Source organism: Dactylosporangium sp. CA-139066, assembly GCF_050936175.1.
Lineage (GTDB): Bacteria > Actinomycetota > Actinomycetes > Mycobacteriales > Micromonosporaceae > Dactylosporangium.
In genome coordinates this window covers 509,291-734,895 of sequence record NZ_JBNJNH010000001.1, presented here as the reverse complement: position 1 = coordinate 734,895, position 225,605 = coordinate 509,291, and the positions used below count along the sequence as shown (strand labels likewise).

The window sequence follows — 225,605 nt, the reverse complement described above, 5'->3', positions numbered from 1 at the left end:
GTGAAGCGGCCGGCGACTCGCAGGAGCATGTCGGAGCGCATCTGGTACGCCTCGTCGACGATCGCCCGCTCCCAGGTTCCCTCGGTGACCGTCGCCCATTTCGCGGCCGTGCCGATGACGACCGCGCTCGTCTGCACGTCGGAGACCGCGCCGCTGACCGTGACCGAGCCGTGCTTGATGACGCGCTGGGCCGGCACGTACGTCGAGGCCGACAGGCGGCCGATCTCCAGGCCGGGGGCCGCGGTGGCGAGGCGGTCGATGAGGTCGTCGACCTGCTCGTTGGTCTGGGCGACGACCATGAGGCGCTCGCCGGCCTCGGCCATGGTGCGTGCGGCCCGCACGACCAGCGTGGACTTGCCGGCGCCGGGCGGGGAGTCGACGACGACGCCGCGGCCGGCCGCCGATGCGAAGTCGGCGAGGATGTCGTCGATGACGGTCATGACCAGTCCTCGGCGGCGTCGGAGTCGTTGGGCTGGTAGTCCGGCGGCGGGCCGCCGTGCGTCCAGGGTGTGTCCTCGCGGCTCGGGAACCGGCCGGGGGGCTGGTAGGCGTCGCTGACCGGGCCGTACGTCACGAGCTCCCCCACCTCCGGGACCGAGCCCGGCGCCGGCTGCTTCGTCGAGCGGCCCATGCCCTTGCTGAGCTCGAGCACCACGTCCACCGAGGACACCGACACCACCATCGCCTGCTGGGCCAGGCGGGCCGGCGACACGAGCAGGGCGCCGGGCTCCAGGCGCACCGGGTCGTCGGTCTGCACGGTGATGTGCGGGCGCAGCGCGGCCTTCTTGCCCGACGTGTCGACGCGGTTGGGCGAGGCCGACACGACGGTGCCGGTGAACGCCTCGCCGGACAGGCGGAACTCGGCCATGATCAGCGGGTCGTCGAGGGCGCGCTGCGCCTCGTAGCGGGCCTGCTCACGCTCGAGCCGGTCGAGGCGGCCGGCGGCGGCGACCGCGCTGTCGCGCCGCGGCTGGGGCAGCGCGGTCCCTTCGGCCAGCGACATGTGGTACATCGTGAAAACGTCGCGGTCGACGGACCATCGCGCCTCCACGGAGGCGCCCGCCGGGCGGGCCCGCAGCAGGTCGACCGCCCGCCACATGAGCCCCCACGTCGGCTCCACCTGCTCGCGCAGCGCGGCGGCCAGCGCGGCCTCGGCGCGGCTCTGCCCCTGCGGGTCGCCCGCGCGCGCATACGCGGCCAGCGCCGGCGCGAGCACCTCGTTGTCGAACGTCGGATCGGTGCTCGGGCCGGCCGGCGGCCAGCGCAGCGGATCCTCGGCGACCTCGGCCGCGGCCGCGCCGTCGAGGCCGGCCGGGGGGTCGATCCAGCCGAGCAGCGCCGCCAGGTTGGCGTCCTCGAGGCCGCTCTGGCCGGTCGCCCAGTGCTCGCCGAGCACCTCGGTCAGCGCCAGCAGCATGGCCGAGCCGGGGTGGTCGGCCCGCTCGCGCAGGAACGTCAGCCACTGGCCGAGCAGCGGCACGGTGCGGTGCACGGGGTGGGGGCCGTAGGCGCGGCGGAAGCGGGTCGAGCGGCCGAGCAGGCGGATGAACTCGATGCCGCCCCGGTTCGGCACCAGCACCTGCGGGGCCTCGGCGTAGCGGACCTTGGACGTATGGGCGGTGTCGACGGTGCGGGAGCAGCCTTCGACGTACGCCAGGATGACCTTCGCCAGCCTCGCCACGAACTGGAACCGCTGGGTGCGGTCCCTCGGGTTGGCCACCACGAGCAGCTGGCCGGCGTCGCGGCGGGTGCCGATCATCGCCGCCAGGGGCGCCGCGGCCTCGCCGGCGAGGGCCAGGGGTACCAACACCAATGGCGTGTCCGCGATGTGCGTGTGCCGGACCGTGGTCAGCGGCTGGGCCCGCCCCGACTCGACGGCCTCCGCGCGCGCGAGCGCCGTCAGGATGCTCACACAGCTCCCTGCAGGCACTCGGTGCGCAGCCGGTGCGCGAGGCGCAGCAGGCCCGCGATCTCCTCCTGGCCGGCGCCGGGCGTGAGGGTCCCCCGGGCCAGCCCGAGCACCGTCGAGACGCTCTCGACGCCGCCGAGGTCGTCGCGGATCGAGCGGCCGAGCGCTGCCGTCGAGCCGGCCGACTCGTCGCGGCAGAAGAACGCCATCTCGCAGGAGCCGAGGCAGTCCGGGGTGTACCGCGCGTCGATCGCGCTGACGGCCTTGTGCAGCTCGTCCGGCGGCCGGGTGGCGTTGTGGTCGGCGTCGTAGGCCAGGTCGAAGGACAGCCCGGCCGGCAGCGCGTCGAGGATCTTGTCGAGCCGGGTGAGCCGGGACAGCTGCCGCTGCAGCACGGTCAGCTGCTTGCGCACGTCGACGAGGGTGGCGGTCGGCCGGTTGGCAAAGTTCTCGGGGCAGACCAGCACCACGTCGTGCGACACGCTCTCCGGCCCGTAGCCGAGCTCGCCGAGCAGCTCCCGCATCGCCAGCACGTAGACGGCCGACTGCTTGGCCGCCGCGGCCGCCTTGCCCGGGTCGGCCTGCCCGTCGATCACCGCGAACGACTTGATCTCGACGACGTGGAACCGGCCGCCGACCCGGAAGGCGATGAGGTCGGGCTCGAGGTACGCGTAGTACCCGGCGATGTCGAGCCGGAGCATCGGGTGGTCGAACAGCGTGCCGGCGTCGTCGCGCTGCGCCGCGGCCCGGGCCAGCAGGCTGCGGGTGCGGGCGTAGCGCACCTCGCGGCTGGCGTTGCCGCCGACGTTGGACAGGTCGTCGTACGCCACCTCGGGAATCGCCAGCCCGAGCCGCTCGCGCAGCAGCTGCAGCAGCTCGGCCGCGCCGTCGGCCTTGACCTGCGCCTCGAACGCGTTGCCGCGGGCGATCGCGAACCGCGACTGGCCGAACGCGGCCGGGAAGCCCAGCTGCCCGGCGACGGCGCCCTTGTTGACCCCGGCGGCGTCCATCAGGCCCCGCCGGCCGCAGCCGGGATTGTTGGTGAGCGCGGCGATGGTACGGGCGTTGTGGTTGCGCGGCGCGACGGTGCCGCGGATGCGGTCCAGCCGGTCTACCAGTGCGTCCATGGGGCTCGTCATCTCTGGGGAAGTTTTTTCGGGGAAGGGTTTCTAGTTCGCGGTCTTGCGCAATCGCTGCAGCCGGGCGCCGAAGAGCGCCTCGGCGCCGTCGAGCCGTTCGCGCGCGCGGGCGGCCGCCGCGGCGCGGTCCGCGGTGTCGGCGTCGGTGTGCACGTCAAGCTCGGCCTGGGCCTGCTTGGCGACGGTCTCGGGATCGACCCCCACCCCGCCGGCCGCCGCGGCCCCCGGGATGCCGGTGGCGAAGCGCCACAGCAGCCGGCGGGCGTCGTGCGCGTCGTCGGGCAGCTGCGCCACCCGCTGGGCCACGTTGATCGCGCCGATGAGGAAGTCGACCCGGGCGCTGAGCGGCCCGACCACGCGGGTCGACAGCGGCCAGGTCGAGATGGCCAGCAGTCCCCGGGCCGGGGCCAGCAGGTCGGCGGTGAGCGCGGGGCAGAGGTAGTACGGCCGGCCGTACGGCGCGACCTTGAACGATCGCTCCTCGTCCCGGCGCAGGCTGGTCAGGCGCGCGGCCACGAGCTCGCCCGGGAAGAAGGCGTCGTGGACGGCGATGATCAGCTTCGGCGCCGCCGGGACCGTCAGCAGGGTCAGGGCGTGATGGACCTGCTCCCGGATGGAGAGGATCGGTGGCGCGGGATTCTGCCGCGGTACGGCGGGAGCCCGCTCCTCCAGGTCCGCGAGCGCGGTGTCCCAGGCGTGCTCGGCGCGGCGCAGCTCCGCGCGCAGCGTCCTGGCCTGTGCCCGATCCCCCGTCGTGGCCGCGCGGCGCAGCTCGCCGCGCAGCCGGTCGATCCGGCGCTCGAGCAGCTCAATGTGCTCGTTGGGGGCCGAGATCGATTCGGACACGAACGGCACGGTAACTGGTTCCAGCAAGTTCCAGCAAAGACCAGTGTCGGCGTGTCGCGCTTGCTTATTTTTTGACAGGCTTTATGCGGGTACCGGCTGAGGCTGCTCTTCCAGTCTGGGGACGGGCGCTCGCTTCGGCAGTGGGAAGAGCTGCGGCCTGCGCTTGGCGGCGAGATCCTCGACCCAGCCGAGGCCCAGCACCAGCAGCGCGACCAGGGCGGCGACCAGGGCGAGCTGGACGAAGTCGTGGTACCCGCCGACCAGCGTGATGCCGAGCCAGACGCCCACCATCCGCACGAACGTGATGGCGGCCTCGTGCCACAGGTAGATCGTCAGGGCCCGCCGGTTGATCGCCTCGACGGCCGGCTCGGCCACGCCCAGCGACATCGCCGCCGGGGCCGCGTTGAGCATGATCAGCAGGAACGCCGTCGACCACAGGGTGTCGGCGATCGGGACGTCGTTCATGTCGTACCCGCGGGGGCCCGGCGTGTAGAAGAGGATCGCGAGCCCGATGCCACCCATCACCAGGCACACCGGCCAGAGGACCTTCTTCGAGATGCGCTGCAGCGTGCCGTCGTGGTGCGCGAAGCCGAGCATCCAGGCCGGGGCGTACATGAAGAAGTCGCGGACGGTGCCCCCGGTGCCGTAGCCGGTTTCCCACAGGACGACCAGCACCGTGAACGGCACCACGACGCTCGGGATCGGCCAGCGGCGGAAGAGCCAGAGCAGGGCCGGCGAGGCGATGATGAACCAGAGGTACGAGCGGACGTACCAGATCTGGCTGAACCAGAACCCGCCGCGTTCGCTGGTCGGCGGGTCGTCGAGCGGTACGAACCACAGCAGCGTGCGCCAGCTGTGCTCCATGCCGCCCCACAGCGACATGAGCACGACGGCGAACGCGCCGAGGACCCAGAACGGAATGACGATGCGGCGTATCCGCCGGCCGATCGCCTTCGGGCCCGAGCGGTCGAGCGAGGCGGCCATGAGGGAGCCACCGAGCGCGAACATGAGGCCCATAGCGGGGAAGACGACGGTCAGCCACGCGAACCCGAGCGTGTGGTAAGTGACCACGCGGAGGATCGCGACGGCTCGCAGGAGGTCTACGTACCGGTTCCGCATCCCCTATAGGTTGCCCAAAGACCCTTACGGGCAACCCCGGTTCCGCTCAAAATTGGCTGTGTTTATTCTCAAAGATCCTAGGGGTGGCAAGCCGTAACCAAATGGACTATTGAAGCAGTTCACCTCTTTCTCACCCGTTACCCGCGCTGTCCAGCGCGTCACTGAGCACGTCGAAGCCGAACCCGTGCTCGTGGCGTACGCCGTTGATGAAGAACGCCGGGGTGCCCTCGACCCCGACCGCGCGCCCGCTGTCCATGTCCCGTTCCACCCGTTCGTGGTGTGAACGCCGGCCGCCCGTGTCGGGCAGGCCGAACTGGTCGGCGTACCGGGCGAGGTCCACGTCCTCGAGGCTGTCCTGGTGGGACAGCAGCAGCGCATGCATGCCCCAGAACGCCCCGGCGTCGGCGGCCGCCTCGGCCAGCAGCGCGGCCGGCATCGCCCGCGGGAACACGTCCACGAGCGGGAAGTGCCGGTAGGCGAAGCGCAACCGGTCGCCGAAGTGCAGCTGGAGCCGCTCGATAACGCCGAACGCGCGGCCCGTGTCGGGGCAGGCGTAGTCGCCGTACTCCACGAGGGTGATCGGCGCGCCGGGCACTCCCTGCACGTGGTCCTCGCTGGTGAGACTGGGAAGGGCGCTCATCAAGGCACCCTTCCCAGTCTCCCGGGGATTTCCCCTAAGGTTTCTGCCTAGTCCAGCAGCTCGGTCACCGTGCCGGCGCCGACGGTCCGGCCACCCTCGCGGATGGCGAAGCCGAGGCCGACGTCCATGGCGATCGGCTTGCCCAGCTCGACGGTCACGTCGACCGTGTCGCCCGGCATCACCATCGTCACGTCGCCGAGGTCCACCGAGCCCATCACGTCCGTGGTCCGGAAGTAGAACTGCGGCCGGTAGTTGGCGAAGAACGGCGTGTGCCGGCCGCCCTCCTTGGTCGTCAGCGCGTACACGTGCGCCTTGAACCGCCGGTGCGGCGCGACCGACCCGGGCAGCGCGACGACCTGGCCCCGCTGCACGTCGCCACGCCGGACGCCGCGCAGGAGCAGGGCCGCGTTGTCGCCGGCCTGGGCGCTGTCGAGCTGCTTGCCGAACATCTCCATGCCGGTGACCACGCTGGACTGGGTGGGTCCCAGCCCGACCACCTCGACGGGGGTGTTGAGCACGAGCGCGCCGCGCTCGACCGACCCCGTGACGACGGTCCCGCGCCCGGTGATGGTGAGCACGCTCTCGATCGGCATCAGGAACGGCTCGCCGGTCACCCGCTCGGGCAGCGGCACGTACGCGTCGACGGCCTCGAGCAGGTCGACCACCGACTGCACCCACGCCGGGTCGCCGGCGAGGGCCTTGAGCGCGCTGGTCCGGATCACCGGGATCTCGTCCCCGGGGAACCCGTACTCGCTCAGCAGCTCCCGCACCTCGAGCTCGACGAGGTCCAGCAGCTCGGCGTCGTCGACCGCGTCGGCCTTGTTCATGGCCACGACGAGGTACGGCACCCCGATCCGCCGCGCGAGCAGCACGTGCTCGCGGGTCTGCGGCATGACCCCGTCGACGGCGCTGACGACGAGGATCGCCCCGTCGACCTGCGCCGCACCCGTGATCATGTTCTTGACGTAGTCCGCGTGCCCCGGCATGTCGACGTGCGCGTAGTGCCGCGTCGCCGTCTCGTACTCGACGTGCGCGATGTTGATGGTGATCCCGCGCGTGATCTCCTCCGGCGCCCGGTCGATCCCCTCGAAGGAGGTGTACCGGTTGACGCTCGGGTACCGCTCGGCGAGCACCTTGGTGATGGCGGCCGTCAGGGTCGTCTTCCCGTGGTCGACGTGACCCATCGTGCCGATGTTGAGATGAGGCTTGTTCCTCGTGAACGCCTGCTTGGCCATCTGACACTCCACAGTGGATTTGTGGCTGGATGCGCAGAACCCTCGGGCGAGCCTTGGTTTGGATGCGTTGGTGGGCGTCCGGCTCGCCGGCTCACCCTCCTCCGTCGGTTCCGCAGGATGCTGCGGGAGGAGGGTCAGCGTCGCAGGCCGGCCTCTAGCGCCGCGTCTAGCGCTGAGGGCGCCCAGGCGACCGCCGAGCCGGCCAGGTGGCCGTGCTCCAGAAGGGCGGTCGTCGCGATCACGTTGGGAAAGGTAGCTCGCACGGCCGGCGGCGGCAATGCATTTACGAGTGGCGTTGCACACATACCCCGGGCGGGTATGGAAAGCGGATAAATACGGCGCTGGCGCGCCGCATTTATCCGACATTTCGTATATGTCCCGGCGACGGTCGCCGCGGCGCAATGGACCCGGCACACCGCGGCAGGCGCGACCGGACCGGGCCGGGCGCGGCCCAACCCCGCCCGACAAGGCGCGGCACGATCCAGCCTGCACGACAGGACGCGACACGGCACGACGGGGCGACACGGCACGGCGCGATGACGCACGGCGCGACACGGCACGCGCGACTGGGGGGCGAAGCGACGGGGCGCGGCCGCCATGACTCAGCCCGCCATGATTAGGCGCGGCCTAATCGGACGAACGGTGCGACCGAAAAAATGATGATAAGCCGGATAAGTCGTGGCGCGTCAGCGCCCGACTTATCCGGGCAAACCGCAACGAAGGCGGCGAGCGGTCAGCGCGGTGGCTGAAGGCGCATGGCGATCGTCGGGGCGTCGGCCATGACCGAGTTCGGCGCGCTGCCCGTCGGGGCGTCCGCCGGTGGGCGGTCCGCGCGGCCGACCGTGATCTCCGGGTAGAGCTCGACCTCGTCCCACTCCCCCAGCGCCTTGGGCTCGCCGCGGCTCAGGTCCACCTCGCGGGGCGGGGTCGTCGGGCCGGTGCGGGCCAGGATCGCGGCGCCGTTGGTGCTTACGTCGGTGACCAGCAGCATGCCGTCGCGCAGTTCGAAGCGGAGGTGGTTGCGGCTCACCCGGCGGCTCGACTCGTCGTCGAGCCAGGTGCCGATCGTCACGCCGGACTGGTCGTCGGGGGCGCGGCCGACGGTCACGGGGCGTGCCGCCGTCACCGGGAAGCGGGTGCGGACCGTGCCGTTGATGCGGACCGCCAGCATCATGGCCGGCGGTCGGGGGCCGGAGTCGATCAGGCGGTCGCCGTGGCGGGGGCAGATGGGTGCGCCGCTGGGCAGGGCCGGCGGGGCCTGGCCCGCGCCGTTGGCCGGAGGGCGGCCGAGGACCGGGCAGTCGTTCGCGGGGCAGCGCCAGTACCGCTGCAGCACCGGATGCAGCCGCGTCGCGCCGGTCGCGGGGGCCAGCGTCAGCTCCAGGCCGCCCGGGGCGCCCGTCGTGAGGTAGACCGGGCCGGGGTGGCCGGGCAGCGGGGAGCGGCTGATCACCGGTACGCCCGTCAGGTGCGCCACCTCGCGCACGCGCGCGTTGACCCTCGCGCCCGGCGGCAGCATCTCGATCAGGCCGTCGTCGGACCAGCGGCGCAGCACCATGCGCTCGTTGGACGTGAAGTCGGTGTCGGACATCGCGCCGCGCTCGGTGATGGCGTACAGGCCCGTGTTGCCGTCGCCCAGGCGGCGGCTGAGCGCGTCGATGTACTGGCCGAGGCGCACGAGCGCGGCCGGGCGGCCGCCGTCGAGGTCGACGCTGCGGGCGGCGTCCACGAGGTCGATGACGCCGCCGGCCGCCAATGGGTCGACCGTCAGTCGCCGCTCGATCGCGTCCAGTGTCCGGCTTGTTTCGAATCGCACCCGAACATTCTGCATCAGCTTCGCCAACCCGCGGCAAAGCCGCTCACGGTGGCGCGGGCGACGCAGGCGGGACGCGCGGCAAAGCCGCTCACAGCGGCGCGGGCGACGCAGGCGGGACGCGCGGCAAAGCCGCCCACGGCGGCGCGGGCGACGCAGGCCGACGGGCGGCAAAGCCGCCCACAGCGGCGCGGGCGACGCAGGCGGGACGCGCGGCAAAGCCGCCCACGGCGGCGCGGGCGACGCAGGCCGACGCGCGGCAAAGCCGCCCACCGCGGCGCGGGCGACGCAGGCCGACGCGCGGCAAAGCCGCTCGCGGACGCGCGGGCGACGGAGGCGGGACGCGCGGCAATCTGGAAACACAGCCGCAAAGCCGCCGCCGACCACCTCTGCGGTCGACGGCGGGCCTTGCGCCGCGCTCTCGGCGAACCTTGGGGGAAGGTTGGGGAAACCGCCGGGCGCGGTACGCACGACGCGGAGGCACGGGGGGTTGCCGATAACGTCGTGGGTACACATCAGCTAACTGTTGGTAATGACGGTAGATCATCACCGAAGACGTCAACAGTGGTGAATGCCTGAATGAACGCGGGCTTCACCCGCCGCACACCTTCGCCACCTCCGCGAGGCGGTGCGCGTCGATGCCGTCGCGCTGCTCGACGGCCAGGGGATGGTCGGTCGGCTCGAGCTCGACGAGCGGGCGCAGGCCCGGCTCCCGAGTATGCACTCTGGTCTTGAGCTGCAGCGTTTCGGGGTACCCCGGAATGTTGTTGGAAAGCCAGCCGAAATAGGGCTTCTCGTCCACGCGGGCGGGGTCGTCCCAGAGCTCGACCGCGCGCTCGAAATTCGCCGGGCTCAGGCTGACCCAGACGTTGTACGTCAGGTGCTCATCCGCGCCGCGAACCGGGATCTCGATGAGCCCCCGGATGAAGAAGTGCAGTTCTTGCAACTCGGGCGCGTCGATGCAGCACAGCTCGTCCTCGAGGAACGACTCGCCGCTCGCCTCCGGGGCGCCCCAGTAGTCGGGTGCGGAGAACGCCCACACGGTCGGGACGTCGCCGATCTCCGCGTCGCAGCAGGCACAGACGAAAGTCACCGCGGCACGGTACACCCAAACGTCAGCTCTGCGCGGCGATCTCCCGCGCGCGGTCGCGGGCGGCCTCGAGCGCGGCCAGGAAGGCGGCGCGCACGCCGTGATTTTCCAGCTCACGGATGGCGTTGATCGTGGTGCCGGCCGGCGAGGTGACCGCCTCGCGCAGCTTGACCGGGTGCTCGCCGGACTCGCGCAGCATGATCGCCGAGCCGATCGCCGTCTGCACGATGAGGTCGTGGGCCACCTGCCGGGGCAGGCCGAGCAGGATGCCGGCGTCGGTCATGGCCTCGACGAGGTAGTAGAAGTACGCGGGGCCGGAGCCGGACAGCGCGGTCACCGCGTCCTGCTGCGACTCCGGCAGCCGGATGGTGCGCCCGAGCGGCCGGAACATCTCCTCGGCGACCGCCAGGTGCTCGGCGGTGGCGTGCGGGCCGGCCGAGATCGCGGTCATCGCCTCGTCGACGAGCGCCGGGGTGTTGGTCATGACGCGGACCACGGGCGTGCCCTCGGGCAGGTACTTGGCGAAGAACGCCGTGGGCAGGCCGGCGCACAGCGACACGACGAGCTTGCCGTCGGGCATCTTCGGGCCGAGGTCGGCCAGCAGGGTGCCGGCGTCCTGCGGCTTCACGGCGACGGTGACGACGTCGGCCTCGAGCAGGGCGGTTTCGTTGTCGACGACCCTGATGCCGTACCGCTGGGAAAGCTCCTCGGCCCGCTCCGGGCGCCTCGCCGTGGCGATGAGCCGGTCGGCGGACCAGCCGGCCCGCAGCAGGCCGGAGAGCAGGACCTCGCCGAGCTTGCCGGCGCCGAAGACCGCGATGGTGCGCAAGGAGAACTCCCCCGACGACGAGCCTGGGGCCACCGAGCGGCGGCCCCAGGACTTCCGATTGACGACGACGTGCGAGTGACGATCAGGAACCGAAGAAGACCTCGGCCTCGGTGTACCGCTCGACCGGGACGGTCTTGAGCTCGCGGGTGGCGTCGGCCAGCGGGACGCGCACGATGTCGGTCGACTTGAGCGCGACCATCTTGCCGAAGTCGCCCTCGTGCACGGCGTCGATCGCCTGCAGGCCGAAGCGGGTGGCCAGCACGCGGTCGAACGCGGTCGGCGTGCCACCGCGCTGGATGTGGCCGAGCACGACGGTGCGGGCCTCCTTGCCGGTCTTCGCCTCCAGCTGCTCGGCGAGCCACTGGCCGATGCCGCCGAGGCGGACGTGGCCGAAGGAGTCGAGCTCCTGGTTGTGCAGCACCATCTGGCCGTCGAGCGGCTGGGCGCCCTCGGCGACGACGACGATCGGGCTGTACTGCGTCTGGAAGCGCTTCTCGACGTACCCGGCGACCTGGTCGACGTCGAACTGCCGCTCCGGCAGCAGGATCACGTTGGCGCCACCGGCCAGGCCGGCGTGCAGGGCGATCCAGCCGGCGTGGCGGCCCATGACCTCGACGACGAGGGTGCGGTGGTGCGACTCGGCGGTGGTGTGCAGCCGGTCGATCGCCTCCATCGCGATGTTGACGGCGGTGTCGAAGCCGAACGTGTAGTCGGTCGCGCCGAGGTCGTTGTCGATCGTCTTCGGCACGCCGACGACGTTGACGCCCAGCTCGGTCAGCTTGGTGGCCACGCCGAGGGTGTCCTCGCCGCCGATGGCGACGAGCGCGTCGACGCCCAGGTCGGCCAGGTTCGACTTGATCTTCTCGACGCCGCCCTCGATCTTGAACGGGTTGGTGCGGGACGACCCGAGGATCGTGCCGCCGCGCGGCAGGATGCCGCGGACCTGGGCGATGCCCAGCTCGCGCGTGATGCCCTCGAGGGGACCGCGCCAACCGTCACGGAAGCCCACGAACTCGTGGCCGTAGGTGGAGATCCCCTTGCGGACCACGGCACGGATGACCGCGTTGAGGCCGGGGCAGTCGCCGCCCCCGGTCAGTACGCCGATACGCATGCTTGATCTTGCCTTCCTGGTTGCGTGCCCGAACCGCATCACGGGCGCGGTCGAGCCGGAGGTACCCGCTCATGGCGACGCTGCCGATTCACAGCGCACTGTAGTCGCTCCAGCTGAACCCTCAGCAGTCGTCCCCGCGAATCCCGAACTTCTTCGCCGACTCGTGTTCCTGCGTCATGCGGCGCAGCGCGGCCAGCAACGTGTCGCCGAGGATGCTGCCGACGACGGCCGCATAGAGCATGCCCTCGGCGTCCCTGGCCCGCCCGACGAATTTCAGGTCGTACACCGCGATGCTCTCGGCGACGTCGGCGTACTGCTCAAGAAGCTCCCCGACATCGGCCCCGACCTGCTCGAACGCGGCCAGGACCTCGGCCGCGGCCTGCCGCGCCGGCGCGGCAGGGCCGACCATCCACATGCGCTCGGCGACGAGCTTGTCGATGCGGTCGCGGGCCGACTGCACGGCCTGCGGGTCGACGGAGTCCTTGCCGCCGACGGTCATCGGCAGCGCCTGCCCGAGCACGTTGTGCACGTCGGGATCGGGCTCGTCGAGCGCCACGAGCAGGTGACGGATCGTGGCGATCGGCAGGCGGCCGATGTCCAGCAGCACCCGGACGAGGCGCAGCCGCTGGACGTGTCGTTCGTCATAACGGGCCTGGTTCGGGCTCGTCAGCTCGCCGGCCGGCAGCAAGCCTTCGCGCAGGTAGTACTTGATCGTCGGCACGGGAACCCCGGTCTGCCGGCTCAACTCCGCGATGCGCATGCAACTCCTTCCGACCTTGGTATGGATAGTGTACCTTCCCAATAGCAGACAGCACCGCTATCCATTCGCGTTCGCACTGGGAGCATCCGATGCATGTCGCACGTCTTCACCGACCCCTCATCCTGGTCGCCGGCCTCACGGCGGCCCTGGCCCTCTTCACCGCCGTCGGCATCTTCGCCGACGACCGCACCCTCCTCGGCGTGCCGGTCTGGCTCAAGCCGTTCAAGTTCTCGGTGTCGATCGCGATCTACGGCACCACGATCGCCTGGATGCTGAGCCTGCTCGCCGAGCGCCGCCGCCGCTTCGGCTGGTGGCTCGGCACGATCATCGCCGGCGCGATGCTGCTCGAGATCTCGATCATCGCGGGCCAGGCCGCCCGCGGCCACCAGAGCCACTTCAACGGCCGGACGGCGCTGGACGGCCTGCTGTACAACATCATGGGCGCCACCATCGCGATCGCCTGGGTGGCGACGCTGATCCTCGCGATCCTGCTGCTCATGCAGCGCATGCCGGACCGCGCCGACGCGCTGGCCGTGCGCCTGGGCATCATCGTCGCCCTCGGCGGCATGGCGGTGGGCTTCCTGATGACCCTGCCGACGAAGGCCCAGCTCGCCCAGGACAACCCGACCGTCATCGGCGCCCACAGCGTCGGCGTCCCCGACGGCGGCCCCGGCCTGCCGCTGGTCAACTGGAGCACCACGGGCGGCGACCTGCGCGCCGGCCACTTCATCGGCATGCACGCGCTGCAGGCCCTGCCGCTGTTCGCCTTCGCCCTGACGCTGCTGGCCCGCCGCTCGCCCCGCCTGCGCTCGGACCGCCTGCGCACCCGCCTGATCGCGGTCGCCGGCTTCTTCTACGCCGGCCTCACGGTCCTCATCACCTGGCAGGCCCTGCGCGGCCAGTCGCTCATCCACCCCGACACGCCGACCTGGACGGCGGCCGGCGCCCTGCTGCTGCTCACCGCGGCCGGCGCCGCCTGGGCGGCCTCGACGCGCGTCTCGCCCGCTGCGGCGCAGCCGGCCCCCGCCCCGATCCCGGCCGAGGCGGCCTGATGTCGCAGACGCTGTTTCAGCTGGCATTTCTTGTCGCGGTACCGTTCTGGGCCCTCATGATCCTGACGCCCACGTGGCGCTGGTCGCACCGGATCGTCTCCTCGCCGCTGATCGTCCTGCCGACGCTGGTGGTGTGGGCGTTCGCGATCGCACCGGCGTTCGGCGACTTCGCCCGCGAGATGCTCAACCCCGACCTGGCCGGCGTGCGGGCCCTGCTGTCCCGCGACGAGGTGGTGGCGGCGGTGTGGGCCCAGGTGATCGCGTGGGACCTGTTCATCGGCCGCTTCGTCTACCTGGACAGCCGCCGCCGGGGTCTGCACCCCTTGCTCATGGCCCCGGTGCTGGTCCTGACGATCCTGTTGTCGCCGATCGGGTTTCCGCTCTACCTGGCGCTGCGCCAGTTGAAGCCCCTCCCCCACGCCTCCTCGTCGGCTGAGCCCGCCTCGACCCCGTTACCGGCCGACACGCACTGAACCGGGCCGCGCACCTCGCGGCCGCGCATCGCAGCATCTGCGTCCGCAGGGGCCGCCTCGACCCCATTGCCGGCCAACACGCTCTGTCCCGGGCCGCGGACGCCAGCTGCCCACCTCGCGGCCGCGCATCGCAGCATCCGCGTCCCCGGGGCCGCCTCGACCCCGTGGCCGGCCGACACGCACTGAGCCGGGCCGCGCACCGCAGCATCCGCGTTCCCGCAGGCCGCCTCGACCCCGCCGCCGACCGACACGCACTGACCCGGGCCGCGCACGCCGGCTGCGCACCTCGCGGCCGCGCACCGCAGGACCGCAGCACCGCAGGACCGGCCAGTTTTTCCGCCGTTTTCGGATTTATCGCCCGACAGGCGAAAAGTCCGAAAAGTCGTGGCGCGCCAGCGCCCGACTTTTCGATCAACGCCCCCGCGGGACAAGGGCGGCGGACGCGGAGCTCCCCCGGCGCGAGCGGCAGCGAACCGGAAATACAGCTCAGCCGTGCATGACGTGCCAGCGGGCCAGGTTGTGGCGGGCGTCCACCAGGGCGTCGTGGCGGCCCTCCACGACCGGCAGCGGAGGGCGACCGGCGTCGTCCCACAGCTGGCGCAGGTCTTTCGTGAAGCGCGGGATCTCGCGGGGCAGCGCCGGCATCGAGCCCCACAGCTGGGCCAGCGCGACGTGGTCGTAGGCGGCGTACCAGGCCCAGAGCTCGATCTCGTCCGCCTCGCCCGAGCGCAGCGGCTCCGTCAGGAAGTTCAGCAGCTCCTCGCGGATGCGCTCGCGCGAGCGCCAGGCCTTGTCGGCCGGGGACGGGAGCTTGTCCAGGACGTTGCGGCGCACCCACGGGACGGCGCGGGAGTCGTCGAACTCGGTCGAGACCGCGTAGTACTCGCGGCCGTGCTCGTCGACCACGCCGATCGAGACGAGGTCGATCTGCCGGCCGTCCTCGATGAACTCGCAGTCATAGAAGTACCGATATGCCGCCACCGGCAACATCCTGCCCTACGGCGGGGGCGCGGAGATCACAGGGCGGTGGACAGCTCCGCGTAGAGAACCGCCAGGATGCGCGGCGCCACCGTTGCGCAGGGTCAGGCGCCGTCGCCGGCGGCGTGGACGTGCTCGGCGGCGCACAGGCGGGCCTCGAACCCGGATCCGCGGCGCGCGGGCACCATTTGGCGGCGAATTGGCCATCGTTGATCTGGACCCGCCTAGCGCCGGGGTCCGGCGGAATGCACGGGCCGGGATTGCACTGCCGGCTTCTGCGCAGCGTCGCGTGAACCAGCCGGCGGCGGGGGCGGCCACGGAGGAATTATGTCGCCGTCACGCTGCGCGTGCCCGGAGAACGACGAATCCGCGGCCGGGGTCCCGGATGCTCGCACCATCCGGGGCCCCGGCCGCGGCCCTGCCATGCCCCCCGCCCCCCAGCGGTTTGCGTGGTGGCACTAGCCTGCCTGCGGACTCATGAACGGCGCTGTCGGTGAGCCGATGCGGGGGATGTACAGACTCCGACACGCCAGTCATGATCTGGTAGAAGTTCCGTACTGTCATCGTGATCACCTAACGTGATCAACGAGTCCGATCAACGCTGAACCGGGAGGGGTTTGACCGTGGAGGGTCGGCTGCCAGATCCCGGCGACGCACTGACCGGTGTGGAAATGTTCAGTGGTCTGGAGCCCGATGTGCGTCAGCGGGTCATCCAGGCGGCGGTCCCACGGACATACCGCAAAGGCCAGCTGCTGTTCGTCGAAAACGATCCGGGCGAGTCGCTCATCGTGCTCAAGCGCGGTGCGGTGATGGTGTTCCGGACCGCCCCCACCGGCGAGCGCGCGGTGCTGTCCGTCATCCGGCCGCCCGACACGATCGGCGAGGTCTCGCTCCTGGACGGGGCGGCCCGCTCGGCGTCGGCCGAGGCCATCGAGGACTGCCAGGCCCTGGCGCTGTCCCGGCACGCGTTCATCGAGCTGGTTCACGCCAACCCGCGGATCCTCGACGCCGTCATGCGCTCGCTGGGGCTGCTGATCCGGCGGCTCACCGAGCAGAACGCCGACCACGTCTTCCTCGACCTGCCCGGGCGGGTCGCCAAGACGCTGGTCCGCCTCGCCGGCGAGACGACCGCGCCGATGGTCACCATCGAGCTCAACCAGAGCCAGCTCGCCGAGATGGCCGGCGGCTCGCGGCAGAGCGTCAATCAGGCGATCGGGTCGTTCGCCAGCCGCGGCTGGCTGCGCACCGAGGGCCGGCGCATCGTGGTGACCGACCTGAGCGCGCTGCGCCGCCGGGCGGGCATGCCCGACCGGTAAAAAACGTCCTTTAGGACAACTTTAAATCGGCTGGACGGCCGGGGTGCGGGGTGCCATTTCGGACACCTGGCCGCCCCGGCCGCCGACGTGTGAGGATGGGTCTCAAAGAGGCCCAAGGGAGAGTCGGCGATTTCCAGTCAGTGCGCACGCTGCGGCCGCCAGTCGGGCGACGGTGACCGTTTCTGCGGCGGTTGCGGCGCCGAGCTGAGCCCGCCGTGCCCGACGTGCGGCCGCACGCTCGCGCCCGACGCCGTCTTCTGCACCGGCTGCGGCACGCCGCGCGCCGACACGACGGCCGTGCGCAACCTCATCCGGGCCGAGCGGGCGACCGGCCGGGCGCCGGTGCCGGCCATCCCGGCGGCCCGCAGCGAGGACCGGCGCCGCATCAGCGTGCTGTTCGTCGACCTGATCGACTTCACGCCGTACGTCGAGCGCGCCGACCCGGAGCTGGTGCGCGAGCTGCAGAAGAGCTTCTTCTCCACCGCCCGCGAGGTCATCGGGCAGTACGGCGGGGTCGTCGAGAAGTACATCGGCGACGCCGTCATGGCGCTCTTCGGCGCGCCCGTGGCCACGGAGACCGACGCGGTGCGCTGCGTGCGCGCCGGCCTGGAGCTGCAGCGGGTGCTGGCCCGCTACGCGAGCACCGGCGAGGGCGAGCGCGAGCTGCGCTTCCGCGTCGGCGTCGCGACCGGCGAGGCGCTCGTGGACGTGGCCGCGGCCCGCGACGGCGGCCAGGCGATCGTCGCCGGCGACGTGGTCAACACCGCCTCCCGGCTGCAGTCGCTCGCCCCGCCCGGCGGCGTGCTGGTCTGCGGCACCACGTACGCGCTGACCAAGTCCTCCATCCGCTACGAGGCCCAGCCGCCGGCCACGCTGCGCGGGCGCTCCACGCCGACCGAGGTCTGGCTGGCCCTGGCCCCGCTGCGGCGCAACCATCCGGACCGCGAGGCCGGCTCGACCCCGCTGGTCAACCGCACCCACGAGCTGAGCCTGCTGGTCAACGCGCTGCACCGGGGTCTGCGGGACAGCACCCCGCAGCTGGTGACCGTGCTCGGCCACGCCGGCATCGGCAAGAGCCGGCTGGTCCACGAGCTGTTCCTGCACGCCGAGCGGCTGTTCGACGCGCCGGTGGCGTGGCGGACCGGGCGGTGCCCGCCGTTCGGGGAGAACGTCACGTACGCCGCGCTCGCCGACATCGTCAAGGCGCAGTCCGGCATCCTCGACACCGACAGCGCCGAGACGACCCGCGAGCGGCTGAACGCCGCCCTCGACGCGATCGTCGGGCCGTCGGAGGCCGAGCGGCTGGCCGAGGCGCTCAGCCCGCTCGTCGGCCTGCCCGGGCCCAAGCTGGCCCCGGACGAGACCGAGTCGGCGTGGCGGCGCTTCGTCGTGGCGCTGGCCGCGCACCGCCCGACCGTCCTGGTCTTCGAAGACCTGCACTGGGCCGACGAGTCGATGGTCCGGTTCGTGGAGCGGCTGGGCGCCTCGGTGCGCGACGTGCCGCTGCTGCTGCTGTGCACGGCCCGCCCGGAGCTGCTGGAGCGCAACCCGAGCTGGGCCGGCGCGGTCGCCGGTGCGGTGTCGATCACGCTGCCGCCGCTGCGCGACACCGAGATCGCCACGATGTACACCCACCTGCTGGGCGCCGTCACGTTCCCGTCGCAGTCGCTGAGCTCCCTGGTCGAGCTCGCGGACGGCAACCCGCTCTACGCGCTCGAGTACACCCGGATGCTCGCCGAGCAGGGCAACCTCCCCGCCTCCGACGCGCTCGGGCGCCGGCTGCCGATGCCCGACAGCGTCCACGCCGTCATCGCCAACCGCGTCGACCTGCTCGACGCCGCCGACCGGGCCGTGCTGCAGGCGGCCGCCGTGGTCGGCATGAACTTCTGGCCGGGCGCGGTCGGCGCGGCCATGAGCCGGCCCGCCGACGGCATCGAGCGCTCGCTGCGCCGGCTCGAGCAGCGCGACCTCATCCACGAGCAGGCCGCCTCCACGATGGAGGGGCAGACGGAGTACCGCTTCGGCCACGTCCTGGTGCGCGACGTCTGCTATCAGCGGCTGCCCCGCACGGAGCGGGTCGCGCGGCACGAGCTGACCGCCGCGTGGCTCGACAGCGTGGCCGCCGACCGGGACACCGATCTGGCCGAGGTGGTCGCGAACCACCGCTTCACGGCGTACGAGATCGCCCGCTCCCTGGGCCTGGACGCGGCGCGCTACAGCGTCCCCGCCCGCGACGCGATGCACCGCGCGGCCCGGCGCGCCTATGCGCTGCACGCGCTGGAGGCCGCCGCGGCGCACGCCGGCAAGGCGCTCGCGCTGTGCGACGACTCCACCGACCCGCTCGAGCGGCTGCGGATCGAGCAGCTGAGCACCGAGATCGCGTTCTACGCCAACCCGGAGGCCTTCCTCGGCTCGGGCGGCGCCGACCGGCTCGTCGGGCTGGCCGAGCGGCTCTACGCGGCCGGCGACCAGGCCGGCGCGGCCCGCGCGTGGACCGTCCGGGGCCAGGCGGCGTGGCTGCGCGCCGACCGCCTCGACGCGCTGTCGTGCCTCGACCGCGCGGTGGAGCTCTTCGACGAGCTGCCGGACGGGCCGCAGAAGGCCGACGCGTACGCCGAGCTGGGCCGCCTGCACATGCTGAACTTCGAGGTCGACCCGGCGGTCGCGGCGGCCAGCGCGGCCGCGGAGATAGCCGACCGGCTGGGCCTGATCGAGGTGGCCACCGGCGCCCGGATCACGATCGGCACCGCGCTGTTCCAGGCCGGCGACCGCTCCGGCCTGGTCGAGCTGCAGTCCGCGCTGGAGGTCAGCCGCGAGCGCCGCCTGCTGTCGGAGCACCGGGCCCTGCGTAACGTCTCGTGGGCGCTGCTGGAGGACGGCGACTGGACCGCCGCGCGGGCGCTGCTGGACGACAGCCGCAACGCCGTCCCGGGCAGCCACACGCTCGCCACCGGGTACTCCGACGTCGCCCAGTCGGCGTACTTCACCGGCGACTGGCCGGCCTACGTCGCCGCGGCCGAGCCCGGCGCCGAGTGGGACCTGCAGGTCCGCGGCGTGAGCGCCTGGATCCGCACGCTGCGCGGCGAGGCGGTCGACCCCGACGAGGTCGAGGACCTGGTCGCGGCCGCCCGCCGCAGCGGCTTCTACCGGCTGCAGTGGGTCGCGCTGGGCCACGGCGCCCTGTGCCACGCCCTGGAGGGCCGCGACCGCGACGCCGAGGCGCTCATCGTGGAGCTGGCCAAGACGTGGCGGGAGGTCCGGGCGATCGCCAGCGGCGAGTGGATCGACGCCACCGCGCACGCGGCCGTGCTGTCGGGCCGGGTCGCCATGATGGCGATCCGCGACATGCTCGCCGACGTGCCGCACCGCACGCCGTGGGTGGAGGCGTCGCTGCGCACGATCACCGGGGCGATCGCGTTCGTCGACGGCGACTACGCGCGGGCGGCGGACATGCACCTGGCGGCGGCCGAGATCTACGGCGAGATCCCGAACAACTCCGCGCGCATCCTGTCGGTGGCGTGGGCCGTGCAGGCGCTCGGGCGCAGCGGCGACGAGCGCATCGAGCCCTGGCGGGCCGAGCTGGTCGCGTTCGCCGAGGAGGCAGGCACTCCCCGCCTCCTCGAACTTGCGGAACTCACGCCGCCTCCGCTTCGCTCCGGCGGCGCGAGCCCCTCTGACTGAGCCTATTGATCGCGGCCCCAACGCCCAGTCTGGCTCGACAAGGCTTCGCGCCGGTCGACCCAGACCGGGCGCCGCTTCGCTCCGGACCGCTCATGCCGCCACCGGGTGCTGAGCCTGCCCGCTCTTGACCTTCTGGGCGTACATGTCGATGTACTCCCGCCCGGAGAGCGTCATCAGCTCGTACATGATCTCGTCGGTGACGGCGCGCTCGATGAACCGGTCCCCGGCCATCCCGGCATACCGGGAGAAATCGAGCGCCGGTCCGAACTTGATGTGCACCCGGCGGAGGTTCGGCAGCTTCTGCCCGATCGGCTGGACTTTGTCCATGTTCATCATGGCGACCGGTACCACGGGCGCACCGGACTCCAGGGCCAGGCGGGCGACGCCGGTCTTGCCGCGGTACAGCCGCCCGTCCGGCGACCGGGTGCCCTCCGGGTAGATGCCGAAGATGCCGCCCGCCCGCAGGATGTTGAGGCCGACCTCGAGCGCGGCCCGGGCCGCCTTGCCGCCGGAGCGGTCGATCGGGACCTGGCCGGTGCCCGCGAAGAACAGCTTCGTGAGCCAGCCCTTGATGCCCTTTCCGGTGAAATATTCCGCTTTAGCCGGGAAGGTGACTCGTCGTTTGACGCTGAGGGGCATGAAGATCGAGTCGGCGAAGGAGAGATGGTTGCTGGCGATGATCACCGGTCCCTCGGTGGGGACGTGCTCAAGCCCCTCCACCTTCGGTCGGAAGACCAGCTTCAGCCAAGGTCCGAGGACGATGTACTTGAGGAGCCAGTAGAGCACGGCCGGCCTTTCGGGATCGCGCGACAATCGGTGATGACCGTCGCAAAGAGCCTACGAAGCAGTACGGCACACCACAACGCACTCCCGGAACGACGGCCGGGCATGTCAGGATTTCGGTCAGCGGTTTGTTCGCGGCGCACCCCGTCGTCGCGATGGCGGCCGCGGGGAGGGGCGAGCTGTGCCAGGGGGTGGGGCGCGGCGCGGCCGGCGGGACAACGGCCTGGTGGCGCAGGAATACGCGGTGGTGGGCGACGTCGACCCACGCATCGGGGAGCATCTGCTTGACATGCTGGCCGAGGGCGGCATCGCGGCATACCTCCAGCCTGCCTCGGATCTGCATCCGCTGACGCGCACCACGACGCTGCCCGCCCGGCCCACCGACCGGCTCTACGCCGACCGCGACCACCTGGCCACGGCCCAGGACTACCTGGCCCAGCTCACGGCGTCCGTGCCCGAGCAGCCAACGCCGGCCGAGGCGCCGGCCGAGCAGCACCCCGGGCGCGAGCAGTCCGACGAGGAGGCGTTCGCCGCGATCGTGGCCGGGTTCCACACCACGGTCGACCCCACCGTCGCCACGCCATGGCCGGCCGCCGAGGACCTGGACTCCTCCAGCACCGCCGCGCCCGACATGGACACCGAGCCGGCCCCGCGCACGTCGCTGCGCCGCCCGTCGGACGTGGTCGACCGGTCGCTGCTGGACAGCCTCGACACGTTCGGGGACAACCTGCCGGACGACGAGGAGGACGAAGAGGGGTACACGCCCCCGCCCCCGCCGCCGCTGCCCAGGATCGCCCCGGTCACGATCGTCGCCGTCCTCGCCCTGGCCGCGGGCCTGGTCCTGCTCTTCTGGCCCGATCTGCTCCCCCTGGGCTCGCAGACGACGCTGTTCCTCGGCTTCGCCGGCGTGCTGGGCGGGTTCGTCACGCTCGTGCTGCGGCTGCGCCCCGGCGACGAGGACGATGACGACCCGGACAACGGCGCCCGCGTCTAGCGCCTGTTTCATTACTGAGGCGGGGCTGCGGCCGGCCCAGATTCCGCCTGGCGGCGTCCCGCGAAAGCCGGGTTACAACACCGGTAGCCAGGCTTCCGCGGGCCACCGCCAGACGAAATCTGGACTCGGCCTCGCTCCCACCCCAGTAATGAAACAGGCGCTAGCGCACCTTCTCCAGCCAGTCGGCGATCGCGTCGATCGGCTCCTGCCAGCGCGCGTCCAGCATCAGGTCGTGCCCCATGCCCGGGAAGAGCAGCGGCGAGCCGCCGTAGCGCCGCGCCACCCAGTCCAGCGTCGCGCCGGACACCACGCGGTCGTCCGGGCTGCCGACGACCAGCACCGGCGGGGCGCCGACCGGCTCCTCGGGCTGGCGGCGGCGCAGGAGCTCGCGCTGGGCGCCGGCCGGGACCCGCTGGAGGCGCTGGGCGTACGCCTGGCCCTGGTTGCCCGGCAGCGCGCGGCTGAACAGCTGCTCGCGCTTGAGCGACACCCGCCCGCCGAACAGGCCCAGCAGCGTGCCCACCGGGTTGCGCGCGAACAGCCCGAACGCGGTGCCCAGGCCGCCGAAGACGGGAGCCACGAGCACGCCGGCCCGCACCGGGTAGCGGGCCATGGCCATCGCCACCACCAGCGCGCCGGCGCCGTGTCCGACCAGCACCGCCTGCTTGGGCAGGGAGGCCGCCACCTGCGTCACGTCGTGGACGTAGTCGCGCAGCCGGGCCGTGGGCGCCGGCCCGCTTCCGCCGTGGCCGCGCAGGCTCATGGCGTACGCCGGGAAGCCCCGCTCCGCCGTGCGCTCCAGCCAGTACTGCGCGAACGCCCACGCGCCGTGGCCGTAGCCCGGGACGAACAGCACCGGGGTGGACGTACCGGCGGAGGAAGGCTGAGCGTCGAGCACCTCGCGCCGCACGGGCTTGGGCGGGTCCGCCCACTCCTGCGAACGCATCACGCGCGTCGTCAACAGACCGCCTCCAGCTCGTGCAGGGTCTTCTCGAGCTCCTGCAGGTACACGAAATGGCTCACTTCGAACCAGTGGCGGGTCGAGTCGGTGACCTTCCGGGCGGTGTAGCGCCGGTCGCCCTCGACCCGCAGCTTCGCCCAGATGGCCTGCGCCCGGTCCGGCGACGCGTCGAGCACCCGCAGCCACTGCGCGATGAGCACTGTCTGCCAGTGCGACAGCGTGAACAGCGCCGAGTCGGGCTGCAGCAGGCCGGCCACGGCGAGCGTCGGGTGCGTGCGGGACAGCATCTGCAGCGCCAGCCGCGGCCGCCCGCCCGAGTCGGTCGAGAGCAGCTCCGGCGCGAGGAACTCGAACTTCGGCAGGTACCCGGTGGCCATCACGACCAGGTCCGGGTCGATGACCCGCCCGTCGGCGAGCATCACCTCGTGCGCCTCGAAGTGCTTCACGTCCGGTACGGCGACGATGTCGCCGTGCCCGAGGTAGTACGGCAGCTGGCTGTTGACCAGCGGGTGCATCTCGAGGATGCCGTGCTCGGGCCGCGGCAGCCCGAACCGGGTCAGGTCCCCTACCGTCATGTTGATCGTGCGGTGCAGCAGCCACTGGCGCACCTTCGTCGGCAGCCGCATCGCCAGGATCTTGTCGTTGACCTGGTCCGACGGTCGCCCGAGCGCGAACTTCGGCGCGTACCAGTACCCCCGCCGCGTCGAGTGCCAGCACTTGGCGGCCTGCTGCGCGGCCTCGACCGCGATGTCGCACCCGGAGTTGCCGGCCCCGATCACCAACACGCGCCGCCCCCGCAGCTGCGCCGCGTCCTTGTACTGGCTCGCGTGGATCACTTTGCCGCGGTACTCCGCCAGCCCCTCGTACTCGGGCATCTTCGGCGACCAGTTGTGCCCGTTGGCGGCGACGACGGCCGCGTAGCGCATGGTCCGCGGCGCGCCACCGCGGGAGCCCTTGACGGTCACGTCCCACCGCGGCGGCCCGCCCCCGGGGTCCTCGGCGGGCTCGACCCGCGCGACCTCGGTGCCGAACCAGATGTGGTCCCGCAGGCCGAAGTGGTCGGCGTACCGCTCGAAGTACGCGAGCATCTGCGTGTGGTGCGGGTAGTCCGGCCAGTCGTCGGGCATCGGGAAGTCCGGAAACTGCGTGAACGGCTTCGACGAGATCAGGTGCGTGCTCGCGTACACCGGGCTGCGGTCGTGCCGCCAGTTCCACCCGCCGCCGACGCCCGTCTCGCGCTCGTAGCAGTCGACCCCGAACCCGGCCTCGCGAAGGTTCTTGATCGCGGCGAGCCCGGTCCCGCCGGCCCCGATGACGCAAACGGTGTCACCTCGGTCGTAGACCGGCTCCCCATCCCTCCAGTGCGTGGCGTTCCCGGCAAGATCATCAAACCGACCGTCAGCACTCACCGCGGCATCCTCTTCCGACAGTCCCCGTTTTGTCCAGTACCGAACTCGTCCCGGAGACGCATCGACGGATCCGCCCAGGCGATCCGCCCGGCGGGCGGCGAGCCGGGTCAGGCGTCCAGCGCCAGGTCGGCGACGACCGGGAAGTGGTCGCTGGCCGCGCGGGTCTGCGGGGTGTCGATCACGTCGTACTGCAGGACCGTGAAGCGGGGGTCGGCGAAGATCGCGTCCAGGCGGTCGCGGGCGGCCGTGGCCGGGAACGTCGGGCGCTCGTCCTCGCCCGCGGCGTCGGTCAGGCCGTCGGCGATCATGCGCCAGGCGCCGCCGCCGGAGTTCTCGTTCAGGTCGCCGGCGAACAGCAGGGGGTCGGTGACCTCGTCCATGTGCTGCTTGAGCAGGGCGGCCTGGGCCGGGCGCTCGGCGGTGTCCGTGGACAGGTGCGAACCGGCGGCCACGAAGGTCGCGCGCCCGACGCGGCACCGCACGAAGGCGGCGCCGCGCATGTGCCGGCCGGGGGTCAGCGGGTACCGGATGTTCCATTCCGAAAGCGCCCGCACCCGCAGGTTGGTGAGGATCAGGTTGCCCAGCGCCGGCAGCCCGCCGCCGGCGATCACGAGCTCGAACTCGCGCGCGATGTCCGCCGACTTCTGGCGCCAGCGGAAGCGCCGCGGCGCCTCCTGCAGGATCGCGATGTCGGGCGCGGCCTCGCGCACGGCCGACGCGAGCGCGCGCCGGTCGTCGCGGAGGCCGTGCAGGTTGTACGACAGCACCCTGATCTTCGTCATGCACGCCTCACATACGGGCCAGATCCGCCGCTCCCACGACGCCGGCCAGGTTACCCATGAGCGCCGGGCGCACCTCGGCGACGGGCAGCCGGCCGCGCTGGGCGAGCTGCTCCTCGTAGCTGGCGCGGGCCGGCTTGAGCAGCAGGTCGCCGGCGTCGATCACGCCGCCGCCGACCACGATCACCTGCGGGTCGAGGGTCTGCACCATGTCGGCGAAGGCGACGCCCAGCCAGTGGCCGACCTGCTCGAAGGCGCCGGTCGCGACCGGGTCGCCGAGCCGGGCCGCCTCGGTGACCGCGGGACCCTTGATCGCGTCCGGGTCGCCGCCGGCCAGCTCGAGCAGGCGCTCGGCGGCCTCGGGGCGGGTGCGGGCGTCGGCGCGGGCGAAACGGACGAGGGCGTTGCCGCTGGTGTACTGCTCCAGGCACCCGTGCCGGCCGCACCCGCACGGGTGGCCGTCGGGGACCATCATCGTGTGGCCGAGCTCGCCGGCCGTGCCGTGGGAGCCGCGGATCAGGCGACCGCCCAGGATGATGCCGCCGCCGATGCCGGTGCCCACGGTGTACAGCACCATGGAGTCGTCCGCGTCGTGCGCCGCGCCGAAGCGGAACTCGGCCCACGCCGCGGTGTTGCCGTCGTTCTCCACGACGCAGGGCAGGCCGACGGCCTCCTGGATCTTGTCGCGCAGCGGCTCGTTGCGCCAGGCGAGGTTGGGCGCGAACTGCACGATCGAGCGCGTCTCGTCGACCCAGCCGGCCGCGCCGATGCCGACGGCCTCGACCGTGTGCCCGGCGCTCAGCTCCCTGATCACGTCGATGATCCGGTCCGCGGTCTGGCCGGTGTCCTGCGCCGGCGTGTCGCGGCGCGTCTGCGCCAGCACGTCGCCCGCGGAGTCGACGACACCGCCGAGCACCTTGGTTCCGCCGATGTCGACGCCGATGGTCAGCCCCACTGCGGCAAGCTCCTCTCGTACCGGCTTACGCCGTTGCTGGGGTCAATCCTGTTCGACGTCGCTGTCGGCGGATGATGATTCCCGGGTGGCCGACTGCCAGCCGTCCGGAGTCTTGGCGAAGTTGCGCAGGAACGAGGCGACCCCGGCGGCGATGTCGCCGGCCCCGGTGGCCAGCCGCTCGGCGAACTCCGGGTCGGGATCCCGGGCGGCGGCGATGGCCTTGCACAGCGGGCACACGCAGCACTCGGCCGAGCCGGTGGCGAATCCGGTGGTACTGCGAGCCGCCATCGACGCCGCCGCCAGCGCGGCGGCGACCAGGCGCTCGGCCTCCTCGCGGGGGTCCCTCATGCGCCCGCCTCGACGCGGCGCTTGAGCTCCTTCAGCGCGGTGTCCATGATCATCTTCTCGGCCTTGCGCTTGAACATGCCCAGCATGCCGATCGCCAGCTCCACCGACAGCGAATAGGTCACCGTGGAAGTGTCGTCAGCATTGGCGGTAATGTCATACGAGCCGTCCTGCTGCTTCTGCATCTTCGACGGCGCGACCAGGCTCCACTCGATGCGGCTCAGGTCCTCGGCATATTCGTACTGCAAAGTGTACTCGTCCGACACCGGGCCCGAGTCCAGCACGAAGCGGACCTGGCTGGCGTACCCGTCCTCGTACTCCTCGACCACCTCGACCGACTTCACCGCCGCGACCCACTCCGGGTAGCGGGCGAAGTCGGCGATGACCGCGGCGACCCGGTCCGGGGTCGCGTCAATGACGATCGACTGCGTCGAAGTGTCGGCCATGCGTGGCAGGCTACCTCTGCCGCCGTAACCGCGGAGCGTCGGCTCGCCGCCTGGCGGGCGCCATGCGAAGCCGATACACCTACAGGTAGGTTCCCGGTACGGAAACGAAGTGGAAATGAGGAGTCGGACGTGCGCGAGTTCTCCGTCCCCGCCGCGGTGACCATCGCCGAGACGGCCACGCTGACCGACCCCGTCTGGGACAACGCCGCCGTTGCCCCGGACACGGTGCAGTTCGAGCGCCTGGTGGACGGCGCGTGGCAGGCCGTCACCTGCGCGCAGTTCCTCGACCAGGTCGTGGCGCTGGCCCGGGGCCTGCTGGCGGCCGGCATCGAGCCGGGCGAGCGGGTCGCGCTGATGAGCAAGACCCGCTACGAGTGGACCCTCGCCGACTACGCGATCTGGACCTGCGGCGCCGTCACCGTGCCGATCTACGAGACCTCCAGCCCCGAGCAGGTGGCATGGATCCTGCAGGACTCCGGCGCGGTGGCCTGCTTCGTGGAGACCGACGCCCACCACGACGCCGTGACGCAGGTGCGCGAGCGCATCCCGGCGCTGGCCCACGTGTGGCAGATCGACGGCCCGCGCGGCGCGCTCGAGCAGCTGGTCGCCGAGGGCGCCGCGGTCCCCCGCGAGGACGTGGACCGGCGGCGCACCGCGACGAAGGCGGACGATCTCGCGACGATCATCTACACCAGCGGTACCACGGGACGCCCCAAGGGCTGCATGATCACCCACCGCAACATGCTCTCCGACATCGTCAACGCCATCCCGGAGCTGCGCTCGCTGTTCAACGAGGGCGCCCGCACGCTGCTGTTCCTGCCCCTCGCCCACTCCTTCGCCCGCCTGATCCAGATCGGCGTCGTGCAGGCCCGGGCGACGATGGGGCACACGGCCGGCACGAAGAACCTGGCGGACGTGCTGAAGAGCTTCCGGCCCACGTTCGTACTCTCCGTGCCCCGCGTCTTCGAGAAGGTCTACAACACCGCCAAGCAGCGTGCGCAGGCCGACGGCAAGGGCGCGATCTTCGAGCGGGCCGAGCGCGTGGCCATCGACTACAGCGCCAACCCCTCCCCGGGGCTGCTGCTCAAGGCCCAGCACGCGCTGTTCGACCGGCTCGTCTACGGCAAGCTGCGCGCCGCGCTCGGCGGCCAGTGCACCCGCGCCATCTCCGGCGGCGCCCCGCTCGGCGAGCGCCTGGCCCACTTCTACCGGGGCATCGGCATCACGATCTACGAGGGGTACGGGCTCACCGAGACGTCCCCGGCCACCAACGCCAACCGCGACAACGGCGTGAAGATCGGCACCGTCGGCCGGCCCCTGCCCGGCGTGACCATCCGCATCGACGACGACGGCGAGATCCTGGTCCAGGGCGACATCGTCTTCAAGGGGTACTGGAACAATCCCGAGGCCACCGCGGAGGCCGTCGACGAGGACGGCTGGTTCCACACCGGCGACCTGGGTGAGCTCGACGAGGACGGCTTCCTGCGCATCACCGGGCGCAAGAAGGAGATCATCGTCACCGCCGGCGGCAAGAACGTCGCCCCGGCCGTGCTCGAGGACCGGGTGCGGGCCCACGCCCTGGTCAGCCAGTGCATGGTCATCGGCGACCGGCAGCCGTTCATCGCCGCGCTGGTCACCATCGACCCCGACGCCCTGCCCGCCTGGCTGCGCGACAACGGCAAGCCCGAGGGCACGACGGTGGAGGACCTCGTCGACGACGAGCAGCTGCGCGCCGAGATCCAGAAGGCGGTCGACGAGGCCAACCAGGCCGTGTCGAAGGCCGAGGCGATCAAGGTCTTCCGCATCCTGCCCCGCGACTTCACCGAAGCGACCGGCGAACTGACTCCCTCGTTGAAGGTGAAGAGGAACGTCGTGATGAAGGAGTACGCGGGCGACATCGCCGCGATCTACGAGCGCTGACCACTTGAAGGGATCGCTGTTGACGGACCTGGCGAGCACCCCCACGCGCGCCGAGGACCGCACCGCCACCGCGGCCACCCGCCCCCGCACCGGGGTGGTCGCCGTGCGCGTGCTGCTCCTCGCGCTCGTCGCCATCCTGCTGCTCACCGATGACGTGCGCCCGTCCGAGCTGCTCTGGCTCGCGCTGCTGCTGGCCGCCGCGGTCGTCGCGACGGTCGCGCCGCAGGGGCACGAGGTGGCCCGGCTGGGGCGCACGGCGGAGGTGCTCATCACCGCCTTCGCCGCCTCGACGCTCAACGGAGACGCCAAGTTCCTGCTGGTGTACCTCCCCGTGCCGATCGTCGCCGCCGCGCTCACCGAGGGCCGGCGCATGGCCGGCGCGTACGTGGTCGCCGCGGCCGCGCTGCTGGTCGTCGGCGGCGGCGTCGAGGGCCGCCTCGACGACCGCAGCTACCTGACCGCGGCCGGGCAGTGGCTCGTCATCGCCGGCGTCGCGGCGTTCCAGGCGACGATCCTGCAGCGGGTACTGCTGGCCCGCCGCCCCGACGACGCCCCGCAGCCCTACGCCGAGGCCACCCGCCTGCTCACCCAGCTGCGCAGCGTCGCCCGGCAGCTGCCCGGCGCCACGCTCGACCCCGGCGGCCTGGCCGAGCACCTGCTCGACGAGGTACGCGCGATCGTGCCCGCCACCCGCGGCGCCGTGCTGTCCGGCAGCGGCGGCGGCCGCCTGGTCGTGCTGGCCCAGGCCGGCGTCGAGCGGCTGGACTGGGAGACGGCGCTGGACACCGAGAGCGCCGTGGCCGACTCGTGGGCCACCCAGCAGCCGGTCGTGTCGGGCCGCTCGCAGGCCCGCTCGGTCGCCCGCGGCCAGAGCATCTCCTCGATGGTCGTGCCGCTCATCGCCGGGGTGCGCACGGTCGGGCTGATGGTGCTCGAGAGCGACACCTCCGGCGCGTACCCGCCGGCCCTGGTCGCCAGGGTCCAGTCGCTCACCGGCCCCGCCGCCCTGCGGCTGGAGGCGGCGCTGCTCTTCGACGAGGTACGGTCCCTGGCCACCACCGAGGAGCGGCAGCGGCTGGCCCGCGAGATCCACGACGGCGTGGCCCAGGAGCTCGTCATGGTCGGCTACGGCATCGACAACGCCGTCGCCGCGCTGCCCAACGCCGAGGCCGCCGAGGAGGAGCTGCGCGTCCTGCGCGCCGAGGTCACCCGGGTCATCACCGAGCTGCGGCTGTCGCTGTTCGAGCTGCGCAGCGAGGTCGACCGCTACGGCGGGCTCACCGCCGCCATCGCCGACTACGCGCGCACGGTCGGCGCGTCCGCGGGCCTGCGGGTGCACCTGTCGCTGGACGAGACGACCGCCCGCCTGCCCGCCGCCGTCGAGGCCGAATTGCTGCGCATTGCCCAAGAAGCCATCACCAACGCGCGGAAACATGCCGGAGCGGAGAATCTTTGGGTAACGTGCGCGGTCGATCCACCGTTCGCACAGGTAGAAATCTCCGACGATGGCAGCGGCATCGGTGAGAACCGCCCGGACGGGCGCTATGGTCTTGCGATCATGGCCGAGAGGGCGGAACGTATCCGGGGCCGGTTGGAGATCACGCCACGCGTGCCGAATGGGACCACAGTGGCGGTTGTGCTCGGAACCGCACCGCGTGCGCGGTAGCGTGAAGGCACCCAGAGGGAGAGAGCACCGGGAATGTCTACTACCGCGACGCCGACGACTCGCACCAAAGTGCTGCTCGTCGACGACCACGATCTGATCCGCCGCGGCTTGCGGCACGCTTTCGAGCGCGACCGCCAGTTCGAGGTGGTGGGCGAGGCGGCCACCGCCGCCGAGGCCATCCGCCAGGCCGGCGCTTTGCAGCCCGACGTCGTCATCATGGACCTCCGCCTGCCCGACGGCAGCGGCCTGGAGGCCACCCGCGCCCTGCGCAAGACCAGCAACAGCATGGGCATCGTCGTGCTGACCATGTACGCCGGCGATGACCAGCTCTTCGGCGCCCTCGAGGCCGGCGCCTCGGCCTTCGTGCCGAAGACGGCCCCCGCCGACGAGGTCGTCGCGGCCGCCCGCCACGCGGCGTCCGCCCCGAGCGCCTTCACCGCCGCCGACCTGGCCGAGGCGATGAAGCGCCGCCTGGCCCCCAGCGGCCCGCAGCTGTCCCCGCGCGAGGGCCAGGTCCTGCGCCTGCTCGCCGACGGCATGAGCGTCGCCGGCATCGCCAAGCAGCTGTTCGTCTCGGAGTCCACCGCGAAGACCCACATCTCGAAGCTCTACGAGAAGCTCGGCGCGGCCAACCGCGCCCAGGCCCTCATGACGGCCCTGCGCCTGGGCCTGCTCGAGGCGCCGGACGCCCCCAGCTTCTGAGTTCGGTTCTACCCCCGGATCAGCGCCGACGGCCGGCTTTCCGACCCATACCCCCGGCAAGCCGGCCGCGCCATTCCCTTTCCCGGAATGCCCTGGCCCGTTTCGGCATTGTCATCCGCCGATCGCACTATTCCCGTGCAAGAAGCGCATGCAGCCGAGCCGCCTGCGTTTCCCATCGCCACTCGGATTCGACCCAGGCCCGCCCGGCCGCCCCCATTCGAGCGGCCAGTTCGCGATCGACCAGCAGTCGAATCACCCGCTCGGCCACTTGCCCGACGTCGCGCCCCGCAACGACGAACCCGGTCTCCCCTTCTTGCACCGCGTCGGGCGCCCCACCCGAGTCACCGGCGATTACCGGCAGTCCGGTGGCGGAGGCTTCGAGGTACACAATGCCAAGCCCTTCGACGTCCAACCCGCGCCGCCGCGTCCGGCAGGGCATGGCGAACACGTCCCCCGCTGCGTAGTGCGCCGGCAGCTCCCCCCAGGACACCGACCCGGTGAACACGACGTCCCGCTCAACCTGGTTCTCGCGCGCGAGCCGCTCCAGCATCTTGCGGTACGGCCCCCCGCTCACCACGAGCAACGCCGCCCCCGGCACCGCCGCCTTGACCGCGGGCCACGCCCGGATGAGCACGTCCTGCCCCTTGCGCGGCACCAGCCGCGACACGCACACCACGACGGGCCGCTCCAGCAGCCCGTACCGCCGCCTGACGTCGCTCCCGTCCACTTTCGGCGAGTAGGCGTCCACGTCCACCCCCGGCGCCAGCCGCTGCAAATCGGTGAGCCCCCCGACGGCCTTCTCCAGCCGCACCCGCGTGTACTCCCCCAGGTACGTCACGACATCGGCCCCCCGCGCAATGCGCCGCAGCAGCCCGCGCGCCCCCGGCAGCGCCGCCCACCCGACTTCGTGCCCATGCGTCAGCGCAACGACCCGCGCAACCCCCGCCCGCCGCCGAAGCCCGTCGGCAAGCAACCCCAGCGGCGCCGCCGCCCCGAACCAAACCCGGTCACACCCACGCGCACGCGCGATCTCCGCCGCCCGCCGCGCCACCCCCGGCGTCGGCAACAACATCCCGGTGTCTTCGCGCACCACTTCGAACGGCTGCCCCCCGTCAAACTCCCGCGCCCCTCGCCAGGTGGAGGCGTACACGACAAGATCGCGCGCCTCCCGCACGGCCAGGTTGTGCACGAACTGCTGAATCCCCCCGGGCCGGGGCGGAAAGTCATTGGTGATCAGCAGCGTGGCACCCATTCCGAGCACGTTAGCGGCCCCCACCTTCCCCCGCCGCGCCAGCACGCCCCCGGGCACTCGCGACGGCGCAGCAGCCCACGCCCGGTCGCCGCGCCGACTCGTGCTTGTGCGTCGTGGCTGGCGGCTCCCGCTGTGCCGTGCTGTCGGTCCCGCGTCGCGCCATGGCTCCTGAACGATGCCGCGCCCTCGCCTCGCGTCCCGCGTCGCGCCGTGGCTCCTGAACGATGCCGCGCCCCCGCTTCGCGTCCCGCTGTGTCTCGGCTGCGCCGCGTGAACCTGAGGCGGCGCAGCTGTCCGCACCGGAGCGCCTTCGTGGGCAGCCGTCCAACCCCTGGCGGGCATCGTGACGCGAGAGGGGGCCCGGCGCCGCAAGCGGTCGAGCACGGGCACGGAGTCGGCGCGACCAGGCACAGCGACGGAGCGTCGCGGAACGGTGGGCATGGTCCGGCACGGTCACGCAGCCCCGCACGGCAAGAGCCAGACCGGCCAGGCACGGGGACGGAGGGCGGCGCGGGGCGGACCGGGGCACGGTGGGGCGGGCGGGGGCACGGCACGGGGCACGGCGCCGGCGCGGCCCAGGGCACACCGTCGAGCGCGGCGCGGGGCCGCGGTGCGCGGGGCGGGGCCGCGGTGCGCGGGGCGGGGCCGCGGTGCGCGGGGCGGCGCAGCGCGCGGCCGGGCCGTCGGCATGGCGCGCGGGCCAGCGCGGGCGGCGCAGCGCACGGCCGGGCCGTCGGCATGGCGCGCGGGCCAGCGCGGGCGCCGCAGCGCGTGGCCGGGCCGTCGGCATAGCGCAGGGCAGCTCAGAGGGCTGCCGGGGTCATACGCACGAAGCAGCACGGCTCACCAGACGGGACAAGGCGCGGCGACGCGCGGCGACACGCGGCCGGCCGGGACACGTGGCGTCGCGCGCGGCCCTCGGTGAGCGGACGGCCCGGGCCGGCGCGGCGGGCGGCCACCTGGGCGTGCGGGAGTGGCACGGCGTACAAGACAGGGCAAGACGCGAGACCGGTGGGTCACCTGGCATCGCACGGCCCCATAGCGGACGGGCCGCGCGGGGCGGCGCATCGGGCGTCCAACGGGGCACATCGAGACGGCGCTGCGCACGAGGCGAGGCACGACGCGGCTGACGGGCAGCGCACGGCCAGCGACATGGGATCGCTGGTCCCGGCTGCCGCGCGGGACCGGGGCGGGGCACGTGGCATCGCATCGCCCGTCCCGCGGCGACCGGCGCCCGCGGAGCAGCGCAGCGGACGTCCAACGGAGCGCGCGGAGGCAGCACGGCGCACGAGGCGAGGCACGGCACGACCGACGGGGCGGAGCACGCGGCATCGCATCGCCCGTCCCGCGGCCGACCGGCCGGCCGCGCTAAGCGGTGCGGCACAGCGGGCGGCGGGCGGGACGTAGGCCAGGGTACGGCGCACGGGCGGCGCGGCGCACGGGCGGCCGGCCGGGCGGGCTGGAGCGGGCCAGGCGGGGCCGGAGCAGTCACGGGCGGGGCCAGACCGGGCCGGGCCAGGCGGGGCCGGGCCAGGCGGGGCCGGGCCAGGCGGGGCCGGGCCAGGCGGGGCCGGCGGGGCCGGGCCAGGCGAGGCAGGCAGGACAGGCGGGCCAGGCGGGGCCGGAGCAGGCACGGGCGGGACCCGGCGGGGCGGAGCAGGCCGGGGCGGGGCGGCGCAGAGGCAGCGGGCGGGTGGGCGGCGGTGTGGTCAGGGATGGGGATGGGCGCGAGCCCAGGCGCGGGCCGCGGCCATGCGTTCGACGGCCGTCGGGTGGGAGCCGAACAGGAACTGTTCGAGTGGGTTGGGGTCTGGGTCGCCCAGGTTGACCAGGGACAGGCGGCCCTGCATGGCCTCGAACTCGGTTGGGTCGTGGGTCAGGTTCAGGGCGTGCTGGTCGGCCCTGGCCTCGACGCGGCGTGAGATCAGGGCCTGGGCCGGGCCGGCGAACAGGCCGGCGACGGTGGCTATCGCGAGCAGCAGGGCGATCGCGCGGGGCTCGGCTATCGAGTCGACGCGGGCCAGGCGGAGCAGGGCGGACCAGGAGCCGAGCAGGTACAGCGCGCAGACGGCGGCGGCCGCGCCCAGCGCGCCGAGCAGGGTGCCGGTCAGGACGTCGCTCTGCTTGGCGTGGCCGAGCTCGTGGGCGACGACCGACTCGACCTCGGCCGGTGGGGCCTTCTCGAGCAGCGTGTCGTACACGACGATGCGGCGGGTCGGGCCCAGGCCCGACACGTAGGCGTTGACGGCGCGGGTGCGGCGGGAGGCGTCGGCGATCAGGACGTCGCGGACCGGGACGCCGTCGCGGGCGGCCATTTCCATCAGGCGGGTGCGCTGCTCGCCCGCGGGCATGGGGGTGAACTTGTTGAAGACCGGCTCGACGAGGACCGGGAACACGAAGCTGAGCAGGATCGCGAGCGCCGCCGCGCCGGCCGCGGCCCAGGCCCACCACCAGCGCGGGGCGAAGTGGGTGATGGTGAAGAAGCCGACGAGGACGATGGCGCCGATGACCGCGCCGACGGCGTAGCCCTTCAGCAGGTCGACGGTCCAGCCGCCCCAGCCCTGCGTGGACAGGCCGTAGCGGCGCAGGATCGACTGGCGCCAGGCGGCCAGCGGCAGGGCGAAGACCTCGCCGACCAGGGTCACGGCGAAGCCGCCGAGCAGGGCCCGGGCCAGCCAGTGGCCGCCGAACGGCCGGCCGGCCTGCTCGACGATCCACGAGCCGGCCGGGGTCAGGCCCAGCGCCAGCGCGACGAGCAGGCCGACGACGAGCGACAGATACATGTCGGGGCGCAGCGCGGCGTGGAATGCCCGGCCCTGGGCGACCGCGTCGTGCGGCAGCGTGTCGAGCGCGGCCAGCTGGTCGGCCCGGGGCGCGGGCGCCGCCGTCCACGGCACCCGCAGCATCGCTACGACGGCTGCCGCCGCGATCAGCGCGACGAGCGAGATCATGGCCCAGACGCGAGGGGTCATCGCGACAGCCTATGCGGCGTGCCCGCGGCGGCGCCGGGGTGACGGGACGGGTTTGACGGGCAGGGTCTCGAAGTGGGTGGGCTCGAGCACGGTGACCTCGAAGCCGGCCAGCTCGAACACCTCGATGGCGCGGACCTCCTCGGCGCCGAGCTGGTGGAACGCGGGCGGTGTGTCGAGCAGCAGGGTGACCACGCAGGTGGTGCAGGCGTTGCCCCGCACCGAACAGCTTTCGCAGTCGACGAGCATCGCTCCTCCATTACCGACGTGCCGGTGTTGCGGCCTGCGGCCACGAGCACCGATAGGCGGCGTGAACCGGATAGCACGAACGGTAACGGTGGGGTACGACAAAAATGGGAAAGCCCAGGTCAGGAGCGTGAGAGGCGGCGCAGCAGGGTGTCCGACGACAGCGGATAGGCCCCATGCCGGCGTACCCCGTCGATGACCTCCTTGTCCGAGGAGATCACCACGATCGGCCGGCCGGGCGGCTCGGCCCGCACCAGGCGCCGGATGAGCTCGTCGGCGGTCTCGCCCTTGCGCGAGAACAGCACGCGGACCCCGCGCGGCGCCGGCGGCAGGCCGTGGACCCGCTCGGCGCCGTCGAAGACGACCGTGACCTCGGCGCGGGTCTGGGCGACCAGGCCGCCGACGCCCGCGATCAGCCGGTTGCGCTGCTGCTCGAGGGAGATTTCGGCGTACCCCTTCTTGGTCACGTTGTACCCGTCGACCACCATGTGCGCCTTGGGCAGGCTGAGCAGCTGATCGAGGCGGGCGGGATCGTCGGCGTCGAGCGCGCGCGCCGACCCCGCGCCGGCGTTCTCGGGCCGGTCGGCCGAGGTGTCGGCGACGAAGTCGGCGGGCAGCTTGTCGGTCGGGTCGAGGGCCAGCTCGCGCCGCAGGCCGACGGCCGCCTGGCCGATGGTCTCCAGCAGCAGCCACAGCCGCGCGTCGTCCACGGCGCGGGCGTCCTTGGCGCTCTGCCGCTGCGCACCCGCCGCGGTCTCGGCCTCGGCCAGCTTGGCCCGCAGGCGGCGCAGCTCGGCGTCGTGGTCGGCGGTGGCGCGGTTGGCCCGGCCCTTCTCGGCGGCGAGCATGTCGGTGGCCTTGCGCTCCTTGGCCTGCGACTCGCGCAGCGACTTGCTCAGCGAGCGGACCTCCTCGCGCAGGCCGGCCGCCTCGTCGCGCAGCCGCGCGAGCTCGTCGCGCAGCTTGTCGGCCTCGACGCGGGCCACGGCGCGGTCGTGCTCGGCGCGGGAGAGGCGCTGCTCGACGTCGCGCACCCGTTCCGCGGCCAGGGCGTCCTCGGCATCGGCGCGTACAGCTTCCGTGGCGTCTGTAACCAGCGTGCGCCAGCCCTCGGGGCGGGCCAGGTACGCCAGCGCCGCCACCTCGACCGGGTCCGCGGCCGCCGGCGCGACGCCCTCCAGGATGGAAGCGCCCAGCTCACCGGCGTCGCCGACCACCCTCGTGGCGAGCCGCTGGCGCAGCAGCGGGTCACCGGCGAGCTGCATGGCGATCATCGGGCCGCCCAGGCGGGCGCGGCGGTTGGGCGCGAACTTGGCCACCCGCCGCAGCGGCATGGGCAGCTCGTCCAGCGGCAGGCCGGTCATCGCGCCCGCGGCCAGGGCGATCACGCGCTGGCGGACGGGCTCGGGCAGCACCGGCTCGAGCTGGTCGTCCTCCGTCTGCGCAGCCTCGACAGCGGCCTCGAGGTCGAGGCCATCCGGAACGTCGTGCGCAGACATCACTCCAGTGTCGCATTCTCGACCACATTCGCCCGGGATGGAGTCCAGGACCGGCGCCTTAGCTCGAAAGGCTAAAAGCTGACATATCCTTATTTCACCCGATTAGGTGGACGGCTTGGGAGGCGGTCATGGCGGCACCGGTACCCCAAAACGAGGCGGATCGGCTGGCAACGCTGCACGCCATGGCCGTTCTGGATACACCCCCCGAGACCGATTTCGACGACATAGTCCGGATCGCCAGCGAGATCTGCGGCGCGCCGATCTCACTGGTCACGCTGGTCGACGCTGAGCGGCAGTGGTTCAAGGCCAAGGTCGGCGACATCGACGTCGCCGAGACGCCGCGCGAGGTGGCCTTCTGCGCCCACGCGATCATGGGCCGCGACCTCATGGTGGTGCCCGACGCGACCGCCGACGCCCGCTTCGCCGACAACCCGTACGTCCAGGCCGCCGACGGCATCCGCTTCTACGCCGGCGCACCCCTGCTGACCAGCGGCGGCGCCGCGCTCGGCACGCTCTGCGTGGTCGACCACTCGCCACACCGGCTCAACCTCGACCAGATGCGCGCGCTGCGGGCCCTCGCCAAGCAGGTCACCGAGCTGCTCGAACTGCGCCGGCTGGTGGTCACCGCCGAGTTGCAGGCCCGGCCGGAGCCGCGGGCGGTCGACCTGGCGTACCTCACCGAGGCCCGCATCCGCGAACTGCGCGGCATCGCCGACGCCCGCAACATCGCGATCACGCTGGGCCTCACCGACGCGACCACGGTGCACGCCGACCCGGCCAAGCTGTCCCGGGCGCTCGACTACGTGATCTTCAGCGCGCTCAAGCTGGCACCGGCCGGCGGGCGCGTGGCGGTACGCGTCCTCGGCACGCCCGTGCCCACGATCGAGATCGGGCACGCCGGCGGCAGCATCCGCCCCGAGTGGCACACCGACCTGGCCGGCATCCGCGAGGCCGACGAGCCGGTCCCGCGGGTCGTCGCCGACATCCTGCGCGCGCACGGCGCCACGGCCATGGACACCTCGGCGATCGTCGGATCCCCGGACGTCCGCTTCGAGCTCCGGTTCCCGCCACACTGATTTTCGCGGCGGTACCCCCAGATAAGTGCAGGTCGCGGCCTCCCCGCCGGTTTTTGTCACACCCTGGCCGTAGTGTGCGCCCCGTGCCCGACTACTACCAGGAATCACTCGACGCCCTGTTCGACGACCCTCGTGCCGCGACGCTGTTCGCCACGACGTTCGTCGTGGTCGACCTGGAGACGACCGGCGGCGCGCCGGACGGCGGGGGCATCACCGAGATCGGCGCCGTGAAGGTGCGCGGCGGCGAGGTGCTGGGCGAGTTCGGCACGCTGGTCAACCCCGAGGAGCGGCTGCCGTCCTTCATCACCGTGCTCACCGGCATCACCGAGATGATGCTGCTCGAGGCACCCAAGCTGGACACGGTGCTGCCGAGCTTCCTGGAGTTCGCCAAGGGCAGCGTCTGGGTCGCGCACAACGCGCCCTATGACACCGGGTTCCTGAAGGCCGCCTGCGCCAAGCACGGCTACCCGTGGCCCAAGCCGATCGTGCTCGACACCGCCGCCATCGCCCGGCGCGCGATGATCGCCGACGAGGTGCCCAACCACAAGCTGTCGACCCTGGCCCGGCACTTCCGCGCGGCGACCCAGCCGATCCACCGCGCCCTCGACGACGCGCGGGCGACCGTGGACGTGCTGCACGGGCTGTTCGCCCGGCTCGGCAGCCTCAAGGTGCACACCGTCGGCGACGTGATCGAGTTCGTCAAGGCGGTCAGCCCGGCCCAGCGGCGCAAGCGGCACCTCGCCGAGGGCCTGCCCGACGCGCCCGGGGTCTATGTGTTCCGCGGGCACAAGGACCGCCCGCTGTATATCGGGACGAGCTCGTCGATCGCCACCCGCGTGCGCAGCTACTTTACGGCGGCGGAGAAGCGCGCCCGCATCGACGAGATGCTCAACGCGGCCGAGCGCGTCGAGGCGATCCCGTGCGCGCACTCGCTGGAGGCCGAGGTCCGCGAGCTGCGATTGATCGCCGCGCACAAGCCGCCGTACAACCGCCGGTCGAAGTTCCCGGAGCGCGTCATGTGGCTCAAGCTCACCGCCGAGGCCTATCCGCGGCTGTCGGTGGTGCGCGACGTGCACGCCGACGGCGCCGCCTATCTCGGGCCGTTCGGCTCCCGGCGCGGGGCCGAGCTCGCCGCCGCCGGCATCTACGACGCACTGCCGCTGCGCCAGTGCACGCACAAGCTCTCCCCGCGCACGCCCACCCCGGCCTGCGCGCTCGCCGAGCTCGGCCGCTGCCCGGCGCCGTGCGAGCACCGGATCTCCGTGGAGGACTACGAGGCACACGCCGCCGCCCCGTTCCGCACGGCAACGGTCGGCGACCCGAGCCCGATCGTGCGCGGGCTCATGGCGCGGATCGAGACGCTGTCGGCCGCCCAGCGCTACGAGGACGCGGCGGCGATCCGGGGCCGGCTCATCGTGTTCCTGCGCACCGCAATCCGGATGCAGCGCCTCGCCGCCCTGAGCGCCCTGCCCGAGATCGTCGCCGCGCGGCCGTCCGCGGCCGGCGGCTGGGAGATCGCCGTCGTGCGCCACGGGCGACTCGCGGCCGCGGGCGCCTCACCCCCGCGGGTGCATCCACAGCCGACGCTGGATGTGGTCTTGGCCACAGCGGAGACCGTCTCGCCCGGCGCCGGCCCGACCCCGCGCGCCTCCCCCGAGGAGACCGAGCGCATCCTCGCCTGGCTCGAGCGACCGGAAACACGGCTGGTCAAGACCGATATAGGCTGGTCGTCACCGGCCGACGGCGCCGGCCGATGGCGACCGTTTCTCGCCCGTGCGGAGGCCGCCGCCACGGTTCAGACTGATTTGGATGGGTAGGCACATCGGACGAACGCACATACTCAAATGACCGATCGGATGCCCGATCGGTAACTAGGCTGGAACCTACCCAAACCCAGGCCCGCCCGGCCCGTCGGTGAGGAGGTGCCGCATGGAGCCCGGTCTGGAGTCCGGCGCGCCCTTCGGCGCGGCCCCCTCCCGGGTGTTCAGTCCGCCGGGCTCGGTATCGAACGCGCCGGGTAGCAGTCCCCCGACAGCCGCACCGCCAGACACACCCGTCGAAAACAGCGCCCAATCGAGCGGCAACGCCGGCGGTCATGCGAGCCCGAGCAGCGCCCAGCCGAGGCCCGGCACCAGCCACAGCAGCGCCCGTGCGAGCGACGCCGGCGGCCACACGAGCGACAACAACGCCCACGCAACCGACGCCGGTGGACACGCAAGCCCGAACGGCGCCCAGCCAAGGCCCGGCACCAGCCACAGCAGCGCCCGTGCGAGCGACGCCGGCGGCCACACGAGCGACAACAACGCCCACGCAACCGACGCCGGTGGACACGCAAGCCCGAACGGCGCCCAGCCAAGGCCCGGCACCAGCCACAGCAGCGCCCGTGCGAGCGACGCCGGCGGCCACGCGAGCCCGAACGGCGGGCCGCCGAGGGCTAGCTCTGGGCAGACCGGGCCGGGCGCCGGGCACGATGCCATTGCGGCGGCTGGGCCCGATCCCGGGCGGGCGGGCTTAGGCGCGGCGCGAACCGGGGCGGGCAGCGCCCATGCGGGCAACGGCGCCAACCGGGCGGCGGGCGGCCATGGCGGTGCAACAAGCATTCACGCTGGTCAGGGTTCTGCGGTGGGCACGTACGGGGTGGCGGCGCGCGGTGCGTCCACTGTCGACGGTGGGTCCGCGACAAGCGGGGGCTCCGCGGGCGATGCAACCGCAACGGCCCGGTCCGATGGCGGTGCTGGTGCTGAAGCTGCGACTGGGTCCGACGATGGGGCGGCTGGTTCAGACGACGGTCATAGTCCCGACGCGCAGCACGGTCCCGGTGCGCTGAGCGATCCGGTCCAGGTTGGCGAGTCCGACGTACCCGGTCTGCAGGGCGAACCTGGTCAACCGGGTGTAGCTGATCGATCGGTGTTGTTTGCGGGATCGGGCATTGCGTCCGGTCCCGATGTGCACGTCGCGGCGCTGGGCATCGGTGGCGGTCTCACTCCGGGTCCGAGTGCGACGCACAGCGAGTACATGTTGGACCCAGCGGCGTCGGACGGCAACCCCATGGAGTCGTCGATTTTCCGTGTCGGGCGGGTCGTTGCGTTCGGATCCGCGATGACCAGCCACGATGCCCGGCTGCTCGACGATGAGACCATCACGGCCGTCGAGACGATCCGGGTTGAGCCGCTCGGCGGCGGCGGGGGGTTTGCGACCAGCCCGCCGGGGACCGTGAAGCCGCCGGGGGTGTTCGGGGCGGCCGCCGGTACGGGCGGGAGCGGGGGTGATCGGCTCCACGCCGGTGAGATGTTCCTCGGGCCGAAGGGGCTGCCGACCGCGGCGATCAACACGCCCGAGGCGCCCGCCAGGCGGCGGCCGGCCCCGGTGGCGGTGGGGAGCGCGGACCGGGCGACCGGCGAGCGGGTACCGGCCGACCGGGCCCAGCACGAGCGCGTCCAGCCCGACCGTGCGCCGCAGGACCAGGCCCAGCCCGACCGCAGTCCGCAAGACCGCACGGCGCAGGACCGGGAACAGCAGGACCGGGAACAGCACGACCGGGAAAAGGCGGCACAGGACCAGGGAACGCAGGACCGCGGAAAGCACGACCGGGACGCGCAGGACCGGGGGAAGCACGAGCGCGACCAGCAGGAGCGCGTCCGGCACGAGCCGGTGGAACGCGACCGGGGCGCGGACGAGCGGGTTGTCAACGAGCGCGGTACGCAGCAGCACGAGCGGGGCGAGCATCCGCAGAGCGGTGGGGACTGGCCGGCCAACGAGACCCGGCAGTGGCAGCAGAACGGCGAGAGCGCCGAGCAGGACGCGCTGGAGCGCCAGCGATCGAGCAAGCCCCGCAACACGCACGACCAGACGCACGAACGGCGCGAACCGAACCCCCGCAACGAAGCCCCCGCCGAGCCGGCGCAGAGCGGCATCGAAGCGGCAGCCGAGACGGAGACGCCGCAGACCGAGGAGCCGAAGGCCGCGGAGCCCGGCGGCGCGGCAAAGGACGGCGCGGCAAAGGACGGCGCGGCAAAGGGCGGCGCGGCGAAGGGCGGCGCGGCGGGCAAGAAGGCGGGCAAACCGGCGCCGCGGGCGAAGGTTCGTGAGGCGCGGCCGGACGACCGGTACGCGGCGCCGCGGCAGAAGCTGGTCGCGCCGCCGACCGATGACTCGCCCGAGGTGCCGCGGCCGCCGAGCTACTCGGCGCTCGTGGGTGGGGCGGTGCCCGGGGATCCGACGTCGACGTACACGGCGATCATCGGGTCGCGGCTGCGGGCGATTCTGCCGTGGCAGTCCAGCGATGATCCGATGGCGCCCATCATCCGGGCACACCGGCAGATTCACACGACCGCGGACGTTGCGCTGCTGCGGCGGGCGTACGGGACCGCGGAGCAGATGCACCGCGGGCAGATGCGCAAGAGTGGCGAGCCGTTCATCACGCACCCGCTCGAGGTGACCGAGATCCTCGCCGATCTCGGGATGGACACGACGACGCTGGTCGCGGCGCTGCTGCACGACACGGTCGAGGACACCGACTACACGCTCGGGGCGCTGGAGCGGGACTTCGGCGGCGAGGTCGCGCTGCTGGTCGACGGGGTCACGAAGTTCGACAAGATGTTCTACGGCGCCGACGCCGAGGCCGAGACGATCCGCAAGATGATCGTCGCCGCCGGGCGGGACGTGCGGGTGCTGGTCATCAAGCTGGCCGACCGGCTGCACAACATGCGCACGATCGACGCGCGGTCGGTGAAGAGCCGGGTGCGGATCGCCACGGCGACGCGGGAGGTGCTGATTCCGCTGTGCGAGCGGCTCGGCATCCAGGCGCTGAAGCGGGAGCTCGAGGACTGGGTGCTGCGCGCGGTGTCCCCGAGCGGGTACGCGGTCGTCGCCGACTACGTGAACCAGCGGGTGGGCTGGGACGGGTACCTGGAGAAGGTCACCTCGGCCGTCGGCACCGACCTGAAGAAGTTCGGGATCGACGCGACCGTGGCGCCGCGGCCCCGGCACCTGTACTCCATCTGGAAGGACACGGTCGACGGCAACTACGCCGAGCCGCACGACCTGCCGCGGGTGGTGATCGTCGTCGACGGGCCCGAGACCGACTGCTACGCGGCGCTGGGCGCGGTGCACGGCAAGTGGCGGCCGGTGCCGGGGCGGTTCAAGGACTTCATCGCCACGCCCAAGAACAACAACTACAAGTCGCTGCACACGACCGTGCTCGGGCCGGAGGGGCGCTCGCTCGAGGTGCTCATCCGGACCGTCGAGATGCACCAGGCGGCCGAGTACGGCATCGTCGCCAACTTCCGGTACCCGATGACGGCCGCGCGGTTCGGGCCGGCGTCGAAGGCCGAGCAGCTGGACTGGCTGCGGCGGCTGCTGGACTGGGAGGCGGCGGCGTCGGACCCGGCGCAGTTCATCGCCTCGCTGCGCTGTGACCTCGCCGAGGACCAGATCCTCGTGCTGACGGCCGGCGGCGGGCGGCCGGTGCTGCTGCCCAGCGACGCGACGCCGGTCGACCTGGCGTACATCCTCGGGGCCGACGTTGGCAACCGATGTATCGGCGCCCGGGTCAACGGCCGCCTGACCGCCGTCAGCTCGCCGCTCGCCGACGGGGACACCGTCGAGATCATCACGCGGGCCGGGCAGCGCGACGAGTTCGACCTCGACGCCGACGCGCCCGCGCGCGGGCCGTCGCCGGAGTGGCTCGAGTTCGTGAAGACGCCGCACGCCCGGCTGCACATCAGCCGCTGGTTCGAGGCGCACGAGGCGCCGTCGATCACGGTGGCCAACAAGGTGCGCCTCGGGCGGCTGGCGATCGGGCTGGCGCTGCGGCAGCAGGGGCGCGGCCTGGCCAGTGACCTGCCGCTGGTGCGCCTGGCGCCGCGGCTGGGCTACCCCGACCTGGAGACGCTGCTCGTCGCCGTCGCCGACCACGCGCGCACGGCGGATGACGTCGTGGCCGAGTTGATCGCCCTAGTCGACCACTCGCCCCGATAGCTCACTAGCCTTACCCGGATGACGGACTTCCGTGCCCTCGCGCGCGCGTGGACGTACAAGACGTTCTACCGCCTGCCGGGCCGCTGGCGGCGGCGGATCGTGCGGACGTTCCAGCCGACGTACACGATCGGCGCCGTGGCGATCGTGCGCGACCCGCAGCTCAGCCGGATCCTGCTGCTGCGCCAGCCCCCGGGCGCCGGCTGGTCCCTGCCGGCCGGGCTGATGGACCGCGGCGAGACGCCGGCGCAGTGCGCCGCCCGGGAGCTCGGCGAGGAGACCGGGATCAAGCTGCCGGCCGAGCGGATGCGCCCGGCCACGCCGAACGCGGTCGTGCACACCCGCGGGCAGTGGGTCGACATGGTGTTCGAGGCCGAGGTCGAGCCGGACGTCGAGCTCGTCGTCGACGCCGCCGAGGTCATCGAGGCGGCCTGGCACCGGCTGGACAACCTGCCGCCGCTGACCGTCTCCACGTCGGCGCTGCTGGCGCACTACGACATCGGGCCGTACCGCGACTACCCCGAGGTCCGCGAGGCATGAGCACCGAGATCTGCGCGGTCGTGCTGGCCGCCGGCGAGGGGCGGCGGCTGCGGCCGCTGACCGAGCACCTTCCCAAGGCGCTGTGCCCGGTCGGGAACGTGGCGCTGCTGGACCGGGCGCTGGAGCGCGTGCAGAAGCTGGGCCTCGACACCGCCGTGAACGCCTGCTACCTCGGGCACATGGTGGTCGAGCACGTCGGCGACCGGGCCCACCTGTCCGTCGAGCCGGGGCAGCCGCTCGGCACCGCCGGCGGGCTGAGCCGGCTGCGGGACTGGATCGGCGGCCGGGGCGTGCTGGCGGCCAACGCCGACGCGTACCTGGCCACGGAGGGCGCGCCGCCCGGCGAGGACATCGCGGCGCTGCTGGCCGGCTGGGACGGGCACACGGCACGCCTGCTGGGCGTCCCCGGGCCGCCGCACGAGTTCGGCACCCACCGCTTCGCCGGGTTCTCGCTGCTGCCGTGGGACCTGGTGGCGCAGCTGAAGCCGGAACCATCGGATCTGGTACGCGAGGCGTGGCGCCCGGCCGAGCGCCAGGGCCGCCTGCAGGTGGTCGAGTATCCGGGCACCTACCTGGACACCGGCACCCCGGCCGCCTATCTCGAGGCGAACCTTCATGCCGTACACCATGGAAATCTCGTCGCCGCGGACGCCACCGTCACCGGAACGCTGGACCGGGCCGTCATCGGCTCGGGGGCGGTCGTCGCCGGGCGGGTCACGCGCGGGGTGGTGTGGCCGGGCGGCGAGGTCGGGCCGGGCGAGACCGTCACCGACGCGATCCGGGTCGGGCGAGGGCTGACGGTGCCCGCGCACTAGCATGACGGTGTCCACATGCTGGAAGGAGCACCGCAGGTGATCACCGCGATCGTTCTCATCGACTGCGCCACCGACTCGATCCCGGAGGTGGCCGAGAACATCGCCAACCTCGACGGAGTCAGCGAGGTGTACTCCGTCGCCGGCAACACCGACCTCATCGCCATGGTCCGGGTCCGGCAGTTCGAGGACATCGCCGAGGTGATCGCCAACAAGATCTCGAAGGTGCCCGGCGTCGTCGACACCGACACGCACATCGCCTTCCGGGCCTACTCCAAACATGATTTGGAGGAGGCGTTCGCGATCGGGCTGCCGGACGCCGACTGATTTGCGGCACCCGCCGCCCGGCGCCGGAAGAAGCGCCCGTTTGCCCTGGTTACGGCGTCGGGAGTGCGGCAAATCGCATCGAATGAGCGCCGTGCACCGGGTACCCTCGCGGCCATGAGGATCGGCATCGTAGGGGCCACCGGTCAGGTCGGCAGCGTCATGCGCCACATCCTGGCCGAGCGGCAGTTCCCGGTAGACGAGTTGCGACTGTTCGCCTCCGCCCGCTCCGCCGGGCGGCCCATCGACTGGCAGGACACGCAGGTCACGGTGGAGGACGCGGCGACCGCGGACTACGCCGGGCTCGACATCGTGCTGTTCTCGGCCGGCAAGGGCACGTCGAAGGAGCTCGCCCCGAAGGTGGCCGCCGCCGGCGCCGTCGTGATCGACAACTCCTCGGCCTGGCGGATGGACCCCGACGTGCCGCTGGTCGTCGCCGAGGTCAACCCGCACGCCGCCGCCGCGCGGCCGAAGGGCATCATCGCCAACCCCAACTGCACCACGATGGCCGCCATGCCGGTCCTGCGCCCGCTGCACGACGAGGCCGGGCTGGTCGCCATGGTGGCCGCCACCTACCAGGCCGTCTCCGGCGCGGGCCTGGCCGGCGTCGCCGAGCTCGACGAGCAGGTGCGCAAGGTCGCCGACGGCGCCGCGGCGCTCGCGTTCGACGGCTCGGCGGTGGAGTTCCCGGAGCCGAAGAAGTTCGCCCGCCCGATCGCGTTCAACGTGCTCCCGCTGGCCGGCGCGATCGTCGACGACGGCTCGTTCGAGACCGACGAGGAGCAGAAGCTGCGCAACGAGAGCCGGAAGATCCTCGAGATCCCCGGCCTCAAGGTCTCCGGCACGTGTGTGCGCGTCCCGGTGTACACGGGCCACTCCCTCCAGCTGAACCTGCGCTTCGAGCGCCCGATCTCCGTCGAGCGGGCCACCGAGCTGCTCTCGGCCGCCCCCGGCGTGCAGCTGAGCGAGATTCCCACCCCGCTGCAGGCCGCGGGCGCCGACCCGTCGTACGTCGGGCGCATCCGCGTCGACGAGACCGTCGACAACGGCCTGGCGCTGTTCATCTCCAACGACAACCTGCGCAAGGGCGCCGCCCTCAACGCCGTGCAGGTCGCGGAGCTGCTCGCCAGGTAAGTCAGACAGGTCAGATAAAGCGCCCGAACCACTCGAGGATCGCCTCGAACCGCTGGATGCGGTGCGACGGGCGACCACTGCGCGACAGTTCGTGGCCCTCACCCGGGAAGAGCAGCAGCTCGACCGGGGCGCCCCGGCGCTTGAGGGCCACGAACAGCCGGTATGCCTGCTCGACCGGGCACCGCCAGTCCTGCTCCGAGTGGATGATGAGCATCGGCGTCGTGATCCGGTCGGCGTATGTGAGCGGGCTCTGCCGCTCGAAGTCGCGCACGTACAGCGAGTCGGCGAAGTACCAGCCGATGTCCGACGAGCTGGCGAAGCTGTCGATGCCGTTGACCGCCCGCTCCGACACCGCCGCGCGGAACCGGTCGCCGTGGTGCCCGGCCAGCCACGTGGTCATGAACCCGCCGTGCGAGCCGCCCAGCACGCCGACGCGCCCCGCGTCGAGGTCCGGGGACTTCAGGGCGGCGTCGAGCAGCGCCAGGAGGTCCACGGCGCTCACCTCGCCGACGTTGCCCCGGATCGGCCGTCCGTGCGCGGCGCCGTACCCCGACGAGCCGCGCGGGTTGCCGAGCACGACCGCGTAGCCCGCGCCGGCATAGACCTGGGCCTCGTCGAAGAGCCGCCAGCCGTACTGCGTGTAGGGCCCGCCGTGGATCATCAGCAGGACGGGGTGCGGGCCGTCGCCGGCGGGCCGCACGACCCAGCCGTGCACCGGATACCCGTCGGGCGCGGTCGCGGTGACCTCGACCGGCTCGAGCGCCTCGAAGCCGTCGGAGAAGCCGGTGAGCCGGGTCTCGCCGGCCCTGATCGCGTAGACCTCGCCCCAGTCGGCCGGCCCGGCGATCGTCGCGGCGAGCACCCCGCCCGCCCACGCGAAGCCCGCCACGTGACGTTCGCCCTCGACCACCGCGGTGGGCGGTGCGCCGTCAAAGGGCACCAGCAGCAGTTGTACGGCACCCCGCCGCTCGTTCGCGAACAGCACCCCGTCCGGGATGACGTCCAGGTCGCCGCCCGGCATCGCCAGCTGGTACTCCTCGGGGTCGAGCAGCGGCCGGACCGCACCGCCCTCGGCGCTCACCGACCACAGCGAGTCGTTGCGCAGCACCGGGTCGACCCGCCCCTCCCCGGCCGGGGCGGCGGCGAAGACGACGGCCGTGCCGTCGGGGGTGAACCGGGGCAGGCTCGGCTGGTACTCGGCGCCGGTCAGCGCCCGCAGCCCCGAGCCGTCCGCGCGGACCACGCAGACGTCGGCCGCGCAGTCGTTGCCCCACTCCTCGTGCCGCGCCGACACGAACGTGAGCCACTCGCCGTCCGGGCTCCACCGCGGGTCGTCGTGGTCGCGCTCCCCCGAGGTGATCCGGGTGACCTCGCCGTCCAGCCCGGCCACGAACAGGTGCGCCGGGCGGTCGCGCAGGAACCCGACGCCGTCGATGCGGTTGGCCAGCTGCGTGATGCGCCGGGGCGGCTCGCCGTCGGCCCCGATGACCTCCCCGTCGGCGGTGCGGCCGGTGCCGTAGCGGGCTTCCTGCGGTACACGAGCGGAAAATGCCAGCCGGGTGGAGTCGGGTGACCAGGCGGGCGTGCCCACGCCGAGCGGCTCGCCGGTCAGCCGCCGCGCCTCTCCCCCGCCGACCGGCATCACCCACAGCTGCGGCTTCGCGCTCTTGTCCACGCGCCGCAGGAACGCGACCCACCGCCCGTCGGGCGAGAACCGCGGCGCGCTGTCGTGCCACCCCTGCGTGAACTGTCGTGGCGCCGCCCCGCCGTCGGCGGGCACGATCCACAGCTGCGAGGTGTACGCATCGGTGGCGAGGTCGGCCCGCGAGACCCCGACGACGACGGTCGCGCCGTCCGGGCTGATCGCGGGCGGCCCGGGCGTGCGGATTTGCGGCAGATCGGCTGGTTTCACGTCCAGCACAGTATCGGCGGACCCCCTCCTTACCCACCGGTAACCTCCTACCCCTACCCTCGAAGCATGGAGCCGACGGTGGAGACGGTGGAGCGCGGCGTCGATCGGATCGCGCTGCACATATATCCGGCGCCCTCGACGGCGCCCGTGCTGGCCGTGCTGTGGCCGGCGATGGGCGTGCCGGCGCGCTACTACCGCGCGTTCGCCACCGCCCTGGCCTCGGCCGGCGTCGCCGTGGTGGTGGCCGACCTGCGCGGCACGGGCGCCTCGACGCCGCCGCCGTCGCGGGCGTCCCGGTACGACCTGGCCGATCTCACCGAGGACGTGGACGCGGTCCTGCAGTTCCTGAAGCCGCGCCGGGCCGGTCGGCGCACGGTCCTCATCGGACACTCGCTGGGCGGGCAGGCGTGCGCGCTCCATCTGGCCGCCGAGCCCGCCTCCGACGTCGCCGGGCTGGCGTTGCTGGCGGTCGGGGTGCCGTACTGGCGCCGCTACCCCGCCGGGCAGCGCCTCCGGGTGCTGCTGCAGACGCAGACGCTCGGCGTCGCCTCCACGCTGCTGCGGGTGTGGCCGGGGTGGGGGTTCGGCGGGCGGCAGGCGCGCGGGGTGATCCGGGACTGGGCGCGTACGGCCCGCACGGGGCGCTATCCGGCCCTGCGGGGCTTGGACATGGAGGCGGCACTGGCCCGCGTGACGACGCCCGTGCTGGCGGTCGACATGGCCGGGGACCTGTTCACGCCGCCCGGTACGGTTTCGCATCTGCTGGAGAAGCTCTCCTCCGCCTCCGTTACGCGGGAGCACTACGAGCCGGGGCCGCCGATCGACCACTTCAAGTGGGCGAAGCACGGCGGCGCCCTGGCCTCTCGCGTGGCGGAGTGGGCCGCGGCGCTCCCCTAACGCGCCGCTGGCGGCCCTTCCACGGTCGTTGCGTCAGCTGGCCGCCTCCGCCGGCCGGCGTCACGCGCCTCCGGAGGCGAGCCCGCAGCCGCCTCCGTTTCCCGCGGCCTCGCTGTCGCGCCGAGCCGGACAATGCCGTGATTTCGGGCCCGCGGGCGCCGTCGCCGGATGGCGCCATCGGTGCGGCGCCATCGTCGCGGCAGCGTCGTCGCGCCGAGCCGGACAATGCCGTCATTTCGGGCCCGCGGCCGCCGTCACCGGATGGCGCCATCGCTGCGGCGCCATCGTCGCGGCAGCGTCGTCGCGGCAGCGTCGTCGCGCCGAACCAAACAGTTCGGCGGCCGCCGACCACTGGCGACGGCGTCGCGCCCAGCCAAACAGCCCGGCCCGCACCGCCAACCACTCGACGACGGCGTCGCGCCAAACCGTCACGCCTGCCTGCCTGCCGCCGCCCGACGCGAGTGCCACCACGTCTGAAGCAGCAGCACCGGCGCCGAGCTGCCGAAAAGTTCCACAAAGGAGCGATTCAGCCGGATTTTTCGCCTGACGAGGTATAAATCCGACAAGTCGTGGCACGGAGTGCCCGACTTGTCGGATCGACCAGCGCGAGCGTGCATGGGAGAGACAAGACGGCCCCCGGCGGAGTGCCGGGGGCCGTCTCAGAAGAGCTGTATCGGTGGGTCAGTGGCCCGAGTTGATTTCCTCGCGCTCCGACTCGCCGAGCTTGCGCGCCTGCTTGGGCGCCGGGGCCGCCTTCTCGATCGGGTAGAAGAAGCCCTTCACCGTCGGGGCCAGGGCGCCGATGCGGTTCATCTTCTTCGGGACGACCCAGCCCGCGTACTCCAGGCCGTGGCCGGCCTCCTCGCCGTGGCCGTTGGAGGACGGCAGCGGCTGGTGGACCTCGACGAAGCGGCCGTCCGGGAGGCGGCGGATGATGCCCGTCTCCACGCCGTGGGCCAGGACCTCGCGGTCGTGCTGCTGCAGGCCCAGGGCGATGCGGTACGCGACGTAGTACGCCAGCGGGGGCACCACCAGGATGCCGATGCGGCCGGCCCAGGTCATCGCGTTAAGGCTGATGTGGAACTTGTCGGCCAGCACGTCATTGCCGCCCGAGATGAGCAGCACGACGTAGAACGAGATTGCCATGGCGCCGAGCGCGGTGCGGAACGGGTTGTCCCGCGGGCGCTGGAGCAGGTTGTGCACGGCCCGGTCCTTGGTGAACCGCGCCTCGATGAACGGATAGAAGATCGGCAGCATCGTCAGGATGCCCGGTAGCACCACCGTCGGCCAGAAGATCGGCGGGATGGTGTAGCCGTCGCCCCAGCCGAAGAGGTCGAAGCGGATCTCCCACGCGGGGAAGAGGCGGGTCGAGCCGTCGAGGAACATGACGTACCAGTCGGGCTGGCTCGCCGCCGAGACGACCGCGGCCTTGTAGGGGCCGAACAGCCAGATCGGGTTGATCTGGAAGAGGCCGGCGAGGACGGCGATCATGGCGAAGACGACCATGAAGAAGCCGCCGGCCTTGGCCGCGAAGCCGGGGAACATCCGGACGCCGACCACGTTCTCGTTGGTCCGGCCGGGGCCGGGCCACTGGGTGTGCTTCTGCTTCACCAGCAGGCCCATGTGCACGCTGATCAGTGCCAGCAGGGCGCCCGGGATGAGCAGCACGTGGACGATGTACAGCCGATCGAGGATGACCTCACCCGGGAATTCACCGCCGAAGAGTGACGTGGTCACCCAGGTGCCGACGATCGGGATCGACAGCATGATGGCGCTCGCGATGCGCAGGCCGGTGCCGGACAGCGCGTCGTCGGGCAGCGAGTAGCCGGCGAAGCCCTCGAGGAAGCCCATCCAGAACAGCAGCACGCCGACGATCCAGTTGGCCTCGCGCGGCTTGCGGAACGCGCCCGTGAAGAAGACGCGGAACATGTGCACCACGATCGCGGCCATGAACAGCAGCGCCGCCCAGTGGTGCATCTGGCGCATGAACAGGCCGCCGCGGATGTCGAACGAGAGGTTCAGCGCGGTGTTGTACGCCTGCGACATCTCCACGCCGCGCAGCGGGGTGTAGCTGCCGTTGTACACCGTCTCGCGCATCGACGGGTCGAAGAACAGCGCGAGGAAGATGCCGCTGAGCAGCAGCACGATGAACGAGTAGAGGGCGATCTCACCCAGCAGGAAGGACCAGTGGTCGGGGAAGACCTTGTTCAGCAGGCGCCGCAGCGGCGTCGCCGCCTGAAAGCGCTCGTCGAGCGCCCCGGCGGACTTGGCCGGAAGGGCCCGGACATCGATCTTGCGCCGTTTCATGGCCGCTCCCAGAAGGCCGGTCCGATGGCAACCCGGTAATCGGACGTCGCTACGAAGTATCCCTCATCGTCCACCGTGATCGGCAGCTGCGGCAGCGCGCGGCTCGCGGGGCCGAAGACCGGCCGCGCGTTGTCCGTGATCTGGAACTGCGACTGGTGGCAGGGGCACAGCAGGCGGTTGGTCTGCTGCTCGTACAGGCTGGCCGGGCAGCCGGCGTGGGTGCAGATCTTGGAGTACGCCACGAAGTTCTGCCACTGCGAACCCTTGTTCGTCTCCTTCACGTTGCGCAGCGTCTCCTGCGCGTCGCTCTCACGAAGGTGGATGAGCAGGGTCGGCGAGTCGCCGTACTTGTTCGTCGCGCCGCCGGGGATGCCGGGGAAGACGGTGATCTGGCCGCCGACGCTGACGTCGGCCGGGCGGATCGGGGTGCCGTCCTCGTGGGTGAGGCGCACCGGCTTGCCACCGTTGTTCTTCGGGTCCCAGCCCGTGGTGAAGAAGATGTTCTCGCCGTTCTGCGTCGGCGCCTTGATGAGCGAGCCGACCAGCACCGCGCCGGCGACCGCGCCCAGCGGGGCGGCACCAGCCAGGAACGCCAGGCCGACGAACTTGCGGCGCTTGAGGCCGAGTTCGTCACCCATGTTGAGGATGGTCGCCGCGGTGAGCCGCTGCTCGACCGAGTCCGACGGGCCGTCGTGGCGCTCCTGGATCGAGACCTCCTCGGGCAGGAGCTTCTTCGACCAGGTGATGATGCCCAGGCCCAGGGTCAGCAGGGCGAGGCCGAGCGTCGCGCCGAGCACCGGGTTGTAGTACGGGTACAGCTTCTGGTAGGTCTCGTCGCCGTGCCCGTAGCGCCAGGGCCACGCGATGTAGGCGACCACGAACGCCGTGCCCATGAGGCCGGTGAGCAGGAACAGCAGGCCGAGCGCGCGCTCGATGCGCTTCTCCGCCTTCGTTCCCGGCACCGGGAAGCGCGGCGCGTAGTGCACGATCTCGACGCCGTCGCGGCGCGCGCCCTCCTTGACGAGGTCGAAGCGCGTGAGGCTCGAGTCGCTCGCGTCGAACTGCTCCTGCTCCGGAGCGGTGTGGGTGGTCATGACTTCCCTGCAATCCACAGCGTGGCGAACACGAGCGCCGCGATACCGATGAGGAAGATGACGATTCCCTCGGGAACCGGGCCGTAGCGGCCGATGTTCCAGCCACCGGGGTCTGTCTGGTTGTTCTTGTTCAGGTTCTGGATGTACGCGATGATCGCGGCCTTGTCGTCCGGCGACAGCTGGTTGTTGCCGAACACCGGCATGTTCTGCGGGCCGGTCAGCATGGCGCCGTAGATGTCGCGGTTGGTCGAGTGCTCCAGCGACGGGGCGAACTTGCCGGAGGACAGCGCGCCGCCGCCGGTGGAGAACGCGTGGCACGAGGAGCAGTTGACCCGGTACAGCTCGCCGCCGTGGGCGAGGGTCTTCGGGTCGGACTGGGCCTTCTTGACGTCCTCGTTGAGGCTGGCCGCGCTCGGCAGCTGCGGTCCGCCGCCCAACTCCTGGATGTAGGCGCCGATGTCGGCGGCCTGCTCCGGGGTGAACTGCGGCTGCTTGCGCTCGGCCTGGGCCTCCTGGCGGGCCAGGGGCATGCGGCCGGTGTTCACCTGGAACTCGACGGCCGCGGAGCCGACGCCGATCAGGCTCGGGCCGCGGTCCTGCACGCCCTGCGCGTTGGTGCCGTGGCAGGTGATACAGCTGGTCTGGTAGAGCTCCTTGCCGCGCTGCGCCTGTTCGGACAGGACGGGCGTCTCCTCGGCGCGGCCGACGCCGGGTGCGTATGCACTGTAGAGACCGCCGACAATCGTGAGCGCGGCGATCAGACGCACGGCCGCCTCAAGCCGCCGGCGCAGCTTGCCCCGGGCCGCTCGCCGGCTCGGCGGCACCAGCCGGGCAAGCGGCCGCTTGCTCTGCTCTGAAGTCATGGCCTCACCTTTGTCGTCATCACCTATTGAGTTTCAGTAAGTGGCCCTGGATCGACCACGGTTTGTCCTGGGGGGAACAGTCCGGAGCGTGACGCGGCCGGAGACCGTCTACTGCAAGAAGTAGATCATCGCGAACAGCGCGATCCAGACGACGTCGACGAAGTGCCAGTAGTAGGACACGACGATCGCCGCGGTCGCCTGCGCCGGGGTGAACCGGCCCATCGTCGTGCGGATGAGGTAGATGACAAAGGCGATGAGGCCGCCGGTGACGTGCAGGCCGTGGAACCCGGTGGTCAGGTAGAACATCGAGCCGTACCCGTCGCCGTTGATCTTGATGCCCTCGCGGACCAGGTTGGTGTACTCGTTCACCTGCCCCAGCACGAAGGTCAGGCCCATGATGAACGTCAGCGCGAACCAGCGCCGCAGCCCGTGCACGTCACCGCGCTCGGCGCGGAACACGCCGATCTGGCAGGTGATGGACGACAGCACGAGGATGATCGTGAATGTCAGGGCGTAGGGGATCTTCAGCGCCTCGGTGTGCTCCGTCCAGAGCTCCGGCGCGGCGGCGCGGATGGAGAAGTACATCGCGAACAGCGCCGCGAAGAACATCAGTTCGCTGGAGAGCCACACGATCGTCCCGACACTGACCATGTTGGGCCTGGTCAGTGAGTGGATCTGGCTCTTGGCAATCGCTGGGGCCGCAGTCACAGCGTCATTATTGCCCCCGATCATCACCAGCTTTGCGCGGGGTCCACCAGACACGGACGATTCGTGCGGCGGCATAGTCTGGGGACGTGTTCCACGCACTCGTTCTCGCAGGTGAAGGTGAACCCGGTCCCGTCTCGGCCTCGACGCTGCTGGGCTCGTTCCACGTCTCGTGGCTGACGCTGGTGCTGCTCGCCGCGGCCGGGCTCTACCTCGCCGGCGTGGTGAAACTGCGCCGGCGCGGCGACCGCTGGCCGGTCGCGCGCACGGTGTTGTTCCTGGTCCCGGGCCTGGGCTCGATCGCCGCGGTCACGATGAGCGGCATCGAGGAGTACGACACCGCGCTCCTGTCGGTGCACATGATCCAGCACATGATCCTGTCGATGATCGCGCCGATCTTCCTGGCCCTGGGCGCGCCGGTCACGCTCGCGCTGCGCACGCTGCCGGTCCGCGGGCGCAGGTGGCTGTTGGCCGTGGTGCACTCGCGCGCGGCCCGGATCCTCGCATTCCCGCTCGTGGCGTTCGGCTTTTTCGTCGTCACGCCGTTCGTGCTCTATTTCACTGGCCTCTACGGCCTCACGATGCGCCACGAGTGGGTCCACGAGCTCACGCACGCGCACTTCATCGCCGTGGGCTGCCTGTTCTTCTGGCCGCTCGTCGGCCTGGACCCGCTGCCGGGGCGGTGGCCCTACCCGGCCCGCGCGCTGCTGATGTTCCTGTCCACGCCGTTCCACACCGTGCTCGGGCTCACCATCATGCAGAGCAAGACGCTGCTGGGCGGCGACTGGTACCCGTCGCTGCACCTGAGCTGGGCCGACCCGGTCGCCGACCAGGTGACCGCGGGCGGCATCCTGTGGGCCGGCGGCGAGTTCGTCTCGGTGACGATGCTCGCGGTGCTGGTCGTGCAGTGGATGCGACAGTCCGACCGCGAGGCCAAGCGGGTCGACCGCCAGCTGGACCGCGAGGAGCGGCAGCGCCAGGAGGAGGCCGAGTGGTCGGCCCGCACAGGTATAGCGATTACCCCTGACGGTACGATCCCCGAGGCAGACGCCACACGAGGAGCAGCGCGCACATGAGCGAGCACATTGTCCTGCTGTACAGCGACGATTCCGAGGTCCGCGACCGGATGCGGCTGGCCATCGGCACCCGCCCGGCGGCCGACCTGACGGTGAAGTTCGTCGACGCCTCGACGTACGCCGAGGTCGTGAAGCTCGTCGACGACACCGACGTCGACCTGCTGGTCCTCGACGGGGAGGCCACCCCGGGCGGCGGCCTGGGCATCGCGCGGCAGCTCAAGGACGAGATCGTCGACGCGCCCCCCGTCGTGCTGGCGATCGCCCGCGCCGCGGACCGCTGGCTCGCCTCCTACGCGAAGGTCGAGGGCACGATCATGTACCCGCTCGACCCCGTCACCACCGGCGAGACCGTCTCCGCCCTGCTCCGCGCATACCCCGCCATCCGCCGGTAAGTAGGACACCTCTGGAGGCCGCCATGGGCGACCGCACCTGGCCGACGCTGCTCACCGCCCTGCTGCGCGGGGAGGACCTCTCCGCCGAGGACACCGGCTGGGCGATGAGCGAGATCTTCTCCGGCTCGGCCACCCCCGTGCAGACGGCCGCCTTCGTCATCGCGCTGCGCGCGAAGGGCGAGACGCCGGCCGAGGTCGCCGCGTGCGCGGAGACGATGCTCACGCTCGCCACCCGGGTGCCGATCTCCGACGAGGTGCGCAACAGCGCCGTCGACATCGTCGGCACCGGCGGCGACCGGGCCAACACCGTGAACATCTCGACGATGGCCGCGGTGGTGACCGCCGCCGCCGGCGTGCCCGTGGTCAAGCACGGCAACCGCGCCGCGTCCTCGTCGACCGGCGCGGCCGACCTGCTCGAGCGGCTCGGGGTCACCATCGACATGGGCCCGGAGGACGTCGCCCGCTGCGTCGCCGAGGTCGGCATCGGCTTCTGCTTCGCCGCGCGGTTCCACTCGGCCATGCGCCACGCCGGCGTGCCACGCCGCGAGATGGGCGTGCCGACGGTGTTCAACTTCCTCGGCCCGCTGACCAACCCGGCCCAGCCCACGGCGGCCACCATCGGCTGCTTCGACCCGCGCATGGCGCCGGTCGTGGCCGACGTCATGGCCGGGCGCGGCTACTCGGTGCTGGTCGTGCGCGGCGAGGACGGCCTGGACGAGTTCACCACCGCCGCCCCCACGCGGGTCTGGCTGGCCGGCGGCGGCCGGGTCACCGAGGCCGTCATCGACAGCGTCGACCTCGGCCTGCCCCGCTCGGCGCCGGGCGACCTGCGCGGCGGCGAGCCCGAGCACAACGCCGACGTCGCCCGGCGGATGTTCGCCGGCGAAGGCGGCCCGGTGCGCGACGCGGTGCTGCTCAACGCGGCCGCCGCGCTGGCCGCCCGCGAGGGGCTCAGCACCCCGCAGGACCTGCCCGGGCAGCTGCGGGCCGGGCTCGTGCGCGCGGCCGCGGCCGTCGACTCGGGCGCCGCGACCGACCTGCTGGAGCGCTGGACGGCGTTCAAGCCGTCCTGAGGCCGCCAAAACCCCGCATAACCGACAGGGGTACCGCGGCGTTGTTTGGGGCATGGCCGAACTGCCGCGCAACAACCCCAAGAAGGCGCTGGTCTCCGCCCTCGTGGCCGGGGCGCTGACCGTCGGCTTCGCCGGCATGATGGCGAAGTCCTGCGGCGCGCCGGCCAAGCCGCAGGCGGCGCCGGCCAACGAGGCCCTGGAGATGGTCGACGCGCTCGCGTCCCGGCTGGTCCTGGGCCTGGACTCGGACGCGACGCTGCAGTATGCGACCCCCTCCGGCACGATCGTGACCGTCTCGCAGTCCTCGCCGCGCCGGGCGTACCGCAGCGGCACCGTGACGTACATCGCAACCCCCGACGGCACGTACCTCTGCGTCGCCGGTCCGGTCCCCTCGCCCGCGAAGGGGCAGAAGAAGCCCTCCACCGTCCCCGTGACGTGCCGGACGGGCCCGGGGGCGGACACGATGTCCCCCACCGAGGCCAAGAGCATCAGCGAGGCGTTCGGGGGCGAGTTCATGGCCCCGGAGGCGGCGGTGGGGCGCCTGGCCACCATCGCGCAGGGCGACGCCCCGCACGCCGGGGCCTCCAAGCGCGGCGACGCGCAGTGCGTGTCGGTCACCGCGAACGGCATCCGCACCGAGACGGCGTGCGTGAACCCGGCCGGGATGCTCGCCTACTTCCAGGGCACGTCCGACGCGGGCAAGCAGACCGAGCTGATCCTGCAGTACACCACCCCCAGCGTCAGCGACGAGGCCTTCCAGCCCCCGAGGCCGGCCGGCGCCTCGCCGGCGCCGTCGGCGTCCAAGGCCAGGACCGCCACCAAAAAGTGATCTGACACGCGGGCGCACATCCACCGGCGGGCGGGGCGGCGATGGCACGGTGGCGGCATGGAGCTGCACTGCGACACCTGCAAACGGGTGCGGATCTTCGAACAGCCGGCCTGCGCCGACCATCCCCGCGCGACCTGCCCCGACCGGGCCTGCACGGGCTGCGGCGCGGCGATCGTGGTCGCGCCGGTGATCCTGCTCATGGACCGGCGCCCGCGGGTGCTGCTGCGCCGAGCGGCCCGCCGCGCCGCCTGAACCTCCGTTCAGCTACCGGCAAGTACCGCTTGGCGCAGGAAACCGCCGGGCTTCATATAGACGCGAAACAATCCCGCCCATGAAGCTCCGGCGCCTCGTCATTCCCGTCACCGCCCTGCTGATCGCGTTCGGCATCGAAGCGAGCATCGCCACCGACGCCCACGCCGCCGTGCCCACCGACAAGCCGGCCGTCATGGCCACCTGGTCGCAGCCCACCGCGACCAGCTTCAATGCCTGGAACACCGCCCGCCAGCACCAGTCGGCCTGGGCCGCGTACGGCTTCGACTGGACCACCGACTACTGCTCGGACAGCCCGGACCAGCCCCTCGGGTTCGACTTCCGGCTGCCGTGCGAGCGCCACGACTTCGGCTACCGCAACTACAAGGCCATCGGCGCGTTCCCGGCCAACAAGAGCCGCATCGACGACTCGTTCTACTACGACCTGAAGGCCAAGTGCGCGACGTACAACGCCTTCGTGCGCCCAGCCTGCGTCAGCCTGGCGTGGACGTACTACCAGGCCGTGAAGGCCTTCGGCAGCGTCGCGCTGAGCGATGCCGCCCTCGACCACGCGGTGGACCTGCTGGCCAAGGGGCAGGCCGCTCAGGCGCAGGCCCAGCGGGCATGAAAAAGGGGCCCCTTCGCGGGGGCCCCTCCTTCTGGAACGCTTGCTCAGTGCTCGGCGCCGCGCCGGCTGCCGGTGTAGTACTCGAACATCAGCCCGCAGGTCGCGAACAGCACCGAGATCAGGCCGGCCGCCACGAGCCACCACTGGTCGAACGCCAGGCCCAGGCTCGCGATCCCCGCCGAGAGCGCCAGGCCGAAGGGCCAGTAGCTGCCCGGGCTGAAGAAGCCCAGGTCGCCCGCGCCGTCGGCGATCTCGGCGTCCTTGCGGTCCTCCGGGCGCGGCTCGATGCGCCGCGAGATCAGCCACAGCGCGCCGCCGATCATCGACAGCAGCAGGCCGGACAGGATCAGCGCAACGACGCCGATCCACTCGGTGCCGTGGTGGCCGCTCTGCTCGGGCGAGGCGACGCTGGTCCACCAGCCATACAGGCCGGCCATCGCGAACACGAACAGCGCCAGCACGAAAAAGAGACGGTTCTCAGACTTCATCGCCGTTCGCCTCTCAGCTCGCGGACCGCTTGGTGCGGTCGGTGTCGAACGGGTGCGTGGTGGTCGCGTAGCCGCCGTTCGGGAAGCCCATCGAGGCCAGCGCCTCGGGCGTGCTCTTGCCCCCGTTCCGCAGGTCCAGGTACTGCGTGTACTGCTCCGGCGAGACGACGCGCAGCTCGAAGTTCATCATCGAGTGGTACGTCCCGCAGAGCTCGGCGCAGCGACCGACGTATGCACCCTGGGCGTTGTCCTTGAGCTTGATCTCGAAGCGGTTCTCCACGCCGGGGATGACGTCACGCTTGAACAGCACGTCGGGCACCCAGAACGAGTGGATGACGTCCCGCGAGGTCTCCTTGAACTGCACGGTCTTGCCCGCCGGCAGCACCAGGACCGGGATGTAGTCGTCCGAGCCGACCGTCGTGATCGGCTTGCCGTCCGGGCCGGTCTTGTCGCTGTAGACGAACTGCCAGTTCCACTTGGAGGCGATCACCTCGACGCGGACGTCCGGGTTCTTCGAGAGCCGGTCGACGTCGGTCTGGATGATCGCGGTGTAGAAGAACAGCACGGCGATGACCACGAACGGCGCCACCGTGTAAAGAATCTCGAACGGCATGTTGTAGCGCGTCTGCAGCGGCAGCTCCTCGCCCCGCTTCCGGTAGCGCACCACGCACCAGAAGATCAGGCCCCAGACGAACACACCGACGGCGAGCGCCGCGACGACGGACCCGATCCACAGGTCGTACATCCGGTCACCCTGCTCGGTGATGCCCTTCGGCCAGCCGAAGCCGTTGAACGTGTCCCCGACGGAGCAACCGGCGAGCAGGGTCGTCACCCCGACGGCCGAGACGGCGAGCCCGATGGCGCGCGCGGGGCTCAAACCTCTTGAGACCACCTGCTCCTGCCTCCTTAGCAGCGCCGCGTAAGCAATCTTGAAGTAGCTTCGCACGGCAAGCCTCACCAACGCTGGCGAGCGTACTCGACCATGTGCGGTCCGCCCGGCTTGGGGTCGCCGTGTCCGGGTCGCGATACCGTTGCCCGGGTGGGCGTCTACTTGGACTCGGCCACCGCCGCTCCCCCGCATCCCGTTGCCCGGCAAGCGTTTCTGGCCGCCGCCGACGACGGCTGGGCCGACCCCGGCCGCCTCTACACCCCCTCCCGCCGGGCCCGCCACCTGCTCGACGCCGCCCGCGAGTCCACCGCCGGGGTGCTCGGCGTGCGCCCCGACGAGCTGCACTTCACCGCCGGCGGCGGCGACGCGGTCCGCCGGGCCGTGGCCGGCGTGCGCCGCTCCCGCGACCGGCGCCCGGTGGTGCACACCGCGGTGGAGCACTCCAGCGTCATCAAGGCGGCCGGCGCCGACGCGGTGGCCGTGCCGGTCTCCCGCACCGGGGTCGTGGACCTGGAGGCCCTGGACAGGGCGCTGAATTCTCCGGAAGTGGCCCTGGCCGCGGTACAGAGCGCGAATCATGAGGTGGGAAGCCTGCAGCCGGTCGCCGCGGCGGCCGAGGCCTGCGCCGCGGCCGGCGTGCCGCTGCTGGTCGACGCCGCGCAGTCGATCGGCCGCGTGCCCGTGCCCGCCGGCTGGTCGCTGCTGGCCGGCAGCGCCCGCAAGTGGGGCGGCCCGGCCGGCGTCGGCGTGCTCGCGGTCCGCAAGGGCACCCGGTGGGAGTCGCCCTGGGACGAGGCCACCCCGGACGTGCCCGCGGTGGTCGCGGCCGCGGCGGCGCTGCGGGCCGTGGCGGCGGACGCTGCCGCGGAGTCGGTACGCCAGTCCGCGCTCGTCGCCGAGATCCGCCGCACGGTGGCGGCGACCGTGCCCGACGTCGAGGTCGTCGGCGAGCCGGACGAGCGCCTGCCGCACATCGTCACGTTCTCGTGCCTCTACGTCGACGGGGAGGTGCTGCTGCAGGCGCTGGACCGGGCCGGCTTCGCGGTCTCGTCGGGCTCCGCCTGCACGTCGGACACCCTGCGCCCCTCGCACGTCCTGGCCGCGATGGGCGTGCTCACCCACGGCAACGTGCGCGTCTCGCTCCATAGTGGAGTGACCACCGAGGACGTGCAGCGCTTCCTGGCGGTCCTGCCGGGCCTCGTCGCCGACGCGCGCGCGGAGGCCGGACTGTGACAATCGTCATCGACGCGCTCGGCCGGCGCTGCCCGCTGCCGGTGATCATGCTGGCCCGGAAGGCGGCCGAGGAGCCGGCCGGCACCGAGATCGCCGTGCTGGCCGACGACCCGGCGGCCGCCATCGACATCCCGGCCTGGTGCCGCCTGAAGGGCCACACGTTCGTCTCCACCGAGGGCAACCGCCACACCGTGCGCCTTTAGGCGCCCCTGGCCCTGCGCCTTGAGGCGGCCCTGGCCCTGCGCCTTGAGGCGGCCCTGGCCCTGCGCCTTGAGGCGGCCCTGGCCCTGCGCCTTGAGGCGGCCCTGGCCGTGCGGCTTTAGGCGGCCCTGGCCCTGATGCGTTGGATGAGCAGGTAGGCCTCGCAGCCGAGGCAGAGCCCGAAGAACCCGTTGAGGAACGCCGCCACCAGTGCGAACGCGGCGAAGACGACGCCCAGCACGGTGGCGCCGGACAGGTAGCCGGCGACCGTGACGAGCGTGAAGACGAGCCCGACGGCCTGCGCGAAGCGCACCGGCGCCGGGTCCTCCCGCTCGGCCGGCGGCGCCAGGCGGGGCGCCACGAGATAGCGGTAGAGCAGCCCGTACGGCGTCCGGCGCGGGTCATAGGCGCCGATGGCGAAGATCACGCCCTGGGCCAGCGCGAGCCAGCCGCTCCCGGTCAGCAGTACGACCACGAAGACCGCGGTGGTGATGACCGCGGCGAACCGCGGCCCGCGCGGGTCCAGCCCGTTTACGCTGGTCATGAGGCCAGGACCTCCGTCACGGTGCGGCGCAGCTCGGCGCGGTCGGGCACGCCGACGGTGCGGCGGGCGACCCGCCCCCGCCGGTCGACGACGAGCAGGGTGGGCAGACGCCAGATGTCGAGCCTCCGCACGGCGTCGAGGTGGGCGTCGGCGTCGACCTCGACGTGCCGCACCCCCGGCACGTCGCCGGCCAGGTCGGCGCAGACGGCCCGGACCTGCTTGCAGGGCGCGCAGGTGGCGGAGGTGAAGTGCAGCAGGACGACACCGTCCGGCTCGTCGGCGGGCAGCAGGCCGGCCGGCAGCTCCCCTTCGGATGCGCGGAGGCGCCCGTAGCGGGCTCGGTAGATGAGCCCGGCCACCGTCGCCAGGCCCAACACCGCCACGACCACGTATGTCACGGCGGCCACGATACTCCCAACCCTATTAACTCGATAGGGATTGTGATCCGGCTCGGCTCGTCAAACGTTCGGATCCGGAAATGTCCGCCACTTCGTGACGGACATTTCGGATTTTTCGGTTATGCGCGGGTTAGCGATGCGGCGGGGCGCGACCAGCGACCGCCGTCACGCGACCCCGACCGGCGCTGGACGCGGCCGGCCACGGCGCGCGATGCGGGTTTGCGGCGGCGGCCCGATCCCGGCCGCGGCCGCCGTCAGCCGCGGCGCTCGCCATCACGCCACTCTCTGAGCCAGCCAGCCAGGCCGCCGCCCACCGGGGCCGCCGTCAGCCGCGGCGCCCACCATCACGCCGCGGACACGGCCCGACCTGCGCCGACCTCAGCGCGGCGGCCACGATCACGCCGCGGCACGGCCCGGCCGGGCCGCCGGGGCTGCCGTCAGCCGCGGCGCCCACCGTCACGCCACGGACAGGGCCCGACCTGGGCCGATGCAGCGCGGCGATCACGATCACGCCGCGGCAGGGCCCGGCCAGGGACGCCGTCACCGTCACGGCGCGGCCTGAGGACGGCCAAGGCGCTGGCGGCCGCGGCGCAGACCATCGCGCCGCGGCGGTCAGTGTGGAGCCGGGGCGACCGGCGTCAGGCGGGGAGGTAGGCGCGGATCTCGTCGGCCGCGGTGTCGCCGTAGGTGTCGGCGAAGCGCTTGGTGAACTCGTCGCGCTGGATGGAGTACTCCTGCGGGCCGACCGTCTCGAGCACCAGCGCGGCGACCGTGCAGCCGACCTGGGCGGCCCGCTCCAGGCTGAGGCCCCACGACAGGGCGGCGAAGAAGCCGGAGCGGAAGCCGTCGCCGACGCCGGTCGGGTCGACCGTCTGCACGCCGCGGATCGCCGGGACGCGGATCTCGGCGTCGAGCGAGCGGCTGCGGATGAGCACGCCGTCCTTGCCGAGCGTGGTGATCACGATGCCGACCTTGTCCAGCAGGTCCTCGGTGGTGAGGCCCGTCTTGGACTCGAGCAGTTCCTTCTCGTACTCGTTGGTGAGCAGGTACGCGGCGTCGTCGACGAGCTTGCGGATCTCCGCGCCGGGCATGATGGCCAGCTGCTGGGAGATGTCGGCGGCGAAGGCGATGCCCAGCTCGCGGCACTCCTCGGTGTGCCGGAGCATGCCCACCGGGTCGTTGGCGCCGATGATGACGAGGTCGAGGCCGTCGACGCGCTTGCCGACCGGGGAGAGCTCGATGTTGCGCGCCTCGGACATCGCGCCGGCGTAGAACGACGCGATCTGGTTCATGTCGTCGTCGGTGGTGCACACGAAGCGGGCGGTGTGGGCGACCTCGCTGACGTAGATCGAGTCGCAGTCCACGCCGTGGCGCACGAGCCAGCTGCGGTAGTCCTCGAAGTCCGCGCCGACCGCGCCGACGAGGATCGGGCGCAGGCCGAGCAGGCCCATCCCGAACGCGATGTTGGCGGCGATCCCGCCGCGCCGGACCGTGAGGTCGTCGACGAGGAACGACAGCGACACCTTGTGCAACTGATCGGCCAGGAACTGCTCCGCGAAGCGGCCCGGGAAGTGCATCAGATGGTCGGTCGCGATCGAGCCGGTAACGGCGATCTTCATAGGAGAACCTCGATGGATCGGGCGGTCGGTGGATTCGAGCCTGGACAGCCTACCGCCCGCGTCTCGATCCGTCCTCAAACGCGAACCGGCCGCCCAACTGCAGGTTTGGGCGGCCGGTTCGTTTGGATCGGGACGATCAGACGATCGAATGGATCAGTGGAAGGAGTCGCCGCAGGCGCAGGAGCCCTGGGCGTTGGGGTTGTCGATGGTGAACCCCTGGGCGTCGATACGGTCGGCGAAGTCGATCGTCGCGCCGGTGAGGTAGGGCACGCTCATGCGGTCCACGACGACCTCGAAGCCGTCATAGGTGCTGACCTTGTCCCCGTCGAGCGAGCGCTCGTCGAAGAAGAGCTGGTAGCGCAGGCCCGAGCAGCCGCCGGGCTGCACCGCGACGCGAAGCCGCAGGTCGTCCCGGCCCTCCTGCTCGAGCAGGCCCTTCACCTTGAGAGCGGCATCCGCGGTGAGGCCGATGCCGGCCGGGTTATCCGTCTGAACGGGCTCGGCAAGCTGCGAAGCGGTCACGATCAAAGCTCCCTGCGGTGATGTCTACGGTTCCTCGGATTGCAACGCCGCAGCGCCCGAGGCCATTCCCTCTCATAGTGACACGGTTTCTGCTAGCGGCTCCACTGGCGGGCCAGCCGTTGTCCGAGTTCACGCAGGCCGTCGGCCGGGCGCGCCATCGCCGTGGCGACGCTGCCGAAGTGCTCGACCAGGGAATGTGCCTCGGTCACGCCGATAGAAGCGGCCTCGCGCCGGCCCGCGTCGACCCGGCCGGCGAGCACCACGCAGGGCACGCCCAGATCACGTGCGGCGTTCGCCACACCCGCCACGACCTTCCCCCGCAGCGACTGCTCGTCGAAGGAGCCCTCGCCGGTCACGACCAGGGCGGCCCGGTCCAGCTCGTCGTCGAGGCGGGTGAGCCGCCGGACGAGGCCGATGCCCGACTCGACCCGGCCGCCGAGCGCCAGGATCGCCGCGCCCAGGCCGCCGGCCGCGCCCGCGCCGGGCAGTGCAGCGAGGTTGGCGGGGGCCGTCGGGAGCGTCTGCAGTACCTCGGCGAAGCGGGACAGTGCCCCGTCGAGCAGGAACACGTCTTCCCTGGTCGCGCCCTTCTGCGGGCCGAAGACGGCGCTCGCGCCGTGTATGCCGAGCAGCGGGCTGTCGACGTCGGTGGCCGCGACCAGGGCCGCCTCGCGCAGGCGGGGCTCGCCGCCGAGCGCGGCACAGCCGGAGAGGGCCGCTCCCCCGTACGGCAGCGCGTACCCGCCCTCGGACAGCGGCGCGGCGCCGAGCGCGGCGAGCAGCCCGGCGCCGCCGTCGTTCGTGGCGCTGCCGCCGAGGCCGATGACGACCTCCCGGGCGCCGGCCTCGAGCGCGGCGAGCACCAGCGGGCCGAGCCCGAAGGTCGTGGTGTGCTTCGGATCACGTTCGGCCTCGGCCAGCAGGTGCAGGCCGCACGCCTCGGCGCTCTCGACGTACGCGGTCCGGCCGTCGAGCAGCACGTGCCCCTCGACCGGCCGGCCCAGCGGGCCGGTGGTCGGCACCGCGAAGCGCTCGGCCCCCGGCAGCGCCGCGGCCAGCACCTCGACGAAGCCGGGCCCGCCGTCGGACAGCGGCCGCAGGACGAGCTCGTCGGCGGGCTTTTCGGCCAGCCAGCCGGCGGCGAACGCCTCGGCCGCGGCGACCGCCGGGATCGTGCCGGCGAACTTGTCCGGGCACACGAGCACGCGCATCCGGCCATTGTGCACGTCACAGTTCCGGGGGTGACGTGGCGTGGGACGATCGCTGTGTGACCTGGGCTGAACCTTCGTCGACCGCCACCGCGCTGCTGCTGCTGGGCCGCGGCACCGACCCCGACACCGAAAAGGGCGTCGAGTGCCCCGGCGATCTGCCCGCCCCGAGCGACCCCGACCTGGTCGAGCGCGCCCGCGCCGCCAAGGCCGCGCTCGGCGACCGCGTCTTCGTGCTGGGCCACCACTACCAGCGCGACGAGGTGATCCAGTTCGCCGACGTGACCGGCGACTCCTTCAAGCTCGCCCGCGAGGCCGCCGCCCGGCCCGAGGCCGAGTTCATCGTCTTCTGCGGCGTGCACTTCATGGCCGAGAGCGCCGACATCCTCACCTCCGACGCGCAGCGGGTCGTGCTGCCCGACCTCGCCGCCGGCTGCTCGATGGCCGACATGGCCGTCCTCTCGCAGGTCGAGAAGGCCTGGGAGCGCTTCACCGAGCTCGGCATCGCCGGCGACGTCGTCCCGGTGACCTACATGAACTCCTCCGCCGACATCAAGGGGTTCGTGGGGCGCAACGAGGGCGTGGTGTGCACCTCGTCCAACGCCGAGACGGCACTGCGGTGGTCCTACGAGCAGGGCAGCAAGGTGTTCTTCCTGCCCGACCAGCACCTCGGGCGCAACACCGCCGTGCTCAAGCTCGGCATGCAGCTGTCCGACTGCGTGCTGTACGACCCCCACAAGCCCGGCGGCGGGCTGACCGACGAGCAGCTGCGCGACGCCCGGATGATCCTCTGGCGGGGCCACTGCTCGGTGCACGGCCGCTTCTCGCTCGACGCGGTGGAGGACGTGCGCGCCCGGGTGCCCGGGGTCAACGTGCTGGTCCACCCGGAATGCCGCCACGAGGTGGTCACCGCCGCCGATCATGTGGGCTCCACGGAGTACATCATCCGCATGATCGAAGCGGCGCCGGCCGGCTCGGCCTGGGCGGTCGGCACGGAGCTCAACCTGGTCCGCCGGCTGGCTCTCGCGCATCCCGACAAGCAGATCATGTTCCTGGAGCGCAACGTCTGCTACTGCTCGACGATGAACCGCATCGACCTGCCCCACCTGGTGTGGGCGCTCGAGGAGCTCGTCGCCGGCCGCGTGCCCAACCAGATCACGGTCGATCCGGACACCGCGCACTACGCGCGGGTCGCGCTCGACCGGATGCTCGCGCTGCCGTAACCCGCGCCGTTTGACGGAGGCGCCCGCACACCGTGCGGGCGCCTCCGTTGCGCATAGGCCGCGGTCACCCTCTGTGGTGATCTCTGTCCAAGTCCCGTCTTCGTGCCAGGGCTGACGTGCGGCCGACTTTTGCATGCAGTAGATGTGGATATGCTGCGCGGGCGACGCGGTACGGATTTCGCGATCTCGTCACCCTGTGTCAGCGACATGCTTCTTTACGATCCTGCCTGCAGGAGGGGTTCCGTGACCAACTACGACGCCGGTGACGTCCTCACCGTGCACGGCGGCACGCCGCTCAACGGCGAGCTCCGTGTGCGCGGTGCCAAGAACCTCGTCTCCAAGGCGATGGTGGCCGCCGTGCTCGGTGAGACCCCGAGCCGGCTGTACGACGTCCCCGCGATCCGCGACGTCGAGGTGGTCACCGGCCTGCTTGAGCTGCACGGCGTGAAGGTCACGCGGGGCGAGCTCGACGGCGAGCTCATCTTCGACCCGTCCAACGTCGAGTCGGCCAACGTCGACGAGATCAACGTCCACGCCGGCTCCAGCCGCATCCCGATCCTCTTCTGCGGCCCGCTGCTGCACCGCCTCGGCCACGCGTTCATTCCGGACCTCGGCGGCTGCAACATCGGCGGCCGGCCCATCGACTTCCACATCCAGGCCCTGCGCGAGTTCGGCGCCGTGGTGGACAAGTCCGAGAAGGGCATGGACATCACCGCGCCCGACGGGCTGCACGGCGCGAAGCTCGAGCTGCCGTACCCGTCGGTGGGTGCCACCGAGCAGATCCTGCTGACCGCGGTGCGCGCCGAGGGCGTCACCGAGCTGCGCAACGCGGCCGTCGAGCCCGAGATCATCGACCTCATCTGCGTGCTGCAGAAGATGGGCGCGATCATCAAGGTCCACACCGACCGCGTGATCGAGATCCAGGGCGTGCCGCGGCTGACCGGGTACAACCACCGCCCGATCCCGGACCGCATCGAGGCGGCCAGCTGGGGCGCGGCGGCGCTGGCGACCCGCGGCGACGTGTTCGTGCGCGGCGCCCGCCAGGCCGACATGATGACCTTCCTCAACCTGTTCACCTCGGTCGGCGGCGCCTTCGAGATCGACGACGCGCCCGGCACCGGCGGCATCCGCTTCTGGCACCCGGGCGGCGAGCTCAAGGCCGTGGCCATGGAGACCGACGTGCACCCCGGCTTCATGACCGACTGGCAGCAGCCGATGGTCGTGGCGCTGACCCAGGCCCGGGGGCTGTCGATCGTGCACGAGACGGTGTACGAGCGGCGGCTGGGCTACACGGCGGCGCTGAACCAGATGGGCGCGACGATCCAGACCTACCGCGAGTGCCTGGGCGGGACGCCGTGCCGCTTCGGCCGGCGCAACTTCATGCACTCGGCGGTCATCGCCGGCCCGTCGAAGCTGCACGCGGCCGACCTGGTGATCCCCGACCTGCGGGCCGGCTTCAGCCACCTGATCGCCGCGCTGGCGGCGGAGGGAACCTCCCGGGTGTACGGCGTGAAGCTCATCCAGCGCGGCTACGAGGACTTCGAGGGCAAGCTCAACGCCCTCGGCGCCCACGTCGAGCTGGGCTGAAACTCCTGAGGGGCCGCCGGGTGGTTCGAGCGGCCCCGGGGGTGGTTTTGAGGAAAAGCGGCTGAGAGGTGGCCGACGCTGCTGTTAACACGCGGCGTCGGCTAACCTTCGTGTCGTGCCGTCGCTGTTTCGTCGTAAGTCAGAAGAGCCCGCCGCCTCGGTCGAGGCCCCCGAGCCCGAGCCCGCGGCCGCCACGAAGGGCTACACGCCCAGCAAGCGCGACCTCGGCCAGACGACCCCGAAGCGGGTCATCGCGGGCCGCCGGATCGCCGAGCCGCCCGCGGCCGACCGCCGCGAGGCCGCCAAGCGCCTGCGCGAGAAGCAGCGGCAGGAGCGCCTCGAGGCGCGCGAGGGCATGGCCAACGGCGAGGAGCGCTTCCTGCTCGCCCGCGACAAGGGCCCCGTGCGCAAGCTCGTGCGCGACATCGTGGACTCCCGCCGGACCATCGGCACGTGGTTTTTCGGCACCACGTTCCTGATCATGATCCTGGGCCTCTTCGGCGGCAACCGGGCCCTCAACACGGCCGTCTACCAGGCCGCCAACGCCCTGTTCCTGCTCATGGTCGTGGCGACGCTGATCGACAGCTACATGATCTCCCGGACGGTCAAGCGCCTGGTCAAGGAGCGGTTCCCCAACGCGCCGGACAAGATGAGCTCGCTGTACCTGTACGCGACCATGCGCGCGATCTCGTTCCGCTTCATCCGCAACCCGAAACCGCAGGTGAAGCCGGGTCAGAAGATCTGATCCCCGACTCCGCCGCCGCGACGGGTCCCCGGCCGCCCGAGACGGGCCTTCCGGACACGTTTCGGCGGCGGCGGTGGCGGTGGAGGGGCTCCAAGCCTTACCCTCCCTTCGCGACCGGACCACGATGTTTCACCGGTAGGCGCGTGGCGGGCGCCGGTGCGTGATTTGGTGCCGGAGTGTGGCGAGGAGAGCGAAGCTGTGAGCGACGAGTACCCGGGAGAAGAGCCGGGAACCGCCGCGCCCACCTGGGCGGCCGTGCCGACCGTGCCGTGGGGCCGAGTACCGGAACAGCGACGCGACGAGGCCGACCGGCGCCCCCGGCCCCAGCGCGGCCAGGGCCCTGACCAGGGCGGATACGACCAGCCCGGCTACGAGGGCCACCCCGGCCCCGACCGCGGCGGCTACGACCAGCCGCCTGGCCGTCCGCCACAACCCGGCCGCCCCGACCAGGGCCCGCGACCCGGCCCGCAGGCCCGCGGGCGCGACTACGCTGAGCAACCGGATCGCCGCGGATACGACGACCGACGCGGATACGACGACCGCGGACGGGACGACCGGCGTGGATACGACGACCGCGGCTACGACGAGCGACGCGGATACGACGACCGGCGCGGATACGACGACCGTGGGCGCGACGACCGGCGCGGCTATGACGACCGTGGGCGGGACGACCGGCGCGGGTACGACGAGCGCGGGTATGACGACCGGCGCGGATACGACGACCGCGGGCGGGACGACCGGCGCGGGTACGACGACCGCCGTGGCCACGACGGGCCCCGCGGGTACGACGACCGGCGGGGTTACGGGCATGACGACCGGGCCGGCTACGGCGACCGCCGGGGGCCCGAGCAGGGCGGTCAGGGGCGGCCGCAGGGCAACGCGTACGGGCGGCCGCGCAGCCGGGCCCTGGACGAGCCGACGGACGAGGTGCCGCGGGTCCGGCGCAGCAGCCCGGACCATCCGCGCGGCAACCCACAGGGCGGTCCCCCGCGGCCGGTCCGCTCGTCGGGCCGGGCCGCCGTCGGATCGCGGCCGGACCAGGATGCCGGACATCCCGGACAGCCGGGACGGCCGGGACAAAACGCGCAGCCGGGCCAGCACGGGCCGGGCGACCGCGCGGGCGGTGGCGTCTACGGCGCCCCGCGCAACGCGCCGGTCAGCGGCGCCCCGGTCAGCTCGGCCCCTCTGAGCAACGCACCCGTCAGCAGCGGCCCGTTGAGCAACGCGCCCGTCAGTTCCGGCCCACTGAGCAACGCCCCGGTGAGCAGCGGGCCGATCGGTGGGGGGAACGAGGAGTTCGAGCTGCTCGGCAACGCGCCGGTGAGCTCGGTCCCGGTGAGTTCCGCACCGGTCAGTTCCGGGCCGCTGGGGGCCGCGCCGATCGCACAACAGCCGGTTCCAGCCGAGCCGGTCCACCATCGCGCGGCCGAGCCGCCCCGCCACCACGCCGCCGAGCCAGCCCACCACCACGCGGTCGAGACGCCGCGCAACGCGCCGGTGAGTGCGGCGCCCGTGAGCGGCGTGCCGGTGTCCGGCGTGCCCGTCTCCGGCGCGGCCGCGCCCGGCGGCCCGGGGCCGAGCGGGCCCGACGAGGCGGGCGCCGGTGCGGCGCCGGCCGGGTCCGAGCCGGGGCCCGCCGGGCCGGGGATCCGGGTCGAGTTCGTCGAGGTGGCCGACGCGCCCCCGCCGCCGGCCGTGGCGTCCGGGAACACCATGGGGGCCTACCGGTCGGCGCAGCTGACCGGGGCCGGGGTGGACGGGCTGCAGGCGACCGGGTACCTGCCGATCGTGCGGCCGGGGGCCGAAGGGTTCCCGCCCGAGCTCGCCGCCATCGCGCCGACCTCGCCGCCGGGGCCGCGCGCCGAGCCGGCCGCGCCGGGGCCGGACCCCGAGCAGGTGCTGGCGTCGTTCGTGTGGCGCTTCGACCCCGAGACGCTGCGCGAGCAGATCGAGGGCGACGAGGTCACGCAGCTCACCGACATCCGCGACCAGCTGACCGGGAAGCTCAACGGGGTCGCCGACAACCCGACGCGGGCGCGGCTGCTCAGCCTGCGGGCCGTGGTGTCGCGCATCCTCGGGGACCTGCCGAAGGCGTTCGCCGACGCGAAGCTCGCGCTCGCCCACGCCGAGGCGACCGGGGAGCTGCGGCGCATCTCGATCGCGCAGGCGCGGCTGGCGCACGTGCTGCAGTGGCGGGAGGAGTTCGAGGAGGCCGACCGGCTGTTCACGCTGGCCAACTCCTCCGAGCTGCCGGACCGGCTGCGGGCCACGATGCACCAGCACGCCGGCAAGTGCGCCTACGACCAGGGCCGCTACATGGAGGCCTGCAACCACTTCGAGCGGGCCCTCGACCTGCGCAAGGAGGAGGACCCGGAGCTCATCGCGCAGACCGAGCTCGCGCTCGACGCGGTGTTCCGGCGGGTCGCCGAGAAGGGGTGGGGGCCCTACCCGCGGTCGCGGGAGGAGATCCTCAAGATCCGCAAGGCGCCGGCGCCGGCCTTCGACGAGCAGACCTCCAGGTGGGGGTACATCGAGTCCGACGGCAACTTCGTCATCGGGCCCGGGTACCTCGACGTGCAGCCGTTCCGCGACGGCGTCGCCTGGGTGCACCGGCAGGGCGCGCAGAACTGGGAGCTCATCGACGACACCGGGCGGGTCCTCATCGAGCCGGCGCAGGGGTACATCGGCGTCGGCAGCTTCTCCGACGGCGTGGCGTGGGTCTCGCGCGACGGCACCACCCGCTGGATCGCGATCGACAAGAACAACACCGTGCTCATCTCGACCGGCTACGACGACGTCCGGCCGTTCCGCCGGGGCGTGGCCGCGGTGCGCCGCGGGCCGCACTGGGGCGCGGTCGACGGGGTCGGGCGGGTCGTGGTCCAGTTCCAGTACGACGGCTTCGCCACCTCGCTGCTCGACGGCCGCTACATCGACGGCTTCAGCGACGAGGGCCTCGCCGTGGTGTCGCTGGACGGGCGCAAGGGCGTCGTGGACCGCTCGGGGCGCGTGGTCGTGCCCCCGATCCACCACACGATCATGATCCACCCGGTCGCGTTCCTGTTCGTCGACGACGCCCAGCGGTGGGGCGCGCTCGACCGGCGCGGCCGCACGATCATCCAGCCGGCCTTCTCCAGCCGGACGGGCGTCACGGACGAGATCGACCGGCTGCTGGCCGACACCCGCCCGGTGATGTAGCAAGCGCCCGGCATAGGGTCGTGACATGGAGTTTCGACACCTCGGCCGTTCCGGCTTGCTCGTCAGCGAGATCTCGTACGGCAACTGGATCACTCACGGCTCCCAGGTCGAGGCGGAGCAGGCCACCGCTTGTGTGCACGCCGCGCTCGACCTCGGCATCACAACCTTCGACACCGCCGACGTCTACGCGGGCACGCGCGCCGAGGTGGTGCTCGGCGACGCGCTGAAGGGCCAGAACCGCGACGGCCTGGAGATCTTCACGAAGGTCTTCTGGCGCACCGGTCCCGGCCGCAACGACAGCGGCCTGTCGCGCAAGCACATCATGAAGTCGATCGACGGGTCGCTGCGCCGGCTGCAGACCGACCACGTCGACCTGTACCAGGCCCACCGCTACGACCACCACACGCCGCTCGAGGAGACCATGCAGGCGTTCGCCGACGTGGTGCGGGCCGGCAAGGCGCTGTACATCGGCGTCTCGGAGTGGCGCGCCGAGGAGCTGCGCGCGGCCGCGAAGCTCGCCAAGGAGCTGCACATCCAGCTGGTGTCCAACCAGCCGCAGTACTCGGCGCTGTACCGCGTGATCGAGGCCGAGGTCGTGCCGGCCAGCGAGGAGCTCGGCATCGGCCAGATCGTGTGGTCGCCGCTGGCCCAGGGCGTGCTCACCGGGAAGTACAAGCCGGGTCAGCCGCCGCCGGCGGGCTCCCGGGCGACGGATCAGAAGTCGGGCGCCAACTTCATCGCCCGGCTGATGGGCAATGACGTGCTTGAGGCGGTACAACAGCTGCGTCCGCTGGCCGAGCAGGCCGGGCTGTCGATGGCGCAGCTCGGGGTGGCCTGGGTGCTGCAGAACCCGAACGTCTCGTCGGCGATCGTCGGGGCGACCCGGCCCGAGCAGCTCGAGGACAACGTCAAGGCGTCCGGGATCACGCTGGACGCGGAGCTGCTCAAGCGGATCGACGAGGTGCTCGAGCCGGTCGTCCAGCGGGACCCCGCGCTCACGCAGAGCCCCGCCGACCGCCCGTAGGCTAGAAGCCTGACGTGCGCCAGAACTGGAAGTAGCTGAACCCGTCGGAGGCCTGGCCGGTCGGCAGGCCGATCAGGTCTCCGATGGTGTACACCACGGAGAAGAACCAGCCGTTGATCCGCGGCGAGAAGAGCAGCGCGATGAGGATCAGCATGCCGAACGGCGCCACGTGGTTGAAGCCGCGCTTCCACTCCGGCGACAGCCACGGGTAGACGAGGTTGCCGCCGTCGACGCCCGGCATCGGCACGAAGTTGAGCACGCTGGCCGTGAGCTGCAGGAACGCCATGAAGGCCAGGGCCGCCCAGAACGGGTAGTTGCCGCCGCTGTCCAGGCCCAGCGTGAACGGCAGCGTCAGCAGGATCGCCAGCGCCAGGTTGGCCGCCGGCCCGGCGAAGCTCACCAGGCTGTCCATGAACCGGCTGCGGATCGCGGCGTGGTTGACCCAGACCGCGCCGCCGGGCAGGCCGATGCCGCCGATGAGGACGAACAGCAGCGGCAGGACGATCGACAGCAGCGGGTGCGTGTACTTGAGCGGGTTGAGCGTCAGGTACCCGCGGTGTGCGACGTCGTCGTCGCCGCCCTTGAAGGCGGTCAGCGCGTGCGAGTACTCGTGCAGGCAGAGCGAGACCGTCCAGCCCGCGGCGACGAACAGGAACACGTTGAACCGGTCGCTGCCGTACCCCAGATAGAGCATCGCGCCGCTGACGACCAGCAGCGCGAGGAGCCCCAGGAAGAGCATGCTGGGGCGGAACGCCTCCCGCGGCAGCCGGCCGACCCGGCTGCCGTAGCGCCCGTAGGACATCGTCAGCCCCCGGCCGGCAACAGGCTCATCTTGTACTCCGTGCGGTCGTCCTCGGTGAGGACCGCCGTCGCCGCGCCCTTGGCCACCAGCTCACGCCAGGTCTGGCCGAGCCACGACTCCGCGTCGGACTGGCTGGAAAACGCCTCGTTCGGGCCATCGACGGGCCTGCGCTCAGCGTCTTCGAACTGCCACGTCCACGCCATGGTCACACTCCTGTCCCGGTTGAAGACTTCGAGCGTATCGGCCGCGTGGCCCTGTGCCGACTCCGGCCACCGGTGTCCCTCTAAAGTACGGGGCATGCGGTTGCTGGTGCTCGGAGGAATCCGGTCCGGGAAGTCTGAAGTTGCGGAGGCGCTCGTCGCCGGCGCGGGCGCGGTGCGGTACTTCGCCACCGCGCAGGAAAGCACGTCGGACGACGGCTGGGCGGCGCGCATCGCCGCGCACCGGGCCCGGCGGCCGGACACGTGGCTGACCGAGGAGCTGGGTGGCTCGCCGGAGCGGCTCGCCGAGCTGCTCACGGCGGCCAAGCCCGAGGACACGATCCTGCTGGACGACCTCGGGGGGTGGCTCGGGTCGGTGTACGACATCATCGGCGACTGGTCGAATCCCGCCGCCGCCGACGAGCGGATCGGCGTCCTCGCCGACGCGGTGCGCTCGTGCGCGGCCGGGCTGCTGGTGCTGGTGGGGCCGGAGGTGGGCCTGGGCGTGCTGCCGGCCACCGAGGCCGGCCGGACGTTCGCCGACGCCAACGGCCTGCTCAACCAGCGGATCGCCGCCGCCTGCGACGGCGTGGCCCTCGTCGTGGCCGGCGAGGTGACCTGGCTGCGCGGCGGCGAGCTGGTCGGGCAGGCGGGCAAGCGCGAGCCCTCGGCCGGACCGCTGGTCCGCCCCGCGCAGGCCCCGGCCGAGCCGTTCGTGTTCGAGGCGGCCGGCGCCGGCTCGGTGCTCTCCACCGCCGACGGCGGCGAGACCCTGTCGTTCTCGCCCGGCATGGAGCTGCCGCTGCCCGACGAGTCGACCGCGCACGAGGCCGGCGAGCGGCTGCTGACCCTGCGGCTCAACGGCGCCGGCATGGGCGGCCTCACGCCGGTCGTGCGCTTCGCCGGCGGGGTGCAGGGCCGCCCGGACCCGCGCCCGTTCCAGCAGCCCCGCGTGCTCGTCCTGCGCGGCGACCGCGCCGGCGGCTTCTCGGCCGGCGACTCCGCCGAGGCCGCCGACCGCCGCCTCGAGCAGGTCGTCGAGGGCGACGCGACGATCGCGATGCTCGCCGCCACCGCCGGGGCGAGCGTCCAGGCCATCGACTGCCCCGACGCCGGCCCCGCCGAGGTGCACGACGCCCTCGACGACTCCGCCGTCGACGCCGCGCTGACGCTGGGCTGGCGCCTCGCCGACGCGGCCGCCAACGAGGGCGTGGACATCCTCGTGCTCGCCTCCTGCGGCGCCGGCTCCGACGCCGCCGCGGCCGCGATTGTGGCGGTACTCACGGGCGCCGAGCCGACCGCGCTGCTCGGCCGGGTCGTGGACGCCTCCGGCTTCGTCGACGACGCCGCCTGGATCCGCAAGGTCGGCGCCATCCGCGACGCCCGCCACCGCATCCGCAACCGCAGCCGCGAGCCCCACGTCATCCTCTCGATGCTCGGCGGCGGCGACATCGCGGTGGCCACCGGCATCGTCCTCGGCGCCGCGTCCCGCCGCCTGCCGATCATGGTCGACGGCCCCGTCGCGATCGCCGCCGCGCTGGTGGCCCGCGACTACGGCGCCCAGACCCGCCACTGGCTGCTCATGCCCGACCACGGCGACAACCCGACGGTCAAGCTCGCCGCCGACGTCCTCGGCGCCGCGCCGTTCCTGTCGCTGCACCTCGACCTGGGCGAGGGCGCGACCGCGCTGACGGCGCTGCCGCTGGTCAACACGGCCCTGACGATCGCCGCCGCGACGCCGCCGCGTGCCGAGGAGCCGCAGCCCGACCAGGCGGACATCGAGGCCGAGATCCAGCGCGTCGTGGCGGACTCGCCGACGGCCGAGATGCCGTACGTGAAACCGTCGTGGGAGGACTGAGCCTCGCCCTGAGCCTGTTCACCGTCGCGCCGATCCGGGCGATCCGCTTCGACCGGCCGACGGTACGCCTGGCCATGCTCCTGGCCCCGCTGGCCGGCGCCCTGCTCGGCCTGGTGCTGGCCCTCCTGGCGCGCCTGCTGGTCCTGCTCGGCGCCTCGCCGTTCGTGGGCGCCGCGGCGCTCGTGGCGCTGTCGCTGGTCCTGACCCGCGGGCTGCACGCCGACGGCCTGGCGGACACGGCGGACGGCCTCGGCTCGTATGCCCCGGCGCCGCGTGCCCTGGAAATTATGAAAAAGTCTGATATCGGGCCGTTCGGGGTGGCGGCCATTGCTTCGGTACTGCTGCTCAATGCCGCGGCCGCCACCACGCTCCTGGCCGCTCCCTTTGTGACTTCGCTCGCTTCCTTGACCGCCGCTTTTGCGGCGGGGCGGCTCGGTGCGACGGTCGCCTGCCGGCGGGGGGTGCCGGCCGCGCGGCCCGAGGGGATGGGGGTGCTGGTCGCGGGGACGGTGCCCTTGACCCTGCTGGGCGTGGTGGCTGTCGTGGTGGCGTTGGCGGCGGGGCTGGTTGACGTTTGGCGAGGGCCTTTGGCGGTTGTGGCCGCGGTGGCGATTTCGTGGGGGTTGACGGCGCACGCTCGGCGGCGGCTCGGCGGGGTGACGGGGGACGTGATCGGGGCGGCGGTCGAGCTGTCGACGGCGGCGGCGCTGGTGGTGCTGGCGACGGCCTGAGGGCCCGCTCGGCACTGTCCCGGGCCGCCGCGGCCATCAGCGCGGCACGGAACCACGTGCGCGACGCGGCCATCGGCGCAGGCGAACTAGCACGGCACGCCTCCCGGCGCCGACTCGTCGTCGACGACGGCCCACAGGCGCGACCCGATCGCCGCCGTGTGCGTGCCAGCACCCGCGGCCCGGTCTCCGATATGTCCGCCACTCCGTGACGGACATATCGGAAATTTCGGTTATGTGCGCGGCATCCGATGGCAATTGCCCCTCCCCCGTCTCGCGACCGCTGGCGAGTGCGGTCCGCGGCGCAGCTTCAGGTGCGACGACCGTCCACCGAGTGCTTTCGCTCCACAATCACGCGATTCCGCGCGAACACATGATCAGGGAGCGTTCATGCAGTTTTCGCTCCCAGCATGGAGAACCGGGTCTATAACGTGGCAAACGCGCCCGGTTGGCCGCCCGGTGCGCAGCACGATAAGTCGGGCACTTCGTGCCGCGACTTATCGCATTTATCTCCTGAAGGGGTATAAATCCGACAAGTCGTGGCACGGAGTGCCCGACTTGTCGGAAAGCGCAGCCGGCGTGGCCAATTACGCGCCGCCAAGAGCCGCTGCCGTATGCGCGCGAACGGACATAACCGAAAAATCCGTAAATGTCCGTCACGGAGTGGCGGACATTTACGGATCCCAACGCCGGGCCGCCCGGCGCGCGTCCCCAGGAGACGGCGCCGGGGGTCAGCTTCAGCGGACCGAGGACTTCACGAAGGGGGGCTTCACCACGCGTACCGCCGAACGACGGCCGCGGACGTCCAGCGAAACCTCGTCGCCCTCGCCCACGCCCGACTCGGTGTCGATCAGCGCCAGGCCGATGCCCACCTTGCGGGTCGGGGAGAATGTGCCGCTCGTCACCTCGCCGATCGGGGCGTCGCCCGAGGCGGGCAGGACCGACATGTGGGCGCGCGGGATGCCCCGGTCGAGCGCCTCGATGCCCCACAGCAGCCGGCGCGGGCCGGCCGCCTTCTCGGCCACGAGCGCCTCGCGGCCCCAGAAGGCCGGCTTGTTCCAGCCGACGGCCCAGCCCGCGCGGGCCTGGACGGGAGTGATGTCGAGGGAGAGGTCCTGGCCGTGCAGCGGGTAGCCCATCTCGGTGCGCAGCGTGTCGCGGGCCGCGAGGCCGCACGGGCGGGCGCCGGTCTCGACGATCGCGTCCCACAGAGTGTGCGCGTCGTGCGACGGGATGACGAGCTCGTAGCCGTGCTCGCCGGTGTACCCGGTGCGGCACACGACGACGTCGGTGCCGTTGTAGGCGGAGACCGTGAACCTCATGTAGTCGTGGTCGGTGGGCAGGCCCAGGCCGGCCAGCACCTCCGTGGAGCGGGGGCCCTGGACCGCGAGCACGGCGAACAGCTCGTGCTGGTCGACCACGCTGATGCCGTTGGGGGCCACGGCGCAGAGGCGGCGGACCACCTCGGCCGTGTTGGCCGCGTTGGGGATGAGGAACACGTCGTCGTCGCCGAATCGGTACGCGATGAGGTCGTCCACCACGCCACCGTTGTCGGCCAGGCACAGGGTGTACTGCGCCTGGCCGGCGCCGATGCGGTCGAGGTCGTTGCTGAGGCAGGCGTTGACGAAGGCGGCCGCGCCACGGCCGCGGACCCGGGCCTTGCCCAGGTGGGACACGTCGAACACGCCGACGTCCTCGCGGACGGCCGTGTGCTCCTTGAGCACGCCGCCGCCGGCGTATTCGAGGGGCATCTCCCAGCCGCCGAACGCCGCGAACTTGGCACCGAGCGCCGCATGACGGTGATACAACGCGGGGTGCCGCAAGGGTTGCGTCATGCCCGCAACCTATCGCGTTGGTTATCGTGTCCTGCACCCGATTCGGCGGCATGCTGAAGCTGCGGATAAGCCGCAGTGAAAATCGGCCGCACCCGAAGCGCACACAACCATGAGTAATGTGGAGCCGTAGTGACCTCCCTGACCCTGGTCGACACCGACCCAGCCGGACTCGCCGCCGACGCCATCGTCATCGGCGTCTACGCGCCTGCGGGGGGTGACGCGAAGCTGCTGCTCGCCCCCGGCGCGGAAAGCGTGGCCGCCGCCTTCGGCGACCGGCCCGGGGGCGGGCTCGCCGAGACGCTCTGGGCGCTCGGCGCGACCGGCGCGCTCGGCGAGGTGACGAAGCTCGCCGCGTTCGGGGCGGTGAAGGCGCCGATCGTCGTGGCGGTCGGGCTCGGCGCGCCGGTCGACGGCGACGAGGGCCGGACGCCGCCGGCGGAGTCGCTGCGCCGGGCGGCCGGGGCCGCCGCGCGGGCGCTGGCCGGGTCGGCCTCGATGGCGCTCGTGCTGCCGCTGGACGAGGCCGAGCCGAGCGCGGGCGTGCGGGCCGTGGCCGAGGGGGCGCTGCTGGGCGCCTACCGGTTCGCCGGGTACAAGTCCAAGCCCTCGGCGAGCCGCCGCGACCCCGTGCGCAAGGTGCTGGTGCACGTCCCCGACGCCGGCTCGAAGGCCGCGAAGGCGGCGCTCAAGCGCTCCGGCGTGCTCGGCGCGGTCGTCGGCCGGACCCGCGACTGGATCAACACCGCGCCGAACGAGCTGCGGCCGCCGCAGTTCGCCGAGCAGGTCGCCGCGGCCGCGCGCGACGCGGCGCTGGACGTGACCGTGCTCGACGAGAAGGCGCTCGCCCGTCAGGGGTACGGCGGCATCCTCGCCGTCGGCCTGGGCTCGGCGGCGGCCCCGCGGCTGGTGCGCATCGCGTACGAGCCGGCCGGCGCCACCCGGCGGGTCGCGCTCGTGGGCAAGGGCATCACGTTCGACACCGGCGGCGTGTCCATCAAGCCGGGCGCGGGCATGTGGGAGATGAAGTCGGACATGTCCGGCGCCGCCGCGGTGGCCGCGACCATGCTCGCGATCGCGCAGCTCAAGCCGAAGGTGGCCGTGGTGGCGTACGCGCCGATGGCCGAGAACATGGTCTCCGGCAGCGCGTACCGGCCGGGTGACGTCGTGAAGATGTACAGCGGCGCCCAGGTCGAGGTCCTCAACACCGACGCCGAGGGCCGGATGATCCTGGGCGACGCGATCGCCCGGGCCTGCGAGGACGAGCCCGACTACCTGTTCGAGGTCTCGACGCTCACCGGCGGGCAGGTCATCGCGCTGGGCAAGCGCATCGCCGGCGTCATGGGCACCCCGGAGCTGTGCGAGCGGGTGCGCGACGCGGGCGAGCGGGCCGGCGAGCCCGCGTGGCCGATGCCGCTGCCCGAGGACGTGCGCAAGGGCATGGACTCCGAGGTGGCGGACATCTCACAGGTCAACTCGGGGATGGACCGGGCCGGGCACATGCTGCAGGGCGGCGTGTTCCTGTCGGAGTTCGTCGCCGAGGGCGTGCAGTGGGCCCACATCGACATCGCCGGCCCCAGCTACCACTCGGGCGAGCCGTTCGGGTACTGGTCCAAGGGCGGCACGGGCGTACCGGTCCGGACCCTGGTCGAGCTGATCGAGGAGATCGCGGCGGAGTAGTGCCGCCCGGCTCAGCTCTTCTTGTTGCGCGCGTTGTAGTCGCGCCAGCGCTGCGGATATCCCACCAGCGCGATGTCGTAGATGGGCATGCTCAGGCGGTGCGCGAACTGGCGCGCCGCCTGGGGGCTCTCCATGCGCCGGCGGGTCCACTCGCCGTCGTGCGCGATGAGCAGGAGTGTTGTCTCGGTCACGGTCGTGCGAGGCTCGATGAAGCCCTCCACGCCGCGCCTCGAGCGCACGAACTCCTCGAGATAGGCCAGGTCCTCGCGGCTCGCGCTGCGGCCACCGGCTGCCGGCTTCCGTCGGAACCACGCCACCTGTCCAGCCTCCTCCCGTCGATGCCGTGCACAGGGTACGACGCAAAGGCCACGCGCAGGACCCCACTAAGGGCACCTACCGTCGCAGGCGGGCAGCGCAAGTGACAAGATGGCCGAGGATCGTCATTTGCGAAGGGCGAACCCCGCATTCGCACAGTCACGAGCCGGCTGGCCCGTGCATTACCTGGGAGAATTCGTGAGCGACCCACACGCCAACTCCTTCGACGTCCTGATCCTGGGCGGAGGCAGCGGCGGCTACGCGGCCGCGTTCCGCGCGGCACAGCTCGGCCTGTCCGTCGCGCTGGTCGAGAAGGACAAGCTCGGCGGCACATGCCTGCACCGCGGCTGCATCCCGACCAAGGCGCTGCTGCACGCCGGCGAGGTGGCCGACGCGGCGCGCGAGGCCGACCAGTTCGGCGTCCAAGCGTCGTTCAACGGCGTCGACATGAAGGCCGTCAACGCGTACAAGGACGGTGTGGTCACCAAGCTGTACAAGGGGCTGCAGGGCCTGGCCAAGGCGCGCAAGGTGCAGCTGATCGAGGGCGAGGGGCGCCTGGTCGCGCCGGACGCCGTCGAGGTCGCCGGTTCGCGGTACACCGCGAAAAACATCGTGCTGGCCACCGGCTCCTACTCCAAGACGCTCCCCGGCCTGGTCGTCGACGGCGAGCGGGTCATCACCAGCGAGCACGCGCTCGGCCTCGACCACGTGCCGGCCTCGGCGATCGTCCTCGGCGGCGGCGTCATCGGCTGCGAGTTCGCCAGCGCCTGGAAGTCCTTCGGCGTCGACGTGACCATCGTCGAGGCGCTCCCCCGGCTGCTCGCGGTCGAGGACGAGGCCAGCTCCAAGGCGCTCGAGCGGGCGTTTCGCAAGCGGGGCATCAAGTTCAAGGTCGGCAAGCCGTTCGAGGGCGTCGAGCGCACCGACGCCGGCGTGAAGGTGACGATCCAGGGCGGCGAGACGATCGAGGCCGAGCTGCTGCTCGTGGCCGTCGGGCGCGGGCCGACCACGGCCAACCTCGGGTACGAGGAGCAGGGCATCAAGATGGAGCGCGGCTTCGTCCTCACGGACGAGCGGCTGCGCACCTCGGTGCCGGGCGTCTATGCGGTGGGCGACATCGTGCCCGGGGTACAGCTGGCGCACCGAGGCTTCCAGCAGGGCATCTTCGTGGCCGAGGAGATCGCCGGCCAGCACCCGCAGGTGTTCGACGAGTCCGGCATCCCGCGCGTGACCTACTCCGAGCCGGAGGTCGCCTCGGTGGGGCTCAACGAGTCCAAGGCCCGCGAGGTGTACGGCGACGACAAGATCGAGACTTTGCAGTACGACCTCACCGGCAACGGCAAGAGCCAGATCCTGCGGACCGCGGGCTTCGTGAAGCTCGTCCGCGTCAAGGACGGCCCGGTCGTCGGCGTCCACATGGTGGGCGCCCGGGTGAGCGAGCTCATCGGAGAGGCCCAACTGATCTACAACTGGGAGGCGTTCCCGGGCGACGTCGCCCCGCTGGTGCACATGCACCCCACGCAGAACGAGGCTCTCGGCGAGGCGCACCTGGCGCTGGCCGGCAAGCCGCTGCACGTCCACTGAGTCAACTGGCAACCGTACAAGGAGTAGTTTCATATGCCGGTATCGGTCACCATGCCACGGCTGGGCGAGAGCGTCACCGAGGGCACCGTCACGCGCTGGTTGAAGCAGGAGGGCGACCAGGTCGAGGCCGACGAGCCGCTGCTCGAGGTCTCCACCGACAAGGTCGACACCGAGATCCCGTCCCCCGCGGCCGGCGTGCTGACGCGCATCGTCGTGCAGGAGGACGAGACCGCCGAGGTCGGCGCCGAGCTGGCCGTCATCGGCGACGGCTCGGAGGCTCAGCCCGCGGCTGCCGAGGAGCCCGCACAAGCAGAGGAGCCGGCTGCGGTACAGCCCGAGGCCGCTCCTTCCGAGGAAGTCCAGGAGGAGGAGCCGGCCGCTGCCGCGCCCGCCGCCGCGGCTCCGTCGGGTCCGGCCGAGGGCACGGCGGTGAAGATGCCCGCGCTCGGCGAGAGTGTCACCGAGGGCACCGTCACCCGCTGGCTCAAGCAGGTCGGCGACAGCATCGAGGCCGACGAGCCGCTGCTCGAGGTCTCCACCGACAAGGTCGACACCGAGATCCCGTCGCCGGTCTCCGGCACGCTGCTGGAGATCAAGGTCCCCGAGGACGAGGTGGCCGAGGTCGGCGCCGATCTCGCCATCATCGGCGCGGCCGGTGCTGCTCCCGCTCCCGCTCCTAAGGCTGAGCCCGCCCCCGCCCCCAAGGCGGAGCCCGCGCCGGCGCCGCAGCCCAAGGCCGAGCCCAAGGCGGAGCCCGAGCCGCAGCCCGCGGCCGCCGCTCCGGTCCACGCCGGCCCCGCGACCAACGTCACCGCGACGGCGGGCGGCAACGGCAAGGTCGAGGAGGAGGCCGGGTACGTCACGCCGCTGGTCCGCAAGCTCGCCGCCGAGCACGGGGTGAGCCTGTCGTCCCTGAGCGGTACCGGCGTCGGCGGCCGGATCCGCAAGCAGGACGTGCTCGACGCGGCCGCCAAGGCGAAGGAGGCCGCCGCGCAGCCGGCGCCCGCCGCCGCCCCGGCCGCCGCGCCCGCCCAGGCCCCGGCCCCGAAGGCGGCGCCGAGCCCGCTGCGCGGCCAGACCCAGAAGCTGACCCGCATGCGCGCGCTGATCGCGCGCCGCATGGTCGAGTCGCTGCAGATCTCGGCGCAGCTCACCACGGTCGTCGAGGTCGACGTCACCAAGGTGGCGAAGCTGCGGGACAAGGCGAAGGCGCAGTTCCAGGCCACGCACGGCGTGAAGCTGTCGTTCCTGCCGTTCTTCGCTCTCGCCGCGGTCGAGGCGCTGCGGGTGCACCCCGCGGTGAACTCGTCGATCGACCTGGAGGCGGGCACCGTCACGTACCACGACGCCGAGCACCTGGGCATGGCCGTGGACAGCGACAAGGGCCTGATCGTCCCGGTCATCAAGAACGCCGGCGACCTCAACCTGGCCGGCCTGGCCAAGCGCATCGCTGACGTGGCCGACCGGACCCGCAACAACAAGCTCAGCCCGGACGACATCGCCGGCGGCACGTTCACGCTGACCAACACCGGCAGCCGCGGCGCGCTGTTCGACACGCCGATCATCAACCAGCCCCAGGTGGCGATCCTGGGCACCGGCGCCGTGGTGAAGCGCGCCGTCGTGGTCAGCGACCCGGAGCTGGGCGAGATCATCGCCCCGCGGTCGATGGTGTACCTGGCGCTGTCGTACGACCACCGCATCGTCGACGGCGCGGACGCCGCGCGCTTCCTCACCACGGTGAAGGAGCGCCTGGAGGCCGGCAACTTCGAGGCCGACCTGGGCCTGTAGCCGTTTTCGGCACCGCACGTTGAGGGGCGCCCCGCGGCTTCGCGGGGCGCCCCTCGCCGTCTCACCGCCCGCCGCCGCCCGCGCGACTCGGATCACCGCGACGGCCGTGAGGGGATCGCCTCACGCGAGCCCGCCTCCGGGGTCAACGCGACGACGACCGTCACGGCGAGCGGCGTTTCGTGATCACCGTCAGCGCCACGGCCGGCGTAGGCGTCGCGGGTCTCGGGCGGCTCGGCGCCCAGCCCGTTGGCCGGCACTCCCCCGCCGCCCCGCGCGGCTCGGCCCGCAGCCTGTTGGCCGGCACTCCCCGCGCGACTCGGCCCGCAGCCTGTTGGCCGGCACTCCCCGCCGCCCCGCGCGACTCGGCCCGCAGCCTGTTGGCCGGCACTCCCCGCCGCCCCGCGCGACTCGGCCCGCAGCCTGTTGGCCGGCACTCCCCGCCGCCCCGCGCGACTCGGCGCACCGCGACGGCCGTGACCAGCGCCAGCACGCCCCCGGCCGCGGCGACCCATCACCGCAGGTCAACGCGACGACGACGCGTGACCGCGATCAGCGCGACGACGACCGTCGCGGCGAGCGGCGTTTCGTGATCACCGTCAGCGCCACGGCCGCCGCGGCGGCGACCAGCAGCAGGCCGGCGTAGGCGTCGCGGGCCTCGGGCGGCTCGGCCCCCAGCCCGTTGGCCGGCACTCCCCCGCCGCCCCACAGCGGGCTCAGGTCCAGCGCCGCGAACGCGGCGACCGGCAGCAGCAGCGCAACGCCGCCCGCCGCCCACAGCGCCGCGCCCACCCGCTGCCGACCTTGCCCCGCAACAGCCGGCCGCGCCCCCATCGGTCCGGAACCCCCAGCCATCGCAACGAAAGCCCCAGCCTGCCGCGCGACCGCCGAACGGGGCTCACCCGCGGCGGAATCGCCAGCTTCTCGCGCGCCCATCGGCCGTGTCTCGCCCGCGACAGGATCTCCGGCGTCGCGTGCGGCCGCGAGGCGGGGCTCGCCGGCAGCAAGCGCGGCCGCATCGCCGCGACCCCGGCAGGCCACGTGGCGTTGCTCGCGGACGGCGAACGAGGCGGCCACGAGCGCCGCCACCGCCGCGACCGCAACCGGAAACTCCCAGCTCGACGCCGGCGCGAGCAGCGTCATCGCCAGCGCGGCCGCCGTCGTGGCCAAGGCCGTCGCGCCGCCCGTCGCCACTGTGCGGCGGGTCAGGGGCGAGCGGCGGGCGGTGCCGGCCAGCAGGAGGCCGACGTACCAGACCAGCAGCGGCGTGCAGAGCCACGCGGCCGGGCCGTCGCGGTTCACCTGCCAGTCGAAGACCATGGCGGCGGAAGCCGTGGCGAAGACCAGCAGGCCGACCCGGCGCGGGCCCGAGAGTGCGTAGCGCAGCGGCAGGGGCCAGCAGCCGCGCGCGAAAGACCAGCGGGCGCGAGGGTCGTCCAAGCCGGCCAGCTCGGCGCGCAGTGCGGACTTCCAGGTTTCGCGCGTGGCGGGGACTGGGCGTAGCAGCAGCTCAAGCAGGCGTTCCGGGGTCATCGCCAGGCCACGGGGCGAGCCGGTGGCCGCCGGCGATTTTCCCAACCTCAGCTTAGCCCCACCGAAAAAACCCGATCTCCCCATCACGCCTCCCGACTCCGGAGGGTTGCCCCAGCACTCCATGGCGTAGCCACGGGCAGGGCGCGCGCAAGGGCCAGGCCGTCGGGGGTCAGGCGGTACAGGTGGCGTGGGGGGCGGCCGTGCGGAGGGTCCGGCTCCCACTCGGCGGTCAGCAGGCCCGCGTCGGACAGGCGGATCAGGATCGGATACAAGGTGCCGGCCTTCAGGCCGACCTCGCGGGACAGGTCGTAGCCGTGGCGCCACACGTCGGGGGCGGCGGCCAGGGCGCGCAGGACGGCGGAGGTCTGTGGCGAAGGGCGGCGAGCGCGCGGCACACCGCAAAGTCTACCTAGATAGATTTGATTTCGCAGTACCCAAAACAGGCAAGATGACCATATGCAGATCCTCATCGCGGGGGCGTCCGGCTTTCTTGGCCGGCACCTGGTGTCGCACCTGCGCAATGCCGGGCATCACGTCACGCCGCTGGTTCGGCGGCCGCCGCGGCCGGGTGAGGTGCGGTGGGACCCGACGGCCGGCGTGCTTGACGCCTCCGTCGTGGCGAAGGCGGACGCCGTGATCAACCTGGCGGGGGCCGGGGTCGGGGACAAGCGGTGGACGGCGGAGTACAAGAAGGTCCTGCTCGACAGCCGGGTCGATACCACGCGGACCATTGCGCTCGCCGTCGCCGCGGCCGAGCGTAAGCCTCGGGTGCTGCTCAACGCGTCCGCGGTCGGGTACTACGGCGACACCGGCGATCGGGCCGTCGACGAGTCGTCGCCCGCGGGTGAGGGGTTCCTCGCCGACCTGTGCAAGGTGTGGGAGGCGGCGACGCACCCGGCCGAGGATGCCGGGACCCGCGTCGTGCTGATGCGGACCGGGTTTCCGCTCGACAAGGAAGCGGGGCTGCTCAAGCCGCTGTACCTGCAGTTCCGGCTGTTCGCGGGCGGGCGCATGGGCGACGGGCGGCAGTACATGCCGTGGATCTCGGTGCCGGACTGGCTGGGCGCCGTGTCGTTCCTGCTCGATCGCGAGATCTCCGGGCCGGTCAACCTCACCGGGCCCGAGCCGGTCACCAACGCCGAGTTCTCCGCGGCGCTCGGGCGCGTGCTGAACCGGCCCGACCTGCTGCCGGTGCCGGGGTTCGCGCTGCGCATGGCGGTCGGCGAGTTCGGGCGGGAGGCCCTGGCCAGCCAGCGGGTGATGCCGGCGGTGCTGGTGCGCGCGGGGTTCACCTTCGCGCACCAGACCGTCGACGAGGCCCTTCAGCAGGCCGTGTCGTCGATCACCCAGTAGTTCGCGCCGGTCTGGCGCAGGCCGTGGGTGGTGAACACGTTGTAGAGGCCCATGTTCTGGTTGGAGCCGTTGGCGTACACGTACCCGAGGCTCTGGTGCGCCCGGCCCGCGGAGACGTGGGCGTAGTTCGTCGCCCGGACGCATTGGCCGCCGCCGCCCTGCGACGGGGTGGGAGACGGAGAAGCGGAAGCCGAGGGGGTGGGGGAGGGCGCGGTGCCGTTGTCCAGGCCCCAGTCCACCGCCTGGTAGTACGACGAGCAGATCGTGTCCTTGTAGTACGTCCCGGCGGTGCCGCACTGGTCGGTCGCCGAGCCGGGGTGGACGGGCGTGGCGTGCGGCATGCCCGACACGAGGTACACCTTCACCTGGTCGCCGTAGTTCGACAGCGACGTGCCGCCGGGCAGGGACGCGGTCGAGGTCGGCGTCTGGGACACCCCGAGCACGTTGGTCCACTGGTCACGCAGCTCGGTGGCGTTGGCGGGGGCGACCGTCGTGTCCGAGGTGCCGTGCCAGATCGCGACGCGAGGGCGGGCGCCGCTGTACCCCGAATACGCCGCCCGGACCAGGTCGCCCCACGCCGCCGGGGTCTTGTCGACGCCCGGGTTCATGCAGCTGTACGCGCTCGTCGTCGAGGTCGCGCAGCGGTACGGCAGCCCGGCCATGATCGCGCCCCCGGCGAAGACGTCGGGATACGTGGCGAGCATCACGGCGGTCATCGCGCCGCCGGCGGACAGGCCGGTGACGTAGACGCGGGCGGCGTTCGTGCCGTAGTTCGCGACGGCGTAGTCGACCATCTGCTTGATCGACAGCGCCTCTCCCCCGCCGCGGGCGGTGTCGCCGGTCTCGAACCAGTTGAAGCAGCTCGTGCTGTTGTTCGCCGACTTCTGCTCGGGCAGGACCAGCGCGAAGTGCCACAGGTCGGCGTACTTGCGCCAGCCGGAGTTGGTGAAGTAGTCGTTCGCGTTCTGGGTGCAGCCGTGCATCGCCACCACGAGCGGGGCGCCCGAGGGCAGGCCGTCGGGGCGGTACGAGTACATGGTCAGGTTTCCGGGGTTCGACCCGAAGCCGGCGACGCTGGTCAGCGTGGCGGCGTAGGCCGGCGTGGAGACGGTGGTGAGCGCTATGGCGGCGGCGAGCGCCGCGAAGGCGGGCAGGACGAGGCGCAGGATGCGGGGCATGGCGGTGCCCTCCTCTCGGATGGAGCACCACGGTAGGTGTGAGCTTCGACGCACCACTATGTCCGAATCCCACATAATCCGGGGCGGGATAGTCTGGCCTCGTGCGAATCATCCAGGCCGGGCTGGTCGACTACGAGACGGCGCTCGCCGAGCAGCGGCGCATCCATGCCGAGGTGGCCGAGGGCGCGGCGCCGGACACGGTGCTGCTGCTGGAGCACCCGAGCGTCTACACGGCCGGCAAGCGCACCGAGCCCGCCGACCGGCCGTTCGACGGGACGCCGGTGATCGACGTCGACCGCGGCGGCAAGATCACCTGGCACGGGCCGGGGCAGCTGGTCGGCTACCCGATCGTGCGGCTGGCCGATCCCGTGGACGTGGTGGCGTACGTGCGGCGCATGGAGCAGATGCTCATGGACGTCTGCGCGGAGCTGGGCGTGGCCACGATGCGGGTCGAGGGGCGCAGCGGCGTCTGGGTGGCGGCGGACGAGCGCGGGCCCGAGCGCAAGGTCGCGGCCATCGGCATCCGGGTCGCCCGCGGGGTCACGCTGCACGGGTTCGCGTTGAACGCTGACTGCGACCTTTCGCGGTACGACATCTTCGTGCCCTGCGGCATCCGCGACGCGGGGGTCACGTCACTGTCGGCCGAGCTGGGCCGGGACGTGACCGTCGAGGAGGTCCTGCCGATCGTGGAGCGGCACCTCAAGACGCTGTACTGAGCACCCGGTAGGCGACGACGGGAATGAGCTCCGGGTCGACGTCGTCGAGGCGATCCTGGTCGTCGCACGCGAACCCGAACAGCGCCTGCATCGAGACGCAGCCCAGCTCGACCGGGTCCACGTCGGCGGGCTCGAAGCCGAGCGGGTCGCCCTCGTCCTCGAGCACGCCCGGGTCGGCGGAGACGCTCAGCGCGCGCACCCGGTCGCCGTCCCGCCAGACGCCGTAGCTGCACCAGGCGGCGTCGCTGTGTGCGGCGTGGAGATACACGTTGCGCCGCTCGGTGGCGGCGAGCACCGCCGGGTCGAGCTCCGACGGGCGGCGCGGGGTGAGGCCCCAGCTGCACACCAGGTCGAGGCCGGCGAAACAGCCGACCACGGCGACGTCGGCGGGCGGGTTGAGCGCGTCGACGAGCAGCTCGTCGCCGATCTCCTCCACGGTCGCGCCGGGGAAGAGCCGTTCGACGAGTGTGCGCGTGGCCGGCTTGTCGAGGATGGGGTAGGAGCGAAGCACGTCGACGGGGTTGCCGTCGGAAAAGATCATGATCGTGTTGCTGAGCGCCACGAATGCCTCATTGCCGTACCACCCGTTCGGGAAACCTCGCCAACGTGACGTCAATCGCGTTCCCATGGATCGAGCAGCCCCCGGGCGTAGTCTTCGAACCGTGACCGCCGTTGTTCCCGAAGGCCGTCGTCTGCTGCGCATCGAAGCGCGAAACGCGGAGACGCCGATTGAGCGCAAACCGCCGTGGATCAAGGTCTCGGCCAAGATGGGTCCCGAGTACACGCACCTGCGGGGGCTCGTCCAGCGCGAGGGCCTCCACACGGTCTGCCAGGAAGCCGGCTGTCCCAACATCTACGAATGCTGGGAGGATCGCGAGGCGACCTTCCTCATCGGCGGCGATCAGTGCACGCGCCGCTGCGACTTCTGCCAGATCGACACCGGAAAGCCGGCCGAGTTCGACGCGGACGAGCCGCGGCGGGTCGCCGAGTCCGTGGCGACGATGGGGCTGAAGTACGCCACCGTGACCGGCGTGGCCCGCGACGACCTGCCCGACGGCGGCGCCTGGCTCTACGCCGAGACCGTCCGGCAGATCCACGCCCTCGTCGAGGGCTGCGGCGTCGAGCTGCTCATCCCCGACTTCAACGGCGAGCCGGAGCTGCTGGCCGAGGTGTTCGCGGCCGAGCCCGAGGTGCTCGCGCACAACGTCGAGACCGTGCCGCGGATCTTCAAGCGCATCCGCCCGGCGTTCCGCTACGAGCGCTCGCTCGCCGTGCTGACCAGCGCCCGCGAGGCCGGGCTGGTCACCAAGTCCAACCTGATCCTCGGCATGGGCGAGGAGCGGTCCGAGGTGTCGCAGGCGCTGAAGGATCTGCACGCGGCCGGCTGCGAGCTGGTGACGATCACGCAGTACCTGCGGCCGTCGCCCCGCCACCACCCCGTCGAGCGCTGGGTGAAGCCGGAGGAGTTCGTCGAGCTGCGCGAGGAGGCCGAGCAGATCGGCTTCGCGGGCGTGCTGAGCGGGCCGCTGGTGCGCTCCTCCTACCGGGCGGGCCGACTGTACCGCCAGGCGCTGGAGAACCGGGCTCTCAACGCGTGATGTCATCCCTCTAGACTCGGAGGCATGGCAAAGGCCCAGGAGCCGGAGAAGGTTTCCTTCTTCACTCGGCTCAAGCAGATCGGCATGGTGTTCTCGTTCACCGCGAAGCGCGACAAGGCGTTCGTCCCGCTCGTCGTGACGGTTGTCCTCGTGCCGCTGATCGCGGTGGGCATCGCTATCGCGCTGGGCGTGTCGTGGATCTGGTCCCCGCTGGGCATCCTGCTGGCCCTGCTCGGCACCGTCATCGTGCTCAACCTGCGCTCGCAGAAGGCCATGATGAAGGAGGCCGAGGGGCAGCCGGGCGCGGCGGCGTCGATCATCGAGAACATGCGCGGCGACTGGCGGGTGAGCCCGGCGATCGCGTCCACGACGCAGTTCGACATGGTGCACCTGGTCATCGGCCGCCCCGGCGTGATCCTGATCGGCGAGGGCAACACGAGCCGGGTCAAGGGGCTGCTCGGCCAGGAGCGGCGCCGCCTGGTGAAGGTGATCGGCAACGCCGAGCTGCGCGACTACATCGTCGGCAACGAGGAGGGCCAGATCCCCCTCGCCAAGCTGCGCACGACGCTGGTCAAGCTGCCCCGCTCGATCACCGCCAAGGACGTCAACTCCCTGGACAAGCGGCTGACCGCGCTCTCGGCGCGCCCGCAGATGCCCCGGGGCGCCCTGCCCAAGAACATGAAGCCCCCGAAGGGCCAGTTCAAGGCGATGCGCGGGCGCTGAACAACCGTCAGACGGCCTGCACGACCGAGCCGGCCGCTCGATCGTGCAGGCCGCGCTGGTGCTCGTCCATGATCAGCGCGGTGATGAGCGGGAGCATGACGACGGCCCGCAGGAGCGCCCGCGGTACACCCAGCGGCTGCCCTGTGTTCATGGACACACAGCGGATGCGCATGAGCCGCATGCCCAGCGTCTGGCCGAAAAAGCCCAGGAACAGGGCGTACACAACGACGAAGATGCCCGGCGCGAGCCACGGCTCATCGGTAGGCTTCGCGAAGGCACCCGCGATGAGCAGGCACGAGATCCAGTCGATCAGCAGCGCGCCGAAACGGCGGGCCAGCGGTGCGGGTTCCACGGCGGGTCAGACTACCGAACCGCGCACCTCGTCTGATCGGGCGACTCACGACCGGCGAAACACAGCGGAAACAATCGAGACACGCCGGGGCAATCGCACGGTTCTACGGTCGCGACCAACCAGCCACCTTCACACTGAAGTGATCACCAGACTGGTCATGCCTGCGATCTGGAGGACGAGGACGAGTGTTCGCCAATTCTGAAGAGCTGTTGCGATACGTGAAGGATGAGGGTGTCCGCTTCGTCGACGTTCGCTTCTGCGACCTGCCGGGCGTGATGCAGCACTTCAACGTCCCGGTCGAGTCATTCGACGAAAAGGTCTTCAGCGAGGGCCTGGCCTTCGACGGCTCGTCCATCCGTGGCTTCCAGGCGATCCACGAGTCGGACATGCTGCTCCTGCCCGACGCCACGTCGGCGTTCATCGACCCGTTCCGGGTCGAGAAGACGCTGGCCCTGAACTTCTTCATCCACGACCCGTTCACCCGCGAGGCCTACTCGCGTGACCCGCGCAACGTGGCGAAGAAGGCGGAGGCGTACCTCAAGTCGAGCGGCATCGCCGACACGGCGTACTTCGGCCCCGAGGCGGAGTTCTACATCTTCGACTCGATCCGCCACGAGACGTCGGCGAACCAGGCGTACTACTACATCGACTCCATCGAGGGCTGGTGGAACTCCGGCAAGGAAGAGCCGGGCGGCAACCGCGGGTACAAGACCGCCTACAAGGGTGGCTACTTCCCGGTCCCGCCGGTCGACCACTACGCCGACCTGCGTGACCAGATCGTGCAGCGGCTGCTGGGCGCCGGCTTCGTCGTCGAGCGCTCGCACCACGAGGTGGGCACCGCCGGCCAGGCCGAGATCAACTACAAGTTCTCGACGCTGCTGCACGCGGGCGACCAGCTCCAGCTGTTCAAGTACATCGTGAAGAACACCGCGTGGGCGGCCGGCAAGACCGCGACGTTCATGCCGAAGCCGCTCTTCGGCGACAACGGCTCGGGCATGCACACCCACCAGTCGCTCTGGCTGGGCGGCGAGCCGCTGTTCTACGACGAGGCCGGCTACGGCGGCCTGTCGGACACGGCCCGCTGGTACATCGGCGGCCTGCTGCACCACGCCCCGTCGCTGCTGGCCTTCACCAACCCGACCGTGAACTCCTACCGGCGCCTGGTGCCCGGCTACGAGGCGCCGGTCAACCTGGTGTACTCGCAGCGCAACCGCTCGGCCTGCACGCGCATCCCGGTGACGGGCACCAACGCGAAGGCCAAGCGCGTCGAGTTCCGCGTGCCGGACCCGTCGGCCAACGTCTACCTGGCCTTCTCGGCCATGCTGATGGCCGGCCTGGACGGCATCAAGAACAAGATCGAGCCGCCGGCCCCGATCGACAAGGACCTCTACGACCTCCCGCCGGAGGAGGTCGCGAACGTCAAGCAGGTCCCGGGCTCGCTCGACGAGGTGCTCAACACCCTGGAGGCCGACCACGGCTTCCTGCTCGAGGGCGGCGTGTTCACCCAGGACCTGGTGGACACCTGGATCTCGTACAAGCGGGCCAACGAGGTGGACCCGGTCCGCCTGCGCCCGACCCCGCACGAGTTCGCCATGTACTACGACGTCTGATCGTCGCCTCGCGAACGGCCCGCTCCCTCCGGGGGGCGGGCCGTTTCGCTCCCCGGCCCTGACCGTCGGCCCGGTCGCCCCGATGTGATAAGCCGGGGCGATGGAAGCATCCACCGGCATCGGCCCGTCGGCCCCGGGCGGGCGCGCGCTCGCCGCCGGCCGCGTCGACGGCGTGGCCGTGACCGGCGACGGCGCCACGATCGACGCGCGGGCGCAGCCCGGCAACCACATGACGGTGTACCTCCAGGGCGCCCCCGCCGACCCGGTGGTCCCCGCCCCGCGCCAGCCCGGGGTGTGGCCCGAGATCTGGAACCTCGAGCACCGCAACGCCGGCTTCACCGGCCGCGAGCGCGAGCTGGCCACGCTGCGCGAGCGCCTCACCGCCGGCGGCCCCGACGCCGTGCAGGCGCTGTGCGGCATGGGCGGCATCGGCAAGACCCAGCTCGCCGCCGAGTACGCGCACCGCAACAAGGACGCCTACGACATCGTGTGGTCGATCTCGGCCGAGCAGGCAGGATTGATCGGCGAGCAGTACACCGCCCTCGGCGTCGCCCTGGGCGTCGTCGACCCGCAGGCCGACAGCACGATCGCCGAGCACGCGGTGAAGGCCCGCCTGCGCGCCACCGACCGCTGGCTGCTCATCTTCGACAACGCCGAGGCCGAGGAGGACCTGACCCGCTGGCTCCCGGGCGGCATCGGCCACGTGATCATCACCTCACGCAGCCGCCACTGGACCCACCTGGCCCGCGTCCTCGACGTCGACGTGCTGACCCGCGCGGAGTCGGTCGAGCTGCTCACCACCCACCTCCCGCTCATGGCCGCCGCCGACGCCGCCCGGATCGCCGAGGCCCTGGGCGACCTCCCCCTGGCCCTGGCCCAGGCCGCCGGCTTCCTGGCCGAGACCGCGATGTCGGTGGACGAGTACCTGGCCGCGCTGCACGACGAGGCCCAGGTGGTCCTGGACGAGGGCCGCCCGATCGACTACCCGCGCTCCCTGGCCACGGTCATCGCCCTGAGCAGCGAGAAGCTGGCCGCCCTCGACCCCGCCGCCCTCGCGATGCTGCAGGTCTGCGCCCTGCTCGCGCCGGAGCCGGTCCACCCGGAGCTCATCGCCGCCATCGCCGCCGATCTGCCTCTGCTCGGCCCGCTGTCGGCCGTCATGGCCAAGCCGATGGCCCGGGCCCGCAGCGAGCGCCGCATCGGCACCTACTGCCTCGCCCGGGTCACCCCCGACGGCCTGGTCCTGCACCGCCTCGTCCAGGCCGTCCTCCGCGACCAACTCCCCCCGGTGGACGCGGCCGTGTTGCGCGCCCGCATCGAGACGGTCCTCGGCGCGGCCGAGCCAGGCGACCCGCGCGACACTGCCAACTGGCCCGCCTGGGGCCGCCTATTGCCGCACCTGCTGGCCGCCGACCCTGCCCAAACGACCAACCCCGCGCTGCGCCTCCTCGCTCGCGATGCCATCGTCCATCTGCTCGTGCGGGGCGAGCCACGACCGGCCCATGATCTGGCGGCGCGCCTGGTCGCGGCGTGGCGCGAGACGCTGGGCGAGGACCACCCGGACACGCTGCTCGCCGCGACGGAACTGGTATGGACCTATCGGGACATCGGCCGGTACGACCGGATGCGTCCGCTCGCGGAGGACACCCTTGATCGCAAGCGGGCAGTGTTCGGCGAGGACCACCCTGACACCTTGCGCTCGGCCAGCAATCTCGCCGTGGTCGTGGCGGCGCTCGGCCTGGACCGTGAGGCGCGCGAGATGGACGAGGACACCCTGGTCCGGCGGCGCCGCGTGCTCGGAGAAGACGATCCGGACACGCTCACCACCAGGAGCAATCTCGCCGCCACGCTGAACCCAGCCACCCGACAACACGCCGGGCGCGCCTAGCGCGGGACGAGATCGCCGAGGCGATGGGTGGGTCGCGGAGGCGGAAGAAGCGTTAGGCGTCGTCGAAGATGCGCTCGACGGCGGCCCTCGCGCGGCGGGCCACGCGCAGGTAGTCGTCGAGGAACTCCTGGGGTTCGGACGACGGGGACAGGACCGAGGCGGCCGCGGCCAGGTCGGGGCCCTGGCGTGGGAGCTGGTCGGTGGGGCGGCCGCGGACCAGCGTCAGCAGGTTGCGCACGCGCGAGGCCTGGCGCCAGGCGGCCTCCAGAGCCGTGGCGTCGGACCGGTCGAGCAGGCCGGCGGCCGTGGCGGCGGTCAGGGCCTCCAGCGTCCGCGGGGTTCGCAGCGACGGTACGGCGTGGCCGTGCTGCAACTGCAGCAGCTGCACGGTCCACTCGACGTCGGCGAGGCCGCCGCGGCCCAGCTTGGTGTGGGTGGCGGGGTCGGCGCCGCGCGGGAGGCGTTCGCTGTCCACGCGGGCCTTCAGGCGGCGGATCTCGTGGATCTGGTCGCGGGTCAGGCCGCCCGCCGGGTAGCGGGTGGCGTCGGCCAAGGACAGGAAGCGGGCGCCCAGGGACTCGGAGCCGGCGACCGCGCGGGCGCGCAGCAGCGCCTGGGCCTCCCACACCTTCGACCAGCGGGCGTAGTACTGCTTGTAGGCGCCCAGGCTGCGCACCAGCGGGCCCTGGCGGCCCTCCGGGCGCAGGTCGGCGTCGACGCCCAGCGGCGGGTCGTGGGCCGGGCGGGCCAGCAGGCGGCGCAGCTCCTCGGCGATGGTCAGGGCCACGCCGCTCGCGGTGTCCTCGGCCATGCCGGCGGGGGTCTCGTAGACGAACAGGACGTCGGCGTCCGAAGGGTAGCTGGTCTCGGCGCCGCCCAGGCGGCCCATGCCGATGATGGCGAACTCCAGCGGGGCCGAGGCGCCGGTGACGCCGAGCGTCGCGCGCAGGGTGGCGTCGATGACCGCCGACAGGGCGTCGCCGACCTCCGTCACGTCGAGCAGGCCGAGCAGGTCGGCGCAGGCGATGCGGAAGAGCTCGCGGCGGCGCAGGGCGCGCACCGCGTTGATGGCGGCCTCGGGGTCGTCGTGGCGGGCGGCCGCGGCGGCGAAGCCCTCGGTGAGCACCTCGGCGCTGCGCGGGACGAGCTCGGCGTCGTCGGCCAGCAGGCGCAGGGCCTCCGGGTCGTGGACGAGGAGCTCGGTGACGTACCGCGACAGGGCGAGCAGCCGCGCCAGGCGCAGGGCGACCGGGCCCTCGTCGCGCAGCAGGCGCAGGTACCACGGGGTATTGCCGACCTTCTCCGACACCTGACGGTAGGCCAGCAGGCCGCGGTCGGGCTCGGGGGCGTCGGCGAACTCGCTGAGCATCGCCGGCAGCAGCTGGCGCTGGATCGCCGCCGTTCGCGACAGGCCGCCGGTGAGGGCCTCGATGTGCCGCAGCGCGCCGGCCGGGTCGGCGAAGCCGAGCAGGTCGAGGCGGGCGCGGGCCTTGTCGGGGGTGAGGCGCAGCTGCTCGGAGGGGACCCGCGCGACGGCCTCGAGCAGCGGGCGGTAGAAGAGCTTCGCGTGCAGGCGGCGGACCTCGCCGGCGTGGCGTACCCATTCGGCTCGGAACGACTCGACGGCGTCGCGGGCGGCGTTCGGGCGGTAGCCGAGGGCGTGGGCGAGCCAGCGCAGGCCGGCCGGGTCGTCGGGGACGGTGTGGGTGCGGCGCAGGCGCTGCAGCTGCAGGCGGTGCTCGACGACGCGCAGGAACCGGTAGGCGCGCAGCAGCGCCTCGCCGTCGGCCAGGCCGACGTAGCCGCCCTCGATCAGCGCCCGCAGGCCGGCCAGGGTGGTCGGGGTGCGCAGCGACTCGTCGGCGCGGCCGTGAACGAGCTGCAGCAGCTGTACCGCGAACTCGATGTCCCGAAGGCCGCCCGGGCCCCGCTTGATCTCGCGGTCGACCTCGGCGCGCGGGATGGCCTCGATGATGCGCCGGCGCATGCCGCGGACCTCGTCGACGGCCTCGGGGCGCTCGGCGGCCGACCAGATGAGCGGCTGCAGCTCGGCCAGCCACACCTGACCCAGCGCGATGTCGCCGGCGGCCGGGCGGGCCTTGAGCAGGGCCTGGAACTCCCAGGTCTTGGCCCACTTCTTGTAGTACGCCAGGTGCGAGGCGACGGTGCGCACCAGCGCGCCGCGGCTGCCCTCGGGGCGCAGCTGGGCGTCGACGGGCCAGGCGACGTGGCCGCAGATCTCCATCATGCGCGCGGCGAGCGCGCTGCCGGCCCGCATCGCGGTCTCGGTGTCGGCGCCGTGATCGGGCTCGGCGACGAAGACGACGTCGACGTCGCTGACGTAGTTGAGCTCGCGGCCGCCGCACTTGCCCATCGCGATCACGGCGAGCCGGCAGGCGTCGGAGCCCCGCTCGGCGACGGCGATCGCGAGGGCCGCCTCCAGGGTGGCGTCGGCGAGCTCGGTCAGGCGGCGCATGGTGATCTCGACGTCGGCGGCGCCCGTCAGGTCGGCGGCCACGATGCGCAGCAGTTCCCGGCGGTACCCACTGCGCAGCAACGGCACGGTGGACACGTCGCGCGTGGAGTATCCGGCCGCGCGCCGGTTCTGCTCGCCGACCAGCTCGCGCCACTCGTCGGGGTTGGCCACCAGCAGGTCGCCGAGGGTCGCCGAGACGCCGAGGACGCCGATGAGGCGGCGGCGCAGGGCCTTGTCCTCGCGGACCGCGACGGTGACCTCCTCCCCCGCCGCCTCGACGAGCCGGTGCAGCTGGAACAGCGCGAGGTCGGGGTCGGCGGCGAAGTACAGCGTGTCGAGCACGGCCGCGGCTTCGTCGTCGACCGGGCGGCGGCCCTCCGGGTCCCACAGCCCCAGCCCGTCGGGGCCGGCCATCGCCTCGGTGCGCTCGCTGGCCGTGAAGCCGAAGCGCGCGAGATGGCCGGGGCCGGTCTTGGCGGTCGGGTCCATCAGCGCGGCCCGATCAGCGGCAGGGAGCGCAGCCCGCCCTCGCCGGCGCGCGGCACCCGGCCCAGGGCGACCGCCGCGAACCGCTCGACGAACGGCTTCCAGATCTCCTCGACGTCGCCGAGCGCGGCATCGACCCGCTCGAGCAGCTCCACGGCGTCGATGCCGAGCTCGCCGAGCGTGCCGACGCCCTCCATCGCCCACTGCGCGAACATCTCGATGTCGCACTCGATGTGGAACTGCAGGCCCCAGGCGGCGGAGCCGATGCGGTACGCCTGGACGGGGTAGTTCGTCGACGCGGCCAGCAGGGTGGCGTTGGCCGGCAGCTCGACGATCTCGTCGAGGTGCCACTGCAGGACGTCGGGCGCGAACGGCACCGCGGCGAAGATCGGGTCGTTGTCGGCGACGTCGCGGCGCGCGACCAGGCGCACGCCGATCTCGGGCCCGGCGGCGCTGCGCTCGACGGTGCCGCCGTGGGCCTGGGCGAGCAGCTGCGCGCCGAGGCAGATCGCCAGGGTCGGCACCTTGTGCCGGACCGCCTTGCGCAGCAGCCCGTCGAGCTGGTCGAACCAGGGCGCGCCGCGCTCGCCGCCGGCGTCGGGGAAGGCGTCCTGCTCGCCGCCGAGCACGACCAGCGCGGCGTACTCGTCGAGGTTCTCCGGCAGCGCATCCCCGGCGTGCGGGCGCAGCACGTGCGGCCGCAGCCCGCCGGACACGAGCCAGTCCCCCAGCCGGCCGGGACCGTCCGACGGATCGTTCTCGACCACAAGTGCTGTAGAACCCCGGGGGAAGCTCTCGATCGTCACGTCCCGACAATAACGACCGTGCGGCCTCTGGAACCCGGCGACGTCGTCCGGCTCGTGTCCCCGTCCGGCCCCGCGGCGCCCGAGCGCGTCGCCCGGGGCGTGGAGCTGCTCGAGTCGTGGGGGCTGCGGGCCGAGCCGGCGCCGCACGTCCTGGATCGTCGTGGCTATTTCGGCGGTACGGATGATGCCCGCCTCGACGACCTGAACGCCGCCCTGGCCGATCCGCGGGTGCGCGCGGTGATCTGCACGCGCGGCGGCTACGGCGCGCAGCGCATCGTCGAGCGCGTCCGCTTCGGCGAGCCCAAGCCGATCGTCGGCTTCTCCGACATCACCGCGCTGCAGCTGGCGGCGTGGCGGCACGGGCGCTGGCCGGCCGTGCACGGCCCGGGCGGCGCCTGGCTGGACGCGCGCACCCCGGCGTCGTCGGCGCAGTCGCTGCGCCGGGCGCTGATGACGGACGGGCCGTTGACGGTCCGCGGTACACCCGGGCCGGGCTCGGGAAGGGCGAGTGGCGTGCTGCTGGGCGGCAACCTGGCGATGCTGGTGAGCACGCTCGGCACCGTCGACATGCCGGACCTCGCCGGGGCCGTCGTGCTGCTGGAGGACGTCGGCGAGGCGCCGTACCGGATCGATCGGATGCTGACGCAGCTGCTGCGGGCGGGTGCGCTGGCCGGGGTGCGCGGGATCGCGCTCGGGCAGTTCACCGAGTGCGAGGGGACGGGCTCGGTCGCCGACGTGCTCGCGGAGCGGCTCGGCGGGCTCGGGGTGCCGGTGCTGGCCGGGCTGCCGATCGGGCACGGCGAGGGGCAGGAGACGGTCGTCGTCGGCGCGCCGGCCGTGCTCGACGCCGACGCCGGGACCCTGGTGAGCCGGGCCTGAGCGAGGATGGACGCATGAGCACTCTGACGCCGGGCTTCGGCGGGACCCGCCGCCGACAGCAGCCGGACCTCCCGCCGGGCCAGTACCTCGCGCACGACTTCCCGGTGCTCTCGGCCGGGCCGACGCCGCGGCTGCGCACCGACCGGTGGGAGTTCGTCATCACCACCGAGACGGGCGAGCAGAAGAAGTGGACGTGGGGCGAGTTCACCGCCCTGCCGTACGAGGACGTCACCGTCGACATCCACTGCGTGACGAAGTGGTCGAAGCTGCAGACCGGCTGGCGGGGCGTGCCGGTCGACACGCTCATGGAGGACGTCGAGACGGCCGCCGACTACGTCATGGCACACTCCTACGACGGCTACACCACCAACCTCCCCCTGGAGGACCTGCTCGACGGCCAGGCGTGGGTGGCGTACCGGTACGAGGGCGAGGCCCTGGAGGCCGAGCACGGCGGACCGGCGCGACTGCTGGTGCCGCACCTGTACCTCTGGAAGTCCGCGAAGTGGATCCACGGGCTGCGGATGATGCTGGAGGACGAGCCGGGCTTCTGGGAGGAGGCCGGCTACCACAACTACGGAGACCCATGGCGCGAGCAGCGGTACCAGGGCGACTGAGCGGTCCGAAGCGAAGCAGAGGGCGACTGAGCGGTCCGAAGCGAAGCGGAGGGGCCGCTCAGCAATGAACACAGCTTCGAAGCTCGGGCGCCCGGAGCGAAGCGGAGGGCGACTGAGCTGGCGTAAGGCCACGTTGGTTTCGGCCCGGCAGGAGACGCGCACCGCGCGGACACTGGTCTTCGACGTCCCGGACTGGCCTGGGCACCTCCCGGGCCAGCACGTGGATCTGCGCTTGACGGCGCCCGACGGCTACACGGCGCAGCGCAGCTACTCGATCGCGTCGGCGTCCGGCGTCGAGGTCACCGTCCAGCGGGTCGACGACGGCGAGGTTTCGCCGTACTTGACCGATATCTACGACATTTCGCAGTCGATCGAGCTTCGCGGGCCGATCGGCGGCTGGTTCGTGTGGCGGCCCACCGACCCCGCGCCCGTCCAGCTCATCGCGGGCGGTTCGGGGATCGTGCCGCTCATGGCGATGATCCGGTCGCGGGCCGAGAGCGGCGCGAAAACGCCGTTCAAGCTGATGTACTCGGTCCGCACGCCCGAGGACGTCATCTACGCCGACGAGTTGCGGCGGCGGGCACGCGACGACGGCGGGCTCGACGTGCAGTACGTCTACACCCGCGTGCGCGGAAGCCGGGTCGGCGTCGCGGACATCAACACGCACGCGTGGCCGAAGGACTTCGAGCCCAGCGTGTACGTGTGCGGGCCGACCGGCTTCGTGGAGACCGTGGCGGACGTCATGGTGGCGCTCGGCCACGACGCCAGGAGCATCAAGACCGAGCGCTACGGATGAAGCGTCACATCATCCCGAGGTAGCGCTCCCGCTCGAACGGGGTCACCACCCGGCGGTACTCCTCCCACTCCGTCCGCTTGTTCTTCAGGAAGAAGTCGAAGACGTGCTCGCCGAGGACCTCGGCGACCAGCTCGGAGCCGGCCATGACGTCGATCGCCTCGGCCAGGTTCTCCGGCAGCGACTCGTAGCCGGCGGCGCGCCGCTCGCCGTCGGTCAGCGCCCACACGTCGTCCTCGGCGCCCGGCGGCAGCTCGTAGCCCTGCTCGATGCCGCGCAGGCCGGCGCCGAGCATGACCGCGTAGGCGAGGTACGGGTTGCAGGCCGAGTCGAGCGAGCGGACCTCGACCCGGGCGGAGTTGGGCTTGCCGTAGGCCGGGACGCGCACCAGCGCCGAGCGGTTGCGGTGGCCCCAGCAGACGTACGCCGGCGACTCGGTGATCCGGTTGGGCAGGGTCTGCGGGAACAGCCGCTTGTAGGAGTTCACCCACTGGTTGGTGATGGCGGTGTACTCCCGGGCGTGCACCAGCAGGCCGGCGATGAACGCCTGGCCGACCTTCGACAGCTTCATCGGGTCGCTGGCATCGTGGAACGCGTTGCGCTCGCCCTCGAACAGCGACAGGTGCGTGTGCATGCCGCTGCCCGGCTGCTCGGTGAACGGCTTCGGCATGAAGGTCGCGTGCACGCCGTGCGACAGCGCGACCTCCTTGATGACGTGCCGGAACGTCATGATGTTGTCGGCCGTGGTGAGCGCGTCGGCGTAGCGCAGGTCGATCTCCTGCTGCCCGGGCGCGACCTCGTGGTGGCTGAACTCGACCGAGATGCCGATCCGCTCCAGCGCGAGGACCGCCTGGCGGCGGAAGTCGCGGGCGACGGCGTGGGTGGTGTGGTCGAAGTAACCGCCGGTGTCGACCGGCTGCGGGACGTTGCCGCCCTCGCCGAGGCTCTCGAGCAGGAAGAACTCGATCTCGGGGTGGGTGTAGAAGGTGAAGCCCTTCTCGGCCGCCTTCGACAGAGCCCGGCGCAGCACGTGGCGCGGGTCGGCCCAGGACGGCGAGCCGTCCGGCAGCGTGATGTCGCAGAACATGCGGGCGCTCTCGCCGGACATGCCGCCCTCGAACGGGAACACCTGGAACGTCGTCGGGTCGGGCATGGCGACCATGTCCGACTCGTAGACCCGGGCGAAGCCCTCGATGGCCGAGCCGTCGAAGCCGATGCCCTCCTCGAACGCCGACTCGAGCTCGGCGGGCGCGACGGAGACGCTCTTCAGCGTGCCCAGCACGTCGGTGAACCACAGCCGCACGAAGCGGATGTCGCGCTCTTCGAGCGTCCGGAGCACGAACTCCTGCTGACGGTCCACGGTTTTGCCCCCACGAGCTGCGATCTGTACACGGCCAATTCGGGCAAGTCTCGCCCGACGGTATTACACACAAGTTACCGGACCGAGGTATCTCCCCCCGCGCCGGAGTGAACGGTCCGGCTCCTGGGAAACACTGGGGGCATGCCCCGGTTGCGACTCGCGCTCGCCCAGGCCGACCTCACCGTCGGGGACGCGTCCCAGGTGCTGGCCTGGACGGCCCGCGCGGTGGCCGAGGGCGCCCACGTGGTGGCGTTCCCACCGCTCGCGCTCGACGGCGGCGAGCTGGCCCGCCGCCTGGCGGCGCGCGGCCTGGGCGACATCGTGGTGCTGGCCGGCCTGCCCGGCCTGCGCGCCCTGTACCGCGGCACGATGCACGACGGCGGCGCCTACCGGATCGGCGGCGTCGACGTCGCGGCCGAGGGCCCGGGCGCCGGGCTCGTCGTGCACGGCTGCGCGCTGCCCTACGAGCCGGACGCGGACGACTCGCGCCTGGCCGGGCTGGCCGCGCGGGCGGCGGCGGAGGACGCCGTCGTGGCCTGCGTGAACCTCGTCGGCGCGCTGCACGAGCTGGTCTTCGACGGGGATTCAATGGTGGTACGCCCGGACGGCGCCCTGATCGCCCGCGCGCCCCAGTTCGTGGAGAAGCTGCTGGTCCTCGACCTGGACCTGCCCGCCGGCACCCGCGCGGACGCCCTCGTGCTGTCGGACGCCGTGCGCGAGCCCGCGCGGCCGGCGCCGCCGCCCGAGATCGCGGCGCGGCTCACCGGCGAGGCCGAGGCCTGGCAGGCCCTCGTCCTGGGGCTGCGCGACCACGCGCGCCAGAGCGGCTTCCGCAGCGCGGCGCTGGACCTGTCGGACGGCATCGAGTCGGCCGTGGCCGCCGCGATCGCCTGCGACGCGCTCGGCCCGGCGGCGGTCGTCGGGGTGTCGATGCCCGCTCTCACGGACTCGCGGGAGGGCGCGCAGGAGTTGGCCCGGCGCACCGGCCTGGACTTCCGGGTCGAGCCGATCCAGCCGATGCTGGACGGCTTCCTGGCCAACCTGGCGCTCGACGGCGTCGCCCTGAAGAACCTGCACGAGCGGGTGCGCGGGGTGGTGCTCATGGCGCTGGCCGACCAGGAGGGGCACCTCGCGCTGTACGGCGACCTCCACCCCCTCAGGCACGTGCCCGGGCCTCGGGTGCGCAGCCTCGCCCGGTGGCGCAACGAGGAGGCGGAGCGCCGAGGCCAACCGGCCCCCATTCCCGGTTCCGGTCTGTGAAAAACCGCATCCGAACGGGCGCAATCGGCGCCGGCGGTGCGACCATCGGGGGGTAGCCCGGGGACCCCGCATGGGGCCTCGAGGATTGAACAGGAGGACGCTGATGTCCGAAGTCCCGTCCCTCTACGGCGGAGCCGTCAACCGCCGCGTTCGCACCAGGGACCTGATCGCCGCCAAGGAGCGCGGCGAGCGCTGGCCGATGCTCACCTCGTACGACCAGTACACCGCCGGCATCTTCGACGAGGCCGGCATTCCCGTCCTGCTGGTCGGGGACTCGGCGGCCAACAACGTGTACGGGTACGAGTCCACGGTCTCGGTGAGCGAGGACGAGCTGCTGCCGCTGGTGCGCGCCGTGGTCCGCTCGACCAGGCGCGCCCTCGTCGTCGGTGACCTGCCCTTCGGCTCCTACGAGGAGGGCCCCGCCCAGGCGCTGCGCACCGCCGTACGGTTCATGAAGGAGGGCGGCTGCCACGCCGTCAAGCTCGAGGGCGGCCGCCGCGTGGCCCCGCAGATCGCGGCCCTGACCAGCGCCGGCATCCCGGTCATGGCGCACATCGGCTTCACGCCGCAGAGCGAGCACACCATCGGCGGCTACCGCGTCCAGGGCCGCGGCGACGCCGCCGAGGACGTCGTCGACGACGCCCACGCGGTCGCCGAGGCCGGCGCCTTCGCCGTGGTCCTCGAAATGGTCCCCGGCGAGGTGGCGAAGCGCATCACGCACGAGCTGCACATCCCGACGATCGGCATCGGCGCGGGCGCGGACACCGACGCCCAGGTGCTGGTCTGGCAGGACATGGCGGGGCTGCGCACGGGCCGCACGCCGCGCTTCGTGAAGCGCTACGCGGACCTGGCGGGCGCCCTCTCGGAGGCGACGCGCGCTTATGCGGACGAGGTCCGCTCGGGCGTCTTCCCGGCCCAGGAACACACCTTCGACTGACCTGCCTTGCTCTCTCCCCCGGCTCGGCGCGCTGGCTGGCGCCGGGCCGGTTTTTCGACAAGTCGGGCGCTCCGCGCCGCGACTTGTCGGATTTATACCCCGACAGGCGATAAATCCGGCCAGTGGTGGTGAAACGGTCCGCGCCGCGACTCACAGCGTGCTTGGTTGCGATGCGCGGACAAGATGGCGGGCCGCCGGCACGGCATCGCGCAGCGGCACGCGACCCGCAACTTAGGGGCCCCGCAGCGCCGCTCGGGCGCTCGCAGACAAGGGCTGGCCGGTTGCGCACCGGTGGAGTGCAGCGGCGTGGTGCGATGCACTCCACGAGCGTCGACGACATTTCGCTCCACGATCATGAAAACGCGGCGGACAAATTGGACGTCGCCATCTCTCCCAGATATGGCCTGTCCGATTTGTCCCCGCCAAATCGCATGATCGTGGAGCGAAACATGCGGCTCAGACGGCGACGAGCAGGCGCTCCAGGCCGCGGATGACGTAGTTGGGCTTGTAGACGGGGTCCTCCACCAGGTGCAGATCCGGCGCCTTGGAGAGCAGCGCGCCGAACGACGCGGCCAGCTCGATGCGCGCCAGCGGGGCGCCGAGGCAGTAGTGGATGCCGGCGCCGAAGGAGATGTGCGGGTTGTCGCGGCGGGTGAGGTCCAGCCGCGACGGGTCGGCGAAGGCGGCCGGGTCGTGGTTGGCCGAGCCGAACAGCAGCGCGACCTCGCTGCCGCGCGGGATCGCCACCCCGCGGACCTCGATGTCCTCGAGGACCCACCGCTCGAACATCTGCAGCGGGGTGTCGTAGCGCATGAGCTCCTCCACCGCGGTACCGATGAGCTCGGGATCGGCTTTGAGCAGAGCGTGCTGGTCGGGGTTGAGCAGCAGGGCGCGCCAGCCGTTGCCGGTGACGTTGACCGTCGCCTCGTGGCCCGCGTTGAGCAGCAGCACGCAGGTGCCGATGAGCTCGTCCTCGCTGAGGCCCTCGACCGCCGCGAGCGCGCTCACGAGGTCGTCGCGCGGGTCCTGCTTGCGGCGGCGGGCGAGGCCGCGCAGGTACTCCGAGAACTCCTCCGACGCCCGCACCGCCGCCTCGGCCGTCTCCCGGGAGGGATTCAGCTCGTACATCCCGCAGATCGCCGCCGACCAGGGACGCAACGCGTGCCGGTCGGCCTCGGGGATGCCGAGCAGCTCGGCGATGACGGTCACCGGCAGCGGCTCGGCCACCTGCGCGATGAGGTCGCCGCCGCCCTCGGCCACGAACGCGTCGACGAGCTCGCCGGCGAGGCGCTGCACGACCGGGCGCAGCGCCTCGACCCGGCGCGGGGTGAACGCCTGCGACACGAGCCGGCGCAGCCGCGTGTGGTCCGGCGGCTCGCGGTCGAGCATGCCGTTGTTGTTGAGGGTCCAGAACGGCTCCTGGTACTGCGGCGGCGCCGCCCGCCCCATCTCCTCGTGCGTGGCCACGTGCAGGTAGCTGCGCCCGAGCCGGCGATCGCGCAGCAGCGCGTTGACGTCCTCGTGGCGCGAGATGAGGTACTGCCGGCTCGGCTCGAACCAGACGACCGGGGACTGCTCGCGCAGCCGCGCGTAGGCCGGGTAGGGCGCCGACCGGAACTCGGGCGACCAGGGGTCGAAAACGTCGGTCACAGGTCGGTCACCCGGATGCCGGCGTGGGCCTTGTACCGCTTGTTGATGGCGATCAGGTTGGCCGTGAGCGCCTCGATCTGCCCCGCGTTGCGCAGCCGCCCCGCGAACACGCCCCGCATCCCGTCGATCCGCGCCGCGAGCGCCTGCACCTGCAGCGTGGCGTCGCGGTCGTCGCCGAGCACGAGCACGTCGAGGTCCATGGCCTCGACGTCGGGGTCGGTCAGCAGTACCGCGCTGACGTGATGGAACGCCGCACACACCCGGGCGTCGGGCAGGAGGGTGGCGGCCTGCTCGGCGGCGCTGCCCTCCTCGACGCGCAGCGGATACGGCCCCTGCTTGTCGAACCCGAGCGGGTTCACGCAGTCCACCACGATCTTGCCGCCGATCAGCAGCGGCGCCAGCTCCGACACGATCCCCGCGTGGCCCTCCCACGGCACCGCGATGATGACGACGTCGGCGCCGGCGGCGTGCGCGTTGTCGCCGCCCGACACGACACCGGGCCGGACGCCGGGCATCTCGGCGAGCTCGCGCGCCGCCTGCTCGCCGCGCTCGGTCGAGCGGGATCCGACGAGGATCCGCTGGCCGGCGCGGGCGAAACGGTACGCGAGGCCGCGCCCCTGCGGCCCGGTGCCGCCGATGATGCCGACGGACAGGCCCGAGACGTCGGGCAGGGCGCTCTGGTCGTAGGTCATGTCTTCTGTTGTACCCCTTGGAAGACCACCTTCCGCTTGGCCGGGTCCGCTTCCGTGAGCCGGACCGCGATGCGCTCCCCCACCGGCAGGTCGGTCCCCTCGCAGCGCGCCCGCACCGGCGGGTCGTCGAGCGCGATGTCCGCGCGGTGCTTGTGCGGGTCGACGTCGAGCACGGCGGCCTCGAACGTCTCACCCACCCGGCCCTGCAGCAGTACCGCCTCGACGAGGTCGACCGCCCCCCGCTCGGCCGCGCCCGCCACCCGGTCGGTGCGGGTCATCACCTCGGGCAGCTTCGGCAGCGCCGCGCGCGCCCACGACGGCACCTCCGCCCCCGCGTGCAGCGCCAGGCACACCTCGGTGACATAGCGGTCGGCCAGCCGGCGCAGCGGCGCGGTCACGTGCGCGTAGGCCGCGGCCACGGCGGCGTGCAGCGGCTGCTCGGGCGGCGCCCCGTCGAACGCCGTGTAGCCGGCCCCGCGCATCATCTCGGCCGACTGATCCAGGAACGCGGCCGCCCGCGGCTGAGCGGGGTCGATCCGGGCGATCACCTGCCCGGGCGTCGCATTTTCCGGCCACGGTACCCCTAGTGCCCCCGCGGCCACCCGAAGCGCCGCGACGGTCTCGACGGGCGGCGGCGGCATCGTGCGCAGCAGCCCGACGTTGCCCTGGAGCATGATGTGCGCCGCCGCCATCCCGGTGAGCAGCGAGATCTGCGCGTTGTACTCCTCGACGGCCACCGGCGCCCGCAGCGTCAGCCGCCACCCGTCCCCGTCCGGCTCGACCTCCTGCTCGGGCATCGGCAGGTTCACGGCCCCGCGCGCCAGCCCGAGCTCGACGAGCAGCTTCCCGATCTCGGGCAGCAGCGCGATGGACGGGTGCAGCCGCCCCGCGTCCACGTCCGCCTGCACCCCGTCGTAGCTGAGCTTGGCCCGGCTCTTCACGAGCGCGCGCCGGACGTCGGTCGCCGTGGTGTTCCCGGCGCCGTCGAGGTCGATCGTCCACAGCACGGCCGGCCGCGCCTGGTCCGGCAGCAGGCTGGCCGCCCCCTCGCTCAGCACGGGCGGGTGCAGCGGCACCTTCCCGTCCGGCAGGTACACGGTCTGCCCCCGCTCCCACGTCTCTTTCTCCAGCGCCCCACCCGGCTCGACGAACGCCGCGACGTCGGCGATGGCGTAGTGCACGCGGTACCCGCCGTCGCGCCGCAGCAGGAGCAGCGCCTGGTCGAGGTCCTTGGAGGTGGGCGGGTCGATGGTCACGAACTCGAGCTCGGTGCGATCCTCCCGATCGCCGAACTGCCGCCCGGCGGCTTGTTCGGCCTCGCGCTCGGCCTCGTCGGAGAACCCCTCGGGCAACTGAAGCTCACTGCGCAGCCCACTGAAGTCGATGCGCGGAGCGACGACACGACGTACGGTCACGGCTCAGTCATACCAGCCCGCCTCACCCCCGCCCTCCGGCGAACGGCCATCCCTCACCCCACCGCCGCGTCCTCCCTCGGCTCGGAGGCCCCGGACAGGACGTATAGCCCGCTTCGGCACGGCCCTCGGGTCATCGGCGCATTGGCCAGGCGATGCCGGGCCGGACGACGTAGGACTGTGCAATGTAGGACCGAACGACACAGGGTTAGTCGGCGCCGGGCTAGTCAGCGCCGGGCGACGGCGAGCGTGGGCGAGCCTTGGCCGGGCCTGTTCCCGGGCGCCTCAGGCGCCTCAGGCGCGTCGCGGCGGCGCGGACAGCACAACGGCCGGCCTGCCCTCCGATGAGGGCGGACCGGCCGTTGTGGGTGCCGTTACGGGCGGGCCAGGCTGGCCCAGTCCTCGGGCGTCATGGTGGCGGCTTCCTCGGCGTTGTTGCCGTTCTCGCGGCCCGGGATGGCCTCGGTCGCGGGGCCCGACGCGGCGGTGGACGCGGAGTCCTCCACGGCGGTACCGGCGTCCAGGCCGCCCTCGGAGACGACCGCGGGGGGCGTCACCGGCTCGGCGACCGCGGGGGTCAGCGACTCGGGGTTGGCCTCCACGGTCTCCGGCGACGTGGCGGGGGCCGAGGTGGCCTTGCTCGCCGCCGACTTGCGGGCCGTCGTCGACTTCGCCGCCGCCTTCGCCGGAGCGGACGCGGTCTTCGCCGGGGCCGTCTTCTTCGCGGCCGTGGACTTCGCCGCCGTGGCCTTGGTCGCGGCGGACTTCGCCGGAGCCTGGGCCGCCGCCTTCGTCGCGGTGGAACTCGCCGCCGTCGACTTCGCCGGCGTCGACTTCGCCGCCGTCGACTTCGCCGCGGTGGACTTCGCCGCGGTGGACTTCGCCGCGGTGGACTTTGCGGCCGTCGACTTCGCCGCCGTCGGCTTCGCCGCGGTGGACTTCGCCGCCGTGGACTTGGCCGCGGTGGTCTTGGTGGCCGCCGCCTTCGCGGGGGCCTTCGTCGCCGTGGCCTTGGTCGCGGTCGACTTCGCCGGGGTGGCCTTCGCGGCGGCCTTGGCCGGGGCCGCGGTCTTCGCCGCGGTGGCCTTCGCCGTCGTCTTTGCCGGGGCCGACTTCGCCGCCGCCTTGGTCGCCGTCGCCTTCGTCGCCGCCTTGGTGGCCGTGGCCTTCGTCGCGGCCTTCGTCGCCGTCGCCTTGGTCGCGGTGGACTTGGCCGCCGTCGACTTCGCCGCCGCCTTCGTCGCCGTCGTCTTGGCCGGGGCTGCCTTCGCCGCCGCCTTCGTGGCCGCCGACTTGGCCGGGGTGGCCTTCGCCGTGGTCTTGGCCGGCGCGGCCTTCGTGGCCGCCTTGGTCGCCGCGGCCTTGGTCGCCGTCGCCTTGGTCGCCGACTTCGCCGGGGCCGCCTTCGCGGCCGCCTTCGTCGCCGTGGCCTTGGCGGCCGTGGACTTGGCGGCCGCCTTCGTGGCCGTCGCCTTGGTCGCGGTCGCCTTCGTGGCCGACTTGGCGGGGGTCGCCTTGGTCGCGGCCTTGGTCGCGGTGGCCTTGGTCGCCGACTTCGCCGGGGTGGCCTTCGTCGCCGTGGTCTTCTTCGCCGCCGTCGACTTCGCCGCGGCCTTGGCGGGGGCCGCCTTCGACGCCGCCGTCTTCTTCGCGGCCGTCGCCGACTTGGCCGGGGCCGTGGCCTTCGTAGCCGCCGTCGTCTTCTTCGCGGCCGTGGCCGACTTCGCCGGGGCCGTGGCCTTCGACGCCGCCGTCTTCTTCGCCGGGGTCGCCTTCGACGCCGCGGTCTTCTTGGCCGCCGCCGTCGCCGTGGTCTTCTTCGCCGCCGTCGACTTCGAAGCAGCCGCCGTCGACTTCGAAGCGGCCGCGGTCGGCTTGGAAGCCGCCGTGGTCTTCGTGGCCGCCGTCGTCGCCTTCGACGCCGCGGTCTTCTTCGCCGCCGCCGGGGTGGCCGACTTCGCCGCCGCCGTGGTCTTGCGGGCCGCCGGGGTGGCCGACGTGGCCGCCGCCGTGGTCTTGCGGGCCGCCGGGGTGGCGGACTTCGCCGCCGCCGTCTTCTTGGCCGCCGGGGTCGCCGACTTCGCAGCCGTCGACTTGGCGGGCGTGGACTTCGACGCCGCCGGGGTCGCCGCCTTGGAGGCCGCCGCGGTCCTGCGGGCCGCCGGGGTCGCCGACTTCGGCGCCGCGGTCTTGCCGGCCGCGGGGGTTGCCGTCTTCGACGCCGCGGTCTTGCCGGCCGCCGGGGTCGCCGACTTCGGCGCCGCGGTCTTGCCGGCCGCGGGGGTTGCCGTCTTCGACGCCGCGGTCTTGCGGGCCGCCGGGGTGGCCGTCTTCGACGCAGCCGAAGCCGAGGCCGCCGGGGTGGCCGCCTTGGAAGCCGTCTTCGACGAAGCCGAAGCCGCCGGGGTCGCCGACTTGGCGGCCGTCCTGGACGAAGAAGCCTTGACGGTCGTCGACGAAGCGGCCGGGGTTGCCGTCTTCGTCGCCGTCGACTTCGACGCGCGGGGCTTGGTGGCCGTCGCCGAGGCGGCCGAGGGCTCGGCGGTGGCGGCGGGAGTCACCGCCGCGGTCGTCGAGCGACGGGTGGAGCTTGCCGCGACCGTCCTGCGGGCCCTGGCGGGGGCCGAGTCGGTCGTAGCGGGGGCCGAGGCCGCCGCGGTCGTCGCGGCCGCGCGCGCTGCGGCCGATCTCGTGGTGGCCTTCTTAGCTGCGGCCATCGTGGTCCTCCTGGAGGAGTTCTCCCGCGTCCTGCGGGATGTTCGCGGTTGGGTTGTGCGGTTGGTCGGGTTGTGCGGCCGGGTGGCCCGGGCGGTTCGCGGTCGCCCCGTGCGCCGGCGTCTTGCTAGTGCTTGCCTTCCCACCGTTCGTCTTCTGCGTCCCACGCCTCGTTGCGCTCGTGGACTTTGTCGAGGGCCCGTTCGGCTTCTGACGCCGAATCATAGGGGCCGAGGCGATCCATCCCCGGACACATGTTGGCCTCGGACTCGACCCTGTGGTGAGAAAGGCACCAGTAGTACCGCTCAGCACCGCTGCTGCTCATGACATCACTGTGCACCGCAAATGAAACACGCGCCACCGAAACCGGCAAATAGCTGGTTCAGATTCCACAGTAGACGCAACCGGCCGACACCGGTCGCCGACACGCGCGCGGTGGGAAAAGGGCCGCCTATGGCCGCCAATGCCGATGCCGAATCCCTTGCGGTACAAGCGATCGGCGATCATGGCGGGGCGTGCAATTCCCACCGCGGACCGGGAGTTCGACGGCCGGCGTGTGGCCACGATCACCCGAGGGTGAGCCGAACGGAGGAAACACATTCGGGTCATCCGGTCGACCCGCCCGACCTCGTTTGGAGGCGAACCAAGGCATCGTCCATGGTGGACAGCTCCCCCCGGCGTCCGCGACGATGCGGCCCATGCCCCCCGTCCTGCTCTGCATCGCCGGCTCCGCCGACCCCGCCGGCGTGGGCCCGGCACCTGACCGGCGGGCGCGCCGAGCGCACCGCCGGCGGGGGCCCGCTGCTGGTGTACGACACCCCGGAAACGGCGATCGGGGACGCCACCGCCTATCTGCGCGCCCGCGCGCTGACCTTCGTGAAGTTCGGCCTGCACGTCGGCGGACCGCCCGATGCCGCCGTCGCGCAGCGGCTGGCCGACAGCGCGGCGCCCCGCACGCTGTGGCTGTCGGAGGCGGTCCGCGAGCGGCTGGCCGAGGGTGCCGTCTCACTCGAGGCCGTCGACCTGGGGTACCAAATCAGACCCTGACGGCGCTGCGGGACAATCGGCGGGTGAGCCTACATGCCGATGACCTGCCGGACGTCCTCGCCGTCACGCCGCCGACCACGCCGCCGGACGCCTCGCTGCGCCCGCCCGGCTCGAAGAGCATCACCAACCGCGCGCTGATCTGCGCGGCGCTCGCGCCCGGGCGCAGCACGCTGACGGGGATGCTGTTCGCCGACGACACCCGCGCGATGCTGGGCGCGGTCGAGGCGCTGGGCGCGGGCGTGACCGTGGACGAGGACGCGCTCACGGTCCTCGTCGACGGCATCGACCCGCGGACCGCGACCGGCGAGGTCAGCCTCGACGCGCGCCAGTCCGGCACCACCGGCCGGTTCGTGCTGCCGGCCGCGGCGCTGCGGCCGGCGCGCGGCATCGTCGACGGCAGCCCGCAGCTGCGCGCCCGGCCGTTCGCCGCGCTCGTGGACGCGCTGCGCGAGCTCGGCGCGACGGTCGAGGACCTGGGCCAGCCCGGGTACCTCCCCGTCGCCGTGACCGGTCCGGTGGCCGGCGGCAAGGTGGCGCTGCCCGGGCACATCTCCAGCCAGTACCTCTCCGGCCTGCTCATGGCCGGCCCGCTCATGTCCGAAGGGCTCACGGTCGAGCTCACCTCGCCGCTGGTGTCGGTCCCCTACGTCGAGTCCACGACGGCGGTCATGGCCGCGTTCGGCGTGACCGTGGAGGGGCTGACGGTGCAGCCAGGGGCGTACCGGCCGACGGCGTACGACATCGAGCCCGACGCCAGCGCCGCCTCCTACCCGCTCGCGGCCGCGGCCATCACCGGCGGCCGGGTCACCGTCGAGGGGCTGGGCACCCGCAGCCTGCAGGGCGACGTGCGCTTCGCCGACCTGCTCGAGCGCATGGGCGCGCGGGTCGAGCGGACCACCGACCACATCACCGTGACCGGCACCGGCGAGCTGCACGGCATCGACGTCGACATGGCCGACATCTCCGACACCGCGCAGACCCTCGCCGCGGTGGCCGTCTTCGCCGACTCCCCGACGCGGGTCACCGGCATCGGGTTCATCCGCCGCAAGGAGACCGACCGCGTCGCCGCGGTCGTGACCGAGCTGCGCCGGGCCGGCATCGACGCCGTCGAGGACGAGGACGGGTTCACCATCAACCCCGGCCGCCCGGCGCCGACGGTCTTCGAGACGTACGACGACCACCGCATGGCGATGAGCATGGCGCTGCTCGGCCTGCGGGCGCCGGGCGTGCAGATCCGCAACCCGCGCTGCGTGGCGAAGACCTACCCGGCGTACTTCGCCGACCTGGCCCGCCTGGCGCGGCAGGGATAGCACACCACGAGGGCACGCCGGGCGGACCGTCCACCGGGCCCGCCCGACGTGCGCCCGACGACCGAGGATGTGACCGCATGGCACCCCGCCCGCACGACGAGCGCGTGGCCGACACGCTGCGCCGGCTCCGCGAGGACGTCGACGCGTGGGTCGCGACGGCGGCGCCGGGCGGGTCGCCGTACCTGGTGCCGCTGTCGTTCCTGTGGGACGGCGAGACGCTGCTGCTGTCGACGGCGGCGCGCACGCCCACCGCGCGCAACCTCGTCGCGGCGCCGGAGGTGCGCATCGGCGTCGGGCCGACCCGCGACGTGGTGCTCATCCACGGCTCGGTCACGGTGCTCAGACCGGACGAGCTGTCGGCGGCCGAGGGCGACGCCTTCGCCGAGAAGACCGGGTTCGATCCGCGGACGTTGCGGGACTACCTGTACTTCCGCGTCCGCCCGCTCCGGGTCCAGGCCTGGCGCGAGGTGGACGAGCTGCCGGGCCGCGACATCGTGATTTAGACGGGGTCGAAGCGCAGGGCCTCCCAGCTGCCCGCGGCGGTGCCGGTGGCCTTCATCATGCGGTACGACAGGCCGGTGTAGTCGACGCGGCAGGTGAAGTACGTGCCCTTGGACGGGTTGCGCAGGTAGTACCGGCCGTTGTCGGTCCACACGTCGAAGGTCTCCCACACGTCGACCCACTGCCCGCGCCCGCGCAGCATGCCGCGGGCGTTGCCGGTGAAGTTGTACTCGGCGGTGACGAGGTAGCCGGAGGGGGCGGTGAGGTACACGGTGTGCCCGCTGTCGGCGGAGCACAGCTCGAACACCTCCCAGGAGCCGACCTGAGCGGCCGGCGTCCGGGCGCGGAGCATGTTCTGCTGGTCGCCGTCGAAGCCCTGCTCCTCGGCCACGTAGCGGCCGGCGGCGTAGCTCCAGATGCGGTACTTGCGGCAGTAGAACAGCCCGGGGACGGAGGTCGGGCTGGACGCCAGCGCCGCGTCGCGCACCGGCGCCGGCGTCGCGCCCGTCATGTCGATGTGGCCGGGCTCCGGCTGCCCGCCGCCGGCCACGGCGTGTACCACATCGAACTCCCCGGCCCGGGCCGCGGCGAACGGTGTGATGACGACGGCCGCGACCACGGCGGCGGCCATGACGACGAGACTCCTGCGCACGGCCGAAATGCTCCGGCCACGCATCGAGGCCGGTCAAGCCGCCAAAGCGGATCTTAAACCTGCCTTGAGCCCCGCTTCGCCACCTGTCCGGCGCGCGGCCGGGCCGGGTCGTCACGTGGACCAGCTGTAGACCCACAGCCCGATCGCCAGCACGGCGCAGGAGCCAACGAGGGCCAGGAGGAAGGCGAGCAGCAGCACCGGAACGCCGATGCTCATGATCGAGCTGAGCCGCGGAGTGCTCCACAGCGGCAACGGTGGCCGGTCCTGCCCACCCGCCGGGTCCCAGGCACCCTCGGCTTGCGCGCCGGTCTCGTCGTCCTCTGGTGGCTGCCGCACGCTGTGCACCGTACGCAGAGCCGATCTCCGAACGGACTCGCTCACGACGCAAGTCGGCGTGATCAGGGGGCGACGGACGAGTCGACCTGTACGCCGGGTTTTGTCCCGGCCTTGCGGGCCGGGGGCGGCCATCCATCTCGGCCTGACGTTGCCGCCAGGCTCTAGCGGTCTACCCGCAGGCTCGGGCGGGCCGCCCTCGAACGCCTGCGCAGGCCGGGCCTGTGGGCGCCGGCCCTTTTGACCTTGCTCCGGGTGGGGTTTACCGAGCCGCCCCGGTCGCCCGGGGCGCTGGTGGGCTCTTACCCCACCGTTTCACCCTTACCAGCTCGCGCTGGCGGTCTGCTTTCTGTGGCACTGTCCCGCGGGTCGCCCCGGGTTGCCGTTAGCAACCACCCTGCCCTGTGGAGCCCGGACGTTCCTCGGCGGCACCCGAAGGTGCCGACGCGGCCGCCCGGTCGACTCGTCCGTCGCGATGACTATGGTAGTCAGACCATGAACCTCGCCAACATCGCATTGCTCTCCGTTGCCGGGCTGACGGCGGGGACCGTCAACGCGATTGCGGGGGGCGGATCGCTCATCACGTTTCCGGCACTGATCGCGACCGGGTTGCCGCCCGTCGCCGCCAATGTCACGAACACAACCGCGGTGTTTCCGGGGTACGTCGCATCCGTCTACGGCAGCCGCACGGACCTCGGCGAGCTGGCGCATGAAGGGCAGCGGCGGCGGCTGCTGTGGAGCCTGGCGCCGACGTCCGTCGTCGCGGCCGCGCTCGGGTGCGCGCTGCTGCTGCTCACGCCGGCGGAGGCGTTCGAGATGGTGGTGCCGTTCCTGGTGCTGGGGGCCGCGGCGGTACTCGCGCTGCAGGACCGGCTGCGCCGGATCGTGGGGCATCCGCGGGCGATGTCGCGGCGGCGCCAGGCGCTGAGCCTGCACGGCATGGTGTTCGTCGGGTCGCTTTACGGCGGGTACTTCGGCGCCGCCCTCGGCGTCATGCTCGTCGCGGCGCTCGGGCTCGTGCTCGACGAGTCGATGGCCCGCGTCAGCGCGCTCAAGAACGTCATCTCGGCGATCGGCGGGCTGGTCGGCGTGCTCGCGTTCGGGTTGTTCGGGCCGGTCGACTGGGCCGATGTGGCGGTCGTGGCGCCGGCCGCGCTCGTCGGGGGGTACGCCGGCGCCCGGCTCGCCCGCAGGCTGCCGAGCGCCGTGCTCAAGGCCGTCATCGTGGTGTTCGGCACCGGGGTGGGGCTGGTGCTGCTGTACCGCGCCTTCTTCTAGGACAGGTGCGCCGTCTCGTTGACCGAGCGCACCGCCACTCCCCCGTCGGGCCAGGAGTCCACGACCGAGAGGCCGGCGGGGTCGAGGTACAGCCGGAAGAGGAACGAGTCGCTCGCGGCCAGGGCGTCGCGCAGCAGCAGCTTGATCGGCGTCACGTGGCTGACGACGACGATCTGCTTGCCCTCGTACCGCTCCTGCAGGGCCCGCACCGCCCGGCGCACCCGCATCGCCACCTGCTGGAACGACTCGCCGCCGGGCGGGGCGACCGCGGTCGAGGCGAGCCAGCGGTCCTGCTCGGGGCCGTAGCGGGAGCGGACCTCGCCGTACGTGAGGCCCTCCCACTCCCCGAAGTCGCACTCGATGAGGTCGTCCTCGATGTGGATCGGCAGGTCGCCGAGCGCGGCGGCGGTCTCCAGGCAGCGCTTCAGGGGCGAGCTGACGACGGCGGCGAGGTCCGGGGCGAGCTCGCGGACCCGGGCGGCGGCCCGTGCGGCCTGCGCGCGGCCGACGTCGGAGAGCGGGATGTCGCCGCGGCCGGAGTAGCGCTTCTCGGCCGTGTAGGGGGTCTCGCCGTGGCGCAGGACCACCATCCGCAGCGGCGAACCCGTGGACGGCGGCGACCAGGAGCGCTTTTCAGCACCCGTTCCGGACAAATCGGAAATGTCCGAAAGTTCGGAAACCTCCGAAGCAGCGGCGGCGCCGCGGGCAGCCGACACAGCGGAAGACGTCGCGCCGGAACGCGCCGCGGCAGAGGGCGCCGCACCAGAGGACGTCGCGCCGGAGGGCGCTGCGGTGGAGGACGGTGCGCCGGAAGGCGCCGCGCCGGAGGGCGCTGCGGTGGAGGACGGTGCGCCGGAAGGCGCCGCGGCGGAGGACGGTGCGCCGGAAGGCGCTACGGCAGAGGACGCTGAGCCGGAACGCGCTGCGGCGGAGGACGGTGCGGCGAGCGGACCGGACGCGGAAGGCGAAATGTCCGAAGTGGTCGAAGTGGCCGTCTTGCCGTCCATCGCGGCGTTGGCCAGGCGGTCCGCGTGCTTGTTCTGCTCGCGCGGGATCCACGAGAACCGCACCAGCGCGAACTCCGCCACCAGGCCCCGAGCCTCCTCGGCCAGCGGCCGCAGGCCGGGGTGCTTGACCTGCCAGCGGCCGGCCATCTGCTCGATGACCAGCTTCGAGTCCATGCGGACGTCGACCTCGTCGGCGCCCAGCTCCCGGGCCGCCCGCAGCCCGGCGATCAGGCCCGAGTACTCCGCGACGTTGTTCGTCGTCACGCCCAGCGCGCCGAGGCGCTCGGCCAGGACCGCGCCCGACTCGTCGCGGACGACGGCGCCGTAGCCGGCGGGGCCCGGGTTGCCCCGCGACCCGCCGTCGGCCTCGACGGACACCTTCATGCGGCTACAGCCCCGACTCGGCGGTGCGCACCAGGATGCGGCGGCACTCCTCGCAGCGCACGACCTCGTCCGGGGCCGCCGCCTTGACGCGGGCCCGGTCGCCCCCGGCGAGCTCGATGCGGCAGCCCTCGCAGCGGCCCTGGCGCAGCATCGCGGCGCCGATGCCGCCGCTGCTCTCGCGGATCTTGTCGTAGAGGCCGACGAGGTCGGCGGGCAGGTCGGCGGCGAGCGGGCGGCGGCCGGCCCGGCGGAACTCCTCGTCCTTGGCGATGCCGGCGAGGGCGTCGTCGCGGCGGCGCTCCGCCTCGGCGCGGGTGGCGCGGCGCGACTCCAGGGACGCGACGACCTCGTCGAGGGCGGCCTGCGCGGTCTCGCGCTGCTCCATGAGCTCGAGCTCGGCGTCCTCGAGCTCGGACTGGCGCCGGTTGAGCGTGGCGATCTCGTGCTGGAGGGCCTCGAGCTCGCGGGCCGGGCCGGTGCCGGCGTCGAGGCGGGCCTGGTCCTTGTCCTTGCGCGCCCGGACCTGCTCGGCGTCGCGCTCGAGCCGCTCGATGTCGCGGTCGAGGTCGTCGACGGCCACCTGCGCGCGGACCCGGTTGTCCTCCAGCGCGGACAGCTCGCGGGCCAGCTTGTCGAGCTCGGCGTGCTCGGGCAGGGCCTTGCGCTTGTGCGCGAGCTGCGTCAGCGCGATGTCGATCGCCTGCAGGTCGAGCAGCCGGCGCTGCGCTTCCGGATCGGCCTTCACGAGTGGTTACCCTCCAACAGCACCCAGGGTGAGGTGTCCACATCGGACACCAAGGTCTTCACGCCCGCCTCGGCGCGCAGGAACGCCGCGACGTCGTCCAGCCACGGCCGCTCCGACGCCCAGTGCGAGACGTCGACGAGGGCCGGGCCGCCGCCGGCGAGATGCTCCTGCGCCGGGTGGTGGCGCAGATCCGCGGTCAAGTATGCGTCAACGGCCGCCCGCGCCGCGTCGGTCAGGAACGCGTCGCCGGCGCCGCCCGAAACCGCGACCGTGGCCACGGTGGCGGCCGGGTCGCCGGCCGCCCGCACGGCGGTCTTCGGCAGGCGCGCGGCGGCGTGCGCGGCGAACGCGGCGAGGCTCATCGGCTCCGGCAGGCTCCCGATGCGGCCGTGCCCGCGCTCGGGGGCGCGCGGGTCGGGCCGCAGTGGGCGGACGCCGGTCAGGCCGAGGGCCGCCGCCAGGGCGTCGGACACGCCCGGGTTGGCGACGTCGCCGTTGGTGTGCGCGGTGTACAGCGCGATGCCGGACCGGATCATGCGGTGCACGATCCGGCCCTTGTACGTCGTCGGCGCGACGCTCGACACCCCGCGCAGCAGCAGCGGGTGGTGGGTGAAGACGAACTGGGCGCCGGCCGCCTCGGCCTCGTCGACGACCGCGGGGTCGCAGTCGACGGCGAGCAGCACCGTGTCGACCTCCGCGCCCGGCTCACCGAGGACCCAGCCGACGCGGTCCCAGTCCTCGGCCCACTCGGTGGGGTACCGCTGCTGCAACAGCTCTATGAGGTCGGCGACGCGCACGGCGTAACGTTAGTCCACCGCGCCTCCGTCGGCGATGCGTTGGGCCTGCAGGGAAGGGTGCTGGTCGAGGGCGTCCAGCGGCAGGTGCCACGGGAACTCCGTGCGGGTCTCGCCCACGCCGGGCTGGTGCAGCTCGAGGACGTCGTCGCCGTAGAGGACGGTGACGCCCCAGGACCGCAGCCGCTCGATCGACTCGCCGAAGGCGGGATGGGCGGCCATGGCGCGGTTGGTGTACGGCAGGGCGACGATCGGCAGGCCCAGGCCGAGCCCCTCGACGATGAGGCCGAGGGCCAGCGTGTCGGCGATGCCGGCCGACCACTTGTTGACGGTGTTGACGGTTGCCGGTGCCACGATCATCGCGTCGGCGGTCGGCAGGATGTCGGGCTCGCCGGGGTACTTGAAGTGGTGCCGCACCGGGTGGCCCGTCTGGTTGACGAGCGTGGGAATGTCGAGCCACTTGAGGGCGTCCGGCGTGGCGACCACGCAGACGTCCCAGCCCCGCTGCTGCGCGAGCGAGACCAGTTTGCCAACGCCCTGGGTGGCCGGTGAGCCGCACACGATGGCGTACAGGACAGGTCCGGACATGCCGGCATTGTGCCTTGTCGCTAAACGCCCACGCTCATGTGTTCGGCGAGTTCCGCCACCGGGGCCGGCGGGGCGCCTCGCGTGCGGCGCAGGACGTCGCTGAGCACCTCCCGCGCGAGCGGGCGGCAGCGGATCTCCGAGGGCGCCAGCCGGTCGCCCTCGAGCAGCATGTCGCTGGCGGTCTCGATGTCGCCGATGAGCGCCCGGGCGCGCGCCTGGTCCAGGTAGTGGTGCGCGCGACGCTCCGGCAGCAGGGCGTGAAAACCTTCAAGATCCAGATTTTCGTGTACCTCCACCGCCATCCGCCCCTCGCCCAGCTCGACGGCGGCGGCGGCCCGGTGCAGCGCGACGTTCGTCGGGCCGAAGCACGACCAGTAGTAGTTGGCGTCGCCGTCCAGGCCGTTGGCCGCCTCCTCGGCGCCGGCCAGCAGGTCGCGCACGGTTGCGCTGTCCCCGATCCGCGCGGCGGCCATGGCGCCCTGCAGCAGCAGCTGCCCGTAGACGGAGAGGCGCTCGGGGGTGGTGTCGTTGCCGTTGGTACCCGGGGCGAGCCGGTTGGCGATGTTGACGTTGATCTCCAGGGCCGGCCGGGCGCGCCCGAGCGCCAGCAGCGCGCAGGCCACCCGCACGGTGGCGGAGCCGGCCAGCAGCTGGTCGTTGGCGCGCTGGGACACGGCGATGGAGCGGTCCGCGGCCAGCCACGACAGCTCGTGCTCGCCGAGCTTGCGCAGGGCGGACGAGGCGATCTGGTACACCTGCCCGAGCAGGTGCGCGGCCTCCTGCGCCTGCGGGCCGTCGCTGTAGGCGGTGTCGGCGGCCTGCGCCTCGCGCAGCAGGCGGGGCAGCGTGCGGGCCAGCATGCCGTACTTCGCGTGCTGGTAGCTCATCCACGCGTGGGTGACAGCCTTGCGCATCTCCGGCAGCGGCGGCGGCTCGGGCGGGGCGTAGAAGAACGCGCTGATCTGGTCGTAGCGCTCCAGCGCCGCGCGGATCTCCTCGACCTCGACCTGGTCGACGCAGTTGACGCTGTCCGGGCGCCGCTCGGGGTCGCGACCGAGCAGGATCTGCACGTCCAGTTGCAGTACGTCGGCGATCTCGTACACCACCGAGAACTTGTCCAGCCGGCGTACGCCGCGCTCGACCTTGTCGACCCAGCTCTTCGACTTGCCGAGCCGGTCCGCGAAGACCTGCTGCGACATCTTGCGCCGGTTCCGCCAGTACGCAACCCGGCGGCCGATGGGCAACTCATCCACGTCGCTCACCTCCGGAGGTCACCCGGGTGGTCGACATCGCACGATTTGTGCGGTTCATCCCGGACACCTGCTCATACGTTCCAATGTGCAAGTTGCAGCCCCCGTCGCTAAGGCAAACGACGCACATGGCGTGCGGTAACGCGACGTGGTCCTGTGCGCACTTTCGAGTGATCACACCTGGCAGGAGACGGTCATGCTCTCGTGGGAACGGTCGCGACTCCGCAAGGCCGCCGTCCGGTACGCCGCGCACGGCTGGCCGGTGCGCCCGGGCGCCTTCCCGGTCGGCCGCCACGCGGGCCGGCACTCGCAGCAGCGGCGCTTCGACTGCGGTACGCCGGGCTGCCCCACCGTCGCGTGCCACCCGACGGGCCTTCCGGTCACCTTCGGCGAGGCCGCGGTGGCCGCCCTGTGGCAGGAGCACCCGTACACGGTCCTGCTCCCCACCGGCTACGCCTTCGACGTGCTGGAGGTCCCCGCCGCCCTGGGCCGGGCCGCGCTGCTCGGCGACGGCTTCGTGGCCGCCCGGGGCCCGGTCGCGGTGGCCCCCGGCGAGCGCTGGCTGTTCCTGGTGCAGCCCGGTCATGGCGTACTCCCGGAGCTCGCCAACCATCCCGGCGTCCTCCTGCACGGCCAGGACTCGTGGGTCGCGGCCCCGCCCAGCTCCCAGCTCGGCGGCCGGGTGCGCTGGGAGCTCCCGCCGGAGCTGCACGCCTGGAAGCCGGCCGAGCCGTATGCTGTGCAGGCCCTCATGCTGGACGCCATCGGCGCCGGACCACTGGTCACGGCGGGCCGGCGCACAGCCTGGCGCACAGCGGCCTGATAGCGTCGAGATCACAGGTACTGGCTCCCCACGGAAACATTCACGTGCAGAATTCGTGCCGGTGCCCAAAGTAGCGAGCTGCTAGCCCTACGTCGACCCTCGCAATCTGAACGAAGTACTCAAGGATGACATGGGTACCTACTCATCGTTCGAATTTGATCTACTCCATTGATCACGCTGAACCCAAACGGGTGATAAAGCCAGCCCGTAGGGGTCCTTGACTCCGGAACGTTCGCGACCCACTTTCCGTCGCGACCCTCCGGACAAATTTCCGGGCGGCTCGACCGCGCCCACCAGGTCCAGGGCATCTCAACCCACCACGCTCCGGGACCAGGCCGGGTCACCAGCTTTTGGCCCGGGCTCACCGTCACCCCATTGACCCCGCGGCGCACTTCTGACACAAAAGCCCCAGGCCGCGACATGATCATCTCCGCATATCGCACGAGCGCCGGCATATTCGCCAAGATCACAGCGATCGCCGAGCCTGTCGCTGATCTCGTCGAAACGGATTTATGGCCCGTCGGGAGAAAAGTCCGAAAAGTCGTGGCGCGCCAGCGCCCGACTTTTCGTGTTCACAGCGGGCTGGCACGACGAAGGGGGCCGCGAAACGCGGCCCCCTTCGTTGTTGACTGTCGCGCTGCGGGCTACGAGTCGCCGCCGGTCTCGCCGACCGGGGCGGCGTTCACGTCGTCGATCGCGTACTTCTTCGCGGCGTCCGCCGGGGCCGACGCCGGGACCTCGCCGCGGCGGGCCAGCTGGCGCAGCGTCGCCACCACGATCGACTCGGCGTCGACGTGGAAGTGGCGGCGCAGGGCGTGGCGGGTGTCCGAGAGGCCGAAGCCGTCCGTGCCCAGCGACGTGTAGTCGTTCGGCACCCAGCGGGCGATCAGGTCCGGCACCGCGCGCATGAAGTCGCTGACCGCGATGACCGGGCCCGTGGTGTCCTGCAGGACGCGGGTCACGTACGGGATCTCGGGCTCGTCGGCCGGGTGGAGCAGGTTGTGCTCCTCGGCGCGGACCGCGTCGCGGCGCAGCTCCGTCCACGAGGTCGCCGACCACACGTCGGCGGCCACGCCCCACTCCTCGGCCAACAGCTTCTGGGCCTTCAGGGCCCACTGCATGCCCGTGCCCGACGCCAGCAGCTGCGCCTTCGGGCCCTCCGCGATCGGGGCCGGGAGGTAGCGGTACAGGCCGCGGAGCAGGCCCTCGACGTCGACGTTCTCGGGCTCGGCCGGCTGGTAGATCGGCTCGTTGTAGACCGTCATGTAGTAGATGAGATCCTCGGGGGTCTCGCCGTACATGCGGTTGACCGCGTTCTCGGTGATGTGCGCGATCTCGAACGCGAACGCGGGGTCGTACGCCACGACGGCCGGGTTGGTCGCCGCGATGAGCAGCGAGTGGCCGTCCTCGTGCTGCAGGCCCTCGCCGTTGAGCGTGGTGCGGCCGGCCGTGGCGCCCAGCAGGAAGCCGCGGGACATCTGGTCGGCGGCCGCCCAGATCCCGTCGGCGGTGCGCTGGAAGCCGAACATCGAGTAGAAGATGTACACCGGGATGATCGGCTGCCCGTGCGTCGCGTAGCTGGTCGCGGCCGCGGTGAACGAGGCGACCGAGCCGGCCTCGTTGATGCCCTCGTGCAGGATCTGGCCCGAGGTCGACTCGCGGTAGGACAGGAACAGCTCGCGGTCGACCGGCGTGTAGTTCTGGCCGTGCGGCGAGTAGATCTTCGCCGTCGGGAACAGCGAGTCCATGCCGAACGTGCGGGCCTCGTCGGGGATGACCGGCACCCAGCGCTTGCCCATGCCCTTGTCGCGCATCAGGTCCTTGAGCATGCGCACGAAGGCCATCGTGGTGGCGACCTTCTGCTTGCCCGAGCCGCGCTTGATGTCGCCGTAGACCGAGCTCTCCGGCAGCTGCAGCGGGATGTGCGTGGTGCGCCGCTCGGGCACCGCGCCGCCGAGCGCGCGCCGGCGCTCGAACATGTACTGCATCTCCTCGGACTTCTCGTCCGGGCGGTAGTACGGCACCGCGTACGGGTTGTCGCCGATCGCGCTGTCGGGGATGTCGAGGTACAGCCGGTCCCGGAAGTCCTTGACGTCCTGCAGGGTCAGCTTCTTCATCTGGTGGGTGGCGTTGCGGCCCTCGAAGTGGGAGCCCAGCGTCCAGCCCTTGATGGTCTTGGCCAGGATGACCGTCGGCTGCCCGGTGTGCTCGGTGGCCGCCTTGTACGCCGCGTAGAGCTTGCGGTAGTCGTGCCCGCCCCGCTTGAGGTTCCAGATCTCGTCGTCGGAGAGGTGCTCGACCATCTTGCGGGTGCGCGGGTCGCGGCCGAAGAAGTGCTCGCGGACGTAGGCGCCGGACTCGGCCTTGTACGTCTGGTAGTCGCCGTCGGGCGTGACGTTCATCAGGTTGACCAGCGCGCCGTCCGTGTCGGCGGCCAGCAGCGGGTCCCACTCGCGGCCCCAGACCACCTTGATGACGTTCCAGCCGGCGCCGCGGAAGAACGCCTCGAGCTCCTGCATGACCTTGCCGTTGCCGCGGACCGGGCCGTCGAGGCGCTGCAGGTTGCAGTTGATCACGAAGGTGAGGTTGTCGAGCTCCTCGCGGGCCGCGACGCCGATCGCGCCGATCGACTCGGGCTCGTCCATCTCGCCGTCGCCGAGGAACGCCCATACGTGCTGGTCGCTGGTGTCCTTGAAGCCCCGGTTGTGCAAGTACCGGTTGAAGCGGGCCTGGTAGATGGCGTTGATGCCGCCGAGGCCCATCGAGACCGTCGGGAACTCCCAGAAGCCCGGCATGAGCCGCGGGTGCGGGTAGCTGGGCAGGCCGCCGCCGAGGCCGCGGTGCGACAGCTCCTGACGGAAGCCGTCGAGCTGCTGCTCGCTGAGCCGGCCCTCCATGAAGGCGCGCGCGTACATGCCCGGGGAGGCGTGGCCCTGGAAGAAGACCTGGTCGCCGCCGCCGGCGTGGTCCTTGCCCCGGAAGAAGTGGTTGAAGCCGACCTCGTAGAGGCTCGCGGCGCTCGCGAACGTCGAGATGTGGCCGCCGACGCCCACGTCGGGGCGCTGCGCGCGCTGCACGAGCATGGCCGCGTTCCAGCGGATGTACGCCCGGATGCGCCGCTCGATGTGCTCATTGCCGGGGAACCACGGCTCCCGCTCCGGCGGAATGGTGTTGATGTAGTCGGTCGTGGTGAGCGGCGGGACGCCGACCTGTCGCTCCCGCGCGCGCTCCAGCAGCCGCAGCATCACGTAACGGGCGCGCTTCGTGCCGCGCTCGTCGATGACGCCGTCCAGCGACTCGACCCACTCGGTGGTCTCCTCAGGGTCGATGTCCGGCAACTGGCTCGGTAGGCCGTCGCTGATCACCGGGCGCTTGCGTTCGGTGGACACAGGCGTTCCTTCTGGGTACTAGCGACCGGCTGGTTGCTCGGCGGGACGCGTCGGGCGCTACGACCGGTCTGGGTGGCCTCGGGGTGTGGCTCGATGGTTCATTGGCACAGCTGTTTGAGGCGCTGCTTGAGCCCATGTCCATCCTGCCTGGCTTCGGTGCCGTCCGTCACGCCTACGGGACGCCAAGTGCGACGCTCGACACGATACCCGCGGGTAACTTCTGTGGCGTTTCGCTATTGACGCAGACGTGACTCTCCGAGTATCCCAGGCGCCGAACTGGGCTACGGTGCGGCCCGTGGCCGACAACTCTTCCTGGTGGCTGCTGCTGCCCTGCGGCATCGTCACACTGTCCCTGACCATCGTGATCACCGCGATCGTGACGGTCTTCCGCCGGGCCGTCCGCCCGGCCATGAACATTCGCCGCAATCCGGGACAATTCGGTACAACAACATCGTACAGCGGCAGCCCGCTGGACCCGAACTGGACCCCGGACCAGAACCCGGCGGCCCCGCCGCCGCACGATTCGGGCCACTCCTCGCACCACCACTGGGAGAGCCACGGCCACACGATCCACCACCACGACTCCGGTTCGTCGTCCTCCAGCGACTCCGGTTCGTCGTCGTGGGGCGATTCGGGGTCGTCGCATCACCACCATTCGGACTGAAACTGCAAGACTGTGGCGATGCGCACCGAGGTGATCACGGTCCGGACCGGCTCGCGGCCGGTCGTGCGGGACATCACGGACGAGGCCGCGCGGTTCGTCGCCGGCCAGGGCGACGGGCTGCTGCACGTCTTCGTCCCGCACGCCACGGCCGGCGTCGCCATCATCGAGACCGGCGCCGGCAGCGACGACGACCTGCTGCGCGCCCTCGACGACGTCCTGCCGGCCGACGGTCGCTGGACCCACCGGCACGGTTCGCCGGGGCACGGGCGGGACCACGTGATGCCGGCCTTCGTCGCGCCGTACGCCACCCTGCCCGTCGTCGACGGCCGCATCGCGCTGGGCACGTGGCAGTCGGTGTGCCTGGTGGACCCGAACGGCGACAACGCCACACGCCAGGTCCGCTTCAGTTTCATATCGGGATGACAAGGTCGTACCGGGATTGACAAGCTTGATGTCCGTGAGGATGAGTTGTGATTGAGCGCCGCGTCGCCGTCGTGTTCCTCGTCGACCCCGAGGGACGCCTGCTCATGCAGCACCGCGACCAGCACGCCAAGGTGTCGCCCAACCAGTGGGCGCTGCCCGGCGGCAAGATCGAGGACGGCGAGTCGCCGGAGGAGGCGGCCCGCCGCGAGGTCCGCGAGGAGACCGGGCTGGACGCGGGGCCCATCTCGGCGTACCTCGTCAGCACCCGGCCGTCGGTGACCACCGTCGACGGCGAGGTCGAGATGCACGTCTTCTACGGGCCGACCGAGGCCACCCAGGACGAGGTGGTGCTCGGCGAGGGCCAGGCCATGGTGTTCCTCACACCCGAGGAGGCGCTCGCGCGCGACCTCGGCGTCACCGCGGCCCTGCTGCTGCCGAAGTTCCTCGCCTCCGAGGAGTACCGAAACCTGGCCGGGCGGGCCCGGAACTAGCCGGCGGGTGCCCTCGGGTGGCATCCGATGACCGTTTTCGGCCATGCTGTCGAGCGTGACCACCCCTCAGGATCTCGACGAGCGGTTCCGTGCCGAGCTCGCCGGGCTCGTCGCCGCCGCGGCCAAGCGGGACCTCGACGAGCCCGTCCGCGAGGACACCGCGCTGACCGGGGAGCAGGCGCGCGCGCTCTACGACGCCCAGTCGACCAGCCGCCACCTCGACCTGGCCGCCCGCTGGCTGCGCGGATTCGACGCCGGGTTCTACACGATCGGCTCGTCCGGCCACGAGGGGAACGCCGCGGTCGCGGCGGCGCTGCGCCCGACCGACCCGGCCCTGCTGCACTACCGCTCCGGCGGCTTCTACTGCATGCGCGGCGCCCAGGTGGCCGGCAGCGACCCGATCCGAGACGTGCTGCGCGGCGTGGTCGCCTCGGCCAAGGAGCCGATCGCCGGCGGCCGGCACAAGGTCTTCGGCCACGCCGACCTGCACGTGATCCCGACCACGTCGACGATCGCGTCGCACCTGCCCCGGGCCGTCGGCGTCGCCTACGCCCTGGGCCGCGGCAAGCGGCTCACCCCGCCCGGCGGCGGGCACGGCTGGCCGCCGGACGCGCTCGTCGTGTGCACGTTCGGCGACGCCTCGATCAACCATGCCGCCGCCACCGCCGCGTTCAACACCGCCGGCTGGTGCGACCACATCGGGCTCAAGCTGCCGCTGCTGTTCGTCTGCGAGGACAACGGCCTGGGCATCAGCGTCCGCTCCCCCGAGGGCTGGGTCGCCGCCGCCCTGTCGAGCCGGCCCGGCCTGCGCTACTACGCCGCCGACGGCTGCGACGCGGCGGCCACCTACGACCGGGCCGCGGAGGCGGCGGCCTGGGTCCGGCGGTACCGGCGGCCGGCCGTGCTGCACCTGAGCACCGTCCGGCTGATGGGCCACGCCGGGGCCGACGCCGAGATGGCGTACCGCTCACCGGTCGAGATCGCCGCCGAGCTGGCCCGCGACCCGCTCGTGCGCACGGCCCGGCTGCTGGCCGGGGCCGGCGTGGCGAGCCCGGCCGAGCTCATGACCCGCTACGACGAGATCGGCTGGGAGGTGCGCCGCATCGCCGAGGAGGTCCTCGCCGAGCCGAAGCTGGGCAGCGCCTCCGAGGTCACCGCGCCCCTGGCCCCGCGCCGGCCGGTGCGGGTCTCCCGGGCCGTCGCCGACGCCGCCGCGCACCTGGCCGTCGACGAGCCCGCCGAGGACCTCGACGGCGAGCTGGACGACGACCTGGAGTTCACCCCGGCCGTGCCCTCCGGGCCGCCCGTCACCGCCGGAGCGCCGCTGTGGGCCCCCTCCGGGGCCGCGTCCCCGGCCGCGCTCGCCCCGGCCGGCGTGGACGAAGACGAGGACGAGGACGACTGGCCCGAGCCGGCCGCCGTCGAGCCGGACCCGGAGCCCGAGCCGGAGCCGGTGTCGGCGCCCGAGCCCGCGCCGGTCGAACGGCCCGTCTCCGGCACGCCGCGCAGCACCGGCAACGCCCACCTGGTGACCCGGGCTGAGGCGTTCGCCGGGAAGTTACCCGAGCGGGCCGGCCCGCTCACCCTCGCCCAGACGATCAACGCCACCCTGACGGACGCGATGCTGGCGTACCCCCAGATGCTCGTCTTCGGCGAGGACGTCGCGGCGAAGGGCGGCGTCTACGGGGTCACCAAGGGCCTGCGGGACCGTTTCGGCGGCACCCGCGTGTTCGACACCCTTCTCGACGAGACCAGCATCCTGGGCCTCGGGCTCGGCGCGGGCCTGGCCGGGATGCTGCCGGTCCCCGAGATCCAGTACCTCGCCTACCTGCACAACGCCGAGGACCAGCTGCGCGGCGAGGCCGCCACCATGCAGTTCTTCTCGCAGGGGGCGTTCCACAACCCGATGGTGGTGCGCGTCGCCGGCCTGGCCTACCAGCTCGGCTTCGGCGGGCACTTCCACAACGACAACGGCCTGGCCGTGCTGCGCGACATCCCGGGCCTGGTCGTGGCCGCCCCGAGCCGGGCCGAGGACGCCGCGCCGATGCTGCGCACGTGCCTGGCCAGCGCCATCGTCGACGGCAGCGTCTGCGTCTTCCTCGAGCCGATCGCGCTGTACCACACCCGGGACCTGCACACCGAGAACGACAACTGGTGGGTGTCGGACTACGCGCCGCCCAGCGAGTGGCCGGCCATCCATGTGCCGATCGGGCGCGCCCGGGCGTACAGCAACGGCCCGAACGACGACCTCACCATCATCACGTTCGGCAACGGGGTCCGGCTCTCGCTGCGCGCGGCCGCCCGCCTGACCGCCGAGGGCGTGCACTGCCGGGTGGTCGACCTGCGCTGGCTGTCGCCCCTTCCGGTGGGTGACATCATCAAGAACGCCTCCGACACCGGCCGGGTGCTCATCGTCGACGAGACCCGCCGCTCCGGCGGCGTCGGCGAGGGGGTGATCGCCGCCCTGGTCGACGCCGGATACGTCGGCGTCGCCCGCCGGGTGGCGGCGGTGGACTCGTTCGTGCCGCTCGGGCCGGCCGCCAACCACGTCCTCGTCTCGGAGGAACAGGTCATCCAGGGCGCGAGATCACTGCTCGCCCGGTAGCTTTGACCGATAGTTTTTCGATCGCATCGGTGCGCCACTTGCGTTGACGGCCCGTACTGTGTGGACTACGCGCTTAGAGGTTGGAACACGCGCTTAACAAGTGGTTGTTGCGACAGGAGGCAGTGGACAGTGAACGCGACCGCGGGTCAGGCCGAGGTGAAGAGCCTGGCGGACCGGTTCGGCGTCGAACCGGGCATGGTCGTTATGGAGATGGGGTACGACGACGACGTCGACCAGGATCTCCGCGACGTCCTGATCGACCGGTGCGGGGACCTGGTTGACGAAGAGACCGACGAGGTCGTCGACGTGGTGCTGCTCTGGTGGCGCGACGAGGACGGCGACCTGGTCGAGACGCTCATCGACGCGCTCGGCCCGCTGGCGGACAACGGCGTGGTGTGGTTGCTGACGCCCAAGGCCGGCCGTCCCGGGCACGTCGAGCCGAGCGAGATCAACGAGTCGGCTCCCACTGCGGGGTTGCAGCAGACCTCCACGGTCAACGCGGGCAAGGACTGGACCGCGGCGCGCCTGGTGGCGCCGCGCGCCGCTCGCTCCCGCCGCTAGCCAGCTCCGTGGCCTTTCGCCGGCCGCGCCCCTGACTCAGGCGCGGCCCGCATCCTCCTGTGCCCGCTCAGGCCGTCGGCTGGGGCGTGACCTTCTTCGAGGGCGTCGTCGACGGGCTGCCGGACCACCAGCCCGAGGTCGAGGTCGACGGATTGGGCTTCTTCGTGGTCTGCGCCGACCCCGGCTGCCAGTCGCCCGGCATGAACACGCGCACCTGCGAGAAGCTCGCGTCCGCCGTCTGGTCGGCCAGCGCGAACGCGCCCAGGTCCACCTTGCCGTTGTGGATCACCGAGTCGGTGACCGGGCCGAACTGCATGCCGTTGACGTACGCCGTGAGCTGGTCGCCCTGGATCTTGAACGCCACGTAGGGGTCGCCGGTGGCCCGGATCGACCACTCCTTGAGCAGCGAGTCCGGCCCCGGCGCCTTGTTGCCCAGGCGGTACATCCGCAGGTAGCCGTCGGCGCAGTACCCGAGCGTGTAGCCCCGGTCCCCCGTACGCAGCCACATGCCCGCACAGCCGGCGGCCGCGTGCACCTTGGCCTCGATGCTGCCGTCGCCCATCGGCACGTCCAGCGGCGCCTTGAGCGTGCACCCGGTCAGGGCCGGGGCGGCGTCGGTGCTGACCCGCAGGCGGTCCTTGTTGGCGTCGCAGCGGCCGCCCTCGGACTCGGCCTGCGACTTCCACAGCTGGTCGACCCCGCCGAGCTCCGGATCGCGCCAGCCGTTGGGCACCCACGCGGGCTCGGTCTCCCGGCCGTACGTGGGGATGACCTGCGGCTGGCCGCTCGCCGCGGTGTCCTGCGAGGTCGTCGACCCGGCGCCGGCCTGGTTGCCGTCGCCCTTGTCGCGGTTGGAGAACACCACGTAACCGGCCAGCGCGAGCGCCAGCACCAGGATGCCCACCAGCAGCGGCACGGCGACGTTGCCCCGGCGCCGCGCGGGCGCCGGGGGCGCCTCCTCCCGCGGCGGGGGCGCGTACACCGTCCGCTGGGCCGCCGGCGACACGTACACCTGCGGCGGGGGTGCCGTCGGCATCGTCCGGGGCGGCGGGTTGCTGGGAGGCACGGGGCGGATCGGCTGGGTGGCCTGCGCGTCCGTACCGCGGGGCGGGCCGCCGGCCGGATAGTTGCCCGGCGGCACGGGGCTGACCGGCACGGCGCTGACCGGGCGCTGGGCGCCGGGCGGCGAGCTCACGGGCGGCGAGCTGACCGGGTAGGCGCCCTGGTTGAAGCCGGCCGGGCTGACCGGAACCCCGCTGGCGGGCGCACCGGAGACCGGCGCCTGCGGCTGCGCTCGCTGCGGCTGCTGCTGTTGCTGGAACGCCGCGGGGTTCTGCTGCTGGAACGCGGCCGGATTTTGCTGCTGCTGGAACGCCGCCGGGTTCTGCTGCTGCGGCCGCTGGAACGCTGCGGGGGGCTGGGCGGCCGCCGCGGCGACCCCTGGAGAGTTTTGCGGCTGCTGACCGTTTGCGGCGTTCTGCGGCCCGGGCGGTGTCGGGCTTGCGGCGTTCTGGGGCTGGTTGAGGCCGACCCAGGCGCGCAGGCTGCCCTCGGCGACCACGAGCTCGGGCTGCTCGATGATGGTCGGCGCGATGCCCAGCTCGCGCTGCAGCAGGGTGGCCACGAGCGGCACGCGGCTGGAGCCGCCCACCAGGAACAGCCCGGCGAGCTTCTCCTTGTCGATGTTGGCCCAGCGCATGACCGCGGACGTGGTGCGCACGGTCTGCTCGAGCAGCGACCGGGCCTTGTCCTCGAACTGGTCGCGCGTGACGCTGACGTCGGCGGCCGCGATCGGCACGTGCAGCGCCGCGACCGTGGTGCGCGACAGCATCTCCTTGGCGATGCGCGCGTCGTCCCACAGCATCCGGCGGTGCCGGCGGTCCTCGGTGCTCTGCGGCCCGTCCAGCCGGGCCCACACGGCCGGGTCCTCGATCTGCGTGCGCGCGTGCTCCACGATCAGCGCGTCGAGGTCGAGCCCGCCGAGGTCGTCGATCCCGTCGACGGCCCGCACGTCGAACCCGTCCCCCGACCGGCTGACCAGGCTGGCGTCGAAGGTGCCGCCCCCGAAGTCGTAGACGAGGAGGCCCTGGTCGGCGGCGAGCGGCTTTTGCAGTACACCCGCGAAATAGTGCGCGGCGGCGACCGGCTCGGGCATGAGCGCCGGCTGCGGCAACCCGGCGAGCTTCGCCCCCTCCACCAGCGCGAGCCGCCGGGACACGCCCCACGCGGCCGGGTGGGTCAGCGTGAGCTCCGCCACCGGCCCGCCCGCGACCCGGGTCGCCTCCTGCGCGACGTGCGTGAGCACCGCCCCGATCAGCACGGGAACGGTGACCTCACGATCGCCGAGCAGCACGGTCCCGTCGTCGATGCGCCGCTTCGGGCTGCCTTCGAACCGCGCCGGGTCGACCCGCGCGGCATGCACGGCATCCCGCCCGACCAGCAACGATCCGTCTGTCTGGGCGAACACGGCGGACGGCAGCAGCGGCGATCCGTCGAACAACAACGGCCGGACCCTCCCGTCCGGCCACGCGAGAAGCGCCACGGTGTGGGAGGTCCCGAAGTCGATGCCGAGACGAGGCCCTGCTGCCATGCGGGCGAGTGTAGGCCCCCGGTACGACATCAGGCATATTCGAGGTATGACAGTGGATGTCGGAGATCCGGCACCGGATTTCCTCTTGCGCAACCAGAACAACCAAGAGGTGTCCCTCGCGTCGTACCGCGGCCGCCGGGCGGTGCTGCTGGTCTTCTACCCCCTCGCGTTCACCGGCACCTGCCAGGGCGAGCTCACCGGCCTGGAACGCGACCTCGCGTCCTTCCAGAACGACGAGGTCCAGGTCCTGACGGTGAGCGTCGACAGCCCGTACGCCCACAAGGTCTGGGCCGACCGCGAGGGCTACACGTTCCCGCTCCTGTCCGACTTCTGGCCCCACGGCGAGGTCGCCCGCGCGTACGGCGTCCTGAACGAGACCAAGGGCTATGCGAACCGCGGCACGTTCCTCATCGACCGGGCGGGCATCGTCCGCTTCGCCGAGCAGGTCCCCGCCAGCCAGCCACGCGACCAGTCCCGCTGGCTCGGTGCGATCGCGTCCCTTTAATGCCGGGCACCGGCGGCCGGCTGCCGGTATGGTCGTTCACCAGCGCGTTCCTGCCCGACTGGGTCGTTGGGACGCGGTTCGGTACCATCTGGTTACCCGTTCCTCGGTTGTCGAGGGACAGGGGCGCGTAGCTCAGCGGAAGAGCACCCGCCTTACAAGCGGGGGGTCGTTGGTTCGAACCCAACCGTGCCCACCAGCAAGGAACAGGCCGTTTGCCGTCAACCCGAGGCTGACAACGGCCACGTGTAGCAGCGCCTGTAGCAACTCAGTCCAGCCGGTCATCAAGCCGCTTCATCCCCTCGCGCATCGCGTCGAGGTTGGTGTGCGCGTAGATCTTCAGCGTGATGTCCACGTCCGCGTGCCGGGCGATGGCCTGCACCAGGTGCGGCGGGACCCCCAGCTCCAGCAGCAGCGTGACCATCGTGTGCCGCAGGTCGTGCAGCCGGACGCCCGGCAGGCCGGCGCGGGCCCGCACACCCTCGAAGTGCCGGTTGAGGTTGCGCGGCTCCATCGGGGTGCCGACCTCGGAGGGGAAGACGAGGTCGTGGTCCTGCCAGCGCTCCCCCATCCGCTCTCGTTCGGCCTGCTGCCTCTGCTGGTGGTCGAGCAGCGTGAGCCAGGTGAGTTCCGGCAGTGGTAGGAGCCCGTCGGAGCCCTCGGTCTTGGTGTCCTGCAGGACCAGGCCGCCGGCCACCCGTTGCGCTGTCTTGTCCGGCAGCCACGTACCCCGGTTCAGGTCCAGGTCGGCCCAGCGCAGGCCGAGCAGCTCGCCGCGGCGCAGGCCCATCGTTGCCGCCACCACGTAGAGCGGATACAGGCGGTGGCCCTCTACGGTCTTGAGCAGCGTCCGCACCTGGTCGACGGACAGGCCGCGGCCGACCTTGTACCGCGGTGCCTTCACCTTGACCAGCATTGCCACATTGCGCGGCACCAGCTCGTCCCGGACCGCATGGGCGAGGGCGTTGCGCAGGACCGCGTGCACGAATTGCACCTGACGAACGCTGGGCATCCGCCGACAGCACTTCCCGCGTGAGCAGCACTGCTTATCCGGGCCGCGCCGCTTGTCCAGTCCGGCGGCGCAGCACTGGCACTTCTCGCGGAACGCGGCAAGAAATGCGCGAATGTCATGGGCAGAGAGTTTGTCGAGCCGCTTGGACCCGAGGCCGGGCATCAGGTGGAGCCGGACGACGCTTTCGTAGCCCTCCATCGTCTTGGCCCGCAATTCCCGGGCATGCACCTGCAACCAGTACGGCAGATAGTCACGCATCGGCCAGGACCGGTCCGGCACCGGAATCCCCTTGTGCGAGTTGGCGACGAGCTGCACGAGCTGCTCGTGGGCCTCTTCCCACGAGTCGCCGTAGACAACCTTGCGCCGACGCACGCCGGAGGTGGTCAGCACGTACGCGGCACCGACCCAGCGACCGTCGGACTTGCGCTGATACACGCTGCCCTCGCCGTTTCGCCGCCGCGGCTTTGCATTGTCAGCCATGCTGCTTCTCCCATCCGTCCGGCATTTCGAGAAGCCGGGCCACCAGTTCCTGGCACGCGACTGCCGGAATGCGGCGCGAACGACCGAGCTTTACCGACTTGAGCAACTGCAGCCGAATGAGGTCATATACGGTCGAGCGACCCACGTTCAAGACCTCGGCCGCCTCGGCGGCGGTCAACAACAGCTTTTCCACGTTTCCTTTCCTCCGGATATCCGGTGTCCGATACGAATTACGCGGCGTTGGGCATGCCGGATGCGTAGGTTGAGCCAATCTCGTGGGCCTGCTCTTCGCGGGCGGCATCGCGGCGGGCGCGGGCCATCGCGGCGGCGGTGTTGGCCAGTGCGGCGTCGCCGATGGTGCGCCAGCCGACGCCGGCGAAGGTGAGCAGACCGACGACGAGGGTCGTTTCCTCGTCGAGGTGGTCGGCGAGGCGGATCGGCTGGTCGGGGCCGGTGGCGTCGGCGGCGCGGCGGAAGATGACCCGGTTGGCGCGTAGCAGGCCGAAGGTGACCGGGTGGCGGCGGGCCTTGGTCAGGAAGTGCCCGGCGAAGCCGAGTTTGTGGGCGGCGCGGCGCAGGCCCTCGTAGGGGTTGGGTTTGCCGTCGCGGGCCGGTCCGGTGTCAACCGTTGGTTGACGTTCGCGGTCGCAGTGTGGGCAGGCGGCGAGTCGGGTCCAGGTGCGGCAGTCCGGGCACTTCCAGGCCGCGTCGGGGCGCGGGATGTGGCGGCCGAGGTGCCAGCAGGCGTGGATGAGCCGGGCGTTGTGGTCGCCGGTGGGGTCGGCGTAGTGCTCGACGGTGGCCGGGGTGATCCGGGTGGAGAGATGGCCGGTGGCCTCGGTGGCTTTGGTGGCGTACTTGGCCAGGTATCCGGCGACCATGCCGTCGGTGACGGCGCCGGTGCCGGCCAGGGCGATCTGGCGGATGTCGATGCCCTGCTCGCCCCAGGTGACGGGCCAGCCTTCCGGCCGGTCCGGGTGGGCCGGGGTGACGAACGCGGCGCGGGTCGCGGCGGCGATGGCGTCGTGCAGGTCGCTGTAGGTCAGCGGTGCGGGCGGCGGCAGCGCCTCGGCGGGGTCGGCGGCCGGGTCGTGGCCGTCGAGGCGGATGAGCAGGTGGTAGTGCACGACGCCGCGGGCCTGGTATTCGGCGACCTTGCCGTAGGTGACCTTGACCGGGGCGACGCGCTTGACCCGGCCGCCGCCGTCGGTGACGAGGTGGGACGGGATGCCGAGCTCGCGGCAGCGGCGGGCCAGGGCCCGGCCGAGGGCGATGGAGGTGCGCCGCCACAGTTCGGTGGAGAACAGGTTCCACACGACCTGGTGTCTGTGGTCGTAGCAGTCCAGGCACAGCGGGCGGCCCAGGACGGTGTCGCCGGGTTCGTGGCGGGCCCAGCACACGGCGGGCTGGCCGTGCTCGCAGCGGCCGGGGCCGTTGGAGCGGGCGTGGCAGGGGTCCGGGCGGCAGGTGCAGCGGCGGCGGTTGGGGCAGGTGTGGTGCCGCACGGCGCGGGTGTGGACGGCGCCGAACGACGGGGCGGTGAGGGTGACGAACGCGGCCGGGTGCTTGGCGACGCTGCCGGGGACGCCCTTGCCGCCGACGAGCATGGTGTGCAGCACCTGGTAGGCGTCGCGCTGGTAGGTGCGGGCGCAGGCCGGGCAGAAGGAGGCGCGGCGGTTGCCGCAGGCTTTGTAGATGACGCCGTCGGGCAGGTGCTCGGTCGGGGTGTGCCGGATGATCTGGGCGCCGCCGGTGCTGGTGCCGCGGACGGTGAACAGGTCACCGGCGAGCCGGACGGGGCGGGTGCAGGCGGCGGCCGGGCTGATGTGGTCGAGCCAGTCGGCGTAGTCGGGTTGCACGACCCGGACGGCGACGTGGTCGCGCAGGGTGACCGGGTTGGACGCGTGGGCCTGGGCGAGCAGGCCGGCGGGGGTGTCGCTCATCCGGTCACCGCCCGGGTTCCGGCGACGGGGTTTGACACGTACGTGTCAGGGGTGGTGGGGGTCGGCTCGGCGACGGCGCCCACCCCCGGGGCTGTGGTAGCTCCGGGGGTGAGGGTCAGCGTCGAGACGGTCACGCGATGTGCTCCACGGCGGTGCCGTTGGCGGCCATGGCGGGCTGTCGCAGCCGGTTCGGGTCGAGGTCGAGCAGCGCGAGGACCTGCTTCGCGGTGTCGGAGTCGACCTGCAGCCGGGCGGCGAGCTGTCCGGGGCGGATCAGTACCTGGTTGGCCTCCAGGTGCGCTTCGGCGATGTGCCGGGCGCGGGTGAGCAGTGCGGCCGGGACCGGGAGCTTCGGCGGCTGGGCGGCGTCGGCAACGGTGACAGAGAAGTCGTGTGCGGACGCGGCCGGTGCCTGCTCCGGGGCTGGCGGCACGATGTCGTGCCGGGGCGCGGTGGAGTCGGCCTGCTCGGTGGATGCGGTGTTGGTGGTGGCCGGTACGGATCGGGCCGGGGGCTCGTCGAGGCTGGGGTCGGCGCCGGGCACCGCAGCCGATTCGGGCGCGGCGGCCTGGACCAGGCCGGGGGCGATGGCCGGTCGCGGCGCGGCGACGGCGGTCGTCGTGGGTGCGTGGACCGTGGCGGCGAGCGGTGCGCTCGCCGGTTGGGTGCTCGTGTCGGCCGGCGTGGTGTCGGCGGCCGGGGTGGTCATGTGTCGGGTGGCGATGATGGCGCCGGTGGCCATCAGCATGAGTCCGTCGATGGCGATCGGGCCGAGGCGCTGGACGATGGGCTCTTCGCCGTAGTAGGCGAGCAGGCCGGACAGGTGCCGGTAGGACACCAGGGCGGCCACGAACGCGACCGGGGGCAGCCCGGCCCAGCGCAGCAGGTGGTAGCTGACCTTGTTCGGCCAGGGGGTGCGGGCGAGGATCTCGACCGCGACGAACAGCACGACGGGCCAGGCCATCGCGCTGATGACGGCGCCGGGCTCGGGGCTCCAGGTGTCCGGGGCGGTCGCCGGCCGGATGAAGGAGTGCGCGATGTTGGCCGCGACGGAGATGGCTCCGCCGAGGATGGCGCCGGTGTAGGCCCATCCGCGGCCGGTGGCGGGTGCGGTGCGGTTCATTGGTGGCCCTCCTCGCTGAGGTGGTAGGGCGAGCGACACGCCAGTTTGTTGATCATGGAGAGGTCGCCGGGCAGGAGCTGGATGCGCCCGGCGGTGTAGAGGAAGTCGGCCCAGACGGGTTCGAGGCCGGGGGCGGCGGCGAACTCGGCGTCGGACATCAGGCCGTAGGCGTAGGAGACGGTGCGGTAGGCGAGGTCCTGCAACTCGTCGCGGGTGTACCAGCGGGGGTTGCGGGTCTCGTCGGGCTGCGCGGTGAGCGTGCCGGTGGCCTGTGCGGTGTAGACGGTCCAGTCGTGGCCGGGGCCGGAGGCCAGGTGACGGCGGCGGCAGACGTTGCTGCGGCGCCAGCGGCCGAGCAGGTCCAGCGAGGTGATGGTGAGGCCGGTCTCTTCGCAGACCTCCGCGCGGGCGGTGTCCTCGGCGGTGCCGTGCTCGTCGATGTGTCCGGCGGGCGGTGCGATGCCGGCCGGGGCGTTGACCCGCTCGATCATCAGGATGCGGTCCTGCGGGTCGGTGATGATGACGCCGACGCTGTAGCCGTCGCAGTCCTTGTCGACGTCCGGCTGCGGCAGCGTCTGGGTGCGGTAGGCGTCGGGGTGCCAGGTCTCGAGGTTGGGGGCGCGGTTGCGACCGAACGCGGTGGCCGCGTGGGCGAGGTCTTCGGTGATGGCGTCGAGGTGGTCGGTCAGGTCGTATCCGGTGTCACGGACGCTGCTCGTGACGGCGATGACGGCGCTGATGGCCAGGTTGAGTGCCTCCCGCGGGCTGAGGTCGAGCGAGACGGACCTGCCGAGGTCCAGCGGGACACGGACGTTGCCGAGGGTGTACGGGTCGGTGGTCATCGTGCTGCTCCTGCCGTGAGGATGAGGGCGGCGGCGTCCGGGTCGTGGGCGCCGAGGGTGTCGAGCCGGGTGGCGATGGCGAGGGCTTCGGCCTGGATGGCGCGGAGCCGGGCGTGGATTTCCGGGCTGCCGGTCGTCAGGCCGTACTCGACGAGGGTTCGGTTGGCGGCGGTGATGTGCCGCTGCTCGGCGCGCAGCCGGGCCAGGGCGACGGTGAGCCTGTGCGCCGTCGGGTTGGTGATGCAGAAGGAGTCGACGTCGGTGAGGGGGCAGCGGTCGGCGACGGTGTCGCCGACGGGCTGCCGCAGGGCGTCATGGGTCGGGGTCATCGCCGGTCAGCTGTTCTGCCGGTCGTGGGAGGCTTCCAGGTCGTCTGCGGCGTTGCGCAGGGTCGTGGTCACCTCGGACAAGGTCCGCTCGGGCTGCTCGTTCCACAGCGGGGCGCCGTGGTCGTAGCCGTGCTGGCTGCGCAGGTATTGGTCGAAGTACTCGGCCGTCGCCGTGAAGACGGCGAGGTCCTTGGGGTCCATGAAGGGGTTGAGGTCGTCGAAGGGGTCGTAGACGGCGCGGCCGTACACGGCGACCGAGATCGCACCAACGACGTCAGCGGACGGGAACCGGTCCGGGCAGAGGTAGAAGTAGTCCAGCGGGAACCAGCCGAACAGTTCGAGGTAGGTGGCGGCGTTGCGCAGAGCGGCCGCCGAGGCCAGCGGGTTCGGAGTCATGTCAGGGGTCATGTCGGGTCTCCGTTCACGTGGTGAAGCCGGTGCAGGGGCAGTCGGGCCAGAGGCAGGCGCCGGCGAGGTTGCGGCCGGTGCAGGTGCCGTTGGGTGTGTGGATCGCCGCATGGGTCGCGGCGGTGTGCCGGCCGCGCACGTGGCGGCAGCGGCAGCGGTCGGACCAGGTCGTCCCGGTCGTGGGTCGCGTGCAGACCCGCTCGTGGGTCGCGCGGTCGGCGCGCGTGAGCGTGCTGGTGGTCATCGGGTGCCGTCCGGGATGCAGTCGAGGCATTCGCCGTAGCGGCGGGGGATGTAGTAGGGCCTCTCCTGGCCGCAGCTGGTGCAGGTGCGGCGGGCTTGCAGCGCTTTGCCGACCGCGGCGAGCTGGGCCGGGGTGGCGGTGCGCTTGGCCTTGGTGTGGGCGATGTCGTAGAGGTAGGCCACGCGGCGGCGGCCCTTGTGCCGCCACAGGATCTGCGCGGCGATGTCCTGCCCGCCAGGGCGCAGGTTGCTGTTGCGCAGCTGGCGGCGGGTGACGAGGTGGGTCGGGGCCCACCGGTACGGGTAGGTCGGCAGGCCGTAGCGGGCGCCGTCCGGGTCGTAGAACTCGACCTTCATGCCGAGCGCGACCTGGGTGTCCAGGACCGGAATGCGCATCGGGTCAGTCGCCGGTGCCGTCACGACGCTCACCGCCCCACCGCTTGTGCGCGGCCTGCCGGGTAATCCCGAGCCGGGCGGCGATCTCCTCCCACGAGTAGCGGCGACGGTGGTTGCGCAGTCCGGTGACCGCTTCGCCAATCGCGGCGTCGAGGTTCTCGGACAGGGCGACCATGTCGGCCAGGGCCTCGATGTCGCCAGCGGCGACACGACGGGCGTAGGCGCGGATGATGCGCCTGGTGAACGCGGCGAACTCGTCGTTCTCCACCACGGCGCGGCGGCGCGGACGCGGGCTCATCGGACGTCACCAGCCGATGAGGCGTACTCGTCGGCGGCGGCCCGCAGGGCGGCGACAACGTCGGCGGCGGTGCGGTCCGGGTGGTCGTTCCAGCCCGAGACCGTGTTGCCGTGGCGGTCATCGACGTACTGCTCGAACCACAGCACCGCGTCGGAGAACGCGTTGGTCGGTGTCGAGGTCAGGGCGACGTAGCTGCCCCACGGGTCCCGGCGGACCCGGCCGTAGGCGCCGTACGAGATCGCGCCGATCGCGCAGGCCGCCGGCAGTGTGCCGGACTGCTGGTCGGTGCGGCGGGTGCCGCAGGCGAAGTAGTCGGCCTTGTGCAGGCCGTGGCGGTCGATGTAGTCGGCGGCGCGGCGCAGCGTCTCGGCCACGCCGGGCGTCAACTTCGGGTTGACGGTGTTCTTGGGCATCAGGACTCCTCGGTGTCGTCGGTGTCCTCGGCGTCGCACGCGTCGGTGGCGGCGCTGCCGGTGGTGTCGATGGGGTCCTCGGCGTCGGGGTCGAGGAACGGCGTGCCGCAGACGCCGCAGAGGATCGGGCCCTCGGTGAAGACCGAGGTCGAGACGCGGATGCGGCGTGGGCAGGCGCATTCGGCGCTGACGCCGTTGTTGTTGTTCGCGCGGCCGGTAGCCCCGGTGGGGTCGGGGTGCCGGTAGGCGGACATGACCGCGGCGAGGTGCCGCAGCGTGACCGCGTAGCGCTGCGCGGTGGTGTCGGGCAGGGTGGACACGGACCAGCCGATCCGGTCGTCCTTGGTGACGGTGATGCCGACCTCGTCGGCGAGCTGCTTGAACTTGGCGTTGTGCCAGCGGCCCTGGCGGCTGGTGTCCTGGATGCCGCGGGCGGTGGCGAGGCCGTGCGCGGCCTCGTGCAGCAGGGTGCACAGCACCTCGGCCGGCGTCCGGGACAGTCCCTCGCCGGAGACCATGACCTCCGGCAGCTGGGTGTCGCCGTGCTGCCACCGCGAGGTGGCGAAGTGGCCGAGGGTCAGCGCACTGCCGGACTTCGCTGCCGAGCCCGAGGCGACCACGAGCACGGCGGCCGGGACCTCGGGGTGGAAACCGCGGATGACGGTCCACGCCGCTTCGAGTTCTCGCACGAGCGCGGCGGTGGTGAACGGGCTGGCGGTCATCGGGGGCCGCCGGTGTAGGTGATGTCGTAGGCGTCGGCCGCGGCCCGCATGGCGGTGATGGCCTCGGTGGCGGTGCGGCCGGTCTCGTCGTTCCAGCAGGTGACGGCGTGGCTGCTGTAAGCCAGCCAGCCGAGTAGATGCATGTCGGTGTCGGTGAGGCCGAGGTGGTCGGCCAGGGCGGCGATCGCCATGTCGACGTGCCAGCCGAGGACGCCGTCGAGGACGTCGCCGGGCATGGGCTTGCCGTAGACGGCGGCCCGGACGGCGCCGGTGATGTCGGCGGCCGGGAAGAGTGCGGACGGGTCGCGGTAGCGCTCGCCCTGGATCCAGCCATGGTGGTCGAGGTAGACGGCGGCGCAGCGCAGCGTGTCGGCCGGCGTCCCGTACAGGTCGACCGCGACGAGCTCGGCGGCCTGGTCCTGCGCGGCGAGGGCGAGGTAGCGCTCGATCTGCTCCTGCTCGTACGCCGCGACCTCCTCCGACCAGGCGGAGAAGTAGTCGCCGGGCAGGTCGACCGGGGCCGGTTTTTGGGTAGGGTGCACGGCAGCCACGTCCTTTCGTGAAGGGCTGTTGGTGTGGTTGGGGCGGCGGCGCCAGGTCTGCCGGGAAGCTGGGCTGGTGTCGCCGCTGGAACGCCGTTACTGCTGCTGCGTGGTGGCGTGTGCGATGAAGTGGTCGAGCAGTCGCAGCAGGCGCGCCAGATGGGCGCGGGCCCCCCGACCGGGGGCGAGCCGGATACTGAGCCGGACCTCGGCGTACTCGCCGCGGTCGGCGTGCTGTACCCGGGTCAGGGTGAAGGTGCCGACGCTTGGCGTCGTGCGGGTGATCGGTTGTGCGCGGTGCTCGCCCAGGCCGCAGGTGTGGTCCTGCGCGCACCAGTCGGTGTGTCCGCCGCGGCGGAGCAGGAAGTGGTTCATGCCGCCCTCACCAGGTCGGGCCGGTACGGCAGTTTCGCCGGTGTGACGCCACCGGCGCGGAGCCGTTCGGCGTGGTTGCGGATGCGCTTGATCTCGGCATCGGTCAGGTAGGCCGACTTCGCCAGCTTCGGCACGCCGCCCTCGGCGATGAGGAACCCGGCGCCCTGGTTGTTCGGGTCGATGGTGTTGGAGCTGTAGCCCTGCGCGGCCCAGCCGTGCCCGAGCACGATGTCGGACGACGAGTCGGTGGTGCACCGACCGGCGAACCGCCACGCGAACAGGTCCCGCAGGCTGGTCGGGATGATGTCCGACGAGGGACGCTGCGTTGCGGCGACGACCATGATGCCGACCGCGCGGCCACGGGCGACGACGTCCCGCAGCAGGGTCGAGAACTTCTCTTGGCTGGTCTTGTCCCCGGCCGTGGCCGAGAAGTAGGCGATCTCGTCGACCGCCACGAAATAGGCGTCGAACGTGTCGCCAGGATCGATCTTCCGGCGTTCGCACCAGTCGAGGTACTCGTAGCGGTTGTCCATCATCCGCTGCACTCGCCGCAGCAGCCGGATCGCCAGTTCCGGGTCGGGACCGACGAACGCGTCGGCGACCCGCTTCCACAGGCCCAGCTCGACCCGCTTGCCGTCGAGGAGAATCAGCCGGCAGTCCAGGCTGAGTGCCGCATGCGCGACGAAATTGTTCAGCAGGGACGACTTACCCGCGCCGGGCTCGCCGCCGATGATGAAGTTGCGGAAGATGATCGGGACGTAGATCGGGTGGCCGTACTCGTCGATGCCGAGGTAGACCGGGTCGAAAATGGACAGGGAGAAGCTCGGCGGCGCGTCGTCGGAGCGCTGGCCGAGCGGCGAAACAGGCGCGGCCATAACAGGTGCTCCAAGGTCCGGAGTGGGGCGCGGGACATGGCGTCGAAGAGGACTGGCCCCGCGCCGACACGACAGGGTTGGGGGTCCCGCGTTGACACGTACGTGTCAGCAGCGGGTTGTGGGATCAGATGAAGGCGTCGAGTTCGTCGTCGAGGCTCAGCGTCGGCGACTCGTCGTCGGTCTTCGGTTCGCGGGCCTTCCGGCCGCGGGGCTTCGGCTCGTCCGCCGGAGCAGTCATGAGGTCGTCCAGGTCGAGGTTGAGGTCCACCGCGGGAGCCGGACCGGGCGACACCGGCGTCGGGTCATCCGGGCCGACCATGCCGACCAGCGGCGAGGCGACCGTGTGGCGCAGCGGATCACGCCGGGCGATGTCGACACGGATCAGCGCCGCGTACGGCGAGTCCGACCGGGTCACCCGGACGCTGGTCGCCCAGCACGTCACCGCCATCTTGTCGATCCGGCCCTCCAGGTCGCTCAGCGCGAGCCCCGGACGAAGCCAGATCCAGGCCCGCTCCCCCGCAGGAGTCGGCCGGGCCCACAGGATCAGCGGCGGGTTGCCCGCCTGGACCGAACCGGCAGCATGGATGAACGCGGTGAAGCACACGCGCAGCCGATGCCGCACGATGACACACCACACCACCGCCACCAGGCGACGCCGCACCGGCTCCAGCAGGCCCAGCACCGCGGCCAACGCCAGCACCACAGGCAGCGTCACGTACAGCGGAGCGGCGTCCATCAACGCCGTCCAGCCGGACACCAACAGCACCGCGGTACCGATCTCGACCGACCAGTGCCAGAAGATCCGCAGCACCGGCCAGAGCAGCACCAGCAGCCCGACCACCGCGCCGGCGGCCAGACCCAGCCCGATACCGCCGAACAGGCCGACGATCGGGTGATGGTCCTGCGACAGCACCACCGCGGTCAGCACGCCGACCACACCAGCGGTCACCATGAACGCGATCAGCGCACGACGCGCCCACGACCGGCGCACATTCGCGTCGATCACCGTGACCTGCGGGCCACGGAACATCTTCGACACCAGACCCGACTTGCCCGGGCCGCTAGACTTGAACATGACACGTCCTCCCTACACGGGAATCAAGGACTGTTGATGCAGGACCGGACCCGGGGTCGCAGCGACGCCAATCACTGAGCGACCCCGTGTCCGAACACCCCGAACGCAGGGGTTGTGGTGGTGGAACAGGTTCAGGCGACGGACTGCAGGCGCGCCACGTCGACCGGGACGATCTCCTTCGCGCGGAAGCTGATCCCCTGGCGGATCGGGTCGCGGTCGTTGCGGCCCTTCGACGCCCACGGGATCATCTCCAGCCCGACCATCTGGACCGGCTGACGCCACCGCAGATCCGGCTTCACCGGCGACGCGATCGACACGTCGACCTGGTTCGCACCCTGGTCCTCGCCCATGAACGCCATCACCTCGACCACCCACACCGGGTGCCCCGACACCGGGTCGTGCTTCTGCACACCCTTCTCGTCGACCTTCGGCACGGCCGTCTTCGCGACCTCGAACTCGTAGCCCGACGTGTCCAACAGGTACTTCATCCGCTGAGCCACTTGCGGCCCTCCTCCATGACGGAGCGCATCTGCGCTCTCCACAGCGAGGCACATCGCCCCGCCAGTTCGTGAGTTTGTATGCAAACTCACAAGCAGCAAGGTACGACATCGAAGCGGGTCACGCAAGAGTTTGCGTACAAACCTGCGAGGATGGGGGCATGGAACCCCGTCCCACAGCCGTCCAGCCGCCGATCAGCCTGCGGATCGCTGACGACATCCGTATGCAGATCGAGGCCGGCGACCTGGCCCCGGGCGACTCCCTGCCGACGTTGGCAGACCTCTGCGATCGCTGGGATTGCTCGATGAGCGCAGCACGCGGAGCAATTAACCTGCTCAAAGCACAGGGGCTGATCTCAGCCGGCAGAGGCAAAGCGCCTACAGTACGCATCCCACCGCGAAGGGTGGTGCGCTCGTCCGAGCGGCATCAAGTCGAAAAGGATCTCGCACTACTCAGCGAGTCCGAACGAGCGAGCCTCGGCGAGGCCGAGACCAACCTCAACATGTCCATCGCCGAGCAGCGATTCAGCTCCCACTACGACGTGATTCCGGCCAGCAGAGAGCTGGCAGACGTCTTCCGCATCAACGTGGGCGACGAGCTGCTACGCCGTCGCTACGAAGCCGTCGATCGCAAGACCGGTCATCACCTGTCCTACAGCGTGGCGTACATACCTACGGCGCTCATCGCCAGCAACCCGGCCCTGCTGGACGAGCGAAACGAGCCGTGGCCGGGTGGCACTCAGCACCAACTCTCCACCGTGGGCATTGAGATCATGTCGATGGTCGACGAGGTCACGGCGCGGATGCCGACGACCGTCGAGGTACAGATGTGGGGCCTGCCCGACGGCGTGCCACTCATCTTCTGCCGACGGATTTCGCTCGACGCCGAAGGCCGTGTGGTCGAGGTGTCAGACGCCGACTATCCAGCCGACCGCACCGAACTCCACTTCGTGACGCCACTAAGGCCTTGGCCGCGTAAACCGTGGGAGACGCAGTCGAAACCTCAGGCCACGGCACGCCGCGGAAAGGAGTCAACGAATGGTTGACGAAATCAGCTCAGTTGACCGCATGTTCCTCGAACGGGCCATCGACATCTCCCGCCACGCGCTGGAGGACGAAGGCAAGACCCCGTTCGGTGCGGTCGTCGTAGTCGCCGGACAGATCGTCGGCGAGGGTACGAGCAGCGTGGTCGCCCTACATGACCCAACCGCCCACGCGGAGGTGATGGCACTACGGGACGCTGGCACGAAGCTGCAGCGCCACCTGATGCCAGATGGCGTGATGTACGCCAGTAGCGAGCCTTGCCCCATGTGTTTGGTGGCTTGCTATTGGGCACGAATTCCACGCCTAATCTTCGGCGCCAGCAGCTTCGACGTAGCCACCTACGGTTTCGAAGATCTTCAGCTCTACCGCGAGCTTACTCTCCCGGTTGAACAGCGATTCCTGATCGAACAAGCCGCGGACGAAGACCTGAGGAGCCGCGCGAGCCAGGCGCTCCGCGACTGGGCCGAAAAACTTCCCGTGCCCGTTGAACCGAAGTACTAGCCGGACGCGTCGGGCCTAACTTTCAGAATACCTCTGGCCTAACGGTTGTACGGCGGACCTCAATCCCCTCGCCTGCCGAAGTCAACTGACGAACAAGCGCCGCCCGGCCCGTTACCCCGAACTTACGAAGAAGACTCCGCAAAAGATAATTTACCGTATGCGGACTCAAGCTCATCCGTCTAGCGATTTGCGCGTTGGTAAGCCCCGAAATCAGGTGCCGAGCTAATAGACGCTCCTTCTCCGTCAACGTTCGCTTTACACTATTTGGTCGGGGATCCGGGGGTTGCGCAACATCTGGTAGAGGTATCGCTCGCAAATAGGACGCCACTGCACGCCGCAAATCATCTGGCAGCGGCGTAATCGCACGCTCCAATTCACTTCCCCAGCGAGCCCGACGCGCCTCATCGATTAGGGATGCCGCCGCACGCCGCGAGTAGTCTTGTTGAGGCACCACACTCGGCAAATCAAATAGCAGAGGATCTCCCGCGCGCCATACCAAACGACTCACGCGCCCAGGCGCAATGGGAACCTCCGGGCCGGGCAACAGCAAGAATTCGCGCGAACTAAAACGCCGAAATACACCACGAACTCCCCTCGTTAGTCCGGCGGCAAAATCAACTAGCCGCTTCGCATCAACGTCGCTGACTTCCGATAAGTCTAGGATAACCGGCACATTTTGTAGGACGACGTTCGCGACTTCCGCCGCATCGCCGTAGCCAACTGGCTTCAGCCGACGAGGAAAGTCGTGCTCTTGTTCCAGCACCCGACTAACTTCAGCAGGCAGAAACTCTTCAGGCAAACTCGCCTCATGTCTCGACGCGGTGGAATCACGACGATGCCCGCCTGTACCCGAGTCGGAGTCGGCTTCGTGACTCTTCACATAGACATCAGGCGAATCTCCAACCCAATCACCGGCCACAACATCTACTACACGCCGGAGAAATGGGTACCTACCGATCACAATCTTCGGTCCTACATCCGGCACATCATCCGAAGCCCAATCGCCAGCAACAACGCCAGCCACACGGCCGGCAAAACTCTTTGCGTTGATTCCACCGCTTGCGATGCGCACCTCAGTCACCCCCAGCCCCAGAGTACTCCGCCATAATAGCTTTCAGCACTGCCCGCCCAAGGCGAGTGCCGTGCTGAACAAGCGTCGGCGCCGAGAGGCCAACCAAGAACAAGGCGAGTGGCTGATCCGACCATCCCACAATGGGCTGGGTAGCAACAACCGAAGAAAGCGCCGCCGCGCATGCTATGCGAATTAATAGACCAACGAAGAACGGCGCACGCTGCCGGTCCTTCGTCCATGGCCAGCGTTTGAAGGTCAGCATGAAAGCGCTGATCTTGGTACCGTCGGCGACTGCTGCGCCAACGGCGCCCAGCAGCAGGCCGAGCCACCACGAGGTCACAAGACATACCCCAGCTTCACCCGTTAACCATCCCACCGTCGGAAGGCGGAAGTCGATAGCCAAAAGTATCGACCAGTAGACCAATGCCGTTCTAGCTCCCTGGCCCGCCGCGATGTCGGGCGATGGCCGCCGGACCGCGTCTGACCGCGTCACCTGTGAGAACTTTCTATACAGGTTCAAGGCGGCCCGAAGCGGGCCGCTCGCCCGCGCCGCAACGGGGCCGGCGCAAGCGCCGCGCCGCTCGCCCTCTGCCTTCGGCGCCGGGCGGCGGCGTTCCAGCCCCCGGCGCGGGCGAACAGCACAACAGCTCGGGCCGCTAGGACACAGGCGAGACCCGAGCTGTGAAGCTCGCGAGGCTGGAGGTCCGCAGCCGAATGACGACGAGGACCAGGGCGTGAGGGCCGAGCAGACTGCGCTTTGACTCGGACTTGCGGTGCGGCAACACCCTCCCCGCCGCCATCTTCCCTTGCGTGATGGCCCAGCTTGTCAAGGTCGTTCGTCCAGCCGGGCGCTCCACCTTGACAAGCTGGGCCATCACGAGAACCTGGCACCGGTGAGGGCGCCGCCGCTGTGAGTGGTTGCAGCTCGGACATGCCGGCTCCGCGCGCCGCCCGAGCTTCGGGCGTCAACCTGCGGTTGACGCTCACCCGCTGGGTGGCTGGCCGCATAGGTCAATTGCATCCGACCGTCGTTGAGTTTCTTACTACTCGGTCCGCGCGTAGTTACGTTGGTGGCGCACTATCGCTTATCTCCAACGCTTCGAGCTGGCCGTCTTGAGCCGTGCACGCAGTCAAGTGTGGTGCCGTGGCTTTCGTCTTCCGCGTCGACGGCAGGCCAGCTAGAGTTATTGTCCTTCGGCGATTGTCGACTTCCATTTCAAATGTTCCGCTTCTTATAACTCGAACCCGGGGGAGCAATCTTCGACCCCGAGTTTCCGCCGCCTCGTATAGCATCGACATGAGTTTCCCGATTGTGATAGCTTCCGCGCGCTCGTTGGCCACAGTTCGGCGCACCATGACAACATAGCTATTAAACCGCTCTTTCCTTATGCGCTCGGCGGCAACCGGGTAGAAGACCGCCAGAACGGTGTCCCAAGCCTTGATGGCCGGCCAGGCATAGACATTCCGGTTAGCGCTGAAGTTCACAACTGGAACCAGGCGGACCACAATACTGCACGCCTTAACTAGCTTCGTAAGTTTCCCCGGGACATCTTCGATTCCAGCAAGCCACTCCTCTCTATAGCGTTCCGCCTTATGCGGATTTCCTACCTGCTTTGCTCCCCACTCCAACAGGCGTCGAGCAAGCCATGGTGAAACCTCGCCAATCTCAGCCAAAATCACCGGCACAACCACTGCAGACAAGACTGCCCAAATCATCGGTCACGCGCCCTGAAGTCCGGTGAAACCAGGAATTTCACCAACAGACAAGCGTGCTTGCCGCGGTCGTCGCTCTTCGAGAACTTTGCGAGCTGCGCTGGCGCCGTCTGGACTCAGTTTGTAGAACCTTCGACGGGGTCGACCCTCGTTCTGAGCATTGACGTCCTCCCAATAGCTCTCCACCCACCCAGCATCTTCCAGCCGGCCCAGGATGATGTAGACACTCCCAGTTGGCCGCCCGGCAGCCTTAGCCAACGTAAAGCCGTGGAGATCATCTCGTGATGACAGAAGCACGGACAAAACATCCAAGATGGCGGGCGTAATGCGACTCAGCCTCTCCATGAGACTATCTTTACATATGAAGAGATGGCTCGCAAGTAACGAGAGCTTCGCCTCACGCCCGCCACCCTCGCACGAGAACGTGATCTCCCCCGGGCCGTCCCTGGGCTGTCGAAGTGCGGCCAGTTCCGATGCGGTCGCATACAGCGTGAGCAGGGTTGGACAGACGAGGCGACCTGTACGCCGAGAGCAGTGCCCCCGCTGTAGCGCCACCTGTAGCAACGTCTGTGGCAGTCCAGCGATCCCTGAACGTCGATCAAACGGTGCCGCCGACGTCGCGGATCGCCAAAGGTCGGCCGGCCAGCGGCGCTCGGACCTTACAAGCGGGGGGTCGTTGGTTCGAACCCAACCGTGCCCACAGTGTTTTCTGCGCCTTCGGCGCGGCGGGGGTTCCCACCCGCACCCCCATGGCCGCTGCGCGGCCACTGACCAGCGCTGCGCGCGGTCAGCGCAGCCACTCCCCCGGCGGCATCACTGCGCTCTGCACCTTCGCTGGACGGACCACCACCTCGGCGTCCGCACGGGTCCGCGCCAGGTTCGCTGTCACCCACCCAATCGCCGCGTCCCGTCCGGGTTGGACTGAGCGTGATGCGTTGTGAGGCTGGCCCAGCGCGCCACTTCTGAAGTAGTGTTGAAATGTGTCCGCTGCACCGTTGGAATCAGTCCCCTTCTCCGAGCTGCTGCGTCAGCCGGCCGAGACAACGGATCGCCTGACGCGCGCGCGGGCGGTACGCCTCCGGCGACGTGACGCGGCGGACCTTGTGTTGATGTCGGCCGAGCGCGCCGACGCCGAGGCGGAGGTCATCGACGTGACCTCGCGGCTGCTCGCCGGCGTCGCGCGTCGCGACCCGCAACTGCTGCGGGAGGTCTTGCCCAACGCGTTGCCGTGGGTCCGATTCCTGCCCGTGGCCGACATCGACGTCATGGCGGCCGAGTTCGTGTCCACCACGGAGGCCGCGGCGGCGATCGGCAACACCGCGGCGGTCTCGCAGCTGCTCGTGGAATGGCGGCACACCGCCGAAGTGCACGCCGACCCGGACCTGTACAGGACGCTGACCGCCCAACCGCTCGACGACTTCGGACCCGTAATGCGGCCGGAGGGGCAGTGAGCGCCAAGCGCGGCGACCGGGCGGCCCCGCCGCCTCGGCCCGGCGGCTATGCGCTGCGTTTCGCGTCCAACGACGCCGCCAAGGGCTGGGAAGAGCTGTGCCGGCAGGCCGGCGCGAACACTCGTGCGGCGTTCGACGCGATCGAAGCGGACCCCTGTCCCGCCGTCCCCACCAGCCGGCAGCACCCGCTCAAAGGCAGCCTGTCCACAGACACGCACGGCGGACGAGCCCTGGCCCAGTGGCAGTACGAGGTCACCGCAGGCGGCCGGGTCTGGTATCTCGTCGATCACGACACCCGCACCTGCTGGATCAAGCACGCTGGCACAGGCCATCCGAAAGCGACGGACTGACCCGCGCCGGATCGCTCCTGGTAACAACGTCGGACGCGGCCTACTGCGGCCAGGGACGCATGAGGCGGCTGCCGTACGGCAACGCTTACGACAACCGCCGCGAACTCCCCCGGTCGCCGGCGATCCGCGCCGGACGGTTCCTGCACATCAAGAACATGCATGAATCTCGCCGGACGGAGCGGGCAGAACTTACAAGCGGGGGGTCGTTGGTTCGAACCCAACCGTGCCCACAGTGTTTTCGGCGGCTTCGCCGCGGCGGGGGGTTCCCACCCCGCACCCCCCATGGCCGCTGCGCGGCCACTGACCAGCGCTACGCGCGGTCAGCGCAGTCGCTCCCTCGACAGCGATCGCCGCGCTCTGCCCCGAGGCTGGACGGACCACCGCCTCGGCGTCTGGGCGGGCCCGCGCCGGGTCCGCCGCCACCCCGCCCGATCGCCGCAGCCGGCAGCGGTATGGCCGCCACTCGAGCGGGCCGATGGAGGCGGACTCCGGGGATGCCGCTGGCCTGACTGCTGAACACGGCACCGGTGGATCACCTGGGCTGAGCCGCCTCGCGTGACGGCGACCAAGTCCGTCCGACACCGACACCGCGTCGACGGCCCACATCCTCCGGTAGGCCGTGCCTTCTTACGGCAACGCTGACGGCAACCGCCGCGAACTTCCGAGGACAGCCCGGATCACCGGCGAATCGTCTCGGCACGTGACGGGCCCGAGCGAAGCGCGACGGACGGATTGCCGCGCACCGCGAAGCAGTGTTCGCGCCGGTATGAGCCGTAGGTGACGTCCGGCAGGTGAGCAGACGGCAACAGCAATACCGCCTTACCGGCCGGACGCGACACCGGCCCCTGGGCATTTCCTGTGGAGTAGCTTGTCCCTGAGCCCGTCCGCAAGGCAATGAGGGCGCCCGGCCTTTCGGCCGGTCAGTCGGCTGCCGGGCCGTACTTCAGTACACACGTGAGCGCGCTTTGTTGCGCGCAAGTGCGTGCTGCTCTCGTTTCCTACGTCCCCCGCCACGAAGGCGGGTCGATCCCGCCTGCTCAGTTTGTCCGCATGTCTCGAAAAAGACCGACACAGAAGATCGACACAGGGAGGCCAACATGAAGCAACACATCAAACGCGCCGCCATCATCCTCGGCGTCGCAGGAATGATCGTCGCGGGCGTCGGGGCAACGGCCATGGCCACCGGCGCCAAGCACACCAGGATCCACTTCCAAATGGTCCGGTCCGCGGCCTCGGAGGCGGCGGGCGACAATTGCCTGCCCAAGGCCAAGGCCGAGGTCACCGTGCAGTCGAAGGGGTCGGTCGAGGTGATGACGATCATTGCGAGCGGCCTGCCGAAGAACACGGACTTCGATCTGTTCGTCATCCAGGTGCCGAACGCGCCGTTCGGCATGTCCTGGTACCAGGGCGACCTGAACTCCAACAAGTGGGGCGTGGCCACCGGCACGTTCGTCGGCCGGTTCAGCATCGAGACGTTCAGCGTGGCGCCCGGCACCGCGCCGGCGCCGGTGGTACACCCCTCGGACGCCTCGTCGAACCCGGCGACGGCCCCGGTCCACCAGTATCACCTCGGGCTGTGGTTCAACTCGCCGGCGGATGCTGTGGCGGCCCACTGCACGGGCTCGACCACACCTTTCAACGGCGACCACACCGCGGGCGTGCAGGCGCTGAGCACGAAGAACTTCCCGAACGACCACGGTCCGCTGCGCGACCTGCAGCCGTGACCCAGGGCAGACGGTGACATGCGGCCAGGCGCGGCGACACGGTCCCCGCCTGGCCGCCGTCGCAGCGGGCCGAGCCCACCAGCGTCGGCGCCCCCGGCGAGCCGCGGTGCACCGACCACCGCCGCGACGAGCACGGCCGGCCCGGCGATGAGCAAACCGGCGGCCCACGCGGCACGCCGACGAGTCTGGGAGCGGGCCCGTCGGTGGGTATGTCACGGGGCTATGACCGTTGATGCCGGAGGGCGATCAACGCCCGTTGCGGTGTCGGCGCGGAGGTGGCCGGGGCACGCTGGCGATATGTCGGACGAGGCCCGGAAGGCGGCTTACGAGCAGCTGCGCGCGGCGCACCTGCATGCGGTGCGGGCCTCGCTCGAGGACCATGTGGCCCGGCTCGACTGGCCGCGGCCTCGCCTCGAGCGCTACCGGACGCAGCGACTGCGCTCGCTGCTCTCGTACGCTCGCGCGCGCTCGCCGTTTCACGCGGCCCGGATGGCCGGCATCGACCCGGCCACGGCGACCGTCGAGGACCTCGCGCGGCTGCCGCCCATGGTCAAGCAGGAGGCGCAGGACGAGTGGGACGCGATCGTCACCACGCCCGGCATCGATCGCGCCGGCGCCGAACGGGTGCTGGCTCAGCAGCGTTGGTACTCCTACACGCCCACCGGACTCCAGGTGTTCAGCTCGGGCGGTTCGAGTGGCGTGCGCGGGGTGTACGTATGGGATTGGGAGCAGTTCGTGACGCTCGCCTGTCTCGCGTGGCGGTGGCAGGCTCGCGCCGAGCGGGCCGGCGGGGCGGGCGTGCGGGAGGCGCGGCTGGCGGTACTGGAGGCCGGTGAGCCGCCGCACGCCAGCACGCCGTTGTTCGACATCGCGACCGAGCCGTCGACGGCGACCGTCGTGGTCCCGGCGGCGGCGCCGTTCGACCGGATCGTGCGGGCGATGTCGGACGCCCGGCCGACGCATCTCGTGGGCTACGCCTCGGTGATCGGCCGCCTTGCCCGGGCCGCGATCGCGGGTGAGCTGGACATCCGGCCGGTCCGGGTGAGCACGAACTCCGAGCCGCTCAGCGAGGAGGACCGCGACGCGATCGGCGCCGCGTGGGGCGCGCCGGTCCACAACCTCTGGGGGTCGACCGAGATCGGCGTCCAGGCGGTCGGCTGCGGGCAGGGCGATGGCCTTCACATCTGCGAGGACGAGGTGATCCTCGAGCGTGTCGATCCGGCCGGGCGCCCGGTGCGTCCCGATGAGCCGGCCGCGCGCACGCTCGCGACCGGGCTGGCCGGGCGCACGTTTCCGTTCATCCGCTACGACCTCGGCGACGAGGTGACGCTGCTGCCCGCAGCGTGCCCGTGCGGCAGCCCGATGCTGCGCGTCGCCGACGTTGCCGGACGGCGCGACGACGACTTCCGCTACGGCGGGCGAGTGGTCCCGGCGAGCGCGTTCCGGCACGTGCTGGGCACCGATCCGCTGATCTCGGAGTACCAGGTGCGCCAGACCGCGGGCGGGGCGGACGTGCTGGTGGTCGGGTCGCCCGATGCGGCCGCGGTGGCGGCGGCGCTGGTCTCCTCGCTGTCGCCGTACGGACTGTCCGAACCCGAGATCAGCGTCAGCAACGTCGAGCAGATCCCGCGGCACGCCTCGACGGGCAAGCTCAAGCGGTTCATCGCGCTGTGACGGGAGCGGGTGCAACCGGCCCGGGGAAAGTTCCGCGGCAAAACCCGGCGCGACAATGGGTGCGTTCGGCAGGCATTGACCGGCCACTATCAGATTCGTAGCGTACATCGACATGAATCGAGGTCTTTGGCGGGTCCTCCTGGGGCTCGCCGTCGCCGTGGCCGGGGTCGCCGCCGTCGCCGAGCCCGCACCCGCCGCCGGGGTGGCCACCGCCAGCTTCGTCAAGTCGAGCGCATGGGACACCGGGTACGTCGGGGTGTTCACGATGGCCAACGGGACCGCCGGGCCGCTGACCTGGCAGGTCGAGTTCGACCTGCCGGCGGGGACCGTCGCCGGCAACTTCTGGGGGGCGCGGATCACGCGCACCGGGGACCACTACCTCGCCGTCGGCGAGAGCTGGAACGCCACCGTCGCGGCGGGGGGCAGCACCAACTTCGGGTACGTCGCCGGCGGTACCGGGGGGCCGCTGAACTGCCGGCTCAACGGCGGGTCCTGCACGGGCACCGGCGGCGGCGCGGACATCCGGCCGCCGACGACGCCGGGCAACCTGCGCGGGGTGGTCGCGACGAACACGTTCACGTTGCGCTGGGACGCGTCGAGCGACGACGCCGGGGTGAGCGGCTACGAGGTGTACGTGGGCGCGAACCTCGCGGCGACGGTGACCGGCACGGAGTACTCCATGCCGACGCCGCCGCCGATGGTCATCACCTATCGGGTGCGGGCGCTCGACGCGGCCGGGAACGCCTCGGCGTTCGCAGTCATCACGCCGGGCGGGCCGGCCGACACCGTCGCGCCGAGTGCGCCGCCGAGCCTGTCGTTCGGCGGCGGTACGAACGGGTTCACGCTCACCTGGGGGGCGGCCACGGACAACGTCGCCGTGGCCGGCTACGACGTGTACATCAACGGCGAGCACTACGGGCCGACCAGCCGGACCAGCCTCACCGTGCCGCCGGTCGGCTTCGGGGGGTTCACCTTCAGCGTCGTCGCGTTCGACGGGGCGGGGCTGCGCTCGGCGGCGATCACCCGCATGGTCGCCATCGACCCCGGGCCGAACTCCGACGCGCGGTCGCCGACGGTGCCGGCCGACCTGCGCGTCTCGATCAGCGCCACGACGGTGACCTGGACGTGGACCGCCTCCACGGACAACGTCAGCGTCTCGGGGTACCAAATCTTCCATGGCGCCGACTGGGGCGGCAACGTTGCCGGCACCACCTACAGCGAGCCGCGACCGGCCGGGCAGACCACGTTCGGCATCCGCGTCCGCGCGTTCGACGCGGCCGGCAACAAGTCGTCGTTCGCGACGCTGACGGTGGTGCTCGACCCGCCGCCGCCTACGCCCGTGCCGGGCGCGGCGCCAATCGGCTGATCGGCTGGACTGCCCGCCCGCGGCGTGCGCGAAGATTGGCGCCGTGGAGAGGTGGGTGCCGTTCCGGCGGTCGCGGCCGGACCGGGTCGTCGACCTGGTCCGGCGCGTCGCCGAGGCCCGTGACGCCGGCGAGCACGGCCACGGCGTCGAGGTCGTCGTCGAGGCGCCGCGCACCAGGTGGTGGCGGGCGCTGTTCAACCGCGACGACACGCTGGCGCAGGCCCGGATCGTGGTGACCCGCGAGGGCGGCGAGGTGCGGTACCCGTTCGACATCCAACTCGTCACGGCGTACGGCGCCAACGCCGCCCATCGCGTGGGCACCCGGCCGGGATGGGCGGTGAGCAACTCGGCCGGGATGGCCTTCGTGATCCAGAAGGGCACGCACCGCGCCGGCTTCGACTTCGAGGAGCTCACCGCCGGCGCGGTGGCGGCCCTGGCCAGGCTGCGCCGCAAGCCGCAGGAGCGCGGCTGGCGGGCGCGGATCGACCGGTCGGTGCGGCGCTCCTAGAAGCCCGTGTCGATCGTCGCAATCTCCTCGGCGGTCAGCTCGAAGCCCAGCACCGAGAGGTTCTCGCGCATACGGGCCTCGCGGGTGGACTTCGGGATGATGACGATGTCGTGGTGGAGCTGCCACCGCAGTACCACCTGGGGAACCGTCGCGTCGTGCGCCTTGGCGATCGCGACCAGCCGCGGGTCGTCCAGCGGCATGTTCTTCAGCGAGCTGTAGCCCTCCACGACGATCCGGCGCTGCCGCATGTCGTCGAGGAACTTCTCGTCGTGCTGGGCCGGGCTCCAGGCGACCTGGTTGACGACCGGCGTCTCGCCCGTCTCGCGGATGAGCTCGTCGATGAGGTCGCTGTCGTAGTTGCTCACCCCGGCCGTACGGATGCGTCCGGCGTCGCGCTGCTCGAGCAGCGAGATCCAGGTCGGCAGCGACTTGCCGCGGGCTGGCGGCCAGTGGATGAGCCACAGGTCGACGAAGTCCACGCCGAGCGCCTTGAGGCTCGCCTCGATCGTCTGGCGCTCCCGGCCCGCCTGGGAGGGCGGCAGCTTGGTGGTGATGAAGACCTCGGAGCGGTCCAGGCCGCTGTCGCGCAGGGCCCGGCCGATCTCCTCCTCGTTGCCGTACATGGTGGCCGTGTCGATGTGCCGGTAGCCGGCGTCCAGCGCGGCCCGGGTCGACTCGTACGCGGCCCGGCCCTGGATCTGCCACGTGCCGAAGCCGATGGTCGGCAGGCTGACGCCGGGGGCCAGCTCGACCGCTGGGATTTCATGTGCCATGTCCCCATCTTGCCCTCAGGAGGTAGCGTGCGCCGTATGCCGGATCTCCCTGAGTTTCCGCCGGGCTTCCGCTTCGGCGTGTCCACCGCCGCGTACCAGATCGAGGGCGCCGTCGCCGAGGACGGGCGCGGACCGTCCATCTGGGACACGTTCGCCCACACGCCGGGCCGGACCCTGAACGGCGACACCGGCGACGTGGCCTGCGACCACTACCACCGGTGGGAGTCCGACCTCGATCTGATGTCGCGGCTGGGGGTCGGGGCGTACCGGTTCTCGATCGCGTGGCCGCGCGTCCAGCCGACCGGCAGCGGGCCGGCCAACGCCGCCGGCCTCGACTTCTACGACCGGCTCGTGGACGGGCTGGCGGAGCGCGGCATCGACCCGCTCGTCACGCTCTTCCACTGGGACCTGCCGCAGGCGCTGCAGGACGAGGGCGGCTGGGCCAACCGGGACACGGCGATGCGGTTCGGGGAGTACGCCGAGCTCGTCGGCGAGCGCCTCGGCGACCGCGTGAAGCTGTGGATCACCCTGAACGAGCCGTACATCCACTTCGCGCTCGGCCACGTCCAGGGCATCCACGCGCCGGGCCTGACGATGATGACCGACCAGCTGCCGGTCGTGCACCACCTGCTGCTCGGCCACGGCCTCGCCGTGTCGGCGCTGCGGCGCACGTCGTCGGCGCCGGTCACGCTCGCCAACAACCACTCCCCCGTCTGGCCGTCCAGCGATTCGGACGAGGACCGGCTCGCCGCGGCCGTCTACGACCTGGTGCAGAACCACCTGTTCACGGACCCGATCCTGCTCGGCGAGTACCCGCCCGGCTACGAGTTCCTGACCAGCGCCGACGTCGACTCGATCATCATGGAGGGCGACCTCGAGGTGATCTCGCAGCCGCTCGAGGCCCTCGGCGTGAACTACTACAACCCGAGCCTCATCTCCGCGCCGCCGGCCGGCGATCCGCTGCCGTTCGCGCGGCTGGAGATCGAGGGGTACCCCAAGACGGCGTTCGGCTGGCCAGTCGTCCCCGACGGCCTGCGCGAGCTGCTGGTGGGCCTGCGCGACCGGTACGGCGACAAGCTCCCGCCGATCTGGATCACCGAGAGCGGCTGCTCCTGGCCCGCCTTCGACGACCAGTTCCGCATCGACTACATCGCGGGCGACCTGCGCGCGATCCGCGCCGCGATGGACGCCGGCGTCGACGTGCGCGGCTACTGCACGTGGTCGCTGCTGGACAACTTCGAGTGGGCCGAGGGGTACGAGCAGCGCTTCGGTCTGGTGCACGTCGACTTCGCCACGCAGGAGCGCACGCCGCGGAGGTCGTTCGAGTGGTACCGCGGGGTTTGCACCGCAGCTGCACCTCGCCCGGACTTGCAGGGCGACCCAACCGGATGACACGGTGAGTGCGGCGGGATCCGTAGCGTTGCGCAGGTCAGTCGTGCGCAGCCGTTGGGAGTCGTCGTGGCCGAGCAATACGCCGGAGCCCTCCTCTACCTGGTTCCCGTCGTCGTGGCGGCGGTGGTCGCGTTCATCGTGACGCGGCCGGAGAAGGACGCGGTCGAGCCGTCCGCGGCGGCCCCGGCAATTGCTGGGCCGCCGCCCGGGATGGCGGAGCGCCGCCGGGTTGCGCGGGCCGTGGGGCCGCGGCCGGTTGTGCCGCAGCAGCGGACGTACCAGCCGCTGAACCGCCGGGCGAACCCGTCCACGGTGGCGCCGCAGCCGTCGCCGACGCTGTTGCATGCGGCGCTGTCCTCGCACCTCGCGGCGGTCGCCCGGTCGGCTGGGACCTCGGGCGCGCCGGCCTCGGCGAAGGCGCCGGCGCTGCGGCCGGGTCGGCTGGTCTCGATCCGGCGGCCGGCTCGCATCCCGCGGCGGCCGATACACCGCTGCCCGCACAAGCCCTGACGCTGTTCGGCCTATCGAGAACGGAAGACTCCGCTCCTACGGTTCGAATTGGCTCTCGGGAACGAAAGGCTCCGCTCCTACGCTTCGAAGTCGGCTCTCGGGAACGGAAGGCTCCGCTCCTACGCTTCGAAACGAAACGCTCCGCTCCAGCCAGGACTTTGGTCCGGGCCGGAACGGAGCGTTCCGCTTTTCGTCCAGAACGGAGTGATCCGTTCTGCCCCGTTGCCCCGTGGTCTGGAATGGAGCGGTCCGCTCCAGCGCGGGGCGCGTCGCTGGAACAGAGCGGTCCGCTCCGAGCTGGGGCGCGTGGTTGCAGGAACGGAGCGGTCGTTCCAGGGTGCCGGGCGGTCAGTTGAAGCGGGCGCCCTCGTCGCGGCGGAAGGCCCAGGCGGCCAAGGCGGCCATCGCGACCGTCCATGCCGCCAGCGAGATCATCGACGTCGTCGAGACGTGGAAGTCGCCGACCGCGGCCCAGACGAGTTCGACGGCGCCGCGTGTCGGGAGGTACGGGGCGATGGTCTCGACGAAGGCGGGGGCCTGACTGGGGGCCGACAGCAGGCCGCCGCCGAAGGCCAGGGGGAAGAAGATGATCTGGGCGACGGCCAGCGCGGCCTTCATCGGCAGGGCGTAGCCGATCGCCAGGCCCATGAACGTGAACGGGAGGGCGCCGGCCACGACCGCGGCCAGTGCCAGGAGCAGGCCCGCCGGGGTTGCGGTGGCGGCGGTGAAGAGCCAGCCGATGATGACGACCGGCAGCAGGGAGATGGCCATGAAGGTCAGGCCCGACAAGATGCGGCCGGCGAAGGCGGCGGCGGGGCCCGCGGGGAGGGTGCGGGTGTACGGGTCCCAGGGCTGGGAGCGGTCCTCCGAGACGCCGACGCCGTAGGTGAAGAGCGAGCTCGTCATGACGGCGAACATGACCATCGAGGCCGTCGCGAACGTGGCGCCGGACGGGTCGTCGCCGGCGAAGGGGACGACGAAGAAGAGCATCGACGCGGCCGGGAAGAAGGCGCCGCCGACCACGGCGATGGGGATGCGGATCGTCTCGAGGATGCGGAAGCGGGCGTGGGTCAGGGCCAGGGACGACATGGCGTTACCTTCCGGTCAGCGTGAGGAACGCCTCTTCCAGCGTGGTGGGCTGCACCTGGAGGCCGCGGAACGGTACGCCCGCGTGCACGAGGTCTCGCACCAGCTGGTCGGCGTCGGGGGTGAGCAGGGAGGTGCGGCCGTCGGCGTGCTCGACGCCGACGACGCCGGGCAGCTCGGGCAGGGCGGCTTCGGCGGCGTCGAGGCTGACGCGGTGGATGCCGACCATGGCGCGGATCGCCTCGACGGTGTCGTCGGCCAGGACGCGGCCGTGGCCGATGACCACGACCCGGTCCGCCAGCGCCTCGATCTCCTCGAGGTAGTGGCTGGTGAGCACGACCGTGCCGCCCTCGTCGGCGAAGGCGCGCACCGCGTCCCACAGGGCGCGGCGGGCCTGCACGTCCAGGCCGGTGGTGGGCTCGTCGAGGAAGACCAGGCGCGGGCGGCCGGCGAAGGCGAGCGCCACGGCCAGGCGGCGCTTCTGGCCGCCCGACAGGCCCCCGGTCTGGCGGCGCGCGACGTCCGTCAGGCCGAAGCGGTCGAGGAGCTCCTCTTGCGGTACCGCATCCGGGAAATGCCTCGCGACGAACTCCACGCACTCGCGGACGCGCAGGGTGGACGGCAGGCCGGTCTCCTGCGGCGTGACGCCGATCTGGCGGCGGCGGGCCGGGTCGCGCGGGTCGCCGCCGAAGAGCTCGACGGTGCCGCTCGTCGGGCGGCGCAGGCCGACCAGCAGGTTGATCAGCGTCGACTTGCCGGCGCCGTTGGGGCCGAGCATCCCGACGACGCCGCCGGGCGGGATGTCCAGGGACACGCGGTCCAGGGCGAGATTGTCGCCGTAGCGACGGCTGACCTCGACGGTGCGGGCGAGCATGTCACGGCTCCTTGGGTGGGTCGATGAGGGCTCGGAGCTGGGTGGTGTAGTCGTCGAACGCGACCCGGCCGCGGCGCGTGAGGCCGGCCGAGGTCGTCGGGGTGCGGCCGCGGAAGGACTTCACGACCTCGACGTAGCCGGCCTGTTCGAGCTTGGTCAGGTGTACCGAGAGATTGCCGGCGGTCATGTCGAGCAGCTGTTGCAGCCTCGGGAACGTCATCCGGTCGCCGTCGCCGAGGCTCGACAGCGCGGCCATGATGCGCAGGCGGGCCTGCACGTGGATCACCGGATCGAGATCGGTCATCGACGGCCGCGCAGCCGCAGCAGTACGCCGAGCAGGCACAGCCCGCCGCCGCCTCCGATCGAGATGATGAGCGAGTGCCAGCCGGCGCCGGCCAGGACGCCCGCGATGTTGATCACGGTGAGCCAGGCGCCGAAGATGAACATGTCGCGGGACATCCAGATGGCGGCGCCGGCCATATAGAGGGCGCTGACGACGCCGACCGAGACGCACGCCCACAGCAGGCCGCGCTCGGACTCGGGCAGCAGCGGGGCGAAGTGGCTCATCGTGGTGCCGACGCCGGCGAACGAGAAGAACCACGTGAAGCCGTATGCGGTGCCCTGCCACGACGAGCGGCCCTGCACGGCGCGGCCGCGGGTCGCCGTCAGGACCGTGGTGGTGGCCATGGCCAGCGCCATCAGCGCGAACAGGCTGACCAGCGGCAGCCAGTCCGGCAGGTCGACGAAGACGCGGCCGTCGGGGCCGTAGCGCAGGAACAGCAGGCCGAAGCCGATGAGCCAGGCCGCGCCCCAGGGGACGTAGTAGAGCAGCGGGTTGAGCTCGAGCGTGCGCGCCGCGGCGGCCTGCTCCCTGCGGATGAGCTCCAGCGACTCGGCGGCCGAGGCCGGTGGCGCATCGTCATCGACGGGGGTCATGTAAACCACTTTACGCGGCAAACCTCTTTACGCAACCCTGAGTCGCGCCGGTCACAGACCCTTAGGGGTCGCCGCGAATGGCTTCACATAGGCGAAATTTTGGATATGTCCGGCGAAGAGGATTCGAGGCGCAAGGAACGCGCGGAGGGAGGTGCAGAGACCCGGAGATGGATGGACCCGCGCAAGGGAAAGCGCGCAGAGATGGACGGGCGCGGGCGCGGAGATGGAGGGGTGTGCCGCCTGCGACCTGCGGGGAGGAGGCGGTGAAAAAACACAAGCGGCCGGCCGCCCCGAAGGAGCGGCCGGCCGGTTGGTGGTGCGGGTCAGTGCGACGGCGCCGGCTCGAGAGGGTCGACGCGGTGGCGGCCGTCGGACTCGCCGCCGTCCGCCTCGATGGCCGTCAGAGGCGACGCGTGCTTGCCTTCGCGGCGGGCGCGGCGCTTCGCCTTCGTGGTCTCGACCATCGTGTAGAGGGTCGGGACCAGGACCAGGGTGAGCAGGGTCGAGGTGACCAGGCCGCCGATCACCACGATCGCGAGCGGCTGCGAGATGAAGCCGCCCTCGCCCGTGAGGCCGATCGCCATGGGCAGCAGCGCGCAGATCGTCGCCACCGCGGTCATGAGGATCGGGCGCAGGCGGCGCCGGCCGCCCTCGATGACGGCCTCGCGGACCGGCATGCCGGATTCCTGGTACTGGTTGATGAGGTCCATCAGCACGATCGCGTTGGTGACGACGATGCCGATGAGCATCAGCACGCCGATCATCGCGGGCAGGCCGAGGGCCGTGCCGGAGATCAGCAGGAGCGCGATCGCGCCGGTCGCGGCGAACGGGATCGAGATCAGCAGGATCAGCGGCTGCAGCACGCTGCGGAACGTCGCCACCATGATGATGAAGACGATCGCGATCGCGGCGAGCATGGCCAGGCCGAGCTGGCCGAACGCCTCCGACTGCTGCTGGCTGACGCCGCCCAGCTCGACCGTCGCGCCGGCCGGGAGGGCCAGCTTGTCGAGCTTCGTCTTCAGGTTGGCCGAGACCGTGCTGAGGCTCTCGCCCGTGGAGCGGCCGGTGACCGAGGCGCTGCGGTTGCCGTCGATGCGCGTGATGGCGACCGGGCCGCTGCCCTGCTGGACGTCGGCGATCTGGTCGAGGCGCACGAACGGCGGGGTGCCGGGCACCGGGATCGTCAGCGCCTTGAGCTGGTCCAGCGACGCGGGCGCGGGGCCCATGCGCAGCACCAGGTCGCGCTGCGAGCCGTCGACGTTGAGCTGCGTGAGCGTCTGGCCGCGGTACGCCGCGGAGACGATCCCGCCGACCGCCGCGTCCGACAGGCCGTACTTCGCCGCCGCCTCCCGCTTGACGTGCACGTCGATGCGCGGGTTGCTGGCCGCGAGGTTGCTCTCCACGTCGGCGATGTCGTCGGGCATGTCCTTCATGACCTGCTCGACCTGCCCGGCCGCCTTGGCCAGGTCGTCGGGGTTGTTGGCCTTGACGATGACCTCGAGCTGGTCGTTGCCGCCGCCCCCGCCGCCAGCGGTGAGCTTCACGGTGCCGAGGCCGGTGCCGGCCGCGGCGACCTGGGCGCGCAGCTGGTCCATGACCTTCTCGACGTCGGTGCCCTGCTTGGCGGTGACGTTGAAGTTGGCCGTGTTGCCCGACTGGGCGCCGGCGAAGCCGAAGCCGGCCGAGGCGCCGATGGTCGCCTGGTACGCCTCGATGTCGCTGCGGCCGGCCAGCATGTCCTCGATCTTCTTGGCCGCGGCGTCGGTCGTGGCCAGGCTCGAGCCCAGCGGCAGCTGCTGCGAGATGGAGAACTGCGTCTGGCCGGACTGGTCGATGAAGTTGGTCTTCAGCTGCGTGGCCAGGACCATCGTGCCGAAGAACACGAAGATCGCGACGGCGACGGTGACCCAGCGGGTCGCCCGGCTGCGCGTCACCAGGCTGATGAGCGGCACGTAGGTGCGCTGCAGCGGGCTGCGGCGCTCCTTCTCCAGCGCCTTGGCCTCGATCGCCTCGCGCTCCTCGTCCGAGAGGGCCCGCGGCGGCTTCAGGAACCAGTACGCCAGGACCGGCACCACGGTCAGCGCGACGAACAGCGAGGCGAGCAGCGCCACCGCGATGGTGACCGCGAAGGGCCGGAACAGCTCGCCGGCGAGGCCGCCGACGAGGCCGATCGGGAGGAAGACGGCGACCGTGGTCAGCGTCGAGGCGACGACGGCGCCGGTCACCTCCTTGACGCCGGTGAGGATGGCGTGGACCTTGGCCTCGCCGTACTCCAGATGTCGTTTGATGTTCTCGAGCACCACGATCGAGTCGTCGACGACGCGGCCGACGGCGATGGTGAGCGCGCCGAGCGTGAGCAGGTTGAGCGAGTAGTCGCCGACCCACAGCCCGATCAGCGCGACGATCACCGACAGCGGGATCGACACCGCGGTGACCAGCGTCGAGCGGATCGACAGCAGGAACACCAGGATCACGATCACGGCGAAGAGCAGGCCGAGCGCGCCCTCGGTGGACAGGCTCTTGATGGCCTTCTCGACGTCCGGCGCCTGGTCGAAGATCGTCGTGATCCGCGTGTCGCCGCCGAGGGACTTCTGCAGGTCGGCGAGCTTGTCCTGGACCGCGTGGCTGATCTTCACGGCGTTGCCGTCGGGCGCGGCGGTGACCGAGATGCCGAGGCTGGGCTTGCCGTCGGTGCGGGTGATCGAGGTCGCCTCGACCGCCTTGAGCTCGACCGTGGCCACGTCGGAGAGCTTCGCGGTCGGCGTGACGTTGAGGTTCTTGAGCTCGTCAAGCGTGTTCAGCGTGCCGCCGACCTGGACCGCCAGGGACTTGTCGCCCTCGGTCAGGGTGCCGGCGGGGAACGAGACGCCGTTGGACTTGAGCGCGGTGGTCAGCGACTGGGCGTTGACGCCGGCCGGGCCGGCCTTCGCCGGGTTGAGCGTGATGACCACGTTCTGCGTCTCGGCGCCGGTCACCTCGACCTGGCGTACACCCTCGATCCCCTGCAGCGCGGGCACCACGATCTGGTTGAGCTGCTGCGCGAAGGCGATCTGGTCGCCGGAGCGGGAGGCGGCGAGCACCACGGCCGGCAGGTCGTCCGTGGAGCCGGCGATGACCTGCGGCTCGACGGTGGCCGGCAGCTGCGACTTGATGCGCGTGATGGCCGTGTTCATCTTGTTGGTGATGTCGTCGATCGAGGATCCGAACTCGAACGACACCTGCACCGTGGCCGCCCCCTCGCGGCTGGTGGAGTGGATGTCGGTCAGGCCGGGCACGCCCTGCAGCGCGCTCTCGATCGGCTTGGTGACCTGCTCCTCCACGAGTTCCGGCGAGACGCCCGGGTAGGGCGCGACCACGAAGGCGGCCGGAAAGTCGATCGAGGGGATCAACTGTTGTTTCAGTTTCGGGATGGCAATGGCGCCGAAGCCCAGGACGACGATCGCGATGATCGCGACCAGCCCCCGGTTCGCCAAACTGAGCCGGGCGAGGAACGACATGTCTGGAGTCTCTTCCGATCGGCTTAAGACAGACGTTAGTTCGTGCGATGCTAACCGTTCGCCTCGCGCAAAGTTTATCCAGGGGGTAAAACATTCCTGTGAACACTCACAGGGAAGCGCTCCTGCACCGCGTCGCGAAGGCCGAGGAGCGGATGCGCGTCCTGCTCGCCTACGACCGCTCCAATCCGCTGTTCTCAGTAAACCTCACAATGCAGCAGCTCAAGGTGCTGTTACTGCTCTCCCGGCACGACGGGATCTCCTCCCAGGAGCTCACCCGGCACCTGGGTGTGAGCCTGGCCACGGTGTCCGGCATCGTTGATCGGCTCGTCGCGCAGGGTTATGTGACGCGCACGGAGGATCAGCACGACCGCCGCATCCGTCGCATCCACCTCTCCCCCACCGGCCGCGAGACATTGGCCGAGATCACCGACGGCGGCACCCGGGCCCAGCGCCGCGTGCTCGACCGCCTCGACGACGACACCCTCGTCATGCTCGCCGCCGTCCTCGAGCGCATCGCCGAGGCGGCCGTCGAGGAGGCGCTCGACCAGGGCGTCCAAGTGCCGTCTCCCGCCCCGATGCCCCTGTCGTAGGCGGTTCGCCGGCCCGGCGGTTCACCCCGGCCGCCGGGTACGCTCCGGCCGCCCCGGGTAGCCGCCCCAGCCATGAGGAGCGTGCTGGCGCTGGCCCTGACCGCCGCGGCCGTGGTGCTGCTGTCACCCGCCCCGGCGGCCGCGGAGGCGGCGCCGGCCGCATCGGCGCCGGCCATCCGGGTCCGCGACGGGCGGCTGGTCGAGGCCAACGGCAGCGACCTGGTGCTGCGCGGGGTCAACCACGACTTCATCTGGTACCCCGACAAGAACGGCACGTTCGCGCAGATCAAGGCGGCCGGGGCCAACGCGGTGCGGGTGCCGCTGGGCATGGGGCACCAGTTCCGCCGGACCAGGCCGGAGGAGGTCGCCACGATCGTCGCGCTCTGCCGGCAGAACCGCCTCATCTGCATCCTCGACGCGCACGACACCACCGGCTGGGGCCAGGACAAGAAGGCGACCACCGTCGCCGAGGCGGTGCGCTTCTGGATCGGGCTGCTGCCGCAGCTGCGCGGCCAGGAGGACCACATCATCGTCAACATCGCCAACGAGCCGTTCGGGGTGGGCGGGGACTGGCCGTGGGTACAGCAGACGAGCGACGCCGTCCGCGAGCTGCGCGCCGCCGGGTTCCGCCACACGCTCATGGTCGACGCGCCCGGGTGGGGCCAGGACGAGGCGTTCGTCATGCGCGACAACGCCGAGAAGGTCCACGCGGCGGACCCGACCGGCAACACGATCTTCGACATCCACATGTACGGCGAGTTCGACAACGCCGCGAAGGTCAACTCGTACCTGACGTCGTTCACCAGCCGGAGGCTGGGCATCCTCATCGGCGAGTTCTCCGGCGAGCACCAGTGGGGCGACCCCGACGAGGACGCCATCATGGGCTACGCCGAGGCCCACGACGTGGGCTACATGGGCTGGTCGTGGAGCGGGAACCAGTCGCAGTACAGCTATCTGGACCTGGTACACGACTTCGACCCGGCCAGCCGCACGGCCTGGGGCAACCGGTTCCTGACCGGCCCCAACGGCATCTCGACGGACACGAGAGAAGCCACGATCTATCGCAACGGTACGGCGGGTGCCCCGACGGCCCCGCGGGGCGCCCCGGCACAGGTCAAAGTCGTGGAGGTGACCCCGGGCACCGTGCGGCTGACCTGGAAGCGGGGCCCCAGCGGTACCACGTATCAGGTCGTGGCCGTTCACGGCGCGTCCGAGACCCGGCTCCTGTCGACCGCCTCGGCCGGCGTGACCCTGCGGGGCCTGCGGGGCTCGACCGAGTACGCGTTCGCGGTCTACTCCCGCGGCCTGATCGGCATCCGCTCGCCGCGCTCGGCGCCGGTCTACGCGGTCACGCCGCCGGCGGCCTGAACCGGACCCGGCGCGCGACGAGCACGCCGAGGAATCCGGCCAGGGCCAGCCAGAGCCCGCCCAGCACGTACAGCGGGACGAGGTCGTCGCGCCAGCCGCCGGGCGCGCCGTCGAACATGGCCAGGGGCCGGGGGCCGCTCACCCAGCCGTCCATCGTGGACCCCGGGTCGGTGTCCGGCCACGCGCTGACCCGTTCGACGGTGAACGACTCGTCGTCGGCGCGGAAGGTGCCGGTGCACTCGAAGCCGTACTCCTGGGCCGTGCACGAGTCGACGGCGAGCGTGCCGTGCACACCGCCGCGCCCGGGGGCGGCGCGGTAGTGGTCGGCGGCGAGGCGGCCGCCGTCGTACGCGAACGCGACCAGCGCCGCGAGCAGCGTGGCGACGGCGGCGATCGCCCAGCCCGACCGCAGCGGCGGGCGCCCGTGGCGCAGCGCCGACACCGCCCAGCCGGCGAGGACGACCGCGAGGGCCAGGCCGGCCACGGCATACAGCACCTGGATCAGGATGCGGTCGTCGTTGCCGTACCGTTGCCGCAGATTCTGGCTCTTGATCAGGGCATAGAGCGCATATCCGGCGCAGGCCAGCGCGGCCGCCCCGATCCCCGCGGCGGTCCGGCGCCGGTCGCTCATCCCGGGCTCAGCCCGCCTTCGACTTGGACTTCTCGGCGGCGAGCGCCTGCTCGACCGCCTCCTTCACCCGGGCGTCCTCGCGCGCCCGGCCCCGCGCGCGGTTGCGCCGCAGCAGCAGGAACCCGCCGGCGACGAGCGCGATCACCACGACGAGAAGGATCAGCGCGGTCCACGGCACGACCCAGGTGTCCGCGGAGGCCGTGACGTCCGGCAGCGACGTCGTGGAGCCCGACTCGTCGGTCAGGCGGGGCGTGAGCGTCACGGTCGCGGTCAGCAGGAGCGCCCGGTCGACGCCGTGCACGGTCGCCTTCACCGGCCACGACTCGCCCGGCAGCAGCTCCGGGGGCGCCGAGATCGCGCCCGCGTCGCGGCGCCACCAGCCGAACGGGCCGGCCACCGACGCCGACTGCTGCGCGGAGAGGATGGCGTTGCCGGTGTTGTGGATGGTGTACGTCACGGTGGCGTCGCCGCCGGCGTAGGTCACCGTCAGGCCCTCCACGGCGAGCGCGGGGTGCAGGTCGCCGCCGACGCGCAGCTTGACGCGGATGCCGAGGCGCCGCTCGACGTTGATGCTCTGCGCCGCGTCGGGCTGGACCAGCGAGGTGACGATGCCGCCAGCATAGTCGCCGGGCGTGGCGTTGGCGGGGACGGAAAGCGTGAACGGCACCTCGGCGGTCTGTCCCGGCTGGATCGCGACCGTGGCGGCGTCGGCCTTGAGCCAGGCGCCGACGGCGACGGACTTCTTGTCGCGGGTGACCAGGTCGAGGTGGCCGCCGCCGGTGGTGTAGCCGTCGCCGGCGTACACGGTCAGGTTCAGCGGGGCCTTGCCGCGGTTGGCCACGACCATGGCGTCCTTGACCTGGCCGCCGGGGTTCACGGCGTAGCTGTAGCTCGACCGGTCGGCGCCGTAGGTGTTGGAGGCGGTCCGGACGGTCCAGGCCACGTCGTCCTCGGCGAGCGCGGGGGCGGCGCCCGGGCCGGCGATCGCGACGGCGGCGAGCAGCGCCGCGACGGCGGTGCGAAGGGTGGTCTTCCGCAGCTGCATCTGGAGTCCTCGGGGTGGGTGGGACGGAAGAGGCCGGCGGGGAGGGCCGGGCCCGCCCCGCCGGATGGTGCATCAGCCGATCAGCTGCTCAGCGCGGTGATCGTGAGGGTGGCGCGGTAGTCGCCCTTGTCGGAGCTGGCCGGGATCTTCAGGTCGAGGTCGGCCCCGACCTCGGCCGTGCCCCGCGGGTGGCCCTGGTCGGCCCAGGCGAGCGGGCGGGACACGTCCAGCCCACCGCCCTGGACGTCGTACCCGGACGGCACCGCGGCGCTGGCCTGGGCGCCGACGCCGGCGACGAGGACCTTCGGCGTCCAGCCCAGGTACGAGCCCGGGAACGACTTCGCGCCGTCGCGGAAATCGCTCACGCTGGCCGAGATCGACCACGGCGCCAGCGAGCGCCGGCTGTCGGTCACCACGATCGGGTTCAGGTGGCCGCTGGCCTGGAAGTAGTCGCCGTTGTGCTCCTCGGCGGTGCCGAGGTCGACGAGGCCGTTGTAGCCGCCGATCGACCAGCCGAACTCGCCGGGGGCGGCGTTGGGCACGTTGACCTGCAGCTGCTGGCCGTCGCCGTGGTACGGGTGGACGGTCACGTTGTCCACGATGGACCCGACCGGCTGGGCCGCGTCGGTGTTGTTGCACCACTTGACATTGCCGCGCTCGACGGCCGCGTTCGGCGCCGCGCAGGTGCCGGAGCGGATGTTCTGCACGACGAGCTTGTCGCCCCGGACCTGGACCTTCACGTAGGAGCGGACGTGCTCCTGGTTCTGGACCGAGTTGTACCAGTAGTTGTTCGGGTTCAGCGGGTCGGCACCGTTGCCGGCGCCGCTGGTGCCGCTGTTGTCGGGCGCGGTGATGTCGTAGTACTTCGAGCCCGAGGCCGAGTTGCCGGTCACGTAGAGCACGCCGCCCGGGCCGGGGTACACGTCGGCGGCGCCGGGCTGCTCGTCCGGGTTCGCCTTCGCGCCGTTCTTGATCAGGTAGCTGCGGGAGTAGCTGTGGTCGTGGCCCTGCAGCACCAGGTCGACGCCGAGGTTGGAGAACGCGGTCGGGAAGTCGACCCGGCGCGCCTTGTTGTCCCCGTCCTTGGCGTGGTCGGCCGGCGAGTAGATGGCGTGGTGGTACACCAGGACCTTCCACTTCGCCTCGCCGCCGTGCTGCTGGATGACGTCGGAGACGTAGGCCAGGTGCGCCGCGTCGCCGCCGCCGCCGGACGTGGTGGTGTAGCTGTTGCTGTTCAGGTCGATGAACAGCACGTCCTTGTAGATGTACCAGTAGTCGCCGCCGGACGTGTTCGACGCCGGGTTGCCGTTGGCGTACAGCGGGCCCGACCGGTCGGTGTTCGGGGTGAACAGGTGCTGCTCGTAGGCCTTGCCGCCGACGTCGTGGTTGCCGATCGTCGCCGCCCACGGGTACTGCCGCAGCTTGTCGGGGGCGAGGAAGGCGTTCCACTGCGTCTCGGTGTTCGCCGTCTCGACCTGGTCACCGCCGGACACCAGCAGCTCGGCGTTCGGGTTGGCCGCCAGCGACACGTCGAGCGTGTCCTGCCAGCCCGCCTGGTCCTTGGCGACATCGCCGGAGGAGCCGATCTGCGGGTCGCCGTAGAACAGGAAGTCGTAGTCGCCTTCGAAGTCCTGCGTCTTGAACGCGTACGCCGGCGACCAGTTGCCGTCGGTGCCGACCCGGTAGGAGTACGCGGTGTGCTCCTGCAGGCCGGTCAGGGTCGCGTGGCGGTTGAAGCCGCCGCTCGTGGCGATGTTGGCCCCGCCGATGGCGGCGAAGGTGGCCGCCGACGCCGGGAAGTCGCCGTTGACCAGCGCCGAGGTCGGGGCGAGCTGGACCTTCTGGGTGGTGTCGGCCGAGGAGTACCAGGTGACGATCCGCTGGGACTCGTTCGCGCCGACCCCGAGGATGATGCCGGTAAGCGTGGCCGGGTCATCGGCTAAGACCGGGTTGCCCAGTCCGGAGCCGACAGCCACGACGAGGCCCAGGAGGGCCGCGCCGGCCACGCGGGGCGTGGTGCGCTTCATGTTCTCCCTTTTCCCGATGGGGATACGGTTGGAGCGGGCTCACGCTTCCGCCGCCCGGTGACGCGCTCGTGAACCGCGGCTGGCGGCCGGCTGCACGTCTGCGGGCCTGATCACGTACCGGCGAGGCGCTGGACGAACCAAATCAGCCCCATCACGGACACACCGGCGGCGATCGCACCCGTCGCCCACCGCCCGGCCCGCGGCGCGCGACGGCGCAGCACGACGAGCAGCGGGAAGGCGACGGCGATCAGGCCCAGCTGCACGGCCTCGATGCCGACGTTGAACACCAGCAGCGACCACAGCAGCGTCCACGACCACGGCTCGTCGATCCCGAGCGCGCCGGCGAAGCCCAGGCCGTGCACGAGGCCGAAGCAGAAGACGACGCCGAGGCGGGCCCAGCCGGCGCGGTCGAGGCTGAAGTGGCCGCCGCCGGTCGTCTCCAGGTCGCCGGCGTGCTCGCCGCGGCGGGCGAGCCGCCACAGGTGCCAGCCCGCGACCACGGCGATGGACAGCGCGATGGCCGGCTCCACCACGCGGGCCGGCGGGTCGACGGCGCCGAGCGCGGCCAGCATGAACGTCACGGAGTGGGCCAGCGTGAAGCTCGTGGCGGCCAGCACGATCTCGCGCAGCCGGCGGGAGCCGGCGATCAGCGCGAGCAGGAACAGGATGTGGTCGATGCCGGTCAGCAGGTGCTCCGCGCCGAGCCGGAAGAACTCCCAGAACCGCTCGTACCACGCCTGGCCGGTCGAGAAGCCCGGGTGCGCGGCGTCGAGCGCGGCGCTGCCGGAGCGGCCGTCGATGTCGTACGTGACGATCGTCTTGACGCCCTTGACGTAGCCCTCGGCGTCGGGGAACAGGCCGCTGCGCACCTCGTGGGCGCCGTCGTCCTCCGGGCACGTCCAGTCGAGCAGCAGGCGGGTGTACGGCACGCCCTCCTGCTCCCCCATCGTGAAGCCGCCGACCGGCGCCGGCGCGCAGGCCCGGCCCCCGGCGGTCACCGCGAAGCGCGCGGTCACGTAGCGCACGGCCGCCTCGGCGTGCTCCTGCAGGGCCGCCGCCTGCCCGACCGCGTCGCCGGACTCGAACGCCGCGGTGCCCGCGCGGAACAGCGGGTCGTCGCGCTCGGCGTCGGCCGTGGACACCACGAAGAGGTCGTACTCGAGCTCGAGCGCGGTGCGCACGTGCCCGGGCTCGCCGGCGGTGACGCGGGCGTAGACGGTCGAGGAGAACCCGTGCGCGGACGCCGTCGCCGGCACGAGGAGGACGATCGCCGCGGCGACGACCGTGACAACGATGCGGTACAGCATGCGGCTCCCTCTGCTCGGGAGAGCACGTTGCACCCCACGCGTGAACGCCGGCCCCCGCGGCGGCGAACCGATCACGAACAACTCGCCCGCGCAATTGTCGGCGGCCGCGCCGGGCCGCAAGATGAGCGCCGTGCGCACCCCCCTCTGGGCCGCCGTCGTGCTCGCACTGGCCGCCGGCTGCGGCTCCGCCCCGGGCGACGACTGGTCGCGGCCGCGCCCCGCGCCCACCGCCGCCGGCAGCCTCGCCCCCGGGTTCGTCGACCCGTCCTCGCCGCCGACCCCGGAGGGGACCATCACGCCGCGCCCCGGCTCCTGGGACGGCGTCCACCCGGCCCGGGACTACCGGGTGGTGCTGCTGAGCGCCGGCGACGACGCGCCGACGCGCGCCCTCGTGGCCGCGGTCCAGGCCTGGGCCGGCGCGGAGCACCTCGAGCTGCGCACGGTGACCGCGGCCGGCGACGCCGACCTGATGCCGGCCATCACCCGGGCCGTCGACCTGCACCCGGACCTCATCGTCAGCGCCGGCGACGCGCTCGTCGACCCGCTCGCCGTGGTCACCGCGAGCCACCTCTCGCAGCAGTTCCTGGTCGTCGGCGCGGAGCTGGCCGAGCCGACCCACAACGTCACCGCCGCCGACTGGTCCGGCGCCTCGTACCGCGGCGAGGGCCTCGGCGCCTCGTCGGACTACGACGCGGCGACCTTCACCCCGCAGCGCTGCGACGCCGCGATCCGCGCCGGCGCCGCCGCCGTGCTCACCGGCCTGACCGGCATCGTGGTCTGGCTAACCTGAGCGGCTGTCCCGCAGCGGCAGCAGGGTGCGGCTGCGCCCCGGCCGCGGATGCTCCTGGGCCGCGGCGGCAAGCTGCGCGGCGTGCTCGCGCTGCTTCTGCCAGTGCCCGTAGAGCGCGCCCCGCTGGGCCAGCCGCGACACCGCCCGGATCGTCTCGGGATCGACGTCACCGGGCGGCGCGTCGCGCCACGGCGTCCCCGGCAGCGGCATGAACACGTGCGAGTGGATGCGCGCCCCGAGCGCCGCGAGCTCCTCCGCCAGCCGCAGCGACGCCTCCGCGTCGGCCGGCTCCTCCCCCGGCATCCCGAAGATCATGTCAACGTTGATCCGGAACCCCTCGGCGATCCCGAGCCGCACCGCCCGCCGCACCGACTCGACGTCGTGCCCGCGCTTGGCCGCGTCGAGCACCCGCTCCGACCCGGACTGCGCCCCCACGATGAGGTTGTCGTTGGCGCAGTACTTCCGGACGAGCCGCAGCGCCTCGACGCTCATGTGCTCGGGCCGGATCTCGCTCGGGAACGACCCGAAGAACACCCGCCCGTCCGCCCCGATCCCCTCCTTGCAGCTGGCCAGGAGCTCCTCGACGGCGGCGAGGTTGGGCTCCTCGTCGTCGGCCCCGTAGGACAGCGAGGTCGGCGTGATGAACCGGACGTCGCGCTTGCCGAGCTCGCGCATCCGGTCGACGTGCCACCGGACGTTCTCGACGCTGCGGTGCCGGAACCGCGCGGAGAACATGAACGGCGTCTGACAGAACCGGCACGCGTACACGCACCCGCGCGTGATTTCGATGGGGTTCATGCGCTTGTACGTCAGCGGGAACGCCCGGTACCGCCCCAGCGGCTCGCGGTGTGGCTTGCCGCTGCGGATCAGGTTGCCGTGCTCGTCGCGGTACACCAGGCCCTCGATGCCTTTCGGGTCGCCGGCCTGGTCGACCAGGCGCAGTAGGGTGCTCTCCCCCTCCCCCACCGCGGCGATGTCCCAGCCCGCGTCGAGCGTGCGCACCGGCTCCGCGGTGGCGTGCACACCGCCGGCCACGTGGACGGCGCCCGATGCCTGCTCCTTGATGGTGGCCAGTTCCTCGGCCAGGGCCACCGCGTCGGGCGAGTAGAACGACCACAGGACCAGGGTTTTCGTGTCGCGCGCGGCCGTGATCGCCTCGACCGTGGCCGCCGCGGATTCGGCGAAGACCACCTCATAGCGGGTCGTGGTCTCGTGCTCCTCCAGGGCGGCGAGGAGCACGTGATGGCCGTAGGTCACCGCCTTGCGGTACCGCAGGATCAGGACGAGGTCGAGGCCGCTCACACGCCCATCCTGTCAGCCCCGGTCAGGTGTAGGTAATGGCCGGGGGGCGGCCGCCGCGCAGCGCCTGCCCGATGTACGCGAAGAACCGGTCGGCCTCGGAGCCGAAGGGGTTGTCGGCGACCATGTACGTCCAGGTGGACGACGGGCGCCGCAGTCCGAGGTCGGCGAGGGTGGTGGCGTCCTCGGAGGCGGCGTCGAGGGTGTGGCGGGTGGCTGCGGCCGCCTCTTCGGCAACGGCGCGGAAGTCGTCGGTGGCGATGAGGTTGAACTCTTCGAGCGGGTCCTGTCGCCCGAGCACCCGCAGGTGGATGCCCTCGCGGACCTCGGCGAGCAGGTTCAGGTGGCGCGTCCAGGCGCGGTCGAGGTGGTAGAGCGCCACGTCGAGCGCCAGCCGGCGCCGGTCCGGCCGGGTCCACTTCTGTGCGTTGCCGGAGCCGGCGGGCCAGATGCGGGCCAGGTACTCGTCGAGCGCGGCCGGGTCGGTGAGGAGCCTTTCGCGGGTGTCGAGGACGACCCGGCGGTGCTGGTCGGTGGCGGTGTGGTAGCGGCGGGTGGTGCGATGCAGCTGCAGGAGCTTGCCCTCGGCGACGCGCTGGGCGTGCGCGTAGATCCGGCGGAACCGGGTGTCGCGGACGCGCCCGTCCGGGTCCACCGATCGCGGGTCGTACCCGATGACCAGGTGCTCGGTCACCACGTCGTCGTCGAGGCTGGTGTAGAACACCGAACGGCCCGGGTCACCCTGCCGGCCGGCCCGGCCGCGGAGCTGGTGGTCGAGCCGGGCGCTGTCGTACCGCCCGAGTCCGAGCACCAGCAGGCCGCCCGCCTCGGCGGATTGTGGTCCGAGCCGGATGTCGACGCCACGGCCGGCCATCTGCGTGGAGACGGTGACCGCCGCGTGCTCGCCGGCGCGGGCGATGATCCCGGCTTCGGCGGCGTCGTTCTTGGCGTTGAGCACGACCGCATCGACGCCGCGGTCGGCCAGGAGTCCGGCGAAGCGTTCGGAGTCCGCCACGCTCGCGGTGCCGATCAGCACGGGCTGACCGGCCGCATGGGCGGCCCGCACCCGGTCGGCCGCGGCCGCGTCGCGCTCCTCGGCGGTCAGGTACAGCCGGTCGGGCTCGTCGACGCGGATGCCGGGCCGGTTGGTCGGGATCGCCCCGGTGCGCAGGTTCAGGTCCTCGGCCAGGCGCTCGGACGCGTCCAGCGCGGTGCCGCTCATCCCGGTGATGACGCGGTAGCCGCGGGCCACGGTCTCGACCAGCATCTGGTCGAGCACCTCGGCCTGTGCGGTCACCTCGATGCCTTCCTTGCGCTCGATCGCGGCGTGCAGGCCGTCGGGCCACCGCTGCCGGTCGGCGACCCTTCCGCGGGCGTCGTTGATCAGTCGCACCTGACCGTCGGCCACGATGTAATGCACGTCGCGCTCCACGAGGGCGTGCGCGTGCAACGCCACGTGCGCTGCCGTCAGCAGGCCCACGTGGTCCTCGGCGTACAGGTCGTCGACGCCGAGGTGCTCCTCCAGCGCCGCGATCCCCGCCTCGTTGAACGACACGTTGCGCCGCTCGCCGTCGACCTCGTACTCCACGCCGGCGGTCATCGCCGCGACCACCTCGGCCAGTGAGGCGTCTTCCGGCCGTGGCTCGGCGTCCCCGGCGATCACCAGCGGGACCATCGCATCGTCGAGCAGCACCGCGTCGATCTCGTCGATCACCGCCGCGTCCAGCTCCGGCACCAGCCGCTGCGCGTCGTCCGGCCGCTGCCGGTCCCGGAGCAGGTCGAACCCCACCTGGTGCACGGTCGCATAGACCACATCGCTGCGGTACGCCGCGCGCCGCTCGGCATGGTCCATGCCGTCGACCACCGCCGCACACGACAGACCGAAGGCCGCGAACAACGTCGCCCCCGCGCGTGCGTCCCGGCCGGCTAGATAGTCGTTGGCCGAGAGCACATGCACCCGCCGGCCCGTCGCGGCCAGCCCGGCCGCGACGAGGAACCCCACGAGCGTCTTGCCCTCGCCGGTCTCCATGTCCACCACGCGACCGCGGAGCATGCTCACCGCCGCCAGCAGCTGCACGCCGAACGGCTCCAGCCCCAGCCGGTGCCGCGCGACCTCGCTCGCCACCGCGAGAAAGTTCACCAGGTCACCGTCGCGGGCAAGATCCGCCTTTGCCGTGAGCCTGGCGCGCTCGGACAACGCCTCGTCGCCGAGGCCATGCAGCGCGGCCCGTTCGCGCAGGACAGCCTCGACCAACGGGGCGAAACGGCGCAGGTTCGCCGTGCCCGGCTCCTCCCGGAACCGTCGGACCAGCACGAAGGCACGCCGCCACGAGGACGGATCGCGCAACTGCTCCAATCGCCCCATCACCCCAGGCTAGCCAGACAATCGAGTGCGTGCGGCCGCTCGACCGGGCCGTCGATTCCGGTCGGCTTCGCCGCCCGAGGCGCGCCCTGGTGGTGTTGCAGCGGTCTCGTGGGCGCTGGGGCCTGCTTCGGGGCACGGCCAGCGCCCGGGGCACGGCCGGCGCCCGGGCGGCGTTTCCGGCTTCAGCGGGGCGACATCGTGGTGTTCACCGGCGACATGGGCGAGCCGCGCGAGGTCTGGGAGGCGCGGGCCGCCGCGGCGGGGCTGGCGGTCGGCGCCGGCGTCACGCGCCGGACGCGGCTGCTGGTCGCGGCCGACCCGGACAGCATGTCGGGCAAGGCGCGCAAGGCCGCCGACTACGGCATCCCGGTGGTCCACCCGGCGGCCTTCGCGCAGATGCTCGCCGACTGAGCGCAGAGGCTCAACCGCCGAGCACGGAAGCTCGCCGGCCGAGCCGGGGCCCGGCCGGTCAGAACGGGCTCATCTGGTCCAGGACGCGGACGGCCAGCTCGATGATCTGCTCCACCTTCGGTACGTCGCGCTCGACCTCTTCCGGGCTGATGCCGGGCACCGCCGCCGACGGGTACTCGAGCTGGTTGCGGCGCCGGCGAAGGCGGTCGAACGGGCGCAGGACGGCGCCGAGCGGCGGGTCGAGCTGGGCCGTCACCGCGTCGCGGACCGCGATGTGGCCGCCGCGGCTCGTGACGCGCAGGCCCTCGTTCTCCAGTACCGCGGCGAGCGACTTGCGCGCGGCGTCGTACAGCAGCTGGTAGGCGCCGGCGGGGTCGGAGGCGGCGATGGCGTCCGCCGACGCGAGGTGCTTGCGCGCCTGTGCCAGCAGGAGCTCGGCGTGGTCCCGGCTGGGGGGCACGCGCTCCAGCTCGGCCCGGTCGAGCATGCCTTCCAGTGCCTCGCGGCCCTGCTGCCATCTCACGGGCGCTCTCCCGGCTGCGCGATGCGGTACGACGGGCGTTCGCGCACCGCCGTCAGGAACGGGTCGCCGCCGGGCGAGCGCCAGGCGGCGGCGGAGACTCGGTGGACGTTGACCTCGCGGCCCAGTTGGCGCTCGGCCTTGCGAGCCGCCTCGGCCAGGTCGTCGTCGTCGGCCTCGCCCACCACCAGCACGTCGACGTCGCGCGGCGGCGGGCCGGCGACACCGGTATAGCGGGCCGCCCAGGAGCCGTAGATGTAGGCCTCATCGACGCCGGGCACCGACGGGATCAGGTCGGCCAGGACGGCGGCCGGGCCGTACGTCAGCGTCAGCAGTTCCGTGAGCGGGCGGGCGAGCGGGTTGCCCACGTCGGCCTGGACCAGACGCATGTTGCCGCGCCGTTCCTCGGTCACCAGGCCGGCCGCGGCGAGGTGGCTGACCTCGCGGCTGATGGTCGACTGCGAAACCCCGAACTGGCGGGCCAGCTCGGTCACGGAGCTGCTCTGCTCGGGATGCAGGAAGAGCCACGCCAGCAGTTCGCCGAGCAGCGGCGAACGCAGCAGCGGCAGCAGCGAGGACCGAGCTTGCACATCCTGCAGCATAGCTTGCAGGATGTGCAAGGATCCAAGGGGCTACAGCGGGATGTTGCCGTGGGCGCCGTGGGCCGAAGGGGCGTCGGCCAGGGCGGCGGCGATCCGGCGGCGGGTGGCCGAGGGCTCCACCAGCTCGTCCACCACGCCGATCTCCAGGGCGCGGTGCACGCCGCCGGCCGTTTCGGTCTGCTCGGCCACGAGTCTGGCGCGGAGGTCCTCGCGCTCGTCCGGGGCCGCGGCGGCCAGGCGGCGGCGGTGCAGGACGTTCACCGCGGCGCTCGCGCCCATCACCGCCACCTCGGCGCCGGGCCACGCGAAGACGGCCGTGGCGCCCAGGGAGCGCGAGTTCATCGCGATGTACGCGCCGCCGTAGGCCTTGCGGGTCACGAGCGTCACCCGGGGTACCACCGCCTCGGCGAACGCGTGCAGGAGCTTTGCGCCGCGGCGGACCACGCCGTCCCACTCCTGGCCCAGGCCGGGCAGGTAGCCGGGGACGTCCACCACGACGATCAGCGGTACGCCCAGCGCGTCGCACATGCGCACGAAGCGGGCCGCCTTCTCGGCGCTCGCGGCGTCCAGGCAGCCGCCCAGGCGCAGCGGGTTGTTCGCGATGACGCCGACCGTGCGGCCGCCGAAGCGGCCCAAGGTGGTGACGACGTTCGGGGCCCACTTCGCGTGCAGCTCCACGCCCGGCGCGTCCAGCATGGCGCGGACGAGGGGCTTCACGTCGTACGCCCGGTTGGGCTCCGGGGGCAGCAGCCGGCCCAGGTCGGTGTCCGTGACGTCGTCCGGGGCCAGGCGGCCGCGGCGGCCCAGCAGCGCGGCCACCTCGCGGGCGGCCGACACGGCCGACTCGTCGTCCTTCGTCGTGACGTGGACGACGCCGGAGCGGCGGCCGTGGGGCTCGGGGCCGCCCAGGCGGGCCATGTCGACCTGCTCGCCGGTGACGCTGCGGACGACCTCGGGGCCGGTGACGAAGATGCGGCCGTGCTCGCTCATGATCACGACGTCGGTGAGCGCGGGGCCGTAGGCGGCGCCGCCGGCCGCCGGGCCCAGCACCACCGAGATCTGCGGTACGCGGCCCGACGCGCGGACCATGGCCGCGAAGACCTGGCCCACGCCGTCGAGCGCGACCACGCCCTCGGCGAGGCGGGCGCCGCCCGAGTGCCACAGGCCGAGGACCGGCCGCCGTTCGCGGACGGCCAGGTCGATGGCGTCCACGATCCGGCGGCAGCCCTCGGCGCCCAGGGCGCCACCCATCCGCGTGGCGTCCGTGGCGAACGCGACGGCGAGGGTGCCGTCGATCTCGCCGCGGGCGGCGACCACGCCGCAGTCGTCGCGCGGGTCCAGCAGGCGCAGCGTGCCCCGGTCGAAGAGGGCACGCAGGCGTACCTCGGGATCCCGGAAATCGTCGGCGACAGGTGCGGGCGCGGACGTCATTGTCACGGTGGCTCCAGAAGGAACGGTGGCTCCCGGAGGAGCCGGCAGAACTCAGGCGCGGGCGAAGACCAGCGCGGCGTTGTGGCCGCCGAAGCCGAACGAGTTGTTCAGCGCGGCGGGGATCTCCAGGTGGCGGGGCTTGTGCGCGGCCACGTCCAGGTCGAGCTCGTCGTCGGGCTCGTCGAGGTTGATGGTCGGGGGCACCACGCCGTGGTAGACGGCGAGGATCGTCGCGATCGACTCGACCGCGCCGGCCGCGCCGAGCAGGTGGCCGGTCATCGACTTGGTCGAGGTGAGCACCGCGTGGTCGCCCAGGGCCCGGTGCAGGGCCTTGATCTCGGCCAGGTCGCCGACCGGCGTCGAGGTCGCGTGGGCGTTGACGTGCACGATGTCGGCCTTGGCGATGCCGGAGTCGCGCAGCGCGAAGCCGATGGCGCGCACCGCGCCGTCGCCCTCCGGGTGGGGCTGGACGATGTCGTACCCGTCCGAGGTGATGCCGGCGCCGGCGAGCCGGGCGTAGATGCGGGCGCCGCGGGCGCGGGCGTGGTCGGCGCGCTCGAGGACGATGACGCCGGCGCCCTCGCCGAGGACGAAGCCGTCGCGGCCCTTGTCCCACGGGCGGGAGGCGCGCTCGGGATCGTCGTTGCGCACGGACATGGCGCGCATCGCGGCGAAGCCGGCGATCGGCAGCGGGTGCACGACGGCCTCCGTGCCGCCGGCGACGACGACGTCGGCGCGGCCGAGGCGGATCAGGTCGAGGGCGTGCGCGATCGCCTCGGCGCCGGTGGCGCAGGCGCTGGCCACGCAGTGCACGCCGGCCTGGGCGCCGAGCTCGAGGCCGACCCAGGCGGCGGGGCCGTTGGGCATGAGCATCGGCACGGTGTGCGGCGAGACCTTGCGGGGACCGCTGGCCTCCAGGATGTCGTCCTGGTTGAGCAGGGTCTGCGCGCCGCCGATGCCGCTGCCGATGCTGACGGCGAGCCGCTCCTTGTCCACCTCCGGCGAGCCGGCGTCGGCCCAGGCCTCGCGGGCGGCCAGGATGGCGGTCATCTCGCTGCGGTCCAGGCGGCGGGCCTGGATGCGGTCGAGCTTCTCGCTCGGCTCGACGGCGAGCTGGGCGGCGATGCGGACGGTGAGCGGCGCGGCCCAGTCGGGCAGCGGTGACACCCCCGACTTGCCGGCGAGCATGGCGTCCCAGGTGGACGGGGCATCCCCGCCGAGCGGGGTGGTGGCCCCGATGCCGGTGACGACGACCTCAACACTCACTGCACAACTCTCCTCACAGCGCAACTGACGACGGGGCCCCGGGCCGGGTCCCGGGGTGACCGGGCCGGCCTCAGGACCCCGTCGGCGGATTTCAGGCCTGCGACTTCTCGATGTACGAGACGGCGTCGCCGACGGTCTTGAGGTTCGGCACCTCGTCATCCGGGATCTTCACGCCGAACTTCTCCTCGGCCGCCACCACGACCTCGACCATCGACAGCGAGTCGACGTCCAGGTCGTCGGTGAAGGACTTCTCCTCGGCGACGTCGTCCGGGTTGACACCGGCGACCTCTTCGAGGATCTCGGCAAGACCTTCGGCGATCTCTTCACGGGTGGACATAGAGCTTTCCTTCCTAGGGTTGACGTTCTTGTCGATCGAAGATGAACAGACCGCTACGGGCAATGGATGACTTGGCCCGCGTACGTCAGGCCGCCGCCGAAGCCGAAGAGCAGCACGGGCGCGCCGGAGGGGACCTCGCGCCGCTCGATCGCCTTGGACAGGGCAAGCGGGATGCTCGCCGCCGACGTGTTGCCCGACTCGACCAGGTCCTTGAGGATGATCGCGTTGGGCAGGTCGAGGCGCTTGACGATCCCGTCGATGATGCGCGTGTTCGCCTGGTGGGCGACGAAGGCCGCAATGTCCTTGCCCTGCACGCCGGCCCGGTCGAGGGCCTCCTGGGCGTACGGGGCGATGGCGGTGGTGGCCCAGCGGAAGACCGCCTGGCCCTCCTGCTTGATGTACGGCCGCCAGCCCTCGATCGTGAGCACGTCGCCCCGCTCGGGGGCGGAGCCCCACACCACGGGGCCGATGCCGGGGCGCTCGCCCTCGGCCACGCCGGTCACCACGGCCGCGCCCGCGCCGTCGCCGAAGAGCACGGCGGTGGTGCGGTCGGTCCAGTCGACGACGTCGGAGAGCTTCTCGGCCCCGATGACCAGCGCGTTGCGGGCCGCGCCGGCCCGGATCGCGTGGTCGACGCCGGCGAGGCCGTAGCAGAAGCCCGAGCAGGCGGTGTTGAGGTCGTAGGCGGCGGGGGCGTTGATGCCGAGCTTGGCCGCGACGCGGGTGGCGACGTTCGGGCACCGGTCGACGGAGCTGCACGTGGCCACGACGACGGTGTCGATGTCGGAGGCGGTGAGCCCGGAGGCGGCGAGGGCCTTGCCGGCCGCGGCGATCGCCATGTCGGCGACCGTTTCGGCCCCCGCGATGCGCCGCTGGGCGATGCCGACGCGGTCGCGGATCCACTCGTCGTTGGTCTCGATCACCTTGGACAGGTCGTCGTTGGTGACCACCTGCGACGGCTGGTAGTGGCCGAACGCGAGGATCCTCGATCCTGCAGCCGGGCTCATATCTGGCCTCCAATGCGGGCAAGGGGCTGGCCCGGGGCGACCGGGTCGTCGAGATGCGCGAGCCACTCGGTGAGCACGCCGGCGTTGTGCGCGGCGACCTCGACGGGGCCCTGCCGGGTCTGGATCGCGCCGATCGCCTGACCGGCGCGGACCTCGTCGCCCTCGGCCAGGTCCGCGGCGGGCGCGAAGGTGCCCGCGGCGGCGGCGACCACGACGCTGAACTCGGGGTGCGGCTCGTGGGTCGGCGCGGCGCCGTGGCGGGCGATCGCGTCGCGGGCGGCCGCCAGGTCGTCGGGCGTGTTGACCTGGACGATCTCGAGACCCTTGATGTCGCGCTTGATCAGCCCGGCCAGGGTGCCCGCGGGGGCCAGCTCGACGACCGCGGTCACGCCGAGGTCGGCCAGCGTGCGCATGCACAGGTCCCAGCGCACGGGGGCGGTGACCTGACGCACAAGGCGCTGCAGCATGGTCGGGCCGTGGTCGACCGCGGTGCCGTCGAGGTTGGACAGCAGGATCTTCGTCGGCGCGGCCGGGCTGATGCCGGCGGCGACGGCGCCGAGGGCCTCCTCGGCCGGGGCCATGTAGGGCGTGTGGAAGGCGCCGGCCACCTTGAGCGTGATGATCCGGGACCTGGCCGGCGGCTCGGCGGCGAGCTTCTCCAGCCCGGGGAGCGAGCCGGCGGCGACGACCTGGCCGGCGCCGTTGCGGTTGGCGGGGTACAGCCGGGCGGCCTCGATGGCGGCGAGCACCTCGTCCGGGTCACCCCCCAGCACGGCGGCCATGCCGGTCGGCTCGAGCGCGCAGGCGGCGGCCATCTCGCGGCCGCGGATCCCGGCGAGCGTGACGGCGGCCTCGGGGGTGAGCACCCCGCCGAGCGCCGCCGCGGCGAGCTCGCCGACGCTGTGGCCGGCCACGACGCCGGCGTCGTGCATCGGCAGGTGCTCGGCGGTCAGCAGGGCGGCCGCGACGAGCAGCGGCTGCGTCTTGGCGGTGTCCTTGATCTCCTCGGCGTCGGCCTCGGTGCCAAGGTGCACGAGGTCGACCCCGGCGAGCGCGGACCACCAGCGCAGGCGCGCCTCGGCGCCGGGCAGCGCGAGCCACGGGGTCAGGAAGCCGGGCTTCTGTGAGCCTTGGCCTGGGGCGAGTACGGCGAGCACGTCTATGACTGTTCCGGATTCGCGACGGTCACGCGGGTAGCGCTATGCACCAAAGTGAACCACCTCGTTTGTGGGGAATCTACAAAAGATCGCGTGGCGTTGTGCCAACAGATCCGCGCTGTTACGCACGGCACACAAGGCGGCGTCAGCAGAATAATGGGCAAACCGGTCTAAATCCCCAGAACAGCGAATCATCCCGGGGGGATCGGCGGGGCGGTGGGGGCGAGTGGATCGAGCCGGCCGATCGTAAGGGCTATGCGCAGCGCGAACGCGTCGCGGGGCACCAGCGGCGTGAAACCGGTCACCTCGCCGATGCGCCGCAGGCGGTACCGCACCGTGTTCGGGTGCACGAAGAGCCCTCGCGCGGCGCTCTCCAGCACCCCGCCACCGGTGAAGAACGCGTCGAGCGTCTCGAGCAGCTCCCCGCCGGCCCGCACGAGCGCGCCGTACACCTCCTGGCGCAGGATCCGCCGCGCCTCCGCGTCCCCGGCCAGGGCCCGCTCGGGCAGCAGGTCGGCGGCGGCCACCGGGCGGGGCGCGGCCGGCCAGGCGGGCGCGGCCCGGTAACCCGCCAGCGCGGCGCGGGCCGACTCGGTCGCCTCGTCCAGCGACGGCACCGCCGGACCGACCACGACCGGGCCGTCGCCGAAGCCGACCAGGAGCCGCTCGGTCGCGGCCATCGGGTCGGCCGCGCCACCGAGCACCACCACCAGGCGGTCGCCGTGCACGCCGCCGAGGATCTCCACGCCGATGCGCCGGGCCGCGCGGTAGACGGTGTGCAGTACCGCCGCCGCCTCCCCACCCGGCGAACGCCCCACCGCCACCGCCACCGGCGGGGCGTCGGCCCAGCCCAGCGCGGCCGCCCGGCTGGCCAGCACGTCGGAGGAGTCGCCGCGCAGCAGCGCATCGACCAGCAGGGCCTGCAGGCGGGCGTCCCAGGCGCCGCGGGTCTCGGCCGCCCGGGCGTAGACGCGGGCCGCGCCGAAGGCGACCTCGCGGCTGTAGTACAGCACCGCCTCCCGGATGCCGTTCTCCTGCCCGTCGGCGGCCAGGTGCGGCAGCTGCTCCTCGACGACCTCGATGGTGACCCGGATGAGCTGCACCGTCTGGAACAGGTTGATCGAGCGGGCCAGGGCGCGCGGCGCCGCGTCGAAGAACTCGTCGGAGTTGTCCGGCGGCAGCGGCCCGCCCTTGTCCCGGTTGCGCAGCCACTCGACCAGCGAGCGCACGCCCGCCTGGGCGACCAGCATGACCCACGCCCGCTGGTCGGCCGGCAGCTCCCGGAACCAGGGCAGGGTCTCGTCCATCCGCGCGACGCTGGCGGTGGCCAGCGCGCCCGCGGCGCGCTCGATCGCGCGGACGCTCGCCTCCAGCGACGACGGTGGCGGCTGATCGGTCACCCGCACAGCTTGTCATGGCCTCACCGTTCGTCATCACCTCACCGTTCGTCATCACCACGCCGGCCCGGCCGCCAGCCACAGGCGCCCGTAGACGCTCGCCGGGTGCGAGGTGGCCCGCAGGCCGTTGGGCCCGTCGATCAGCCGGCGGCCCCACTGGGTGAGCCGGCCCGGGCGGTAGTCGCTCACGATGTCCAGATAGTCGTACTGCGGGCTGTTGCCGCTCCACGACCAGCCGAGGTACCCCAGCCCGTGCTCCTGGCAGTAGGCCATGATCGCGTCCTCGTCCGGGTCGCCGTACTCGTGGATCTGCGAGAACTCCCCGACGACGATCGGCAGCCGCTGCGCCACGAAGGTGTCGAGGTAGCCGGAGACCTTGTCCGCGGTGTCGAACGGCCCGTACATGTGCACGTCGAAGACCACGTTGCGGCGCGGGTCGGCGGCGAACACCTCGGCCGCGTGGTCGTACATGACCCGGAACGCGTCGTTGCCCCAGTTCGGCGCGTCGACCATGAGCGCGTGCGGCAGCCCGGCCGCGCGCAGCCGGGCGATCGCCGCCTTCGTGTTGTCGAGCCAGTCGGCGTCGACCGCGTGCCCGGACGGCTCGTTGGCGATGTCGAGCACCACGTAGGCCTCCTGGTGGCGCAGCACGTCGCGCAGCGTCATCCAGTAGTCGACGGCCTGGGCGATGCTCGCGGCGCCCGGCTGGGTGCCGTACCCCATCGTGTCGTGCACGTCGAGAACGCAGATGAGCCGGGCGTCCTTGCACCGCTGCACGATCGAGGCGACCTCGGACGGCCGGGTGGCCGGCCACTCGTGCCCGCTGGACAGCGCCACCCGCACCGCGTTGGCCCCGCTGGCCTGGATGTCGTCGAAGACCGACGCCGGACCGTGGCCGAACGCGTACCCGTGGTTGACGCCCCGCAGCACCAGCGGCTCCCCGCCGGCCTCGACCAGGCGGCCGTCCGCCACATGGATGCCCTCGGCCTCACCCGCCCGCGCCGGTGTGACGTACGCCGCCCCCAGCAGCGACAGCAGGAGCGCGGGAAACGCCATCTTGACGACCGCCCTTTTGACCACGGGTGAGGCGCTACCCGGGCCCTCGCCATTCACCCGTTGTCCGAGGGTGATTCGGCCGCGCGGGGATCGACCACCCTCCCTGGCGCAAGGTAGCGTTGGGAAGCACGCAGTGTAAGTGCGCGGTGCGAAAAGGGAGTTCCGTGGAGTCCAAGGCAGCCGAAATCGCTGCTGAGCAGCAACACTTCGACCTCGCCCACAAGCACCGTGAACGGTTGCGCGCCGAGCTCGGCGAGACGCCCGACGCCGCGGCCAACCCCGGCGCCGGTCGGTGGCTGGCCGGCTTCCGGCGCAACCGCCGCGACAACCTCGCCCCCGCCGATCACGAGGTCGCCGTCGGCCGGATCGACCTCGACGCCGAGGAGCGGTACTACATCGGCCGCGAGACGATCCTCGACGACCAGCGCCAGGTCCTCGTCGTCAACTGGCAGACCGAGATGGGCCGGCGGTACTACGAGGCATCCCCCGACGACCCGCAGGGCCTCGCCCTCAAGCGCACCTTCACCTGCGACGGCAACCGGATCGTCGACTTCGCCGACCTCGTCTTCGCGCAGCTCGCCGAGGCGATCGAGGCCCTCGACGGCCCCGACGGCGCCCTGCTCGCCGAGCTCGACCGCGGCCGCACCGGCGCGATGGCGGACATCGTGGCGACGATCCAGGCGGCGCAGTACCGGCTCATGCGCTTCCCGCTGGAACACGTCCTCGTCATCGAGGGCGGGCCCGGCACCGGCAAGACCGCGGTCGCCCTGCACCGGGTGTCGTGGCTGCTGTACAACCACGCGGACGCGCTGCGCCCCCGCGACGTGCTGATCGTCGGGCCGCACCCGGCGTTCACCCGGTACATCCGCGGCGTGCTGCCCGGCCTCGGCGACGAGGGCGTCGAGCAGGTCGACGTCGACCAGCTCGGCCCGCCGGTGCAGCGCGGCCGGCCGGAGGACGCCGCGGCCCGCCGCCTCAAGGGCGAGGCCCGCATGGCCGGCCTGCTCGCCCGGGCGCTCGAGGCCCGCATCGGCGCGCCCGAGCCCGCCGAGCGGATGCTCTTCGACGGCCGCTTCCTCACCCTCACCGGCGCCGAGGTGACCGCCGCGGTCGCCGCCGCCCGCCAGTCCACCGGCCCCTACGCGGTGCGCCGCCAGCGGCTGCGGGCGGCGCTGGCCCAGCTCGTGCGGGACCGCGGCGGCCCGGTGGAGGCCGAGCGCCTCCCGCCGGTGGAGAACCTGCTGGAGCGGCTGTGGCCGCTGCAGAGCGCCGCGGCGTTCCTGCGCGGCCTGTTCGGCTCGCGCCGCCGGCTGCTCGCCGCGGCCGCCGGGGAGCTGAGCGAGCAGGAGGCGGCGCTGCTGTACCGCCGCGGCGCCGACCGCCTCTCCGAGCAGGTCTGGAGCGCGGCCGACATCCCGCTGCTCGACGAGCTGGAGGCGCTGCTCAACGGCGCCACCGGGCGGTATCGCCACATCGTCGTCGACGAGGCCCAGGACCTCTCCCCGATGCAGCTGCGCGCCATCGCCCGCCGCTCGGCCAACGGCTCGCTCACCATCGTCGGCGACCTGGCCCAGTCCACCGGCGCGTGGGCCCGCGACGGCTGGGAGGAGGTCACCGCCCACCTGCCGCAGACCCAGCAGGTCGTCGTGGCCAAGCTGCGCTACGGCTACCGGGTTCCCCGCCAGGTGTACGAGCTGGCGGCCAACCTGCTGCCGATCGCCGCGCCCGGCGCCGAGCCCGTCCAGGTGGTCCGCGACGGCCCGGCCGACCCCGGCATCCACGTCGTGGAGCCCGGCGAGCGGGCCGGCCGCGTCGCCCAGATCGCCCGCGACCACCTGCAGGCGCAGCGCTTCGTCGGCATCGTGGTCCCGGCCGCCTGCCGCGCCGAGATCGAGTTCGCGCTGGCCGCCAACGAGCTGCCGTGGGGCCGCGCCGACCAGGGCGAGCTGGACCGGGCCATCAACCTGGTCTCGCCGCAGGAGGCGAAGGGCCTCGAGTTCGACGCCGTGATCGTGGTCGAGCCGGAGGAGATCGTCGCGGAGGACCCGCGCGGCCACCGGCTGCTGTTCGTCGCGCTGACCCGCACCATCCGGTACCTCGACGTGGTCTCCAGCGGCGACACGCTGCCGCTGGAGTCGCCGCAGACCGTCACGGGCCGCATCCCGCGCCAGCGCACCGTCGAGCCCGACCCGGACCCGACGATCGAGCTGCCGGTCCTCGACCGGCTCGCCGAGGACCTGGCCGCGATGATCGCCGGCGGCGCCCCGCCGGCCCTGTGGGACGAGATCCTGCAGCGCGCGGCGGCCCTGCTCGACGAGCGCTCCGGGCGGGAGCGGCCGCAGGGCCGCCATCACCGCGCCTGACTAGCCGGCCGTCTCCTCGGTGCGCAGCTCGTGGGCGCCGTCGGCGCGGGTCCCCTCGTAGTAGATGCGGCCGGGGACGGCGGTGAGGTACCGCAAACCGTGCGGCGCGTGCGGCGAGCCCGTCGGGGGCGCGCCGGCGGCCGTCATCGGGCCGTAGGAGCCGTCCGGCCGCTGCGCCGCGGTCGCGGTGCCGGTGCGCTCCTCCCAGTTCTCCCCGGCCGTGGCCCTCCCGTCGTACGCCACGCTCAGGCCGCCCTCGGTGGGCCAGACGGCGCTGACCCGCACCCCGCGGGCGTCCCACTCCCCCGCGCGGGGCGCCAGGGCCACGCCGCGCCACTGCCAGGCTCTGCCGTCGGGGCTGGTCGCGTACTTCGTCGTCATGCGGTCGGCGTGCTCGTCGGTCTCCAGCGGGTGCACCGAGGCCCACAGGTGCCAGGTCCGCCCGTCGTGGAGCAGGACCGGGTCCTTGACGCCCTCGTCCGCGCTGCCGGGCAGCACCGTCTCGGCCGGCGCGCCGGCCAGCGCCTCGGGCTCGTCGGCCTCGAGCAGGTCGACGCGCCAGTGCTTGGTCCGTGGGGTGGCGACGCTGACGTACAGGCGCCAGCGGCCCTCCGGCGTCACCGTGAGCGCCGGGCGTTCGAGCGAGGCCCCGCCGAAGCGCTCCTTGCCGATGACGGCGACGGTGGTGAACTCGACGCCGTCGCTCGAGCGGGCCACCACGTTGGCGTAGCCGCGCTCGCCGGCGGTCCGCATCCGGTACGCCAGGTAGATGTCCCCGCCGGCCCGCAGCGCGCTCGGCGCCCCGGCCCACGTCCCCGGCACCTCCCCCGGCGGCTCGACGACGACGCGGGCACCGTCCCAGCGCGGCAGCGTGAGCAAGAGAAACCTCCGTCAGTGGTAGTTGCTGGCGTGTTCGAGGCTGAGCCAGTCGGCGTAGGACTCGCCCGAGACCTCCTGCAGCAGCTCGATCTCCTCGGCGAACGCGGGCAGCAGCGCCGCCCGCTGCTGCGGCGTGACTCTCGGCCGGCGCCCGTGCTCGCGGTGCAGCAGCGCCAGCAGCGGCCGGCTGAAGACCCGCCGCACCGGCACCGGGAACCGGTGCCCGATCCTGCCACCGGTGCGCAGCAGCAGCCGCAGCCCGCTGTTCACCGGCGTGTCGGCGACGTAGCGGCGCACGTTCTCGGGCGGGATCTCGCCGACGTGCCCGGTCGCGACGCCGAGGAAGGCGCAGACGCGGTCCACGGTACCGCGGGGATCGTCGCGCAGGTCCCGGTAGCGCAGCAGCAGGATCTGCTCGCGCGGGAAGTACTGGAGCAGGTGACGCAGCTGGGTGCCGTACCGGCCGAGGTCGGTGTAGTGCCAGAACGCCGCCCAGCCCCTGCTTCGGCGTTCGGGCTCGCGCTCGACGGCCCGCAGGAAGTCGGCCTCGGGCTCCAGCCCGGCGCCCCACAGGTGCGACCAGTTCGAGTGCGCCCGGTCGACGGGGTCGCGCAGCAGCAGCACGAGCCGGGCCTCGGGGATCAGCCGCGCGATCCGCGCGTGCGCCGCGAGGTCGTGCAAATAGAACGGCGTGGCCTCGCCGCGCAGGGCCCCGGGCGGCGCCGGTTCGAACAGCGCCTCGTAGTCGGCGCGCCGCCAGACGTGCGCCTGGTACGTCTGCACGTCCCCCGGCCCGCCCTTCCGCGGCGGGGGCCCGTCGCTGAGGAAGAACTTGGGCTCCTTGACCGCGGGCAGGAACAGCTGCGGGTGGCGCACGAGCGCGGCGTGCAGCGCCGACGTGCCGGCCTTCGGCACCCCGGCGATCAGGAAGTCGGGCAGCATCGGATGTACCCCTTATCCTGTCGGCAAGATAGGAAATCACCTTAGCGGCGCCGGGTTTTCGCGACAACCCGGACGGCTCGCGCGGCTCCTCCGGCGGTCACGCTCCGCGGTCGCGGCATTGTCCGGTGCTACGTCTTTGCGGTGCACGGGACCTCGGGCAGCCGGACATTCCGCGCGGCGACGGCGGCGGTAGTCGCGCTCCATGGTCGCGGGGCGCCGGCCGGTTGTCGGTGCTGGTCGGACGCTGCCACGGACCGCGCGTATCACGGCGCTTGCGGCGCGCGGGGCGCGGCAGGCAGGGCATAGCGCGGGGCGACCGCGCGGGCGCAGGGCAGCGCGGCCGGCCGGCGCGGCTCGGGCGCGGACGGGACGCCGGACGGGGAGGCGGGGGTGCGCGGCGCGAGGTGCGGGCGGCCGGCGCGGCGACGCGGGCACGCGGGACGCCGGGCGACGCAAGGCGCGGACACGGAGACGGCGCGGGCGCGGGGCGCGGGCGCGGGGCGCGGGCACGGGGCGCGGGCGCGGGGCGGCCGGGGCGGCGCGAGCGGGGCGGCGCGAGCGGGACGGCGCGGGCGCGAGCGGGACGGCGCGGGCGCGAGCGGGACGGCGCGAGCGCGAGCGGGACGGCGCGGGCGCGAGCGGGACGGCGCGGGCGCGAGCGGGACGGCGCGGGCGCGAGCGGGACGGCGCGAGCGCGAGCGGGACGGCGCGGGCGCGAGCGGGACGGCGCGGGCGCGAGCGGGACGGCGCGGGCGCGAGCGGGACGGCCCGGGCGCGGGACGGCGCGGGCGCGGGACGGCGCGGGCGCGGGACGGCGCGGGCGCGAGCGGGACGGCGCGGGCGCGGGCCCGGAGCGGGCGGGGCGGGAGCGGGCGCGGAGCGGGCGGGGCGGCGCGGGTGCGGGACGGCGCAGGCGGCCCGGGCACGGGGCGGTGCAGGCACGGGCGCGGGGTGGGCGCGGAACGGGCGCGGAGCGGGCGGGGCGGCGCGGGTGCGGGGCAGCGCAGGCGGCGCGGGTGCAGGGCAGCGCAGGCGGCGCGGGGCGGCGGGCGCGGGCGCGGACCGGGCGGGGCGGCGCGGAGCGGGGGCGGCCGCGGAGCGGGAGCGGGGGCGGGCGCGGAGCCGGCGCGCGCGGGGGCGGGCGCGGAGCGGGGGCGGACGCGGGCGGGCGCGGGCGCGGGCGGCGCGGGCGCGGGCGGCGCGGGCGCGGGCGGCGCGGGCGCGGGCGGCGCGGGCGCGGGCGATTGGAGTGCGACAACCAGACAGTCCGCGCGGCGACCTCAGCGGCAGTTGCGCTTCACGATCATGGCCGTGGCCGGTCTGGCCACGCCGCTCAGGCACTGCCGCACCCGGGGATGCCGCGCTTTTGCAGTGCGCGGCGCACCAGCCCCCAACTACGACAAGTCCGGCGCTCGGCGCCGCGGAATCGACAAGCCGGGCACTCCGCGCCGCGGGAAGCGACAAGCCGGGCACTCCGCGCCGCGGAGAGCGGCAAGCCCGGCACTCCGCGCTGCGACTTGTCGGATTTATACCCCGGCGCCAGATATATGACTTCGAGGGCTCGGAGTCGGGCTGTGGCATGCTGCAGCTATGAGCGTCGTCTCGGTGATCAACTACAAGGGCGGCGTCGGCAAGACCACCGTGACCGCGAACGTGGGTGCCGAGCTCGCCGCGCGCGGGCGCAAGGTGCTGCTCATCGACCTCGATCCGCAGGCCAGCCTGACGTACTCGTTCTACCGGCCGTCCGACTTCGACGAGCAGCCGACGATCCGTGAGTGGTTCGAGGGCTTCGTCGCCACCCGCACGCCGGAGTCGCTGTTCAAGTACGTCCTGGCGCCGCACGCGGTCAACGGGGTCGTCCAGCCGCTCGGCGGGCACCTGCACCTTGTCGCGTCGCAGCTGGGGCTGGTCGACGTCGACCTCGATCTGGCCGCGGGGCTGGGCGGGTCGCGGTTCCAGCGCAGCAGCCCGAGGTTTCTGCAGGTGTACCGCCTGCTGGCCGACGCACTCGCGGAGCCCTCGTTCGGCGGCTACGACACGGTGCTGATCGACTGCCCGCCCAACTTCAACCTCGTCACCCGCACGGCGCTGGTCGCCAGCGACTACGTGGTCGTCCCGGCCCGGCCCGACTATCTGTCCACGCTCGGCATCGACCTGCTGCGCACGCGGCTGTCGCAGCTGGTGGAGGAGTACAACGAGGTGGCGGGGGCGCCGATCAACCCGGAGGTCGCGGGCGTGGTGTACACGATGGTGCAGTACACCTCGACGGGTCCCCTGGTCAGCCAGCGCAACTCGGTCGAGGAGACCACCCGCATCGAGATGCCGGTGTTCCGCCAGACGATCCGCGACAACAAGACCGCGATCACCGAGGCCGGTCAGCGGGCCGTGCCCGCGGTGCTGGCGCCGCAGGGCAGCACCGCGATCGAGACCCTACGATACGAGCTGCAGCAGCTCACGAGCGAGCTGTTGGCGCGCACCCGGACCTGAGCTTGGAGCCCCGCATGACCGACCCGGCCGACCTCGCCCACGAGGTGCTCCTGCGCGTGGCCGCGTTCGTGAAGACCCTCCCCGCCGACCAGCTGGCCGACCTGGCCTCGGGCGCGGCGAAGCTGGAGCTGGTCCCGAAGGGCGGCCGCCCGGCCCGGCCCGCCGCGGCGCCGAAGGCCGCCCCCGCGCTGTCCCGCCCCGTGAGCGAGATCGAGTCGATGCTGGCGGAGCTGGGCACCCGTCAGGCCGCGACGCAGTACCTCAACGACCTGAAGCTCACGGTCGCCCAGCTCCGCGAGCTGGCGAAGGTCCTGAACGTGGCGGCCCCGGCGAAAGCCACGAAGGCGGCCCTGACGACGACGATCGTCGACGCCACCACGGGCCGCCGCCTGGACAGCGCCGCCCTCAGCATGCGGTAGGCGGCAGGCCCTGGACCGCGACCGGTGTGCGGCCCGGGGCCTTCGCCTTGCCCAGCAGGACGTCGGCCAGCGCGGACATCGACGCCCGCGACGAGGAGTAGGTGGCCACGAGGGTGCCGCGGGCCGAGGCCAGCACGTACGGCGTGTCCAGGGCGACCGTGACGGCCGCGGTCGAGGACAGGTCGGCCGAGCCGCGGCTGTAGCCGACCAGCCGGACCTCCGACCCGCCCTGTGCCACCGAACCGCCCTGTGCGACGACCTCGGCGCCGGCCTGGCGCAGGGCCTCCTCGAGGGCGGCGCGGGCCGTGTCGGCGCCGGCGGCCGTGACGCGGACCGGGCCGGTGACCAGCGGGCCGTCGCACTTGCCGCGCAGGACGGTGATGGCCGCGGCGGCGGCCGCGCGGGCGGCGGTGCGGCCGGGGTCGGCGTCGACGACGCTCATGTCCGGCTTCGGTACCGCGGCCAGGCGCAGCTTCAGCGTCAGGATCCGGGTCACCGATTCGACCAGGCGCTGCTTCGTGAGGCGGCCGGAGCGCGCCGCGTCGAGGAGGCCCTTGTACGCCGCCGACAGGTTCGGCGGCATCAGCAGGATGTCGTTGCCGGCCAGGATCGCGCGCACGGCGGCCTCGCCCGGGGACCACTGCTGCGCGGGGGCCATGTTCAGGGCGTCCGTGACGACGACGCCGGTGTACCCGAGCTTCGTGCGCAGCAGGTCGGTGAGAACCTTCGACGAGAACGACGCGGGGACGCCGGGGTCGATCGACTTCACGTCCAGGTGGCCGGACATGATCAGGCCCACGTCCGCGTCCCGGGCGGCCAGGAACGGCGGGAGGTCGGACGCCTGCAGGGCGTCGAGGTTCTGGTTCAGGACCGGGAGGCTGCTGTGGCTGTCGGCCGTGGTGTGGCCGTGTCCCGGGAAGTGCTTCACCGTCGCCGCCACGCCCGAGGCCTGCAGGCCCTTCACCGCGGCGGCCACCTGGAGCGCGACCTTCGCCGGGTCGCTGCCGAACGAGCGGGAGCCGATCGGGCCGCCGGGCTGGGCGCCCAGGACGTCGGCGTCGGGGGCGAAGTCGACGTTCAGGCCGATGGCCGCCAGCTCCGCGCCCGCCGCCTTCCAGGCGGCCTCGGTCAGCGCCGGGTCGCCCGCGGCGCCGAACGCCAGCGCGGCGGGGAGCTGGACCATGCCGTCGCGGATGCGGGTGACCTGGCCGTACTCCTGGTCCGTGCCGATCAGCAGCGGCAGCCGCGCGGGCTGGCTCAGGGCCGCCTGCTGCAGGCCCGACGTGAGCTTCGCCACCTGGGCCGGGGACTCGACGTTCGTGGTCTTGTTGGTGCCGGCGGTGGGGTCGTCGGCGCTGGAGGAGACGAGGATGATGCCGCCCAGGTGGTACTTCTTGACGATCTCGGCCGGCGTCGCCGCGCCCGCGTACGTCCGGTTGGCCGAGGCCGAGCCCGAGGAGACCTTGTCGGCGGCGTTGCCGTACGCGTACGGCATCAGCAGCTGGCCGACGAGCTCCTCGTCCGAGAGGGTTCCGGCGATCCGAGCGGCCTGCGCCGCCGGGTCGGGGCCGGGGACCAGCGCCGACGTCGGCTGGCTCGCGCGCGGGTCGGCGGCGCCGCCGGCGCCGTCGGTGCAGGCGGCCAGGAGCAGGGCGAGCGCGGGCAGGGCGGGCAGGAAACGGCGGATGGGCGACGGCACGCCCGCCACTCAACCATGCTGGCGCAACCACCCCACGCGGGCGAGGGCAACTACCCCACGCGGGTGAGGGCAACTACCCCACGCGGGTGAGCAGGGTGAGGGGCACGCCGTCGGCGGCGTGGCGGTACGGCTCGAGCTCCGCGTCCCACGGCGCGCCCAGGGCCTTCTCCAGGGTGTGCGCGAGCGTCTCGTAGCCGCGGGCGCTCGCCACGAGGGCGCGCAGGCGGTCCTCGGACAGCACGATGTCGCCGTTGGCGCTCGTCGAACCGCGGAACAGGCCGCGGCCGGGCACGTGCATGAAGCGCTCGCCGTCGACGCCGGAGCTCGGCTCCTCGGTGACCTCGAAGCGGATCATGGGCCACTGCCGGAGCGCGGCCGCGAGCTCTCCGCCCGTGCCGGACGCGCCGGTCCACGAGCACTGAGCCCGGCGGGCCGAGGGCTCGACAGGCTGCACCGACCACTCGAGGCGGACCGGCGTGCCGAGGACGCGCGCGATCGCCCACTCGACGTGCGAGGACACGGCGAGCGGAGTCGAGTGCACATATATGACGCCACGCGTGGGCACGTAAGACCTCCTGGAGACCGAGGTGCGTCTTCCCCTACGACCTCGTGCTCCGCGGGCCATGCCGTTGCGTCGGCAACTGTTGCGACCAATGATGACGATGTTGCGCCCGGGGCGCCAGACGAACCGGCACACCGGTCTTGCAAATTGTCCAACGATACGAGCATCACGCAGGTAACTGCCTTTTTTGGCCCTCGCCGGCGGGTGTTACAGTTCCTTGTCTTCCGTACGTAGCCTCGACAAGGAGTTCCCGCCGTGGCAGGCAACACCTCAAAGACCGCGCGGGCCTCAGTCCGCGCTGGTCAGGCCGGTGCGTCCGGCGCTCTTAGCGTGCTGGGTGAGTTCAAGTACCTCATCCCGCTCAACAAGGGCAAGCACGTGTACGTGCGCAACCTGACCAACGGCAAGACCGTCCACCTCAGCACCACCTCCGACGCGTTCGTCGAGGAGATCCGGGTTCTGGCCGGGGCCGGTCACGCCGCCAAGATCCGCGCGGAGCTGCAGGCGCTCGCCGCCGCCACGCCGGCGGACGGCTGGGACGCCACCGAGAAGCGCCTGGTCGACGCGGGTGTGTTCGAAGCCGCCTAGACCGCTGTCGCTGGGGCCGGCCTGAGCCGGCCGTAGTCATACGTACGGCCGCCGGGAGATCATCCCGGCGGCTGTTTCGTGTTCACCCGAGGGGTAATTCGACGTACTTCCGGGTAACAATTGTTCATGGGTTCCGTCGTCGTTTCCCCCGTGCGGCTCAAGGACGGCGCCCGCCTGTACAGCGTGCTCCACCCCGCCGGCCCGGCCGTCCGCGGCCGGCCCCCCGTCACGGTGGTCCTCCTGCACGGATGGACGCTCGACAACCGCCTCTGGCGGCAGCAGATCGCCGACCTGCCCGCGCGGCTCGGGGCCCCGGTCCAGCTGCTCGCCTTCGACCTGCGCGGCCACGGCCGCTCGTCGGCCACCCACGGTGCCGACGCCACCCTCGAACAGCTCGCCGACGACCTCGCCGAGGTCCTCGAGCAGCTGGTGCCGCGCGGCCCCATCGTCCTGGCCGGGCACTCGCTCGGCGGGATGGCGATCATGGAGTACGCCCACCGCCACGCGGCCACCTTCGAGCGCCGGGTCGTCGGGATCGTGCTCGTCGCCACCTCCGCCGAGGGCTCCTCCCGCACCAGCTACGGGCTCAGCCCCCGCCTGGCCCGGGTCATGCGCGTCCTGGAGGTGCAGGGCGCCGGCCTGCTGGCCCGCTCCGGCGCCTGGCGGCCGCACCGGCGCCTCATGCCCCTGCTCGCCCCCGGCGTGCGCTGGCTCGTGTTCGGCCACCGCGTCGACACCAGCTGGGTGGCGCTGACCGCCTCGATGGTCGGCAACGCGCCGCTGTGCGCCATCGGTGGCTTCCGGCCGTCGGTCGACCTGCACCATCGCGTCGAGACCCTCGCCGCGATGCGCGGGCTGCCGGTCGCGGTGCTCGTCGGGTCGCTGGACCGGCTCACCCCGCCGGCCTGCGCCGAGACGATCGCCCGGGAGCTGCCCGACGCCGAGCTCGTGGTCTGCGACGATGCCGGGCACATGCTGCCGATCGAGCGGCCGGACGCGGTCACCGGCGCGATCGTGTCGGTCATCCGGCGCGCAGCGCGGCGCCGGGGCTCAGCCGCCGCCCGTCGCGACCGTGACCCCGTCGAGCGAGCGCACGAAGTCAGCGCCTAGCGCCTGCGACGGGGTGTGCACGCCCGGCGGTACGTCGCCGGCCCGCACCCGCTGCATCGCGCGCAGCGACGCGTCGGCCGTCAGCGCGTACGCGTTCGGGCCGCTCAGCGTGGCCCAGCGGGTCGCCCCGAGGCGTCGCGGACCTCGGCCCACGCCTCGCAGCCGGTCCCCTCGCGCCGGGCCGCCGACGGGCCGCCGCGGCGCACCAGCGCCTGTGCGGCGCGCCGCAGCGGGCCGAACCGGAACGCCGGGGCGAGCGCGGCGCCGGGCGGCAGCGGCATGTACACCGTGATGTCGGCAATGCCGGTCGAGCGGTACGCCGTGACGAGGTCGCCCCAGCGTGTCGCTCCGACGCGCCGGGGGCCGGACGGGAACGGCACCACCCGGGACGGTGAGCCGTAGCGCGTGGGCACCAGCGCACCGCCGACCCGCCGGGCCGCCCCGGCGCCCATCTCCCCGAACGCCGTGCGGGCGGTGCCGCGCGACAGCCCGCCGGGCGCGGAGAAGGCCAGCTCCAGCGCGACCGCGCCGGGCAGCTCGGCGGCCAGCAGCGCGGCGAGGCAGTCGGTGGGCACCACGTCGAAGCCGGCCCCGGTGATCATCGCGACGCCGGCGGCCCGGGCGGCGGCGTCGTGGCCGAACATCCGCTCGAACACGTCCAGCTCGCCGGTGATGTCGAGGTAGTGCACGCCGGCGGCCAGGCACGCGGCCACCGCCGCCGGGGCCGTCTCGGCGAACGGGCCGGCGCAGTTGAGCAGGACCTCGGCGCCGTCGAGCAGCTCGGGCGAGGGCGGGCCGATGCGGTACGGCAGGCCCAGCTCGGTGGCGAGGGCGCAGACCGGCCCGGCGGAGCGCCCGGCGAGGATCGGCCGCTCGCCCCGGCTCACCGCGAGCCGGGCCAAAAGTGACCCACTGTAACCGTTGGCGCCGTAGACGATACAGCTCACCCTCAGGACGGTATGAGAGGCTGGTTCCGCACGGAAGAGTCGTCGCCGGGGAGGGTCGCGGTGCACCAGATCGAAGAGTGGATGGCCACGCTCCCCGCCGTCTGGGTGTACGTGCTGGTCGGCATCGTGATCGGCGTCGAGAGCATGGGCGTGCCGCTGCCGGGTGAAATCGCCCTGGTCACCGCCTCACTACTGTCCGTGACCACGTCGGTGAGCCCGTGGCTGGTCGCCGGGGCCGCCTCGGCCGGCGCGATCATCGGCGACAGTGTCGGATACCTGATCGGCCGCCGCGGCGGGCGGGCGCTGCTCGAGCGCTTCGGCCGGCGCTTCCCCAAGCACTTCGGCCCGCCGCACCTGGCCAAGGCGGAGCGGGCGTTTCACCGCTGGGGCGTCTGGGCGGTCTTCTTCGGCCGCTTCATCGCGCTGCTGCGCATCCTGGCCGGGCCGCTGGCCGGCGCCCTGCGGGTGCCGTACGGCAAGTTCCTCATCGCCAACGCGCTGGGCGGGATAACCTGGGCGTTCGGCACCGTGTTCGCCATCTACACGATCGGCCAGGCCGCCGAGAAGTGGCTCAAGGACTTCTCGTGGGTCGCGCTGGCGGTGGCCGTCGTCGCCGGCGTGGTCACCACCCTCTACGTGCGCCGCAAGGCCGCCGCGGAGGCCCGCGCGCTGCAGGCCGAGGCCGACAAGGAGCCCGCGGCCACGCCGTGAACAGGCCCGCCCCGGAGCACGAGTAAGATTTCGGGGTTGTTTTTCGCCGGGCGGCAGGAGTAATGCGTTGAGCGACGCGGTTCGCGACTCGGAGATCGCCGCCGAGCAGGTGTATCTCGACCGGGTGTACGTGCGGCTGGACCAGTTGCGAGTCTCCGCCGCCGAGGTGGAGAAGGCCGGGTACAGCCTTGCCCGGGTCGGCAACTTCGGCGCCCTCGTCGAGCGCGACGCGATGGTCTACCACGCGGCGCGGCGCCGCCGGGCCCTGGAGAGCGAGCACGACGGGCTCGTCTTCGGCCGGCTCGACCTCGGCCCCGACGGGGTGTCCGGCGCGGACGCGGCCGCCGTGTCGCCCGCGGTGCCGGGCGGCGAGGTGCGCTACATCGGGCGGCTGGGGCTGCGCGACGAGCAGTACGAGTCGCTGGTCGTGGACTGGCGGGCGCCCGCCGCGGCGCCGTTCTACCGGGCCACGCCCGCCGACCGGATGGGCGTGGTGCGGCGGCGGAGCATCCGCAGTACCGGCGAAAAGATCGTCGGCATCGAGGACGACCTGCTGGATCCGGCGGCCGCGCCCCCGAGCATGGCCGTGGTCGGCGACGGCGCGCTGCTGGCCAACCTCTCGCGCGCCACCGGCCGCGGCATGAAGGACATCGTCGCCACCATCCAGCGCGAGCAGGACGACGCGATCCGCTCCCCCGCCTCGGGCATCACGATCGTGCGCGGCGGCCCCGGCACCGGCAAGACCGCGGTGGCGCTGCACCGCGCCGCGTACCTGCTCTACGCCGACCGCAACCGCTACGAGTCCGGCGGCGTGCTGGTCGTCGGCCCGTCCGACGTCTTCGTCGGCTACGTCTCGCGCGTCCTGCCCTCGCTCGGCGAGGACACCGCCACGCTGCGCTCGCTGGGCCAGCTCGTCGAGGGCGTCCAGGCGACCCGCCACGAGCCGCCCGAGGTCGCCGCGATCAAGGGCTCGCTGCGCATGCAGCGGGTGCTGGGCCGCGCGGCCCGCAGCCCGGTGCCGGGTTCGCCGGACCGGATCCGGATTCTGTACCGCGGGGAGTTGCTCAGCCTCGACCGCCCGGCGCTCGACGAGCTGCGCCGCACGGTGCTCGGCCTGGGCGTGAAGCGCAACGCCGCGCGGGCGAAGGCGGCCGGCTACGTCCTGGACGCACTGTGGCGCCAGAGCGTGCAGCTGCTGCCGTCGGGCCGCCAGCAGAAGCGCGAGGAGTTCGCCCCGGACATCGCCGAGCGCCCCGAGTTCATCCAGTTCATGCGCGGCTGGTGGCCGGTGCTGCGCCCGGTCGAGGCGCTCGGCTTCCTCGCCGACCGCCAGCGCCTGTCGCGCTGGGCCAACGGCATCCTGAGCAACCGGGAGATCGCCACGCTGGCCGCGTCGATCGCGGTGGACGACCTGTCGGTCGAGGACATCGCCCTGCTCGACGAGCTGCACGAGCTGCTCGGCGACCCGCCGGTGCGCAAGCGCGCGCCGCGCGACCCGTTCCAGGTCGCCGAGGGCGTCCGGGAGGTCACGACGTACGCCGACCGCATGGCCGCGGCGCGCTCCCAGGCCGTGGAGCGCCCGGACGACTACCGCGACTACGCGCACATCATCGTGGACGAGTCGCAGGACGTCTCCCCCATGCAGTGGCGCATGGTCGGCCGCCGCGGCCCACACGCCACGTGGACGATCGTCGGCGACCCGGCCCAGGCCGCCTGGGCCGACGCCACCGAGGCGGAGCGCGCGATGGAGGCGGCGGTCGGCACCCGGCGCCGCTCGGCGTTCACGCTGACCACCAACTACCGCAACTCGGCCGAGATCTTCGCCGTCGCCGCCCGCGTCATCCGCGCGGCGCAGCCGGACATCGAGCTGCCCATGGCCGTGCGCTCCTCGGGCGTCGACCCGGTCGAGACGGTGACGGACGAGCTCGAGGGTGCGGTCGTGTCGGCCGCGAAGGCGCTGCTCGACCAGGTCGAGGGCACGGTCGGCGTGATCACCCCGACCGCCCGGCGGGCCGAGGTCGCCGGGTGGCTGGACGGTCTGGATCCGCAGCGGCTGCAGACGGTGGGGGCGCTGGACTCGAAGGGCATGGAGTACGACGGGGTGCTCGTGGTGGAGCCCGCCGACATCCGCGACGAGGCCGCGACCGGGTTCCGGACGCTGTACGTGGCGCTGTCCCGGGCCACGCAGCGCCTGACCACGGTCGGCACCCGCCCCTTCTGACGGATTTCCGCCTCGGTCACGCAGCTCGTCGGCGCCCGGCCCTTCCGGTCCACGGCGGTCCGGCCGGCGCGCGCGCTGTCGAACGTTGCACCCCCTTCCGGGTGCGAGACGTTCATCGCACGCTCCTCACCAAGGCACAGAACCCAACGAGAACCGCCAGGCGGCCACCGGCCACCAGGAACGACACCCATGGTCGAACGAAAATCCGGCATGACCAGCAAAGATCTGTAACTTTCGAGGGCAGTACCGCCGGAAGGCCGCCGATGTGTGCCGGAGGCGGCAGGGGCGGGCTGAGAGCGCTTCCCCAGAGATGTCTGTTCGAGTTTGTTGACTTCTGGTCGGCTAGGTTCGAAGCTGTACGCCATGCGAGCGCACCCACGCACCCCCCTCGGGGGTGACCGCCCGGCGGCAGACTTCGTCCGGGCCAGCGAGGTGCACCTGCGTGCGGGAGACGTAACGTCTGCGTTGGAACCCGTTGTGGGTTCGGACACCCGCGCAGCCGTGCTGACCCCCGCTGCGCCTGCGAAGGGAACGGCGTGATGCTCGCACAGCAACGTCAGGCGGCCATCCTCGACCTGGTCCGCCGCCACGGTGGCGTGCGCGTGAGCCAACTGGTCCGCCAGTTCGGCGTCTCCGACATGACCATCCGGCGCGACCTGGAGGCCCTCGCGGACCGCGGCCTGGTCGACAAGGTGCACGGCGGGGCCACCATCGCCGGGCCCGGCTCCACGGAGGAGCCCGGATTCGACGCCAAGTCCGTGCGCCAGCGCAACGAGAAGGCGGCCATCGCCGAGCGGGCGGCCAAGCTCATCGAGCCGCACACCGCGGTCGCCCTGTCGGCCGGCACCACCACGGCGGCGCTGGCCGCCCACCTCGTCGACGTCCCGGGGCTGACCATCGTGACCAACTCGATCCCGGTCGCCGACACCCTGTACCACGCCGGGCGGCCCGACCAGACGGTCGTGCTCACCGGCGGGATCCGTACCCCCTCCGACGCCCTCGCCGGCCCCGTGGCCGAGGCGGCGATCGGTTCCCTCAACGTCGACGTGCTGTTCCTCGGCGTACACGGCATGAGCCCGCGCACCGGCTTCACCACGCCCAACCTCATGGAGGCGGGCACGAACCGGCTGCTGGTCGCGGCCGCGCGTCGGCTCGTGGTGCTGGCCGACCACACCAAGTGGGAAATGGTCGGCATCGCCACGATCACGCCGCTGGACGAGGCGGACATCCTCATCACCGACGTCGGGCTGGCCGCGGAGGCGCGTGTGCAGCTGGCCGAGCGCGTCGGGGAGCTCATCGTCGTCGATCCGAACGGCTAGCCCCCGAAGGACCCCTGGAGAACGAGTGAAGCGCACGGTCACCCACCTCGCCGACGGCCGGGAGCTCATCTACTTCGATGAGCGAGACGACGCGTCCCGGGACGCCGTCGACCAACGGGAGCTGCCCCCGCCGCCTCCGGCGTCGGAGATGCGGCACGACCCGATCCTCGACGAATGGGTGGCGATCGCCGCGCACCGCCAGTCGCGGACGTTCCTGCCCCCGTCGGACCAGTGCCCGCTGTGCCCGTCGACGCCGGAGTGGCAGAGCGAGATCCCGGCGGCGGAGTACGACGTCGTGGTCTTCGAGAACCGCTTCCCCAGCTTCAGCCACCGCGTCGGGCCCGCGCAGGGCGACATCCTGCCGGGGCTCGTGCCGACCCGTCCGGCCACCGGCCGCTGCGAGGTCGTCTGCTTCACCTCCGACCACAACGCCTCGTTCGCGTCGCTGTCGCCCGCCCGCGTGCGCACCGTGATGGAGGCCTGGGCCGACCGCACCGCCGACCTGTCCACCCGCGACGACATCGAGCAGGTCTTCTGCTTCGAGAACCGCGGCGAGGAGATCGGCGTGACGCTGTTCCACCCGCACGGGCAGATCTACGCGTACCCCTTCGTCACCCCCCGCACCCGGCGCATGCTGCAGTCCGCGCGCGAGCACCGGGGGCCCGGCAACCTCTTCGCCGACGTGCTGGCCGCCGAGCGCGCCGACGGCACCCGGATCGTGGGCGGCAACGCGCACTGGACCGCCTTCGTGCCGGCCACCGCGCGCTGGCCGTTCGAGATCCACCTGTACCCCAACCGCCAGGTCCCCGACATCCCGGCCCTGAGCACCGAGGAGCGCGACGCGTTCGGCCCGCTGTACCTGGAGGTCCTGCGCCGCCTCGACGGCATGTTCGGCCTCGCCATGCCCTACATCGCGGCCTGGCACCAGGCGCCGGTGCGGGTCGGGCGCGACCTGGCGTACCTGCACCTGCAGCTGTTCAGCACCCGGCGCGCGCCGGGCAAGCTCAAGGCCCTGGCCGGCTCCGAGTCGGGCATGGGCGTGTTCGTCAACGACGTGCGGCCCGAGCAGGCCGCCTCGATGCTGCGGGAGGTGGTCCTGTGAGCGGTGCCGCCGAGCGGCTCCCGGGAGGTCCGTTCGACGTGGTCTGGGCCAGCCCGGGGCGCGTCAACCTGATCGGTGAACACACCGACTACAACGACGGGTACGTGCTGCCCTTCGCGCTGCCGCACCGCACGGTCGTCGGCGCCCGCCGCCTCGACGGCCCACAGTGGACCGTCACGTCGGAGCAGACCGGCGAGACCGTCACGTTCGGCCCGGACGAGCGGATCGAGGGCTGGGCCGCCTACGTGGCCGCGATCGTGTGGGTGCTGCGCGAGGCCGGCCACGACGTGCCGGGCGCGGCGCTGACCATCGCCTCCGACGTGCCGTGGGGCGCCGGGCTGTCCAGCTCCGCGGCGCTGGAGTGCGCGGCGATGGCCGCCCTGCTCGACCTGGCCGGCCAGGCCGGCCTGCCGATGGCGCTGCGGCCGCGGCTGGCCCAGCGGGCCGAGAACGAGTACGTGGGCGCGCCGACCGGCATCATGGACCAGTCCGCCTCCACGCTGTGCCGGGCCGGGCACGCGCTGTTCCTGGACTGCCGCTCGCTGGCCACCGAGCAGGTGCCGTTCGACCTGGCCGAGCAGGGCCTGGCCATCCTGGTCGTGGACAGCAAGGCGCCGCACGCGCACGTCAGCGGGGAGTACGCGGCCCGCCGGCGCACCTGCGAGGAGGCGGCGAAGATCCTCGACGTGGCCGCGCTGCGCGACGTGGACGAGGCCGGCCTGCCCGCCGCCCTGGCCCGCCTCGACGACGAGGTGATGCGCAAGCGGGTCCGGCACGTGGTCACCGAGGACCAGCGGGTGCTCGACACCGTCGAGGCGCTGCGGGCCGGTGACGCGCGGGCGATCGGGCCGCTCATGACGGCCTCGCACGCCTCGATGCGCGACGACTACGAGATCACCGTGCCGCAGGTCGACACGGTCGTCGAGGCGGCCCTGGCGGCCGGCGCCCACGGGTCGCGGATGACCGGCGGCGGCTTCGGCGGCTGCGTGCTGTCCCTCGTCGACGCCGATCGCTGCGACGCGGTCGAGGCGGCGGTGCGGGGGGCGTTCGCCGATGCCGGCTTCGCGCCCCCCGACGCCTTCGTGGTCACTCCCGCGGAAGGGACCGAGAAACTCAGCAGGTGAGGCGCGCGTCGGCCCAGTCCGCGTGGTCGTAGTCGATGCTGCCCGCTCCCCCGACGACCAGCCGGAGGTTCGTGCGGCCCGAGACGCTCACGTCGATGGCGACCGGCGCGCCCGCCGTCACCGTCGGGCTCGTGTACAGCGACACCCCGTCGCCGAGCACGCTGAACGTCACGCCCGTCGACTGGCTGCCGACCTCGGCGTCCAGCCCGGCCACGGCGGTGAACCGGCTGCACGCGCCGCCGAGCGGCACCGTGATGTCGCTCGCGGCGTGCGCGCCGACGCCCTTCGGGTAGTACACCCCGCCGACGGTGAGCACGCTGCCGTCGGCGGCGGCCTGCTCGCCGTTGGACATGTCGCGCTCGGCCGGGCCCCAGCCGTTGCTCGCCGTGCCCCAGGAGCGGTCGCTGACGGCCGAACCGGCCCCGGTGGTACCGCAGACCAGGGTCGGGGCGCCCCAGTCGGCGTGGTCGTACTGGATGCCGTTCGTGCGCCCGTCGGTCACCCGCAGCTCCAGGTCGAGGTAGCCGGCGGTGGAGACCGTCAGCCGCGTGGGTGCCTGGCCGCCGGTCTTCACCCCGGTGTACGCCAGCAGCCGGCCGTCGCCGTAGACCGCGAAGCGCACGGATCCGTTGGTGCCGGCCTCGGCGTCGACGCCGACCTGCGCGGTGAACGTCCGGCAGGCCCGGCCGAGGTAGACGTGGACCGCGGAGTCGGCGTGCGCCCCGATGCCCTTGGCGAACGTGGTGCCGCCGACGTTGAGGGTGCCGCCGTCGCCGGCCGCCTGCTCGCCGTTGCTGCGGTCCCGCTCGGCCGGGCCCCAGCCGTTGCTGCTGGCCGTCCAGGCCAGGTCGCTGACCTGGAGCGAGCCCGACGCCGGCGCGGCGGAGAGGCCGCCGGCCCGGGTCACGCGGAACATGGCCACGCCGTGCGAGGGCACGGAGGCGCTCAGCGCGCCCGCCGTGCTGCCGGTCGCGCCCGTCCACAGGTTCTTCGTCGTGTACGAGCTGGAGCCGCCCAGGCCGAGCTCGGCGGCGGTGGTGGACACGGTTGCGGTACCGCCGCCGCGGTTGAGCAGGACGACGGCCACCGACCCGTCGCTCATCGGCTTGGCCCACACCTCCTGGTCGCCCGCGTCGGCGATCCGGCGGCCCTGTGAGCCGGCCCAGTCGCGGTTGACCGCGATGACGTCGGGGTTGCGCAGCACGTTCAGCGTGGCGGCGCTGACCGAGCGCAGGTCGTTGCCGAGCAGCAGCGGCGCCGACAGCAGCGACCACAGCGAGAAGTGGGCGACGTTCTCGTCCTGGGTCAGCGAGCCGTTGCCGACCTCGAGCATGTCGGGGTCGTTGAAGTACCCCTTGCGCGCGAACGGCTCGAGGCCCGCCTGCTGGTCCAGGATCGACGTGACGCTCCCCCAGTTCGCGCTGATGTCGCCGGTGGTACGCCAGGAGCTCCCGCCGACGTTCGGCCCGAAGATCCACGGCTCGTCGTCGCCCCAGTTGCACAGGCTGTAGACGATCTGACGGCCGGTGGCCTTGAGCGCGTCGCCCATCGCCTTGTAGCGGTCGTAGGCGGGGCGGCCCTGGTTGTTGCAGTTGTCGTACTTGAGCAGGTCCACGCCCCAGGACGCCCACGTCTGCGCGTCGGTGGTTTCGTGGTCGAGGCTGGCCGGCAGCCCCTGGCAGGTGGCGGTGCCCGCCGAGGAGTAGATGCCGAGCTTGAGGCCGCGGGCGTGCACGTAGTCGGCGATCGCGGCGATGCCGCCGGGGAAACGTGTGGGATCGGGGCGCAGGCGGCCCTGCGCGTCGCGGGTGCTCGCCATCCAGCAGTCGTCGATGTCGACGTACGTGTAGCCGGCGTCGCGCAGTCCGGTGCTGACCATGGCGTCGGCGGTCGCCTTGATCAGATTCTCGTCGATGTTGCAGCCGAAGCGGTTCCAGCTGTTCCACCCCATCACGGGGGCGGTGAGCGGTCCCGGCTGCGGCGTGGCGGCGGCCGCGGCCGGCGAGGTCGCCGTCACAACGATGAGGATGGATGTCGGGACGGCCAGCACGGCCGCCGCCAGGGCGCGCAGCAGCGCCCCAGGAGGTCGGATCATCGCAGCTCCCAGGTGGGTTTCGATCGAACCTGTTGAATATTGTTGTACTCGGCTCGACACGGTCACACAAGGTCGTTCATGCGATGACCCTCGATGTCGCTCCGGCATCGCCCAGGTCTCGTTCATGTGACAGTTGGTGTTTGGTTTTGGGCGGGTGGGTGGAAAGTCTTGACAGAAAAAGTTGGAGGATGAGTGAATGCGATACGCCTCGATGAGGTGGCGCACAGACACCCCAAGTCCACCCCTCGCTCAAGGGAGTGACACACCATGATCGATATGCGTGGCCGTTGGCGGCCCGCTCTGGCCGTGCTCAGCGCCGCGGCGCTGCTGATGTCCGGCTGCGCGAAGTCCGAGGACGACAACACCGGCGCCTCGTCCACGGCCAACGCCTCCGCCGCGGCGCAGGCCACGAAGTCGGCCGACACCGCCGGTGCGAGCTGCACGCTGGCGCAGTACGGCGGCTCGAAGGTCGACCTCAAGACGGCGGTCGTCGGCTTCTCCCAGTCGGAGAAGGAGGCCAACCCGTTCCGCATCGCCGAGACCCAGTCGATCAAGGACGAGGCGGCGAAGCTCGGCATCCCGGCCGCCAACCTCAAGACCACCAACGCCGACTCGAAGTTCGACAAGCAGATCACCGACGTCAGCACCCTGATCGACCAGGGCGTGCAGCTGCTGGTGATCGCCCCGCTGAACTCCGACGGCTGGGACTCGGTGTTCGCCAAGGCCAACGCCAAGCACATCCCGATCGTCACCATCGACCGGAAGATCAACGCGAAGAGCTGCACCAACTACCTGACCTTCATCGGGTCGGACTTCGCGGAGCAGGGCAAGCGCGCCGCCGACAAGATGGCCAAGGCCCTCAACAACACCGGCACCGTGTCGATCCTGCTGGGCGCGCCGGGCAACAACGTGACCACGCTGCGGACCAGCGGCTTCAAGGACGAGATCGCGAAGGTCGCCCCGAACATCAAGATCGTGTTCGAGCAGACCGGCAACTTCTCCCGCGAGGACGGCCAGAAGACGGCCGAGCAGATGCTGCAGGCCAACCCGAACGTCAACGGCATCTACGCCGAGAACGACGAGATGGCCCTCGGCGCCATCACGGCCCTCAAGGGCGCCAGCAAGAAGGCGGGCGACGTCAAGATCGTGACGATCGACGGCACCAAGGGCGCCGTGCAGGGCATCGTCGACGGCTGGATCTACTCGGTCATCGAGTCGAACCCGCGCTTCGGCCCGCTGGCCTTCTCGACCGCCCAGAAGTTCTTCGACGGCGAGGCGATCCCGGAGAACATCATCATCCAGGACCGCGAGTACGACTCGACGAACGCGCAGTCGGACCTGGGCCTGGCCTACTGACCTTTACAGGGGATGGCCCAGGCCGGACACTTCCCGGCCTGGGCCATCCGTGGTTTGGAGAGAGGCAACATGTCCGAACCCCTGCTCGAAGTGACCGGGGTCAGCAAGCAGTTCCCGGGCGTGCGCGCGCTCGACGACGTCTCGTTCACGCTGCGCACCGGCGAGGTGCACGCCCTCGTCGGCGAGAACGGCGCCGGGAAGTCGACCCTGATCAAGGTCCTCACCGGTGTGTACCGCCCGGACGCCGGCGAGGTCCGCTACCTGGGCGCGCCGGTCTCCTTCGGCGGCCCGCTGGACGCCCAGGCCGCCGGCATCTCGACCATCTACCAGGAGGTCAACCTCGTCCCGCTGATGAGCGTGGCGCGCAACCTCTTCCTCGGCCGGGAGCCCCGCAACCGCCTCGGGCTGGTCGACATCGGCCGGATGAACCGCGAGGCGGCCGAGATCCTCGCCGGCTACGGCATCACCTCCGACGTGCGCCGCCCCCTGGGGCTGATGCCGCTCGGTGCGCAGCAGATGGTGGCGCTGGCCCGGGCCGTCATGGTCGACGCCAAGGTCGTCGTCATGGACGAGCCGACCTCGTCGCTGGAGCCGCGCGAGGTGGAGACCCTCTTCGGCGTCATCCACCGGCTGCACGAGCGCGGCGTCGGGATCATCTACGTCAGCCACCGCCTCGACGAGCTGTACCGCATCTGCGACCGCGTGACGATCCTGCGCGACGGCAGGCTGGTGCACGCCGGCGCCCTCGCCGGCCTGGAGCGGGTCCAGCTCGTCTCGCACATGCTGGGCCGGCCCGTCTCGGCGGAGCGCTCCTTCACCAGCTTCGCCGGCGAGCACGACGCCGCCACCGGCACCCCGGTGCTGAAGGCGACCGGCCTCAACAGCCGGCACCGCCTCGCGGGCGTCACCTTCGAGGTCCAGCCCGGCGAGGTCGTCGGGCTCGGCGGCCTGCTCGGCGCCGGGCGCAGCGAGACCATCAAGGCCGTCGCCGGCGCGCTGCCGCTGGACAGCGGCCGGGTCGAGGTCGAGGGCCGCCCGCTGCGCCGGCCGACCCCGGTCAGCGCGCTGCGGGCCGGCATCGCCGTGCAGCCCGAGGACCGCAAGGCCGAGGGCATCGCGCTCGGGCTGTCGGTGCGGGAGAACATCGCGCTCGCGGTGCTGCCGCGGCTGTCCCGGGGCGGGGTGGTCTCGGAGCGGCGCATCGACGCGATCGTCCAGACCTTCATGACCCGGCTGCGGATCAAGGCGTCCGGCCCCGACCAGCGGGTCGGCGACCTGTCCGGCGGCAACCAGCAGAAGGTGCTGCTGGCCCGGCTGCTGGCCACCGAGCCCAAGGTGCTGCTGCTGGACGAGCCGACGCGGGGCATCGACGTCGGCGCGAAGGCGGAGGTCCAGGCGCTCATCGACGAGCTCGCCGCCGAGGGCCTCGGGGTGGTGCTGGTGTCCTCCGACGCCGAGGAGCTCATCGAGGGCTCCGACCGCGTGGTGGTACTGCGAGATGGCGCCGTGGTGGGCATGCTCCGCGGCGACGAGGTGACGACGGAGCACTTGATGAACGTGATCGCGACGGCGGCGTCATGAGCGCGCCTGCAGTGGAGAAGGCCGGCGGCCTCGACACGGGGCGGCTGCGGCGGCTGCTGCCGGCCTACGGCGTGTACGTGGCGCTGCTGGTGCTGGTGCTGTTCAACATCGTCTACACGGACAACTTCCTCGAGTGGTCGAACCTGCGCATCCAGCTGGTGCAGGTCACCCCGGTCGTCATCGTGGCGCTGGGCATGGCCCTGGTCATCGGCACCGAGGGCATCGACCTGTCGGTCGGCTCGGTGATGGCGCTCGGGGCGGCGATCATCCCGCTGTACCTCGGCTACGGCCCCGTCGCCGCGATCGTCCTGGCGATCGTCGGCGGCCTCGTCATCGGCCTCATCAACGGCGGGCTGGTCGCCTTCGTGGGCCTGCAGCCGATCGTGGCGACCCTCGCCATGCTGGTCGCCGGGCGGGGCATCGCCCTGGTCGTCTCCAGCGGCCGGTACAAGGACATCCGCGACAAGGACTTCCTGGCCATCGGCACCGACACGTTCCTGCACGTGCCCTACACGGTCTGGATCGCCGCGGTGCTGTCGCTCATCGTCGGCTTCGTCGTGCGCCGGACCGTCTTCGGCCGCCGGCTGCTGGCCATCGGCGACAACCGGCCGGCCGCGGTGCTGGCCGGCGTGCCGGTGCGGCGGGTCCTGGTGACCGTGTACGTCATCTCGGGCATGCTCGCCGCGGTCGCCGGCATCATCCAGGTCTCGCGGATCGGCTCGGCCGACGCGTCCCGGATCGGGCTGCTCATCGAGCTGTCCGCGATCACCGCGGTCGTCGTCGGCGGCACCCCGCTCACCGGCGGCAAGGTGCGGGTCCTCGGCACCGTCGCCGGGGCGCTGCTCATGCAGCTGCTGACCGCCACGATGATCGCCAACAACCTGCGGGACTCGACGGCCCAGATGGTGCAGGCCGTCATCATCCTCGTCGCGGTCTACGCGGCGCGCGAACGGAGGACCCGGTGAGTCAGGTTGTGACCACGGCCCCGGAGACCGTGGAAAGGGCCGAGGCCGCCTCGATGCGCACCGAGCGCATCGTCGAGCTGGTGCAGCGGCAGGGCGCGCTCGCCGTGCTGGCGCTCGTCATCATCGTCGGGGTCGTCTCGTTCGACAGCTTCCGCACCTACGACAACGTCGGCACCGTGCTCATCTCGGCGGCGCCGCCGGCCCTCATCGCGCTCGGCATGACGTTCGTGATCGTCAGCGGCGGGATCGACCTGTCCGTCGGGTCGCTGTACGTGCTCGGCGGGGTGCTCGCGGCGTGGGCGTCGCAGTACGGCACCTGGGCGGCGTTCGCGCTGCCGCTGGCCGTGTGCGGGGTCTTCGGTCTCGTGCAGGGGGCGATCATCGCGTACGCCCGGCTGGCGCCCTTCATTGTCACGCTCGCCGGGCTGCTCGGGGCGCGGGGCCTGATGCTCGCGCTGTCCGGCGAGGGCGCGGACACGTACCTGGTCAAGACCGACGCCTTCAAGCACTTCGGGACCGGTGAGCTGGCCGGGATCGGCTATCCGGTGTACCTCGTCGTGGTGCTGTTCGGGGTGGGGATGCTGCTGCTGTACCGCAGCCGCTTCGGCCAGTCCGTCTACGCCATCGGCGGCAGCGAGGACGCCGCCCGCCTCATGGGTGTGCGGATCCGTTCGACGCAGATCCGCGTGTACGTCCTCTCGGGGCTGCTCGCGGGCCTGGCCGGGACGATCAACGCGGCCCGCCTCGGCTCCGGCGTCACGGTGCTCGGCACCGGCATGGAGCTCGACGCGATCGCCGCGGTGGTCATCGGCGGCACGCTGCTGACGGGCGGCGCCGGCACGCTCGGCGGCACCATCGCCGGTGTGCTGCTGCTGCAGGTGATCCAGAACCTGATCAACCAGATCGGCACGGTCACGTCGGCCTGGCAGACGGTGATCAGCGGGACGTTCATCGCGCTCGTCGTGGTCGCCCAGACGTACCTGGCCCGGCTGCGGAGGGTGGCCTCGGGCTGAGCCCGTGCCGCTGCGAAGGGCGCCGGACCTCGGTCCGGCGCCCTTTTCCGATGCTTTCTTCCGATGCCTTTGGCCGATGCTTCGGTGATGCGCACACGTTGTGCGATCTGACGGTTACCGCTCCCCACACGATGGGTGCTCCTTGACCTCGTGCGTTGGGAGGATCCGCGTGAGCGTGCCCGGATACCGCGACATGCCAGGGCCGCAGTGGGATGCCCACGCGCCCGTGGACCCGGCGGAGGCGGAGGACTTCCTGGCCCTCTACCACGCCGAACAGGGCGGGGGCGACGGCCGGGAGCGGGTGGCCCGCGTCCGCGACGAGATCGCCGAGACCGGCACGTACGCCCACACGTACGCCGAGCTCGTCTTCGGCGCCCGGATCGCGTGGCGCAACGCGAGCCGGTGCATCGGCCGGCTGTACTGGCGCAGCCTGGTGGTGCGGGACCTGCGCAAGGTGACGGCGCCCGGCGAGATCTTCGACGAGCTGGTGCGGCACCTGCGGCTGGCCGGCCAGCGGGAGCGGCACGTGATCCGCCCGGTGATCTCGGTGTTCGCCCCGCACGTGCCGGGCCGCCCGGCGCCGAGGCTGTGGAACGACCAGCTGGTGCGCTACGCGGGTCACCGCAGCCCGGACGGCTCGGTGGTCGGCGATCCGCGGTACGTGCAGTTCACGGAGACGCTGCAGCAGTACGGCTGGCGCGGCAAGCCGGACAACGCGTTCGACGTGCTGCCGCTGGCGATCGAGGCCCCGGACGGCTCGGTGTCGCTGCACGAGCTGCCGGAGGACGCGGTCTGGGAGGTGCCGATCGAGCACCCGGAGCTACGGTGGTTCGCGGAGCTGGGCCTGCGCTGGCACGCGATCCCCGCGATCTCCAACATGCGCCTGACGATCGGCGGCGTGGACTATCCGCTGGCGCCGTTCAACGGCTGGTACATGGGCACGGAGATCGGCGCCCGCAACTTCGCCGACCCGGACCGCTACAACCTGCTGCCGCTCGTCGCCTCGCGCCTCGGCCTGGACACGAGCACGGAGCGCTCGCTGTGGAAGGACCGCGCGCTGGTCGAGCTGAACCGCGCGGTGCTGCACTCGTTCGACCAGGCCGGCGCGCGGATCAGCGATCATCACACGGAGTCGGAGCGGTTCCTGGCCCACGTGTCGAGCGAGGAGCGCTGCGGCCGCCCCACGCCGGCCGACTGGTCGTGGATCGTCCCGCCGATGAGCGGCGCGGCGACGGGCGTGTTCCACCGGTACTACGCCGAGGCGGACCAGCGGCCGAACTTCTACCTCGATCCGGAGGCGCGCGAGCTCGCCCGGCGCGGGCGTTCGCCCATCACGCCGCAGGGCCGGTGCCCGGTCGCGCACGGGGCCCCGCCGGCCGGTCACGGCGCCGCGGTCGCTGCCGGTGTCCCGCTGGTGACCCACAACGGCCCGTCGGTCCCTCACGGTGGCCCGGTCGTTGGGCATGCCGCGCTGGTGGCCGATGGCGCACCGCCGGCCGCTCACGGTGGTCCGGTGCCTTACGACGCCTCGGTGGCTGACGGTGCCCGCGTGGCTCACGGTGTCCCGCCAGTGGCCCACGCCGGTCCGCCGGTGGCCCATGGCACCCCGCCGGTTGTCCATTCTGCCCCGCCGGCGCGCCCGCCGCTGCCCCGGCCGCGAGCCGTGCCCGCTGCGGTGCCGCCGTTGCCCGCGCCGGCGGTCGCTGTTCCGCACGCGTCGGTCGCGAGGACGCAAGCGCTGCCGGTCGCAGTTCCGCCCGTGCGGCCGGCCACGCCCGACCGCGTGGTGATGGAGGTCCCGCGCGTGCCCGAACAGCGGCCGAGCTGGCTCAGCCGGCTCCGGCGCCGGTCGTCAACCTAAGGCGTTCTCGCAGGTCACGTACCTCGGGGCCGGTGCCGTTCCGCTCATCACACCGTACCACGCGCCCGGAAATTGACCTTGTGGGCGATTACGCTGCGCGACATCCGGTCACGCTCCGAGTACCTCCGCCAGGGCGTCCACGGCGGCGTCGATCTCCTCGCGGGTGACGACCAGGGGCGGGGCCAGGCGCAGGGTTGAGCCGTGGGTGTCCTTGGCCAGCACGCCGCGGGCCATCAGGCGCTCGCTCGCCTCGCGGCCGGTCATCAGCGCCGGGTCGATGTCGATGCCGGCCCACAGGCCGCGGCCGCGCACGGCGGTCAGGCCGTGGCCGACCAGCTCGCCGAGGCGGCGGTGCAGGTGCTCGCCGACCTCGCGGGCGCGCCGCTGCGGCTCGCCCGTCTCGAGCAGGGCGATGACCGAGCGGGCGACCGCGCACGCGAGCGGGTTGCCGCCGAACGTCGAGCCGTGCTCGCCGGGGCGCAGCACGCCGAGGATGTCGCGGTTCGCGGCGACCGCGGAGACGGGGACGATGCCGCCGCCGAGGGCCTTGCCCAGGATGTACATGTCGGGGACCACGCCCTCGTCGTCGCACGCGAACGTGGCGCCGGTGCGGCCGAGGCCGGACTGGATCTCGTCGGCGACGAACAGGACGCCCCGGGCCGTGCACAGGTCGCGGACGGCCTGCAGGTAGCCGCGCGGGGGGACGAGCACGCCGGCTTCGCCCTGGATCGGCTCCAGGAGTACCGCCACCGTGGTCTCGTCGATCGCACCGGCGAGCGCGTCGGCGTCGCCGTAGGGCACGACCACGAAGCCGGGGGTGTAGGGGCCGTAGTCGGCGCGGGCCTCCGGGTCGGTGGAGAAGCTGACGATGGTCGTGGTGCGCCCGTGGAAGTTGCCGTCCGCGACGATGATCGTGGCCCGTCCGTCCGGGACGCCCTTGACCTGGTACCCCCACTTGCGCGACACCTTGATCGCCGTCTCGACGGCCTCGGCGCCGCTGTTCATCGGCAGGACCATGTCCTTGCCGGTGAGGCGGGCCAGGTCGGCGCAGAACGGGCCGAACTGGTCGTGCAGGAAGGCCCGGCTGGTCAGCGTGACGCGGTCGAGCTGCTCGCGGGCGGCGGCGATCAGGTCGGGGTGGCGGTGTCCGAAGTTCAGCGCGGAGTAGCCGGCGAGGCAGTCGAGGTACCGGCGGCCGTCCACGTCGGTGACCCAGGCGCCCTCGGCCTCGGCGATGACGACCGGCAACGGGTGGTAGTTGTGCGCCGTGTGCCGCTCGGCCTCCTCGACCGCCGGTGCCGTACGGTTCGCGATGCTCGTCATGCCCGGACCTCCAACGTGCAGCACTTCGGCCCGCCGCCGGCCTTGTGCAGTTCGGACACGTCGACCGGGACCGGCTGGAACCCGTTCGACGCTAGCGCGGCCGCCAGACGGGTGGCAGCGGCGGGCAGGACGACCCGGTGGCCGTCGCTGACGGCGTTGAGGCCCAGGACGGCGGCGTCGTCGGCGGTGGCGATCACGGCGTCGGGGTACAGGCGCCGGAGCACTTCCCGGCTCCCCGGCGAGAACGCCCCGGGGTAGTAGGCGACGTTGTCGGGCGACAGGACCGTCAGCGCGGTGTCGAGGTGGTAGTAGCGCGGGTCGACCAGCTGCAGCGTGATCACGGGCCGGCCGAAGAGCTCCTGGACCTCGGCGTGCGCGGCGTGCTCGGTGCGCAGCCCGGTGCCGGCGAGGATGAACCGGCCGGCCAGCAGCAGGTCGCCCTCGCCCTCGTTGACGTTCTTCGCGGCGTGCACGTCGAAGCCGGCGCGCGCGAACCACTCCAGGTAGGCCGGGCCCTCGTCGGCCCGCTCGGGGTGGCGGAACTGGGCGCCGTACACCTTGCCGTCCACGACCGTGGCGCCGTTGGCGGCGAAGACCATGTCGGGCAGGCCGGGCACCGGGTCGATGAGCTCGACGGTGTGGCCGAGCTCGCGGTACAGCTCGTAGAGGGTCGTCCACTGCGCGACGGCCCGCTCGGTGTCGACCGGCGCGGTCGGGTCCATCCACGGGTTGATCGCATAGTCCACCGCGAAGTACGTCGGGCGGCACATGAGGTAGCGACGACTCATGCGTCACAACCTACGGCCGCCCGTGGCGGCGAACCATTGCGATTCACTGCTTGTTCGCGGTTGTTCGTTGTTCGTTGCTGCTTGATTGCGGCGAATCGTTGCGTCCGGCGCGCCGGACAACCTCGCCGTCAGGGCAGCTCGCGCCAGACGCCCGGCTGGGCGAGCAGGCCGGAGACGCAGTTCATGGCGCTGTCCTCGTCGCCGAACTCGTAGCGGCGGCTGCGCCCGTCGGCGCCGCCCTCGCGCGACTCGACCCACCAGATGCCGGCGTCCTCGAAGAGGTACACGTCGCGGCGGGCCAGCCGGCCCCAGGTGCCGTTCCACCAGTGCTTTCTGCGCTCCATGAACGGTAATTCGAACACATGTGCCAAGCCCCGCGGAAGGCCGACCCGCCCATATCGACGAGGTTGGTTAGTGGGGCGCCCAGTTTGGGTACGGCATGCTCCATGCCGGCGGATCTCATCGACGTCCTGGTGGCCGAGCACCGCCGGCTCGAGTCACTGTTCGCCGACGCCGAGACGGCCCCGACGCCCGAGCGGCGGCGCGCGGCGCTGGCGGTGGCCCTGGACGCGCTGGCCCGCCACGCCGCGGCCGAGGAGCGGTTCCTGCACCCGGCGCTGCGCGAGTGGCTGCCGGCCGGGCCGGAGATCGTCGAATACGAGCAGGCCGAGCACGACTCGATCGCCCGCGACGCGGCCGGCTGCCGGGGCGGGGACGTGCCGGCGGCGCTGTTCGACGCGGTACGCCAGCACATGCAGGAGGAGGAGACCGAGATCTTCCCCCGGCTGAGCCAGGCGTGCCCGCCGCCGCGGCTGCTCGAGCTCGGCGCGCTGCTGAAATCGGCGCGTGTGACGGAATGACCGCGCGGGTAAGCCGCTATTCATGGCAGTTTCCGAGGACCGGCAGCCGCTGATCGCCACGCTCAAGAAGGCCGCGTACCACCTCAAGGACGCGGGCATTCCCTTCTGCCTGGCGGGCAGCTTCGCTGTGTACGCGCGCGGCGGCGAGTCCGTCGATCACGACATCGACTTCCTCATCAAGGCCGAGGACGCCGAGCGGGTCATCGCGACGCTCACCGAGGCCGGGTTCCGCGGCGAGGTGCCGCCCGAGGGCTGGCTGGTGAAGGTGTGGGACGTCACCGAGCACGGCGACCTGCTCATCGACCTCATCTTCTGCCCGGTACAGCGACCGGTCACCGACGCGACGCTGCACGACACGGACGTCATCGCCGTCAACGCCTGCCACATGCCGGTGCTCTCGGCAACCGAGCTCATGATCCACAAGGTCCTGACGTGGTCGGCCCACTACTGCGACTACGCCCGGGGGCTGCCGGTGGCGCGCTCGTTGCGGGAGCAGATCGACTGGCCGCGGGTGTACCGGGAAACGGCCCACTCGCCGTACGCCCATGCTTTCCTGTTCTTGATCGACCGGCTCGGCGTCATGTCGCTGGCGGAGGCCAGCGCCCTGTCCGCGGCCGTCTAGGGGGGATCACGATGGTCGTCGACCAGCACATCGAGGGCGAGCTGCAGCATCTGCTCGCCGAGGACGAGCGCATCACCGAGCAGGGGATCCGCTTCGTCCGCACCGAGTCCGGGATCGCGCTCGTCGGCGAGGTGGAGAGCGCCGAGCGCCGCGACCTGATCTGCCAGGTCGTCGCGGAGGCGTTCCCGGGCCTGCCGGTGAACTGCAACATCGGGCTGACGCGGGTGCACGAGCCCGAGGAGGTGGAGGAACTGTGACGGGCGTCCGCGTGGCGGCCGTCGGGGACGTGCACCTCGACGCCGATGTCCTCGGGCGGTACCGCCCGGCGCTGGAGCATCTGGGCGGCAAGGCCGACCTGCTGCTGCTGGCCGGCGACCTGACCCGGCACGGTACCCCCGAGGAGGCCCGCTGCGTGGCCCGCGAGTTCGGCGGCCTGGCCGTGCCCGTGGTGGCGATCCTGGGCAACCACGACTACCACAGCGATCAGCAGGATGAGGTTTCGGCGGTACTGCGCGACGCCGGCCTCACCGTCCTGGAGTGCACCGGCACCGTGCTGGACTGCGCGGGCGTGCGCGTCGGCGTCGCGGGCACGAAGGGCTTCGGCGGCGGCTTCGCGGGCGCGTGCGCCAGCGAGTTCGGCGAGCCGGAGATGAAGGCCTTCACCCGCCACGGCCGCGAGCTGGCCGGCAGCTTCGGCGAGACCCTGGCCGCATTGGACTGCGACGTGCGGATCGCGCTGACGCACTACTCCCCCGTGCCGGAGACGCTGCTGGGCGAGCCGCTGGAGATCTACCCCTTTCTCGGCTCGTACCATCTGGCCCAGGCCATCGACACCGTTCCCGGCGTCGGCCTGGCGGTGCACGGGCACGCGCATGCGGGCTCGGAGCGCGGCACGACCCCGGGCGGCGTGCCGGTCCGCAACGTGGCGCACCCGGTGATCAAGCAGGCGTACAACGTGTACCAGCTGTCGATGTCCCCGATGCTGGCGCCGGCCTGATTCGCGGGTCGCCTCCGGTCTTTGCCGCGCGGGCGCGCCCGCCTCGATCGCGGGTATGCCGAGCGTTTCCATGTCCCTTCGCCGCGGTCGCGCGCCCGGCCTGCTCGCGCGTTTCGCCGATGCCCTGTGGTCGCGCACGGCCGCCGCGTGTCCCGCCTCTCGCGGGGTTCGCGCCCGTCCCGGCGCGTCCTTGGCCTGATCGTTGCCGCGCGCATCCCGGTCGTGGCCGAGGCGCCGTATTTATCGCCTGTCAGGGTATAAATCCGACAAGTCGCGGCGCGGAGCGCCCGACTTGTCGAACAAGCCGACAACGGTGCCGGCCGAACCGCGGTGGACCAAGGCGGTTCGGCCGGCGAACGGCTACAGCGGGCGGCCGGACAGTTCGCCGCGCAGGAAGGTCAGGGCGCGGGCCAGCAGGCGGGAGACGTGCATCTGGGAGATGCCGAGGCGTTCGGCGATCTGGCTCTGGGTCAGGTTGCCGAAGAAGCGCATCGCGATGATCTTCTGCTCGCGGGCCGGCAGCCGGGCGATCAGCGGGCGCAGGGACTCGCGGTCGTCGACCGCCTCCAGCGAGCGGTCCTCGCCGCCGAGCAGGTCGGCGAGCTCGGCACCGGACTCCTCGCCGCCCGTGGGGGCGTTGATGGACAGGGCGCGGTACGCGTGGCCCGACTCCAGGCCCTCGATGATCTCCTCCTCGGAGACGTCGAGGCGGGCGGCCAGGTCGGCGACCGTCGGGGAGCGGCCCAGCTCCTGGGCCAGGGGGCCGGCGACCTTGCCGATCTCCAGGCGCAGCTCCTGCAGGCGGCGCGGGACGCGGACGTCCCAGCCCTTGTCGCGGAAGTGGCGCTTGAGCTCGCCGACGATCATCGGGATGGCGTAGCTGGTGAAGGCCGCGCCGCGGGAGCGGTCGTAGCCGTCGACGGACTTGATCAGGCCGACGCCGGCGACCTGGGTGAGGTCGTCGAGGGGCTCGCCGCGGTTGCGGAAGCGGCGGGCCAGGTACTCGGCCAGCGGGAGGTACAGCTCGATGAGGCGGGCGCGGACGCGGGCGTGGTCGGGGCTGCCGGCGGGAAGGTCGGCCAGCAGCGTGAGCAGCGCCTCGGCGGCGGCCTCGGTCTCCTTGCCGCCCGCGCGGGCGGACGGGACGCGGGAGCCGGTGCGGGAGTGGGCGGTGACGGTCATGAGGGGATCCCCCTGCCTGCCGGCCACGGGTCCATCCGGCGCGGTCGCACGATCGGGTGCGGGCGCGGCGGGGCCCGGGGCGAGAGTCGGCCGGTCGGCGCCCTGGTCTCGAGCGCCCGGCCCGTGGCCACGGCGGGGATCGCGGCTGTTTGACGATCCGCCGGGGCCGTCCGGATGGCATCCGGATTCGCCGGCATCGGCCGGTGGACGACCGGCTGAGTAGCCATCGGCCGTTCGGCTGATACGGTCAGACCAACGTACCGCGGCGCATACGCCACGGGCAAGGTGTGCACACGAAGGTGGGGACTCTCCCGGGGTACCGTGGCCGCGGCTCTTCGGGGTTCAGGAAACCTCGGAGAGGGCCTCTTCGTCCTCGTCGGCCTCGTCGGGGGCCGGTGCGGAATCGTCGCCGCCGCTGACCGCCCGGTAGACGCGCTCGAGCTCGGTGGCCGTGCGGTCCCAGGTGTAGCGGGAGCGGACGCGGTCGATGGCGGCGCTCGCGAAGCTCATCCGGCGCACCTCGTCGCCGAGCAGGCCGCGCAGGGCGCCGGCCATGGCGAGGGTGTCGCGCGGCGGGACGAGCACGCCGGTGACGTTGTCGATGACGCTCTCGGCGATGCCGCCGGTCGCGTACGCGACGACGGGGACGCCGCAGGCCATCGCCTCCAGGGGCGTGAGGCCGAACGGCTCGTACCACGGGGCGCAGGCCAGGACGTCGGCGGAGCGGTACCAGCCGGCGAGCTCGTCCTGGGTCACCGCGCCGACGATGCGCAGCCGGTCGGCGACGCCGAAGCGGTCGGCGGCCTGCAGCAGGCGGCGGGCGCCGGGGTCGCGGTCGACCTCCGCCGGGTCGGGGCCGCCGACGATGACCAGCTCGGCGCCGGGCACGCGGCGCAGCGCCTCGATGAGGTCGGTGAAGCCCTTGCGCTCCTCGAGCGGGCCGACGCTGAGGATGCGGCGCAGGCCGGGGCGGCGGTGGTCGGCGGTGGGGCCACCCGGCGTGAACCGGTCCACGTCGACGCCGGAGGGCACGATGACGGTGCCGGCGCGCCGCACGCCCATGCGGCCGAGGTCGGCGACCTCGTCCTCGCTCTGCGCGACGACCCGGTCGGCGAGCGAGCCCAGCTGGCGCTCGAGGCCGGCCCGCGGGCCGGGGCCGGCGTTGCGGTCGACGGGCAGGTGGCGGCGCTCGACGGCGGCCAGGCCGTGGTACGTGACGACGACCGGGCGGCGGGCCTCGGCGGTGGCGGTGAGCGCGGCGAGACCGGAGAGCCAGTAGTGGGCGTGCACGACGTCGGGGCCGTCCCCGGCGGCCCAGCGGGCGGCGAGCGCGCGGCCGAACTCGCCCATCAGGGGAAGCTGGTCGTCGGCGGGCACCGGGCGTTCGGGGCCGGCCGGCACTCGCTCGACGGTGACGCCGGGGGCGAACGGCGCCTCGGCCGGGACGTCCGGCTCCTCGCGCCGCACGTAGACCACGACCTCGTGCCCCAGACCGCCCAGCGCCCCGGACAGGGCCGCCACGTGGGTGTGCCGCCCTCGCGTGCCCGGGCCGCCCAGCACGAGCGGGTTCGCCTGCGCGGAGACCAGGGCGATCCTCAAGACACTGACCTCCACCGCGCCGACTGCACTTACCTGCCACCGCACCTACCCGGCCCGGTTGGTGGTAAACATCAACGGGCGACACCGCACGCCGGACGGAAAGGCAGGATGCATGGTCGACAGGGCCCCCGCAGAGGGCAGCAGCGCCGAGCCGGCCGAGGCGCTTGCCGCGCTGGTCGCGAAGCTGCGCGCCGAGCTGACCGGGGTGCGCACCGCCATGCGGAACCGCGCCGTGATCGAGCAGGCCAAGGGCGTGCTCGTCGAGCGGCTCGGCATCACCCCGGACCAGGGCTTCGACCAGCTCGTGCGGCTCTCGCAGCGCACCAACATCAAGCTCATCGAGGTCGCGGCCGCGATCGTCGGCACCACGTCGCCGGACCCCAACGCCCCCGATGTGGTGAACCTCATCGACGACGAGCTACGCCAGCACGTGGCGTCCGTCAAAAAACCGCCAAAGCCGGATTTGGTACCGCAAACCGCCCGCAAACGCGCGAGTCGCACTCCCGAAGTGGAGGCGCTGCAGTCCCAGCACCAGCTGCTGACCGCCCGGATCGCGGCGGCGCGCAGCTACGACGAGCTCTGCGACGTCCTCGGCACCGCGCCGACCGCCTGGCCGGCCCCGACGACGGTGCTGCTGACCCTGCTCGACCCCGACGGCGCCCAGCGCGGCGTCGGCACCTACGGGGTGCCCGGCGAGGTGCGCAGCCGCTGGTCGCGCATCCCGCCCGACCCCGGGCTGCCGCTCGTCGTCGCCGTGCAGGACGCCGAGACGCTGTGGCTGACGGCGCGGACCGGCCTGGACCGCTTCCCCGTGGTCGGGCACCCGCCGTTCAGCGGGGACACGCTGCTGGCCTCGCCGCTGATCTCCGGCGAGCGGGTCATCGGCGGCATCCTCATGACCTGGGCCGAGGGGCTGCCGGCGGGCGAGGAGCTGCGGCGGTACGTCAGCGCCCTGCTCGAGCCGGTCGCCCGGCAGGTCGACACGCTCATCGGCGACGAGATCGCCAGCGCCTGGTTCCACGTCCAGGGCGAGGAGAGCGGGCAGGCCGCCCCCGCGCAGGTGTGGTTGCCGACGGTCGTGGACGCACTGCACAACCCCGGGGCGCTGTTGTCGCCGGTGTACGAGGAGGGGCAGCTGGTCGACTTCCGGGTGGAGTACGGCAACGCCCTGGCCCGGCAGATCTTCTCCGCCGCCCGGGTGGACCCGGACGAGGCGACGCTGCTGGCCGCGTACCCGGCGCTGGGCAGCGCGACGCTGCTGCCGGAGTTCGCGCGGGTACTGCAGGACGGCCGCCCGCGCCGCCTCGAGGGGCTGCGCGCCGATCCGCGCACCGACGGGGTGCCCGGCCCGCAGACGCTCTCCGTGCACGCCGTGCGACTGTGGGACCGGGTGTTCGCGGTGTGGCGGGTCGCGACCGAGGCGGACCTGCAGTACGACCAGCTGCTGCAGGCCGAGCGGATCGCCGGCATCGGCTCCTTCAGCTGGGAGCTGCGGGACCCGGAGCCGCGCTGCTCCCCGGAGCTGATCCGCCTCTTCCACGGCGGCCGCGACGCCGCCGCGGTGCCGGTCGACGAGCTCGCCACGTCCGTGCACCCCGACGACCTGCTCGGCGTGCAGGACGCCGTGCGCCGCACGATCGTCGAGGGCAAGCAGCTGCTCGCCGAGGTCCGCGGCGCCGGCCGGGTCAACGGCCGCCGGCTGCGCATCACCGCCGAGCCGCTGCTGGACGACACGGGCAACGTCACCGCGGTCCGCGGCACGGTGCAGGACGTCACCGAGGAGCGCGCGATCGAGGCCCGCCTGCGCCGCGCCGAGGAGGCCCTGGCCGCGCAGCGGCACCGCCTGGCCGACGAGCGCCGCGCCGCCGAGGCGCTGCAGAAGGCCCTCCTGCCCACCGACCCCGAGCTGGGCCGGATGGAGGGCATCGAGCTGTGCGGCCGGTGCCGCTCCCCCGAGCGCGTCGGCACCGTGGACGGCGACTGGTACGACGCCGCCCCGATCCCCGGCGGCACGATCCTGGTCCTCGGCGACGTCGACGACCGGGGCCTGTCCTCGATGACGACCGCCGCCCGCCTGCGCTACGCCGTCCGGGCGTACGCCTCCCTGGACATGGCTCCCGGCGACATCCTGACCGCCGTCAACGCCATGCTGTGCGCGATGGAGGTCGAGCACACCGCGTGCCTGGTCGTGGCGCGGTACTCGCCGGCCACCCGCGAGCTGCGGTGGGCGGCGGCCGGCCAGGTCGCCCCGGTCCGCTACGACGCCGCCGGCCAGGGCACGGTCCTGTCGGGCCCGCTCGGCCTGCCGCTGGGCGAGGTGGCCGAGATGCGCTACACCGACACGGCCGTCACGCTGGAGCCCGGCGATCGCGTGCTGTTCTACACCGGCGGGCAGTACGCGGGCGGCCGGAGCCGCGGCGACCGGCGCCGCGGCGGCGGGCTGGACCTGGTCCGGCGGGCCGGCGAGACGATCGACCTGACCGACTTCGAGGCCGTGGTGACGCACCTGGTGACGTCGTTGAACGTGCCGGAGGACGAGGACGTCTGCGCGATGCTGATCCACGTACCCTGACGCCCTGTACGCCCCTGTTCGCCCTGTTCGTTCCGCAGGGCGCCGCTGCCTGCAGCGTCGCTTGCGCCAGGTGTCGCTCGCGTGAGGTCGTTTCTACGCGGCGGCGCCTGCGCGCGGGACGTCGTCCGCGCGACGCCGCACTCACACGACGCTACGCGGGACGTCGTCCGCGCGGTGTCGCTTGAATGCGGCGCCGTTCCGCCCGGTGTCGTTTTCTGCGCGGCGTCGTCGTTTTTCGGGGCGGCGTCTTGCGGTGCCGGTGTTGTTCCTTTTAGGTGCATCAGACGGTGCGGGTGTCCCAGTCCCAGGCAATGGCGAGCCCGTCGAACCGGCCGAGGGCGTCCCGGTGGCGCCCCGCGATCACGATCCGGTCGGCGCCGAGGTGCGCGAGCAGGTCATCGTCGCCGTAGTAGCGCACGTCGGGATCGGGCCACTCCCACAGCCCGTCGTCGAGCGGCCGCAGCCGGACCTTGACCTCCCGCACCTGCTCGGCGGTCGGGTTCATGCGCACGAGGCCGTGCAGGGGGGCGTAGGTCGCCTCGTAGACCGCCGCGTACACGAGGAACCGCGACAGGGGGAGCCCGGTCGGCAGCTCGTCGTTCTCGACCACCTCGGGATCGAGCGCACCGGAACGGAATGCTCCGTTGTCGTACGAGTACCAGTCGTCGGTACCCTGCCAGAAACGGACCATTCCGTTCCCGTCGCCCGCGGCCGGCGCGAGCATGACGTGATCGCGGCTCAGCGGATAGCTGTAGCGGCCCGCGATCCGATGCCACTCGCGCAGCGCCTCCGGCACGCTGTCCGGCCGCCCGGGCATGGCGGTTTCGGCGGGGTCCGCGGCGGCCGGCCGATCGGGCGGGCCGTACCAGCGGTAGACGAACCGGCCGAGGCTGTCCGGCGATACGACGTCCAACTCGTACACGGGCACCATGATGCCGTGGCCGCCCGCGGTCCCGGGCAGCCCGCCCGCCGAGTGCCGTCCGGCGCCGTTGCACACCCGCAATCAGGTGCAACACGTAGAAGTTTACGAATATTGATGAGGACGCGTATTCTGCGGCGCATGCCGCCGGGGAGATGGGCAACGGACCATCGGGCGGCGGCGAAGAGACGACCAGTGAGGGTGGGGCCAGGCGGCCCGGTCCTCGGCGGGGGCCCGACCGCCGGGGACCGGGTCCTGGCTGCTGCCGCGCCGTCGATCCACCACCCGGGCCTTCCGACCCCGCTCGGGGCGCGGGAGGGGCGCGGGCTATCGGCCCGCGGAACAGGTTCGAGCCACCGAACAGAACTCCGGACTCGCGGAGCAAGGCTTGATCTAGTGAATCGCGAACAGGCGGGCCGAGACTCCCCGCCATAGACGGGCACGCCGGACCACCGGGCCGTGTGCGGGCCGGCCTAGACCAGGAATAGCGGGCGCAGGCTTTTACGAAGGCGTGGACTACGGCACTGGCTGTCGGTGCAGCAGGGCGAGCAGGTGGGCGTGGACGGCTCGGGCGGCGGACTGGGCGGCGCGGATCGCGGCGACGTCTGCCGGGTCGTGCGGGAAGAACGTGAGGCGGCCGTCGTCGCGTAGGACGGTGGGGACCTCGATGCGCTCCAGGATCGCGGCCAGGGCGCGCTGGGCGTCCGGCGCGGCGCGGCCGGCCCGGCGGGCCACCGGGACCGGCACGTGCCACAGGTCGTCGACGGTGAACGCCGACGGCATTACCACATCGACCGTCATGCAATCGACGATAGGAACAGCTCTGGCGGTACCACCACCAAGATTTTGTTCCTGTGGATAACCCGGCGTCAGGCGGCCAGGCAGATCTCGGTGCGCAGGGCGGGGGCGCCGTCGACCGGGGCCGGGTCGTCGGGGGTGGGTGCGACGCCGCCGGCGGCGATGCGGTCCAGCGTGTGCAGGCCGAGCGGGCGGACGCTGCCGAAGACCGTGTAGTTGGGGCGCAGCGCGGAGTCGGCGAAGACCAGGAAGAACTGGCTGCCGTTGGTGTCCGGGCCGGCGTTGGCCATGGCGAGCACACCGCGGGCGTAGAGGCGGCGCACGCCGGTCGGGTCGGTCGGGGCCGGCGGGAGGTTGGTGGGCAGTTCGTCCTTGTAGCGGTAGCCGGGGCCGCCCTCGCCGGTGCCGGTCGGGTCGCCGCACTGCAGGACCTTGAGCGTGGGGTACGTGGTGAGGCGGTGACACACGGTGCGGTTGTAGAAGCCGTGGCGGGTCAGGTGCAGGAAGCTCTGCACGGTG

Annotated in this window: 210 protein-coding genes, 2 tRNA genes, 1 other RNA gene and 1 pseudogene (2 of these 214 running past the window's edge); 93 read left to right on the top strand and 121 right to left on the bottom strand. The window is 72.2% G+C overall.

What is annotated here, in order from left to right; genetic code table 11:
• From ACQEVU_RS03465 to ACQEVU_RS03410, 12 genes are all read right to left on the bottom strand, one after another.
• Positions 1-440: the beginning of an AAA domain-containing protein gene (locus ACQEVU_RS03465; protein ID WP_433320402.1), read on the bottom strand. The gene continues 847 nt to the left of window position 1, outside the view; the window shows 440 of its 1,287 coding nt (coding positions 1-440); it begins with the start codon at positions 438-440; its stop codon lies off the left edge, out of view.
• On the bottom strand, positions 437-1,912 hold the full coding sequence (locus ACQEVU_RS03460; RefSeq protein ID WP_433320399.1) for a hypothetical protein: 1,476 nt from the start codon (positions 1,910-1,912) through the stop codon (positions 437-439). The genes ACQEVU_RS03465 and ACQEVU_RS03460 overlap by 4 nt, the downstream gene beginning before the upstream one ends.
• Positions 1,909-3,036, bottom strand: a complete 1,128-nt coding sequence (locus tag ACQEVU_RS03455; RefSeq protein ID WP_433320396.1) for a hypothetical protein — start codon at positions 3,034-3,036, stop codon at positions 1,909-1,911. The genes ACQEVU_RS03460 and ACQEVU_RS03455 overlap by 4 nt, the downstream gene beginning before the upstream one ends.
• Positions 3,037-3,078: 42 nt before the next feature.
• Positions 3,079-3,894 (bottom strand): hypothetical protein, encoded by an 816-nt coding sequence (locus tag ACQEVU_RS03450; RefSeq protein WP_433320393.1) that lies wholly within the window; start codon positions 3,892-3,894, stop codon positions 3,079-3,081.
• A gap of 81 nt (positions 3,895-3,975) precedes the next feature.
• On the bottom strand, positions 3,976-5,013 hold the full coding sequence (locus ACQEVU_RS03445) for an acyltransferase family protein (protein WP_433320391.1): 1,038 nt from the start codon (positions 5,011-5,013) through the stop codon (positions 3,976-3,978).
• A gap of 130 nt (positions 5,014-5,143) precedes the next feature.
• Positions 5,144-5,653 (bottom strand): DsbA family protein, encoded by a 510-nt coding sequence (locus ACQEVU_RS03440; RefSeq protein WP_433320388.1) that lies wholly within the window; start codon positions 5,651-5,653, stop codon positions 5,144-5,146.
• Between the two features lie 47 nt (positions 5,654-5,700).
• The gene (tuf, locus tag ACQEVU_RS03435; protein ID WP_433320385.1) at positions 5,701-6,888 is read right to left on the bottom strand and encodes an elongation factor Tu; all 1,188 of its coding nucleotides are present in this window, start codon (positions 6,886-6,888) and stop codon (positions 5,701-5,703) included.
• A gap of 733 nt (positions 6,889-7,621) precedes the next feature.
• A complete protein-coding gene (locus ACQEVU_RS03430) occupies positions 7,622-8,704 on the bottom strand; it encodes an FHA domain-containing protein (RefSeq protein ID WP_433320382.1) in 1,083 nt (360 codons plus the stop codon).
• 589 nt (positions 8,705-9,293) lie between these two features.
• On the bottom strand, positions 9,294-9,794 hold the full coding sequence (locus tag ACQEVU_RS03425) for a DUF2199 domain-containing protein (RefSeq protein ID WP_433320379.1): 501 nt from the start codon (positions 9,792-9,794) through the stop codon (positions 9,294-9,296).
• Positions 9,795-9,816: 22 nt separating this feature from the next.
• Positions 9,817-10,620, bottom strand: coding sequence for a pyrroline-5-carboxylate reductase (gene proC / locus ACQEVU_RS03420; protein ID WP_433320376.1), 804 nt, complete (start codon positions 10,618-10,620; stop codon positions 9,817-9,819).
• An 82-nt stretch (positions 10,621-10,702) separates the two neighbouring features.
• On the bottom strand, positions 10,703-11,731 hold the full coding sequence (locus ACQEVU_RS03415; protein WP_433320374.1) for a 6-phosphofructokinase: 1,029 nt from the start codon (positions 11,729-11,731) through the stop codon (positions 10,703-10,705).
• A 121-nt stretch (positions 11,732-11,852) separates the two neighbouring features.
• Positions 11,853-12,491: a MerR family transcriptional regulator gene (locus ACQEVU_RS03410; protein WP_433320371.1), complete on the bottom strand. Its 639-nt coding sequence runs from the start codon at positions 12,489-12,491 to the stop codon at positions 11,853-11,855.
• 89 nt (positions 12,492-12,580) lie between these two features.
• On the opposite strand from ACQEVU_RS03410, the gene ACQEVU_RS03405 reads away from it, so the two are divergent.
• Positions 12,581-13,543: a hypothetical protein gene (locus ACQEVU_RS03405; protein ID WP_433320368.1), complete on the top strand. Its 963-nt coding sequence runs from the start codon at positions 12,581-12,583 to the stop codon at positions 13,541-13,543.
• Entirely contained in the window at positions 13,543-14,016 is a 474-nt protein-coding gene (locus tag ACQEVU_RS03400) for an ABA4-like family protein (protein ID WP_433320366.1), read from the top strand. The genes ACQEVU_RS03405 and ACQEVU_RS03400 overlap by 1 nt, the downstream gene beginning before the upstream one ends.
• Positions 14,017-14,502: 486 nt before the next feature.
• Here ACQEVU_RS03400 and ACQEVU_RS03395 read toward each other — a convergent pair whose 3' ends face one another.
• A complete protein-coding gene (locus ACQEVU_RS03395) occupies positions 14,503-14,997 on the bottom strand; it encodes a polyadenylate-specific 3'-exoribonuclease AS (protein WP_433320363.1) in 495 nt (164 codons plus the stop codon).
• Between the two features lie 620 nt (positions 14,998-15,617).
• Here ACQEVU_RS03395 and ACQEVU_RS03390 point away from each other — a divergent pair.
• Together ACQEVU_RS03390 and ACQEVU_RS03385 are read left to right on the top strand one after the other, a co-directional pair.
• Positions 15,618-16,310, top strand: a complete 693-nt coding sequence (locus ACQEVU_RS03390) for a Crp/Fnr family transcriptional regulator (protein ID WP_433320360.1) — start codon at positions 15,618-15,620, stop codon at positions 16,308-16,310.
• Positions 16,311-16,439: 129 nt separating this feature from the next.
• Positions 16,440-19,991 (top strand): AAA family ATPase, encoded by a 3,552-nt coding sequence (locus ACQEVU_RS03385; protein ID WP_433334768.1) that lies wholly within the window; start codon positions 16,440-16,442, stop codon positions 19,989-19,991.
• A 90-nt stretch (positions 19,992-20,081) separates the two neighbouring features.
• Here the strand turns inward: ACQEVU_RS03385 and ACQEVU_RS03380 are convergent, their stop codons facing one another.
• Positions 20,082-20,777, bottom strand: a complete 696-nt coding sequence (locus ACQEVU_RS03380) for a lysophospholipid acyltransferase family protein (RefSeq protein ID WP_433320357.1) — start codon at positions 20,775-20,777, stop codon at positions 20,082-20,084.
• Between the two features lie 178 nt (positions 20,778-20,955).
• Here ACQEVU_RS03380 and ACQEVU_RS03375 point away from each other — a divergent pair, with 178 nt between their 5' ends.
• Positions 20,956-21,768 carry a DUF308 domain-containing protein gene (locus ACQEVU_RS03375; protein WP_433320354.1) on the top strand — a complete coding sequence of 271 codons (813 nt, stop codon included), beginning with the start codon at positions 20,956-20,958 and terminating at the stop codon, positions 21,766-21,768.
• Between the two features lie 160 nt (positions 21,769-21,928).
• On the opposite strand, the gene ACQEVU_RS03370 is transcribed toward ACQEVU_RS03375, so the two are convergent.
• The 6 genes and pseudogenes from ACQEVU_RS03370 to ACQEVU_RS03345 form a co-directional block, all read right to left on the bottom strand.
• Positions 21,929-22,714, bottom strand: a complete 786-nt coding sequence (locus tag ACQEVU_RS03370; RefSeq protein WP_433334766.1) for an alpha/beta hydrolase — start codon at positions 22,712-22,714, stop codon at positions 21,929-21,931.
• An 11-nt stretch (positions 22,715-22,725) separates the two neighbouring features.
• Complete coding sequence (locus tag ACQEVU_RS03365; protein ID WP_433320351.1) at positions 22,726-24,138, bottom strand: flavin-containing monooxygenase; 1,413 nt, start codon at positions 24,136-24,138, stop codon at positions 22,726-22,728.
• Positions 24,139-24,245: 107 nt separating this feature from the next.
• Positions 24,246-24,920 carry an endonuclease/exonuclease/phosphatase family protein gene (locus ACQEVU_RS03360; RefSeq protein WP_433320348.1) on the bottom strand — a complete coding sequence of 225 codons (675 nt, stop codon included), beginning with the start codon at positions 24,918-24,920 and terminating at the stop codon, positions 24,246-24,248.
• A 7-nt stretch (positions 24,921-24,927) separates the two neighbouring features.
• Complete coding sequence (locus ACQEVU_RS03355) at positions 24,928-25,872, bottom strand: ROK family glucokinase (protein ID WP_433320345.1); 945 nt, start codon at positions 25,870-25,872, stop codon at positions 24,928-24,930.
• A gap of 45 nt (positions 25,873-25,917) precedes the next feature.
• A pseudogene (locus ACQEVU_RS03350) lies at positions 25,918-26,220 on the bottom strand (hypothetical protein); the annotation flags it as partial.
• Positions 26,217-26,663, bottom strand: a complete 447-nt coding sequence (locus tag ACQEVU_RS03345) for an SRPBCC family protein (protein WP_433320343.1) — start codon at positions 26,661-26,663, stop codon at positions 26,217-26,219. The pseudogene ACQEVU_RS03350 and the gene ACQEVU_RS03345, both read right to left, overlap by 4 nt.
• A 129-nt stretch (positions 26,664-26,792) precedes the next feature.
• Here ACQEVU_RS03345 and ACQEVU_RS03340 point away from each other — a divergent pair, with 129 nt between their 5' ends.
• Genes ACQEVU_RS03340 through ACQEVU_RS03330 form a run of 3 tightly spaced genes read left to right on the top strand, consistent with a single transcriptional unit; the run spans position 26,793 to position 30,951 of the window.
• Positions 26,793-28,583, top strand: coding sequence for an AMP-dependent synthetase/ligase (locus ACQEVU_RS03340; RefSeq protein ID WP_433320340.1), 1,791 nt, complete (start codon positions 26,793-26,795; stop codon positions 28,581-28,583).
• A gap of 19 nt (positions 28,584-28,602) precedes the next feature.
• Positions 28,603-30,249 carry a sensor histidine kinase gene (locus tag ACQEVU_RS03335; RefSeq protein WP_433320337.1) on the top strand — a complete coding sequence of 549 codons (1,647 nt, stop codon included), beginning with the start codon at positions 28,603-28,605 and terminating at the stop codon, positions 30,247-30,249.
• Between the two features lie 33 nt (positions 30,250-30,282).
• Entirely contained in the window at positions 30,283-30,951 is a 669-nt protein-coding gene (locus tag ACQEVU_RS03330; RefSeq protein ID WP_344610478.1) for a response regulator transcription factor, read from the top strand.
• 127 nt (positions 30,952-31,078) lie between these two features.
• Here the strand turns inward: ACQEVU_RS03330 and ACQEVU_RS03325 are convergent, their stop codons facing one another.
• The 4 genes from ACQEVU_RS03325 to ACQEVU_RS03310 all read right to left on the bottom strand — a co-directional run bounded on the left by ACQEVU_RS03325 (position 31,079) and on the right by ACQEVU_RS03310 (position 36,917).
• Positions 31,079-32,203 carry a glycosyltransferase family 4 protein gene (locus ACQEVU_RS03325; RefSeq protein WP_433320333.1) on the bottom strand — a complete coding sequence of 375 codons (1,125 nt, stop codon included), beginning with the start codon at positions 32,201-32,203 and terminating at the stop codon, positions 31,079-31,081.
• Positions 32,204-33,912: 1,709 nt separating this feature from the next.
• Complete coding sequence (locus tag ACQEVU_RS03320; RefSeq protein ID WP_433320330.1) at positions 33,913-35,175, bottom strand: M48 family metallopeptidase; 1,263 nt, start codon at positions 35,173-35,175, stop codon at positions 33,913-33,915.
• 9 nt (positions 35,176-35,184) lie between these two features.
• Entirely contained in the window at positions 35,185-35,421 is a 237-nt protein-coding gene (locus ACQEVU_RS03315; protein ID WP_433320327.1) for a hypothetical protein, read from the bottom strand.
• Positions 35,422-35,540: 119 nt separating this feature from the next.
• Positions 35,541-36,917: an NYN domain-containing protein gene (locus ACQEVU_RS03310; protein WP_433320324.1), complete on the bottom strand. Its 1,377-nt coding sequence runs from the start codon at positions 36,915-36,917 to the stop codon at positions 35,541-35,543.
• A 182-nt stretch (positions 36,918-37,099) separates the two neighbouring features.
• Between ACQEVU_RS03310 and ACQEVU_RS03305 the strand changes: the two genes are divergently transcribed.
• Both ACQEVU_RS03305 and ACQEVU_RS03300 read left to right on the top strand, forming a co-directional pair.
• Positions 37,100-37,993 (top strand): GAF domain-containing protein, encoded by an 894-nt coding sequence (locus ACQEVU_RS03305; protein WP_433320321.1) that lies wholly within the window; start codon positions 37,100-37,102, stop codon positions 37,991-37,993.
• An 83-nt stretch (positions 37,994-38,076) separates the two neighbouring features.
• Entirely contained in the window at positions 38,077-39,810 is a 1,734-nt protein-coding gene (locus ACQEVU_RS03300; protein ID WP_433320318.1) for a DEDD exonuclease domain-containing protein, read from the top strand.
• A 276-nt stretch (positions 39,811-40,086) separates the two neighbouring features.
• Here the strand turns inward: ACQEVU_RS03300 and ACQEVU_RS03295 are convergent, their stop codons facing one another.
• On the bottom strand, positions 40,087-40,470 hold the full coding sequence (locus tag ACQEVU_RS03295; RefSeq protein WP_433320315.1) for a hypothetical protein: 384 nt from the start codon (positions 40,468-40,470) through the stop codon (positions 40,087-40,089).
• Positions 40,471-42,154: 1,684 nt separating this feature from the next.
• Here ACQEVU_RS03295 and ACQEVU_RS03290 point away from each other — a divergent pair.
• The 5 genes from ACQEVU_RS03290 (at position 42,155) to ACQEVU_RS03270 (ending at position 46,779) form a co-directional block, all read left to right on the top strand.
• Positions 42,155-43,972, top strand: a complete 1,818-nt coding sequence (locus ACQEVU_RS03290) for a RelA/SpoT family protein (RefSeq protein ID WP_433334764.1) — start codon at positions 42,155-42,157, stop codon at positions 43,970-43,972.
• Positions 43,973-43,990: 18 nt separating this feature from the next.
• Positions 43,991-44,509, top strand: coding sequence for an NUDIX hydrolase (locus tag ACQEVU_RS03285; protein WP_433320312.1), 519 nt, complete (start codon positions 43,991-43,993; stop codon positions 44,507-44,509).
• Entirely contained in the window at positions 44,506-45,324 is an 819-nt protein-coding gene (locus ACQEVU_RS03280) for a nucleotidyltransferase family protein (protein ID WP_433320309.1), read from the top strand. The genes ACQEVU_RS03285 and ACQEVU_RS03280 overlap by 4 nt, the downstream gene beginning before the upstream one ends.
• A gap of 36 nt (positions 45,325-45,360) precedes the next feature.
• Positions 45,361-45,648 carry an Lrp/AsnC family transcriptional regulator gene (locus ACQEVU_RS03275; RefSeq protein ID WP_433334762.1) on the top strand — a complete coding sequence of 96 codons (288 nt, stop codon included), beginning with the start codon at positions 45,361-45,363 and terminating at the stop codon, positions 45,646-45,648.
• A gap of 114 nt (positions 45,649-45,762) precedes the next feature.
• A complete protein-coding gene (locus tag ACQEVU_RS03270; RefSeq protein ID WP_433320306.1) occupies positions 45,763-46,779 on the top strand; it encodes an aspartate-semialdehyde dehydrogenase in 1,017 nt (338 codons plus the stop codon).
• A gap of 10 nt (positions 46,780-46,789) precedes the next feature.
• Here the strand turns inward: ACQEVU_RS03270 and ACQEVU_RS03265 are convergent, their stop codons facing one another.
• Complete coding sequence (locus ACQEVU_RS03265) at positions 46,790-48,691, bottom strand: S9 family peptidase (RefSeq protein WP_433320304.1); 1,902 nt, start codon at positions 48,689-48,691, stop codon at positions 46,790-46,792.
• 66 nt (positions 48,692-48,757) lie between these two features.
• Here ACQEVU_RS03265 and ACQEVU_RS03260 point away from each other — a divergent pair, with 66 nt between their 5' ends.
• Positions 48,758-49,588, top strand: coding sequence for an alpha/beta hydrolase family protein (locus tag ACQEVU_RS03260; RefSeq protein WP_433320301.1), 831 nt, complete (start codon positions 48,758-48,760; stop codon positions 49,586-49,588).
• Between the two features lie 231 nt (positions 49,589-49,819).
• Here ACQEVU_RS03260 and ACQEVU_RS03255 read toward each other — a convergent pair whose 3' ends face one another.
• From ACQEVU_RS03255 to ctaE, 5 genes are all read right to left on the bottom strand, one after another.
• Positions 49,820-50,059, bottom strand: coding sequence for a hypothetical protein (locus tag ACQEVU_RS03255; RefSeq protein ID WP_433320298.1), 240 nt, complete (start codon positions 50,057-50,059; stop codon positions 49,820-49,822).
• A 210-nt stretch (positions 50,060-50,269) separates the two neighbouring features.
• Positions 50,270-51,895: a cytochrome bc1 complex cytochrome b subunit gene (gene qcrB, locus ACQEVU_RS03250; protein ID WP_433320295.1), complete on the bottom strand. Its 1,626-nt coding sequence runs from the start codon at positions 51,893-51,895 to the stop codon at positions 50,270-50,272.
• A complete protein-coding gene (gene qcrA, locus ACQEVU_RS03245; RefSeq protein WP_433320292.1) occupies positions 51,892-52,989 on the bottom strand; it encodes a cytochrome bc1 complex Rieske iron-sulfur subunit in 1,098 nt (365 codons plus the stop codon). Before qcrA ends, qcrB begins: the two co-directional genes overlap by 4 nt.
• A complete protein-coding gene (qcrC, locus tag ACQEVU_RS03240; protein WP_433320289.1) occupies positions 52,986-53,852 on the bottom strand; it encodes a cytochrome bc1 complex diheme cytochrome c subunit in 867 nt (288 codons plus the stop codon). The genes qcrA and qcrC overlap by 4 nt, the downstream gene beginning before the upstream one ends.
• A 108-nt stretch (positions 53,853-53,960) precedes the next feature.
• Entirely contained in the window at positions 53,961-54,560 is a 600-nt protein-coding gene (ctaE, locus tag ACQEVU_RS03235; protein ID WP_433320286.1) for an aa3-type cytochrome oxidase subunit III, read from the bottom strand.
• 86 nt (positions 54,561-54,646) lie between these two features.
• On the opposite strand from ctaE, the gene ACQEVU_RS03230 reads away from it, so the two are divergent.
• The 6 genes from ACQEVU_RS03230 to ACQEVU_RS03205 all read left to right on the top strand — a co-directional run bounded on the left by ACQEVU_RS03230 (position 54,647) and on the right by ACQEVU_RS03205 (position 58,804).
• The gene (locus ACQEVU_RS03230; protein ID WP_433320283.1) at positions 54,647-55,633 is read left to right on the top strand and encodes a cytochrome c oxidase assembly protein; all 987 of its coding nucleotides are present in this window, start codon (positions 54,647-54,649) and stop codon (positions 55,631-55,633) included.
• The gene (locus ACQEVU_RS03225) at positions 55,630-56,025 is read left to right on the top strand and encodes a hypothetical protein (protein ID WP_433320280.1); all 396 of its coding nucleotides are present in this window, start codon (positions 55,630-55,632) and stop codon (positions 56,023-56,025) included. The genes ACQEVU_RS03230 and ACQEVU_RS03225 overlap by 4 nt, the downstream gene beginning before the upstream one ends.
• A gap of 23 nt (positions 56,026-56,048) precedes the next feature.
• Positions 56,049-57,098 carry an anthranilate phosphoribosyltransferase gene (gene trpD / locus ACQEVU_RS03220; protein ID WP_433320277.1) on the top strand — a complete coding sequence of 350 codons (1,050 nt, stop codon included), beginning with the start codon at positions 56,049-56,051 and terminating at the stop codon, positions 57,096-57,098.
• 52 nt (positions 57,099-57,150) lie between these two features.
• On the top strand, positions 57,151-57,927 hold the full coding sequence (locus ACQEVU_RS03215; RefSeq protein ID WP_433320274.1) for a hypothetical protein: 777 nt from the start codon (positions 57,151-57,153) through the stop codon (positions 57,925-57,927).
• A gap of 57 nt (positions 57,928-57,984) precedes the next feature.
• Positions 57,985-58,179, top strand: a complete 195-nt coding sequence (locus ACQEVU_RS03210; RefSeq protein ID WP_433320271.1) for a hypothetical protein — start codon at positions 57,985-57,987, stop codon at positions 58,177-58,179.
• 79 nt (positions 58,180-58,258) lie between these two features.
• Entirely contained in the window at positions 58,259-58,804 is a 546-nt protein-coding gene (locus ACQEVU_RS03205; RefSeq protein ID WP_433320268.1) for a phospholipase, read from the top strand.
• 44 nt (positions 58,805-58,848) lie between these two features.
• Here ACQEVU_RS03205 and ACQEVU_RS03200 read toward each other — a convergent pair whose 3' ends face one another.
• Both ACQEVU_RS03200 and ctaC read right to left on the bottom strand, forming a co-directional pair.
• Entirely contained in the window at positions 58,849-59,292 is a 444-nt protein-coding gene (locus ACQEVU_RS03200) for a cytochrome c oxidase subunit 4 (protein ID WP_433320265.1), read from the bottom strand.
• A gap of 13 nt (positions 59,293-59,305) precedes the next feature.
• Positions 59,306-60,184, bottom strand: a complete 879-nt coding sequence (ctaC, locus tag ACQEVU_RS03195; RefSeq protein ID WP_433320262.1) for an aa3-type cytochrome oxidase subunit II — start codon at positions 60,182-60,184, stop codon at positions 59,306-59,308.
• Between the two features lie 147 nt (positions 60,185-60,331).
• Here ctaC and ACQEVU_RS03190 point away from each other — a divergent pair, with 147 nt between their 5' ends.
• On the top strand, positions 60,332-61,414 hold the full coding sequence (locus ACQEVU_RS03190; protein WP_433320259.1) for a cysteine desulfurase family protein: 1,083 nt from the start codon (positions 60,332-60,334) through the stop codon (positions 61,412-61,414).
• The gene (locus tag ACQEVU_RS03185; protein ID WP_433320256.1) at positions 61,411-61,617 is read left to right on the top strand and encodes a sulfurtransferase TusA family protein; all 207 of its coding nucleotides are present in this window, start codon (positions 61,411-61,413) and stop codon (positions 61,615-61,617) included. Before ACQEVU_RS03190 ends, ACQEVU_RS03185 begins: the two co-directional genes overlap by 4 nt.
• A 116-nt stretch (positions 61,618-61,733) precedes the next feature.
• Here the strand turns inward: ACQEVU_RS03185 and ACQEVU_RS03180 are convergent, their stop codons facing one another.
• From ACQEVU_RS03180 to ACQEVU_RS03160, 5 genes are all read right to left on the bottom strand, one after another.
• On the bottom strand, positions 61,734-62,159 hold the full coding sequence (locus ACQEVU_RS03180) for a DUF4395 domain-containing protein (RefSeq protein ID WP_433320253.1): 426 nt from the start codon (positions 62,157-62,159) through the stop codon (positions 61,734-61,736).
• A complete protein-coding gene (locus ACQEVU_RS03175; protein ID WP_433320250.1) occupies positions 62,156-62,557 on the bottom strand; it encodes a thioredoxin family protein in 402 nt (133 codons plus the stop codon). Before ACQEVU_RS03175 ends, ACQEVU_RS03180 begins: the two co-directional genes overlap by 4 nt.
• A gap of 638 nt (positions 62,558-63,195) precedes the next feature.
• A complete protein-coding gene (locus ACQEVU_RS03170) occupies positions 63,196-64,176 on the bottom strand; it encodes a carbohydrate kinase family protein (RefSeq protein WP_433320247.1) in 981 nt (326 codons plus the stop codon).
• Positions 64,177-64,329: 153 nt separating this feature from the next.
• Positions 64,330-64,698 (bottom strand): HesB/IscA family protein, encoded by a 369-nt coding sequence (locus ACQEVU_RS03165; RefSeq protein WP_392812907.1) that lies wholly within the window; start codon positions 64,696-64,698, stop codon positions 64,330-64,332.
• Positions 64,699-64,790: 92 nt separating this feature from the next.
• Positions 64,791-65,909: a glycerate kinase family protein gene (locus ACQEVU_RS03160; protein WP_433320244.1), complete on the bottom strand. Its 1,119-nt coding sequence runs from the start codon at positions 65,907-65,909 to the stop codon at positions 64,791-64,793.
• 56 nt (positions 65,910-65,965) lie between these two features.
• On the opposite strand from ACQEVU_RS03160, the gene nadA reads away from it, so the two are divergent.
• The 3 genes from nadA (at position 65,966) to ACQEVU_RS03145 (ending at position 69,461) form a co-directional block, all read left to right on the top strand.
• Positions 65,966-67,129, top strand: coding sequence for a quinolinate synthase NadA (nadA, locus tag ACQEVU_RS03155; RefSeq protein ID WP_433320241.1), 1,164 nt, complete (start codon positions 65,966-65,968; stop codon positions 67,127-67,129).
• Between the two features lie 243 nt (positions 67,130-67,372).
• Positions 67,373-68,716 (top strand): UDP-N-acetylglucosamine 1-carboxyvinyltransferase, encoded by a 1,344-nt coding sequence (gene murA / locus ACQEVU_RS03150; protein ID WP_433320238.1) that lies wholly within the window; start codon positions 67,373-67,375, stop codon positions 68,714-68,716.
• 115 nt (positions 68,717-68,831) lie between these two features.
• The gene (locus ACQEVU_RS03145; RefSeq protein WP_433320235.1) at positions 68,832-69,461 is read left to right on the top strand and encodes a DUF3043 domain-containing protein; all 630 of its coding nucleotides are present in this window, start codon (positions 68,832-68,834) and stop codon (positions 69,459-69,461) included.
• A 129-nt stretch (positions 69,462-69,590) separates the two neighbouring features.
• Here the strand turns inward: ACQEVU_RS03145 and ACQEVU_RS03140 are convergent, their stop codons facing one another.
• Positions 69,591-70,421, bottom strand: a complete 831-nt coding sequence (locus ACQEVU_RS03140; RefSeq protein WP_433320232.1) for a hypothetical protein — start codon at positions 70,419-70,421, stop codon at positions 69,591-69,593.
• A gap of 170 nt (positions 70,422-70,591) precedes the next feature.
• A complete protein-coding gene (locus ACQEVU_RS03135; protein ID WP_433320229.1) occupies positions 70,592-71,176 on the bottom strand; it encodes a pentapeptide repeat-containing protein in 585 nt (194 codons plus the stop codon).
• Between ACQEVU_RS03135 and ACQEVU_RS03130 the strand changes: the two genes are divergently transcribed.
• Entirely contained in the window at positions 71,175-72,656 is a 1,482-nt protein-coding gene (locus ACQEVU_RS03130) for a WG repeat-containing protein (RefSeq protein WP_433320226.1), read from the top strand. The genes ACQEVU_RS03135 and ACQEVU_RS03130 overlap by 2 nt on opposite strands.
• 25 nt (positions 72,657-72,681) lie before the next feature.
• Positions 72,682-73,680: an aldo/keto reductase family protein gene (locus ACQEVU_RS03125; RefSeq protein ID WP_433320223.1), complete on the top strand. Its 999-nt coding sequence runs from the start codon at positions 72,682-72,684 to the stop codon at positions 73,678-73,680.
• A 1-nt stretch (position 73,681) separates the two neighbouring features.
• On the opposite strand, the gene ACQEVU_RS03120 is transcribed toward ACQEVU_RS03125, so the two are convergent.
• Positions 73,682-74,482 (bottom strand): site-2 protease family protein, encoded by an 801-nt coding sequence (locus ACQEVU_RS03120; protein ID WP_433320220.1) that lies wholly within the window; start codon positions 74,480-74,482, stop codon positions 73,682-73,684.
• A 2-nt stretch (positions 74,483-74,484) separates the two neighbouring features.
• Positions 74,485-74,685 (bottom strand): hypothetical protein, encoded by a 201-nt coding sequence (locus tag ACQEVU_RS03115; protein WP_433320217.1) that lies wholly within the window; start codon positions 74,683-74,685, stop codon positions 74,485-74,487.
• A gap of 94 nt (positions 74,686-74,779) precedes the next feature.
• Between ACQEVU_RS03115 and ACQEVU_RS03110 the strand changes: the two genes are divergently transcribed.
• Positions 74,780-76,540, top strand: a complete 1,761-nt coding sequence (locus ACQEVU_RS03110; RefSeq protein WP_433320214.1) for a bifunctional adenosylcobinamide kinase/adenosylcobinamide-phosphate guanylyltransferase — start codon at positions 74,780-74,782, stop codon at positions 76,538-76,540.
• The gene (locus ACQEVU_RS03105; RefSeq protein WP_433320211.1) at positions 76,528-77,271 is read left to right on the top strand and encodes an adenosylcobinamide-GDP ribazoletransferase; all 744 of its coding nucleotides are present in this window, start codon (positions 76,528-76,530) and stop codon (positions 77,269-77,271) included. The genes ACQEVU_RS03110 and ACQEVU_RS03105 overlap by 13 nt, the downstream gene beginning before the upstream one ends.
• Positions 77,272-78,005: 734 nt before the next feature.
• Here ACQEVU_RS03105 and gcvT read toward each other — a convergent pair.
• Positions 78,006-79,103, bottom strand: a complete 1,098-nt coding sequence (gene gcvT, locus ACQEVU_RS03100) for a glycine cleavage system aminomethyltransferase GcvT (protein WP_433320208.1) — start codon at positions 79,101-79,103, stop codon at positions 78,006-78,008.
• Between the two features lie 129 nt (positions 79,104-79,232).
• On the opposite strand from gcvT, the gene ACQEVU_RS03095 reads away from it, so the two are divergent.
• Complete coding sequence (locus ACQEVU_RS03095; protein ID WP_433320205.1) at positions 79,233-80,780, top strand: leucyl aminopeptidase; 1,548 nt, start codon at positions 79,233-79,235, stop codon at positions 80,778-80,780.
• Positions 80,781-80,791: 11 nt separating this feature from the next.
• On the opposite strand, the gene ACQEVU_RS03090 is transcribed toward ACQEVU_RS03095, so the two are convergent.
• Positions 80,792-81,097: a hypothetical protein gene (locus ACQEVU_RS03090; RefSeq protein ID WP_433320202.1), complete on the bottom strand. Its 306-nt coding sequence runs from the start codon at positions 81,095-81,097 to the stop codon at positions 80,792-80,794.
• 196 nt (positions 81,098-81,293) lie between these two features.
• Between ACQEVU_RS03090 and lpdA the strand changes: the two genes are divergently transcribed.
• Positions 81,294-82,679, top strand: a complete 1,386-nt coding sequence (lpdA, locus tag ACQEVU_RS03085; RefSeq protein ID WP_433320199.1) for a dihydrolipoyl dehydrogenase — start codon at positions 81,294-81,296, stop codon at positions 82,677-82,679.
• 33 nt (positions 82,680-82,712) lie between these two features.
• Complete coding sequence (gene sucB, locus ACQEVU_RS03080) at positions 82,713-84,467, top strand: 2-oxoglutarate dehydrogenase, E2 component, dihydrolipoamide succinyltransferase (protein ID WP_433320196.1); 1,755 nt, start codon at positions 82,713-82,715, stop codon at positions 84,465-84,467.
• 549 nt (positions 84,468-85,016) lie between these two features.
• Here sucB and ACQEVU_RS03075 read toward each other — a convergent pair.
• Together ACQEVU_RS03075 and ACQEVU_RS03070 are read right to left on the bottom strand one after the other, a co-directional pair.
• The gene (locus ACQEVU_RS03075; protein ID WP_433320193.1) at positions 85,017-86,120 is read right to left on the bottom strand and encodes a hypothetical protein; all 1,104 of its coding nucleotides are present in this window, start codon (positions 86,118-86,120) and stop codon (positions 85,017-85,019) included.
• Positions 86,081-86,392 carry a PadR family transcriptional regulator gene (locus ACQEVU_RS03070; RefSeq protein WP_433320190.1) on the bottom strand — a complete coding sequence of 104 codons (312 nt, stop codon included), beginning with the start codon at positions 86,390-86,392 and terminating at the stop codon, positions 86,081-86,083. Before ACQEVU_RS03070 ends, ACQEVU_RS03075 begins: the two co-directional genes overlap by 40 nt.
• A gap of 61 nt (positions 86,393-86,453) precedes the next feature.
• On the opposite strand from ACQEVU_RS03070, the gene ACQEVU_RS03065 reads away from it, so the two are divergent.
• The gene (locus tag ACQEVU_RS03065; protein WP_433320187.1) at positions 86,454-87,350 is read left to right on the top strand and encodes a TIGR01777 family oxidoreductase; all 897 of its coding nucleotides are present in this window, start codon (positions 86,454-86,456) and stop codon (positions 87,348-87,350) included.
• Here ACQEVU_RS03065 and ACQEVU_RS03060 read toward each other — a convergent pair.
• On the bottom strand, positions 87,320-88,528 hold the full coding sequence (locus tag ACQEVU_RS03060) for an extracellular catalytic domain type 1 short-chain-length polyhydroxyalkanoate depolymerase (RefSeq protein WP_433320184.1): 1,209 nt from the start codon (positions 88,526-88,528) through the stop codon (positions 87,320-87,322). The two genes, ACQEVU_RS03065 and ACQEVU_RS03060, sit on opposite strands and share 31 nt — an antisense overlap.
• Positions 88,529-88,629: 101 nt before the next feature.
• Here ACQEVU_RS03060 and lipB point away from each other — a divergent pair, with 101 nt between their 5' ends.
• Positions 88,630-89,244 carry a lipoyl(octanoyl) transferase LipB gene (gene lipB / locus ACQEVU_RS03055; RefSeq protein ID WP_433320181.1) on the top strand — a complete coding sequence of 205 codons (615 nt, stop codon included), beginning with the start codon at positions 88,630-88,632 and terminating at the stop codon, positions 89,242-89,244.
• Here lipB and ACQEVU_RS03050 read toward each other — a convergent pair.
• On the bottom strand, positions 89,228-89,806 hold the full coding sequence (locus ACQEVU_RS03050; protein ID WP_433320178.1) for a DUF6928 family protein: 579 nt from the start codon (positions 89,804-89,806) through the stop codon (positions 89,228-89,230). The genes lipB and ACQEVU_RS03050 overlap by 17 nt on opposite strands.
• A gap of 64 nt (positions 89,807-89,870) precedes the next feature.
• On the opposite strand from ACQEVU_RS03050, the gene lipA reads away from it, so the two are divergent.
• Together lipA and ACQEVU_RS03040 are read left to right on the top strand one after the other, a co-directional pair.
• The gene (gene lipA, locus ACQEVU_RS03045) at positions 89,871-90,842 is read left to right on the top strand and encodes a lipoyl synthase (RefSeq protein WP_433320175.1); all 972 of its coding nucleotides are present in this window, start codon (positions 89,871-89,873) and stop codon (positions 90,840-90,842) included.
• Between the two features lie 24 nt (positions 90,843-90,866).
• Positions 90,867-91,565, top strand: coding sequence for a DUF4191 domain-containing protein (locus tag ACQEVU_RS03040; RefSeq protein WP_433320172.1), 699 nt, complete (start codon positions 90,867-90,869; stop codon positions 91,563-91,565).
• Positions 91,566-91,572: 7 nt separating this feature from the next.
• On the opposite strand, the gene ACQEVU_RS03035 is transcribed toward ACQEVU_RS03040, so the two are convergent.
• Positions 91,573-91,917 carry an RDD family protein gene (locus tag ACQEVU_RS03035; protein ID WP_433320169.1) on the bottom strand — a complete coding sequence of 115 codons (345 nt, stop codon included), beginning with the start codon at positions 91,915-91,917 and terminating at the stop codon, positions 91,573-91,575.
• 185 nt (positions 91,918-92,102) lie between these two features.
• Between ACQEVU_RS03035 and glnA (ACQEVU_RS03030) the strand changes: the two genes are divergently transcribed.
• Both glnA (ACQEVU_RS03030) and fxsT read left to right on the top strand, forming a co-directional pair.
• On the top strand, positions 92,103-93,527 hold the full coding sequence (gene glnA / locus ACQEVU_RS03030) for a type I glutamate--ammonia ligase (protein ID WP_433320166.1): 1,425 nt from the start codon (positions 92,103-92,105) through the stop codon (positions 93,525-93,527).
• 100 nt (positions 93,528-93,627) lie between these two features.
• Positions 93,628-95,415, top strand: coding sequence for an FxSxx-COOH system tetratricopeptide repeat protein (gene fxsT / locus ACQEVU_RS03025; RefSeq protein ID WP_433320163.1), 1,788 nt, complete (start codon positions 93,628-93,630; stop codon positions 95,413-95,415).
• Between the two features lie 52 nt (positions 95,416-95,467).
• Here fxsT and ACQEVU_RS03020 read toward each other — a convergent pair whose 3' ends face one another.
• Both ACQEVU_RS03020 and ACQEVU_RS03015 read right to left on the bottom strand, forming a co-directional pair.
• Complete coding sequence (locus ACQEVU_RS03020; protein WP_433320160.1) at positions 95,468-98,380, bottom strand: bifunctional [glutamine synthetase] adenylyltransferase/[glutamine synthetase]-adenylyl-L-tyrosine phosphorylase; 2,913 nt, start codon at positions 98,378-98,380, stop codon at positions 95,468-95,470.
• Positions 98,380-99,183, bottom strand: a complete 804-nt coding sequence (locus ACQEVU_RS03015; protein WP_433320157.1) for a type 1 glutamine amidotransferase — start codon at positions 99,181-99,183, stop codon at positions 98,380-98,382. The genes ACQEVU_RS03020 and ACQEVU_RS03015 overlap by 1 nt, the downstream gene beginning before the upstream one ends.
• Before the next feature lie 9 nt (positions 99,184-99,192).
• Here ACQEVU_RS03015 and ACQEVU_RS03010 point away from each other — a divergent pair, with 9 nt between their 5' ends.
• The 3 genes from ACQEVU_RS03010 (at position 99,193) to ACQEVU_RS03000 (ending at position 101,472) form a co-directional block, all read left to right on the top strand.
• Positions 99,193-100,062 carry a S66 peptidase family protein gene (locus ACQEVU_RS03010; protein ID WP_433334760.1) on the top strand — a complete coding sequence of 290 codons (870 nt, stop codon included), beginning with the start codon at positions 99,193-99,195 and terminating at the stop codon, positions 100,060-100,062.
• Between the two features lie 14 nt (positions 100,063-100,076).
• Positions 100,077-100,676 carry a sulfite oxidase-like oxidoreductase gene (locus ACQEVU_RS03005; protein WP_433320154.1) on the top strand — a complete coding sequence of 200 codons (600 nt, stop codon included), beginning with the start codon at positions 100,077-100,079 and terminating at the stop codon, positions 100,674-100,676.
• 64 nt (positions 100,677-100,740) lie between these two features.
• The gene (locus ACQEVU_RS03000; protein ID WP_433320151.1) at positions 100,741-101,472 is read left to right on the top strand and encodes a ferredoxin reductase; all 732 of its coding nucleotides are present in this window, start codon (positions 100,741-100,743) and stop codon (positions 101,470-101,472) included.
• Between the two features lie 4 nt (positions 101,473-101,476).
• On the opposite strand, the gene glnA (ACQEVU_RS02995) is transcribed toward ACQEVU_RS03000, so the two are convergent.
• Positions 101,477-102,829, bottom strand: a complete 1,353-nt coding sequence (gene glnA / locus ACQEVU_RS02995) for a type I glutamate--ammonia ligase (protein WP_433320148.1) — start codon at positions 102,827-102,829, stop codon at positions 101,477-101,479.
• Between the two features lie 141 nt (positions 102,830-102,970).
• On the opposite strand from glnA (ACQEVU_RS02995), the gene ACQEVU_RS02990 reads away from it, so the two are divergent.
• Both ACQEVU_RS02990 and panB read left to right on the top strand, forming a co-directional pair.
• The gene (locus ACQEVU_RS02990; protein WP_433320145.1) at positions 102,971-104,089 is read left to right on the top strand and encodes a nitrilase-related carbon-nitrogen hydrolase; all 1,119 of its coding nucleotides are present in this window, start codon (positions 102,971-102,973) and stop codon (positions 104,087-104,089) included.
• Between the two features lie 103 nt (positions 104,090-104,192).
• Entirely contained in the window at positions 104,193-105,026 is an 834-nt protein-coding gene (gene panB, locus ACQEVU_RS02985) for a 3-methyl-2-oxobutanoate hydroxymethyltransferase (protein ID WP_433320142.1), read from the top strand.
• Positions 105,027-105,482: 456 nt separating this feature from the next.
• Here the strand turns inward: panB and ACQEVU_RS02980 are convergent, their stop codons facing one another.
• The 4 genes from ACQEVU_RS02980 to ACQEVU_RS02965 all read right to left on the bottom strand — a co-directional run bounded on the left by ACQEVU_RS02980 (position 105,483) and on the right by ACQEVU_RS02965 (position 109,382).
• Positions 105,483-106,676 (bottom strand): cytochrome P450, encoded by a 1,194-nt coding sequence (locus ACQEVU_RS02980; protein WP_433320139.1) that lies wholly within the window; start codon positions 106,674-106,676, stop codon positions 105,483-105,485.
• On the bottom strand, positions 106,673-107,368 hold the full coding sequence (npdG, locus tag ACQEVU_RS02975; RefSeq protein WP_433320136.1) for an NADPH-dependent F420 reductase: 696 nt from the start codon (positions 107,366-107,368) through the stop codon (positions 106,673-106,675). The genes ACQEVU_RS02980 and npdG overlap by 4 nt, the downstream gene beginning before the upstream one ends.
• Positions 107,365-108,783 carry an RNB domain-containing ribonuclease gene (locus ACQEVU_RS02970; RefSeq protein WP_433320133.1) on the bottom strand — a complete coding sequence of 473 codons (1,419 nt, stop codon included), beginning with the start codon at positions 108,781-108,783 and terminating at the stop codon, positions 107,365-107,367. The genes npdG and ACQEVU_RS02970 overlap by 4 nt, the downstream gene beginning before the upstream one ends.
• A gap of 371 nt (positions 108,784-109,154) precedes the next feature.
• Positions 109,155-109,382 (bottom strand): hypothetical protein, encoded by a 228-nt coding sequence (locus ACQEVU_RS02965; protein ID WP_433320130.1) that lies wholly within the window; start codon positions 109,380-109,382, stop codon positions 109,155-109,157.
• A gap of 256 nt (positions 109,383-109,638) precedes the next feature.
• On the opposite strand from ACQEVU_RS02965, the gene ACQEVU_RS02960 reads away from it, so the two are divergent.
• The 4 genes from ACQEVU_RS02960 (at position 109,639) to ACQEVU_RS02945 (ending at position 114,355) form a co-directional block, all read left to right on the top strand.
• Positions 109,639-111,822 (top strand): hypothetical protein, encoded by a 2,184-nt coding sequence (locus ACQEVU_RS02960; RefSeq protein WP_433320127.1) that lies wholly within the window; start codon positions 109,639-109,641, stop codon positions 111,820-111,822.
• A gap of 480 nt (positions 111,823-112,302) precedes the next feature.
• Complete coding sequence (locus ACQEVU_RS02955) at positions 112,303-112,542, top strand: hypothetical protein (protein WP_433320124.1); 240 nt, start codon at positions 112,303-112,305, stop codon at positions 112,540-112,542.
• A 23-nt stretch (positions 112,543-112,565) separates the two neighbouring features.
• Positions 112,566-113,852: a 3-phosphoshikimate 1-carboxyvinyltransferase gene (gene aroA, locus ACQEVU_RS02950; RefSeq protein ID WP_433320121.1), complete on the top strand. Its 1,287-nt coding sequence runs from the start codon at positions 112,566-112,568 to the stop codon at positions 113,850-113,852.
• 77 nt (positions 113,853-113,929) lie between these two features.
• Complete coding sequence (locus tag ACQEVU_RS02945) at positions 113,930-114,355, top strand: pyridoxamine 5'-phosphate oxidase family protein (RefSeq protein WP_433320118.1); 426 nt, start codon at positions 113,930-113,932, stop codon at positions 114,353-114,355.
• Here ACQEVU_RS02945 and ACQEVU_RS02940 read toward each other — a convergent pair.
• The 3 genes from ACQEVU_RS02940 to rnpB all read right to left on the bottom strand — a co-directional run bounded on the left by ACQEVU_RS02940 (position 114,352) and on the right by rnpB (position 115,804).
• The gene (locus ACQEVU_RS02940) at positions 114,352-115,005 is read right to left on the bottom strand and encodes a fascin domain-containing protein (RefSeq protein ID WP_433320115.1); all 654 of its coding nucleotides are present in this window, start codon (positions 115,003-115,005) and stop codon (positions 114,352-114,354) included. The genes ACQEVU_RS02945 and ACQEVU_RS02940 overlap by 4 nt on opposite strands.
• Positions 115,006-115,116: 111 nt before the next feature.
• Positions 115,117-115,341, bottom strand: coding sequence for a hypothetical protein (locus ACQEVU_RS02935; protein WP_433320112.1), 225 nt, complete (start codon positions 115,339-115,341; stop codon positions 115,117-115,119).
• Positions 115,342-115,414: 73 nt separating this feature from the next.
• An RNA gene (gene rnpB / locus ACQEVU_RS02930) (RNase P RNA component class A) lies at positions 115,415-115,804 on the bottom strand.
• Positions 115,805-115,833: 29 nt separating this feature from the next.
• Between rnpB and ACQEVU_RS02925 the strand changes: the two genes are divergently transcribed.
• On the top strand, positions 115,834-116,616 hold the full coding sequence (locus ACQEVU_RS02925; protein WP_433320109.1) for a sulfite exporter TauE/SafE family protein: 783 nt from the start codon (positions 115,834-115,836) through the stop codon (positions 116,614-116,616).
• Here ACQEVU_RS02925 and ACQEVU_RS02920 read toward each other — a convergent pair.
• Genes ACQEVU_RS02920 through ACQEVU_RS02900 form a run of 5 tightly spaced genes read right to left on the bottom strand, consistent with a single transcriptional unit; the run spans position 116,613 to position 121,387 of the window.
• The gene (locus tag ACQEVU_RS02920) at positions 116,613-118,007 is read right to left on the bottom strand and encodes a bifunctional RNase H/acid phosphatase (protein ID WP_433320106.1); all 1,395 of its coding nucleotides are present in this window, start codon (positions 118,005-118,007) and stop codon (positions 116,613-116,615) included. The genes ACQEVU_RS02925 and ACQEVU_RS02920 overlap by 4 nt on opposite strands.
• A gap of 4 nt (positions 118,008-118,011) precedes the next feature.
• Positions 118,012-118,752 (bottom strand): zinc ribbon domain-containing protein, encoded by a 741-nt coding sequence (locus tag ACQEVU_RS02915; protein ID WP_433320103.1) that lies wholly within the window; start codon positions 118,750-118,752, stop codon positions 118,012-118,014.
• Entirely contained in the window at positions 118,749-119,549 is an 801-nt protein-coding gene (locus ACQEVU_RS02910) for a Nif3-like dinuclear metal center hexameric protein (protein WP_433320100.1), read from the bottom strand. Before ACQEVU_RS02910 ends, ACQEVU_RS02915 begins: the two co-directional genes overlap by 4 nt.
• A 9-nt stretch (positions 119,550-119,558) precedes the next feature.
• Positions 119,559-120,134: a flavoprotein gene (locus tag ACQEVU_RS02905; RefSeq protein ID WP_433320097.1), complete on the bottom strand. Its 576-nt coding sequence runs from the start codon at positions 120,132-120,134 to the stop codon at positions 119,559-119,561.
• 20 nt (positions 120,135-120,154) lie between these two features.
• Entirely contained in the window at positions 120,155-121,387 is a 1,233-nt protein-coding gene (locus tag ACQEVU_RS02900) for a helix-turn-helix domain-containing protein (RefSeq protein WP_433320094.1), read from the bottom strand.
• A 193-nt stretch (positions 121,388-121,580) separates the two neighbouring features.
• On the opposite strand from ACQEVU_RS02900, the gene ACQEVU_RS02895 reads away from it, so the two are divergent.
• Positions 121,581-122,207 (top strand): bifunctional DNA primase/polymerase, encoded by a 627-nt coding sequence (locus tag ACQEVU_RS02895; RefSeq protein ID WP_433320091.1) that lies wholly within the window; start codon positions 121,581-121,583, stop codon positions 122,205-122,207.
• A 644-nt stretch (positions 122,208-122,851) separates the two neighbouring features.
• Here the strand turns inward: ACQEVU_RS02895 and aceE are convergent.
• The gene (aceE, locus tag ACQEVU_RS02890; protein WP_433320088.1) at positions 122,852-125,596 is read right to left on the bottom strand and encodes a pyruvate dehydrogenase (acetyl-transferring), homodimeric type; all 2,745 of its coding nucleotides are present in this window, start codon (positions 125,594-125,596) and stop codon (positions 122,852-122,854) included.
• Between the two features lie 295 nt (positions 125,597-125,891).
• Between aceE and ACQEVU_RS02885 the strand changes: the two genes are divergently transcribed.
• The 5 genes from ACQEVU_RS02885 to ACQEVU_RS02865 all read left to right on the top strand — a co-directional run bounded on the left by ACQEVU_RS02885 (position 125,892) and on the right by ACQEVU_RS02865 (position 130,340).
• Positions 125,892-126,260, top strand: coding sequence for a hypothetical protein (locus ACQEVU_RS02885; RefSeq protein ID WP_433320085.1), 369 nt, complete (start codon positions 125,892-125,894; stop codon positions 126,258-126,260).
• An 18-nt stretch (positions 126,261-126,278) separates the two neighbouring features.
• Entirely contained in the window at positions 126,279-126,683 is a 405-nt protein-coding gene (locus tag ACQEVU_RS02880) for a secondary thiamine-phosphate synthase enzyme YjbQ (RefSeq protein WP_433320082.1), read from the top strand.
• Positions 126,684-126,730: 47 nt separating this feature from the next.
• The gene (locus ACQEVU_RS02875; RefSeq protein WP_433320079.1) at positions 126,731-127,174 is read left to right on the top strand and encodes an NUDIX hydrolase; all 444 of its coding nucleotides are present in this window, start codon (positions 126,731-126,733) and stop codon (positions 127,172-127,174) included.
• 43 nt (positions 127,175-127,217) lie between these two features.
• Positions 127,218-129,779 (top strand): thiamine pyrophosphate-dependent enzyme, encoded by a 2,562-nt coding sequence (locus tag ACQEVU_RS02870; RefSeq protein ID WP_433320076.1) that lies wholly within the window; start codon positions 127,218-127,220, stop codon positions 129,777-129,779.
• Between the two features lie 129 nt (positions 129,780-129,908).
• On the top strand, positions 129,909-130,340 hold the full coding sequence (locus ACQEVU_RS02865; protein WP_190257925.1) for a DUF3052 domain-containing protein: 432 nt from the start codon (positions 129,909-129,911) through the stop codon (positions 130,338-130,340).
• 67 nt (positions 130,341-130,407) lie between these two features.
• Here ACQEVU_RS02865 and ACQEVU_RS02860 read toward each other — a convergent pair whose 3' ends face one another.
• Positions 130,408-132,930, bottom strand: a complete 2,523-nt coding sequence (locus ACQEVU_RS02860; RefSeq protein WP_433320072.1) for an Hsp70 family protein — start codon at positions 132,928-132,930, stop codon at positions 130,408-130,410.
• Between the two features lie 46 nt (positions 132,931-132,976).
• On the opposite strand from ACQEVU_RS02860, the gene ACQEVU_RS02855 reads away from it, so the two are divergent.
• Both ACQEVU_RS02855 and ACQEVU_RS02850 read left to right on the top strand, forming a co-directional pair.
• Positions 132,977-133,435, top strand: a complete 459-nt coding sequence (locus ACQEVU_RS02855) for a peroxiredoxin (protein ID WP_433320069.1) — start codon at positions 132,977-132,979, stop codon at positions 133,433-133,435.
• A 121-nt stretch (positions 133,436-133,556) separates the two neighbouring features.
• Positions 133,557-133,631 (top strand) — tRNA-Val (locus tag ACQEVU_RS02850).
• A gap of 69 nt (positions 133,632-133,700) precedes the next feature.
• Here the strand turns inward: ACQEVU_RS02850 and ACQEVU_RS02845 are convergent.
• The 17 genes from ACQEVU_RS02845 to ACQEVU_RS02765 all read right to left on the bottom strand — a co-directional run bounded on the left by ACQEVU_RS02845 (position 133,701) and on the right by ACQEVU_RS02765 (position 144,996).
• Positions 133,701-134,924, bottom strand: coding sequence for a tyrosine-type recombinase/integrase (locus ACQEVU_RS02845; protein WP_433320066.1), 1,224 nt, complete (start codon positions 134,922-134,924; stop codon positions 133,701-133,703).
• Positions 134,917-135,117: a helix-turn-helix domain-containing protein gene (locus tag ACQEVU_RS02840; RefSeq protein WP_433320063.1), complete on the bottom strand. Its 201-nt coding sequence runs from the start codon at positions 135,115-135,117 to the stop codon at positions 134,917-134,919. The genes ACQEVU_RS02845 and ACQEVU_RS02840 overlap by 8 nt, the downstream gene beginning before the upstream one ends.
• Positions 135,118-135,154: 37 nt before the next feature.
• Positions 135,155-136,867 carry a replication initiator gene (locus tag ACQEVU_RS02835; protein ID WP_433320060.1) on the bottom strand — a complete coding sequence of 571 codons (1,713 nt, stop codon included), beginning with the start codon at positions 136,865-136,867 and terminating at the stop codon, positions 135,155-135,157.
• A 130-nt stretch (positions 136,868-136,997) separates the two neighbouring features.
• The gene (locus ACQEVU_RS02830) at positions 136,998-137,990 is read right to left on the bottom strand and encodes a hypothetical protein (RefSeq protein WP_433320057.1); all 993 of its coding nucleotides are present in this window, start codon (positions 137,988-137,990) and stop codon (positions 136,998-137,000) included.
• Complete coding sequence (locus ACQEVU_RS02825; RefSeq protein ID WP_433320054.1) at positions 137,987-138,832, bottom strand: NUDIX hydrolase; 846 nt, start codon at positions 138,830-138,832, stop codon at positions 137,987-137,989. The genes ACQEVU_RS02830 and ACQEVU_RS02825 overlap by 4 nt, the downstream gene beginning before the upstream one ends.
• On the bottom strand, positions 138,829-139,161 hold the full coding sequence (locus tag ACQEVU_RS02820; protein WP_433320051.1) for a hypothetical protein: 333 nt from the start codon (positions 139,159-139,161) through the stop codon (positions 138,829-138,831). Before ACQEVU_RS02820 ends, ACQEVU_RS02825 begins: the two co-directional genes overlap by 4 nt.
• Before the next feature lie 6 nt (positions 139,162-139,167).
• Positions 139,168-139,569, bottom strand: coding sequence for a DUF6197 family protein (locus tag ACQEVU_RS02815; protein ID WP_433320048.1), 402 nt, complete (start codon positions 139,567-139,569; stop codon positions 139,168-139,170).
• A gap of 13 nt (positions 139,570-139,582) precedes the next feature.
• Positions 139,583-139,813 carry a hypothetical protein gene (locus ACQEVU_RS02810; protein WP_433320045.1) on the bottom strand — a complete coding sequence of 77 codons (231 nt, stop codon included), beginning with the start codon at positions 139,811-139,813 and terminating at the stop codon, positions 139,583-139,585.
• Positions 139,810-140,208: an RRQRL motif-containing zinc-binding protein gene (locus tag ACQEVU_RS02805; RefSeq protein ID WP_433334758.1), complete on the bottom strand. Its 399-nt coding sequence runs from the start codon at positions 140,206-140,208 to the stop codon at positions 139,810-139,812. The genes ACQEVU_RS02810 and ACQEVU_RS02805 overlap by 4 nt, the downstream gene beginning before the upstream one ends.
• Before the next feature lie 4 nt (positions 140,209-140,212).
• The gene (locus tag ACQEVU_RS02800; protein WP_433320042.1) at positions 140,213-140,506 is read right to left on the bottom strand and encodes a hypothetical protein; all 294 of its coding nucleotides are present in this window, start codon (positions 140,504-140,506) and stop codon (positions 140,213-140,215) included.
• Positions 140,503-140,919, bottom strand: a complete 417-nt coding sequence (locus tag ACQEVU_RS02795; protein WP_433320040.1) for a DUF6197 family protein — start codon at positions 140,917-140,919, stop codon at positions 140,503-140,505. Before ACQEVU_RS02795 ends, ACQEVU_RS02800 begins: the two co-directional genes overlap by 4 nt.
• A complete protein-coding gene (locus ACQEVU_RS02790; protein WP_433320037.1) occupies positions 140,919-141,641 on the bottom strand; it encodes a hypothetical protein in 723 nt (240 codons plus the stop codon). Before ACQEVU_RS02790 ends, ACQEVU_RS02795 begins: the two co-directional genes overlap by 1 nt.
• The gene (locus tag ACQEVU_RS02785) at positions 141,638-142,183 is read right to left on the bottom strand and encodes a DUF6197 family protein (RefSeq protein WP_433320034.1); all 546 of its coding nucleotides are present in this window, start codon (positions 142,181-142,183) and stop codon (positions 141,638-141,640) included. Before ACQEVU_RS02785 ends, ACQEVU_RS02790 begins: the two co-directional genes overlap by 4 nt.
• Before the next feature lie 96 nt (positions 142,184-142,279).
• Positions 142,280-142,558, bottom strand: coding sequence for a hypothetical protein (locus ACQEVU_RS02780; RefSeq protein ID WP_433320031.1), 279 nt, complete (start codon positions 142,556-142,558; stop codon positions 142,280-142,282).
• The gene (locus ACQEVU_RS02775) at positions 142,555-143,433 is read right to left on the bottom strand and encodes an FtsK/SpoIIIE domain-containing protein (protein ID WP_433320028.1); all 879 of its coding nucleotides are present in this window, start codon (positions 143,431-143,433) and stop codon (positions 142,555-142,557) included. The genes ACQEVU_RS02780 and ACQEVU_RS02775 overlap by 4 nt, the downstream gene beginning before the upstream one ends.
• Before the next feature lie 124 nt (positions 143,434-143,557).
• Entirely contained in the window at positions 143,558-144,508 is a 951-nt protein-coding gene (locus ACQEVU_RS02770) for a hypothetical protein (RefSeq protein ID WP_433320026.1), read from the bottom strand.
• Positions 144,509-144,639: 131 nt separating this feature from the next.
• Positions 144,640-144,996, bottom strand: coding sequence for a hypothetical protein (locus tag ACQEVU_RS02765; protein ID WP_433320023.1), 357 nt, complete (start codon positions 144,994-144,996; stop codon positions 144,640-144,642).
• A gap of 170 nt (positions 144,997-145,166) precedes the next feature.
• Between ACQEVU_RS02765 and ACQEVU_RS02760 the strand changes: the two genes are divergently transcribed.
• Entirely contained in the window at positions 145,167-146,051 is an 885-nt protein-coding gene (locus tag ACQEVU_RS02760) for a GntR family transcriptional regulator (protein WP_433320020.1), read from the top strand.
• Positions 146,044-146,550, top strand: coding sequence for a nucleoside deaminase (locus ACQEVU_RS02755; protein WP_433320017.1), 507 nt, complete (start codon positions 146,044-146,046; stop codon positions 146,548-146,550). The genes ACQEVU_RS02760 and ACQEVU_RS02755 overlap by 8 nt, the downstream gene beginning before the upstream one ends.
• A 22-nt stretch (positions 146,551-146,572) precedes the next feature.
• On the opposite strand, the gene sepF is transcribed toward ACQEVU_RS02755, so the two are convergent.
• From sepF to ACQEVU_RS02740, 3 genes are all read right to left on the bottom strand, one after another.
• Entirely contained in the window at positions 146,573-147,631 is a 1,059-nt protein-coding gene (gene sepF / locus ACQEVU_RS02750; RefSeq protein WP_433320014.1) for a cell division protein SepF, read from the bottom strand.
• The gene (locus ACQEVU_RS02745; protein ID WP_433320011.1) at positions 147,624-148,046 is read right to left on the bottom strand and encodes a hypothetical protein; all 423 of its coding nucleotides are present in this window, start codon (positions 148,044-148,046) and stop codon (positions 147,624-147,626) included. The genes sepF and ACQEVU_RS02745 overlap by 8 nt, the downstream gene beginning before the upstream one ends.
• A 1,295-nt stretch (positions 148,047-149,341) precedes the next feature.
• A complete protein-coding gene (locus ACQEVU_RS02740) occupies positions 149,342-149,680 on the bottom strand; it encodes a PadR family transcriptional regulator (protein WP_433320008.1) in 339 nt (112 codons plus the stop codon).
• Between the two features lie 291 nt (positions 149,681-149,971).
• On the opposite strand from ACQEVU_RS02740, the gene ACQEVU_RS02735 reads away from it, so the two are divergent.
• From ACQEVU_RS02735 to ACQEVU_RS02705, 7 genes are all read left to right on the top strand, one after another.
• Positions 149,972-150,035 (top strand) — tRNA-Val (locus ACQEVU_RS02735).
• Between the two features lie 409 nt (positions 150,036-150,444).
• A complete protein-coding gene (locus ACQEVU_RS02730) occupies positions 150,445-150,786 on the top strand; it encodes a hypothetical protein (protein WP_433320005.1) in 342 nt (113 codons plus the stop codon).
• On the top strand, positions 150,783-151,136 hold the full coding sequence (locus ACQEVU_RS02725; RefSeq protein WP_433320002.1) for a hypothetical protein: 354 nt from the start codon (positions 150,783-150,785) through the stop codon (positions 151,134-151,136). Before ACQEVU_RS02730 ends, ACQEVU_RS02725 begins: the two co-directional genes overlap by 4 nt.
• 1,097 nt (positions 151,137-152,233) lie before the next feature.
• Positions 152,234-152,860 carry a hypothetical protein gene (locus ACQEVU_RS02720; protein WP_433319999.1) on the top strand — a complete coding sequence of 209 codons (627 nt, stop codon included), beginning with the start codon at positions 152,234-152,236 and terminating at the stop codon, positions 152,858-152,860.
• 297 nt (positions 152,861-153,157) lie between these two features.
• Complete coding sequence (locus ACQEVU_RS02715) at positions 153,158-154,534, top strand: phenylacetate--CoA ligase family protein (protein ID WP_433319996.1); 1,377 nt, start codon at positions 153,158-153,160, stop codon at positions 154,532-154,534.
• 112 nt (positions 154,535-154,646) lie between these two features.
• The gene (locus ACQEVU_RS02710; RefSeq protein WP_433319993.1) at positions 154,647-155,900 is read left to right on the top strand and encodes a cellulose binding domain-containing protein; all 1,254 of its coding nucleotides are present in this window, start codon (positions 154,647-154,649) and stop codon (positions 155,898-155,900) included.
• 43 nt (positions 155,901-155,943) lie between these two features.
• Entirely contained in the window at positions 155,944-156,408 is a 465-nt protein-coding gene (locus ACQEVU_RS02705; protein ID WP_433319990.1) for a hypothetical protein, read from the top strand.
• Here ACQEVU_RS02705 and ACQEVU_RS02700 read toward each other — a convergent pair.
• Complete coding sequence (locus ACQEVU_RS02700; protein ID WP_433319987.1) at positions 156,405-157,181, bottom strand: aldo/keto reductase; 777 nt, start codon at positions 157,179-157,181, stop codon at positions 156,405-156,407. The two genes, ACQEVU_RS02705 and ACQEVU_RS02700, sit on opposite strands and share 4 nt — an antisense overlap.
• A 36-nt stretch (positions 157,182-157,217) precedes the next feature.
• Here ACQEVU_RS02700 and ACQEVU_RS02695 point away from each other — a divergent pair, with 36 nt between their 5' ends.
• Entirely contained in the window at positions 157,218-158,573 is a 1,356-nt protein-coding gene (locus ACQEVU_RS02695) for a GH1 family beta-glucosidase (RefSeq protein WP_433319984.1), read from the top strand.
• A gap of 66 nt (positions 158,574-158,639) precedes the next feature.
• Positions 158,640-159,083: a hypothetical protein gene (locus ACQEVU_RS02690; protein WP_433319981.1), complete on the top strand. Its 444-nt coding sequence runs from the start codon at positions 158,640-158,642 to the stop codon at positions 159,081-159,083.
• A gap of 348 nt (positions 159,084-159,431) precedes the next feature.
• On the opposite strand, the gene ACQEVU_RS02685 is transcribed toward ACQEVU_RS02690, so the two are convergent.
• From ACQEVU_RS02685 to ACQEVU_RS02665, 5 genes are all read right to left on the bottom strand, one after another.
• Complete coding sequence (locus ACQEVU_RS02685) at positions 159,432-160,172, bottom strand: ABC transporter permease (protein WP_433319978.1); 741 nt, start codon at positions 160,170-160,172, stop codon at positions 159,432-159,434.
• Positions 160,173-160,176: 4 nt separating this feature from the next.
• Positions 160,177-161,043 (bottom strand): ABC transporter ATP-binding protein, encoded by an 867-nt coding sequence (locus tag ACQEVU_RS02680; protein ID WP_433319975.1) that lies wholly within the window; start codon positions 161,041-161,043, stop codon positions 160,177-160,179.
• A gap of 1 nt (position 161,044) precedes the next feature.
• Complete coding sequence (locus ACQEVU_RS02675; protein WP_433319972.1) at positions 161,045-161,347, bottom strand: transcriptional regulator; 303 nt, start codon at positions 161,345-161,347, stop codon at positions 161,045-161,047.
• A complete protein-coding gene (locus ACQEVU_RS02670) occupies positions 161,344-161,979 on the bottom strand; it encodes a transporter (protein ID WP_433319969.1) in 636 nt (211 codons plus the stop codon). The genes ACQEVU_RS02675 and ACQEVU_RS02670 overlap by 4 nt, the downstream gene beginning before the upstream one ends.
• 323 nt (positions 161,980-162,302) lie before the next feature.
• On the bottom strand, positions 162,303-165,476 hold the full coding sequence (locus tag ACQEVU_RS02665; RefSeq protein WP_433319966.1) for an efflux RND transporter permease subunit: 3,174 nt from the start codon (positions 165,474-165,476) through the stop codon (positions 162,303-162,305).
• Positions 165,477-165,574: 98 nt separating this feature from the next.
• Between ACQEVU_RS02665 and ACQEVU_RS02660 the strand changes: the two genes are divergently transcribed.
• Both ACQEVU_RS02660 and ACQEVU_RS02655 read left to right on the top strand, forming a co-directional pair.
• On the top strand, positions 165,575-166,066 hold the full coding sequence (locus ACQEVU_RS02660; protein WP_433319963.1) for a MarR family winged helix-turn-helix transcriptional regulator: 492 nt from the start codon (positions 165,575-165,577) through the stop codon (positions 166,064-166,066).
• 72 nt (positions 166,067-166,138) lie between these two features.
• Positions 166,139-167,434 (top strand): cellulase family glycosylhydrolase, encoded by a 1,296-nt coding sequence (locus ACQEVU_RS02655; protein WP_433319960.1) that lies wholly within the window; start codon positions 166,139-166,141, stop codon positions 167,432-167,434.
• Here ACQEVU_RS02655 and ACQEVU_RS02650 read toward each other — a convergent pair.
• The 4 genes from ACQEVU_RS02650 to ACQEVU_RS02635 form a co-directional block, all read right to left on the bottom strand.
• Positions 167,415-168,065 carry a hypothetical protein gene (locus tag ACQEVU_RS02650; protein ID WP_433319957.1) on the bottom strand — a complete coding sequence of 217 codons (651 nt, stop codon included), beginning with the start codon at positions 168,063-168,065 and terminating at the stop codon, positions 167,415-167,417. The genes ACQEVU_RS02655 and ACQEVU_RS02650 overlap by 20 nt on opposite strands.
• A gap of 7 nt (positions 168,066-168,072) precedes the next feature.
• A complete protein-coding gene (locus ACQEVU_RS02645) occupies positions 168,073-169,110 on the bottom strand; it encodes a COG1470 family protein (RefSeq protein WP_433319954.1) in 1,038 nt (345 codons plus the stop codon).
• 80 nt (positions 169,111-169,190) lie between these two features.
• Positions 169,191-171,137 carry a fibronectin type III domain-containing protein gene (locus ACQEVU_RS02640; protein WP_433319951.1) on the bottom strand — a complete coding sequence of 649 codons (1,947 nt, stop codon included), beginning with the start codon at positions 171,135-171,137 and terminating at the stop codon, positions 169,191-169,193.
• A 110-nt stretch (positions 171,138-171,247) separates the two neighbouring features.
• Positions 171,248-172,444, bottom strand: a complete 1,197-nt coding sequence (locus tag ACQEVU_RS02635; RefSeq protein ID WP_433319948.1) for a HupE/UreJ family protein — start codon at positions 172,442-172,444, stop codon at positions 171,248-171,250.
• A 130-nt stretch (positions 172,445-172,574) separates the two neighbouring features.
• Between ACQEVU_RS02635 and ACQEVU_RS02630 the strand changes: the two genes are divergently transcribed.
• Positions 172,575-173,234 (top strand): hypothetical protein, encoded by a 660-nt coding sequence (locus tag ACQEVU_RS02630; protein WP_433319945.1) that lies wholly within the window; start codon positions 172,575-172,577, stop codon positions 173,232-173,234.
• Here the strand turns inward: ACQEVU_RS02630 and ACQEVU_RS02625 are convergent.
• Together ACQEVU_RS02625 and secA2 are read right to left on the bottom strand one after the other, a co-directional pair.
• Positions 173,226-174,536: a TIGR04013 family B12-binding domain/radical SAM domain-containing protein gene (locus ACQEVU_RS02625; protein WP_433319942.1), complete on the bottom strand. Its 1,311-nt coding sequence runs from the start codon at positions 174,534-174,536 to the stop codon at positions 173,226-173,228. The genes ACQEVU_RS02630 and ACQEVU_RS02625 overlap by 9 nt on opposite strands.
• Positions 174,537-174,558: 22 nt before the next feature.
• Positions 174,559-176,898: an accessory Sec system translocase SecA2 gene (secA2, locus tag ACQEVU_RS02620; RefSeq protein ID WP_433319939.1), complete on the bottom strand. Its 2,340-nt coding sequence runs from the start codon at positions 176,896-176,898 to the stop codon at positions 174,559-174,561.
• A gap of 198 nt (positions 176,899-177,096) precedes the next feature.
• On the opposite strand from secA2, the gene ACQEVU_RS02615 reads away from it, so the two are divergent.
• Positions 177,097-177,309 (top strand): BRCT domain-containing protein, encoded by a 213-nt coding sequence (locus tag ACQEVU_RS02615; protein WP_433319936.1) that lies wholly within the window; start codon positions 177,097-177,099, stop codon positions 177,307-177,309.
• A 58-nt stretch (positions 177,310-177,367) separates the two neighbouring features.
• Here the strand turns inward: ACQEVU_RS02615 and ACQEVU_RS02610 are convergent, their stop codons facing one another.
• The 9 genes from ACQEVU_RS02610 to ACQEVU_RS02570 form a co-directional block, all read right to left on the bottom strand.
• A complete protein-coding gene (locus ACQEVU_RS02610; RefSeq protein ID WP_433319933.1) occupies positions 177,368-177,832 on the bottom strand; it encodes a HEPN domain-containing protein in 465 nt (154 codons plus the stop codon).
• Positions 177,829-178,419, bottom strand: coding sequence for a MarR family transcriptional regulator (locus tag ACQEVU_RS02605; RefSeq protein ID WP_433319929.1), 591 nt, complete (start codon positions 178,417-178,419; stop codon positions 177,829-177,831). The genes ACQEVU_RS02610 and ACQEVU_RS02605 overlap by 4 nt, the downstream gene beginning before the upstream one ends.
• A gap of 42 nt (positions 178,420-178,461) precedes the next feature.
• Positions 178,462-179,862, bottom strand: a complete 1,401-nt coding sequence (locus ACQEVU_RS02600; RefSeq protein WP_433334756.1) for an acyl-CoA carboxylase subunit beta — start codon at positions 179,860-179,862, stop codon at positions 178,462-178,464.
• 51 nt (positions 179,863-179,913) lie between these two features.
• Positions 179,914-181,128 (bottom strand): beta-ketoacyl-ACP synthase II, encoded by a 1,215-nt coding sequence (gene fabF / locus ACQEVU_RS02595; protein WP_433319926.1) that lies wholly within the window; start codon positions 181,126-181,128, stop codon positions 179,914-179,916.
• 91 nt (positions 181,129-181,219) lie between these two features.
• Positions 181,220-181,465: an acyl carrier protein gene (locus tag ACQEVU_RS02590; RefSeq protein WP_223097536.1), complete on the bottom strand. Its 246-nt coding sequence runs from the start codon at positions 181,463-181,465 to the stop codon at positions 181,220-181,222.
• 53 nt (positions 181,466-181,518) lie between these two features.
• Positions 181,519-182,472, bottom strand: coding sequence for a beta-ketoacyl-ACP synthase III (locus ACQEVU_RS02585; RefSeq protein WP_433319922.1), 954 nt, complete (start codon positions 182,470-182,472; stop codon positions 181,519-181,521).
• Positions 182,469-183,629, bottom strand: coding sequence for an acyltransferase domain-containing protein (locus ACQEVU_RS02580; RefSeq protein ID WP_433319919.1), 1,161 nt, complete (start codon positions 183,627-183,629; stop codon positions 182,469-182,471). Before ACQEVU_RS02580 ends, ACQEVU_RS02585 begins: the two co-directional genes overlap by 4 nt.
• Before the next feature lie 191 nt (positions 183,630-183,820).
• The gene (locus tag ACQEVU_RS02575) at positions 183,821-185,029 is read right to left on the bottom strand and encodes a PucR family transcriptional regulator (RefSeq protein WP_433319916.1); all 1,209 of its coding nucleotides are present in this window, start codon (positions 185,027-185,029) and stop codon (positions 183,821-183,823) included.
• Between the two features lie 51 nt (positions 185,030-185,080).
• A complete protein-coding gene (locus ACQEVU_RS02570) occupies positions 185,081-186,106 on the bottom strand; it encodes a glycoside hydrolase family 5 protein (RefSeq protein WP_433319913.1) in 1,026 nt (341 codons plus the stop codon).
• 140 nt (positions 186,107-186,246) lie between these two features.
• Between ACQEVU_RS02570 and ACQEVU_RS02565 the strand changes: the two genes are divergently transcribed.
• On the top strand, positions 186,247-188,445 hold the full coding sequence (locus tag ACQEVU_RS02565; RefSeq protein ID WP_433319910.1) for a HelD family protein: 2,199 nt from the start codon (positions 186,247-186,249) through the stop codon (positions 188,443-188,445).
• On the opposite strand, the gene ACQEVU_RS02560 is transcribed toward ACQEVU_RS02565, so the two are convergent.
• The gene (locus ACQEVU_RS02560) at positions 188,446-189,324 is read right to left on the bottom strand and encodes a hypothetical protein (RefSeq protein ID WP_433319907.1); all 879 of its coding nucleotides are present in this window, start codon (positions 189,322-189,324) and stop codon (positions 188,446-188,448) included.
• A 12-nt stretch (positions 189,325-189,336) separates the two neighbouring features.
• Positions 189,337-190,266, bottom strand: coding sequence for a sulfotransferase family protein (locus tag ACQEVU_RS02555; RefSeq protein WP_433319904.1), 930 nt, complete (start codon positions 190,264-190,266; stop codon positions 189,337-189,339).
• 1,590 nt (positions 190,267-191,856) lie between these two features.
• Here ACQEVU_RS02555 and ACQEVU_RS02550 point away from each other — a divergent pair.
• Positions 191,857-192,753: a ParA family protein gene (locus ACQEVU_RS02550; protein ID WP_433319901.1), complete on the top strand. Its 897-nt coding sequence runs from the start codon at positions 191,857-191,859 to the stop codon at positions 192,751-192,753.
• 14 nt (positions 192,754-192,767) lie between these two features.
• Positions 192,768-193,172: a hypothetical protein gene (locus ACQEVU_RS02545; protein WP_433319898.1), complete on the top strand. Its 405-nt coding sequence runs from the start codon at positions 192,768-192,770 to the stop codon at positions 193,170-193,172.
• On the opposite strand, the gene ACQEVU_RS02540 is transcribed toward ACQEVU_RS02545, so the two are convergent.
• Positions 193,159-194,871 carry a glycoside hydrolase family 3 protein gene (locus ACQEVU_RS02540; protein ID WP_433319895.1) on the bottom strand — a complete coding sequence of 571 codons (1,713 nt, stop codon included), beginning with the start codon at positions 194,869-194,871 and terminating at the stop codon, positions 193,159-193,161. The two genes, ACQEVU_RS02545 and ACQEVU_RS02540, sit on opposite strands and share 14 nt — an antisense overlap.
• A gap of 73 nt (positions 194,872-194,944) precedes the next feature.
• Positions 194,945-195,436 (bottom strand): DUF3145 domain-containing protein, encoded by a 492-nt coding sequence (locus ACQEVU_RS02535; RefSeq protein WP_433319892.1) that lies wholly within the window; start codon positions 195,434-195,436, stop codon positions 194,945-194,947.
• A 252-nt stretch (positions 195,437-195,688) separates the two neighbouring features.
• Here ACQEVU_RS02535 and ACQEVU_RS02530 point away from each other — a divergent pair, with 252 nt between their 5' ends.
• Both ACQEVU_RS02530 and ACQEVU_RS02525 read left to right on the top strand, forming a co-directional pair.
• The gene (locus ACQEVU_RS02530; RefSeq protein ID WP_433319890.1) at positions 195,689-196,021 is read left to right on the top strand and encodes a hypothetical protein; all 333 of its coding nucleotides are present in this window, start codon (positions 195,689-195,691) and stop codon (positions 196,019-196,021) included.
• A gap of 126 nt (positions 196,022-196,147) precedes the next feature.
• Positions 196,148-197,131, top strand: a complete 984-nt coding sequence (locus ACQEVU_RS02525) for an alpha/beta fold hydrolase (RefSeq protein WP_433319887.1) — start codon at positions 196,148-196,150, stop codon at positions 197,129-197,131.
• A gap of 104 nt (positions 197,132-197,235) precedes the next feature.
• Here the strand turns inward: ACQEVU_RS02525 and ACQEVU_RS02520 are convergent, their stop codons facing one another.
• Complete coding sequence (locus tag ACQEVU_RS02520; protein WP_433319884.1) at positions 197,236-198,078, bottom strand: hypothetical protein; 843 nt, start codon at positions 198,076-198,078, stop codon at positions 197,236-197,238.
• A 60-nt stretch (positions 198,079-198,138) separates the two neighbouring features.
• Between ACQEVU_RS02520 and ACQEVU_RS02515 the strand changes: the two genes are divergently transcribed.
• The 5 genes from ACQEVU_RS02515 (at position 198,139) to galK (ending at position 204,555) form a co-directional block, all read left to right on the top strand.
• A complete protein-coding gene (locus tag ACQEVU_RS02515) occupies positions 198,139-198,789 on the top strand; it encodes a DedA family protein (protein WP_433319881.1) in 651 nt (216 codons plus the stop codon).
• Positions 198,790-198,856: 67 nt separating this feature from the next.
• Positions 198,857-201,010 carry a HelD family protein gene (locus tag ACQEVU_RS02510; RefSeq protein WP_433319878.1) on the top strand — a complete coding sequence of 718 codons (2,154 nt, stop codon included), beginning with the start codon at positions 198,857-198,859 and terminating at the stop codon, positions 201,008-201,010.
• Between the two features lie 539 nt (positions 201,011-201,549).
• The gene (locus ACQEVU_RS02505) at positions 201,550-202,329 is read left to right on the top strand and encodes a DeoR/GlpR family DNA-binding transcription regulator (RefSeq protein ID WP_259859061.1); all 780 of its coding nucleotides are present in this window, start codon (positions 201,550-201,552) and stop codon (positions 202,327-202,329) included.
• 25 nt (positions 202,330-202,354) lie between these two features.
• Positions 202,355-203,431 carry a galactose-1-phosphate uridylyltransferase gene (gene galT, locus ACQEVU_RS02500; RefSeq protein WP_433319875.1) on the top strand — a complete coding sequence of 359 codons (1,077 nt, stop codon included), beginning with the start codon at positions 202,355-202,357 and terminating at the stop codon, positions 203,429-203,431.
• Entirely contained in the window at positions 203,428-204,555 is a 1,128-nt protein-coding gene (galK, locus tag ACQEVU_RS02495; RefSeq protein WP_433319873.1) for a galactokinase, read from the top strand. The genes galT and galK overlap by 4 nt, the downstream gene beginning before the upstream one ends.
• On the opposite strand, the gene ACQEVU_RS02490 is transcribed toward galK, so the two are convergent.
• Positions 204,545-206,650, bottom strand: coding sequence for an NPCBM/NEW2 domain-containing protein (locus ACQEVU_RS02490; RefSeq protein ID WP_433319870.1), 2,106 nt, complete (start codon positions 206,648-206,650; stop codon positions 204,545-204,547). The genes galK and ACQEVU_RS02490 overlap by 11 nt on opposite strands.
• A gap of 276 nt (positions 206,651-206,926) precedes the next feature.
• On the opposite strand from ACQEVU_RS02490, the gene ACQEVU_RS02485 reads away from it, so the two are divergent.
• From ACQEVU_RS02485 to ACQEVU_RS02465, 5 genes are all read left to right on the top strand, one after another.
• Positions 206,927-208,006 (top strand): ABC transporter substrate-binding protein, encoded by a 1,080-nt coding sequence (locus tag ACQEVU_RS02485; protein ID WP_433319867.1) that lies wholly within the window; start codon positions 206,927-206,929, stop codon positions 208,004-208,006.
• Between the two features lie 69 nt (positions 208,007-208,075).
• Positions 208,076-209,587 carry a sugar ABC transporter ATP-binding protein gene (locus tag ACQEVU_RS02480; protein WP_433319864.1) on the top strand — a complete coding sequence of 504 codons (1,512 nt, stop codon included), beginning with the start codon at positions 208,076-208,078 and terminating at the stop codon, positions 209,585-209,587.
• On the top strand, positions 209,584-210,552 hold the full coding sequence (locus ACQEVU_RS02475) for an ABC transporter permease (protein WP_433319861.1): 969 nt from the start codon (positions 209,584-209,586) through the stop codon (positions 210,550-210,552). The genes ACQEVU_RS02480 and ACQEVU_RS02475 overlap by 4 nt, the downstream gene beginning before the upstream one ends.
• Positions 210,549-211,565, top strand: coding sequence for an ABC transporter permease (locus ACQEVU_RS02470; RefSeq protein WP_433319858.1), 1,017 nt, complete (start codon positions 210,549-210,551; stop codon positions 211,563-211,565). The genes ACQEVU_RS02475 and ACQEVU_RS02470 overlap by 4 nt, the downstream gene beginning before the upstream one ends.
• Positions 211,566-211,734: 169 nt before the next feature.
• On the top strand, positions 211,735-213,426 hold the full coding sequence (locus ACQEVU_RS02465) for a nitric oxide synthase oxygenase (RefSeq protein ID WP_433319855.1): 1,692 nt from the start codon (positions 211,735-211,737) through the stop codon (positions 213,424-213,426).
• 108 nt (positions 213,427-213,534) lie between these two features.
• Here the strand turns inward: ACQEVU_RS02465 and rocD are convergent, their stop codons facing one another.
• From rocD to ACQEVU_RS02450, 3 genes are all read right to left on the bottom strand, one after another.
• Positions 213,535-214,749 carry an ornithine--oxo-acid transaminase gene (rocD, locus tag ACQEVU_RS02460; RefSeq protein WP_433319852.1) on the bottom strand — a complete coding sequence of 405 codons (1,215 nt, stop codon included), beginning with the start codon at positions 214,747-214,749 and terminating at the stop codon, positions 213,535-213,537.
• Entirely contained in the window at positions 214,746-215,537 is a 792-nt protein-coding gene (gene ddaH / locus ACQEVU_RS02455) for a dimethylargininase (RefSeq protein ID WP_433319849.1), read from the bottom strand. Before ddaH ends, rocD begins: the two co-directional genes overlap by 4 nt.
• Positions 215,538-215,665: 128 nt before the next feature.
• Positions 215,666-215,881: a hypothetical protein gene (locus ACQEVU_RS02450; RefSeq protein WP_433319846.1), complete on the bottom strand. Its 216-nt coding sequence runs from the start codon at positions 215,879-215,881 to the stop codon at positions 215,666-215,668.
• 102 nt (positions 215,882-215,983) lie between these two features.
• Between ACQEVU_RS02450 and ACQEVU_RS02445 the strand changes: the two genes are divergently transcribed.
• Genes ACQEVU_RS02445 through ACQEVU_RS02430 form a run of 4 tightly spaced genes read left to right on the top strand, consistent with a single transcriptional unit; the run spans position 215,984 to position 218,016 of the window.
• On the top strand, positions 215,984-216,397 hold the full coding sequence (locus ACQEVU_RS02445) for a hemerythrin domain-containing protein (RefSeq protein ID WP_433319843.1): 414 nt from the start codon (positions 215,984-215,986) through the stop codon (positions 216,395-216,397).
• A 22-nt stretch (positions 216,398-216,419) separates the two neighbouring features.
• Positions 216,420-217,019, top strand: a complete 600-nt coding sequence (locus ACQEVU_RS02440) for a nucleotidyltransferase family protein (protein ID WP_433319840.1) — start codon at positions 216,420-216,422, stop codon at positions 217,017-217,019.
• A gap of 11 nt (positions 217,020-217,030) precedes the next feature.
• On the top strand, positions 217,031-217,276 hold the full coding sequence (locus ACQEVU_RS02435) for a hypothetical protein (RefSeq protein ID WP_433319837.1): 246 nt from the start codon (positions 217,031-217,033) through the stop codon (positions 217,274-217,276).
• The gene (locus tag ACQEVU_RS02430; protein ID WP_433319834.1) at positions 217,273-218,016 is read left to right on the top strand and encodes a metallophosphoesterase family protein; all 744 of its coding nucleotides are present in this window, start codon (positions 217,273-217,275) and stop codon (positions 218,014-218,016) included. Before ACQEVU_RS02435 ends, ACQEVU_RS02430 begins: the two co-directional genes overlap by 4 nt.
• A 360-nt stretch (positions 218,017-218,376) precedes the next feature.
• Here ACQEVU_RS02430 and ACQEVU_RS02425 read toward each other — a convergent pair whose 3' ends face one another.
• Both ACQEVU_RS02425 and ACQEVU_RS02420 read right to left on the bottom strand, forming a co-directional pair.
• Positions 218,377-219,198: an RNA polymerase sigma factor SigF gene (locus tag ACQEVU_RS02425; protein ID WP_433319831.1), complete on the bottom strand. Its 822-nt coding sequence runs from the start codon at positions 219,196-219,198 to the stop codon at positions 218,377-218,379.
• 342 nt (positions 219,199-219,540) lie between these two features.
• Entirely contained in the window at positions 219,541-220,797 is a 1,257-nt protein-coding gene (locus tag ACQEVU_RS02420) for a glycosyltransferase (protein WP_433319828.1), read from the bottom strand.
• 112 nt (positions 220,798-220,909) lie between these two features.
• Between ACQEVU_RS02420 and ACQEVU_RS02415 the strand changes: the two genes are divergently transcribed.
• Positions 220,910-223,369, top strand: coding sequence for a SpoIIE family protein phosphatase (locus ACQEVU_RS02415; RefSeq protein ID WP_433319825.1), 2,460 nt, complete (start codon positions 220,910-220,912; stop codon positions 223,367-223,369).
• A gap of 280 nt (positions 223,370-223,649) precedes the next feature.
• On the opposite strand, the gene ACQEVU_RS02410 is transcribed toward ACQEVU_RS02415, so the two are convergent.
• The 3 genes from ACQEVU_RS02410 to ACQEVU_RS02400 all read right to left on the bottom strand — a co-directional run.
• Entirely contained in the window at positions 223,650-224,291 is a 642-nt protein-coding gene (locus ACQEVU_RS02410) for a hypothetical protein (RefSeq protein WP_433319822.1), read from the bottom strand.
• A 513-nt stretch (positions 224,292-224,804) separates the two neighbouring features.
• Positions 224,805-225,089 carry a hypothetical protein gene (locus tag ACQEVU_RS02405; RefSeq protein WP_433319819.1) on the bottom strand — a complete coding sequence of 95 codons (285 nt, stop codon included), beginning with the start codon at positions 225,087-225,089 and terminating at the stop codon, positions 224,805-224,807.
• A gap of 68 nt (positions 225,090-225,157) precedes the next feature.
• Positions 225,158-225,605, bottom strand: partial view of a peptidylprolyl isomerase gene (locus ACQEVU_RS02400; RefSeq protein WP_433319816.1) — the 3' portion only. 278 nt of this gene lie beyond the right edge of the window; only the last 448 of its 726 coding nucleotides appear in the window; its start codon lies beyond the right edge, outside the window; it ends in the stop codon at positions 225,158-225,160.

What these genes read in the sequence shown, in the direction of transcription:
- ACQEVU_RS03455 (WP_433320396.1), bottom strand. Translation starts at nt 3,036, where the DNA reads ATGGACGCACTGGTAGACCGGCTGGACCGCATCCGCGGCACCGTCGCG.
- ACQEVU_RS03445 (WP_433320391.1), bottom strand. Translation starts at nt 5,013, where the DNA reads ATGCGGAACCGGTACGTAGACCTCCTGCGAGCCGTCGCGATCCTCCGC.
- ACQEVU_RS03440 (WP_433320388.1), bottom strand. Translation starts at nt 5,653, where the DNA reads ATGAGCGCCCTTCCCAGTCTCACCAGCGAGGACCACGTGCAGGGAGTG.
- tuf (WP_433320385.1), bottom strand. Translation starts at nt 6,888, where the DNA reads ATGGCCAAGCAGGCGTTCACGAGGAACAAGCCTCATCTCAACATCGGC.
- ACQEVU_RS03415 (WP_433320374.1), bottom strand. Translation starts at nt 11,731, where the DNA reads ATGCGTATCGGCGTACTGACCGGGGGCGGCGACTGCCCCGGCCTCAAC.
- ACQEVU_RS03410 (WP_433320371.1), bottom strand. Translation starts at nt 12,491, where the DNA reads ATGCGCATCGCGGAGTTGAGCCGGCAGACCGGGGTTCCCGTGCCGACG.
- ACQEVU_RS03405 (WP_433320368.1), top strand. Translation starts at nt 12,581, where the DNA reads ATGCATGTCGCACGTCTTCACCGACCCCTCATCCTGGTCGCCGGCCTC.
- ACQEVU_RS03400 (WP_433320366.1), top strand. Translation starts at nt 13,543, where the DNA reads ATGTCGCAGACGCTGTTTCAGCTGGCATTTCTTGTCGCGGTACCGTTC.
- ACQEVU_RS03370 (WP_433334766.1), bottom strand. Translation starts at nt 22,714, where the DNA reads ATGCGTTCGCAGGAGTGGGCGGACCCGCCCAAGCCCGTGCGGCGCGAG.
- ACQEVU_RS03360 (WP_433320348.1), bottom strand. Translation starts at nt 24,920, where the DNA reads ATGACGAAGATCAGGGTGCTGTCGTACAACCTGCACGGCCTCCGCGAC.
- ACQEVU_RS03345 (WP_433320343.1), bottom strand. Translation starts at nt 26,663, where the DNA reads ATGGCCGACACTTCGACGCAGTCGATCGTCATTGACGCGACCCCGGAC.
- ACQEVU_RS03330 (WP_344610478.1), top strand. Translation starts at nt 30,283, where the DNA reads ATGTCTACTACCGCGACGCCGACGACTCGCACCAAAGTGCTGCTCGTC.
- ACQEVU_RS03325 (WP_433320333.1), bottom strand. Translation starts at nt 32,203, where the DNA reads ATGGGTGCCACGCTGCTGATCACCAATGACTTTCCGCCCCGGCCCGGG.
- ACQEVU_RS03320 (WP_433320330.1), bottom strand. Translation starts at nt 35,175, where the DNA reads ATGACCCCTCGCGTCTGGGCCATGATCTCGCTCGTCGCGCTGATCGCG.
- ACQEVU_RS03315 (WP_433320327.1), bottom strand. Translation starts at nt 35,421, where the DNA reads ATGCTCGTCGACTGCGAAAGCTGTTCGGTGCGGGGCAACGCCTGCACC.
- ACQEVU_RS03310 (WP_433320324.1), bottom strand. Translation starts at nt 36,917, where the DNA reads ATGTCTGCGCACGACGTTCCGGATGGCCTCGACCTCGAGGCCGCTGTC.
- ACQEVU_RS03305 (WP_433320321.1), top strand. Translation starts at nt 37,100, where the DNA reads ATGGCCGTTCTGGATACACCCCCCGAGACCGATTTCGACGACATAGTC.
- ACQEVU_RS03295 (WP_433320315.1), bottom strand. Translation starts at nt 40,470, where the DNA reads ATGGCATCGTGCCCGGCGCCCGGCCCGGTCTGCCCAGAGCTAGCCCTC.
- ACQEVU_RS03285 (WP_433320312.1), top strand. Translation starts at nt 43,991, where the DNA reads ATGACGGACTTCCGTGCCCTCGCGCGCGCGTGGACGTACAAGACGTTC.
- ACQEVU_RS03280 (WP_433320309.1), top strand. Translation starts at nt 44,506, where the DNA reads ATGAGCACCGAGATCTGCGCGGTCGTGCTGGCCGCCGGCGAGGGGCGG.
- ACQEVU_RS03270 (WP_433320306.1), top strand. Translation starts at nt 45,763, where the DNA reads ATGAGGATCGGCATCGTAGGGGCCACCGGTCAGGTCGGCAGCGTCATG.
- ACQEVU_RS03260 (WP_433320301.1), top strand. Translation starts at nt 48,758, where the DNA reads ATGGAGCCGACGGTGGAGACGGTGGAGCGCGGCGTCGATCGGATCGCG.
- qcrB (WP_433320295.1), bottom strand. Translation starts at nt 51,895, where the DNA reads ATGAAACGGCGCAAGATCGATGTCCGGGCCCTTCCGGCCAAGTCCGCC.
- qcrA (WP_433320292.1), bottom strand. Translation starts at nt 52,989, where the DNA reads ATGACCACCCACACCGCTCCGGAGCAGGAGCAGTTCGACGCGAGCGAC.
- qcrC (WP_433320289.1), bottom strand. Translation starts at nt 53,852, where the DNA reads ATGACTTCAGAGCAGAGCAAGCGGCCGCTTGCCCGGCTGGTGCCGCCG.
- ACQEVU_RS03225 (WP_433320280.1), top strand. Translation starts at nt 55,630, where the DNA reads ATGAGCGAGCACATTGTCCTGCTGTACAGCGACGATTCCGAGGTCCGC.
- trpD (WP_433320277.1), top strand. Translation starts at nt 56,049, where the DNA reads ATGGGCGACCGCACCTGGCCGACGCTGCTCACCGCCCTGCTGCGCGGG.
- ACQEVU_RS03215 (WP_433320274.1), top strand. Translation starts at nt 57,151, where the DNA reads ATGGCCGAACTGCCGCGCAACAACCCCAAGAAGGCGCTGGTCTCCGCC.
- ACQEVU_RS03210 (WP_433320271.1), top strand. Translation starts at nt 57,985, where the DNA reads ATGGAGCTGCACTGCGACACCTGCAAACGGGTGCGGATCTTCGAACAG.
- ACQEVU_RS03205 (WP_433320268.1), top strand. Translation starts at nt 58,259, where the DNA reads ATGAAGCTCCGGCGCCTCGTCATTCCCGTCACCGCCCTGCTGATCGCG.
- ACQEVU_RS03200 (WP_433320265.1), bottom strand. Translation starts at nt 59,292, where the DNA reads ATGAAGTCTGAGAACCGTCTCTTTTTCGTGCTGGCGCTGTTCGTGTTC.
- ACQEVU_RS03180 (WP_433320253.1), bottom strand. Translation starts at nt 62,159, where the DNA reads ATGACCAGCGTAAACGGGCTGGACCCGCGCGGGCCGCGGTTCGCCGCG.
- ACQEVU_RS03170 (WP_433320247.1), bottom strand. Translation starts at nt 64,176, where the DNA reads ATGAAGATCGCCGTTACCGGCTCGATCGCGACCGACCATCTGATGCAC.
- ACQEVU_RS03160 (WP_433320244.1), bottom strand. Translation starts at nt 65,909, where the DNA reads ATGCGCGTGCTCGTGTGCCCGGACAAGTTCGCCGGCACGATCCCGGCG.
- ACQEVU_RS03140 (WP_433320232.1), bottom strand. Translation starts at nt 70,421, where the DNA reads ATGGTCCGGGCTGCTGCGCCGGACCCGCGGCACCTCGTCCGTCGGCTC.
- ACQEVU_RS03130 (WP_433320226.1), top strand. Translation starts at nt 71,175, where the DNA reads ATGGGGGCCTACCGGTCGGCGCAGCTGACCGGGGCCGGGGTGGACGGG.
- ACQEVU_RS03135 (WP_433320229.1), bottom strand. Translation starts at nt 71,176, where the DNA reads ATGGTGTTCCCGGACGCCACGGCCGGCGGCGGGGGCGCGTCGGCCACC.
- ACQEVU_RS03125 (WP_433320223.1), top strand. Translation starts at nt 72,682, where the DNA reads ATGGAGTTTCGACACCTCGGCCGTTCCGGCTTGCTCGTCAGCGAGATC.
- ACQEVU_RS03120 (WP_433320220.1), bottom strand. Translation starts at nt 74,482, where the DNA reads ATGTCCTACGGGCGCTACGGCAGCCGGGTCGGCCGGCTGCCGCGGGAG.
- ACQEVU_RS03115 (WP_433320217.1), bottom strand. Translation starts at nt 74,685, where the DNA reads ATGGCGTGGACGTGGCAGTTCGAAGACGCTGAGCGCAGGCCCGTCGAT.
- ACQEVU_RS03110 (WP_433320214.1), top strand. Translation starts at nt 74,780, where the DNA reads ATGCGGTTGCTGGTGCTCGGAGGAATCCGGTCCGGGAAGTCTGAAGTT.
- gcvT (WP_433320208.1), bottom strand. Translation starts at nt 79,103, where the DNA reads ATGACGCAACCCTTGCGGCACCCCGCGTTGTATCACCGTCATGCGGCG.
- sucB (WP_433320196.1), top strand. Translation starts at nt 82,713, where the DNA reads ATGCCGGTATCGGTCACCATGCCACGGCTGGGCGAGAGCGTCACCGAG.
- ACQEVU_RS03075 (WP_433320193.1), bottom strand. Translation starts at nt 86,120, where the DNA reads ATGGAGTGCTGGGGCAACCCTCCGGAGTCGGGAGGCGTGATGGGGAGA.
- ACQEVU_RS03065 (WP_433320187.1), top strand. Translation starts at nt 86,454, where the DNA reads ATGCAGATCCTCATCGCGGGGGCGTCCGGCTTTCTTGGCCGGCACCTG.
- ACQEVU_RS03060 (WP_433320184.1), bottom strand. Translation starts at nt 88,528, where the DNA reads ATGCCCCGCATCCTGCGCCTCGTCCTGCCCGCCTTCGCGGCGCTCGCC.
- lipA (WP_433320175.1), top strand. Translation starts at nt 89,871, where the DNA reads ATGGATCGAGCAGCCCCCGGGCGTAGTCTTCGAACCGTGACCGCCGTT.
- ACQEVU_RS03040 (WP_433320172.1), top strand. Translation starts at nt 90,867, where the DNA reads ATGGCAAAGGCCCAGGAGCCGGAGAAGGTTTCCTTCTTCACTCGGCTC.
- fxsT (WP_433320163.1), top strand. Translation starts at nt 93,628, where the DNA reads ATGGAAGCATCCACCGGCATCGGCCCGTCGGCCCCGGGCGGGCGCGCG.
- ACQEVU_RS03020 (WP_433320160.1), bottom strand. Translation starts at nt 98,380, where the DNA reads ATGGACCCGACCGCCAAGACCGGCCCCGGCCATCTCGCGCGCTTCGGC.
- ACQEVU_RS03005 (WP_433320154.1), top strand. Translation starts at nt 100,077, where the DNA reads ATGAGCACTCTGACGCCGGGCTTCGGCGGGACCCGCCGCCGACAGCAG.
- ACQEVU_RS03000 (WP_433320151.1), top strand. Translation starts at nt 100,741, where the DNA reads ATGAACACAGCTTCGAAGCTCGGGCGCCCGGAGCGAAGCGGAGGGCGA.
- ACQEVU_RS02990 (WP_433320145.1), top strand. Translation starts at nt 102,971, where the DNA reads ATGCCCCGGTTGCGACTCGCGCTCGCCCAGGCCGACCTCACCGTCGGG.
- panB (WP_433320142.1), top strand. Translation starts at nt 104,193, where the DNA reads ATGTCCGAAGTCCCGTCCCTCTACGGCGGAGCCGTCAACCGCCGCGTT.
- npdG (WP_433320136.1), bottom strand. Translation starts at nt 107,368, where the DNA reads ATGACCTACGACCAGAGCGCCCTGCCCGACGTCTCGGGCCTGTCCGTC.
- ACQEVU_RS02945 (WP_433320118.1), top strand. Translation starts at nt 113,930, where the DNA reads ATGGCACCCCGCCCGCACGACGAGCGCGTGGCCGACACGCTGCGCCGG.
- ACQEVU_RS02925 (WP_433320109.1), top strand. Translation starts at nt 115,834, where the DNA reads ATGAACCTCGCCAACATCGCATTGCTCTCCGTTGCCGGGCTGACGGCG.
- ACQEVU_RS02920 (WP_433320106.1), bottom strand. Translation starts at nt 118,007, where the DNA reads ATGAAGGTGTCCGTCGAGGCCGACGGCGGGTCGCGGGGCAACCCGGGC.
- ACQEVU_RS02905 (WP_433320097.1), bottom strand. Translation starts at nt 120,134, where the DNA reads ATGTCCGGACCTGTCCTGTACGCCATCGTGTGCGGCTCACCGGCCACC.
- ACQEVU_RS02895 (WP_433320091.1), top strand. Translation starts at nt 121,581, where the DNA reads ATGCTCTCGTGGGAACGGTCGCGACTCCGCAAGGCCGCCGTCCGGTAC.
- ACQEVU_RS02880 (WP_433320082.1), top strand. Translation starts at nt 126,279, where the DNA reads ATGCGCACCGAGGTGATCACGGTCCGGACCGGCTCGCGGCCGGTCGTG.
- ACQEVU_RS02870 (WP_433320076.1), top strand. Translation starts at nt 127,218, where the DNA reads ATGCTGTCGAGCGTGACCACCCCTCAGGATCTCGACGAGCGGTTCCGT.
- ACQEVU_RS02860 (WP_433320072.1), bottom strand. Translation starts at nt 132,930, where the DNA reads ATGGCAGCAGGGCCTCGTCTCGGCATCGACTTCGGGACCTCCCACACC.
- ACQEVU_RS02855 (WP_433320069.1), top strand. Translation starts at nt 132,977, where the DNA reads ATGACAGTGGATGTCGGAGATCCGGCACCGGATTTCCTCTTGCGCAAC.
- ACQEVU_RS02845 (WP_433320066.1), bottom strand. Translation starts at nt 134,924, where the DNA reads ATGGCTGACAATGCAAAGCCGCGGCGGCGAAACGGCGAGGGCAGCGTG.
- ACQEVU_RS02835 (WP_433320060.1), bottom strand. Translation starts at nt 136,867, where the DNA reads ATGAGCGACACCCCCGCCGGCCTGCTCGCCCAGGCCCACGCGTCCAAC.
- ACQEVU_RS02830 (WP_433320057.1), bottom strand. Translation starts at nt 137,990, where the DNA reads ATGAACCGCACCGCACCCGCCACCGGCCGCGGATGGGCCTACACCGGC.
- ACQEVU_RS02825 (WP_433320054.1), bottom strand. Translation starts at nt 138,832, where the DNA reads ATGACCACCGACCCGTACACCCTCGGCAACGTCCGTGTCCCGCTGGAC.
- ACQEVU_RS02820 (WP_433320051.1), bottom strand. Translation starts at nt 139,161, where the DNA reads ATGACCCCGACCCATGACGCCCTGCGGCAGCCCGTCGGCGACACCGTC.
- ACQEVU_RS02815 (WP_433320048.1), bottom strand. Translation starts at nt 139,569, where the DNA reads ATGACCCCTGACATGACTCCGAACCCGCTGGCCTCGGCGGCCGCTCTG.
- ACQEVU_RS02810 (WP_433320045.1), bottom strand. Translation starts at nt 139,813, where the DNA reads ATGACCACCAGCACGCTCACGCGCGCCGACCGCGCGACCCACGAGCGG.
- ACQEVU_RS02805 (WP_433334758.1), bottom strand. Translation starts at nt 140,208, where the DNA reads ATGCGCATTCCGGTCCTGGACACCCAGGTCGCGCTCGGCATGAAGGTC.
- ACQEVU_RS02800 (WP_433320042.1), bottom strand. Translation starts at nt 140,506, where the DNA reads ATGAGCCCGCGTCCGCGCCGCCGCGCCGTGGTGGAGAACGACGAGTTC.
- ACQEVU_RS02795 (WP_433320040.1), bottom strand. Translation starts at nt 140,919, where the DNA reads ATGCCCAAGAACACCGTCAACCCGAAGTTGACGCCCGGCGTGGCCGAG.
- ACQEVU_RS02790 (WP_433320037.1), bottom strand. Translation starts at nt 141,641, where the DNA reads ATGACCGCCAGCCCGTTCACCACCGCCGCGCTCGTGCGAGAACTCGAA.
- ACQEVU_RS02780 (WP_433320031.1), bottom strand. Translation starts at nt 142,558, where the DNA reads ATGAACCACTTCCTGCTCCGCCGCGGCGGACACACCGACTGGTGCGCG.
- ACQEVU_RS02775 (WP_433320028.1), bottom strand. Translation starts at nt 143,433, where the DNA reads ATGGCCGCGCCTGTTTCGCCGCTCGGCCAGCGCTCCGACGACGCGCCG.
- ACQEVU_RS02770 (WP_433320026.1), bottom strand. Translation starts at nt 144,508, where the DNA reads ATGTTCAAGTCTAGCGGCCCGGGCAAGTCGGGTCTGGTGTCGAAGATG.
- ACQEVU_RS02765 (WP_433320023.1), bottom strand. Translation starts at nt 144,996, where the DNA reads ATGAAGTACCTGTTGGACACGTCGGGCTACGAGTTCGAGGTCGCGAAG.
- ACQEVU_RS02760 (WP_433320020.1), top strand. Translation starts at nt 145,167, where the DNA reads ATGGAACCCCGTCCCACAGCCGTCCAGCCGCCGATCAGCCTGCGGATC.
- ACQEVU_RS02755 (WP_433320017.1), top strand. Translation starts at nt 146,044, where the DNA reads ATGGTTGACGAAATCAGCTCAGTTGACCGCATGTTCCTCGAACGGGCC.
- ACQEVU_RS02740 (WP_433320008.1), bottom strand. Translation starts at nt 149,680, where the DNA reads ATGGAGAGGCTGAGTCGCATTACGCCCGCCATCTTGGATGTTTTGTCC.
- ACQEVU_RS02730 (WP_433320005.1), top strand. Translation starts at nt 150,445, where the DNA reads ATGTCGGCCGAGCGCGCCGACGCCGAGGCGGAGGTCATCGACGTGACC.
- ACQEVU_RS02720 (WP_433319999.1), top strand. Translation starts at nt 152,234, where the DNA reads ATGAAGCAACACATCAAACGCGCCGCCATCATCCTCGGCGTCGCAGGA.
- ACQEVU_RS02715 (WP_433319996.1), top strand. Translation starts at nt 153,158, where the DNA reads ATGTCGGACGAGGCCCGGAAGGCGGCTTACGAGCAGCTGCGCGCGGCG.
- ACQEVU_RS02710 (WP_433319993.1), top strand. Translation starts at nt 154,647, where the DNA reads ATGAATCGAGGTCTTTGGCGGGTCCTCCTGGGGCTCGCCGTCGCCGTG.
- ACQEVU_RS02700 (WP_433319987.1), bottom strand. Translation starts at nt 157,181, where the DNA reads ATGGCACATGAAATCCCAGCGGTCGAGCTGGCCCCCGGCGTCAGCCTG.
- ACQEVU_RS02695 (WP_433319984.1), top strand. Translation starts at nt 157,218, where the DNA reads ATGCCGGATCTCCCTGAGTTTCCGCCGGGCTTCCGCTTCGGCGTGTCC.
- ACQEVU_RS02685 (WP_433319978.1), bottom strand. Translation starts at nt 160,172, where the DNA reads ATGTCGTCCCTGGCCCTGACCCACGCCCGCTTCCGCATCCTCGAGACG.
- ACQEVU_RS02680 (WP_433319975.1), bottom strand. Translation starts at nt 161,043, where the DNA reads ATGCTCGCCCGCACCGTCGAGGTCAGCCGTCGCTACGGCGACAATCTC.
- ACQEVU_RS02675 (WP_433319972.1), bottom strand. Translation starts at nt 161,347, where the DNA reads ATGACCGATCTCGATCCGGTGATCCACGTGCAGGCCCGCCTGCGCATC.
- ACQEVU_RS02670 (WP_433319969.1), bottom strand. Translation starts at nt 161,979, where the DNA reads ATGACCCCCGTCGATGACGATGCGCCACCGGCCTCGGCCGCCGAGTCG.
- ACQEVU_RS02665 (WP_433319966.1), bottom strand. Translation starts at nt 165,476, where the DNA reads ATGTCGTTCCTCGCCCGGCTCAGTTTGGCGAACCGGGGGCTGGTCGCG.
- ACQEVU_RS02655 (WP_433319960.1), top strand. Translation starts at nt 166,139, where the DNA reads ATGAGGAGCGTGCTGGCGCTGGCCCTGACCGCCGCGGCCGTGGTGCTG.
- ACQEVU_RS02650 (WP_433319957.1), bottom strand. Translation starts at nt 168,065, where the DNA reads ATGAGCGACCGGCGCCGGACCGCCGCGGGGATCGGGGCGGCCGCGCTG.
- ACQEVU_RS02645 (WP_433319954.1), bottom strand. Translation starts at nt 169,110, where the DNA reads ATGCAGCTGCGGAAGACCACCCTTCGCACCGCCGTCGCGGCGCTGCTC.
- ACQEVU_RS02640 (WP_433319951.1), bottom strand. Translation starts at nt 171,137, where the DNA reads ATGAAGCGCACCACGCCCCGCGTGGCCGGCGCGGCCCTCCTGGGCCTC.
- ACQEVU_RS02635 (WP_433319948.1), bottom strand. Translation starts at nt 172,444, where the DNA reads ATGCTGTACCGCATCGTTGTCACGGTCGTCGCCGCGGCGATCGTCCTC.
- secA2 (WP_433319939.1), bottom strand. Translation starts at nt 176,898, where the DNA reads ATGGGGCGATTGGAGCAGTTGCGCGATCCGTCCTCGTGGCGGCGTGCC.
- ACQEVU_RS02600 (WP_433334756.1), bottom strand. Translation starts at nt 179,862, where the DNA reads ATGACGTCCGCGCCCGCACCTGTCGCCGACGATTTCCGGGATCCCGAG.
- ACQEVU_RS02590 (WP_223097536.1), bottom strand. Translation starts at nt 181,465, where the DNA reads ATGTCCACCCGTGAAGAGATCGCCGAAGGTCTTGCCGAGATCCTCGAA.
- ACQEVU_RS02585 (WP_433319922.1), bottom strand. Translation starts at nt 182,472, where the DNA reads ATGAGCCCGGCTGCAGGATCGAGGATCCTCGCGTTCGGCCACTACCAG.
- ACQEVU_RS02555 (WP_433319904.1), bottom strand. Translation starts at nt 190,266, where the DNA reads ATGCTGCCCGACTTCCTGATCGCCGGGGTGCCGAAGGCCGGCACGTCG.
- ACQEVU_RS02550 (WP_433319901.1), top strand. Translation starts at nt 191,857, where the DNA reads ATGAGCGTCGTCTCGGTGATCAACTACAAGGGCGGCGTCGGCAAGACC.
- ACQEVU_RS02545 (WP_433319898.1), top strand. Translation starts at nt 192,768, where the DNA reads ATGACCGACCCGGCCGACCTCGCCCACGAGGTGCTCCTGCGCGTGGCC.
- ACQEVU_RS02525 (WP_433319887.1), top strand. Translation starts at nt 196,148, where the DNA reads ATGGGTTCCGTCGTCGTTTCCCCCGTGCGGCTCAAGGACGGCGCCCGC.
- ACQEVU_RS02505 (WP_259859061.1), top strand. Translation starts at nt 201,550, where the DNA reads ATGCTCGCACAGCAACGTCAGGCGGCCATCCTCGACCTGGTCCGCCGC.
- ACQEVU_RS02490 (WP_433319870.1), bottom strand. Translation starts at nt 206,650, where the DNA reads ATGATCCGACCTCCTGGGGCGCTGCTGCGCGCCCTGGCGGCGGCCGTG.
- ACQEVU_RS02485 (WP_433319867.1), top strand. Translation starts at nt 206,927, where the DNA reads ATGCGTGGCCGTTGGCGGCCCGCTCTGGCCGTGCTCAGCGCCGCGGCG.
- ACQEVU_RS02480 (WP_433319864.1), top strand. Translation starts at nt 208,076, where the DNA reads ATGTCCGAACCCCTGCTCGAAGTGACCGGGGTCAGCAAGCAGTTCCCG.
- ACQEVU_RS02475 (WP_433319861.1), top strand. Translation starts at nt 209,584, where the DNA reads ATGAGCGCGCCTGCAGTGGAGAAGGCCGGCGGCCTCGACACGGGGCGG.
- rocD (WP_433319852.1), bottom strand. Translation starts at nt 214,749, where the DNA reads ATGACGAGCATCGCGAACCGTACGGCACCGGCGGTCGAGGAGGCCGAG.
- ddaH (WP_433319849.1), bottom strand. Translation starts at nt 215,537, where the DNA reads ATGAGTCGTCGCTACCTCATGTGCCGCCCGACGTACTTCGCGGTGGAC.
- ACQEVU_RS02450 (WP_433319846.1), bottom strand. Translation starts at nt 215,881, where the DNA reads ATGGAGCGCAGAAAGCACTGGTGGAACGGCACCTGGGGCCGGCTGGCC.
- ACQEVU_RS02445 (WP_433319843.1), top strand. Translation starts at nt 215,984, where the DNA reads ATGCCGGCGGATCTCATCGACGTCCTGGTGGCCGAGCACCGCCGGCTC.
- ACQEVU_RS02440 (WP_433319840.1), top strand. Translation starts at nt 216,420, where the DNA reads ATGGCAGTTTCCGAGGACCGGCAGCCGCTGATCGCCACGCTCAAGAAG.
- ACQEVU_RS02435 (WP_433319837.1), top strand. Translation starts at nt 217,031, where the DNA reads ATGGTCGTCGACCAGCACATCGAGGGCGAGCTGCAGCATCTGCTCGCC.
- ACQEVU_RS02425 (WP_433319831.1), bottom strand. Translation starts at nt 219,198, where the DNA reads ATGACCGTCACCGCCCACTCCCGCACCGGCTCCCGCGTCCCGTCCGCC.
- ACQEVU_RS02415 (WP_433319825.1), top strand. Translation starts at nt 220,910, where the DNA reads ATGGTCGACAGGGCCCCCGCAGAGGGCAGCAGCGCCGAGCCGGCCGAG.
- ACQEVU_RS02405 (WP_433319819.1), bottom strand. Translation starts at nt 225,089, where the DNA reads ATGACGGTCGATGTGGTAATGCCGTCGGCGTTCACCGTCGACGACCTG.